At 48.5% G+C, this 230,686-nt stretch carries 228 protein-coding genes and 1 pseudogene (1 of these 229 cut by a window edge); 171 read left to right on the top strand and 58 right to left on the bottom strand.

Annotated elements, in window-relative coordinates; genetic code table 11:
• From ACQ76X_RS01145 to ACQ76X_RS01090, 12 genes are all read left to right on the top strand, one after another.
• Window positions 1-55, top strand: the 3' portion of a protein-coding gene (locus ACQ76X_RS01145; protein WP_438491011.1) for a DUF2577 domain-containing protein. The gene continues 239 nt to the left of window position 1, outside the view; the window shows 55 of its 294 coding nt (coding positions 240-294); the start codon falls outside the window, past its left edge; it ends in the stop codon at window positions 53-55.
• Window positions 52-453 carry a DUF2634 domain-containing protein gene (locus tag ACQ76X_RS01140; protein WP_438491010.1) on the top strand — a complete coding sequence of 134 codons (402 nt, stop codon included), beginning with the start codon at window positions 52-54 and terminating at the stop codon, window positions 451-453. The genes ACQ76X_RS01145 and ACQ76X_RS01140 overlap by 4 nt, the downstream gene beginning before the upstream one ends.
• Window positions 454-455: 2 nt before the next feature.
• Complete coding sequence (locus tag ACQ76X_RS01135) at window positions 456-1,520, top strand: baseplate J/gp47 family protein (protein ID WP_438491009.1); 1,065 nt, start codon at window positions 456-458, stop codon at window positions 1,518-1,520.
• Window positions 1,517-2,065, top strand: coding sequence for a YmfQ family protein (locus tag ACQ76X_RS01130; RefSeq protein ID WP_438491008.1), 549 nt, complete (start codon window positions 1,517-1,519; stop codon window positions 2,063-2,065). The genes ACQ76X_RS01135 and ACQ76X_RS01130 overlap by 4 nt, the downstream gene beginning before the upstream one ends.
• 19 nt (window positions 2,066-2,084) lie before the next feature.
• Entirely contained in the window at window positions 2,085-4,271 is a 2,187-nt protein-coding gene (locus tag ACQ76X_RS01125; RefSeq protein ID WP_438491007.1) for a pyocin knob domain-containing protein, read from the top strand.
• A gap of 3 nt (window positions 4,272-4,274) precedes the next feature.
• The gene (locus tag ACQ76X_RS01120) at window positions 4,275-5,228 is read left to right on the top strand and encodes a hypothetical protein (RefSeq protein ID WP_438491006.1); all 954 of its coding nucleotides are present in this window, start codon (window positions 4,275-4,277) and stop codon (window positions 5,226-5,228) included.
• A gap of 19 nt (window positions 5,229-5,247) precedes the next feature.
• Complete coding sequence (locus ACQ76X_RS01115; RefSeq protein ID WP_438491005.1) at window positions 5,248-5,688, top strand: hypothetical protein; 441 nt, start codon at window positions 5,248-5,250, stop codon at window positions 5,686-5,688.
• 1 nt (window position 5,689) lies between these two features.
• The gene (locus ACQ76X_RS01110) at window positions 5,690-5,821 is read left to right on the top strand and encodes an XkdX family protein (RefSeq protein ID WP_438491004.1); all 132 of its coding nucleotides are present in this window, start codon (window positions 5,690-5,692) and stop codon (window positions 5,819-5,821) included.
• A gap of 72 nt (window positions 5,822-5,893) precedes the next feature.
• Window positions 5,894-6,172 carry a hypothetical protein gene (locus ACQ76X_RS01105; RefSeq protein ID WP_341187361.1) on the top strand — a complete coding sequence of 93 codons (279 nt, stop codon included), beginning with the start codon at window positions 5,894-5,896 and terminating at the stop codon, window positions 6,170-6,172.
• A gap of 14 nt (window positions 6,173-6,186) precedes the next feature.
• Window positions 6,187-6,453 (top strand): phage holin family protein, encoded by a 267-nt coding sequence (locus tag ACQ76X_RS01100; protein ID WP_438491003.1) that lies wholly within the window; start codon window positions 6,187-6,189, stop codon window positions 6,451-6,453.
• Window positions 6,453-7,157 (top strand): M15 family metallopeptidase, encoded by a 705-nt coding sequence (locus ACQ76X_RS01095; protein ID WP_438491002.1) that lies wholly within the window; start codon window positions 6,453-6,455, stop codon window positions 7,155-7,157. The genes ACQ76X_RS01100 and ACQ76X_RS01095 overlap by 1 nt, the downstream gene beginning before the upstream one ends.
• Window positions 7,157-7,372, top strand: coding sequence for a phage holin (locus ACQ76X_RS01090; protein WP_438491001.1), 216 nt, complete (start codon window positions 7,157-7,159; stop codon window positions 7,370-7,372). The genes ACQ76X_RS01095 and ACQ76X_RS01090 overlap by 1 nt, the downstream gene beginning before the upstream one ends.
• A gap of 106 nt (window positions 7,373-7,478) precedes the next feature.
• Here the strand turns inward: ACQ76X_RS01090 and ACQ76X_RS01085 are convergent, their stop codons facing one another.
• The 5 genes from ACQ76X_RS01085 to ACQ76X_RS01065 all read right to left on the bottom strand — a co-directional run bounded on the left by ACQ76X_RS01085 (window position 7,479) and on the right by ACQ76X_RS01065 (window position 10,673).
• On the bottom strand, window positions 7,479-8,912 hold the full coding sequence (locus ACQ76X_RS01085; protein ID WP_438491000.1) for a hypothetical protein: 1,434 nt from the start codon (window positions 8,910-8,912) through the stop codon (window positions 7,479-7,481).
• Window positions 8,913-9,412: 500 nt separating this feature from the next.
• Entirely contained in the window at window positions 9,413-9,835 is a 423-nt protein-coding gene (locus ACQ76X_RS01080) for a type II toxin-antitoxin system HicB family antitoxin (RefSeq protein ID WP_438490999.1), read from the bottom strand.
• 39 nt (window positions 9,836-9,874) lie between these two features.
• Window positions 9,875-10,063: a type II toxin-antitoxin system HicA family toxin gene (locus ACQ76X_RS01075; RefSeq protein WP_438490998.1), complete on the bottom strand. Its 189-nt coding sequence runs from the start codon at window positions 10,061-10,063 to the stop codon at window positions 9,875-9,877.
• 125 nt (window positions 10,064-10,188) lie between these two features.
• On the bottom strand, window positions 10,189-10,470 hold the full coding sequence (locus ACQ76X_RS01070) for a hypothetical protein (RefSeq protein WP_438490997.1): 282 nt from the start codon (window positions 10,468-10,470) through the stop codon (window positions 10,189-10,191).
• Entirely contained in the window at window positions 10,467-10,673 is a 207-nt protein-coding gene (locus ACQ76X_RS01065) for a hypothetical protein (protein WP_438490996.1), read from the bottom strand. Before ACQ76X_RS01065 ends, ACQ76X_RS01070 begins: the two co-directional genes overlap by 4 nt.
• Before the next feature lie 574 nt (window positions 10,674-11,247).
• Between ACQ76X_RS01065 and leuC the strand changes: the two genes are divergently transcribed.
• From leuC to ACQ76X_RS01025, 8 genes are all read left to right on the top strand, one after another.
• Window positions 11,248-12,672 carry a 3-isopropylmalate dehydratase large subunit gene (gene leuC / locus ACQ76X_RS01060; RefSeq protein WP_438490995.1) on the top strand — a complete coding sequence of 475 codons (1,425 nt, stop codon included), beginning with the start codon at window positions 11,248-11,250 and terminating at the stop codon, window positions 12,670-12,672.
• Window positions 12,673-12,702: 30 nt separating this feature from the next.
• Window positions 12,703-13,305 (top strand): 3-isopropylmalate dehydratase small subunit, encoded by a 603-nt coding sequence (leuD, locus tag ACQ76X_RS01055; protein ID WP_438490994.1) that lies wholly within the window; start codon window positions 12,703-12,705, stop codon window positions 13,303-13,305.
• 227 nt (window positions 13,306-13,532) lie between these two features.
• Complete coding sequence (locus tag ACQ76X_RS01050; RefSeq protein ID WP_438490993.1) at window positions 13,533-15,107, top strand: N-acetylmuramoyl-L-alanine amidase; 1,575 nt, start codon at window positions 13,533-13,535, stop codon at window positions 15,105-15,107.
• Between the two features lie 163 nt (window positions 15,108-15,270).
• The gene (locus tag ACQ76X_RS01045) at window positions 15,271-16,707 is read left to right on the top strand and encodes an N-acetylmuramoyl-L-alanine amidase (protein ID WP_438490992.1); all 1,437 of its coding nucleotides are present in this window, start codon (window positions 15,271-15,273) and stop codon (window positions 16,705-16,707) included.
• 112 nt (window positions 16,708-16,819) lie between these two features.
• Complete coding sequence (locus ACQ76X_RS01040; RefSeq protein ID WP_438490991.1) at window positions 16,820-17,488, top strand: GerMN domain-containing protein; 669 nt, start codon at window positions 16,820-16,822, stop codon at window positions 17,486-17,488.
• Window positions 17,489-17,568: 80 nt separating this feature from the next.
• Window positions 17,569-20,667: an S-layer homology domain-containing protein gene (locus ACQ76X_RS01035; RefSeq protein WP_438490990.1), complete on the top strand. Its 3,099-nt coding sequence runs from the start codon at window positions 17,569-17,571 to the stop codon at window positions 20,665-20,667.
• Window positions 20,668-20,835: 168 nt separating this feature from the next.
• Window positions 20,836-21,546 (top strand): endonuclease III, encoded by a 711-nt coding sequence (gene nth, locus ACQ76X_RS01030; RefSeq protein ID WP_438490989.1) that lies wholly within the window; start codon window positions 20,836-20,838, stop codon window positions 21,544-21,546.
• Window positions 21,547-21,548: 2 nt separating this feature from the next.
• Entirely contained in the window at window positions 21,549-21,815 is a 267-nt protein-coding gene (locus tag ACQ76X_RS01025) for a hypothetical protein (protein WP_038594340.1), read from the top strand.
• 88 nt (window positions 21,816-21,903) lie between these two features.
• Here ACQ76X_RS01025 and ACQ76X_RS01020 read toward each other — a convergent pair whose 3' ends face one another.
• Window positions 21,904-22,455 carry a DUF2812 domain-containing protein gene (locus tag ACQ76X_RS01020; RefSeq protein WP_438490988.1) on the bottom strand — a complete coding sequence of 184 codons (552 nt, stop codon included), beginning with the start codon at window positions 22,453-22,455 and terminating at the stop codon, window positions 21,904-21,906.
• Entirely contained in the window at window positions 22,442-22,795 is a 354-nt protein-coding gene (locus ACQ76X_RS01015; protein ID WP_438490987.1) for a PadR family transcriptional regulator, read from the bottom strand. The genes ACQ76X_RS01020 and ACQ76X_RS01015 overlap by 14 nt, the downstream gene beginning before the upstream one ends.
• Before the next feature lie 335 nt (window positions 22,796-23,130).
• Between ACQ76X_RS01015 and ACQ76X_RS01010 the strand changes: the two genes are divergently transcribed.
• From ACQ76X_RS01010 to ACQ76X_RS00940, 15 genes are all read left to right on the top strand, one after another.
• Window positions 23,131-26,811, top strand: a complete 3,681-nt coding sequence (locus tag ACQ76X_RS01010) for a dynamin family protein (protein WP_438490986.1) — start codon at window positions 23,131-23,133, stop codon at window positions 26,809-26,811.
• Window positions 26,812-26,958: 147 nt separating this feature from the next.
• The gene (purT, locus tag ACQ76X_RS01005; RefSeq protein WP_438491586.1) at window positions 26,959-28,149 is read left to right on the top strand and encodes a formate-dependent phosphoribosylglycinamide formyltransferase; all 1,191 of its coding nucleotides are present in this window, start codon (window positions 26,959-26,961) and stop codon (window positions 28,147-28,149) included.
• Window positions 28,139-28,603: a GNAT family N-acetyltransferase gene (locus tag ACQ76X_RS01000; protein WP_144024272.1), complete on the top strand. Its 465-nt coding sequence runs from the start codon at window positions 28,139-28,141 to the stop codon at window positions 28,601-28,603. Before purT ends, ACQ76X_RS01000 begins: the two co-directional genes overlap by 11 nt.
• 272 nt (window positions 28,604-28,875) lie before the next feature.
• The gene (locus ACQ76X_RS00995; protein ID WP_438490985.1) at window positions 28,876-30,525 is read left to right on the top strand and encodes a response regulator; all 1,650 of its coding nucleotides are present in this window, start codon (window positions 28,876-28,878) and stop codon (window positions 30,523-30,525) included.
• 2 nt (window positions 30,526-30,527) lie between these two features.
• Window positions 30,528-32,357, top strand: coding sequence for a sensor histidine kinase (locus ACQ76X_RS00990; RefSeq protein WP_438490984.1), 1,830 nt, complete (start codon window positions 30,528-30,530; stop codon window positions 32,355-32,357).
• On the top strand, window positions 32,354-33,379 hold the full coding sequence (locus tag ACQ76X_RS00985; RefSeq protein ID WP_438490983.1) for a substrate-binding domain-containing protein: 1,026 nt from the start codon (window positions 32,354-32,356) through the stop codon (window positions 33,377-33,379). Before ACQ76X_RS00990 ends, ACQ76X_RS00985 begins: the two co-directional genes overlap by 4 nt.
• 134 nt (window positions 33,380-33,513) lie before the next feature.
• On the top strand, window positions 33,514-34,569 hold the full coding sequence (locus tag ACQ76X_RS00980) for a galactose ABC transporter substrate-binding protein (RefSeq protein WP_438490982.1): 1,056 nt from the start codon (window positions 33,514-33,516) through the stop codon (window positions 34,567-34,569).
• A 91-nt stretch (window positions 34,570-34,660) separates the two neighbouring features.
• Complete coding sequence (locus tag ACQ76X_RS00975; RefSeq protein ID WP_438490981.1) at window positions 34,661-36,622, top strand: WG repeat-containing protein; 1,962 nt, start codon at window positions 34,661-34,663, stop codon at window positions 36,620-36,622.
• Between the two features lie 293 nt (window positions 36,623-36,915).
• Window positions 36,916-37,704 (top strand): CAP domain-containing protein, encoded by a 789-nt coding sequence (locus ACQ76X_RS00970; protein WP_438490980.1) that lies wholly within the window; start codon window positions 36,916-36,918, stop codon window positions 37,702-37,704.
• A gap of 233 nt (window positions 37,705-37,937) precedes the next feature.
• Window positions 37,938-38,879 carry a GDSL-type esterase/lipase family protein gene (locus ACQ76X_RS00965; protein ID WP_438490979.1) on the top strand — a complete coding sequence of 314 codons (942 nt, stop codon included), beginning with the start codon at window positions 37,938-37,940 and terminating at the stop codon, window positions 38,877-38,879.
• A 52-nt stretch (window positions 38,880-38,931) separates the two neighbouring features.
• Window positions 38,932-39,912 (top strand): ABC transporter ATP-binding protein, encoded by a 981-nt coding sequence (locus tag ACQ76X_RS00960; RefSeq protein ID WP_438490978.1) that lies wholly within the window; start codon window positions 38,932-38,934, stop codon window positions 39,910-39,912.
• Complete coding sequence (locus ACQ76X_RS00955; RefSeq protein ID WP_341094398.1) at window positions 39,905-40,894, top strand: ABC transporter permease; 990 nt, start codon at window positions 39,905-39,907, stop codon at window positions 40,892-40,894. The genes ACQ76X_RS00960 and ACQ76X_RS00955 overlap by 8 nt, the downstream gene beginning before the upstream one ends.
• A gap of 67 nt (window positions 40,895-40,961) precedes the next feature.
• On the top strand, window positions 40,962-42,944 hold the full coding sequence (gene parE / locus ACQ76X_RS00950) for a DNA topoisomerase IV subunit B (protein WP_038594314.1): 1,983 nt from the start codon (window positions 40,962-40,964) through the stop codon (window positions 42,942-42,944).
• A gap of 240 nt (window positions 42,945-43,184) precedes the next feature.
• Window positions 43,185-45,626 carry a DNA gyrase subunit A gene (gyrA, locus tag ACQ76X_RS00945; protein ID WP_438490977.1) on the top strand — a complete coding sequence of 814 codons (2,442 nt, stop codon included), beginning with the start codon at window positions 43,185-43,187 and terminating at the stop codon, window positions 45,624-45,626.
• Window positions 45,627-45,830: 204 nt separating this feature from the next.
• A complete protein-coding gene (locus tag ACQ76X_RS00940) occupies window positions 45,831-46,262 on the top strand; it encodes a MarR family winged helix-turn-helix transcriptional regulator (RefSeq protein ID WP_038594308.1) in 432 nt (143 codons plus the stop codon).
• Window positions 46,263-46,316: 54 nt separating this feature from the next.
• Here the strand turns inward: ACQ76X_RS00940 and ACQ76X_RS00935 are convergent, their stop codons facing one another.
• Window positions 46,317-47,063, bottom strand: coding sequence for an RluA family pseudouridine synthase (locus ACQ76X_RS00935; RefSeq protein ID WP_438490976.1), 747 nt, complete (start codon window positions 47,061-47,063; stop codon window positions 46,317-46,319).
• 3 nt (window positions 47,064-47,066) lie between these two features.
• Window positions 47,067-47,930: a class I SAM-dependent methyltransferase gene (locus ACQ76X_RS00930; RefSeq protein ID WP_076109786.1), complete on the bottom strand. Its 864-nt coding sequence runs from the start codon at window positions 47,928-47,930 to the stop codon at window positions 47,067-47,069.
• Between the two features lie 293 nt (window positions 47,931-48,223).
• Between ACQ76X_RS00930 and ACQ76X_RS00925 the strand changes: the two genes are divergently transcribed.
• The 5 genes from ACQ76X_RS00925 to ACQ76X_RS00905 all read left to right on the top strand — a co-directional run bounded on the left by ACQ76X_RS00925 (window position 48,224) and on the right by ACQ76X_RS00905 (window position 51,442).
• Window positions 48,224-49,087: a helix-turn-helix domain-containing protein gene (locus tag ACQ76X_RS00925; RefSeq protein ID WP_438490975.1), complete on the top strand. Its 864-nt coding sequence runs from the start codon at window positions 48,224-48,226 to the stop codon at window positions 49,085-49,087.
• A gap of 102 nt (window positions 49,088-49,189) precedes the next feature.
• Window positions 49,190-49,555: a VOC family protein gene (locus ACQ76X_RS00920; protein WP_438490974.1), complete on the top strand. Its 366-nt coding sequence runs from the start codon at window positions 49,190-49,192 to the stop codon at window positions 49,553-49,555.
• 169 nt (window positions 49,556-49,724) lie between these two features.
• Complete coding sequence (locus ACQ76X_RS00915) at window positions 49,725-50,177, top strand: flavodoxin (protein WP_038594296.1); 453 nt, start codon at window positions 49,725-49,727, stop codon at window positions 50,175-50,177.
• Window positions 50,178-50,179: 2 nt separating this feature from the next.
• Window positions 50,180-50,959, top strand: a complete 780-nt coding sequence (locus tag ACQ76X_RS00910; RefSeq protein ID WP_438490973.1) for a hypothetical protein — start codon at window positions 50,180-50,182, stop codon at window positions 50,957-50,959.
• Window positions 50,960-51,058: 99 nt separating this feature from the next.
• Window positions 51,059-51,442 carry a winged helix-turn-helix transcriptional regulator gene (locus tag ACQ76X_RS00905; RefSeq protein WP_342480190.1) on the top strand — a complete coding sequence of 128 codons (384 nt, stop codon included), beginning with the start codon at window positions 51,059-51,061 and terminating at the stop codon, window positions 51,440-51,442.
• A 55-nt stretch (window positions 51,443-51,497) separates the two neighbouring features.
• Here ACQ76X_RS00905 and ACQ76X_RS00900 read toward each other — a convergent pair whose 3' ends face one another.
• The 3 genes from ACQ76X_RS00900 to ACQ76X_RS00890 form a co-directional block, all read right to left on the bottom strand.
• Window positions 51,498-52,568, bottom strand: a complete 1,071-nt coding sequence (locus ACQ76X_RS00900) for an SDR family oxidoreductase (protein WP_438490972.1) — start codon at window positions 52,566-52,568, stop codon at window positions 51,498-51,500.
• Between the two features lie 221 nt (window positions 52,569-52,789).
• Window positions 52,790-53,641 carry a GNAT family N-acetyltransferase gene (locus tag ACQ76X_RS00895; protein WP_438490971.1) on the bottom strand — a complete coding sequence of 284 codons (852 nt, stop codon included), beginning with the start codon at window positions 53,639-53,641 and terminating at the stop codon, window positions 52,790-52,792.
• A gap of 85 nt (window positions 53,642-53,726) precedes the next feature.
• A complete protein-coding gene (locus ACQ76X_RS00890; RefSeq protein ID WP_438490970.1) occupies window positions 53,727-54,020 on the bottom strand; it encodes a GNAT family N-acetyltransferase in 294 nt (97 codons plus the stop codon).
• Window positions 54,021-54,230: 210 nt separating this feature from the next.
• Between ACQ76X_RS00890 and ACQ76X_RS00885 the strand changes: the two genes are divergently transcribed.
• The 10 genes from ACQ76X_RS00885 (at window position 54,231) to ACQ76X_RS00840 (ending at window position 64,118) form a co-directional block, all read left to right on the top strand.
• Window positions 54,231-55,133 (top strand): ArsR/SmtB family transcription factor, encoded by a 903-nt coding sequence (locus ACQ76X_RS00885; protein WP_438490969.1) that lies wholly within the window; start codon window positions 54,231-54,233, stop codon window positions 55,131-55,133.
• 235 nt (window positions 55,134-55,368) lie between these two features.
• A complete protein-coding gene (locus ACQ76X_RS00880; RefSeq protein WP_438490968.1) occupies window positions 55,369-57,123 on the top strand; it encodes an ABC transporter substrate-binding protein in 1,755 nt (584 codons plus the stop codon).
• A 61-nt stretch (window positions 57,124-57,184) separates the two neighbouring features.
• Window positions 57,185-58,138 (top strand): ABC transporter permease, encoded by a 954-nt coding sequence (locus tag ACQ76X_RS00875; protein ID WP_438490967.1) that lies wholly within the window; start codon window positions 57,185-57,187, stop codon window positions 58,136-58,138.
• A gap of 77 nt (window positions 58,139-58,215) precedes the next feature.
• The gene (gene opp4C / locus ACQ76X_RS00870) at window positions 58,216-59,076 is read left to right on the top strand and encodes an oligopeptide ABC transporter permease (RefSeq protein ID WP_379144776.1); all 861 of its coding nucleotides are present in this window, start codon (window positions 58,216-58,218) and stop codon (window positions 59,074-59,076) included.
• 14 nt (window positions 59,077-59,090) lie between these two features.
• Window positions 59,091-60,074 (top strand): ABC transporter ATP-binding protein, encoded by a 984-nt coding sequence (locus ACQ76X_RS00865; protein ID WP_438490966.1) that lies wholly within the window; start codon window positions 59,091-59,093, stop codon window positions 60,072-60,074.
• On the top strand, window positions 60,067-61,032 hold the full coding sequence (locus ACQ76X_RS00860; RefSeq protein ID WP_438490965.1) for an ABC transporter ATP-binding protein: 966 nt from the start codon (window positions 60,067-60,069) through the stop codon (window positions 61,030-61,032). Before ACQ76X_RS00865 ends, ACQ76X_RS00860 begins: the two co-directional genes overlap by 8 nt.
• Before the next feature lie 275 nt (window positions 61,033-61,307).
• A complete protein-coding gene (locus ACQ76X_RS00855; protein WP_438490964.1) occupies window positions 61,308-61,922 on the top strand; it encodes a 50S ribosomal protein L25 in 615 nt (204 codons plus the stop codon).
• Window positions 61,923-62,115: 193 nt separating this feature from the next.
• Complete coding sequence (locus ACQ76X_RS00850; RefSeq protein ID WP_438490963.1) at window positions 62,116-62,748, top strand: YhbD family protein; 633 nt, start codon at window positions 62,116-62,118, stop codon at window positions 62,746-62,748.
• 13 nt (window positions 62,749-62,761) lie between these two features.
• Window positions 62,762-63,451: a hypothetical protein gene (locus ACQ76X_RS00845; protein WP_438490962.1), complete on the top strand. Its 690-nt coding sequence runs from the start codon at window positions 62,762-62,764 to the stop codon at window positions 63,449-63,451.
• On the top strand, window positions 63,444-64,118 hold the full coding sequence (locus ACQ76X_RS00840; protein WP_438490961.1) for a hypothetical protein: 675 nt from the start codon (window positions 63,444-63,446) through the stop codon (window positions 64,116-64,118). The genes ACQ76X_RS00845 and ACQ76X_RS00840 overlap by 8 nt, the downstream gene beginning before the upstream one ends.
• Here ACQ76X_RS00840 and ACQ76X_RS00835 read toward each other — a convergent pair.
• A complete protein-coding gene (locus tag ACQ76X_RS00835; RefSeq protein ID WP_438490960.1) occupies window positions 64,108-64,740 on the bottom strand; it encodes a GyrI-like domain-containing protein in 633 nt (210 codons plus the stop codon). The two genes, ACQ76X_RS00840 and ACQ76X_RS00835, sit on opposite strands and share 11 nt — an antisense overlap.
• Window positions 64,741-64,857: 117 nt before the next feature.
• On the opposite strand from ACQ76X_RS00835, the gene ACQ76X_RS00830 reads away from it, so the two are divergent.
• A complete protein-coding gene (locus tag ACQ76X_RS00830; RefSeq protein ID WP_438490959.1) occupies window positions 64,858-65,742 on the top strand; it encodes an SMP-30/gluconolactonase/LRE family protein in 885 nt (294 codons plus the stop codon).
• Between the two features lie 254 nt (window positions 65,743-65,996).
• Here the strand turns inward: ACQ76X_RS00830 and ACQ76X_RS00825 are convergent, their stop codons facing one another.
• The 4 genes from ACQ76X_RS00825 to ACQ76X_RS00810 all read right to left on the bottom strand — a co-directional run bounded on the left by ACQ76X_RS00825 (window position 65,997) and on the right by ACQ76X_RS00810 (window position 70,323).
• Window positions 65,997-67,130: an NADH-dependent flavin oxidoreductase gene (locus ACQ76X_RS00825; protein WP_438490958.1), complete on the bottom strand. Its 1,134-nt coding sequence runs from the start codon at window positions 67,128-67,130 to the stop codon at window positions 65,997-65,999.
• A 204-nt stretch (window positions 67,131-67,334) separates the two neighbouring features.
• Window positions 67,335-67,913, bottom strand: coding sequence for a TetR/AcrR family transcriptional regulator (locus ACQ76X_RS00820; protein ID WP_438490957.1), 579 nt, complete (start codon window positions 67,911-67,913; stop codon window positions 67,335-67,337).
• A 168-nt stretch (window positions 67,914-68,081) separates the two neighbouring features.
• The gene (locus tag ACQ76X_RS00815) at window positions 68,082-69,626 is read right to left on the bottom strand and encodes a right-handed parallel beta-helix repeat-containing protein (RefSeq protein WP_438490956.1); all 1,545 of its coding nucleotides are present in this window, start codon (window positions 69,624-69,626) and stop codon (window positions 68,082-68,084) included.
• Window positions 69,627-69,744: 118 nt separating this feature from the next.
• Window positions 69,745-70,323, bottom strand: coding sequence for a TetR/AcrR family transcriptional regulator (locus ACQ76X_RS00810; RefSeq protein WP_438490955.1), 579 nt, complete (start codon window positions 70,321-70,323; stop codon window positions 69,745-69,747).
• Between the two features lie 155 nt (window positions 70,324-70,478).
• Here ACQ76X_RS00810 and ACQ76X_RS00805 point away from each other — a divergent pair, with 155 nt between their 5' ends.
• Window positions 70,479-71,162 carry an SDR family NAD(P)-dependent oxidoreductase gene (locus ACQ76X_RS00805; protein ID WP_438490954.1) on the top strand — a complete coding sequence of 228 codons (684 nt, stop codon included), beginning with the start codon at window positions 70,479-70,481 and terminating at the stop codon, window positions 71,160-71,162.
• Window positions 71,163-71,174: 12 nt separating this feature from the next.
• Here ACQ76X_RS00805 and ACQ76X_RS00800 read toward each other — a convergent pair whose 3' ends face one another.
• A complete protein-coding gene (locus ACQ76X_RS00800; RefSeq protein ID WP_438490953.1) occupies window positions 71,175-71,711 on the bottom strand; it encodes a CDP-alcohol phosphatidyltransferase family protein in 537 nt (178 codons plus the stop codon).
• A 298-nt stretch (window positions 71,712-72,009) separates the two neighbouring features.
• On the opposite strand from ACQ76X_RS00800, the gene ACQ76X_RS00795 reads away from it, so the two are divergent.
• The 6 genes from ACQ76X_RS00795 (at window position 72,010) to ACQ76X_RS00770 (ending at window position 80,857) form a co-directional block, all read left to right on the top strand.
• Window positions 72,010-72,969, top strand: coding sequence for an ABC transporter permease (locus ACQ76X_RS00795; RefSeq protein ID WP_438490952.1), 960 nt, complete (start codon window positions 72,010-72,012; stop codon window positions 72,967-72,969).
• Window positions 72,970-72,983: 14 nt separating this feature from the next.
• The gene (locus ACQ76X_RS00790; protein WP_038594234.1) at window positions 72,984-73,877 is read left to right on the top strand and encodes a carbohydrate ABC transporter permease; all 894 of its coding nucleotides are present in this window, start codon (window positions 72,984-72,986) and stop codon (window positions 73,875-73,877) included.
• Window positions 73,878-74,048: 171 nt separating this feature from the next.
• On the top strand, window positions 74,049-75,884 hold the full coding sequence (locus ACQ76X_RS00785) for an ABC transporter substrate-binding protein (RefSeq protein ID WP_438490951.1): 1,836 nt from the start codon (window positions 74,049-74,051) through the stop codon (window positions 75,882-75,884).
• Window positions 75,885-76,018: 134 nt separating this feature from the next.
• On the top strand, window positions 76,019-77,764 hold the full coding sequence (locus ACQ76X_RS00780) for a sensor histidine kinase (RefSeq protein WP_438490950.1): 1,746 nt from the start codon (window positions 76,019-76,021) through the stop codon (window positions 77,762-77,764).
• Window positions 77,757-79,160 (top strand): response regulator transcription factor, encoded by a 1,404-nt coding sequence (locus ACQ76X_RS00775; protein ID WP_438490949.1) that lies wholly within the window; start codon window positions 77,757-77,759, stop codon window positions 79,158-79,160. The genes ACQ76X_RS00780 and ACQ76X_RS00775 overlap by 8 nt, the downstream gene beginning before the upstream one ends.
• A complete protein-coding gene (locus tag ACQ76X_RS00770) occupies window positions 79,157-80,857 on the top strand; it encodes an extracellular solute-binding protein (protein WP_438490948.1) in 1,701 nt (566 codons plus the stop codon). The genes ACQ76X_RS00775 and ACQ76X_RS00770 overlap by 4 nt, the downstream gene beginning before the upstream one ends.
• 664 nt (window positions 80,858-81,521) lie before the next feature.
• Here ACQ76X_RS00770 and ACQ76X_RS00765 read toward each other — a convergent pair.
• Entirely contained in the window at window positions 81,522-82,751 is a 1,230-nt protein-coding gene (locus ACQ76X_RS00765) for an MFS transporter (RefSeq protein ID WP_438491584.1), read from the bottom strand.
• 2 nt (window positions 82,752-82,753) lie between these two features.
• A complete protein-coding gene (locus ACQ76X_RS00760; RefSeq protein WP_438490947.1) occupies window positions 82,754-83,260 on the bottom strand; it encodes a YbaK/EbsC family protein in 507 nt (168 codons plus the stop codon).
• Window positions 83,261-83,417: 157 nt separating this feature from the next.
• On the opposite strand from ACQ76X_RS00760, the gene ACQ76X_RS00755 reads away from it, so the two are divergent.
• A complete protein-coding gene (locus ACQ76X_RS00755; protein WP_438490946.1) occupies window positions 83,418-84,062 on the top strand; it encodes a DUF1796 family putative cysteine peptidase in 645 nt (214 codons plus the stop codon).
• 29 nt (window positions 84,063-84,091) lie between these two features.
• Here the strand turns inward: ACQ76X_RS00755 and ACQ76X_RS00750 are convergent, their stop codons facing one another.
• Window positions 84,092-84,676, bottom strand: a complete 585-nt coding sequence (locus ACQ76X_RS00750) for a histidine phosphatase family protein (protein ID WP_438490945.1) — start codon at window positions 84,674-84,676, stop codon at window positions 84,092-84,094.
• Between the two features lie 22 nt (window positions 84,677-84,698).
• Window positions 84,699-85,124 carry a MarR family winged helix-turn-helix transcriptional regulator gene (locus ACQ76X_RS00745; RefSeq protein ID WP_076109758.1) on the bottom strand — a complete coding sequence of 142 codons (426 nt, stop codon included), beginning with the start codon at window positions 85,122-85,124 and terminating at the stop codon, window positions 84,699-84,701.
• A gap of 160 nt (window positions 85,125-85,284) precedes the next feature.
• Between ACQ76X_RS00745 and ACQ76X_RS00740 the strand changes: the two genes are divergently transcribed.
• The 3 genes from ACQ76X_RS00740 to ACQ76X_RS00730 all read left to right on the top strand — a co-directional run bounded on the left by ACQ76X_RS00740 (window position 85,285) and on the right by ACQ76X_RS00730 (window position 88,242).
• Window positions 85,285-86,739, top strand: a complete 1,455-nt coding sequence (locus ACQ76X_RS00740) for an MFS transporter (RefSeq protein ID WP_438490944.1) — start codon at window positions 85,285-85,287, stop codon at window positions 86,737-86,739.
• 86 nt (window positions 86,740-86,825) lie between these two features.
• Window positions 86,826-87,272 carry a carboxymuconolactone decarboxylase family protein gene (locus tag ACQ76X_RS00735; RefSeq protein ID WP_438491582.1) on the top strand — a complete coding sequence of 149 codons (447 nt, stop codon included), beginning with the start codon at window positions 86,826-86,828 and terminating at the stop codon, window positions 87,270-87,272.
• Between the two features lie 97 nt (window positions 87,273-87,369).
• Entirely contained in the window at window positions 87,370-88,242 is an 873-nt protein-coding gene (locus ACQ76X_RS00730; protein ID WP_438491580.1) for a sigma-70 family RNA polymerase sigma factor, read from the top strand.
• A gap of 84 nt (window positions 88,243-88,326) precedes the next feature.
• Here the strand turns inward: ACQ76X_RS00730 and ACQ76X_RS00725 are convergent, their stop codons facing one another.
• Entirely contained in the window at window positions 88,327-89,682 is a 1,356-nt protein-coding gene (locus tag ACQ76X_RS00725) for a PFL family protein (protein ID WP_438491578.1), read from the bottom strand.
• A gap of 28 nt (window positions 89,683-89,710) precedes the next feature.
• Complete coding sequence (locus ACQ76X_RS00720) at window positions 89,711-89,980, bottom strand: ACT domain-containing protein (RefSeq protein ID WP_019910116.1); 270 nt, start codon at window positions 89,978-89,980, stop codon at window positions 89,711-89,713.
• Window positions 89,981-90,202: 222 nt separating this feature from the next.
• Between ACQ76X_RS00720 and ACQ76X_RS00715 the strand changes: the two genes are divergently transcribed.
• The 4 genes from ACQ76X_RS00715 to ACQ76X_RS00700 all read left to right on the top strand — a co-directional run bounded on the left by ACQ76X_RS00715 (window position 90,203) and on the right by ACQ76X_RS00700 (window position 96,644).
• Window positions 90,203-91,834, top strand: coding sequence for a GGDEF domain-containing response regulator (locus ACQ76X_RS00715; protein ID WP_438490943.1), 1,632 nt, complete (start codon window positions 90,203-90,205; stop codon window positions 91,832-91,834).
• 60 nt (window positions 91,835-91,894) lie between these two features.
• On the top strand, window positions 91,895-92,275 hold the full coding sequence (locus ACQ76X_RS00710; RefSeq protein ID WP_438490942.1) for a response regulator: 381 nt from the start codon (window positions 91,895-91,897) through the stop codon (window positions 92,273-92,275).
• Window positions 92,253-95,516: an ATP-binding protein gene (locus tag ACQ76X_RS00705; protein WP_438490941.1), complete on the top strand. Its 3,264-nt coding sequence runs from the start codon at window positions 92,253-92,255 to the stop codon at window positions 95,514-95,516. The genes ACQ76X_RS00710 and ACQ76X_RS00705 overlap by 23 nt, the downstream gene beginning before the upstream one ends.
• A 153-nt stretch (window positions 95,517-95,669) precedes the next feature.
• Window positions 95,670-96,644 carry an aldo/keto reductase gene (locus tag ACQ76X_RS00700; protein WP_038594198.1) on the top strand — a complete coding sequence of 325 codons (975 nt, stop codon included), beginning with the start codon at window positions 95,670-95,672 and terminating at the stop codon, window positions 96,642-96,644.
• 69 nt (window positions 96,645-96,713) lie between these two features.
• On the opposite strand, the pseudogene ACQ76X_RS00695 reads toward ACQ76X_RS00700, so the two are convergent.
• Window positions 96,714-97,317: pseudogene (locus tag ACQ76X_RS00695) on the bottom strand (DUF421 domain-containing protein).
• A gap of 224 nt (window positions 97,318-97,541) precedes the next feature.
• Here ACQ76X_RS00695 and lspA point away from each other — a divergent pair.
• Entirely contained in the window at window positions 97,542-98,033 is a 492-nt protein-coding gene (gene lspA, locus ACQ76X_RS00690) for a signal peptidase II (protein ID WP_438490940.1), read from the top strand.
• 113 nt (window positions 98,034-98,146) lie between these two features.
• Here lspA and ACQ76X_RS00685 read toward each other — a convergent pair whose 3' ends face one another.
• Window positions 98,147-98,707 carry a PadR family transcriptional regulator gene (locus tag ACQ76X_RS00685; protein ID WP_438490939.1) on the bottom strand — a complete coding sequence of 187 codons (561 nt, stop codon included), beginning with the start codon at window positions 98,705-98,707 and terminating at the stop codon, window positions 98,147-98,149.
• A 154-nt stretch (window positions 98,708-98,861) separates the two neighbouring features.
• On the opposite strand from ACQ76X_RS00685, the gene ACQ76X_RS00680 reads away from it, so the two are divergent.
• The 8 genes from ACQ76X_RS00680 (at window position 98,862) to ACQ76X_RS00645 (ending at window position 109,526) form a co-directional block, all read left to right on the top strand.
• Window positions 98,862-100,340: an MDR family MFS transporter gene (locus tag ACQ76X_RS00680; RefSeq protein ID WP_438490938.1), complete on the top strand. Its 1,479-nt coding sequence runs from the start codon at window positions 98,862-98,864 to the stop codon at window positions 100,338-100,340.
• A gap of 244 nt (window positions 100,341-100,584) precedes the next feature.
• A complete protein-coding gene (locus ACQ76X_RS00675; RefSeq protein WP_438491576.1) occupies window positions 100,585-102,438 on the top strand; it encodes an assimilatory sulfite reductase (NADPH) flavoprotein subunit in 1,854 nt (617 codons plus the stop codon).
• A gap of 18 nt (window positions 102,439-102,456) precedes the next feature.
• On the top strand, window positions 102,457-104,181 hold the full coding sequence (gene cysI / locus ACQ76X_RS00670) for an assimilatory sulfite reductase (NADPH) hemoprotein subunit (RefSeq protein ID WP_438490937.1): 1,725 nt from the start codon (window positions 102,457-102,459) through the stop codon (window positions 104,179-104,181).
• 230 nt (window positions 104,182-104,411) lie between these two features.
• Entirely contained in the window at window positions 104,412-105,158 is a 747-nt protein-coding gene (map, locus tag ACQ76X_RS00665; protein WP_438490936.1) for a type I methionyl aminopeptidase, read from the top strand.
• Window positions 105,159-105,349: 191 nt separating this feature from the next.
• On the top strand, window positions 105,350-106,777 hold the full coding sequence (locus ACQ76X_RS00660; protein ID WP_438490935.1) for a PAS domain S-box protein: 1,428 nt from the start codon (window positions 105,350-105,352) through the stop codon (window positions 106,775-106,777).
• A 15-nt stretch (window positions 106,778-106,792) separates the two neighbouring features.
• Window positions 106,793-107,185 (top strand): ATP-binding protein, encoded by a 393-nt coding sequence (locus tag ACQ76X_RS00655; RefSeq protein ID WP_438490934.1) that lies wholly within the window; start codon window positions 106,793-106,795, stop codon window positions 107,183-107,185.
• 51 nt (window positions 107,186-107,236) lie between these two features.
• Window positions 107,237-109,246 carry a methyl-accepting chemotaxis protein gene (locus tag ACQ76X_RS00650; RefSeq protein ID WP_438490933.1) on the top strand — a complete coding sequence of 670 codons (2,010 nt, stop codon included), beginning with the start codon at window positions 107,237-107,239 and terminating at the stop codon, window positions 109,244-109,246.
• Between the two features lies 1 nt (window position 109,247).
• Window positions 109,248-109,526: an STAS domain-containing protein gene (locus ACQ76X_RS00645; RefSeq protein WP_038594175.1), complete on the top strand. Its 279-nt coding sequence runs from the start codon at window positions 109,248-109,250 to the stop codon at window positions 109,524-109,526.
• A gap of 63 nt (window positions 109,527-109,589) precedes the next feature.
• Here the strand turns inward: ACQ76X_RS00645 and ACQ76X_RS00640 are convergent, their stop codons facing one another.
• The 3 genes from ACQ76X_RS00640 to ACQ76X_RS00630 all read right to left on the bottom strand — a co-directional run bounded on the left by ACQ76X_RS00640 (window position 109,590) and on the right by ACQ76X_RS00630 (window position 111,652).
• On the bottom strand, window positions 109,590-109,994 hold the full coding sequence (locus tag ACQ76X_RS00640; RefSeq protein WP_038594172.1) for a CBS domain-containing protein: 405 nt from the start codon (window positions 109,992-109,994) through the stop codon (window positions 109,590-109,592).
• 240 nt (window positions 109,995-110,234) lie between these two features.
• On the bottom strand, window positions 110,235-110,663 hold the full coding sequence (locus tag ACQ76X_RS00635; RefSeq protein WP_438490932.1) for a VOC family protein: 429 nt from the start codon (window positions 110,661-110,663) through the stop codon (window positions 110,235-110,237).
• Window positions 110,664-110,839: 176 nt separating this feature from the next.
• The gene (locus tag ACQ76X_RS00630; protein WP_438490931.1) at window positions 110,840-111,652 is read right to left on the bottom strand and encodes a sugar phosphate isomerase/epimerase; all 813 of its coding nucleotides are present in this window, start codon (window positions 111,650-111,652) and stop codon (window positions 110,840-110,842) included.
• Window positions 111,653-111,855: 203 nt separating this feature from the next.
• Between ACQ76X_RS00630 and ACQ76X_RS00625 the strand changes: the two genes are divergently transcribed.
• The 3 genes from ACQ76X_RS00625 (at window position 111,856) to ACQ76X_RS00615 (ending at window position 114,436) form a co-directional block, all read left to right on the top strand.
• Window positions 111,856-112,953 (top strand): winged helix DNA-binding domain-containing protein, encoded by a 1,098-nt coding sequence (locus ACQ76X_RS00625; protein ID WP_438490930.1) that lies wholly within the window; start codon window positions 111,856-111,858, stop codon window positions 112,951-112,953.
• 23 nt (window positions 112,954-112,976) lie between these two features.
• On the top strand, window positions 112,977-113,456 hold the full coding sequence (locus tag ACQ76X_RS00620) for a heme-degrading domain-containing protein (RefSeq protein WP_438490929.1): 480 nt from the start codon (window positions 112,977-112,979) through the stop codon (window positions 113,454-113,456).
• Window positions 113,457-113,749: 293 nt separating this feature from the next.
• Window positions 113,750-114,436 carry a cyclase family protein gene (locus tag ACQ76X_RS00615; protein WP_438490928.1) on the top strand — a complete coding sequence of 229 codons (687 nt, stop codon included), beginning with the start codon at window positions 113,750-113,752 and terminating at the stop codon, window positions 114,434-114,436.
• Window positions 114,437-114,611: 175 nt separating this feature from the next.
• On the opposite strand, the gene ACQ76X_RS00610 is transcribed toward ACQ76X_RS00615, so the two are convergent.
• The gene (locus ACQ76X_RS00610) at window positions 114,612-115,649 is read right to left on the bottom strand and encodes an asparaginase (RefSeq protein ID WP_438490927.1); all 1,038 of its coding nucleotides are present in this window, start codon (window positions 115,647-115,649) and stop codon (window positions 114,612-114,614) included.
• Window positions 115,650-115,905: 256 nt separating this feature from the next.
• Here ACQ76X_RS00610 and ACQ76X_RS00605 point away from each other — a divergent pair, with 256 nt between their 5' ends.
• The 9 genes from ACQ76X_RS00605 (at window position 115,906) to ACQ76X_RS00565 (ending at window position 125,728) form a co-directional block, all read left to right on the top strand.
• On the top strand, window positions 115,906-117,009 hold the full coding sequence (locus ACQ76X_RS00605; protein ID WP_438490926.1) for a sugar ABC transporter substrate-binding protein: 1,104 nt from the start codon (window positions 115,906-115,908) through the stop codon (window positions 117,007-117,009).
• Between the two features lie 96 nt (window positions 117,010-117,105).
• Window positions 117,106-118,626, top strand: coding sequence for an ATP-binding cassette domain-containing protein (locus tag ACQ76X_RS00600; RefSeq protein ID WP_438490925.1), 1,521 nt, complete (start codon window positions 117,106-117,108; stop codon window positions 118,624-118,626).
• 11 nt (window positions 118,627-118,637) lie between these two features.
• On the top strand, window positions 118,638-119,813 hold the full coding sequence (locus ACQ76X_RS00595; protein WP_342436128.1) for a sugar ABC transporter permease: 1,176 nt from the start codon (window positions 118,638-118,640) through the stop codon (window positions 119,811-119,813).
• 266 nt (window positions 119,814-120,079) lie between these two features.
• Window positions 120,080-120,946 carry an MBL fold metallo-hydrolase gene (locus ACQ76X_RS00590; RefSeq protein ID WP_438490924.1) on the top strand — a complete coding sequence of 289 codons (867 nt, stop codon included), beginning with the start codon at window positions 120,080-120,082 and terminating at the stop codon, window positions 120,944-120,946.
• A gap of 1 nt (window position 120,947) precedes the next feature.
• The gene (locus ACQ76X_RS00585; RefSeq protein WP_438490923.1) at window positions 120,948-121,790 is read left to right on the top strand and encodes a GNAT family N-acetyltransferase; all 843 of its coding nucleotides are present in this window, start codon (window positions 120,948-120,950) and stop codon (window positions 121,788-121,790) included.
• A 240-nt stretch (window positions 121,791-122,030) separates the two neighbouring features.
• Window positions 122,031-122,861: an alpha/beta hydrolase gene (locus ACQ76X_RS00580; protein WP_438490922.1), complete on the top strand. Its 831-nt coding sequence runs from the start codon at window positions 122,031-122,033 to the stop codon at window positions 122,859-122,861.
• 94 nt (window positions 122,862-122,955) lie between these two features.
• The gene (locus ACQ76X_RS00575) at window positions 122,956-123,810 is read left to right on the top strand and encodes a phosphotransferase (RefSeq protein ID WP_438490921.1); all 855 of its coding nucleotides are present in this window, start codon (window positions 122,956-122,958) and stop codon (window positions 123,808-123,810) included.
• A 59-nt stretch (window positions 123,811-123,869) separates the two neighbouring features.
• Entirely contained in the window at window positions 123,870-124,829 is a 960-nt protein-coding gene (locus ACQ76X_RS00570) for an ATP-binding protein (RefSeq protein WP_076112394.1), read from the top strand.
• Between the two features lie 26 nt (window positions 124,830-124,855).
• Window positions 124,856-125,728: a tetratricopeptide repeat protein gene (locus ACQ76X_RS00565; RefSeq protein ID WP_438490920.1), complete on the top strand. Its 873-nt coding sequence runs from the start codon at window positions 124,856-124,858 to the stop codon at window positions 125,726-125,728.
• A gap of 81 nt (window positions 125,729-125,809) precedes the next feature.
• Here the strand turns inward: ACQ76X_RS00565 and ACQ76X_RS00560 are convergent, their stop codons facing one another.
• Complete coding sequence (locus tag ACQ76X_RS00560) at window positions 125,810-126,565, bottom strand: PIG-L deacetylase family protein (RefSeq protein ID WP_438490919.1); 756 nt, start codon at window positions 126,563-126,565, stop codon at window positions 125,810-125,812.
• A 41-nt stretch (window positions 126,566-126,606) separates the two neighbouring features.
• Window positions 126,607-127,944, bottom strand: a complete 1,338-nt coding sequence (locus ACQ76X_RS00555) for an MFS transporter (protein WP_438490918.1) — start codon at window positions 127,942-127,944, stop codon at window positions 126,607-126,609.
• Between the two features lie 288 nt (window positions 127,945-128,232).
• Here ACQ76X_RS00555 and ACQ76X_RS00550 point away from each other — a divergent pair, with 288 nt between their 5' ends.
• The 4 genes from ACQ76X_RS00550 to ACQ76X_RS00535 all read left to right on the top strand — a co-directional run bounded on the left by ACQ76X_RS00550 (window position 128,233) and on the right by ACQ76X_RS00535 (window position 132,616).
• A complete protein-coding gene (locus ACQ76X_RS00550) occupies window positions 128,233-129,822 on the top strand; it encodes a methyl-accepting chemotaxis protein (RefSeq protein ID WP_438490917.1) in 1,590 nt (529 codons plus the stop codon).
• Between the two features lie 23 nt (window positions 129,823-129,845).
• Entirely contained in the window at window positions 129,846-130,271 is a 426-nt protein-coding gene (locus ACQ76X_RS00545) for a chemotaxis protein CheW (protein WP_341094294.1), read from the top strand.
• A 17-nt stretch (window positions 130,272-130,288) separates the two neighbouring features.
• Window positions 130,289-132,277: a chemotaxis protein CheW gene (locus tag ACQ76X_RS00540; protein WP_438490916.1), complete on the top strand. Its 1,989-nt coding sequence runs from the start codon at window positions 130,289-130,291 to the stop codon at window positions 132,275-132,277.
• 135 nt (window positions 132,278-132,412) lie between these two features.
• Window positions 132,413-132,616, top strand: a complete 204-nt coding sequence (locus ACQ76X_RS00535) for a hypothetical protein (protein ID WP_038594117.1) — start codon at window positions 132,413-132,415, stop codon at window positions 132,614-132,616.
• Between the two features lie 79 nt (window positions 132,617-132,695).
• On the opposite strand, the gene ACQ76X_RS00530 is transcribed toward ACQ76X_RS00535, so the two are convergent.
• A complete protein-coding gene (locus ACQ76X_RS00530) occupies window positions 132,696-133,064 on the bottom strand; it encodes a hypothetical protein (RefSeq protein WP_438490915.1) in 369 nt (122 codons plus the stop codon).
• Between the two features lie 160 nt (window positions 133,065-133,224).
• Between ACQ76X_RS00530 and ACQ76X_RS00525 the strand changes: the two genes are divergently transcribed.
• Together ACQ76X_RS00525 and ACQ76X_RS00520 are read left to right on the top strand one after the other, a co-directional pair.
• Complete coding sequence (locus tag ACQ76X_RS00525) at window positions 133,225-133,716, top strand: AAA family ATPase (RefSeq protein WP_438490914.1); 492 nt, start codon at window positions 133,225-133,227, stop codon at window positions 133,714-133,716.
• Between the two features lie 16 nt (window positions 133,717-133,732).
• A complete protein-coding gene (locus ACQ76X_RS00520; RefSeq protein WP_438490913.1) occupies window positions 133,733-134,272 on the top strand; it encodes an HAD-IIIA family hydrolase in 540 nt (179 codons plus the stop codon).
• A 138-nt stretch (window positions 134,273-134,410) separates the two neighbouring features.
• On the opposite strand, the gene ACQ76X_RS00515 is transcribed toward ACQ76X_RS00520, so the two are convergent.
• Window positions 134,411-134,698 (bottom strand): hypothetical protein, encoded by a 288-nt coding sequence (locus ACQ76X_RS00515; RefSeq protein ID WP_438490912.1) that lies wholly within the window; start codon window positions 134,696-134,698, stop codon window positions 134,411-134,413.
• A gap of 110 nt (window positions 134,699-134,808) precedes the next feature.
• On the opposite strand from ACQ76X_RS00515, the gene ACQ76X_RS00510 reads away from it, so the two are divergent.
• From ACQ76X_RS00510 to ACQ76X_RS00460, 11 genes are all read left to right on the top strand, one after another.
• Window positions 134,809-135,921 carry a copper amine oxidase N-terminal domain-containing protein gene (locus ACQ76X_RS00510; protein WP_438490911.1) on the top strand — a complete coding sequence of 371 codons (1,113 nt, stop codon included), beginning with the start codon at window positions 134,809-134,811 and terminating at the stop codon, window positions 135,919-135,921.
• Window positions 135,922-135,933: 12 nt separating this feature from the next.
• Entirely contained in the window at window positions 135,934-136,332 is a 399-nt protein-coding gene (locus ACQ76X_RS00505) for a hypothetical protein (RefSeq protein ID WP_438490910.1), read from the top strand.
• A 32-nt stretch (window positions 136,333-136,364) separates the two neighbouring features.
• Window positions 136,365-136,919 (top strand): hypothetical protein, encoded by a 555-nt coding sequence (locus ACQ76X_RS00500; protein ID WP_438490909.1) that lies wholly within the window; start codon window positions 136,365-136,367, stop codon window positions 136,917-136,919.
• A gap of 127 nt (window positions 136,920-137,046) precedes the next feature.
• Window positions 137,047-137,826 carry a CPBP family intramembrane glutamic endopeptidase gene (locus ACQ76X_RS00495; RefSeq protein WP_438490908.1) on the top strand — a complete coding sequence of 260 codons (780 nt, stop codon included), beginning with the start codon at window positions 137,047-137,049 and terminating at the stop codon, window positions 137,824-137,826.
• A gap of 157 nt (window positions 137,827-137,983) precedes the next feature.
• Window positions 137,984-138,460, top strand: a complete 477-nt coding sequence (locus ACQ76X_RS00490; protein WP_438490907.1) for a C39 family peptidase — start codon at window positions 137,984-137,986, stop codon at window positions 138,458-138,460.
• A gap of 14 nt (window positions 138,461-138,474) precedes the next feature.
• Window positions 138,475-138,630, top strand: coding sequence for a hypothetical protein (locus ACQ76X_RS00485; protein WP_438490906.1), 156 nt, complete (start codon window positions 138,475-138,477; stop codon window positions 138,628-138,630).
• A complete protein-coding gene (locus ACQ76X_RS00480) occupies window positions 138,605-138,799 on the top strand; it encodes a hypothetical protein (protein ID WP_438490905.1) in 195 nt (64 codons plus the stop codon). Before ACQ76X_RS00485 ends, ACQ76X_RS00480 begins: the two co-directional genes overlap by 26 nt.
• 783 nt (window positions 138,800-139,582) lie before the next feature.
• Window positions 139,583-140,269 carry a response regulator transcription factor gene (locus ACQ76X_RS00475; RefSeq protein ID WP_438490904.1) on the top strand — a complete coding sequence of 229 codons (687 nt, stop codon included), beginning with the start codon at window positions 139,583-139,585 and terminating at the stop codon, window positions 140,267-140,269.
• Between the two features lie 10 nt (window positions 140,270-140,279).
• Window positions 140,280-141,524, top strand: a complete 1,245-nt coding sequence (locus ACQ76X_RS00470; RefSeq protein ID WP_438490903.1) for a sensor histidine kinase — start codon at window positions 140,280-140,282, stop codon at window positions 141,522-141,524.
• A 70-nt stretch (window positions 141,525-141,594) separates the two neighbouring features.
• Window positions 141,595-142,278: an ABC transporter ATP-binding protein gene (locus tag ACQ76X_RS00465; protein WP_438490902.1), complete on the top strand. Its 684-nt coding sequence runs from the start codon at window positions 141,595-141,597 to the stop codon at window positions 142,276-142,278.
• Window positions 142,275-144,683: an ABC transporter permease gene (locus tag ACQ76X_RS00460; protein WP_438490901.1), complete on the top strand. Its 2,409-nt coding sequence runs from the start codon at window positions 142,275-142,277 to the stop codon at window positions 144,681-144,683. The genes ACQ76X_RS00465 and ACQ76X_RS00460 overlap by 4 nt, the downstream gene beginning before the upstream one ends.
• A 371-nt stretch (window positions 144,684-145,054) precedes the next feature.
• Here ACQ76X_RS00460 and ACQ76X_RS00455 read toward each other — a convergent pair whose 3' ends face one another.
• Entirely contained in the window at window positions 145,055-145,999 is a 945-nt protein-coding gene (locus tag ACQ76X_RS00455; RefSeq protein WP_438490900.1) for a serine hydrolase domain-containing protein, read from the bottom strand.
• 218 nt (window positions 146,000-146,217) lie between these two features.
• Between ACQ76X_RS00455 and ACQ76X_RS00450 the strand changes: the two genes are divergently transcribed.
• Window positions 146,218-146,823 carry a histidine phosphatase family protein gene (locus ACQ76X_RS00450; protein WP_438490899.1) on the top strand — a complete coding sequence of 202 codons (606 nt, stop codon included), beginning with the start codon at window positions 146,218-146,220 and terminating at the stop codon, window positions 146,821-146,823.
• A gap of 126 nt (window positions 146,824-146,949) precedes the next feature.
• Here the strand turns inward: ACQ76X_RS00450 and ACQ76X_RS00445 are convergent, their stop codons facing one another.
• The 3 genes from ACQ76X_RS00445 to licT all read right to left on the bottom strand — a co-directional run bounded on the left by ACQ76X_RS00445 (window position 146,950) and on the right by licT (window position 151,309).
• Window positions 146,950-148,431 (bottom strand): glycoside hydrolase family 1 protein, encoded by a 1,482-nt coding sequence (locus ACQ76X_RS00445; RefSeq protein WP_438490898.1) that lies wholly within the window; start codon window positions 148,429-148,431, stop codon window positions 146,950-146,952.
• Between the two features lie 32 nt (window positions 148,432-148,463).
• Window positions 148,464-150,359, bottom strand: coding sequence for a beta-glucoside-specific PTS transporter subunit IIABC (locus ACQ76X_RS00440; protein ID WP_438490897.1), 1,896 nt, complete (start codon window positions 150,357-150,359; stop codon window positions 148,464-148,466).
• A gap of 113 nt (window positions 150,360-150,472) precedes the next feature.
• The gene (gene licT / locus ACQ76X_RS00435) at window positions 150,473-151,309 is read right to left on the bottom strand and encodes a BglG family transcription antiterminator LicT (protein WP_438490896.1); all 837 of its coding nucleotides are present in this window, start codon (window positions 151,307-151,309) and stop codon (window positions 150,473-150,475) included.
• A gap of 380 nt (window positions 151,310-151,689) precedes the next feature.
• Between licT and ACQ76X_RS00430 the strand changes: the two genes are divergently transcribed.
• From ACQ76X_RS00430 to ACQ76X_RS00380, 11 genes are all read left to right on the top strand, one after another.
• The gene (locus ACQ76X_RS00430; RefSeq protein WP_438490895.1) at window positions 151,690-152,376 is read left to right on the top strand and encodes a TetR/AcrR family transcriptional regulator; all 687 of its coding nucleotides are present in this window, start codon (window positions 151,690-151,692) and stop codon (window positions 152,374-152,376) included.
• Complete coding sequence (locus ACQ76X_RS00425; protein ID WP_438490894.1) at window positions 152,357-153,646, top strand: MFS transporter; 1,290 nt, start codon at window positions 152,357-152,359, stop codon at window positions 153,644-153,646. Before ACQ76X_RS00430 ends, ACQ76X_RS00425 begins: the two co-directional genes overlap by 20 nt.
• Window positions 153,647-153,680: 34 nt before the next feature.
• A complete protein-coding gene (locus ACQ76X_RS00420; protein ID WP_438490893.1) occupies window positions 153,681-156,020 on the top strand; it encodes an ABC transporter permease in 2,340 nt (779 codons plus the stop codon).
• A gap of 15 nt (window positions 156,021-156,035) precedes the next feature.
• The gene (locus tag ACQ76X_RS00415) at window positions 156,036-156,800 is read left to right on the top strand and encodes an ABC transporter ATP-binding protein (RefSeq protein WP_438490892.1); all 765 of its coding nucleotides are present in this window, start codon (window positions 156,036-156,038) and stop codon (window positions 156,798-156,800) included.
• Between the two features lie 233 nt (window positions 156,801-157,033).
• Window positions 157,034-157,396: a hypothetical protein gene (locus tag ACQ76X_RS00410; RefSeq protein WP_438490891.1), complete on the top strand. Its 363-nt coding sequence runs from the start codon at window positions 157,034-157,036 to the stop codon at window positions 157,394-157,396.
• Between the two features lie 877 nt (window positions 157,397-158,273).
• Window positions 158,274-158,825, top strand: coding sequence for a hypothetical protein (locus ACQ76X_RS00405; RefSeq protein ID WP_438490890.1), 552 nt, complete (start codon window positions 158,274-158,276; stop codon window positions 158,823-158,825).
• Window positions 158,826-159,080: 255 nt separating this feature from the next.
• Window positions 159,081-159,530: a DUF5412 family protein gene (locus ACQ76X_RS00400; protein WP_438490889.1), complete on the top strand. Its 450-nt coding sequence runs from the start codon at window positions 159,081-159,083 to the stop codon at window positions 159,528-159,530.
• Between the two features lie 7 nt (window positions 159,531-159,537).
• Window positions 159,538-160,026: a hypothetical protein gene (locus tag ACQ76X_RS00395; RefSeq protein ID WP_438490888.1), complete on the top strand. Its 489-nt coding sequence runs from the start codon at window positions 159,538-159,540 to the stop codon at window positions 160,024-160,026.
• A gap of 29 nt (window positions 160,027-160,055) precedes the next feature.
• Window positions 160,056-160,934: a hypothetical protein gene (locus ACQ76X_RS00390; protein WP_438490887.1), complete on the top strand. Its 879-nt coding sequence runs from the start codon at window positions 160,056-160,058 to the stop codon at window positions 160,932-160,934.
• A gap of 281 nt (window positions 160,935-161,215) precedes the next feature.
• Window positions 161,216-162,175 carry a zinc-binding dehydrogenase gene (locus tag ACQ76X_RS00385; RefSeq protein WP_438490886.1) on the top strand — a complete coding sequence of 320 codons (960 nt, stop codon included), beginning with the start codon at window positions 161,216-161,218 and terminating at the stop codon, window positions 162,173-162,175.
• A 5-nt stretch (window positions 162,176-162,180) separates the two neighbouring features.
• Window positions 162,181-162,615 (top strand): MarR family winged helix-turn-helix transcriptional regulator, encoded by a 435-nt coding sequence (locus tag ACQ76X_RS00380; RefSeq protein ID WP_438490885.1) that lies wholly within the window; start codon window positions 162,181-162,183, stop codon window positions 162,613-162,615.
• A gap of 135 nt (window positions 162,616-162,750) precedes the next feature.
• Here ACQ76X_RS00380 and ACQ76X_RS00375 read toward each other — a convergent pair whose 3' ends face one another.
• A complete protein-coding gene (locus ACQ76X_RS00375; protein ID WP_438490884.1) occupies window positions 162,751-163,908 on the bottom strand; it encodes an acyltransferase family protein in 1,158 nt (385 codons plus the stop codon).
• Window positions 163,909-164,068: 160 nt separating this feature from the next.
• Between ACQ76X_RS00375 and ACQ76X_RS00370 the strand changes: the two genes are divergently transcribed.
• From ACQ76X_RS00370 to ACQ76X_RS00355, 4 genes are all read left to right on the top strand, one after another.
• A complete protein-coding gene (locus tag ACQ76X_RS00370; RefSeq protein ID WP_438490883.1) occupies window positions 164,069-164,848 on the top strand; it encodes a hypothetical protein in 780 nt (259 codons plus the stop codon).
• A gap of 44 nt (window positions 164,849-164,892) precedes the next feature.
• Window positions 164,893-165,345 (top strand): GNAT family N-acetyltransferase, encoded by a 453-nt coding sequence (locus ACQ76X_RS00365; RefSeq protein ID WP_438491574.1) that lies wholly within the window; start codon window positions 164,893-164,895, stop codon window positions 165,343-165,345.
• Window positions 165,332-165,889, top strand: coding sequence for an HAD-IIIA family hydrolase (locus ACQ76X_RS00360; RefSeq protein ID WP_438490882.1), 558 nt, complete (start codon window positions 165,332-165,334; stop codon window positions 165,887-165,889). Before ACQ76X_RS00365 ends, ACQ76X_RS00360 begins: the two co-directional genes overlap by 14 nt.
• 92 nt (window positions 165,890-165,981) lie before the next feature.
• Window positions 165,982-166,857 carry an AraC family transcriptional regulator gene (locus tag ACQ76X_RS00355; protein ID WP_438490881.1) on the top strand — a complete coding sequence of 292 codons (876 nt, stop codon included), beginning with the start codon at window positions 165,982-165,984 and terminating at the stop codon, window positions 166,855-166,857.
• A 142-nt stretch (window positions 166,858-166,999) separates the two neighbouring features.
• On the opposite strand, the gene ACQ76X_RS00350 is transcribed toward ACQ76X_RS00355, so the two are convergent.
• Together ACQ76X_RS00350 and ACQ76X_RS00345 are read right to left on the bottom strand one after the other, a co-directional pair.
• Window positions 167,000-168,199, bottom strand: a complete 1,200-nt coding sequence (locus ACQ76X_RS00350; RefSeq protein ID WP_438490880.1) for an MFS transporter — start codon at window positions 168,197-168,199, stop codon at window positions 167,000-167,002.
• A 126-nt stretch (window positions 168,200-168,325) separates the two neighbouring features.
• Window positions 168,326-169,501, bottom strand: coding sequence for a serine hydrolase domain-containing protein (locus tag ACQ76X_RS00345; RefSeq protein WP_438490879.1), 1,176 nt, complete (start codon window positions 169,499-169,501; stop codon window positions 168,326-168,328).
• Between the two features lie 171 nt (window positions 169,502-169,672).
• On the opposite strand from ACQ76X_RS00345, the gene ACQ76X_RS00340 reads away from it, so the two are divergent.
• The gene (locus tag ACQ76X_RS00340) at window positions 169,673-170,131 is read left to right on the top strand and encodes an Lrp/AsnC family transcriptional regulator (RefSeq protein ID WP_341094246.1); all 459 of its coding nucleotides are present in this window, start codon (window positions 169,673-169,675) and stop codon (window positions 170,129-170,131) included.
• An 83-nt stretch (window positions 170,132-170,214) separates the two neighbouring features.
• Here ACQ76X_RS00340 and ACQ76X_RS00335 read toward each other — a convergent pair whose 3' ends face one another.
• The 7 genes from ACQ76X_RS00335 to ACQ76X_RS00305 all read right to left on the bottom strand — a co-directional run bounded on the left by ACQ76X_RS00335 (window position 170,215) and on the right by ACQ76X_RS00305 (window position 178,483).
• Entirely contained in the window at window positions 170,215-172,044 is a 1,830-nt protein-coding gene (locus ACQ76X_RS00335) for an ABC transporter ATP-binding protein (protein ID WP_438490878.1), read from the bottom strand.
• Complete coding sequence (locus ACQ76X_RS00330) at window positions 172,041-173,861, bottom strand: ABC transporter ATP-binding protein (protein ID WP_438490877.1); 1,821 nt, start codon at window positions 173,859-173,861, stop codon at window positions 172,041-172,043. The genes ACQ76X_RS00335 and ACQ76X_RS00330 overlap by 4 nt, the downstream gene beginning before the upstream one ends.
• Before the next feature lie 51 nt (window positions 173,862-173,912).
• Complete coding sequence (locus ACQ76X_RS00325) at window positions 173,913-175,025, bottom strand: ArsR/SmtB family transcription factor (protein ID WP_438490876.1); 1,113 nt, start codon at window positions 175,023-175,025, stop codon at window positions 173,913-173,915.
• A gap of 187 nt (window positions 175,026-175,212) precedes the next feature.
• Complete coding sequence (locus ACQ76X_RS00320) at window positions 175,213-175,986, bottom strand: AraC family transcriptional regulator (RefSeq protein ID WP_438490875.1); 774 nt, start codon at window positions 175,984-175,986, stop codon at window positions 175,213-175,215.
• A 20-nt stretch (window positions 175,987-176,006) separates the two neighbouring features.
• The gene (locus ACQ76X_RS00315; protein WP_076112432.1) at window positions 176,007-176,588 is read right to left on the bottom strand and encodes a LysE family translocator; all 582 of its coding nucleotides are present in this window, start codon (window positions 176,586-176,588) and stop codon (window positions 176,007-176,009) included.
• Between the two features lie 117 nt (window positions 176,589-176,705).
• Entirely contained in the window at window positions 176,706-177,629 is a 924-nt protein-coding gene (locus ACQ76X_RS00310; RefSeq protein WP_438491573.1) for a DMT family transporter, read from the bottom strand.
• Entirely contained in the window at window positions 177,629-178,483 is an 855-nt protein-coding gene (locus ACQ76X_RS00305) for an AraC family ligand binding domain-containing protein (RefSeq protein ID WP_438490874.1), read from the bottom strand. Before ACQ76X_RS00305 ends, ACQ76X_RS00310 begins: the two co-directional genes overlap by 1 nt.
• A gap of 174 nt (window positions 178,484-178,657) precedes the next feature.
• Here ACQ76X_RS00305 and ACQ76X_RS00300 point away from each other — a divergent pair, with 174 nt between their 5' ends.
• The 19 genes from ACQ76X_RS00300 (at window position 178,658) to ACQ76X_RS00210 (ending at window position 194,884) form a co-directional block, all read left to right on the top strand.
• A complete protein-coding gene (locus ACQ76X_RS00300) occupies window positions 178,658-179,230 on the top strand; it encodes a hypothetical protein (protein ID WP_438490873.1) in 573 nt (190 codons plus the stop codon).
• 34 nt (window positions 179,231-179,264) lie between these two features.
• The gene (locus ACQ76X_RS00295; protein ID WP_438490872.1) at window positions 179,265-179,837 is read left to right on the top strand and encodes a hypothetical protein; all 573 of its coding nucleotides are present in this window, start codon (window positions 179,265-179,267) and stop codon (window positions 179,835-179,837) included.
• Between the two features lie 252 nt (window positions 179,838-180,089).
• Entirely contained in the window at window positions 180,090-180,683 is a 594-nt protein-coding gene (locus ACQ76X_RS00290; protein WP_438490871.1) for a YkoP family protein, read from the top strand.
• A gap of 26 nt (window positions 180,684-180,709) precedes the next feature.
• Complete coding sequence (locus ACQ76X_RS00285; RefSeq protein ID WP_438490870.1) at window positions 180,710-181,405, top strand: polysaccharide deacetylase family protein; 696 nt, start codon at window positions 180,710-180,712, stop codon at window positions 181,403-181,405.
• A 158-nt stretch (window positions 181,406-181,563) separates the two neighbouring features.
• The gene (locus tag ACQ76X_RS00280; protein WP_438490869.1) at window positions 181,564-182,253 is read left to right on the top strand and encodes a response regulator; all 690 of its coding nucleotides are present in this window, start codon (window positions 181,564-181,566) and stop codon (window positions 182,251-182,253) included.
• Complete coding sequence (locus ACQ76X_RS00275; protein ID WP_438490868.1) at window positions 182,250-183,254, top strand: sensor histidine kinase; 1,005 nt, start codon at window positions 182,250-182,252, stop codon at window positions 183,252-183,254. The genes ACQ76X_RS00280 and ACQ76X_RS00275 overlap by 4 nt, the downstream gene beginning before the upstream one ends.
• Window positions 183,255-183,337: 83 nt before the next feature.
• On the top strand, window positions 183,338-184,726 hold the full coding sequence (locus ACQ76X_RS00270) for a hypothetical protein (protein ID WP_438490867.1): 1,389 nt from the start codon (window positions 183,338-183,340) through the stop codon (window positions 184,724-184,726).
• Between the two features lie 136 nt (window positions 184,727-184,862).
• Entirely contained in the window at window positions 184,863-185,618 is a 756-nt protein-coding gene (locus tag ACQ76X_RS00265; RefSeq protein WP_038594028.1) for an ABC transporter ATP-binding protein, read from the top strand.
• Window positions 185,615-187,555, top strand: a complete 1,941-nt coding sequence (locus ACQ76X_RS00260; protein WP_438490866.1) for an FtsX-like permease family protein — start codon at window positions 185,615-185,617, stop codon at window positions 187,553-187,555. Before ACQ76X_RS00265 ends, ACQ76X_RS00260 begins: the two co-directional genes overlap by 4 nt.
• A gap of 121 nt (window positions 187,556-187,676) precedes the next feature.
• Complete coding sequence (locus tag ACQ76X_RS00255; RefSeq protein WP_052092171.1) at window positions 187,677-187,943, top strand: zinc ribbon domain-containing protein; 267 nt, start codon at window positions 187,677-187,679, stop codon at window positions 187,941-187,943.
• A 55-nt stretch (window positions 187,944-187,998) separates the two neighbouring features.
• Complete coding sequence (locus tag ACQ76X_RS00250; RefSeq protein ID WP_438490865.1) at window positions 187,999-188,418, top strand: hypothetical protein; 420 nt, start codon at window positions 187,999-188,001, stop codon at window positions 188,416-188,418.
• Between the two features lie 169 nt (window positions 188,419-188,587).
• A complete protein-coding gene (locus ACQ76X_RS00245) occupies window positions 188,588-189,022 on the top strand; it encodes a GNAT family N-acetyltransferase (RefSeq protein ID WP_438490864.1) in 435 nt (144 codons plus the stop codon).
• 16 nt (window positions 189,023-189,038) lie between these two features.
• Window positions 189,039-190,013, top strand: coding sequence for a glutathione S-transferase family protein (locus ACQ76X_RS00240; RefSeq protein ID WP_438490863.1), 975 nt, complete (start codon window positions 189,039-189,041; stop codon window positions 190,011-190,013).
• 22 nt (window positions 190,014-190,035) lie between these two features.
• Window positions 190,036-191,007, top strand: coding sequence for a glutathione S-transferase family protein (locus ACQ76X_RS00235; RefSeq protein ID WP_438490862.1), 972 nt, complete (start codon window positions 190,036-190,038; stop codon window positions 191,005-191,007).
• 20 nt (window positions 191,008-191,027) lie between these two features.
• Window positions 191,028-192,038: a glutathione S-transferase C-terminal domain-containing protein gene (locus tag ACQ76X_RS00230; protein ID WP_438490861.1), complete on the top strand. Its 1,011-nt coding sequence runs from the start codon at window positions 191,028-191,030 to the stop codon at window positions 192,036-192,038.
• 38 nt (window positions 192,039-192,076) lie between these two features.
• Window positions 192,077-192,940 (top strand): transporter substrate-binding domain-containing protein, encoded by an 864-nt coding sequence (locus ACQ76X_RS00225; RefSeq protein ID WP_438490860.1) that lies wholly within the window; start codon window positions 192,077-192,079, stop codon window positions 192,938-192,940.
• An 11-nt stretch (window positions 192,941-192,951) separates the two neighbouring features.
• Window positions 192,952-193,692, top strand: coding sequence for an amino acid ABC transporter permease (locus ACQ76X_RS00220; RefSeq protein WP_340897638.1), 741 nt, complete (start codon window positions 192,952-192,954; stop codon window positions 193,690-193,692).
• Window positions 193,685-194,443, top strand: coding sequence for an amino acid ABC transporter ATP-binding protein (locus ACQ76X_RS00215; protein ID WP_438490859.1), 759 nt, complete (start codon window positions 193,685-193,687; stop codon window positions 194,441-194,443). The genes ACQ76X_RS00220 and ACQ76X_RS00215 overlap by 8 nt, the downstream gene beginning before the upstream one ends.
• Window positions 194,444-194,458: 15 nt before the next feature.
• The gene (locus tag ACQ76X_RS00210; protein WP_438490858.1) at window positions 194,459-194,884 is read left to right on the top strand and encodes a GNAT family N-acetyltransferase; all 426 of its coding nucleotides are present in this window, start codon (window positions 194,459-194,461) and stop codon (window positions 194,882-194,884) included.
• Between the two features lie 97 nt (window positions 194,885-194,981).
• Here the strand turns inward: ACQ76X_RS00210 and ACQ76X_RS00205 are convergent, their stop codons facing one another.
• Window positions 194,982-195,536, bottom strand: a complete 555-nt coding sequence (locus ACQ76X_RS00205) for an SMI1/KNR4 family protein (protein ID WP_438490857.1) — start codon at window positions 195,534-195,536, stop codon at window positions 194,982-194,984.
• Between the two features lie 135 nt (window positions 195,537-195,671).
• On the opposite strand from ACQ76X_RS00205, the gene ACQ76X_RS00200 reads away from it, so the two are divergent.
• The 7 genes from ACQ76X_RS00200 (at window position 195,672) to ACQ76X_RS00170 (ending at window position 200,830) form a co-directional block, all read left to right on the top strand.
• Window positions 195,672-196,364 carry a response regulator transcription factor gene (locus ACQ76X_RS00200; protein WP_438490856.1) on the top strand — a complete coding sequence of 231 codons (693 nt, stop codon included), beginning with the start codon at window positions 195,672-195,674 and terminating at the stop codon, window positions 196,362-196,364.
• Window positions 196,365-196,460: 96 nt separating this feature from the next.
• The gene (locus ACQ76X_RS00195) at window positions 196,461-197,384 is read left to right on the top strand and encodes an ABC transporter ATP-binding protein (protein WP_438490855.1); all 924 of its coding nucleotides are present in this window, start codon (window positions 196,461-196,463) and stop codon (window positions 197,382-197,384) included.
• A complete protein-coding gene (locus ACQ76X_RS00190; RefSeq protein WP_438490854.1) occupies window positions 197,377-198,114 on the top strand; it encodes a hypothetical protein in 738 nt (245 codons plus the stop codon). The genes ACQ76X_RS00195 and ACQ76X_RS00190 overlap by 8 nt, the downstream gene beginning before the upstream one ends.
• A gap of 27 nt (window positions 198,115-198,141) precedes the next feature.
• The gene (locus ACQ76X_RS00185; RefSeq protein WP_438490853.1) at window positions 198,142-199,041 is read left to right on the top strand and encodes a sensor histidine kinase; all 900 of its coding nucleotides are present in this window, start codon (window positions 198,142-198,144) and stop codon (window positions 199,039-199,041) included.
• Between the two features lie 294 nt (window positions 199,042-199,335).
• Complete coding sequence (locus ACQ76X_RS00180; protein WP_438490852.1) at window positions 199,336-199,797, top strand: hypothetical protein; 462 nt, start codon at window positions 199,336-199,338, stop codon at window positions 199,795-199,797.
• An 87-nt stretch (window positions 199,798-199,884) separates the two neighbouring features.
• A complete protein-coding gene (locus tag ACQ76X_RS00175; RefSeq protein ID WP_438490851.1) occupies window positions 199,885-200,280 on the top strand; it encodes a hypothetical protein in 396 nt (131 codons plus the stop codon).
• A 49-nt stretch (window positions 200,281-200,329) separates the two neighbouring features.
• Window positions 200,330-200,830 (top strand): hypothetical protein, encoded by a 501-nt coding sequence (locus ACQ76X_RS00170; RefSeq protein ID WP_438490850.1) that lies wholly within the window; start codon window positions 200,330-200,332, stop codon window positions 200,828-200,830.
• 26 nt (window positions 200,831-200,856) lie between these two features.
• Here the strand turns inward: ACQ76X_RS00170 and ACQ76X_RS00165 are convergent, their stop codons facing one another.
• The 4 genes from ACQ76X_RS00165 to ACQ76X_RS00150 all read right to left on the bottom strand — a co-directional run bounded on the left by ACQ76X_RS00165 (window position 200,857) and on the right by ACQ76X_RS00150 (window position 205,317).
• Window positions 200,857-201,660, bottom strand: coding sequence for a lipase family protein (locus ACQ76X_RS00165; RefSeq protein WP_438490849.1), 804 nt, complete (start codon window positions 201,658-201,660; stop codon window positions 200,857-200,859).
• 29 nt (window positions 201,661-201,689) lie between these two features.
• Window positions 201,690-202,499 (bottom strand): alpha/beta fold hydrolase, encoded by an 810-nt coding sequence (locus ACQ76X_RS00160; protein WP_438490848.1) that lies wholly within the window; start codon window positions 202,497-202,499, stop codon window positions 201,690-201,692.
• Between the two features lie 146 nt (window positions 202,500-202,645).
• Entirely contained in the window at window positions 202,646-204,520 is a 1,875-nt protein-coding gene (locus tag ACQ76X_RS00155; protein WP_438490847.1) for an LTA synthase family protein, read from the bottom strand.
• A 209-nt stretch (window positions 204,521-204,729) separates the two neighbouring features.
• Entirely contained in the window at window positions 204,730-205,317 is a 588-nt protein-coding gene (locus tag ACQ76X_RS00150; RefSeq protein WP_438490846.1) for a LysE family translocator, read from the bottom strand.
• A gap of 130 nt (window positions 205,318-205,447) precedes the next feature.
• Here ACQ76X_RS00150 and ACQ76X_RS00145 point away from each other — a divergent pair, with 130 nt between their 5' ends.
• The 4 genes from ACQ76X_RS00145 to ACQ76X_RS00130 all read left to right on the top strand — a co-directional run bounded on the left by ACQ76X_RS00145 (window position 205,448) and on the right by ACQ76X_RS00130 (window position 207,652).
• On the top strand, window positions 205,448-206,341 hold the full coding sequence (locus ACQ76X_RS00145) for a LysR family transcriptional regulator (protein WP_438490845.1): 894 nt from the start codon (window positions 205,448-205,450) through the stop codon (window positions 206,339-206,341).
• A gap of 25 nt (window positions 206,342-206,366) precedes the next feature.
• Window positions 206,367-206,714 (top strand): short-chain dehydrogenase, encoded by a 348-nt coding sequence (locus ACQ76X_RS00140; protein ID WP_438490844.1) that lies wholly within the window; start codon window positions 206,367-206,369, stop codon window positions 206,712-206,714.
• Between the two features lie 156 nt (window positions 206,715-206,870).
• Window positions 206,871-207,275 (top strand): hypothetical protein, encoded by a 405-nt coding sequence (locus ACQ76X_RS00135; RefSeq protein ID WP_438490843.1) that lies wholly within the window; start codon window positions 206,871-206,873, stop codon window positions 207,273-207,275.
• Window positions 207,272-207,652, top strand: a complete 381-nt coding sequence (locus tag ACQ76X_RS00130) for a hypothetical protein (protein ID WP_438490842.1) — start codon at window positions 207,272-207,274, stop codon at window positions 207,650-207,652. Before ACQ76X_RS00135 ends, ACQ76X_RS00130 begins: the two co-directional genes overlap by 4 nt.
• Before the next feature lie 281 nt (window positions 207,653-207,933).
• Here ACQ76X_RS00130 and ACQ76X_RS00125 read toward each other — a convergent pair whose 3' ends face one another.
• Window positions 207,934-208,323, bottom strand: coding sequence for a winged helix-turn-helix transcriptional regulator (locus ACQ76X_RS00125; protein ID WP_438490841.1), 390 nt, complete (start codon window positions 208,321-208,323; stop codon window positions 207,934-207,936).
• Window positions 208,324-208,562: 239 nt separating this feature from the next.
• Here ACQ76X_RS00125 and ACQ76X_RS00120 point away from each other — a divergent pair, with 239 nt between their 5' ends.
• From ACQ76X_RS00120 to rbsB, 8 genes are all read left to right on the top strand, one after another.
• Window positions 208,563-209,141 carry an NAD(P)H oxidoreductase gene (locus ACQ76X_RS00120; protein ID WP_438490840.1) on the top strand — a complete coding sequence of 193 codons (579 nt, stop codon included), beginning with the start codon at window positions 208,563-208,565 and terminating at the stop codon, window positions 209,139-209,141.
• Window positions 209,142-209,354: 213 nt separating this feature from the next.
• Entirely contained in the window at window positions 209,355-210,344 is a 990-nt protein-coding gene (locus ACQ76X_RS00115; protein ID WP_438490839.1) for a hypothetical protein, read from the top strand.
• A 176-nt stretch (window positions 210,345-210,520) separates the two neighbouring features.
• On the top strand, window positions 210,521-211,519 hold the full coding sequence (locus tag ACQ76X_RS00110; protein ID WP_076112475.1) for a LacI family DNA-binding transcriptional regulator: 999 nt from the start codon (window positions 210,521-210,523) through the stop codon (window positions 211,517-211,519).
• A 5-nt stretch (window positions 211,520-211,524) separates the two neighbouring features.
• Complete coding sequence (gene rbsK / locus ACQ76X_RS00105; RefSeq protein ID WP_438490838.1) at window positions 211,525-212,403, top strand: ribokinase; 879 nt, start codon at window positions 211,525-211,527, stop codon at window positions 212,401-212,403.
• Between the two features lie 2 nt (window positions 212,404-212,405).
• The gene (gene rbsD / locus ACQ76X_RS00100) at window positions 212,406-212,801 is read left to right on the top strand and encodes a D-ribose pyranase (protein WP_438490837.1); all 396 of its coding nucleotides are present in this window, start codon (window positions 212,406-212,408) and stop codon (window positions 212,799-212,801) included.
• 21 nt (window positions 212,802-212,822) lie between these two features.
• Window positions 212,823-214,304, top strand: coding sequence for a sugar ABC transporter ATP-binding protein (locus ACQ76X_RS00095; protein WP_438490836.1), 1,482 nt, complete (start codon window positions 212,823-212,825; stop codon window positions 214,302-214,304).
• Window positions 214,305-214,306: 2 nt separating this feature from the next.
• Window positions 214,307-215,275 (top strand): ribose ABC transporter permease RbsC, encoded by a 969-nt coding sequence (gene rbsC / locus ACQ76X_RS00090; protein WP_038593920.1) that lies wholly within the window; start codon window positions 214,307-214,309, stop codon window positions 215,273-215,275.
• Window positions 215,276-215,290: 15 nt separating this feature from the next.
• On the top strand, window positions 215,291-216,208 hold the full coding sequence (gene rbsB / locus ACQ76X_RS00085) for a ribose ABC transporter substrate-binding protein RbsB (RefSeq protein WP_438490835.1): 918 nt from the start codon (window positions 215,291-215,293) through the stop codon (window positions 216,206-216,208).
• Window positions 216,209-216,394: 186 nt separating this feature from the next.
• Here the strand turns inward: rbsB and ACQ76X_RS00080 are convergent, their stop codons facing one another.
• Together ACQ76X_RS00080 and ACQ76X_RS00075 are read right to left on the bottom strand one after the other, a co-directional pair.
• Window positions 216,395-216,670 (bottom strand): hypothetical protein, encoded by a 276-nt coding sequence (locus ACQ76X_RS00080; RefSeq protein WP_438490834.1) that lies wholly within the window; start codon window positions 216,668-216,670, stop codon window positions 216,395-216,397.
• 205 nt (window positions 216,671-216,875) lie between these two features.
• On the bottom strand, window positions 216,876-217,094 hold the full coding sequence (locus ACQ76X_RS00075) for a helix-turn-helix domain-containing protein (protein ID WP_076112481.1): 219 nt from the start codon (window positions 217,092-217,094) through the stop codon (window positions 216,876-216,878).
• A gap of 108 nt (window positions 217,095-217,202) precedes the next feature.
• On the opposite strand from ACQ76X_RS00075, the gene ACQ76X_RS00070 reads away from it, so the two are divergent.
• From ACQ76X_RS00070 to ACQ76X_RS00050, 5 genes are all read left to right on the top strand, one after another.
• Entirely contained in the window at window positions 217,203-217,490 is a 288-nt protein-coding gene (locus ACQ76X_RS00070) for a DUF6809 family protein (RefSeq protein WP_076112482.1), read from the top strand.
• A 234-nt stretch (window positions 217,491-217,724) separates the two neighbouring features.
• Complete coding sequence (locus ACQ76X_RS00065) at window positions 217,725-218,945, top strand: MFS transporter (RefSeq protein ID WP_438490833.1); 1,221 nt, start codon at window positions 217,725-217,727, stop codon at window positions 218,943-218,945.
• A 134-nt stretch (window positions 218,946-219,079) separates the two neighbouring features.
• Entirely contained in the window at window positions 219,080-219,814 is a 735-nt protein-coding gene (locus tag ACQ76X_RS00060) for an AAA family ATPase (RefSeq protein ID WP_438490832.1), read from the top strand.
• A gap of 471 nt (window positions 219,815-220,285) precedes the next feature.
• A complete protein-coding gene (locus tag ACQ76X_RS00055; protein ID WP_438490831.1) occupies window positions 220,286-221,323 on the top strand; it encodes an ATP-binding cassette domain-containing protein in 1,038 nt (345 codons plus the stop codon).
• A complete protein-coding gene (locus tag ACQ76X_RS00050; protein WP_438490830.1) occupies window positions 221,307-222,119 on the top strand; it encodes an ABC transporter permease in 813 nt (270 codons plus the stop codon). Before ACQ76X_RS00055 ends, ACQ76X_RS00050 begins: the two co-directional genes overlap by 17 nt.
• Window positions 222,120-222,408: 289 nt before the next feature.
• Here ACQ76X_RS00050 and ACQ76X_RS00045 read toward each other — a convergent pair whose 3' ends face one another.
• Both ACQ76X_RS00045 and ACQ76X_RS00040 read right to left on the bottom strand, forming a co-directional pair.
• The gene (locus ACQ76X_RS00045; RefSeq protein WP_438490829.1) at window positions 222,409-222,858 is read right to left on the bottom strand and encodes a pyridoxamine 5'-phosphate oxidase family protein; all 450 of its coding nucleotides are present in this window, start codon (window positions 222,856-222,858) and stop codon (window positions 222,409-222,411) included.
• 19 nt (window positions 222,859-222,877) lie between these two features.
• Window positions 222,878-223,279 (bottom strand): MarR family transcriptional regulator, encoded by a 402-nt coding sequence (locus ACQ76X_RS00040; RefSeq protein ID WP_438490828.1) that lies wholly within the window; start codon window positions 223,277-223,279, stop codon window positions 222,878-222,880.
• A gap of 151 nt (window positions 223,280-223,430) precedes the next feature.
• On the opposite strand from ACQ76X_RS00040, the gene ACQ76X_RS00035 reads away from it, so the two are divergent.
• The 7 genes from ACQ76X_RS00035 (at window position 223,431) to ACQ76X_RS00005 (ending at window position 230,642) form a co-directional block, all read left to right on the top strand.
• A complete protein-coding gene (locus ACQ76X_RS00035) occupies window positions 223,431-224,156 on the top strand; it encodes a LytR/AlgR family response regulator transcription factor (RefSeq protein WP_438490827.1) in 726 nt (241 codons plus the stop codon).
• Window positions 224,157-225,482 carry an ATP-binding protein gene (locus tag ACQ76X_RS00030; RefSeq protein ID WP_438490826.1) on the top strand — a complete coding sequence of 442 codons (1,326 nt, stop codon included), beginning with the start codon at window positions 224,157-224,159 and terminating at the stop codon, window positions 225,480-225,482.
• 111 nt (window positions 225,483-225,593) lie between these two features.
• Complete coding sequence (locus tag ACQ76X_RS00025; RefSeq protein WP_438490825.1) at window positions 225,594-226,202, top strand: lysostaphin resistance A-like protein; 609 nt, start codon at window positions 225,594-225,596, stop codon at window positions 226,200-226,202.
• Window positions 226,203-226,253: 51 nt separating this feature from the next.
• Window positions 226,254-227,381 carry a GDSL-type esterase/lipase family protein gene (locus ACQ76X_RS00020; RefSeq protein ID WP_438490824.1) on the top strand — a complete coding sequence of 376 codons (1,128 nt, stop codon included), beginning with the start codon at window positions 226,254-226,256 and terminating at the stop codon, window positions 227,379-227,381.
• 45 nt (window positions 227,382-227,426) lie between these two features.
• A complete protein-coding gene (locus tag ACQ76X_RS00015) occupies window positions 227,427-228,350 on the top strand; it encodes a hypothetical protein (RefSeq protein ID WP_438490823.1) in 924 nt (307 codons plus the stop codon).
• A gap of 28 nt (window positions 228,351-228,378) precedes the next feature.
• On the top strand, window positions 228,379-229,851 hold the full coding sequence (locus tag ACQ76X_RS00010) for a protein adenylyltransferase SelO (protein ID WP_438490822.1): 1,473 nt from the start codon (window positions 228,379-228,381) through the stop codon (window positions 229,849-229,851).
• 230 nt (window positions 229,852-230,081) lie between these two features.
• Window positions 230,082-230,642: a cysteine hydrolase family protein gene (locus ACQ76X_RS00005; RefSeq protein WP_438490821.1), complete on the top strand. Its 561-nt coding sequence runs from the start codon at window positions 230,082-230,084 to the stop codon at window positions 230,640-230,642.
• Window positions 230,643-230,686: the final 44 nt, after the last annotated feature.

Genomic DNA, 230,686 nt, shown 5'->3' with positions numbered 1-230,686 from the left:
CCGCATGCAGGGTGGTCAACGTTACGTGATCATGGATAGGGTGGTGAGCGGATGATCCCACAGAGCGAGATGGTGCTGCTAAATGAGGATATGGAAGAGACGCCGCAGCCAAGTCTTACCTACAAGCTGGACCTCACAAACGGGCGTATAGGGGCTGTGGCAGTGGATGGTTTAGATGCTGTGAAACAGGCGGTGTTTAAAATCTTGTCCACCTCACGCTTTGAACATCTGATTTATAGCACTGACTACGGCAATGAGGCAGATGTCGGAGCGGTTCGGGGGCGCGCCGTGTTTGAAACCGAGATCGAGCGCTGGGTCAAGGAAGCCCTGAAGCAAGATGACCGGATCATATCCGTAACTCAATTTAGATTTACCTATGATCTGGACACAGCCCTGGTGCAATTTTTGGTAGAAAGTGATTACGGCAACTATACAGACAGATTGGAGGTGTAGCGATGTATGAGGATCAGACCTTTGAAATAATCCTGCAGCGGATGCTAGATCGTGTCCCCGCGGATATTGATAAACGGGAAGGGAGTATTATATACGATGCCTTGGCCCCTGCAGCCATGGAGTTGGCACAGATGTATGTGGAGTTGGATGTGAATGCAAATTTGAGGTTCGCGGATACAGCCAGCGGGGATTACCTGGACAAAGCGATTGCCTGGTCAGGCGTAACCCGTAAGGCTGCAACCAAAACGCAACTGAGAGGGCTTTTTTATGACTCTGCTAATGCCCTAATGGACATACCTATCGGCAGCCGGTTTGCCATAGGAGACGTCAACTACAAGGCGACAGAGCGCCTATCATTGGGAGATTATCGTATGGAGGCCGAGACGGCCGGAGCTGCCGGCAATCAAACCTTCGGGAGTCTGCTGCCTATTGACTATATCAATAATCTTGCTCGGGCTGAGCTTACGGAAGTACTCATCCCAGGCGTAGACAGGGAAACGGATGCATCACTTTATGAGCGATACCAGGAACGAATCTCCAAGCCAATCACTAGCGGCAACCGGTATCAATACGAAGAATGGGCCCGGGAGATCAGCGGGGTAGGCCGAGCGAAAGCCTTCCCTTTGTGGAACGGCCCCGGGACGGTAAAGGTAGCGCTGCTGAACAATGATATGCGCTCGCCTTCTGCGGCCGTTGTTGCTGCCGTCCAGGATTACATTGATCCAACACAGGATGGCATGGGAATTGGTACTGCACCTATCGGGGCTGTGGTTACGGTAGTTGGGGCAACGGAGGTGCCTATCAATATATCAGTAAGCGTAACTTTAGCCTCTGGAGCGACCACATCCCAAGTTAAAACTCAGCTGGAGGCAGCCACCAAGGCGTATCTGGCCAGCCTGGCCTTTATGGACACTTTGGTCCGTTACACAAGAATTCAGAGCCTTATCTTAGACATACCGCCGGTGATTGACTATACCAATCTCAAGGTAAATGGCGGCACTATCAATATTGAGATCCCAGCGGATGCAGTGCCAGTGATCGGCACGGTGACGGTGACAGCGATATGAGCGGTACAGAGCAGTTAAAGAGTTACCTGCCGGGTTATTATGGCGGGATCGTTGAAATGGACGAGTTGATGAATTCCGAGGGGCCTGAGTTTGATTTGCTTGGCGCGCGCGTTGAGGAGTTGCTTAACCAAGCCTATCCGGAATACGCAACTTGGGCGCTGGACCGATACGAGAATGAGCTGCAGATTGTCGTGGATAGTAACAAGCCGGACGAGCAACGCCGGTCCGTAATCATATCCAAAATGCGGGGGTATGGCAAGGTATCGGGCGATATGATCAAGAACGTTGCACAGGCTTATGACGGCGGTACGGTAGACGTAGCTGTTGTGCCGGCAGAGTACAGGATCATTATTACCTTTGTCGATACGCTGGGCATCCCGGCAAATCTGGATGATCTTAAGCAGGCCATAGAGGATCTTAAGCCGGCACACATGGCATTGGATTACAAATATCGTTACCTCCTTATCCGAGAAATCCATAATGTCATGACTATTAACCAGATTCAGCAGCACAAGCTTACCGATTTCGCGCCGTTTTTAGATTAGGCAGAAAGGAGATGTAAAAATGCCAAGTAATACACCGAATTTAAAGTTATACAAGAAAAACCCGGCAACAGACGGCGATGATACTTTTAATATTGAGACAATGATTAATGAAAACTTGGACAAGATTGATGAACATGCAGGAGACAATACACGTCACATCACGACAGCCGAACGCGATACATGGAGCGCCAAGGAGACAACAGCCGGAGCACAATCAAAGGCAGATGCAGCGAGAGACGCCGCTATCAATACTGCTGCCTTAGATGCTACAGCTAAAGCTAATGCTGCAAGGGATGCAGCAAAGAATGCTTCTATCCCTGTTGGGCAAAAGGGCGCTGCTGGTGGCGTGGCTGATCTTGATGCGAACGGTAAAGTGCCAAGGGACAGGAGTTATAGTTCGCTAGGTGGTCGGGGCGGAGCAACTAACTTAGATACGGCTTTCCTTGCTGGAATTTGGGTATTCATTCCCGGCGCAACAGGCAGTCCAGAACCGAGCGGTTACGGACTTTTGGAGAATATCGTTAGTGATGGCGATCTTTATGACGGCTCCACCAACTGGATTTTTCAAATTGTGCGCATGACTGGCGGGGCAGTATATTCACGTATAAAGGTGAATCAGGGGGTTTGGAGTGCGTGGAATCTTGAGGGTGGGGACCGTGTATTCAAAACCAAGAGCATTGTGGACGTAGATTACAACCTACTCACTACAACGGGGATATACCAGATTTATGGAATTATACCTCCTAACGCTCCACCACTAACAGCACCGTGGGGTATCCTTAACGTCTATATGGGAAGTAACGGTTATATTGTGCAGGAAGCTACACAAACAACCGCCCCATACGGAAAATTCTACAGAACACGCACAGAATCAGACTGGTGGCCTTGGCAAAGTGTTGCTGTCCAAGGAAGGGACGCCAGATTTGACGGGGTGGACGGTAGAAACGTCCAGAATTTTAGGTCGCCCACCGATGCGCCGTCCACTTATCCCGGAGGAGAATCTATCTTCTTTGTCAACAATGTTGCCGGATGGCCCGCGCTATACGGAACCGTCTCTTCGACTAGAGGTCACACCAATACGGGAGGTCATGCAGTCCATCAGTATTTTTATCCGTATGTTGCAAAAGCGCCGATTAAGGTTAGATACTCAACTATCAATAGCGACACATGGGGTGAGTGGGAAAATATTCTAACAAGTACTGACGCCAAGGGATTTGCTAGAACAGTAGGTATTCAAAGCTTTGGAAATTCTGCTGGCCCAATTAGTACAACGCAATTCATTGATACACTAGCTGGATTTGGAGCATTTAGCAATGAAGGATATTGGAGCATGCGCGGCTCATGGTCATACGGAGCTAACAAATATATAGCAGATTCTGGGTTTGGAAACATCCCACTAGCTGGGGCCTTTATTGAAGTTGTTGGTTCAGCAGCTCATTACACGATAAGGGTAACGACCGCCACATCTTCGGATATACCAAGTGCTGGTATATCATCAGAGTTTGTCTATGTAAACAACGGACCCACTTATAATCCGGGATGGAGAAAACTAACCAATAGTACAACTGCCGAATCCGCCGATTCATTTGTGAAACGCAGCGTTCCATCATCTGGAGAAAATCTGAACGATAAGATTTCCTTGGGAATGTACGGGCTTGGAGCAAGCGCGAACTATGTTAACGGACCTGGATTGGATTGGTGCTTACTAAACGTCTTTATGAACAGTATAGGATACATCGTGCAGGAAGCTACCAACGTAGGGACTCCAAATCCTCAAAAGAGGTTCAGAACGCGAACTGAGGCGGGCGTGTGGAGTCGCTGGGTTGATGTTGTTACCACGGATTCTACCGGGAAAATTCCGAATGTAGCTGCTAATAGAGCGGTAGGGACGGGAATTGCACCCAATGGGACCAGCCCGACCATAATTGCGGGGTTCACCACTTCGGTTGATTGTTTGGTTAGTGTAAAGGCAACCATGTTCACCGATGCGCTAAGAACTGTAAGTATTACGGTTACGTATGTAGAGCCGGGGGGACAAGTCAGTAATCACGAGATATTACCCGTCACACAAATGCAGCCGGGGCGGTGGAGTTTTATATCCCCGTTGCTTCATGTAAAAGGGGGAACGACTATCAATACGGTAGGTCAAACGCCATCAGCCGCAGGTAATGCTTGGATATCGGCAGTAATGACAGAGGAGGGGTAAACAATGGCCTTATGGATACCAGGTAACGCAAATGAGGGACTAGTGGTGGCGGGATTTACTTTTTCGGCAGGGGTTAAGTACAACGCTGTGGGTACAATGCCATTAAAAACACCTTCGAACGGGGACGCAGGATCAAGCCCTAACCATCACAATCACAAGGGAATAGAGGCATATCCCGGACTAATATATGTGCGTCCGGTTGCTCCCACGGACCCGATTACGGCTTTTCAGGGCGACCTATGGCTTAGGATTGTAGAAAACAACCTTAACCCGGCATACTGGAGATCGGACGTTACTATTTTCGGCATGCAAGGAACAATACCAGTTCGCGGATCAGGAGGGACCGTAACGCCAGGACCTACAGCGCAAACGAAATCGGCGGGGTACTGGTCCTCCGACATTACCATTGCCGCCGTTCCCGTTCCGGCGGGCGCCGTGTTAGTGGGTACAACAATAGCGGGGACTGCTGGGGCAATGCCAAACAGGAGTGCGCAAAATATCCATTTACCTGCCGCTGCAGTAACAGTATGGGCTAATGATAGAGTGTTTTTGCAGCCCCCACAGGGTTACTATGATGGGTCCACGTGGGTTACTACTGCTGCTCCACAATTTAATGCTTCAAATATTCGTAATGGAGTGAACCTTCTTGGAATCACGGGAACTATGGTAGAAGGCAGGCGCTTCGCGGAAGGAACATTTGTTCATGGATCCGGGCAAACCGCCACAGTTACTGGACTGGGATTTACACCTAGTACAGTGGAAATCGCATGGACAGAGGATCAACACACCTTTCGTATAGGACGTTCGTACGGAGCATGGTACGCTTCGCAGGTTACAGGTAATGCCACCCAGCAGTATTATATAAACTTTGCTAATAGCACAGTATTTAGTGGAGGTTTTACAAGTGATATGTTATATGGCAATGGGCGACTAATCACATGGCGGGCGACAGAATAAAAAATAGGAGGATATCAAAATGCAAATCGGAAGAAGAATATACTATGACAAAGCGACAGGAAATCTAATTTTAGATATGGGCCCAAGAGTTGGTGAGGTCGTTAAAACAACTCGCGAGCAAGATTTTGAGGCCTATAAGGTTCTAAATGAACGTGTAGAGGAAACAGTGGGTATGATCGAACTAGAGTTTGGTCAATTCGAAACAGAGTTCCTTGAGTCAAGGTTTCGGTTTCGTGTAAATCCAAAAACCGAAGAACTGGAGTTTAACTATGGTCCCATTGATCCGGAAGAACCCACGGAACCAGTTTACCAGAAGCCACTCACGGAGCGGATGGCAAATACGGAAGCAGAGACTGCGGGAATGGCTTTGGAGCTTGCTCAGACTCAGGCACGACTCGATCAGTCCGAGCGGGATCAAGCATCACTACTCCTTAGCCTCGTGGAAGGAGGTGTTATCTAATATGGATTGGTACGCACTGATTAAGCGCCATTATGAAGCTGGCCGTTATACCGTTGAGCAGGTCCAAGTATTTGTGGCTGCTAAAAAGATTACAGAAGATCAAGCTAAAGAGATTAAAACGAGCGCCGCATAGTAGGCGTTTTTATTTTGCCCTCGGACATCGTCCGGGGGTTTTTACGTTGAGGGAGAGAACGGGGGAACGGGAGTGGAGATAACAACAATCACAGCAATAGTTGCAGCAGTGAGCGGAGTTGTGCTTGGGTGGGTAACTCGGACATCTGCCTTTAAAAAGGATGTTGCTCAGGAGGCTGGCAGCGGCGCGGCCTTGCGTACAGACGTTGAGTATATCAAGCGCGGCGTGGATGATATCCGGGCTGATGTTCGGGTGCAGGGGCAGCGGACAGACGCTTTGTCCGAGCGAGTTACACGGGTCGAAGAGTCAGCTAAGCAAGCGCATAAGCGGATAGACAAAATTGAGGAATAAGGGAGAGGGAATTAATGGAATGGAATGCAGTCGCAAATTTTATTAAGCCGGAGCTGTTGGCTATTGTCGCTGTATGTTGGGTTGTCGGCTATATCCTGAAGCAAACTCCACGGGTGCCAGACTGGACGATTATTTACGGTGTTACCCTAGTGGCCATTATCCTTGTATCGTTCACGCTGGGTTTTACCGCTGAGAGCTTTTTGCAGGGTATCTTATGTGGAGCTGTGGCTGTATATGGTAACCAGCTAGTCAAGCAGGCCCAAAAGAGCGGTGACGAGTAATGGCGCTCACGTTTGAAAAGGTAAAGCTTAAATCCCAGTCACGCCTTAAAGGGCTGCATCCAGTCGTTGAAGCGGCTACGGTGGCCCTCATTGAGCGTTGTTACGCCCGAGGGGTCAATATAGTCATTACCCAAGGGCTACGGACCATTGCGGAGCAGAACGCGCTTTATGCGCAGGGTCGTACAAAGCCGGGGAAAATCGTCACGAACGCCAAGGGCGGGACCAGTTACCACAATTTCGGACTTGCCATAGATTTTGCTTTGCTGCTGCCGGATGGGAAACAGGTATCCTGGGACCTGAAACGCGATGGTGACGGTGATAAGGTTGCAGACTGGACGGAGGTTGTTCAGGAGGCCAAAGCGCTGGGATTTGAGTGGGGCGGGGATTTTGTTTCCATCAAGGATGCACCACACTTCCAAATGACCTTTGGCTTGAAAACTTCGCAGTTAAGAGCGGGCAAGGAGCCAACAGCAGCACAGGTAAAAGCGGCTTATGCCAAGATTGATAGATGTAAGGAGGCGGACGAAGTGAAAAAAGACGTGCCTGTGTCAGTAATCGTAGACGGCAAGAAGGTGGCCGACGGTGTAGCGGATAACGGAGTAACCTATACACCAGCAAGGGCCGTAGCAGAGGCTTTAGGGGCTAAGGTGGACTATGACGCTAAAACCAAAACAATGACAATCACCAGTAAGGGGGATAACTAATGAAAAGCAAATGGCGTAATTATGGATTGTGGGTTTCTTTGACGGCAGCAGTGCTGCTAGGTGTGCAAACGGTCGGAGCAATCTTCGGGTTCCAATTGGCCCCGGAGAAATATGACGAGGCTACAGCGGCGGTTAATGCTATCCTGGGGATTCTAGTTGTGTTGGGGATTGTAAGTAATCCGAAGGAAGGAACAGGGTATGTCGATAAAAAGTAAATGGAATTACCCCTTCTGGTAGGGAAGTTTTTAATTTATTCCAAAAAAAGAAAAAGAACAGTCATATGAAGAAATATGATTGTTCTTTTTACAAATTGGAAGAGCATTAACCCCAAGCTATATTTTTATAAAGTTCTGTGAATTTTGCTTCGATGACTAAATTTGGTATAGCATTTCTGCTGCTTTTAGAAATATGAATTAACATGTTTTTTACATGTATATCAACAGCAGTTAAGCTAAATCTTTCTGCCAGAGCTTTGAAGTTCTCTGCACAAAGACTAAATTGAAGCCGTGAGCGAATGTCACTATTAAAAAGCAGATTAATAAACTCCATAATCTGATATTCAGTAAATCTACCAATCATTTCTTCATAATACTCGAGTGCACTACCAGAAACTCCATGACCGTTACCTATCCTACACATAACAACAACCTTTACATAATGTTCTGAAATTGGAATGGGTACAACTCCAGTATCAGGAATGTATCTCAATAACGAGCGAGCATGCACGGGTTCGTTATAAAAATTATTCCAACCATTATGTGCGGTCAATAGGGATTCGATGACTTCCTCCATTTCGACTACTATTTGTTCGGCTGGCAAATAAGTCAGTCCTTCAACTATTGTTAGAAAATCATATGCCAATTTTTTTCTCGGGAGATCTGCATTTGCAGAGAAAATAGCATATTTTAAACCAATATCATGTTTGGACTGTTTATTGCTGTAATTCCATAAACATGGTGTGATGAGTGTTAGATTGTTCCTTATGTTAGTTTGAAGTTCAGGGTCAACAAACATTCCAAAAACCGTTCTAATTGTAGAAGTAATTAGTTCTTCTGGTAACTGTCTAATATTCGAAGCGATAGGCGGTATATCAGCAGAGGTGAGCTGATTAGCTCTTAGGTTCTGGAGAAGTCTGCGAACCTCCAAGACAGGTCCTTCAGGTTCTTTTCCAAGAACTTCTCTAATACAAGTTTGTAACCAACTTGACAACTGTAGTCCATCTAAGTCGTTATGGTTGGGGTGCGCAGCACTTGCATGATTTCGCATATCTCGTATGTAGTCTAAATGTTTAAATCCGATGTCTGTAATAATACCAGTATCTTTACAACCTTTAATTAATTCCCAATCGTCAAGTTTTGGGAGATCCGCTTCAGATTTGAAAGTTGCTCGTCTCTTTGGATCATTTATTATACTACCCAAGAAGTAGTCTAGATCAAATCGAACGACTTTTGATCTTAAATTGATTACTGTCTCATTCCATAAAAAGTTTAATGCAGCATCAAATAAACCAGCACCACAAGCTGCAATAAATTTTGATATATACATTGACTCAGCTTTAGTCTCTGGTGAGAGTCTAGTCACAATTGTAGGTAAATTATTAACTACAACTTGTCTCTCTTCCGGAACTACTAAAACATTAGATGTCGGTAATCCTAAGTACTCAAGATATCTAGTTAATCCGAGTGAAAAACTGTCTACTTCACTGCTAATTGAAACAACGTCTGCTTTAACCAAAGGTATTAAATCTTTGTCCAAGGTTCATTTCCTCCCGTTATACATATGAAATTACTTTTGTCTTAAATTTAGAATGAATATCTCTCAATCCACATTGGAAATTATATCAAGTAATTATTTAGAAGTCTTGTATAAAATTTATCGTATAATATGCAAATGAATATTATAATAAATATATTGTTTGCGCGTTTATTTCATGAGATTTGTAGTAGGTGTGACATAGGAGTGAGTGCGCTGAACCTTAAATATAGAGTGCTTAAAAGTGGTGCAGACTTTTTGACGGTTGTCCTTGCGTAATCAAAGGTGTCTGTACGGTATTGGGAAGATCCAGACCCAAACGGGCACCTAATGGATTACAGTGGCATAGTCGAGGGGGATACTCCGGATGCTGTTAATTGCCGGAGTTTACTTCATTAGGGAACGATTTGAATTTAGAGCATACATAGCAAAAGCCCGTCAACTTTAACTGGTCGACGGGCTTTTTCCTACCTGTGGTATACAATATTAGTTGAGTTGCCAAATTATATACGTTGATTTTCAATACCCAAATTGCGTTTTAACCCTTCCTGCAGCACTTGGCTAAAATTAAGGTGTTGGCGCTCAGCTTCGTCATTCAACCATTTAGGCACGGTGAGCGTCTTCTTAACCGCCTTAGCTTCCATTGCGTCCCGAACAACCGGCATATATACCTGTACTTCACAAGCTGCTTCTGTGGACTCTGCTTGTTTCAAAATGTCGCCAAGCGCTGAAGGGGCAGGGATAGAGTCATTGTCTTGCTCCATCATGTACATAAACCCTTCCAGCGCTTCCCGTGCTGCAGCGTGGGCCTCTTCGGCTGTATCTCCCGCCGTCAGACAACCGGGAAGGTCCGGAAAGCGGACAGAGATTCCTTCATCTGCTGTATCCAGCAGCGCCCAGAAGCGATAAACGTCTTTCTTGCTCATTTCTATATTAACCTCCTTGAGGGAGAGGGGCTTGCGCCCCTACAACCCTGCTGATTTTAGGATACTTACTTGTGTCTTTGGAGGAAAGCTTTTTCGTGGATGTGGCACCGTAACTTTACCGGGCTTTGTCGGATGTTTGAAGTAATGGTGACTGCCATGAACTCCGATTATGTACCATCCGTCCTCTTCAAGAATTTTTATGAGTTCTCTTGAACTGTAAGCCTTCATCTCAACCCTCCTTACATTTCTATTATAGACGTATAATTAATACGTGTCAACGTATGAATAACACGTACTTAAGTGAATTTGCTGAAGAACCTTCCGATAATGAATATAGGCAGCCGTAGCCTAAATTAATGTTTGGATAAGAATTTAACTTCATCTGCATAGAGATAATAAATCTTTACCTCCACACTGCTATTCCGCCAATATCGGATTTCAAAAATAACACCTCGATTACCAATAAGAGCAACAGCTATGCGCTGATCTCTGCACGCTGAAGAATCAAATGTATGATCGAGAGTGACTTGTATGTCGGCTATTGATGATTCTTCAAATCCTTCAATTACACTCTTAACCTCTGTAACTACCTCGGCACTGCTAACATTTAGCAACCATTCATAATCTATTTTCATACCTCCACCTCTTCCCATCCTGGCGGCATCGGATCTTCCGATACTGCTTCCAGCGCCTCTGGATTAACTCTGACCAGCAGTGGTTCTCCTATATCTACAGTTACCTCGATCGCAACAATCCTGCCTATGCGGCTGCCGTAGTCACTGGCATGTCCTTCCTTAATGCGGATTCTCCCACCGGGATTTAATTCTTCGATTTTCATGCTTATCTACCTCCAGGAAAAATTTCCTTAGCTTATAAAGTCTGATTGGTGCATTCCGGTTTCTTTCGGAGTAGAAGCACCGGCTTCGCGTTCCCATATCCTTCATCCATGCTTTTGTAATGGCTCCGGCGAAAGATAGCCACTACTCCAGGCAGGCCGACAGTATCCCATATGTCTACCTTTTGCCTATACAATACGGTATGTCAGGCCGGCTGTAGCTGCGGGAGTGTGGCTGCTCGAAATACTTATCTATGAATTGCTGGAGCGGCATTGATTCTATCCTCATTAACTCATTCCCTTCATTAAAAATCTCCGTCCCCATGGGGACAAACTGGGGACGAAATGCAGAATACCTACCCCCAACCAACCCCAAACGAGCATAAACATGAATTACGTAACCCCTTATGTAACAAGGGATGTACCAACTCACCTCATCACAGCTTATAGACGCAGCCTATCAGTTCTATAGAAATCATATCTTGGAATTATAAACGGGGCGATGTTATATTTAGATCATTCAAGAGAGACTCCACACTCTCTTCCATTGAACGATTCTACTATATGAGGTGAAGACATGAGCAAGAAGACAATGTTTGAGAAAATTTGGGAAAATCACGTAATCCATCAAGAGGAAGGTAAACCTAGCATTATTTATATTGATCTGCATCTGGTGCACGAAGTTACCTCTCCACAGGCCTTCGAAGGTCTCCGTCTCAGCGGACGCCAAGTCCGCCGTCCCGGCCTTACTTTTGCTACCATGGATCATAACGTTCCTACGAAAGACCGTTACAACATTACAGATCCGATCTCCAAACAGCAGATTGACACACTGTCGCAGAATTGCCGTGATTTCGGAGTCAGATTGTTCGACCTGAACGATATCGATCAAGGTGTCGTGCATGTTATGGGCCCGGAAATCGGCCTGACACATCCCGGCAAAACCATTGTCTGCGGCGACAGCCACACTTCCACGCACGGAGCATTCGGCGCACTGGCCTTTGGTATTGGCACAAGTGAAGTTGAGCATGTTCTGGCTACCCAGTGCTTGCAGCAATCCAAAGCCAAAACGATGGAAGTCCGCTTCATCGGCAAACGCAATCCTGGAGTGACTGCCAAGGATATGATTCTCGGTGTCATTGCCAAATACGGCACTGATTTTGCAACAGGCTATGTTATTGAATACACGGGCGAATCCATCCGCGAGCTGTCGATGGAGGAACGCATGACCGTCTGCAATATGTCGATCGAAGGCGGGGCAAGAGCGGGTCTGATCGCTCCTGATGAAACTACCTTCAACTATCTGCGTGGTCGCCAATATGTCCCTCAGGGTGCCGCTTATGATGCTGCCGTTGAAACTTGGAAAGGCCTTGTAAGTGATGAAGGTGCAGAATATGACACTATTGTTGAGTTCGATGTGGAATCTTTGATTCCGCAAGTGACCTGGGGAACTAGCCCGGGCATGGGCACAGACATCAATTCCAGTGTGCCGAACCCGGCTGATTTCTCGACTGAAAATGAACGTAAAGCCGCTGAAAAAGCGCTTGAATATATGGATCTGGCACCAGGTACACCTATTTCGGAAATTCCGATTGATTATGTCTTTATCGGTTCCTGCACGAATGGCCGGATTGAGGATTTGCGTGCTGCTGCCGAGGTAGCCAAAGGTCACAAGGTATCCGACAAGGTTACGGCAATTGTTGTTCCGGGCTCCGGACGCGTGAAGCTGCAGGCGGAGAAGGAAGGACTTGATGTAGTGTTTACGGAAGCTGGTTTTGAATGGCGCGAAGCAGGCTGCAGCATGTGCCTGGCGATGAACCCGGATGTACTTCAGCCTGGACAACGCTGTGCATCGACCTCGAACCGCAACTTTGAAGGACGCCAGGGACGCGGCGGACGCACGCATCTCGTATCCCCGGCAATGGCCGCGGCTGCTGCAATCAAGGGACGTTTCACCGACGTCCGCGACTGGAACTACAAGACAGAAGCCGTCAATTCATAGAAATCGTAGAGAGAGCGGGAGGATACAACAATGGAAGCTTTTGAGAAATTAACAGGAATCGTTGCCCCGGTTGACCGGGTAAATGTAGATACGGATGCTATTATTCCGAAGCAGTTTTTGAAACGGATTGAACGGACTGGATTTGGACAATTTCTTTTTTACGAATGGCGTTTTGACGAAGCGGGCAATGACAATGCTGCTTTTGAGATGAACAAACCGCGCTATAAAGGCGCATCTGTATTGATTTCGCGGGCCAACTTCGGCTGCGGCTCCTCCCGGGAGCATGCGCCGTGGGCGATTATGGACTATGGCTTCAAAGTAGTGATTGCCCCATCTTATGCCGATATTTTTTACAACAACTGTTTCAAGAACGGGATTCTTCCGATCAAGCTGTCGGAATCGCAGGTCGATGAGCTGTTCAGCCGTACGGCAGCCCATGAAGGCTACAACCTGTCGGTTGACCTTGAGAACAACACGCTCAGCGATGAATACGGACTGTTGATCAGCTTTGAGCTGGATGAGCACCGCCGCCAGTTCCTGCTGCAAGGGCTCGATGATATCGGGCTGACACTTCAGCATGCGGATGAAATCGCCGCCTACGAGGAGCGCCACGCGGCAAAGCTGTTTTCGTAAGCGATGTAAAGAGCACGTCCGGTCACAGGGGAAACTGAGTTTTATCCCTGAAGAATACGTAATCTTTACAAATTTTACACAAAACTTCTATTTCCGGGTGTCGGAAATAGAAGTTTTTTTGCTATAATCGATATATTAATTGCCGCAGAAGGCAACTTTTGGAGATTTCTGTCGTCTTAATCTTATCTATGTATCTATCATTTACCAGAAGGAGAGGAAAAGAAAGGATGAGAAGAGCCGGACAACGGGTGTTATTTATGCTGCTGCTGCCACTGTTACTGCTATCATTCGCCGGCCGTGAAGCTGCCGCCGCCGGAAGCGGGACAGGCAAGATTATTATGGATAATCAGGAGCTGACAATGCCCAAAGGCGCCAAAATTGAATACGTCGATGGAAGCGTTATGATTCCTATTCGAGTAGTTGTGGAGAATCTGGGGTTCAAAGTCGACTGGGAGCCGAAGTCGCGTAAAGTAACCGTTCAACAGGATGGCAGAAGCGTGCTGCTGGCCGTAGGAAGCAAAACGGCTGAAGCCGATGGAACTACACTAGCTCTAAATGCGGCACCCAAGCAGAATAATGGAACTGTACTAGTGCCTATCCGATTTGTAAGTGAGCAATTTGGGCTTATAGTGGGCTGGGACAACAGCGACAAAACTGTCTATTTAAGCGGCGGTTCTACAAGCGGTACGGACATTTCTGCAACTCCAGCGCCGTCCGCCAGTTCAACACCGGTGCCTGCATTGAGTCCAAGTCCAACCCCTGTCCCGAATGAAACTGGATCAGAGGGAGAGATCGTGACAGGAACCGCAGGCCCAACACCAACGCCGATCCCCGGCAGCGGCGGTACGATAGTTACGTCGCCTCAGATCATGGGGGCGGTGTTCAGCGAAAATCGTTTGATCGTTTCCGCCACGGGTGGAGCCAAGCCTACTGTTACCAAGATGAGCGGCCCTGACCGGATTGTGGTTGATTTCCCCAATACCTCGTTCGCGGCGGATTTCGTTGGCAGTCTGCCTGGCACAGCCCCTAACGGCAGTCCGCAAGGCAAGCTGGATGTTACCGGTTACCCATTGATTTCGGAAGTCCGTTATGCGCTGTTCAGTTCCAATCCCTCTACCGTAAGGTTCGTTATTCAAACGATCGGAACACAGCCCTATCAGGTAAGTATTGACGACAGCACCGGGCTGGTTACAATTGATTTAAATGTAGTGGCTAATGGAGGCAGTACTACCGTAGGACCGGGAATCACAGGCAAGCCGGTTGTCGTTCTTGACGCGGGACACGGCGGTAAACAATCTGGAGCCGTAAGCCTGACAGGGAAGCTGGAGAAAAACTTCAATCTCTCAGTTGTGAATAAGGTTGGAGCGCTGCTTCTGCAGGAAGGTCTGGTCGACGTTGTGTTTACCCGCACGGATGACAGCACACTCGGTCTGCAGGATCGGGTCGTAATTGCTGAAGCAAATAAAGCGAACCTGTTTATTTCAGTGCATGGAAACTCGCTGGAGCTCACTTATCCCAACAGGGAAAAGATCAATGGCAGTGAGACTTACTATTCCCGTACTGAAAGTCTGCCGCTCGCCCAGGTTCTCCACAAGCATCTGGTCGCGGGAACAGGCTTCAAGGACAACGGAATCAGGAGCAAAAGTCTGCATGTTACAAGAGAAACTACAATGCCGGCAGTGCTGCTGGAGGTAGGTTATCTTACCAATCAGGGGAATGAGGCGGGCATGTATGATGGCCAGTTTCAAGACAGGCTGGCTAGGGAAATCGTAGCCGGAATTAAGGAATATTTGGGAATATAGATATAGAATCTTGTTAATAGGGCGCGGAATTACTAGCTTTTTAATGGGATTTATTCGCAACTTTTAGCGGATACCAGCGTCTAATCAATGTCGAGGGTTGTCAATGGCGAGATCATCATGAACGCCGTTCTCTGGCGGAATACTAGATTTTTAGAGGTGAAGAATGAAGAAATTTGCTTTTACGCTGTTGCTGCTGCTCTTTGTACTGGTATTGCCCGAGCATGGACATGCTGCTGCCGGGAATAAGATCTATCTGGATGGCCAGGAGCTGACAGCAGGGCAGGATGCGCCGGTCGAAAATGTAAAGAACTCAGTTATGGTGCCGCTAAGAATGATCGCCGAAAACCTTGGCTATAAGGTGAATTGGGATCAGAAGAGCAAGACAGTTACAATTGAACAGCAGGGCAAGACGATCAAGCTGATCGTGGATCAAACGACAGCTTCCGTTGATGACAAAACCGTGATTCTCACGGCGGCGCCAGTAGCGCGCGCAGGTACTACACTCGTACCGATCCGGTTTGTCAGCGAGCAGTTTGGCCTCACTGTCACCTGGGATAACGCCCAGAAGACTGTAAACATTATTACCCCGGAAACTGGCGGTAATAACACCGGTTCAGAGGGAAGTTCTGGTGACGGTGGATCAACCGTCGTTGTTCCTCCGGCAGAGTCGACAAGCGGCCTGACAATGGTGAATGGCATCAGCTTCAGCCAGAACCGTCTGACCATTGCAATGGATGGCAGCTCCGCGCCGAATATAACGAAGATGACAGGGCCGGACCGGATTGTGGTCGATTTGCCAAATGCCACGTTCTCGGATGTGTTCGGAAGTGGACAAGAACTTGACCCCAACCTGAATGGCAAACTTGCTGTAACGGATTACCCGGATGTATCAGGAGTACGTTATTCTTTGTACAGTACAAGCCCTTATACCATCCGCTTTGTAATTGATTTGAACACTTCCAAGAACTATAGTCTTGAAGTATCCGGTGATGCTTCCAAGCTGATTGTGGTTGATCTGAATGCGCAAAGCACGGAAGATACGACGACACAGCCCGGCAATAACGGCCGGAAGCTGGTGGTGCTGGATGCCGGCCATGGCGCCAAGGATTCCGGAGCTGTAGGGGTTACCGGTAAATATGAGAAGAATTTTAATTTGGCCGTTGTTCTTAAAGCAGCAGAGCTGCTGAAACAGGAGAATAAAATCGATGTAGTGCTTACTCGCAGCGATGATACGTTCCTGGAATTAAAAGACCGTGCGGGTATGGCCAACAAGCTTAAGGCCGATCTGTTTATTTCCGTCCATGCGAACAGCAGTGGTTCATCGGCTGCAAGTGGAACAGAAACATATTATCAGCGGGAAGCGAGCAAGGCACTGGCGAAAGTGATGCATAAGTATCTTGTCAAGGCGACCGGGCTTAGCGACCGTGGTGTGAGGTATGGAAATTTCCACGTCATTCGTGAGACGACAATGCCTGCCGTACTACTTGAAGTAGGTTACTTAAGCAATAAAGGCGATGAATCGCTGTTGTTCTCGGAAACATTGCAGAACAATGTGGCAGCATCCATGGTCAGTGGTATTAAGGAATATCTGGGAATGTAACAGCAGACTTAGCGGCAGATGAAGCTGCAAAGCCAGCTTTCGGCCTGATTTGCAGGCGAAAGAGGCTTTGCAGTTCTGTCTGCCCGTATTCATCTAGAGGGGGTAAATGTTGATGAACAAAAAACTGACATATGCAGGGGTTGCAGCACTTCTTCTACTGGTGATATCAGGCTGCGGAGACAAGCCGGCTGCAGCACCGGCTGATGAAGCGGGACAAAATTCTCCTACAGTCGTTAGCGGAGCCGAAGGAAATAACGTAAATGGAGACAGCAAGAGTGACAGCAACAGCAATGCAGGAGGGCTCAATACACCCGCCACTGCAGAGCCGGTCAGCACCGATGCTCCTGTTGCAACGGACAAGCCTGTTGAAGTCGACAAACAAAGCCAGAGCATTTCCACGTACTATACGGATTCGCAGCAGATGGAACTTGTGAAGGCTGCAGCAAAGATAAACTTCGCGAACGATACGGAGAAATATACTGAAGCATTCAAAACGCTTCAAAACAGCGATAAGGCGGATATGATCCCGTTATGGAGCGGTATTGAGCTTAAATCACTTAAATTTACGGATGGACAGATTCTGATGGACATCCACAAACCGGCTGAGGCTCAACTGGGCGCAGGCGGTGAATCCATGGCCATCAGTGCGCTGGCCCAACTCTTCTTCCAGTTCGAGGAAGTGAAAAGCGTTGAGCTTCTGGTAGACGGTGAGCAAGTGGAAAGTCTAATGGGGCATGTGGATTTAGTGCATCCAATAACCCGGGAGAACAGCGCATTATAAACGTCTCACAGGAATTTTGGGAATGTTTGCCGAATTACTAATATACCACTTACATGAAGCATAGAGAGGGGAATAACCTATTGTCCGGTCATAAAAGATCCAATCACTCTATTAAAGCTTATTCCACCAAAGCGGCATCTGCTGTTCTGGCCGGCGCTATGGTGTTTGGTAGTGCAGGGGCTGCATTCGCTGAGAGCACAGCTACGGCTGCTGCCCCTAAAGCTACAGCCGCGCCAACAGCAACAGCTACACCAAAAGCTACGGCTACGCCTATAGCAACAGCTACACCAAAAGCTACGGCAACGCCTGCAGCAACAGCTACACCAAAAGCTACGGCTACACCTACAGCAACAGCTACACCAAAAGCTACGGCAACGCCTGCAGCAACAGCTACACCAAAAGCTACAGCAACGCCTGCAGCAACAGCTACACCAAAAGCTACGGCAACGCCTGCAGCAACAGCTACACCAAAAGCTACGGCAACGCCTGCAGCAACAGCTACGCCAAAAGCTACGGCAACGCCTGCAGCAACAGCTACACCAAAAGCTACAGCAACACCTACAGCAACAGCTACGCCGCCTGCAGCTGCACCAGGATTGTTCAGCGATGTAAAAACAGGCTTCTGGGCAGAAAAACATATCTATAAGCTGGCAGCGCAAGGTCTTGTTGTTGGAAATAACGGATTATTCCGTGCGGGTGACTCTGTTACCCAGCAGGAAGCTGTGCTGATCGCACTTCGCTTCATGAAGCTTGAGGACAAAGTAAATACCGGCACTGACGTGGTGCTTCCGACTAATTTCCAGGTGTCCAATTATTTTAAGCCGTTTGTTGTGCTGGCTTTCCAGCAGGGCCTTCTGGACAAGACGGTTGAAATGTCGGCGGATAATCTAAAGACATCCTGGGGTGACCGCAAGGCATCACGTGAATGGATTGCCGAATTGCTGGTCCGTGCTCTTGGCAAAAACTCCGAAGCGGCCGCAGTATCAGGCAAGCCGACTAGCTTCGCTGATGATGCCAAGGTTTCGGCGAATAAGCGAGGTTACGTGAACACTGCCGTGGAATTGGGACTGGCCAATGGTCTTGACGGCAACCGCTTTGATCCACAAGGAGCGGTAACCCGTGCACAAGTGGCAACTTTCTTCAGCCGCGCAGAAGCATTTAACACTATAGGGTATGACAACACAGTCAAAGGGAGCATCAGTGCCTTGAAGGACGGGAAAATGACCGTTTACAGCAACGGTTTACCGTCTGTCTTCAATTTGACTCCCGTAACTGCATACTACACTAGTACGGCAGACACAAGAATCAGTCTGAATGATGTTCAGCCGTATACCAAAGTAACCGTTATTGGTGCAACCTATAATGCAGCTTATGTTGAGGTGACAGATCCTGCCCAGCAGGTGGTAAGTGTCGAAGGGAACTTTGCCAAGATCACTCCAAGTACGATTTGGCTTGATTCTGCTACGGGATATGACCAGTACAGCTATGATACCGATACTTCTTTTGTTGATGTAAATGGAAGCACGATTAGTTCTGGAGCAATTACCGCAAACAGTAAAGTTACCTTGCTGCGTGAAACTTTCACAGGAACTAATAAGGTGGTAAAGGTTCAGGTGACCTCGGGCGTTGTGAACAAAACGACCACAGGGACAATTCAAAGTGTGGATCAGGCAGCAAAAAGCATCACGTTCAAAAATGCTTCCGGAATTGCGGAAACGTTCAAGTGGGAAGACGGGGTTACACTGTTCAGTTCGCAAAACGCAGTTCTGTTGCCAGCCGACCTGAAGACCGGAGCCGCTGTGAAATATACGATAAATAGCAATGTCATCCGTTCGGTGGAAGTGACTTCGGGCACGGAGCGAACGGTAGAGGGATCGATTTATGAGCTTACAAGCTCAAGCATTATTTATAAAAAGTCTGACGGTGCGCGCGAAGTGAAGCTGTTGGCTACATCGCCGGCGCCGACAATTGTGATACCTAACGTTGCTAACCCGGTAATCGGTGATCTGCTTGCCGATGCGACCAGTGGAGACAATGTTCAGATTACCCTCAACAGCTCTGATCAGGTAACGAAGATTGAAGTGCTGAACCGCCAGCTGGATGAATTTATCGGTGCGACTGTAATTGCTTTTAATAGCAAGACAAAGCTGCTGACAGTTATGGACGGCAAAAGTAAAGCACATCTGGTACAGATTGATGACAAGACAAAACTTGCTTTTGACGAGGGCATTACCACATCATTGACTACTATGGGGATATATCTCTACGAAGGGCGCAGGGTGGATGTAAAAGCTGTCGGCCAGCGGGCCCTTTCGGTAGAAACCAGCACCAAATATACAGGAACCCTGTCCGAGATTAATACAACAACCAGAACGATTGTTCTGAAGCTCGCAGGGGGGCAAACTATTACCCTGGGTTATCCACAGGTAATAGATATTCTCGGACGTACATCTTCTGCCATCACAGATATACCTCTTAACTCTTCGGTAACCGCAGTGCTTACGAGCAATCAGGATGTCATCTCAGTGCTTAAAGTGAACTCATCAGTACAGGTTGAAATCACTACCCTTAATGCACCAATGAATAAGCTGGGTGTGAAATGGTCCGGAGGGACGCTTGAACTAAATACTTTGACTTTAGCAATGACCAATGAAGCAGGGCAAACCCTGAAAATTGGCGACTTGAAGGTCGGTGATTATGTGAATTTGACCGTAAGCGGCAGCACTCCAGTATCACTTCAGTACATCAAGCAGAATACTGGTGTTGTGTCGTCAGTAGATGCAGCTGCGGGTTCGTTCGTGCTTAAGGATTATGCAGGCACCTCCCAGACGATTGCAGTCAGCGGTGGCGTAAAAATTATCCGTGACGGTGTCACTACGACAGGTCTTGGCAGTCTGACTACAGCTGACCGGGTAGATGTCCGCAAAGATGCTGACGGATCAGTGATCGTCACTGTACTGAAGCAGCTTACCCGCTCGGTTTCGCGTTACGACAGCCTAAATAACCAGATCGTAACCAAACGCTCTTCTCTGAGCGATACGAATTATCAGTTCGCGATCACTTCGAGTGTATATATTCACCAGGGTGACACGACTTTATCCGTGCAATCTCTCAAAGAAAATGATAATATTATATTGTATTTCAAAAACGATGTCTTAGTTGAAGTCGTGAAACAATAGTAGCAATGGTGATTTTCCGTGAGAAACACCGTCTTGATCCAGGAGATTGTCTGGATCAAGACGTTTTTTTTGAAATATAAGCGGTTATACTTGTTTATATTTCTTTACATCAGAGAAGATACGCTCGTCTGGTTTGTTGAGTGTAAATACTCCGTGGAGGGGACGCCGGTGAAAGTTGCAGAGGTCCGCCACATTCTGGATACGATTCGAGACATGTTTCCTGATGCGCATTGCGAACTGAATCACAGCAACGCTTTTGAGCTAACCATTGCGGTGCTGCTGTCAGCCCAATGTACGGACGCAACAGTGAACAAAGTGACCGAGGACCTGTTCCAAAAGTACAAAACCCCTCTTGACTATATTTCCGTGCCGCTGGAGGAATTAGAGAGGGATATCCGGCGTATCGGCTTGTTTCGCAATAAGGCTAAGCATATTCAAAGCCTTTGTTCTATTCTTATAGAGCAATATGGCGGAGAAGTGCCACAGGCTCATGACTTGCTGGTAACATTGCCGGGGGTCGGCCGCAAGACTGCGAATGTCGTTGTGTCCAACGCTTTTGGCGTACCTGCGATTGCTGTGGATACCCATGTGGAACGGGTAGCCAAGCGGCTCGCACTTGCGGGCTGGAAGGATTCCGTACTGGAAGTGGAGAAGAAGCTGATGAAGGCGGTGCCGCGTGAGGAATGGACACTTACACATCATCGACTGATCTTTTTTGGCCGCTATCACTGCAAAGCCCAGAATCCAAGTTGTCAGGTTTGCCCGCTCTTGGATGTATGCCGTGAGGGCAAGAAACGTATGAAAACAGCTGTAATCAGGAAAGATAATGATGTTTTAAAGGCAAGTAAAAAGTTAGAGATGAAGAAGAGGATGGGATAGAGATGAAATGCATTTCTGTATATACCAATAATTTTGAAGCTTTTTCCGATATTTTTGACCGTGTAGTGGAAAGTCCGTTGGAAGAAAATGAAGAGCAGGAAGTAGAAGGCATCACGATCAGCCATTCCGGCGATGTGCCTGAGCATTACCTGGAGCGGATGTCCCAGAAGCCTGAAGTTGTTGTTATGAGAGACAAATCCCGTGGTCTGACCATTCTGCAGCACGGTAAAGTATTCGAAATTCTGCTTCCGGTACTGGAAACAGCGTAATAGGATTTACACACAAAGAGTCGGCCTTGGGGCCGGCTCTTTGTTCGTAGTGCGTTATTGAAAAAGTGGGCATCTTTGTGGAATGAGCTTAAGATGAGAACTTCCTTAAACGCAAGGAGTATGCAATATAGACCATTGTTGAAGGTACGAATCCCATGACGCACAACATTACGACTACGAAAGAAGTATTTTCTAGAAGTAAACTGTTCCATACCTTTGTAGACAGGAACCTTAAAGCAATACTTCCTAAGGTCAGCAACAGTGTTACAAAAGCTGCTATCTTGCTGATTCGGGCAACCTTGGTATATTTGTCATAAATAGTCGCACGGTCGGTATGGATAGGAACAGTTCCCGGTTCTGCCGAGAAGATATGGAGATCACCGGCGGAGCATACATAAGTCCAGCCGCTGTCTGCAAAAATATTATGGTACTCCGCTTCCTCCTCCTTCGGCAATTCACGTATATCAAGACAGTAAATCTGCTTATGCGGCTTTCCCCTGCGGATTACGTAACCAAACAAAGAGAAATGATCCAGAAACCAGCCTTTTTCTGACAGCGCGCTTAATTTGTTCATATCCGCATCCTCGGCAAAGGCCAGACCTTTCGATATCACATAACGTGTTTGTTTATCCTTCTTCATGAGATGATTCCTCCTTCGCAGTTTGTATTGCGGCATTCCCGTGTGCAACCATTCTAAGTCTCCGTTCGATTTCTGCTGTAATAATAAGCTTCCCACTCTGAGTAATCTGATAAGTCTTCCGCCGGTCATCATCGTCCTCATTCAATAGAATATAGCCTGATTTCTGCATTTTCTTGATTAGGGTGTAAAGTGTTGCAGGCCCGATTTTGACTTCCCCGTTCGTCAGTTCTTCAATATATTTCATGATCGCATAGCCGTGTTTCGGAGAGAGTAAGGCAAGCAGGATGTAGTAAGCCGAATCAGTCAACTGTTCGGTCTGCAGTGAATTAGCTCTGGACATTGGCACACCTCCATTTTCTAAAATAACAGGTATATCTGATATAGATATATCCATTAGTGATATATCCGATATGGATATAATAATTACATAATATTGCATTGTCAAGTCAGGGATGCATAATTTTTAGTCAACTGAATTTTGTAAAGGTTTATAGGGGATTTTGTAATTCGTGAATATTTGATTTGTGGCAAACTGGTGATAAAATGTAATTATTCTAGTTATGCCATTTATTTTTACGTTAAGATATATTTATTTTAGATATCGCTTTATGAAGGGTACGTACATAGACTTCAAACAAAGTCGATTTTTTCTAGGATGCAGCGGAGGTGGATATAGTGGCAGCAGAACAAACCAAGATTAAAACAGAGAATGTGACGGATTCGCCGCTTACTCTGCTGGGAGCGCTGATGGAACGGTGGGGAGAGACAGAAACGCAGCGGGTACTCTCCGATTTGGAGAGTAAAGAGTGTGCCCGTGAGCTGACACTCGCCTTTTGCGGACATTTTTCGGCAGGGAAGTCAAGTATGATTAACAGGTTATGCGGCAGCAATGTACTGCCTTCCGGGCCCGTTCCGACCAGTGCCAATGTCGTGTCTATCCGCAGCGGAGCGCCCCGCGTACGGCTCTATCCCAAGGTGGAAGGACAGAATGAGACAAATTCCGCATGGGAGACCACACCGGAGAAATTGCAGGAATATTGCCGCAAGGGCGGTGATTATTCTGCGATTGAAGTCTGGGAGGATGTGCCATTGCTTGGAGCACATGGTGTTCTGATGGACACCCCGGGGGTTGATTCCACGGATGACGGGCATCAAGCCGCGACGCGCTCCGTACTGCACTTGGCCGATGTGGTGTTTTATGTGATGGATTACAATCATGTGCAGTCGGAGAATAACCTGGCTTTTGCCAAAAACCTCAGTGATTGGGGCAAACCGCTGTATCTTATTATCAATCAGATTGACAAGCACCGTGAACAGGAAATTGCCATTGAAGCCTACCGGCAGCAATTGGAAAGCGCTTTCCAGGAATGGGGAATTCAATCCGCCGGTATTTTGTTCACTTCACTTAAGGACATGGAGCATCCGCTAAATCAATGGGACGGTCTGCTTATGCTGATTCGCCAGCTGCTGGATCATCGGGAGGAGCTGCTTGGCTACAGCTTGTCCCGCTCGGTACATCATGTGGCCGATGCGGTTGTGACAGAATACCGCGAGCAGCAGCAGGAGGAGCGCGAGGCGCTGCTGGAAACATCGGGTGGTGCGGTCGAGTACTCCGTGGAAAGAGCGCTTCAGGCTTGTAACGAAGAGCGTAAGGAGCTTGCAGAGCTGCCTGATCAGTCAATCCTAACGTTGCGCAACGCACTCGATGCGCTGCTGGGCAACAGCAATCTGATGCCTGCCGATGTAAGGGAAGCTGCGGGTGCTTATGCTGAAAGCATGGCTCCCGGCTTCCGGCAGGGCCTGCTGTTTACGGCTGCGAAACGGGAGAAGGTGCAAGCAGAAAGGCTAAAAGCCTGGCACGGACTGCAAACGCGGGAAATCACCGCCCAACTGGAATGGCATATTCTTCAGTTGGTCCGGGAATGGGCCGAAGGCCTTGGCGTGTGGGAGGAGGGGGCCGAGAATCTGCTCAAGCAAAGTTTTCCGGCGGTGAGCCAGGAGTGGCTGGCGGCTGCGTTGAAGCCGGGAACCGGGGCCTCGGGCGAGGCGTTGCTTAATTTCACCCGCACGCTTGCGGCTGAAATTAAAGCCCAGTTCCGCCGGGCTGCCCTGTCTCTTGGCGATGAGCTGCTGGCGAAGCTGCCGCCGCTGCTGGAAGAGCGGCGCACCGAGCTGTCGCGCCGCGAAGAAGCCCTGCAGCGGCAGGCGCGCGCGCTCGCCGCGCTTGCTGCCCTTGACCGCGCGGCGGATGCCCGCGCGGCAGAGCTCGCGGCGCTATTGCCGCCGCGCCGGACCCTCACCCCCGGCACTCTGCCGGAGGTGAGGGTTGCCCCGCGGGCAGGCGCCAGCAGCGCCGCACCGCGCGTGGTCCAGCCGCTGCCGGGCGCAGCGGCCGGAAGGCCTGCCGCCGCAGCCTGGGCGGCAGGGCCGGTCTCGCCGGCGGGCGGACGCCGCCGGCTCACGAAGGCCGCAGCGGCGCTGAGCGCTGCGGCAGAGCTGCTGCGCGGCGAGCAGGCCATGGCCTCGGCGGCGCGCAGCCTCGCGGCACGGGCGGAGAGCATCGCCGCCGGCCGCTTTACGATGGCGCTGTTCGGAGCGTTCAGCGCCGGTAAATCCTCCTTCGCCAATGCGCTGCTGGGCGAAGAAGTGCTGCCTGTGTCTCCCCACCCCGCCACAGCAGCGGTGAACCGCATCCTGTCACCGGAAGGGGAATTCCGCCATGCCAGCGCGGTGGTAACGATGAAGACCGCGGAGGATTTCTGGGAGGACATCCTCCATTCCTTCAGCGTACTGCAGCTTGCGCCCCCGCAGCGGCAGAGCTGGACCGCTGAGGTGGCAGGGCTGAAGGTCAGCGGCCTGCATCCTTCCGCCCTGCCGCATGCCGGATTCCTGCGGGCGGCCGCTGCGGGCTGGTCAGAAGCGGAGGGACTGCTGGGAACGGTGCGGACTGTTGATCTGCAGGAATACCGTGGACTGGTCGCCGAGGAGACCCGGGCCTGTTTTGTGCAGGGGATTGACCTGTATTATGACTGTCCCTTGACTGCGGGCGGCATTGTGCTGGTGGATACCCCCGGCGCGGATTCCCTGCATGCCCGTCATACCGGTGTAACCTTCGGTTACATGAAGAATGCGGACGCGATATGTTTTGTGACCTATTATAATCATGCCTTTTCCAAAGCGGACCGTGGTCTGCTGGCCCAATTGGGAAGAATTAAAGACAGCTTCGCGCTGGATAAAATGTTCTTTATCATCAACGCTTCTGATTTGGCCGCAGACGAAGCGGAGCTGGAAGAGGTGAAGGGGCATGTCGCGCAGAACCTGCGTGCTGGCGGCCTTACCTCGCCGCGGATATATACCTTGTCCAGCCTGCTGGCGCTGCAAGGCAAAACAGACCACAACCGGGAAGCTTATGAAAGCTCCCGTTTCCAGACCTTTGAAGAGGCGCTTGCGGAATTCGCGGGCGGAGAACTGCCGCGGTTGTCGCTTGCAGCCGCGCAAGAGAACATTGCCTCCGTGCGCATGCGGGCGGAAGAATGGCAGAAGCTGGCCGAGATGGAAGCAGGAAGGCGTGAAGCCGGACTGCTGGAGCTGCAGGAACGCCGCCGCACCGCAGAAGCACGGCTCACGGCACTTTCCGCCGAGGAACGTCCGCTGCGCGACCTTCGCCGGGAAGGTGAAGAACTGCTCTATCATGTGCGGCAGCGGATCGGATTTGCCTTCGGCCGTTTCTTCCAGGAATCCTTCCATCCTTCCGTGCTGCGCGAGGATAGCGGAAATCTGAAAGATATCTTTACAGCCTGTGGCAGAGAGCTGGAACGCACCCTTGAGCGCGAGCTGGAACAGGAATTGTGGGCGACTACCCTGCGCCTGGAAGCGGCAGGTCAAAAACTCGTGCGGACGGCAGCTTCATCGGCCGCGTCGGAACTGTCGATTTCGGCTCAGGAGCTTCAGCTCATGGACAATGCCGAAGAACACTGGCCTTCCCCGGATAAGCTGGAGTGCCGGTTATCCCCTCTGGATTGGGCAGCATTAGGGGGCCGCTTCAAATCGCCGCGTCATTTCTTTGAGGGGCCGGGGCGTAACGAAGTCAGAGCCTCAGCGGACCCTTGGCTGAAGGAAGCAGTTGCCGGAGCCGCCGGAATGCAGGAAGATTTATTATTGGATTTTTATACGGGTGTAGCGGAGCAGGCGTTGAAACGTTCGGCAGAAACACTCCGAGCAGCTCTGGCTGAGCGGGAGGAAGTGATGTCCGGTCTCTTGAAAGGGGGTGATTCTGCGGAACATTGGGGCCAAATTGGCCATCAATTAAATGTTCTGGAGAGAAATTTCGACGATCTCGTAGACGGCGATCTGTGAAGATTGTAGGAAAATGTCGAAGAAGGCTTGCAATCTGGTCGTTGATGGAAGAAAATAAAGAAGCCTGAAAATTTACAATGAAAACTGCGACATTTACAGAAAAAGAGAGTCAGCAGTCAAATTAGCCGAAAGAGGTTGGAGTCGACAATGTGGGGAGCTCCTTTTTCAGCTCAAAGCCGTAAGCTGCTGCTCTTGGGCAGCGGGGAATTGGGTAAGGAAGTCATTATCGAAGCTCAGCGCCTTGGCGTAGAGACCGTAGCTGTGGATCGTTATCAAGATGCCCCGGCGATGGGTGTAGCCCATCGCTCCTATGTAATTGATATGCTGGACGCGGACACGCTTAAGACGCTCATCCGTTCCGAGAAGCCTGACTTGATTGTGCCCGAGATTGAGGCTATTGCCACTCATGCGCTGCTGGAGCTGGAGGCGGAAGGATTCTTCGTAGTCCCGACTGCACGTGCAGCCCGGCTGACCATGGACCGGGAGGGTATCCGGCGTTTAGCGGCTGAAGAGCTTGGCCTGCCGACCGCGGCATACCGCTTCGCGGACAGTCTGGACGAATTGCGCCAGGCAGTGGAAGAGCTTGGCACACCCTGTGTGATCAAGCCGATTATGAGCTCTTCCGGCAAAGGACAAAGCGTCTGCAAGAAACCAGGTGATGTGGAGGACTGCTGGAATACGGCTCTGGAAGGAGCGCGGGCCAAAGGGACACGGGTCATCGTGGAGGCTTTCGTTACGTTTGAAAGTGAGATTACCTTGCTTACGGTCCGATCGGCAAGCGGAACTGTATTCTGTCCGCCGATCGGCCATATCCAGAAGGACGGCGACTATGTAGAGTCCTGGCAGCCGCATCAGATGAGTGAGCGCACGCTGGCAGAAGCTCAGAATATCGCCAAAACGGTAACTGATCAGCTTGGAGGCCTTGGTATTTTTGGAGTGGAGCTGTTTCTTACAGAGCAGGGAGTATTGTTCAGTGAAGTATCGCCCAGACCGCATGATACCGGCATGGTTACAATGATTACGCAGGATTTATCGGAATTCGCTCTGCATGTCAGAGCCATTCTTGGATTTCCGCTGGACTCGGTTGCGCTCGTAACACCGGGCGCTTCGGCTACCCTGAAAGCAGATAAAACCGGACAGGCTTTTGCCATATCCGGAATCGGCGAAGCGCTGGCGCTTCCCCGTACGCAGGTTAGGGTATTCGGCAAACCTGAAATCCGTCCTGGACGGCGGATGGCAGTAGCCCTCAGTGCAGCGGAAGATGTAGAAATCGCGCGGACTACCGCCAAACAGGCGGCGTCTATGCTAAAAGTGGAGGTATATGAGAATGAACAGTAGTACTCAGGAGCAAGTACTGCAAATTCGCAAATGCGGCATGAATGATCTGGAGAGAGTGACAGCCCTTCTGCGGGAATTCGGCTATCCGACAACACTTAGCGTGATGAAAGAGAGAATGGAAGGCATGGAGAATGATCCGTTCCATTGCACACTGGTCGCTGAACTGGACAATGAAGTTGTGGGAATGATTGGACTTCGGCAGGTGAAATCCTATTACAAACATGCGGATTGTATTACGGAAATCAACGCGCTGATTGTATCAGAGGAGCTTAGAGGCAACGGCCTCGGCAAAAGATTGGTAGCTGCAGCGGAAGAATGGGCCCGCGGGCAGGGTTGCTGCCAGCTGTTCCTTAGAAGCGGCAACCGTGTGGAACGTGCGCCTGCGCATGCTTTTTACCGTCATATGGGTTTCGAGCAGACTACCGGCTACCGCTTCAATAAAGCATTGCTGTAAATCTAATACGTACAATCATCCCCATCCCGGCAACCGGGATGGTTTTTTTTCGTCGTAGAGGTAAACCCCACCGTTCTGAGCTGAAGAATATCATTCCCTCAATTTGCTTATGTATACCCGTCCATTGCCACTGTATAATGAATTAGCTGAACCGGCGGAATAGCCATTCAGTATCTTTTACCCCTTACTTAAGTTAAACATAGATAGAGTTGATCGAATCAGCTAGAATAGTTTTATAATTACCTAAACAGAAATTATAAGAGGGATGAAGCATGTATAAATTGATTCTTGCCGAAGACGAAGAGGACGTAAGAGAAGGGATTATCGCACAGATCGACTGGGGCAGCTATGGTTTTGAGGTCGTAGATCAGGCGGAGAATGGCCGTGAGGCTGCGGAATCAATCGACCGCCTGCTGCCGGATGTGGTCGTGACAGACATCCAGATGCCATTTATGAACGGACTGCAGCTGTCCGAATGGATCCGCAGCCGTCATCCCAATACGAAGATCATAATTCTCACCGGCTATGATGAATTTGAGTACGCCCAGAAAGCGATTAAACTGCAAATTGACGAGTATATTCTGAAACCGTTTTCTTCTCAGGAATTGATCGACACACTGCTCAAGGTTAGAAAAACCATAGAGGCGGAAATCGCTGAGAAAGAAAATGTGTTTGTGCTGAGCGAGCATTACCGGAAGAGTCTGCCTGTACTTCGTGAACAATTCCTCTCCTCGCTTGTTTCCCGCAGGCTGCGGCCCGCGGAAATCGTCGAGAAAAGTGCGGAATACGGCATCAACCTCTCTGGTGAGAGCTTTCAGTCTTCGGTAATCAGCATAGATTATATCCGTTCGGAGAAGAATGCAGGAGTTATCCAGAGTCTGCCCGTATCCCTGCGTGACACCGGCGACCGCAATTTGCAGCTGTTCGCGGTACTTAATATCGCTGAGGAAATTTGTCTGAAGCATGGTTTCGGCAAAGTATTTATACACCGGGATGATGTCGTGCTGCTCTCGGTCAGCATGGAGAAGGATGAGGCGGAGATTACCGGCAAAACCTTCGCGATCTTGGAAGAAATCCGGCAAAATGTACAGCGGTTTCTAAAGCTGACGGTGACCTCAGGAGCCGGAACAGTATGCCATACAGCATCCATGCTGTTCAATTCATTCGGCGATGCACTGCAGGCACTTGATTACCGCCTCATTCTCGGCAACAACAGAGTGATCTGGATCGAAGACGTGGAGTCAAGATCCAATCAAATGCTGGCTTATGACGAGCTGACCCAACAATCGCTGATCCGCACAATCAAGCTGGGCACGGTACAGGAGCTGAAAGAGGTTGTCGACGAACTGTTCGGGGGACTGGACACCGCGCAGGTTTCGACGCAGGACTATCAGGTGTTTCTGCTGGAGATCATCACCTCGATTCTACGGGTGGCCAAGGAGTCAGGCAGTGAGACTACCGATTACATCGGATCAGGGCTGTCTTCGCTGACGGAGATCCATAAATTCAACAATATGGGCGAAGCTAAGCAGTGGATTATCAATGTGTGCAGCCGCCTGATGGATTCCATCGCTTCGGAGCGGCAGTCGAGCTACAAACAGCTGATTGACCAAGCCAAGGAATATATCCGGGGTCATTATGAGGAGTCCGACATCTCGATCGGCAAAGTCTGCCAGCATTTGCATATCAGTACGGGATATTTCAGCAGCATTTTTAAGAAAGAGATGAAGATGACCTTTGTCAGCTATCTGCTGCAGATCCGTCTGGAGGCTGCCAAGGAACTGCTGCGCTCAACAGAGCTGAAGGCTTTTGAAATTGCCGAAAAAATCGGCTTTGCCGACCCGAATTATTTTAGCTTCTGCTTCCGCAAGAAATATGGACAATCTCCCAAAGAGTATAAGAACAGCTCCCGGGGAGGCTAGCCATGAACAGGCCGAAGGCTTATTTTTTCCCGCTGCGCCCGCAGCAAGACAGACGCGGAAAAACAAGGATATCCTCCAAACTTCGGAGTATTCAGCTTATCATTACGGTGTCGTTCACGGCGGTTACTGTGCTGGTTGCGGTGATCGTCAGCTTCATGCTGTACAACAAGTTTGCGAAGACAGCCGAGGAGAATGCCAATCTGAATATGCAGCAGATAATAGAGCAGGTGAATTATAATCTGGAGCTGTATGTCAAAGGAATGAGCAATATTTTTGAGACGGCGGAGGAACAGGTCACGACGAGTGCCTCTATTGACTCCCCGCTGCTGTACGAACGGATGGATACGCTGATGAACAGCAGAGAAGACTTGGTGTCGGTCGCCGTGTTTACGCTGCAGGGGAAATATGTGGTCGGGACCCCGGGCCAGAACATGCGCCTGAATACACAGCTGGAAAGTCAGAGCTGGTTCACCACTGCCAAAAAAAGCTCGGAGATTTCCTATTCCGCACCGCATATCCAAAATTTATTCAAGGGGCGGTATACCTGGGTTGTCTCCATCAGCAAAATGATTCAATACAGAGAAAACGGAGAACTGAAAACCGGCATCCTGCTGATCGACTTCAACTTCCGGACGATTGATGAGCTGAGCCGGCAGGTCAAGCTTGGCAAAAGAGGATACGCTTACATTTTGGACTCGCTGGGCAACATCGTTTATCACCCGCAGCAGCAGCTGATTTATGCCGGCCTAAAGTATGAGAACGTGGAACCGGTGCTGGAGTATGCTTACCGCAGCTATCTGGATGAATCGACAGGAGAGAAACGTTTTATCACCGTACGCACGCTGGCGGAGACCGGCTGGAAAATCGTCGGTGTCGCTTATTACGATGAAATTGTGACTACGAAACGGGATCTGAATCAATTTCTGGTCTGGTTTCTGGCTGCTGTTATTCTTGGCGTCATTGCTGTCTCCGTCTTCCTGTCCTGGCTCATTGCCAGTCCCATCCGCAAGCTGGAGCGGACCGTCAAGCAGGTAGGTGAGGGTGATCTGAATACTCCGATCAATGTCAGCGGCGCTTATGAGGTTGAACAGCTTTCGCGGCGCTTTAACCTGATGCTCCAGCGGATCCGCCAGCTGATGGACCAGATAATTTATGAGCAGGAGACCAAGCGCAAAGGTGAGCTTGAAGTACTGCAGTCGCAGATCAACCCGCACTTTTTGTACAATACGCTGAACTCTGTCATCCGGCTTGCCGAACGGGGCAAAAACGAGGAAGTGGTCACGATGATCCAATCGTTGTCGAAGTTTTTCCGGATCAGCCTGAGCAAGGGTAATAATATTATTACCGTGCAGGAAGAGCTGGACCATATCCGCCATTATCTTGTCATCCAGAGCTTCCGCTTCAAGAACAAATTCCGCTTTGAAATCAAGGCGCAGGATGAGGTGCTCCAGTACCAGACGATCAAGCTGATTCTGCAGCCGATTGTAGAAAATGCACTGTATCACGGGATTGAAATGCTGCCGGACGAAGGTCTGATCTCCATTAGCGCGGAGCTTCAGCATGGCTTAATTGTCATCACAATCAGCGATAACGGGCTAGGAATGCCGAGGGAAATGCTGAATATGATCTTGAGCGGCGGGGCCAAAAGCGGCAGCGGCTCTGGTGTAGGCGTGCGGAATGTGAATGAGCGGATCAGACTTTATTACGGACGCGAATTTGGTCTTGCATTCGAAAGCGAGCTTGAGGAAGGCACAACGGTCACTATTACATTCCCGGCAATCCAAACCGCAGAGGGGCCGGAGCCGCAGAAGGAGGATGAATCATCTCCATGAGAAGCAAACGATTGTGGCTGATCCTGCTGCTTTGTCCGGTGCTGTGGCTGACGGTCACTTCCTGCTTCAATACGTCTCCCGCCGCTTATATCAGCACCAATAAAACGCATAATATCGATATGATTGTCAAGATGAACAAAGGGGATTACTGGAACACGGTTAAGCTCGGTGCTGAAGCCGCCGCCAAGGAATTTAATGTCAAGCTGACGTTCAAGGCACCTGATTCCGAGAGTGAGATTGATAAGCAGATTACCATGGTTGAGGATTCTATTAATCAAAAGGCAGAGACGATTATTTTGGCAGCCAGCAGCTATATGGGATTGGCCCAGGTAGTAGATCAGGCCGCCTATTACAAAATCCCTGTCATTTCCGTCGATGCCGAGGTTGGTTCGGCCAGAGTCAAAGCCTACGTGGGTTCAAATGGCTATGAAGCCGGACAGAAATCAGCGGAAAGACTGATACAGCTGTTGAACGGATATGGTGAGATTGGAATCATCAATTTCACCAACTCCTCTCAGAACGTGCAGCCGGAATCCAGCGGACCGATTGATTATGGAGCCCGGGACGCGGAAGAAAGGGAAAAGGGTTTCCTGAACTATGCGGCCCGTTATCCGAATGTTCAGGTCGTGCAGATTTCCTACACCTCCTCGAATACAGACCATGCGGAATCATTAACCCGGGACATGCTGCAGAACCATCCCGATTTGCGCGGAATCGCCACATTGAATGAAACGGCGTCGCAGGGCGCGGGCAAAGTGCTGCAGAATCTGAAGCAGCATAAGGTTAAAATGGTGGCTTTTGACAGCTCTCCCTCAATGATGGAAATGCTTCAGGATGGAACCGTCCAGGCAACTGTAATCCAGAATCCGTTCAGCAACGGTTATCTGGCCGTGAAATATGCAGCCCAAGCCCTGGAAGGCATCGACATTCCGGAGCGTGTGGATACTGGCACTAAGCTGATTGACCTGGAAAACATGCTATGGCCCGAGAATCAAAAGCTACTGTTTCCTTTTGTCCGGTAGCACAGGGAACTCATTAGAATTTTTATTGAATACAGTAGGATTTTATATTCGCAACTGTGCCTTTTTCAGGCATAATGATGTACCTGGGACAGATCCGGCATAAGAAAGATTTACCCTCGGGAGGTCAATTAGTGATGAAAAAAATGTCTTCCGTTTTATTCGCCGCCGTGTTGCTGGGTGCTGTTATGTCCGGCTGCGGAGGCAGCCCTGCGAATACCGGCGGCAGCGCTGAGACGGCAATCCCTGGTGGTACCGGCTCAGCTCCAAAAATTGGTGTAGCCATTTATAAATTCAGCGATACGTTTATGGCCGGTGTCCGCAAATCGGTTGTGGCGGCAGCCAAAGGCATCGCAGCTGTGGACATTGTAGACAGCAAAAACTCCCAGCTTACGCAAAATGATAAGGTTGACGTTTTCATTACCAAGGGATATAAAGGCATGCTGATTAATCCGGTTGACCGCACTGCCGCAGGAGTTATCATTGACAAAGCAAAAACCGCCGACATTCCGGTCGTCTTCCTGAACCGTGAACCGTTTCCGGAAGATATGAAGAAATGGGACAAGGTGTATTATGTAGGCGCCAAAGCGGAAGAATCGGGCACCATGTCCGGCCAGATTATCGCGGAATACTGGAAATCCCATCCCGAAGCCGATAAGAACGGCGACGGAGTGCTTCAATATGTCATGCTGAAGGGCGAGCCGGGACACCAGGATGCCGAGCTGCGCACCAATTATTCCATCCAGGCGATTGAAGATGAAGGTATCAAGGTCGAGAAACTGGCGGAAGACAGCGGAATGTTCGACCGGGTGAAGGGCCAGGAGAAAATGGCGGGCTTTCTGAAGACCTGCGGAGACAGGATAGAAGCTGTGCTTGCCAACAACGACGATATGGCCCTCGGTGCAATTAAAGCTCTAAAAGCTGACGGATATTTTTCCGGCGGGAAATACATGCCGGTAGTCGGTGTAGATGCGACAGCTCCGGCCGTTAAAGCACTCAAAGAGGGGACCATGCTGGGCACTGTGCTAAATGATGCCAACATCCAAGGCAAAGCAGCAATCAAACTTGCGGCTGTTCTCTCTAGAGGCGAAGCGCCAACCAAACAAAATATTGGTTTCGACATTACCGATAACCAGTATGTATGGATCCCCTACAAGAAGATTACCAGAGACAATGTCGCCGACGTCGAATAATTAGGAAAGCGTCAGAGCTTACTACCACACACCCTTTCTCCCTTGACCACATATCCTATAGGCAAAAGCCCTTGTAAAGGAGAGCGACGGGATGCTGAGGATTAAGCTGAATGAGCTGGCGAAAGGAACGGATAACAGCCTGGTGCAGACGGAAGTGTGGAGATGGGACGGGATTGGCTGGAATGAATGTATTCCTCAGCAGGAAGAGGATTTCATCCGTGCGGATGATGATCTGTTCGTAACGATTCCTGCAGAAGCGGGTTTGTATCGGGTAGATTACTCCAAAAAGCCTGTAGAGGCGCTTTATTTCCTGCCTGAGCTGGATGACAGCGAGCTGCGGGCAGATTTGCTGCATCCCGCTCCTTTTAAGCTTAAAGAGGGGACTCGTTGGGGGTATATCGACAATGTAGGACGGACGGGTATTGAACCGAGGTATGAGTATGCCGAGGATTTTCAGGAGAACGGCCTGGCGATTGTGCAGCGCAACGACAAGAGCGGCCTGATTGACAGCTCCGGGCGGGAGAAAGTGAGACCGGCCTATTCCTTTATTGCCCCTTTTTCAGAAGGCCGTGCTGTGGTTTCCGATGCCAAAGGCTATACGTTGATTGACGAAAGAGGCAAGCAGGTTACAGCAACGCGTTATGATTACTTAAACTCGCTGCATGAAGGGCGTGCGATGTTCTCCAAACAAAGTACGACGGGTACTTCCCACTACGGATATCTGGATGCCCAGGGAAAAGAAGTACTGCCTGCGGTTTACGAGGACGCCAGTGATTTCATGAACGGAACGGCACTGGTCAAGCTGGGCGAAAGGGAGTTTGCGCTGATAGACCCGCAAGGCACCGTGCTGCATACGTATAAATATCCATTTGTAGGTTATCCGGGGGATGGCCTGCTGGCATACCAGGCTACCGAGAACGGTAAATACGGGTATCTGCGGATAGACGGAAGCATCGCGATAGAGCCGCAGTATACAGCCGCCCTGCCATTTTCTGCGGGAAGAGCGGTGATCAATACGGCAGAGAATTATGGCAATGCCTACGGCCTGATTGACAAGCAGGGTAAGCTCGTAGTTCCGGCCCAGTATTATGAAGTTCAACAGCTGGGTGAAGACCGGGTGGCATTGGGTACACCAGTGTATCCAGACCAGCCTTACCGCGGTTCACGTTATGCTATCGCTGATGCGGTAACCGGCAGAATCCTCAGCAGCCACCCCTTGCTGGGTGTGAACAATTATCAGAATGGACTCGCCTCAGTGTTTGACGCCACAGATACCTATTTCATCGACAAAAGCGGAAAAAAAGCAGCTCAGCCGCCCGTGATTGCCGGTTCAGGCACACTTTCCTTCAGCGGAAGTCTGATCAGGGCTGACGTGGATCAGCGGACAGCCTATTACGACCGGCGGGGCAATCAGGTATGGAAGCAAAATGGAGTCATAACGCTCCGTCCGCCTTATTCAGTGCTGGAGAAGAAATACAAACCGAATAGAGACTATTTGGTGTATTATCCGGTTATCGAAGGGATCGCAAACTCCGAGGTCTCCAGAGAAGTAAATGACAAGCTGCGCAGCCTTTCCCTTGCCGAAGGAGCGGGGACCGGTGAAGGCACGCAGGATTACAGCTATACCGGGGATTTTGCCGTCTCCTTTTTCCGCAAAAATCTGCTTGTCCTGGAACTGAGCGGCTATAAGTACCCTTTTGGCGCTGCCCATGGCATGCCTACCCGCATTTTTGTTCATATCAATTTACGCAACGGCAAATTTTATGCTCTTCGTGACCTGTTCAAGCCGGGCAGCAAATATGTGGCGAAGCTCAGCGCTATTGTCGGCAAACAGATTGCGAACGATCCACAGTACTCTTACGTTTTTCCGGACACCTACAAGGGAATTACGGCGGATCAGCCCTTTTTTGTAGATGAAGAAGCGCTGTATCTGTATTTCGCTCCCTACGAGATCGCCCCATATGCTGCGGGTTTCCCGACATTCCGCATTCCTTATGCAGAAATCATGGGTCTGATCTCGACCGAAGGCGAGTTCTGGCAGTCTTTCCATTAAGCTTCCAGCAACAAAGATAACGTCTTAACCTGTACAGAATGTACAGCGAAGTCAATAGGAGGCTGCTGTCCTGATGAGGATGGTGGCTTTTTTTTGTTGTATGGGAGTTATGAAATGTACAAGCCGTCTGCTTGCCTGTCTGGTAATCTATTAATGTAAAAATTTAGAAGCGCACAGCTGAGAGATTTATGCTACAATGACTGAGGAACAGATTACAACTTTGTAATATTTGGAGCCCATTACTTCGGCCGACAGCAACATAACAAATACATCATGAACAAGGAGATGGCAGAATGAAGAGCAAAACTTTAAGAGCAATGATAGGTGGAAGTGTGGCGGCAGTGATGGCGCTTAGCATTTCTCTTCCAATACAGGCAAATGCAGAGGCGGGTAATACTGCGACTGGAGCACCAACTAATTTCGCACAATTCATGCAATATTTTAACCAATATAGCCTTAAGGGATTTCCTTTTTCCAATACAACAGTGACAGTTTACAAGTCTCAACCGGTTGTTGTTCCGACAAACACACCTGCACCGGTTGCAACAGCTAAACCAACAGCGACACCCGTAGCAACAGCGGCACCAACGGCAACGCCTGTAGCGACAGCTAAACCAACGGCGACACCCGTAGCAACAGCCGCACCAACGGCGACACCAGTAGCGACAGCTAAACCAACGGCAACACCAGCAGCAGCAGCAGTCAGCACTCAAGAGTCCTATATCCAGCAAATCGTTACGCTTGTGAATAAGGAACGTGCGACAGCAGGGCTGTCCCTGGTCAGCGCTTTGGAAAGCCTGAACAAGGTGGCCGCAGCTAAAGCAACCGATATGCGTATTAACAACTACTTTTCGCATACATCCCCGACGTACGGATCGCCTTTTGATATGATGGCCACTTTTGGCGTCACTTATCGGGCTGCCGGGGAGAACATTGCAATGGGCCAGAGAACTCCGCAAGAAGTAATGACGGCCTGGATGAACAGTGAGGGACACCGTGCCAATATTCTGAGTGCGAACTTTAACTATATCGGCGTAGGTTTCGACAACAATTACTGGGTTCAGGAATTCATCGGAAAATAAACCTAATGAAAAGTACAAAACCCGTTCTCCCGGCATTGCCGGGGGACGTTTTTTTTTGAGAAAAATATGCTTTCGATTGATATAATAGACTATTAAGGACAAAAACCGCCAAATTTCGCTTGAACGGTGGATATTTGCAAATTAAGTATAGAAGAATTATGTTTATCTACATAGTTAAGAAGTTTGTAAAATGTGGAACACTGGTGATAAGAACTGCATACGGAGGGATGGCTTTGAACGATTCAAAATGGACCTGGCGCACTGTGAGCCTGATTTCCATAGCAGCAACGTTAGTTTTGATCGTTGGGTTTGGATATGCGGTGAACGATATTATATACCCGAAGGGTGAAGTTTTTTCAACCTCTTTGCCCCAGGAAACACCGGTTCCCACGGCGGCAAGCAGCGATGAAGTGAAAATATTGGCACTGGGCGACTCTTTGGCCAAAGGCACCGGTGACAACACCGGAAACGGTTTTGTAAAGCGGACACTGGACGGGCTGTCGGCTGGCGGAGGCAAGGCGGAACTGCTTGGCAATATGGGCATTAACGGGCTGACAACCGCAGGCCTGCAAAGCAAGCTCAAAGAAGAAGGCGTTCGGTATGCCTTGCGGCAGGCCAACGTCGTGCTGCTCTCGATCGGAGGCAATGATTTGTTCAGGGGATCGGATATAATGGGAACGGGTAGTGCAGAACAGGGAACAACGTCAACGGAGACAGGGAGTCCTGCGGACATTGCTTCAATGCCTGGAGTAGATCCTTCTGAAACAGGGACAGCGAGCGGGAAAACCGGCTCATCCGGGACAACCGTTCCTTCGGCAACTGAAGATGAGGTGACGCCAGAGTCGCTGCTGGCCGCGCTGCCAGATGCTTCGAAACGGCTTGGCGGGATTCTGGAGAGCATCGCTGAGATCAATCCGCAGGCGCAAATTTTTTATGTCGGATTATATAATCCATTTGGAGATATCGAGGATCTGCTGGTGCCCGGCAATCAAGCGGTTACAGCCTGGAACAACGCAGCAATGGATATCATTAACACGCACAGCAATATGACACTCGTCCCAACCTTTGATTTGTTCAACCGCCATCTGGATAAGTATCTTTCAAACGATCATTTTCACCCGAACGGCGACGGCTATCAGCGGATGAGCGAACGAATCATACAGGCTGTGCGCTAAGGATGTACTTCACCGCAAGTCAGAAATGATCGTAGCAAGGAGTTGTGAGAACATGGATAAAGACATAAGCGGAGAAGCCGGGACAGTTATTCTGTCAGTGGAAGGCGTCCGCAAAAAAATCGGCCGGAAATGGATCATTGATGATGTTACCTTCAACGTGAAGGAAGGGGAAATCTTCGGTTTTCTTGGACCTAACGGGGCCGGAAAAACAACTACAATCCGTATGCTTGTGGACCTGATTCGCCCAAGTGAAGGCAAGATAACCGTCTGCGGCTATAACGTTAACCGTGAACCGGAAAAAGCGCTACAATATGTTGGCTCGATCGTAGAGAATCCGGAAGTGTATACCTATCTGACAGGCTGGGAGAATCTGCAGCATTTCGCCCGCATGCAGCCAGGCGTGGACAAGGCGCGTATTGCTGAGGTAGTGGACATTGTCCGGCTGGACCAGCGCATTCATGACAAGGTGAGCACCTATTCGCTGGGTATGAGGCAGCGGCTTGGGATTGCCCAGGCGCTGCTGGGCCGTCCCCGGCTGCTGATTCTGGATGAGCCGACAAACGGGCTGGACCCCAAAGGGATCAAAGAATTGCGCGAATTTATCCGCGAGCTTGCTGCGGAAGGCCTCGCGGTATTTGTATCGAGCCATTTGCTGAGCGAAATTCAGCTGCTGTGCGACCGGGTTGCCATTATCAGCAAAGGCCGGGTGCTGGCTGTTGGCGGAGTAAATGAACTGGTTGCACGTAATTCCCCATATGTGCTATGGGATCTGGAGCCTTTGGACAGGGCCAGAACGATACTGGCCGGACGTCCTGACATCAAGCTTCTCGAACTGGATGAGGTTACACTTGACGACTCCGTCATTGCCGGAATGGGCGCGAATTCCCTCATCACGGTCATGGATGAAGACCTGATTCCGGAGATTGTTGCCGTGCTGGTCACAGCGGAAGTGGAAGTTAGCGCCGTGCATAAAATAAACCCCACACTGGAACAGCTATTCTTGAAGCTAACGGAAGGTGAAACTATTGATTAATTTGCTTCCGCTCATCCGTAATGAGTGCCTGAAGATTATAAAAAAGAAACGGTTTTATGTTATACTGCTGATTCTGGTCGTACTTGTGCCTATGTTTACCTATGCACAAATGCGTATAGCCGAGCGCAGCCGGGACAAGTTTAACTCGGACTGGAGACTGGAGGTACAGCAGCAAATTACCGATAATCAAAATTCACTGGGTAGCGACCGGATTCCCGAGGAATGGAAGTCCTACCGGCGGATATTCGTCCAGCAGCTGCAGTATTATCTGGACCATGACGTCAATCCGAATGAGCCCAGCGGGGTTACCTTTACCCGCGAGTTCCTGGACAACTCGGTCTCCTTGTTCATTCCGCTGCTGATTATGGCAGTAGCCTCAGATCTTGTATCCGGGGAAAGGACGACCGGTACGATCAAGATGCTGCTGACCCGGCCGGTCAAACGCTGGAAGGTGCTGTTCAGCAAGCTGGCGGCGCTGCTGATGTTCGTCTCCTTGATTGTACTGTCGGTGTTTGCAATCAGCTATCTGATTTCGGGGCTTGTTTTTGGATACAAGGGCTTTAATCTTCCTGTATTTACCGGGTTCCAAATCAGCGGAGATGCGGTGGATATGTCGGCTGTCCATTCAGTTCCGCAGTGGAAATACCTGCTGATGCAGGGCGGATTAATCTGGTTCGTGAGCGTAGTCGTTGCCCTGCTGGCGTTTATGGTATCGGTGCTGGTGCGCAGCACAGCGGCAAGCATCGTGGTGATGATGGCCGCACTGATTGCCGGAACGATTCTGACCAATATGGCTTCGGCCTGGACGACGGCTAAATATTTATTTATGGTTAATCTGGGATTAACCGGGTATTTGGCCGGAACACCCGCACCGATTGAGGGGATGACACTGCCCTTTTCCATGGCTGTTCTGGCCGTTTGGGGGATTTCTGCAGTAATCATTTCATTCGCCGTCTTTACGAAACGGGATATTTTGAATTAGAATGTACAAAGTGAACCAAAACGTTTGTTTGCATTTCATAGATAGAGAGAAAGAAGGAGGAGCATGAATGCTCGAACAGATCGATATGTTTGCAAAAGTCTCTAAGAACGCCGAAACAGGCCGGACTGGATACGATGCTGACGACATTCAAGTGCTCGAAGGTCTGGTTGCGGTCCGCAAACGGCCCGGCATGTATATCGGCAGTACGAGTTCCTCGGGACTGCACCATCTCGTATGGGAAATAGTGGATAACGCCGTAGATGAGCATTTAGCCAAGTTTTGCTCGAAGATTGATATTACACTGCGCAAGGACGGTTCGGTTACCGTCATTGATAACGGCCGGGGAATCCCGACCGGGATGCATAAGACTGGAGTGCCTACACCGCAGGTTGTTTTCACGATCCTGCATGCCGGTGGTAAATTCGGCGGCTCCGGGTACAAGAAATCGGGCGGATTGCATGGCGTAGGGGCTTCAGTTACCAATGCGCTGTCCGAGTGGCTGGAAGTCGAAATTTATCGTGACGGCAAAATCCACCGCCAGCGCTTCGAATATTGGGTAGATGCAAAGGGGAAAGAGCATGTCGGTGAGCCTGTTACCGGTCTTGAGGTGCTGGGAAATACGAATAAGACCGGTTCGAAGATTACCTTCAAGCCGGATATTCGCGTCTTCCCGAATGGCATTGCCCTGAACTATGATACCCTTGCGGAACGGGTGCAAGAGATCGCCTTCCTGAACTCCGGGCTGCGGATTAATCTAAGTGACGAGCGCAGCGGCCGCCAGGATGAATTTTTCTATGAAGGCGGAGCAAGCCAATTCGTGCAGTTTCTCAATGAGGGCAAGGATGTGCTGCATGACGTCATCCATTTCAGTTCGGAGAAGGATGATATTGAAGTTGAGGTGGCATTGCAGTATAACGCAGGTTATACGGAGACGCTGGCCTCCTTCGTCAATTCGATTCCTACGCGCAGCGGGGGAACACACGAGACCGGCTTCAAGACGGCCTATACCCGTGTGCTGAATGATTATGCCCGCCGGACACAGCTGCTCAAGGAGAAGGACAAGAACCTGGAGGGCAATGATCTGCGCGAAGGCATGATGGCGGTAATCAGCGTCAAGATGTCCGAAGTAGAATTCGTCGGCCAGACGAAGGATCAGCTCGGAAGCGCTTCTGCCCGCAGTGCCGTCGACTTTATCGTGTCCGAGAACATGGCCCGTTTCCTTGAGGAGAATCCGCAGGTGGCGCAAAGCCTGCTGAAGAAATCCATCCAGGCCTCCAGAGCCCGTGAAGCGGCGCGCAAGGCCCGCGATGAAATCCGCAGCGGCAAGAAACGCAGTGAAAGCTCCAACCTGGGCGGCAAGCTCTCGCCTGCGCAGTCCAAGGACGTTACGCGTACAGAGCTGTTTATCGTCGAAGGCGATTCCGCCGGAGGATCAGCCAAGCAGGGGCGTGACTCCAAGATTCAGGCTATTCTGCCGCTTAAGGGCAAGCCGATGAATCCGGAGAAGGCCAAACTGCTGGACATTCTTAAGAATGATGAGTACAAGGCGATTATTTCCGCAATCGGTGCGGGAATCGGTCCGGATTTTGCCGTAGAAGACAGCAATTATTCCAAAATTATCATTATGACCGATGCTGATACGGACGGTGCGCATATTCAAGTGCTGCTGCTGACCTTTTTCTACCGATACATGAAGCCGTTGATTGACGCCGGCAAGGTGTTTATCGCCCAGCCGCCGCTCTATAAGCTGACGCGCAAGTCAGGTAAGCTGGAGACGGTGCGTTATTCCTGGAGCGACGAAGAGCTCCAGAATTACCTCAAGGAATTCGGCAAAAACTTCGAGCTGCAGCGGTACAAGGGACTCGGCGAGATGAATCCCGATCAGCTGTGGGAGACGACGATGAACCCGGAATCACGCACGCTGCTTCAGGTGCAGATTGAGGACGCTGCAAAGGCGGAGCGCCGCGTATCCACGCTGATGGGCGACAAGGTCGATCCCCGCAAGCGCTGGATTGTCGAAAACGTCGACTTTACCGAGTTTGTAGAGTAGTGTGCAAGTGACGATTATCCCGATTGTTAAAAAGAGCTTGGTGATCTGAGGAACGAAGGGGAAGTTTGGAACTGCAGAAGCGTCAGCGTTCGCCTTTATTCTCGAATTTCAACCGTAAAGCGGGTCAAATTGAAGAAATTCGGGAATAACAGCGATCGGAAGTCCAAACATTCCCCGCAGTGACAAGGGATCACCACACTTTTTTTAGGCGGGCAGTTTGAGGAACAGAAGGTGAGCCAAGTGAGCAGTTTATCAGAACAATTTTTACCGGCTTTTCTGGAAGAGGTCGTCGGTGACCGCTTTGGCCGGTATTCCAAATATATCATTCAGGACCGGGCGATTCCGGACGTCCGTGACGGGCTGAAGCCTGTACAGCGCCGGATTCTATACGCCATGTACGACTCCGGGAATACCCCGGACAAGCCGTACCGTAAATCCGCCAAAACCGTCGGGGACGTCATGGGTAATTATCATCCCCACGGGGATTCGTCGATTTATGACGGAATGGTGCGGATGGCGCAGCCTTGGAAGATGGGCCATGTGCTTGTGGACGGACACGGCAACTGGGGCTCGATGGATGATGATCCGGCAGCAGCGATGCGGTACACGGAAGCCCGCCTGTCGCCGATTGCCATGGAGATGATGCGCGACATCGAGAAGCGCACCGTGCTGTTCAAAGATAACTTTGACAACACAGCCAAGGAGCCAGTGGTGGTTCCTTCGCGCTATCCGAACCTGCTGGTCAACGGAACGAGCGGCATTTCTGCCGGATTCGCCACGGAGATTCCGCCGCATAATTTGCGTGAGGTCATTGATGCCTGTATCGCGGTGATGCAAAAGCCGGATATCGAGCTCGAGGACATCATGACATTTATCAAAGGCCCGGATTTCCCGACAGGCGGTACGATTATGGGCGGCGAAGGAATTATGGACGCCTACCGTACCGGCAAAGGCCGCATTTACCTGCGCTCCAAGACAGAGATTGAGAATCTGCGCGGCGGCAAACAGCAGATTGTTATTACGGAAGTGCCGTTCCAGATCGTGAAATCACGATTGGTTACCTCCATGGAGAACATCCGTCTGGAGAAGAAGATCGAAGGTATCGCAGAAGTCCGCGACGAAAGCGGACGGGAAGGGCTGCGCATTGTGGTGGAGCTGAAGAAGGAAGCTGACGCCCAGGGCGTGTTGGCTTATCTGCTGAAGAAAACCGACCTGCAGGTCACTTACAACTTCAATATGGTGGCGATTGTCAACAAGGCTCCGCAGCAGCTTGGCCTCAAGGCCATCCTGCAAGCCTATATCGCCCATCAGCGTGATGTGGTTACCCACCGCACCCAGTTCGACCTGGAAAGAGCGGAGGACCGCGCCCACGTCCTGGAAGGGCTTGTAAAGGCATTGAACATTCTGGACGAGGTTATCGCTGCGATCAAGGCATCGAAGAACCGCCAGGATGCCCAGAACAATCTGGTATGGATGTTCGGCTTCAGCGAACGCCAGGCCGATTCCATTCTTACTTTGCAGCTGTACCGTCTGACCAATCTGGAGATTCATTCGCTCCAGAAGGAATTGGACGAAATGCAGGCGCGGATTGCCACATTGCGCGGCATCTTGGACAGCGACAAAAAACTGATCGCCGTCATCCGCAAGGAACTGCTGGAGATCCGTGATAAATACGGGATAGACCGCCGCTCGCTTATTCAGGGCGAGGTTGAAGAGCTGAAGGTCAGCCTTGAAGTACTGGTTAACGCCGAGGATGTGCTTGTAGCACTTTCGGCCGATGGTTACATCAAACGGACCGGAATGCCTTCGTTCACGCGTTCGGGTGGTGAACGCCAAGCCTCCGGTGTTAAGGAAGGTGACCATATCGTCAAGCTGCTGGATCTCAATACAAGGGACAGCCTGCTGGTATTTACCCGCAAGGGGCAATATTTCCTGCTTCCGGTTCACCAGATACCGGAATTCAAATGGAAAGATCCCGGCACGGCAATCGTGAACGTCATCAGCCTGGCGAAAGGCGATGGCATTGTCAGCGTGCTGCCGGTGGGCAATCTGGAGGAGCCTCAGGCGAGTCTGGTCTTCGTCACGCGTAAGGGCCAGGTCAAACGTACGGAGCTCAAGGAGTACTCTACGAGCCGTTCCGGAGCCGTGGCTGCCTGCAAGGTGGCAGATGGCGACGAGATCATTACAGTGGCGCTGAGCAGCGGAGACAAGGACATCGTGCTTGTGACCCGCGAAGGGATGAGCATCCGGTTCCGCGAGAACGAAGTCAATCCGATGGGCCGTGTGGCCAGCGGGGTCCGCGGCATTCAGCTTCGCGAAGGCGATGAAGTGGTTTCCTGCTTCTGGGTAAGCGAAGACGAAGGCGAAATACTGGTTGTCTCCGACCTTGGATATGCGAAACGGACGCTATTAGTGGATTATCCGTCGCAGAGCCGCGGCGGCAAAGGGATGCCGACCTTCGAGTTCAAGGAAGGCAAACGGGTCAAACCGAACGGCAGCAGGCTGGCAGGGGCATTCCACTGCAAGGATCCGCTGGAGTTAGTCGCCTTCACCCGTGATGGCTTGCATCATCAGTTCTCTTCTGAGGCTGCTCCGCTGGGTGATCGCCGTTCTACAGGCAAACAACTTGTTCCGGTTGAGAAGAAGGATGAGATCATCATTCTTTTGCCGGCGATTAAGTAATTTGTATTCACAGCAATAGGGCTAACATACAAAAAGGCGTTTGACGGCTCCTCACGGGCTGGCCACAACGCCTTTTTGTATAGGTAAAGGAACGGATAACAAGGGTTTTGGTTATTTATTTTTTCGTTTTGCAGGAAATGGAATTTCTTTCTCGAAAATGTAGATATACCGGATTGAAATCCGCAGGGAAAGGAAGGAGTAACTGTGCATTCCTCAGAATTCAGTAAGATTTGGCATAAAATATTGAAGGACTATAAGCTACATATGGATAGCAAGCTTGCGCCTACGCTGACAGATGCCCAACTCACCGTGCTTGAATTGCTTCAGGAACGTGACGCAATGAAGCCTTCTGATCTGGCCCCGCATCTCGCGACCAGCCCGGCGGCGGTGACGATGCTGCTTGACCGGATGGAGAAGCATAATTTGATTGTACGTGAACGCGATGCAGCGGACCGGCGGATTGTCTGGGTGAGCATCACGGAGAACGGACAGAAAGAGACCGAGCGCGGACTCCAGATCCGCAGTGATTTTTTTGCCGAAGCGCTTGATCCGATTTCTTCACATAATCAGCAGCTGCTGCTTTATCTGATGGGCAAGATGGCGGTTGCTCCAACGCCGGAAGGCTCTACACCCTGAACCTAAACTTGGATCTTATTAATACTTATATAAGCTCAAAAAACAGGCCATCCGTTAACGGATGGCCTGTTTTTGCAAATGCCGGGACCACAGATTCCAGGGGAAAGTCTGCGGCGGCAGCGAGATAAGCTCGATTTCTTCTTTGGTAACCGGATGCGGAAAGCCGACCAGTGCGGACCAGAGGGCAATTTGCTGCCCCGGTCTGTTCACCGCCGAACCGTATTTCTGATCCCCGAACAAGGGACAGCCGATTCCGGCAAGCTGCACTCGGATCTGATGTGAACGTCCGGTAAGCAGGTCTATCTTCAGCAGAGTATACCCCTCCGCGCTGCCCAGCACCGTATAATCCAGAATAGCCTCTTTGCCGCCCGGTGTTCCTTTGCGGACAATGGTAACTGTATTGCTCTTGGCATCCTTGAGCAAGGTATTGATCAAACGGCCCTGGGAGGCCGGAGGCTGGCCGTGCACCACGGTCAGGTAGACTTTATGGAAGCTGTGGGTACGGACGCTTTCGGACAGCCGTGAAGCGGCTTTGGATGTCTTGGCGAAGATCATCGCACCTCCGACTGGACGATCCAGCCGGTGAACGAGCCCCATGTACACATTACCAGGCTTGTTAAAGCGTTCCTTCACATCTTCCTTAAGCAGGCTCAACAAGTCTGCATCGCCAGTAGCATCCTCCTGTACGGGGATATTTACGGGCTTCACGATGCCGAGAAGGTGATTGTCTTCGTACAGAACTTCAAAGCGGGAATTTCCCTCTCCGGCCACTCCGGCTGTACCGGAATTGTGTGCAGTCATGGCTTACGCCTCCCAGCGGCCCAAAATTCCGCAAGGCAGGTTCATCCCGGAGGAGGTAATCGGCAGTCCGATTTCACCGGAGGTCAGCTTGCCGCCGTACCGTTTGCCCATCGTCATCGAGAGCATGTTGCGCAGAACGGTTGGAGAAATGCCTGTCGTATAGGAGTTAATGAGCATGAACAAAGGTCTGTCGCTCATGATTTGCATGCAGCTCTCCAGGAACGGGTACAGACTCGCTTCAAGCTTCCACATTTCACCGCCGGGTCCTCGGCCATAGGAAGGCGGGTCCATAATGATTGCATCGTATTTGCTGCCGCGGCGCTGTTCGCGCTGTACAAATTTGAAGACGTCATCAGTAATATAGCGGACCGGACGTTCAGCAAGGCCGGACAGTGCCACATTTTCCTTCGCCCATTGGACCATGCCTTTGGCCGCATCCACATGGACTACTGAAGCTCCGGCGCTCGCTGCAGCCACTGTAGCCCCACCGGTGTAAGCGAACAGGTTGAGCACTGAGATCGGACGGTTCGCCTCAGCGATCTTGTCCATCATCCAGCGCCAGTTGGCCGCTTGCTCAGGGAACAGGCCAGTATGCTTGAAATTTGTCGGACGCAGGTGGAATTTCAGCTTGCCGTAGCTGATTTTCCAGTCGTCCGGAATGGTTTTCTTCATTTCCCATTGTCCGCCGCCTGCCGAGCTGCGGTGATAATGTCCGTGCACATCCCGCCACTTCGCCGTTTCGTTCGCGAGCGGCCAAATGATTTGCGGGTCCGGGCGGCGCAGAATAATATCGCCCCAGCGTTCCAGCTTTTCTCCGCCTCCGGTATCAATAACTTCGTAGTCTTTCCAATCGCCTGCTATATACATATTTAATCCATCCTTCAAAAAATTCATTTAGCCTTTATTGTACAACATTTAGCACGGGCCCTACAAACAAAAAGGTAACAAAGCTGCGACTCTTCTCATTTTGCCCATTTGGGGATGTGCGTATAATATTTCCAAATATATCAGCGAGTTAGGCCAACAAATGACAAGAAACTATCTGCTTCTCGGAGGAGTGCTGACGGCCGTTATTGTAGCGTTTCTGGCAGTGATTGTGTATGATCAGGTTAAGTATGTTTATCGGAAGTTGAACAAGCACAGAAGGGGGCAGCAGCTTCATGTACAATCTGTCGGAGCTGTATTATCCGATTACGGCGAATCCGAAAGGGGCAGGGGAGATTCTGCCCTGCAAGGCGCTGCGTCCTTATATCCGCTGTTTCTGGGGTTCTTCGTCTCTGAAGGAAACATACAGGGGAGAGCCAGAGAAACAGCTTAATGATCCCTCGGCCCCCTCCCTTGGGGGAGAAATTATTATACCGGACAGCTGCATGGACATCATTTGGGAGTGGGATGAGCAGACGGGAGAGTCGGGCGGGATTTTTTGCGGGATTAACGATACGCCTTTTGAAGCCGGACAAGCTCACGACGATACGGGAAAACTCCGCTTCGCCATCCGCTTCCACTTCTGGGCCGTGCACTTGTTCGCCGATGACCATCTCAGGGAGGTCCTGAACATTCATACCGGAGTGGACCAATATTTCGGTTCCTTCCGCAGCGAACTGGGAGACAAGCTGCCGGGGACCCGTACTGTAGCAGAACGGATCGCCTTGGTGGAAGCTTATCTGCTGCGTCAGCTGGAGAAGACCCGGCACAGCAATGACGGCATGCTGAGTGCTGTGTATGCCATCGTGAAGTCCAAAGGCGTCATATCCGCCGCTGCACTGGAAGGGAATTCGGGGTTTAGCAGCCGGCAGCTGGAAAGGCTTTTTCGTGAATATATCGGAATTTCGCCCAAAAAAACAGCCGATCTTGTGCGCTTTCAGAATGTATGGCTGGATCTATACCGTACACCCTCACAGAATAGAAATATTCAGGATGTTGTATATAGCTACGGCTACAGCCATCAGTCCCATCTGAATAATAATTTCAAGAAATTTGCCGGCAAAACGCCGCTTGAGGCTCTGGCCTATGCACGGAATTAACATGTCGTTTTTTTGCAATACAGCGGGGACGGTCACCAGGTATACTGTTGTCAGATGGCCAATGCGCCGCTAACCAAATGATGAGAATGAGAGGGATATACTATGATTTCTGCTTTTGAAGGCATCAATTTGTACAGCAAGGATACTGCAGCCTTGGCGGCATTTTATGCAGAGGTGCTGGGGATTCCCGTACCGTTTGAAGGCTATGGCAACTCTGACGGGGCGAAGATTGGCTTTGAGAAGAGTCAGCCGGGCATCATTATCTGGAATGAGAATAAATGGGATAAGCTGACGACAGGAGCAGTCAATCTGGTGTTCTCCTGCAGCAATCTGGATGAGACCTATGAAACGCTCAAGGCAAGAGGATTGGATTGCCAACCGCCGGTTACAATGGAATACGGGGGTAAGGAAATGAATTTCCGCGATCCTGACGGCAATAGCATTACCTTGCTTGAAGGAGCATATTAAGTTATAGCAAGCCTCGAGAATACAGAATCGACGATGAACGCGAACATCAACCGGACTCCCGGTCAGTGTTCGTGTTTTTATATATTGACAATGATAATCATTATCAAATAAAATGAGGTTAGTAAAAGTTGGTTTAAATTTAATGTTTACCTTGGGGAGGAACAGATTCATGGCTAAGGTGCTCGTGGCATATGCCAGCTTGACCGGCAATACGGAAGAGATTGCTGAGCTGATTGTGGAAGGAATACGCCAGGCAGGCGGAGAGGCCGTTCTGAAATCGGTCACCGACTGCAATGCGGATGAGATAAAAGCTTATGAGGGCGTGCTGCTTGGCGCCTATACCTGGGGTGACGGTGAGTTGCCTGATGAATTTTTAGATTTTTATGAGGAGATGGATGATCTGGATCTGACGGCTTATAAGGCAGCTGCTTTCGGAAGCGGGGACACCGGATATGAAATCTATTGCGGAGCCGTGAATCAGATTGAGGAGAAACTCAAGGAACGCGGCGCAGAGATAGTTCAGGAAAGCTTGAAGATTGAATACGGTCCGAACGCTGCCGAGAAAGAGGCCTGCCGGAATTTCGGTCGTCAATTTATCGAAACCTGCGCGGCGGTTTCTTAAGAATGGGCGGCGCGGCAGGATATCAGGTGGCGGGAAGAAGGGAAGTGCCGGACGCAGGCTACAGCCGGCTTAACGATTTCCGCATGGAGCATATCATGCTGGGCGGAGCCGAGGATCCTACCGGAGGGGCTGCGGCCACAGGGCTTCCGCGCTGGAGGCAGCAAGTCCAGTATGCAGTAGGACACACTCTTAACGATTTCTACAGTCTGCAGCCAGAGGTGCGCAGGGAGACGCCTATCCAATTTCTGCTGGAGCGGCGCTGGCCGCCCAAAGGAACAGCTTTTCCTTCGCTAATGCACTATTGGGATATCAAAACGGCGGTGGCTGACGAGCTGATGCGCATTGTCTCCGGGAATCATACCCGCGAGGTGCCGGTGATGCTCTATGAGCAGTGGCATGTTCCGGTACCGGAGCTGGCGATCGAGCTGGCGATGATTTTTCAACTGGCCTGGAATTCCGCATTAAATGGACGCTGCTTGAATATCCAGAAATTTATGGTGAAGGGAAATGAAGATGTGATCACCGGATTTCTGCACATGGCTAATGTGTTCTGCCATAAGGCTTATGGAGAACCAGCTGAAACCATTGAAATATATACTTTGCTTGACGGCCGCCGGCATATCTTTGACGGAGCAGGTGTACCGCTTGGCGAATCACTTGATTATGTGCGATTGTTGTCTGTATTCCTGGAGGGCGAAGCCATGGCCTATCCTGCATTAAAATACGGGGAGCGCAGGAACGAGAAAAGTGAGGAATCCTTCGGAAGATACGGATTAATGTAATCCGTAACCAAGTGGACTATCCATTCCTTCCCGGAGCGCGATAGGCTTGCCAAGCAGGGGACATGAAGATATGGTTAAGGGCAGGAGGTGTTCCAGCCAATGCCGGAAACAATTAAAACCTATAACACCGCAGTGGAAGCGACGCTTGAAGTGATCGGAGGCAAGTGGAAGCCGGTGATTCTATTCTTTCTTACGTTTGGCAAGAAACGCAATGGGGAACTGATGGGCCTGATGCCTGCTATTACACAGAAGGTGCTAACGCAGCAGCTGCGGGAATTGGAAGAGGACGGAGTCATAAAGCGGACTTCTTATAATGTGGTTCCACCGAGAGTAGAGTATGAGCTGACGGAATATGGCTGGAGTCTAAAAGCAATTCTTCACCTTCTGTGCAAATGGGGCGATACGCACATTGAACGGGTGTACGGTGATCGGGCCATTGTATTGTCTGAACGTGAGTGGAATGATAAAACGGCCGGCCTCTGAACCAGGGACCGGTCGTTTCTCTTAAGAAAAGCAATCATACATACAAGCGTATTGCTTAAGGGATAACCTTGGCTTTTCGGAGCCCGTCAAAAATATTCATGAACATACTCTCCGTTTCTACGAACTCATGGAAGCCCAAGCGGCGTGCTTTAGTACCGTCTGCAAAAAAATCGTAATCCCAGGAGAAGACAAAGTCCCCGAATGCCCAGGATGATACGCTCTGATAGCTGTTTTTTTCCAAGCCGTACTTCTCTACCATGTTATTCCACAGTGTCTCCTTGTCCTCCATGACTACAGACAGCGACATCTGAAGAGGCGGAGCCGTTTCAAGATTAAAATACGCGGCGATTTTGGGCCACATCTCACTCCAGCGGAACAGGTCGCCGTTCGTAATATTAAAAGCCTGATTAGCACAGCGCGTATCGGTTGCTGCCCATATGGTCGCTTTCGCCAGCAGCCCTGCGTCAGTCATTTCGAGCAAGCTATGATAGGCCCCCGGTTTACCGGGAAAACGCAAAGGCAACCCAAGCTCCTTCGACATGGAGGCATATATGGCAATAACGAGGGCAAGGTTCATAGGATTGCCAAGTGCAAACCCGCCGACGACGGAAGGTCGCAGTGCTGACCAGGTCCATCTTTTCCCTTGCTGCCGCTTTTCAAGAAAGTTCTGCTGATCAATATTGAATTCCGGCGGCATATGATTGGGATCGGTTTCTCTGGCAGGCGTTTTAAAGGGTCCAAGGTGAGCGCCATACACTTTATAGCCCTGCATAAGACTGATGTGCTGCAGAGCATGGGCCACCGGTTCAATAACATCTACTACGTTAACCAGCATGGCGAGGTTTGGGGGGACAAGCTCCGCCCAGGTGGGCTTATCCTGATAGGCTGCGTAAAAAATATGTGTCACTTCCGAAAGGCTGCCTAACTTTTGGCGGACGTCCAAAGGGTCGAGCAAATCGGCGGAAATGTAGCGGATGCGCGTAGTATTCTCTCCACCCCGGCGTGACACGCCGATAATGTCCCATTCGGGCAGCGTAATGAGATGTTCGATCAGATTGCGTCCAATCACGCCGCCTGCGCCGACAACGAGGGCTGTTTTTTGCGGTGTATGTTCTTTTGAATTCATATTCATTGTCCTCTCTCTGTGTATTGGATACACCCCAAGTATGGATCGCGGGAGGAGGGATGAATAGTACGCACTTTGAAGTCATATAGGAACCTGCAGGTAACATAAGGAGCTGGACTCACCGGCAATCAAGAAAGCCCCTTGCTGCTGGCGAAGGGTGCCAAGCGACAAGGGGCTGCTGTATGTTGTACTATTTATGCTGCTCTAGATAGGCAGAGAATTCAACCTGTATAGCGGTAGTAATCCTGCTTGTTAAGAATAACGAATCCGCAGCTCTCATATAACTTGAGCGCATTGGGGTTGTCCAGTGAAACCTCCAGATTCACACCGTTATAATTGCGCCGCTCCCGCTCGATGGTCTGCAGCAGTGCACTGCGTCCGATGCCGAGCCCGCGCAGCTTCTGGTCGACCGTAAATCCGTAAATCCAGGTTTCGTTATCCTCCGTGTACAGCCGCATCTTACCGGCAGGCTGCCCATTCATTTCAATGATGATATGCTCCTGCAGTCCTTCATGTTTATGCATTTCATATTCTTCGGCCGCGTCCTCTTCTGACATGTCAAAGCCGCCGCTGTCCAGTTTAATGAGGATAGATTCCTCGTCCTCGCGTGCGGGACGCAGCACCACAGTACCGGCAGCAGAACTGGCTGCTCCAGAGCCTTGCGGCAAGGTGATTCCATCCCATCTCATCTGGTATTCGGCATGATTGAAGACCAGCGGCATTGTCTGTAGGAATGCCGAGGCTGAAGCCGAATTGGAGGGAGCATTCAGCAGCAGGGCGATAACCTTTTTCTGCTTGATAATGCTCTGGGCCCGCTTCCAAAGGGAGGTGAAAATTCTGCGTCGGCGGTAACCCGGGCGGACCATGCCGCAGATCTCCATATCGCTGCCGAAGCTGTACAGTCCGATGAAGCCAACCAGCAGCTCCTCTTCGTAGGTTACCAGCCACTCTGTTCCGTCGGCGGCCGAAGGCAGCCGCAGCATATCCCAATTCAATTTGAGGGAGATTCCCTCGTATTGCTCGCAGCGCTGCTGCAATTCTTCTATATCTTTTAAAGTGTCAGCTGTAGTCAAACCGTTTCCTCCTAAGGTTGTGGGCGCTCAGCGATGAAGCTTTAGCTCCCATAGATTCATAGTATTTAAGGAAACGGGCATGGTCTTAAGACCGGTTTCCGTCTCCGCTGAGTACATCCGAGTACTCTTCATGTTTTTTGAATTGATGCGCAGCATAAGAGCACACGGGGACAATCTTCAAATCCTCTTCACGGGCCTTGTCCACAACCGCCCGTACAAGTTTTTCACCGGCACCTTGACCGCGCAGCTCCTCAGAGACGTAGGTATGGTCAATGACCAGTGTTCCAGTAGCCTCTTCCAGTCTGTATGTAATCTCGGCAAGGTCCTTACCGTCGCCTGCAATATAGAAACGTCCTTCTCCTTGTTCAATCAGTTCCATATTCTTCACTCCTGCCTAAATGTAATGCCTTTATTTTACTACCCTGATTTGGAAAAAGCGAGAACTGTACACAATGACTGCCTGTTTTCATGGAAGAACTTAACACCAGCTGGAAGGGGATGCGGAATGACTTGCACTTACGCTGCTTCATGCCCTAAGATTAAGACACTAACGCTGTAACGAATAGAAGTTGCATCAGGAGGAAAGCCCATGGAATACGAGATAGAGGTTCAGTTTGAGCCGGTTTATGAGTTAGTAAACAGCATACATACATTTATCTGCAAGAAATCCAATAAAAAAATTGATCTGGGTACCCCGTGGGCTGCCGAAGTGGCAGGCAAGCTTAGTCCAGGGCTTCTTAGTGCACTGGAGGAAACAGATCTCGGGAATGACTGGAAGCTGCTGAACCTGCTGATCTATTTATGTCCGGCCAAACAAAATGTGGAGAGTGCGCTGAACTGGCTGGAAAGTCTGTCGGTCGGTGAAATATACGAAACCCTTGCCGGGCATGTCAGTGTGTTTCCTGTCCAGATGGAGCAGTTCCGCAGCCGGATGACCTACCTGTTAACCGAATGGAACCGGCAATACTTCAGCACCAGTGATCCCGCCATTCTCGCTAAGCTGCAGGAGCATACGAAGGAACGGAACCGGGAACTCAAGACAAACAATACTTCCGATTTTGTCAACAAGACAACCAATGGTTTCTATTTCTTGCCGGGGGACGGACTGCGCAGGCTGGTGCTAATCCCGCAGTTTCATTTTCAGCCTGTCAACATTATTTACAACTTCGGCACTTTGACCATTTGTCATTATGCGGCGAGAATTATGGTCACAGATGAGGAAATATCACCGTTCATGTACAGGACTCTACGCAGTCTGGGTGAAAAAAGCCGGCTGAAGATTCTTCAATCGTTCGGCGGAGAACGCAAAACATTCACGGAAATCGTAAAGCAAGCGGGCATCTCCAAAGGGATCGTACATGATCATATTTTCAGTCTCCGGTGTGCCGGCCTGCTACATGCCTACATCGAAGGGGAGAATGTCACCGCATACAGCCTCCGTCTGGAGGGGATTCACCGGATGAATGAGCAGCTTTTTAAATATTTGAATTGAACCCGGTACACCCTATAATCCTTTACAAAGCCAAGGTATTCTCTGCTGAAGAGAAGCTTTGGCTTTTTTTGTAATGGAAAAAACGCCAGTGAATTCTGTTTGTGGAGAATTATTTTTAAGTTCTCTCTTTACAGAACAGAATTTACTTTCTATAATGTGAACTATCGGTCATTAATCATACTTAGTAGGTAGGAATTATCAGTCTTTATAAAATGGAGAGAAAAGAGATGATTTTGTGAGAAAAAGTACGATTTTATTGTCCACCTTACTGATAGCAGGTTCACTGCTGCTGTCGGCCTGCTCGGACAACGGCAGTGCGAACAACTCTGAAGTTGTGGACACCCCGGCTACGGCCTCTGCAGATACTGGCGGAACCGAAGCGGCAGCTTCACCGGCACCAGTGCCGGCTGGCGCACTCAGCGAGCCTTTCACGGCAACCGACTTGTCGAAGCTGCCCGCAGTTGCCCAGAACCGTACGGATACGATAATCGTCGGACTCACCGACCCCAGCGGCGCGTTTACACCTTATTTCCAGGAAAGTGGTTATGACGGCAACGTTTCTTCTCTACTTTATGCTTCACTGGTAACGGTAGATGACAAAGGTGTTCCTACTCCGGAGCTTGCCGAAAGCTGGGATGTGTCGGAGGATCAGCTTACATACACCTTCCATTTGCACAAAGACCTGAAATTCAGCGACGGCTCACCGCTCACTGCGGATGATGTGGCTTTTACCTGGACGATTCAATATGACAAGACTTATGACGGCGGGTCCTCGCTGCCTTCGCTCAATGTGAAGGGCGGCAAAGCTTACAAAGAAGGTACTGCTAAAAGCATCGAAGGCATTAAGGTTATTGACCCGCAGACGATCTCGGTAACGCTGGATCAGCCAAATGCTACGGCACTTGTGGTACTTGGCTCCAATGTGTTGTCGAAAGCCTATTATGGCAAGGACTACAAATTCGGTGAGCTGGAGTACATCAAGAAGCTGCATGAGAAACCGCTTGGCGACGGTCCTTACAAGCTGGAGAAATTCATCCCCGGGCAAGAAGTTCGGCTGGTGGCTAATGAGAACTACTTCAAAGGCAAACCGAAGACCGAACATTTCATTTACAAAACCTCTGAGGGCGACGTTTGGCAGTTCCTGGAGACAGGAGAAGTCGACTATGCTTCCTTCAGTGCCACAGAAGAAAATATCGAAAAGCTGAAGGGACTCGGGTATGTGAATATCATTCCTTATACACCGAGTACTTACGGCTACATGCAGGTTAACCTGAAGCACGAGCAGCTCAAGGATAAGCTGGTGAGACAGGCGATAGTCTACGGCCTTGATCGTCAGAGTATTTACGTGGACGCTGCCCAGGGTGCAGGCTCCATTGCCAATATTCCGGCATCGCCGATCTCCTGGTCATATACGGAAGAGGGCATCAATCCTTATAAATATGATCCGGAAAAAGCCAAACAGCTGCTGGATGAGGCCGGTTGGACTGTTGGTGCGAACGGTATCCGCGAAAAAGACGGCAAACCGCTCAGCATTCACTATCTGGGCTCCAAGAGTAAAAACACCGACATTTTCATTGCTGTAGCCAAAGAGAACTTTGAAGCGCTGGGCATTGAGTTTCAACCGGAAATTTTCGCAGACTTTAACTCGCTGGTTTCGAAGGTGGAAGGCGGGGATTATGATCTCGTATCCTTCTCCACACCTATGCTGACCGATCCGGCTGACGGATTCATGCAATTCTTCGACGGTGAAATTACCGATTACGAAAATCCGAAATTCCTGGAGTTGTACAATAAAGCACTGGCCACTACCGATATTGAGCAACGTAAGGCAGTCTACAAAGAGCTGTACCAGCTGTTAAATGATGAACTTCCGATCATTTTCACCAGCTACAAAAAGACAGTGTATGCCTATAACGGCCGCATCCAGAATCTTACGGTCAGCCCATTCATCGGGCTTGCCGGCAGCCTGCCGGACTGGACTCTGCAATAATTAACTGTTCGTCCCCTGCCAGGTATGCAACGGCAGGGGACGAATCCATAAGGAGCCAATCATGAGTACTTATTTGACAAAAAGACTGCTGTATATATTCATCATTCTGTTTGCGGCATCACTGCTCATTTTTTGCCTTTATGCTACTACGCCGGGGGACTTTATCACCGGGAATATCAAGCTGACTGCAGAACGCAAGGCGGAGCTGCGGGAGATCTACGGCCTGAACAAACCGGTGCTTGAACGTTATGGCATATGGATGAAAAATGCACTGCACGGGGATTTCGGATATTCGCTCGCCCAGCAGAAGCCGGTGCTTCAGCTGTTCAACGACTATATCTGGAATTCTTTTTTGCTGGCGGCGGTATCGACCTTTCTGACCTGGGTTATCGCGATCATTATCGGAGTGATTTCTGCCTATAAGCAGTACTCCTGGTTTGATACGCTGGTGATGATTGCCATATTCGCGGCGATGTCGCTTCCGTCTTTTTTTATCGGCCTATTCCTGATTAAAATATTGGCGGTTGACTTCAAATGGCTGCCGCCTGGCGGAATGACGACTACAGGCAGCAATGCTGCCGGTATGGTATATCTCAAAGATGTTGTGCGTCATATGACGCTGCCGGTTATAGTGATGACCTTGCTGGGGCTGGGCTCACTTACCCGGTATTTCCGCAGCAATATGATAGATGTGCTGAAACAGGATTATATCCGCACAGCCCGGGCCAAGGGCTTAAAGGAGCGGAAGGTGCTGTTCACCCATGCGCTGAGAAATGCGCTGCTGCCGGCTATTACGCTCGTTGGTTTCGAGCTTCCGGCGCTGTTCGGCGGGTCGATTATTATCGAGCAGATCTTCAACTGGCCGGGCATCGGCCAACTTTATATGAAGTCCTTCGGGCTGAGGGATTATCCTCTGCTGATGGGCTTTACGATGCTGCTTGCCATTCTGACCGTGATCGGAACGCTACTCTCGGATATTTTGTACCGGGTTGCCGATCCGCGTGTCCGGTTATAGAGGGGGATGACATTGTGGCAGCTAACAGCACTTTAAACGAGCTTCACAGGCCTGCAGCCAAAGTCCAGAAATCTTCACTGTTCCGGCAATCAATACGGAGACTGCTTCATAACAAGCTGGCGGTATCCGGTTTTGTAGTCGTTGTATTTATGTTTGTTCTTTGTTTTATCGGACCTTTGTTCTCGCCGTATACAGATAACAAAATCAATATGGCCATGATGAATAAAGCGCCGAATCTCAAGCATTGGCTGGGAACGGATGCGCTGGGCCGCGATATACTGACGCGGGTGATGCAGGCCGGACGCATCTCGCTTACAGTCGGACTTGCTTCGATGGTATTGTCGGTATTTCTCGGCGCCCTTCTGGGGGCGATAGCCGGTTATTACCGCGGAATTGCTGATCAGATCATTATGCGTATTGCTGATCTGCTGATGACGATTCCCAGTCTGCCGCTGCTGTTCATCTTCGGTGCGCTGCTGTCGGAATGGAAGATTCCGACGGACTACCGGATGTATATTGTTATGCTTATGCTGAGTATCGTGAACTGGCCGGGTCTGGCACGGATGGTGAGAGGCCAAATGCTCAGCCTGCGGGAACGCGAATTCATGCAGGCTGCGGTAGTGCTGGGGCTTAGCGACCGCCGAAAGCTGTTCAACCATCTGCTTCCGAACATCGTTCCACTGCTGATCGTGATGGCGACGCTTAACATCGGCGGAGCGATCCTCAGCGAATCCGTACTCAGCTTTTTCGGCTTGGGGGTTATGCCGCCGACGCCGACATGGGGGAACATGATTGATGCTGCGAATAATATGATCGATTTCCAGAATCGCCCTTGGCTGTGGATTCCGCCGGGTCTGTCGATATTCGCCACGGTCATTGCCATTAATATATTCGGTGACGGCCTCAGAGACGTGCTTGATCCTAAACAGAAGAGGTAGGTGTCCAACATCCGATGAAGGATTTAATGACGATAGACGGTCTCAGCACCAAGTTCTTCACAGAAGAAGGGAATGTAACAGCCGTTGATAATGTAAGCTTCCAGGTACACGAAGGGGAAACGGTCTGCATTGTCGGGGAATCCGGCTGCGGCAAAAGCGTAACCGCCATGTCGATTATGGGACTGGTGGAGAAGCCCGGAGGGCGGGTTGCCGGAGGAAGTATAGATTTTCAGGGAGAAGATTTATTGCAGCTAGATCAAAATACATTGCGGGCGATCCGCGGCAACGAGATTGCCATGATCTTTCAGGAACCGATGTCATCGCTCAATCCGGTAATGAAGATCGGGGAGCAGATTATGGAGCCGCTGACCGTTCATTTGAAAATGAAGAAAAAAGAAGCCCGGCTGCGGGCGATTGAGCTGATCCAGCAAGTGGGGATCTCCCGGCCTGAGCAGATTGCCGACAGTTACCCGCATGAGCTGAGCGGGGGAATGCTGCAGCGGATCATGATCGCCATCGCTATTTCCTGCAATCCAAAGCTGCTGATAGCCGATGAGCCGACTACGGCGCTGGATGTTACGATCCAGGCGCAAATTCTGGATATGCTGCGCGGGTTCAAGGAAAGCTCCAAAATGTCGATCCTGCTAATCACCCATGACCTTGGGGTCGTGGCAGAGATGGCTGACTACGTGATTGTGATGTATTCCGGCAAAATCGTCGAGGAGGGCGAGGTTGTCGAACTGTTTAAGAATCCCAAACATCCTTACACACGAGGTCTGCTGAAGTCAAAGCCTGTGATGGGCCAACGTCAAGAGGAGCTGTATTCAATCCCGGGGCAGGTGCCTAATCCGCTTACGCTGACTCCGTCTTGTTATTTCCATGACCGCTGTGAGCACTGCATGCCGGTCTGCCGCAGCCGCCAGCCGCAGCTCCAGGAGACGGGCAGCGGGCAGAAAGTATCCTGCTGGCTGTATGAGGAGGCGGAAGTCCATGTCTGAGGCACTGCTTGAAGTTAATCATTTGAAGAAGTATTTTCCGGTTACGCAAGGTCTGCTGAGCCGTACGGTAGGACATGTTAAAGCTGTGGACGATATCAGCATCCGGCTTCAGCCGGGTGAGACCTTCGGGCTTGTCGGGGAATCCGGCAGCGGCAAAAGTACGGTAGGCCGGACCATTCTGCGGCTGACCGAAAAAACAGCCGGCGAGGTTAAGTTTAAGGGTGTGGACATTCACAGCCTTTCACCCGCTGAGATGCGCCAGCTGCGGCCCCGGATGCAGCTGATTTTTCAAGACCCCTACAGCGCGCTTAATCCCAGAGTCCGGGTTGGTGACGCCATCGGCGAAGCTCTGCTGGATCACGGACTCTGCTCCAAAGCGGAGGTCCGGGGACTGGTGCTGGATGCGCTTGAAGCCTGCGGCTTGTCCTCCTATCATATCGACCGCTTCCCGCATGAGTTCTCCGGCGGCCAGCGCCAGCGGATCGGAATTGCGCGGGCGCTGATCCTGAATCCTGACCTCATCATAGCCGATGAGCCGGTCTCGGCACTGGATGTGTCCATTCAGGCCCAGATCATCAATTTGTTCAGCAAGCTGCAGCAGAGTAAGGGACTGGCTTATTTGTTTATTTCCCACGATCTCAGCGTAGTGGAGCATTTATGCTCCCGGATCGGTGTGATGTATCTGGGCTCCATGGTGGAGACAGCGACTCGGGACGAATTGTTCCGCCATCCGCTGCATCCGTATACCAAGGCGCTGCTTTCGGCGGTTCCTGTTCCGATTCCGAAGCTGAAGCGGGAGCGGATTGTGCTGCAAGGCGATATTCCGAGCCCTGCAAACCCGCCTTCCGGCTGCAAATTCCATACCCGCTGTCCGTTTGCCGTGGAGGTCTGTAAGGCGCAGATTCCGGTTTTCCGCGATGCCGGCGGAGGCCATTATGTAGCATGTCATTTGGCATAACTTCTTATAAATATGTATTATAATTGAATATTTACCGGTTTTGACTTGGTGTACTGGCAGTGCTATACTGTTTCCACAGCAGGTAAATATGGTTAATAATAGACTGATTAGACCTATACATCTAATTGGTCTTGTTTTTTTAATACTTAAGTCAGTTGTTCGTAGTAACTCATTGCAGCCCAAGCTGACAAAACTAAGCAAAGGCTTTCGAAGCCAGTTTTGTTCGTAGTACTTCATTGCAGCCCAAGCTGACAAAACTTTTAGGAGGAAATATCATGAATACCACAGTACGTTTGACTGAAAGATCCGGCTCGACCTCTTCACAGCGGAGCAAAGGCTTTGTACCGATTGTCGTCTACGGTGCAGGTTCAGATAGCCAATCCTTTACAGCGGATGCGAAGACATTGAACGAAATTCTCGGCAAGAACCCGCGGGCGATTCTCAAGGTGGAGCTGCCGGATTCCGGCTCCAAGAATGTGGTGATCCAGGAAGTGCAGCGTCAGCCGCTTTCACGCAAGCTGCTGCATGTGGACCTCCATCAGATTGACATGAAGGCTGAGCTGGACACCAAGGTTGCTTTCCACTTCACCGGTGATCCTGTAGGCGTCAAGAGCGGCGGCAGTCAGCAGGTGGAGCTCTATGAGCTGGATATCCGCACCTTGCCGGACAAGCTGACTGCTACCTTTGAAGTAGATATCAGCGGCCTTGATATTGGCGATCAATTGCTGGTCTCCGATCTGCCGAAGCATGAAGGCTGGGAAGTATTGACACCAGAGGATACACTGATCGTACGAATTTCGCCTCCTGTCGCTGCTGAAGAGCCGACGGATACGGATACTGCCGAACCGGCAGCAGCCGTGGCTTCCGAAGAGGGCAAGACGGAAGAATAAGCTACTTAGCGGACTTGAAGATTTAGTTTAAATAGGAGCAGACATTTCCTTAACAAGGAGCTGTCTGCTCCTTTTGCGTGCAATGATTTGGCTGATTTGGCTGATGTGACTTGGTAAGGGGCCGGGAAATTTGCTGTTTCATAATTTACAACGTAACAGTGTTATGTTACGATCGTTTCAAGGAGTGATCAAGATGGAAGAAGATTTGATCTCCAAGAAGGATCTGCTGGAGCTGACCGGCATTTCTTACGGGCAGTTGTACCGCTGGAAACGGAAACAGCTGATTCCCGAGGAGTGGTTTATCCGCAAATCTACGTTTACCGGGCAGGAAACCTTTTTTCCGAAAGACAGAATTCTGGGTCGGATCCATAATATTATCCACATGAAGGATGATCTTTCACTGGATGAGCTGGCAGACAGGTTAGGTGATACTTCAACCCTCTACAAGCTGTCGTTGACGGCGAAGCAATTGTTAGAACGTAACATTGTTTCGAAATTGACCCTGGATAGATTCGGTGGGTTGGACGGAGGCGGAGTTCAGGAATATGCCTTTGAGCAGATTGTACATCTATTTGCCGTTGACCTCTTGCTTAGCAAAGGCGAGGTGAATCTGGAGGAAGCCGACAGGCTGTTCTATACACTGACGGTGAATACGCAGAGGTTCGAGGGGAAGAGCTGGGAGCTGTTTTTTGTCCGCAAAATGGGCGTCAGTATGTTCCTGCTCGCTGCATCTCCAGCCGATCTGGTTTTTGATGAGGGTGTAAGGCTTGTTAGCAGACTCGCTTTCACGGATTTGCTGGAACAGCTGAAGGGCAAAGTGAATTAAGGAGGAATGGTTAATGCTTATTGATAAACAACTGCCGGATTTGCAGATGGCCGGAGTGAGCGGCGCCGCAGGCGGGACCTATAACAACGTTAATTTGGACGGAGTAAGCCGGGTGAACGGGCCGGTTCTGGCGCGGAATTTCAAGGGCAACGGGGTTATACAGATGAACGGGAATCTTTCAGCAGAAGAAATGGACGTGAATGGAAAGCTCAAAATCAACGGCAGCTTGGAGTCCGTGAGAATGCAGCTGGACGGAATGGTCACGATAGACGGTCCCCTGCGCGGCGAGAACTGTATCCTGAACGGGATGATTCGTGTAACAGGAAGCTGCGAGCTGGAGCGTTTTGAGGGTGAGGGGAGTTTTACAGTAATCGGCTTGCTTAGTGCGGGATATATGGATTTCACTCTTGAGGGGCAAAGCAAGGCGGATGAGATCGGTGTAGAGAGCCTGATTGTCCGGCAGAGGGATTCACATCTTGTGAGCAAACTGCTGGGCGGGTTAATTCCACGGTTTAGAACAGAGCTGCTTGCCAAGGTCATTGAAGGCGACTATCTTGAACTGGAAAATACGACAGCGGATATTGTGCGGGGCGACAAGGTCATAATCGGAATAGGCTGCAGGATCGGGCGGTTGGAATACCGCTCGGAACTGAAAGTGCATCCTGGTTCAAGTGTGAGAAAGGTGGAGAAGTACGGTGAGTAATGATGCTGAGTGCAATAATCTGAAAATTCTTGGAACTTCATCGTCTATGGGCGGATGCTTTCTCGATGTGAAGGTGACCGGTGAAGGCAAGTTTGCCGGAGATGTGGATTGCCTGAGCTTTTCTTTGACAGGGAACAGCGGGATTTCTGGTAGTCTGCGGACGGAGAAGTTGAAGCTCACCGGTGAAATTGAAGTGAAAGAGCGGCTTACGGCAGGAGCCCTGCACGGACAAGGGGAGATAAAGTGTGGCAGCTTAAGCGCTGAACGATTCAAGTTGAGCGGCGATCTGGAGGTGTCTGGAGATTGCGAAGCGGAGAAGCTGCAAATGACCGGTGCGCTTAGGGTAGGCAGGCTGCTGAATGCAGACAATCTGGAGCTTGTGCTGTTTGGACCCAGCCGATCGTCAGAAGTCGGGGGAGGCAGCATTACCATCAAGCGCAGCAAGGCGGGGGCTCTGCTGAAACAGGTTCAGTCGAAGGGGATTCTGTTCACTGCACGGGTGATTGAAGGAGACCAAGTAGACATTCAAAATACCCGTGCAGAAGTGGTGCGGGGGGAAAACGTCATCATTGGTGCAGACTGCGAAATCGGGATCGTGGAATACCGCAGCAAGCTGGAAATTCACAAGAGTGCTACCGTGAAGCAGCAGGTGAAGGTTACGAAGTAACTTGCCGGGAGACCTGGAAGCGAAGGACGGTCTTCAGCTTCTCCGGCGATGTTCTGCGGGCATCTGAAATATAGATTTCCCTGTGGGTGTGGGTAACCCGCTGCAAGTCATGTTCGGAACAATATTGTTCCATCCGCGCGAAGCTCTGCGGCTCCTCATCGTAAGAGCCCAGATGCAGCATTTGCACACTTAGGCCGTCTTCGGAGCTTCCGAAGGCGGCTTTATGCAGCAGTGGATGCGGTTTGGTTGTCTTCAGCTTCTCCAGGATGTCACCCGCAAGATCGGCGGTCACAAAATCGGGCTGCCGGATCATCAAGGTATAGAGCAGGTCGTCTTTGTCTAGGACAGCTTTTTTGCGGCCCTCAGGGTTCAGATCCCAAATACCTTCCAGCGGGAAAACGGTATAATCGTAGTAGCTCTCAGGTGCTGCTCCTTTTTTGGGCAGCATCTTTACCGCGTAAGCCAGAGAGTACAGCACACCTACAGCATCGGCAAAGGTTTCGCTGTTCGGATTGCCCTCCCCCTGCAGCATAAAGTAAGGAAATGCAGGTACTGTAAGAATTGCTGGTTCTACGGCGGGCAGATACAGGGCCTTGTCCTGCTTTTTCCATTCGTATTTCATAGGAATTACCTCATCAATAGATTGTGTTGTCATCTTCGACCGGAGTAGATTAGGCAAGTGGATGCGTGTAGAATAAAGAGAAGTGTAATATACTGGCATGAATTAGGAGGAGCTTCAATGATTGGACAAGCTGAATTGGTAATTGACGCGAAAGCACTGCTTGGGGAAGGCGCCCACTGGGACGGACAGGAAAGTAAACTTCATTGGGTTGATATCGAGGGCAGACAGCTGAGAATTTATGAACCTATGGGACAAGGCGAGGAGATCTATTCCTTCGATATCATGGTCAGTGCGGCAGTGCCGGCCGCAGGCGGCGGCTGGATACTTGCGCTGCAGGACGGAATCTACAGCTTCAAGAAGAACGGGCAGCCGCAGCTTATCGCTGCAGTGGAGCCTGAGCTGCCCCGAAACCGGCTGAACGATGCCAAATGCGACAGTGCAGGCCGGCTATGGTTCGGCACCATGAGTATGGATTCAACACCGGGGGCGGGCAATCTGTATGTCATGGAGCCTCATGGAGAGGTGCGCCATGTCTTGCCGGACATCGGCATCTCAAATGGACTGGCCTGGGATGACAGCCGCAGCTTGATGTATTACATTGATACGCCGACCCGGGGCGTGGATGTTATGGATTATGATCTGCAGAGCGGGACAGTCAGCGGACGCAGGACAGTTTTTACTTTGCCAGAAGGTGCAGGCGGTCCTGATGGGATGACGATTGACCGTGAGGGCATGCTCTGGGTGGCCCAGTGGGGCGGGAGCTGTGTCTCGCGGTGGAATCCGCACACCGGGAAGCAGATCGGCAAGGTTGAAGTGCCGGCCAAGAATGTAACCTCCTGCACTTTCGGCGGCGAGGCGCTGGACGAGCTGTACATCACTACAGCGAGAAGCGGGATGAGCGAAGAAGACTTGCAGCACTGGCCGCTGGCTGGAGGACTGTTTAAGATCAAAGCCGGGGTGCAGGGAGTGCCGGCCAATGTTTTTGCAGGTAAAGTGCGGTAGTAGAGGCTATCTGGTGTTCAAAGCAAACAAATTGTTAGACTGACCCACATATAAGAAACAACGGCAGCCTTGAACGAAATATCGTTCCAGACTGCCGTTGCTCTATTGAATTAAGGTATTCCGTTGGTTTAACGAGAGATGAGTTTATATCGGGCAAGGTGAATTCTTAGAAAAAATGGTTGGTGTTAACATCAAAGGTGTTGAATAATAGACATTAAATTGGCGTCTCTCATAGTGATATCTTGATAACAATGTTATTCTTCGATATTGAACCATGGACCAGAAGCCTGGATGACGCCCCAAAGTTTTTCTGGAAGTTCAAGCTCACCAACTAGCGAAGCTTTTATAGCTGTTTGGATTTCTGACTCTTGTCCATTTTGAACCTGTTGAACCCAGTCAGGATTCATGATTAATGCGTGGCCAATAGCAGCTAGGGATAGCCCCTTATTAATTCCTTTAGCAACATCATCCGGAGTAACCATAGTACCAGCGGCCAGTACAGGTACTCGACCATTCACATGTTCAATAATAAGTTCTAGATACGTTTTTTCATCTAGGCTGTCGGCTGGCTTCGATGAAAGAGCATCGGCCAATGAAGCATGTACATAATCAATATCCTCTTCAATCAGGCTTTCAACCAATGCATAGGTATCCTTCATGCGTAGACCGCCTTTTTGATGTTCATCAGGAGAAATCCGGTAGCCGATAATAAATGGTTTAGTAGCATGTTTTAAAATGACATTCTTCATTTTCTGAATAACGGCCAAAGGGAAACGCAAGCGGTTTTCCAGTGATCCTCCCCAGTGATCCTCACGTCTGTTGAAGAACGGAGAATAGAAGTTTTGAAGTAAAAATCCATGCGCTCCATGAATTTCAACGCCATCAAACCCTGCTTCAATGGCCCGTCTTGTTGTTTCTCCAAAAGCATGGATTACTTCCAATATTTCATTGTGCGAAAGTTCTCTTGGTATAATTGAAGGGGCAAATGCAGTGGCTTCCGTCTCTACAGCGCTGGAACTAACCACTTCTCCATTTGGTGTAAGGTTCGGTAGCGCTTTGTTACCTGCATGGAAAATTTGAAGTACCGCAGTAGCTCCTCCGCTTTTCACCGTATCTGCTAATTTGCGTAAACTTGGAATAAATTTATCGTCATAAGCGGCGAATTCATTCGTAAAACCGATACCGTTTGGTTGAACATGTGTACATCCAGTTATTACTAGACCTACGCCTCTTACTCTTTTTCTGTAATATCTTATTTCATCGTCTGAAACTGAGTAATCATCATTACTGGCCCAAGTGGTCATTGGAGACATAACAACCCGATTCTTAAGGGTAATTCCATTCTTGAGGGTAAAGGATTCCATCATGTTGTTGTATTTTGCGTTCATACTTTTAATACCTCTTTCTGTATTGTGATTAATAAACGAATGATTAATAAACGAATGTTCGTTTATTTAATAACGCCATTCTTCACTGGCTTATTGCTAGCACTGCCAATAATAAACGATCATTCGATTAAAAACAAGCTGTAATTATTCAGAGGGCTTTATTTTCTAGCATTCTGAAATAGGTTTCCCTCTGAAAATTACAAATCAAGCTTTTAAAGCCTCCCAGCTCATTTGGATTATTTCGTTCAAGTTTTCCTGCTTCAATTCTACTTGTCCGCTCAAATATTCCTTAACATATTGCATAACCGGGTAAAACATGAAGATATGGAGTAGGCTTGTATCCACTTGTTTAAAAATATTTTGTCTTTTGCCTTTTTCAAACAAGCTAAAGAGCGGCTCAAACAACTCTGATCCTTCTTTTCGAGATAAGTTAAGAAGGAGAGGGGAGTTCGAAAATTGCTCAATACATAAGAATTCATCCTGATTGTTCAGAATAAAATTCGCGAATTTTTTCAACGTATTTTCGAAAGCGGCTTGAATCGAAATCGAGTCATCGTATTTAAAAAGCACTTCTTGACTCATTTTCTTTTTTACATTCAAGTACAACTTGTTCAGCATATCCTCCTTATTCTCAAAATAGACGTAAATTGTTGAAGCAGATACGCCGGCTTTCTTAGCGATCTTGGACATCGAAATTTCCGCTAACCCTTCTTCATTTATCAATTTGATCGCTGCATTAAAAATACTCTCACTTTTATTTTCATCTTTATGTCTCATAGGCATATGGTGAATGATCATTCAATTAAAGTCAAGTAAGCTCTAACGTCTCTCCCGCAGTAAAACTATGCTGACCTTTAGCTAAATGAAAAAGGAGCTCCTGTTCATCAACTTTTCCTTATGTCATTTAACTATCATGTCCCGTTAGCGTAACGATCGGACGTACATGAGCCGTTACTCATCGGCCCCTATGTTAACTGATGCTCCCCGTAGTCTTGCTTGACCGTCGATGTCCAAGGTTTTGACGATGAAACTGTAAGATTTACCCACATCGATTGCGGCGGAGGCAGCTCTAAGGTGAAAATCATGTGAGGCTTGATTCACAAATCCAGGATCGGCAAATACAGAATGGCTATCATTTCCGGTACGGGTCTTATAGGTGGAGAAACCGATATACTCCTGGTTTTTCCAAATCCAACTTGCTTTCGATACGTCTCCGGGAGCGTAATAAAGATTGTAGTCCACTACATTCCCCGAGTTTTTCTTCTGTTCGTTATAGATGAAGACATTCGATGAATTCGCAAAAATGATATTATTGGTGATCATATTATTTTTGGTATCGTACTGTAGCAAAATTTCACCACTTCCATCATTTAGTGAATTGTTGTGATATAGGGTATTATTGATGATCTTGCTATTTACTGTTGAACCTCGTTCCGTATCGTAACCGCCCAGCGCTATTCCCGTATACCGGTTACTGTAGACTATGTTGCTCCGCACGGTAACCTCGCTAGTGGATTTCCCTGCATGTTCACTGGCAATTTCAATGCCAATATCGTTGTTGTAACTGTAATTTCGTTCAACAACGCTGTCTTTTCCCCCATCAATGTAAATACCGCCAGCTGCATTGCTATGGTTAGGAAGTGATGTACCGTAAGATGGGTTAAAGTTAGATGTGATGTTATATACTCTATTGCCACTGACTAATCCGTTTCTCACTTGATCGTAGGACGGATGCGGCGCCGTTCCTTCGAAGCCGATGAGATCGATACCGATATTGTCATTATCATGAATGAGATTGTTCGTCACGGCAAAAGTATCGACATTTCCGTTGATAACAAGGGACTCGCTTGAACCCAGTACCAGCTTATATAGCTCATTACCTTCTATCGTTACATGATGAATGGAGGCGGGAGCCTCAGTGCCATACACAGCGATACCGTGAGCATCCCGGCCAAGCAGGTCACTGCCGGCTGGTGTTGCAGTATTTTTGATATCATGTACTTTGTTATTCAGTATCTTAATATAGCTACCAGAACCGTGGACAAATATACCTATTGGCAATTGCTCTGTTTTTGCTGTGCTGAAATTACGGATTTCAAACCCCTTTATCGTAATATAGCTGGCATTTTCAATCTCAATCAGGCCTTGTTGTCCTGTGACAGAAAGTCCGCTGCCATCAAGGATTGCTCTTTCCTGCGGGAAATTAGCGAACGTGATCGAACCCTCCCGGGCTGAGCCTGAACGGCTTATTTTAAGCTTTTGTTTATAGACGCCCCCTCTTACATACACCGTGCTGCCCGGTTTTGCGGAGTCTGCTGCATGCTGGAGCGTTCTCCAGGGAGATTTTTTGGTGCCCGCATTGTCATCGTTGCCTTTGGAGTCTACAAAATAAGTAGGAGCAGCTGCTGAAGTAGAAGTGGCACGCAATTGCAACAGCATAATCATTACGGTTGCAACTACCAAACTCAGTATGAAAAACTTACGCTTTGTTTGCATTGAGCTGGATCTGCCTTCCCTGAATGTTTTCTTGTAATTATACTACAGTCATCCGGAAGTGGCTCTTATGCGCTATCTAGTAATGTAGTTACAAGAAACGACCTCCAATAGTGCCCCGTTAGCGTAACGTCAGCTCGGAAGAATGAAATCCACCTATTACTAATAATGCAACTCTCATGGCGACGTCCTCTTTATGAGTAGTTACGTTCCCGGTAGCCCATTGAAAGGCACCTTCATGGATGACTTGTGCAAAAATAGGCACATAAATATTTTTCTCGTCAGCTGTATAGATGTCTTCCAGACTTTTCGACAAATATTCCTTCAACTCATTTACTATTTTTTCTTTCAATTGCGGTACGACTAAGCCTACATAGCTGCTGCGGCATTGGATGTTAGGTGGTCGATAAAAATCGCATACCGCTAATACGAGTTGATGGATGCTGTCTTGATCGAATTTCACTACGCCTGCAGTACGTTTTACAATGGCAGCTGATGCGGAATCTCCCATAACGTAGTCCAATAATTCGTATTTGTCAGTAAAGTGCGCATAGAATGTAGCCCGGTTGACTTGTGCTCCTTTTGTTATATCCGCTATTGTTATTTTTTCAAAATCCTTTTTGGAAACCAAATGAAAAAATGCGTTAATCAAAGACTGTTTCGTTTGTGTCATTCGCACATTCATTACTTTTGCCGCCATTTGCTTCACCCCTAACCCGACATATTAACAAGCTTGTCGCTATAGCAACATTTGTGCATCAATTGTTGGTTGTTGCATTAAATCATAGGTTGTATATTATCCATTAAAGCAACACCTGTTACTTTAATATAGCACAGAAAAGGAGCTTACGAAAAATGAAAACTATTGCAGTAGTGGGTGCAGGTCCTGGATTAGGTTTGTCGCTAGCCAAAAAATTCGGAGAGAACGGATTTAGGGTGGCTGCCATTTCGCGTAATCCAGAGAAATTATCAATGATCATAAGCGAACTTAAAGAATTAAATATCGAAGCACAGTCTTATGTAGCGGATGTCACGAACTTGGCTGCTTTAAAACTAACCATTCAAGCGGTTAAAAAGGATTTTGGTTCTATCGATGTGCTAGAGTTTAGCCCTTATGCAGGGTGGGATAAATTCACAAATGTGCTGGAAACAACGCCAGAGAGTGTATTAGAACAAGTAAACAGCTATGTGTTGCCTGCCGTTCTTTTGGTCAATGAGGTATTACCGGATATGATAAACAACCATTCGGGCGCCATTCTATTTACAACAGGCTTATCTGCTATGTTCCCGTTGCCTTTTGTCGGGAATGGTGGAATCGTTATGTCGGGTATTCGTAATTACGCTACAAACTTGCACAATGAGTTGAAAGAAAAAGGTATATTTGTCGGACATCTTTCCATCGGAACCTTAATACAAGCCGGTACAGCAGGCGAACCGGATGTCATTGCAGATACTTGGTATGACCTATACGAGAAGAAGGACCGCTTTGAAGAAATATTCCCGCCAGGGTTTGATCCGACGAAAATTCCTAATCCATAACTATTAATTCATTCATTTTTTGTAAAAAAGGCTGGCTCTGTTCAAATCAAGTTCGGTGGAGGTAAGGTGAATAATGCTCTCTTCCGCTGCCGACAGAACGGCGGTGAAACATACCGGCAAAAGCCATGCCGTTTGATCCAGGTGAAGGATGAGCGGAGTTGCAAACAGCAAAAAACCGGCGAGTTTGTTTCCCCAGGTATGCAGGATGGCAAATGAATGATATTTATACGCCGCAATGACCAGGTTGGCTATGCGAATGAGCACGGTGGCAGCGATCCATGGCAGATATTCTAATATTTCATCCCCATTCTTGAAAATGATCGACACCATAACTACAGCAAAAAAACCGAGGTCTGCAATGGAGTCCAGCTTCGCGCCCAAGGTACTTTCACTTTTGGTCTTACGGGCAATATACCCGTCCAACACATCGCTAAGCCCGCAAGCCAGATAGACTACCGTAAAGAGCAGGGCATTGCCGTAAGTAAAAAACAAGGCGGGCAGGAGCACGATGCGGCTGATTGAGAGGATATTTGCGGTATTTTTAATCAACGGCATAACCTCCTATGAAGGATGTGTACTCCTTCATTTGGTTGATGCGATAATCATCCCAGTTACCGTCTTCATGTGCAATTCATAACTTCACAATAGAACTGTAAACAGGCCACCGGTTCCCGGCGGTCTGTTTCTTTTGGCAGCTCCCTGTGAAAATGGTCTAATCCCCTGCGAAAATGGTCCGAAACTGTGCTACAGCTCTCCCGGAAAGGCAATCTTTCCTCTCTCCCGGCGGTGTGCTTAGGTCTGCTAGGATGAAAGCGTAAACAAAAATCTGGATAGAGGAGATTCCGATATGGGGGTACCTTCCGAAGAGCTGCTTCGCGGAGTGGAGCCGGTCCGTCCATCCCGCAGGAAGCTGCAGAACAAACACAAGCTGTTTCTCATGGCGCTTCCGTTTCTTGTTGTGACCTTTATTTTCTACTATTTGCCGATCAGCGGATGGATCTACGCGTTCTATGATTTCATCCCCGGCATTCCGCTGTCGGACACGCCGTATGTCGGGCTGAAATGGTTCCGGACTATGGTTTCGAATCCGACGCAGACCGCCGAAGTGCTGCGCGTGCTGAAGAACACGGTGGTGATGAGCTCCCTGGGGCTGATAACCTCTGTTTTTCCGGTCATTTTTGCGATACTGCTCACCGAAATTAAGTCGGGCTGGTACCGCAAGTTCGTACAGACACTGACCACGATTCCGAATTTCATCAGCTGGATTCTCGTCTATGCGCTGGCGTTCTCGCTGTTTTCCGTGGATAGCGGGGTGGTGAGCGGCATACTCGTGCAGTTGGGCATAGTCGATGAGGGATACAATTTCCTTGCTTCCAGCTCAAATATCTGGATCACGATGATTGCCTGGTACTGGTGGAAATCGCTCGGGTGGGGGGCAATCCTGTATTTGGCGGCGATTGCAGGCATTGACCAGGAGCTGTATGAAGCGGCAGAGGTGGACGGAGCCAGCCGGTTCCGCAAAATCTGGCATATTACCGTGCCCGGTCTTATCCCTACCTTCTTTGTACTGCTGCTGCTCTCGATCGGGAACTTTGTGAATAACGGGATGGAACAGTATTTCGCCTTCCAGAACGCAATGAACAAGGATGCCATCGAAGTGCTGGACCTGTATGTGTACAATATCGCCTTTGCCAACAACTTCCCGTTCGCCACGGCGGTCAGCATGCTGAAATCGGTCGTCAGCGTCATTCTGCTGTTCGCGGCCAATACGCTGTCGAGAGTGGTGCGCGACGAATCTATCATTTAAGGGGGTGACTCCACTTGCGAAAAAAGCTTAAGCCCGGCGATGCCCTGTTCCAGGGAATTAACTATCTGCTCTTTGGATTGTTCACCCTGAGCTGCATTTATCCGTTCTATTATCTGTTCATCAACACGATCAGCTCCAATGATCTCAGTGCGGCAGGCTATATCAAATATTATCCGCGTGAGATCCATTTCGACAACTACTTCAAGGTGCTGCGGATCAGCGGGCTCAGCCATGCAGCGCTGGTGTCGGTCTACCGTACAGTAGTCGGCACAATGCTGACCGTAGGCGCTTCGGCTTTCCTGGGGTATCTGTTCACCAAAAAGGAGATGTGGGGCCGGCAAATCTGGTACCGCAGCGTTGTGGTTACGATGTACTTCAGCGCCGGGCTGATTCCCTGGTACATTACGATGCACAACCTGCATCTGACCAACAATTATCTGGCTTATATTCTGCCGACGATCATTACGCCATTCAATATTATTCTGGTCAAAACCTTTGTGGAGGCGATCCCGCCTTCACTGGAGGAATCCGCGAGCATGGATGGAGCAGGTTATCTGCGGGTGTTCTGGAGTATTATTGTCCCGCTGACAACGCCGATTCTGGCTACGATTACGATATTTTCGGCGGTAAGCCAGTGGAATTCCTTCATTGATACCGCATTTCTGATGACGGATACGAAATATTACACTCTGCAGTTTCTGCTCTGGCGTTACTTAAATGAGTCCAGTTCGCTGGCAGCGCTGATCCGCAATTCACCGGATATGGCAGCCAGCGTCCAGAACATGCAGACCCCGACCTCGGTCCGGATGACAGTAACGATGATTGTGGTACTGCCGATTCTGATTGTGTATCCGTTTTTCCAGCGTTTTTTTGTCAAAGGCATTATGATCGGCGCAGTCAAGGGCTGACACAAGGCAGCAACTGCAAGGAACAGGAATGGAGTCCGGCTCTGCCAGTGGCGGAGCTTGCACTTATGCAAATGTACACAAAACTTAAAGTGTATGCTTACGAAACGAGTTTTGTTCGATGCAGATTCAAGAGGAGCAGATTCTCACAAAACTTTTAGGGGGTAACAAGCTATGAAATTCAGAAGGTTATCGCTGCTTCTGCTGAGCGCCATAATGGTGTTCGTTCTGGCAGCCTGCGGCGGCGGAAACGGGAATTCAGGCAATGGAGGCAAAGCGGAGAGTACAGATAAACCGGTCACCGAGGCTACGAACGCGGCAAAAGAAACCGCAGCACCGGATGACGGCGCACTTGATCATTCCAAACCGCTGAAGCTGACGGTATTCTCAACAACCGCCAACTATGCGGGTCCGCAGACCGGCTGGTTCGCTAAGGTTATCAAGGATAAATTCAACATCGAGCTGGATATCGTCGCCTCCAACCTGACCGGCGGGGACACCAAAATCTCGGCGATGATGGCTTCCGGCGATCTCGGAGATATCATCGTCTTCGGGGATGATAAAAACCACTATCCCAATGCGATCAAAGGAAAGCTGCTGCTGGACTGGACGCAGGATGGGCTGCTTGAAAAATACGGCACCGATATCATGAAGCAATTCCCCAAAGCTGTGGAGAAGGCTAAAGTTGCCTTTGGCGGGGGCAGCGCAGTCTATGGCATCGGAAACAGTGTTGCTACCAATCCTTCCGGTCCTTCCGAAGGCAAGGATATGACTTGGGGACCGGATTTACGCTGGGATCTGTATCAGCAAATCGGGGCACCAGAGATTAAATCTATTGAGGATTACCTGCCGGTACTGAAAAAGATGCAGGAGCTTGAGCCGAAGAATGAGCAAGGCAAGAAAACCTATGCCTTCTCGCTCTGGTCCGACTGGGACGGCAACTACAAGATGACGCTGGCAAAGCAATTCGCAAACATGCTGGGTTATGATGAAATCCCTGATACTGCAGTCTACGTCAAAGCTGATGAAGAGAAATATTATGATTTCCTCTCCGAGGACAGCTGGTACATGAAGTCGCTCAAGCTGTATTACGAAGCCAATCAAATGGGGCTGCTCGATCCTGACTCCCTGACCCAGAAATTTGATGATGTGGTGGCGAAATACAAGGATGGCCGTATGCTGTTCTCCTGGTTCCCGTGGCTGGGTGCCGCCAATTACAATACCGCGGAAAGAACGGCGGAAGGCAAAGGTTTTGCACTGGTGCCGTTTAAGGATGAACTGATGTATTCAACAGGCTTCAATGTGTACGGCGGCAACGGTATTATTTCCATCGGAGCAAAAGCCAAGGAGCCTGCGCGGATTATGGAGTTCCTCAATTGGATGTATACGCCGGAAGGCGCGATGCTCTCGGCAGGCAGCGGAACAGCTGTACCTAACGGTCCTAAAGGCTTGACCTGGGATATTGACAGCAAAGGCCAGCCAGTAGTCACCGATTTCGGTTGGAAGGCTTACACTGACCAGCAGAACACCCAAGTACCTGAAGAATTCGGCGGCGGTGACTATTATTACGGGTCGAATCAGATGAACTTCTCGTTTGTTGTTCCGGCGATGGAGAATCCCGAGACAAGCGAGCCGTATGACCACAATCTGTGGAAGACAACACTGGAACGCAACCCATCGAAGCTTGATAGTGACTGGAGAGCAAAGATGGGCGTACTGACAGCAAAGGAATACTTTGAGAAAAACAATCTGCTTGCTGTTGCGCCGCAGGGCTTCACCGGCAAAGAGCCGCTGATTATGGATAAAACGCTGGAGCAGAAAAATAAACAGATCGGTACAGTCATTCAGCAGATTTCCTGGAAAATGGTTTTTGCCAAAAATCAGGCTGAGTTTGACAAGCTGAACAAGGAAATGCATGACAAGGTCAACGGTCTCGGCTATGCCGACGTTATTGATTTTTCGGTCAAAAAAGCGGAAGAACTGTTCGAAGCCCGCAAAAGTGTAAAGTAAACAGGGGCAGAGCATAAGGATAAGGCAGGGCGGCGCGGTGAGCTGTTCTGCCTTATTATTTTCAGTTCAGGTTAAATCTGGTATTCTAATTCTATTATATAAAACGCTTACAAAAAGAAGAGAGGATACGGATAATGAGCAGAATCAAGCCAGGGAGCCATACACCGGCAGTCAAATCTTTGCGGACTACCTTGGTAATTTATTTGTTGATCGGTACGCTGCTGCCGCTCCTGATCGTGGGAATTGTATCCTACACTTCGATTTTTTCGATTCTTTCGGGGAAAATCGGCAGCGGGATCAGCGCAAGCCTGCGCCAGGAGGCGCTCAGCCTGGAGAATGCCATCGACAATCTTGATTTTGCCTCCAAGCAGTTTGCGCTTGACGGCCAGATTGTGGAGGAAATGTCTTCTTTTCTGCTGGAGAAGCAGATTTACCGCAAATCGCAGATTATGAGTTCGATCAACCAGAAGATTAATCTGGTCAACTTCACCAATCCTTACATAGGGTTAACTGCCTATATCATGCCTGGTAGCGATGACCCGGTGCTGTTTACCAACATGAGCGCGCGGAGGAACTTTGATATCAGCACGCTGCCTTCTTTTATGCGTTATAACGGAGCTGATTATTACGGGCCGCATGGCACGATGTATGCTGTAGGGGATAACGTGGTTTTCTCCGAGCAGCGGATTGTCAGAGTGAGCGGCCAGCATCAGCTGTATATCTATCTGGAGACGAACTACAGTCTGCTGCGCAAAATTTTCAAGCAGGAAGCCTATGGAATGAAGGTAAACCATCTGCTGGTCAACCAGAGCGGTACACTTACCCATGTCATCGACGGCAAGCTGCCTGGAAAGATCGTCAAAGCGGCCGGGAAATCTTCGGGGCTACCGCATGAGGAGCTGGACGGCTACCATCTGTTCCGATACGAGAGTCCGCAGGGCTGGAAGCTGGTGGCTGTCGTGAAGAAATCGGTATTTAACAGCGAAATTTACTCCTGGTTCTACAAAATGATTCTGCTCGCCCTCTCCACACTGCTCTTTGCCGGAGTTCTGGCCTGGCTGATCTGGAAGCGGATTTATGGCCCTCTGCGCAAAGTCAACGTGGAAATTATCCGCATGGCCGAAAATGTTACTGCCCCTGTTGCCTTCACGAATGTGGAGGAGTTCGACTTTGTACTGAGCAACTTTCAGCAGATGAAGGATCAGGTTAATGAGCTGCTGCTGGCCGTAGCCCGCAATGAGAAGCAGAAAAGCCAGTTCGAGATTGAGAAGCTGCTCAGCCAGATCAACCCGCATTTCCTGCACAATACGCTGAACACGGTGCAGTGGCTCGCCAGGCTGAACGGGCAGAAGGAAATTGACAAGCTGGTCACGCTGCTGGTGAAGGTGCTGCATTACAATCTCGGCAAACAGAGCATTATTGTTACGATCGGTGAAGAAATCGAAGCTATCCGCAATTATATGGAGCTTCAGCGTATCCGTTACGATTATGAATTTGAGTTCAACGTGCAGGTGGAGGAAGATGTGCTGTCAGCTGCGGTCCCGCGTTTTCTGCTTCAGCCGCTGGTCGAAAATTCGATTTATCACGGGCTCAGCGATAACGGGAAGGTCGAGGTTATAATTACTGCGCATGATGTAGATGAAATTCTGCTGTGTGTGAAGGATAACGGAACGGGAATGGACCCTGACAAGATTGAAGAGCTGCTCTCGGATGACGGTGCCAGAAAGCGGGGACTCGGCATCGGCTTCTCCTACGTCATGCGGATGCTGAGGATGTATTACGGAGATCAGATGACGCTGCAAATTGCCAGCAACCCGGGGGAAGGCACATGTGTATCCATTATCATACCTAAGAAAAGCAAGGAGGACTTCGATGATTAAGGCTGTTGTGGTCGATGACGAGCGGCTTGTGCGCAAAGGCTTCATCTCGCTGATTGACTGGTCGTCCTTTGGAGTTGTGATTGTCGGCGAGGCCGGGGACGGCAACGCCGCGCTGGCCCTGCTCCGCGAGCAGGAGACCGATTTGCTGTTTGTCGATCTCACCATGCCGGGGATGTCCGGGTTCGATCTCATCCGGCAGGTGCGGCAGCGGTTCCCAGCCATCCGCTGTGTAGTGCTGACCTGCCATCATGAATTTGATTATGTGCAGGAGGCGCTGCGCCTGGGTGCGGTTGATTATATCGTGAAGACACTGCTGGAGGTGGAGAATGCGGATGAGACGATCCGCCGTTTGGTTGAACGGATCAAATGGGAGGAAAGCACCCGGGAGTCGCTTAGCCGCGGAGAGGGCAGGATTATCGCTGCGGACAAGGCGTTGCTCTACATGCCGCTGGACCCCCGGGCCAGCGAGGAAGAGCTGTTTCAGCTCTCGGTGGTGAAGAACCATCCGTTGATCACTTTTCAGGACATGTGGATCACGCCGCTGCACCAGCGGTATGCGGAGGAAGATGGCAGCCGTGAGCTCAAGCAAATGCTTGGGGGCCGCTGGCAGACGGCGCTGGTGAGCGGACTGCGGGATCAAAGCCTGCAGGAAGTGGAGAAGATCCTTGGGCTGTCAGCGCAACATGCGTTGTTCTATTCCGGCGGAGCCGAGGAACCGGCCAGACTGAACTATGCCGAGCTTAAAGTAATGGCATCGGAAGCAACGATCTTCAGTGATGAGGAAGATGTTCTACAAGGAGCACTGAATCTCAGATGGACGATAGACCGCGGCGGATGGGAAACTTTCACGGCCGGAGTAGTGATACAGCAGCCTTCACCGCAGCGGGTTTCCAACTTTGGGTATGCACTGCTCGGGAATTGGGGGGCTCTGCTGCTAAAGCCCGAGGAGACGGCGCAGCTGCAAGCGGCGGCAGGGAATAACCTGAACTGGTGCCAATGGAAACACTGGCTGCGGCAGTTCTCCGATCATGCGCAGCGGCGGATGATCGAGCTGGGCCTGAGCAAAGAGGTGATGCTCTGCCTCATCCGGGCTGTCCGTTATATGCAAAGCCACGCCGGGGACAAAATCAATCAAAGCGATGTTGCAGCCGCTGTCAATATGAGCCGGGGCTATTTCAGCCAATGCTTCGCCCGCTTTGCCGGGGAGAGCTTCGGGGAGAGTCTGCGGGAGATGCGGCTGAATCTGGCCAAATCGCTGCTGCTGGAAAGTAATGACCCCATTTGCGAGATTGCCTGCAAATCAGGCTTTGAGGATGACCGTTATTTCAGCAGGCTGTTCCGGGATCGGGTCGGCAAGCTGCCGAGTGAATACCGTGCGGAGGGGATGAGGACTTGACGAAGAGGCTTACTGTTTTCATCTCCGCCTTGCTGCTGCTCTGTCTGCCGGCATGCCAAGGCAGCAGGGTGCCGTCGGATTCCGCAGGGAGCGAACCGGGCGGCGGTGCCGCCGAAACTGCTGCTTATGGCAGATATGAAGACCCTGTCGTAATGCGTGTAGGGTTCAAAGTGCCTGATTCCCGGCTGAACACTGGCGACAGCAATGACAATAACCCGATTTCCCGGTATCTGGAGAGCCTCACGAACATCAGGGTTATCCACTCCTGGGAGGCAAAAGGTGAGGAGCCGTTTAATCAAAAAGTGCAGCTGGCCATCGACAGCAACGATTTGCCCGATGCCGTGGTTGTGGACAGGGATCAATTAAAAAAATTGATCGACAGCGATATGATTGCGGATCTGACCGGAACATACGAGCAATACGGTTCAGAGCTGATCAAGGATATGTATGATTCGACCAAAGGCGAGGCGCTCGGCGATGCCTCCCGCAACGGCAAGCTGTACGGGCTGCCAAATGTGGCGATCAATGCGGATTCCCTGTCTTTGCTCTGGGTTCGTCAGGATTGGCTGGACCGGCTGGAGCTTCCGGCTCCGCGGACCTTTGAGGATATTGAAGCCATCGCGAAGGCATTTGTTGAACGGGACCCTGATGGCAATGGTAAACGGGATACACTGGGGCTTAGCGCCTACAAAAATATCGTGTACGGAACCAAGCCGCATGTGAATGGCCTGGACTCCGTGTTCAGCGCCTTTCACGCTTTTCCTACCAACTGGATCAGAACGGGCAGCGGCGAGATTGTTTACGGGTCAGTTGCACCGGAAACCAAAGAAGCGTTAGCCAAGCTGGCCGACTGGTACAAACGCGGCCTAATCGACCCTGAATTTGCGCTTTATAAAGAAACGCAGGAGCCGATTATCTCCGGCAATGCGGGGATGTTTTTCGGCCCGTGGTGGATGCCCTACTATCCGCTGTCAGAGGCAGTGGCGCTTGATACAAAGGCGGAATGGCGGGCCTATGCCGCGCCGCTGGACAGCGCAGGCAAATTCGTCGCGCATATGGCACCGGTAACTGACCGCTATCTTGTCGTCCGCAAAGGGTATGAGCATCCCGAAGCCGTTATGAAGCTGCTTAACGTCTTCACCCGGCTGGAGAGAAGACGGGACCCCAACACAGAGGAAGTCAAGAAACTGGATGACTTCTCGGCGCAGACCGGCATTCAGCCGCGTGCGTATTACCCGTTTGATCTGCTGATTGATTATTCCGGCGCTATTGAGAAGCATTATGCTGACATTCAGCAGGCGCTGCACGGCAAGATCGACCCGGATCTGCTCGACCCGGATACCAGGGTCATCTATGAGCGGTGGCTCGCCGAGGAGGAGCAGCCGAAGAAGAATCTGGAGGGCTGGAAAGCAGCCAATTCATACAAATACGGGGCAGCTGTATTGTCCACGACGGCGATCGAGGGCGTGCGCAGCGTTTTTTATGGCAGCACAACCCATATGCAGAGTGTATGGCCGGCGCTGCAGAAGCTGGAGAGCGAGACCTTCCTGAACATTATCGTCGGTGATACGCCGGTGAGCAGCTTTGATACTTTTGTGGCGGAATGGAAGAGGCAGGGCGGGGATCAGATCACCCAAGAAGTCAACGTGATCGTGAAAAGCAGAGAGGCAGAGCAAATTGGTGATATGGCGGAATAGCGAGCTTTGGCGGTCTCTCATGGAAAGGCCGGTTGGGGGGATTGGATAGGGAGTAAAGTATGGAGTAAGGCTCCGTTCTGGTGTTGACTGAGAGTTAAAGTGACGTAAACGTAAAGGATGACGTATGTAAGGAGATTACGGGTGGAGTGCAATTAGACATTTGGTTTCGAGTGAGTGGACTTAGCAGCTCTAGTGTTGTATAAACAAGCTTTCGGACCCCAGCGTCCTTATTTAAGATAGATCATGTGTTTTTTTGGACTTTCGGACTCCAGTGACGTTATATGCTGATCTTTATGCGGATCATGGCTGTAATCGAAGGAATAGCTGCACCTGAGTCCGCTTGTGGTATTAATCATCTTGTTTTTCCACAATAGCTGCATCTGAGTCCGTAAGGATAGGAAACATTGTAGAAAGTAGGTAACTATGAGTAAGTGCTACTTCACAGGTTGATTAGCAGCTGTGAGTACAGTGCTACGTTCCAGGTTGATCAGCCGCTATGAGTACTCTCATCAGCTTGTAAATGCTCGCATTCCGGTGAAAAATGCTTCCGCTGCCCGTAGCACCCGAACAGACAGAAGGCCGGAGTTCCCATCAGGGAAATCCGGCCTTCTGTGTTGTCCAAACCATTTCGTCTAACCCAAAAGAATATTCTCCCGCTTCTCCTTTACGGAGCGGCGGTTATATCGCCGGAAAAAACGGCTCCGGCACGGCCGCTCGTTGACAGGTAGCTAAGCCAAGCCCCGGCCAAGGCCAGCACAGCAAGGACAGCGGCAAGCCAGGGAATTGAGGATAGGCCGAATGAATTGATGGCGACCCCGCCGAGATAAGCACCTGCCGCGTTGCCCAGATTAAGTGCGGAATGGCTTGAGGTTGTGGCCAGCAGCGGCGCTTTATGCGCCAGGTTCATGATCCGCAGCTGGATGCCGGGCATAATGCCGAACGCCGCGATTCCCCAAAGGAAGATATTAATAATGGTAAGCACCGGATTGTGCAGCGTCAGCGTGAACATAGAGATAATCAGTGCGAGCACGCCGAAGTTGACCATCAGTGACGGCATGAGTTTCCAGTCAGCCAGCTTGCCGCCGGCAATATTTCCGATGGTGACGCCAACTCCGAACAGTACGAGAATCCAGGTGACATGATGTTCGGCAAAGCCGGTAATGTTCTCCAGCATTGGCGTGATGTAAGTGAAGAGCGAGAACAGGCTGCCGCAGCCCAGCGCTCCGGTGAGCAGAATCAGCAGCACCTTCGGATTCACCAGACCGCGCACCTGTTCGCGGAGATTGGCAGTCTGCTCCTGGACAATCACGGGAATAAACCGGATAATACCGAACAATGAGATGATGCCCAGCACGGTAATAGCCCCGAAGGAGGCCCGCCAGCCGAGCTGCTGGCCGATAAAGGTGCCGAACGGCACTCCGATAATATTGGCGACGGTCAAGCCTGCAAGCACGACTGATACGGCCCCGGCCCGTTTCTCCGGCCTTACCAATCTGGCGGCAATGATTGTTCCTACCCCCAGGAAGGTTCCGTGCGCGAAGGCGGTAAGAATACGGGCGATAATCAGCAGCGTGTAGGTAGGCGCAATCACCGACACAGCATTGCCGAATATAAAAATGTACATCAGAATAACGAGCAGCTGCTTCTGCGGCAACCGGTGCGTAAAGATAGTCAGAATAGGTGCACCGATGGCTACACCAAGCGCATAGCTGGTAATAAGCTGTCCGGCTTGTGGAATGGTTACCCCGAGATCATGCGCAACATTGGGCAGAAGACCCATGATGATAAACTCGGTCATGCCAATCGCAAATGCGCCAAGGGTAAGACAGAGAAGTGACAGCGGAAACCGTTCCTTTGGCTGCGATGGCGATGTGTGGCCCTTGGCCGGATTCATCTTCATAAGGCTTGTCCGTCCCCGGACAGTGGCGGCTCATCCCAGGCTTTGCACACGTCCACCCAGTCCGTACTTTTAGAGTACAGGGCTAGTTCATCACAGGTCAGCTCAATCGCAGAATTGGTGCTGCCACAGGCCGGAAACAGCGTATCGAAGCGCTGCATGGAAATATCCAGATAAACTTTAAGCTCCCGGGCGAGGCCGAATGGACAAACCCCTCCGATCTCATGACCCGTCTGCTCCAGAACTTCATCGGGACTGAGCATTCTCGCCTTGAAACCGAAGACTTCTCTGAATTTCTTGTTGTCGACCTTGGCGTCTCCTGCAGCAACGACCAGAATGGCATCGTCATTTACCCCGCGGAAGGACAAGGTTTTGGCTATACGGGCAGGAATTACCCCAATCGTCGCCGCCGCCATCTCTACGGTAGCGCTGGAAGTGGCGAACTCCAGTACATCCTGCTCTCTGTTAAAAGTACGGAAATGTTCTTTTACACTTACAATCGACATGAGCCTTGCTTCCTTTCTGAAAGTTCATTATTTTTTCATATTGGTTTACATTTTAACTTGTTTTTTATGAATGGGCAAAACATTCCTAATCTAGCATCCAAGCATTTTTGGCTCAAGGGCATTAAATAATACAAAAACAGGATAGAGGTGAGGACAGATGAGGTTTGAGGAGATCAAGGGGGCTTATGATTGCATTGTAAGCCTGGGAAGCTCTTGCGAACCGGCGGCGCATTTGCGCAGAAGGGGTTTAAGGACTTTTTCATCGCCTCTGGACTGGGTTGTTTCGTTATCCCATACAGATGTGAACCTACTGCTCAGCCGACGATTCCCGGAATACATGGAGCTGCCGGATAGGGCACCGGACGAAGGGGACGATGTCTTCGTGGAGAATGAAGTTGTAATGCCGGTCCGATCGTATTTTATAAAAGATTACTATTATTATGTGATTTCCGTTCATGATTTTCCTATTCTCGAGGAGCAGGAGTGGGGCTCCGTGTATCCGGGCTTTAAGGATAAAATCGACATGCGCAGCCAGCGTTTGCTGGATCAGCTGATTGTCAGCCGGAAGGCGTTGTTCATCCGCTGGGGAAGTACTTATGAAGAGTCACTGCAGCTTCAAAAAGCGCTGGCCTCGTTAACGTTGGGAACCTTCCATATTCTGATCGTAAACGGAGTGGACGGACTGGAGTCTGTGATCGATAACGAATGGGGACTACCCGGCATCAGTTCACTGAGCATTCCGAACCGGGCCGGGGACAATGAGACCTGGGACTATATTCTGGAGGGGGTTAGCCTGGTATAGTCAGCTGGCGTTAATTAAATGATCTGCCCTTAGTGCATCGTTGACAGATGATTCACGCAATTGTATAAGTCACATTGCCACCGGCCGTTTGCTTTGGTGAGCAGGGTCAGAGAAGTATTTCTCATATGAGTTGCAGTAAATTGAAGTGGCAGCAAATGCTGCAACGTTAACCCGATTAACGCACCGTGGCTGACTGCCAGGATGTTCTTGGCAATATAACTGGAATGAATCTCTTCCAGGAAAGAGGCGCCCCTGGCAGCAGTGTCATGGACACTCTCCATTCCCAGGTTAAGATCACGCCAACGAAGCCCCCATTTGTCGATTCGTTCTTCTTCCGTCATTCCTTCGATTTGTCCGCAGTCGATCTCGCGTAATCTGTCATCGGTCAGACATACCGGGATTCCAGCTGCAGCAGCAATGATTCCTGCAGTTTCCTGTGCACGGGACAAATTGCTGGAGATGATCATATCCCAAGGCTCTTTCAGCAGTCGGCCTGCCAAAGCTTCAGCCTGCTGTCTGCCTTCCTCATTTAGCGGTTGATCGGACAAGCCCAGCGCCTTCCCCTGCACATTCCAATCGGTAATGCCGTGTCTGATGAATCCGATCAAGGCCATCTAATCCTCCCCCCTCCCCGAATCACAACTCTCCGGAATTTATGCTGATCTTTTGGAGCAGAGTAACCAATAGATCTGCTTCCTCCTCTGTTAAATTGGCCGAAAGCTTGCGGTTAAGTTCATCCATTATAGCTTGAAATACCGGTGCGAACTCAAGTGTCTTAGCGGTCGGATACAGGAGCGAAGAGCGCCGGTCTTTCGGATCGGTTCTCCGTTCAATATAACCCAAATGCTCAAGATGTTTGACGGACCGGGCGGTTGTTGCTTTATCGAACTTCATCTCATTTGTCATTTGATCCTGGGTAATTCCAGGCTGGCCAAGGATCAGCTTAAGAAAGTTGTGCTGCCCGCCGCTGCCGATCCCATAAGGAGCCAACTCCCGGGCTAAATATTTCTGGTTTTGACGCTGAAGGTTGGAAATCAACTTGCCAATCGGTTCTTTTTTCAAAAATGACACCTCTTTAGGTTAAATGCTATTGCAACCCTTTATCTGTTCAAAATTTTACAACAAAGTTGTTGCGTGCGCAACTAATTTGCGGTACACTGGGAAATGCCAGATAGTTGCGTATGCAACTATCTCTAAAAACTGATTCAAGAGGGTGTTAGTTATGAGTTCCATTGCCGCAACCTATCAGGATGATGCCGCCATCCAGAAGAAACGCTGGATTATCCTGATCGTCTTAAATCTTTTTACCTTTATGTCAACGCTTGACGGAAGTATTGTCAATATTGCTTTGCCGGTGCTGGTGAAGCAGCTGAACCTGCCGGTGGCTCAGGTCGAATGGGTAACGACAGGGTATCTGATGGCTATTTGCGCAGTCATCCTGCTTTTCGGGAAGCTTGGAGATATGCTCGGCAAGATCCGGATTTTCAAAATCGGCACGATCGTCTTTATCGTCGGTTCGCTGCTCTGCGGGCTGAGCACAAGTTTGCCTTTCCTTATAATATCGCGTGTGATTCAGGCGATCGGGGCCTCCATGACCATGGCGAACAGCCAGGGGATTGTGACGGATATTTTCCCGGCTACAGAGCGGGGCAAAGCGCTGGGGCTTATCGGCACCTTCGTATCGTTGGGGAGTATTGCCGGACCGAGTCTGGGCGGGATTATTGTTTCAACACTGGGCTGGGAATATATTTTCTGGGTAAACCTTCCGATTGGCCTGATTGCCGTTGTGCTTGGATGGAAGGTTCTGCCTAAGGATCTGGTACGGGTAAAATCGAAAATCGACATTCCCGGAAGCATGCTGTTCGCGGTGTTTATCCTAACGCTGTTTGCCGGACTGCTGCTCGGGCAGCAGCTTGGGTATGGGGATGCCCGCATCCTCACTGCGCTGATCATCGCAGTTGCTGCATTTATTGCTTTTATTACCGTAGAATTACGCCGCACGGAGCCGCTGCTGCAGCTTTCGCTGTTCAAGAACCCCTTATTCTCACTCAGCATTTTGTGCGCATTTCTCGTGTTCGTGGCCAACTTTTGCTTCAACATCATTGCCCCGTTCTATGCGCAGAACATGCTGAATCTGTCGCCTTTTTATGCCGGATTTCTGCTTATGCTGTTTCCGATCTGCATGGTGGTGGTTTCGCCGGTCAGCGGAGCCTTGTCCGATAAGATCGGTTCCGAGTTCCTGACCTTTGCCGGACTAATCGTGATGGTTATCGCCCAGTTTGGGCTGGCCCGGCTGCATGACGGAAGCTCTGTGCTATTGGTCGGATTGTGGATCGCGATGCTCGGTGTCGGCAGCGGCTTGTTCCAATCGCCCAACAATTCACTCATCATGTCCAAAGTGCCGCGGACACAGCTCGGTTCCGCAGGCAGCGTCAACTCGCTGGTCCGCAATGTGGGCATGGTTGTCGGCATCACCATCGCCACCTCCATCCTGTTTAATGTGATGAGCAGCAAGGCAGGGCATCGGGTAACCGATCTGGTTCCGGGCCGTCCGGATATTTTCCTCTCGGGGATGCATGTTGTATTTATGACTTCCTCGGCAATTTGCCTGGTCTCGGCACTGCTTACCGGCTGGCGGCTGATCACGGCAAGAAGAGACAAGAGAGCAGCAGCTTAACTTGAACAAATTTATTGAAATAGGTGTCACAAAATAATCCGCCCGATTGTCTACAGTATTGTAAACACATTGAGGAGGAGATTATGATGAGTTTGAGATTTAATTACAGAGAAGTGAACGCGCCTGCTTTCCGGGCAATGATGTCGCTGGAGCAGCATACCGCAGGCCGGGGCAGCGATAAGTTGCTTACTGAATTAGTCAAAATACGGGTATCCCAGCTGAACGGCTGCGCCTTCTGTCTGGATATGCACGCCAAGGATTTGCTGAAGCTGGGTGATTATCAGGACAAACTGCTGCTGGTCACGGTATGGCGCGAGGCGCCGATCTTTACGGATAAAGAGAGAGCTTTGCTTGAGCTTGCCGAAGCTGTCACACATATCAGTGAAGCCGGCGTGCCTCACGATGTATATGAGAAGGTCCGGGAGCATTTCAGCGAAGAAGAATTTGTGGATTGGATTATGGCGATCAATACGATCAATTGCTGGAACCGGTTAGCGATTTCTACAGGAATGTATCCGGGAGCTACCCTCTAAGTCGCTGAGGATAACTTCAGGAGCAGGAGGAGGAGTGCCGTTGAAACCACAAAGCAACGAGGCCGACACAAGGTTAACTGCATCTCAAGCACCGGGGATGGAGGAGCTGTTTCTCAGTTACAAGGCTTACGCCTTCTCCATAGCTTACCGGATGCTCGGAACAGCGGTTGATGCGGAGGATGCGGTGCAGGATTGCTTCGCCGAGCTGCAGCGGCGTGACCGGACCGGCATTCACAATATGAAGGCCTATGTGGCAAAAGGCATTACCAACCGCTGCCTGAATATGCTGAACTCGGCGCGCAGCCGTAGAGAGACCTACATCGGCGAGTGGCTGCCTGAGCCGGTAAGCGAGCCTTATGACGGACCTGAGGCAGCAGCGGAACGTAAGGATACGCTGTCGTATGCGTTTCTGGTGCTGCTTGAGCGGCTGTCGCCCACTGAACGGGCGGTATTTGTACTTCGCGAGGCCTTTCAGTACGATTATGGGGATATCGCAGAGATGCTGGGCAAAACGGAAGCCAATTGCCGGCAAATCTTTAGCCGGGCCAAGCGCACGCTTCAGGCCGAGCCTTCTGCAGCCATGGCCGGGCCCGGGACAGGAATGGCGAGGTCTGGCCTGCTGCGGCGCTTTACCGATGCTTTTACCGCTTATGATGTCAGTGCGATGCTGGAACTGCTGTCCGATCATCCCGTGCTTGTTGCCGACGGCGGCGGCCAGGATGTCCATACGATCCTTAGGCCGATGGTTGGCCGCAAGGGCGTGCTGGCGCTGCTGACCTCGCGCCGGGTGCTGAACCGGCTGCGGGAATTGGAGCCGTCTGTAGAAACCGTCAACGGCGAAGAACAACTGGTATTCAGGCAGGATGGCGAGGTTAAAGCCGTGCTATGTCTGGTGTTGGACCGGGCAGGGGAGCAGATTCAGAGCTTCTATCTGGTTGTAGGACCGGAAAAGCTGGGTCATGTCTTCTAAGCCGCGAGCTGTTCTATCACCCGGTTGGTTTATAAAAAGCGCCGCCCACCAGTAATGAGGTGAGGCGGCGCTTTTGTGCAAATATTAGTTCTTGAAGCTGTGGATTGGAGCGGGAATACGTCCGCCCCGGTTCACGAACCCGGCGCAGTTAAAAGGATTCACCGCCATCACCGGGGCGTAGCCGAGCAGACCGCCAAATTCGACCATCTCGCCGACTTCCTTGCCGATAACCGGGATCAGGCGGACGGCGGTTGTCTTGTTATTGACCATGCCGATTGCGGCTTCATCAGCGATAATGCCGGAGAGGGTTTCTTTGCTGGTGCTGCCCGGAATGGCAATCATGTCGAGGCCGACGGAGCAGACGCAGGTCATCGCTTCAAGCTTCTCCAGCGTCAGCGCACCGCGCTGAACAGCCTGGATCATGCCATGGTCTTCACTGACCGGGATGAACGCGCCGCTAAGTCCGCCGACATAAGAGGAGGCCATGACGCCGCCTTTTTTGACATTATCGTTCAGGATGGCGAGTGCTGCCGTGGTGCCGGGAGCTCCGGCTTCTTCGAGGCCCATGACCTGGAAAATCTCGGCGATGGAGTCACCGACCAAAGGGGTGGGTGCCAGCGACAGGTCAATGATGCCGAACGGCACATCCAGCCGTTTGGAGGCTTCCTGTGCAACAAGCTGTCCTACACGGGTCACCTTGAAGGCGGTTCGTTTGATCGTCTCGCATAGCGATTCAAAGTCCTGGCCCTTTACTTCTTCCAGTGCGCGCTTGATTACACCAGGGCCGCTGACCCCAACGTTGATCACGCATTCCCGCTCGCCCACGCCGTGAAACGCTCCGGCCATGAAGGGATTGTCCTCAACGGCGTTGCAGAAGACAACCAGCTTGGCGCAGCCGATGGAATCACGGTCCTTGGTGCGTTCCGCTGTCTGGAGGATGATGTCGCCCATTAGCTTCACGGCATCCATATTGATCCCGCTGCGCGAGGAGCCTACATTCACAGAGGAACAGACTCTTTCCGTCACAGCCAGCGCTTCAGGGATGCTGTCGATCAGAATCCGGTCCCCTTTGGTGCAGCCTTTCTGCACAAGCGCCGAGAAGCCGCCAATAAAGTTGACGCCCACTTCTTTGGCCGCCTTGTCCAGAATTTCGGCAACCGGCACATAAGTATCCGTATGCACGGAACCGGCTGCAATGGAGATCGGGGTGACGGAGATCCGTTTATTGACAATCGGTACGCCGAATTGCCGTTCCAGATCCTCACCTGTCTTCACCAGCTTCTCGGCGGACCGGGTGATTTTGTCGTATACATTCTGGTTAAACACCCGCAAATCCGTATGGGCACAGTCCATCAGGCTGATCCCCATCGTAATGGTGCGGACATCCAGGTTCATTTCGCGGATCATTTTATTCGTTTCCTGTACTTCCACAAGTGAAATCATCCCTATCTCTTCCTTTCGCTGCTAGCTAGATGCGGTGCATAATATTGAAAATGTCCTCGTGCTGGAGCTTGATTTCAACGCCGATTTCTTCGCCCACCTGCTGCAGGTCCTCCACAATCTCTTCAAAAGACTTGCTTGGCGCGGAAATATCCACAATCATCATCATGTTGAAATAGTCCTGCACAATCGTCTGCGAAATGTCGAGAATGTTCAGATTGTGGCCTGCAAGGTAGGTACAGACTTTGGCGATAATCCCTACTTTGTCTTTTCCCAGTACTGTTATAATCCCCTTCAATGAAAAATCCTCCTATTTATCTATTCTCTGTTCATCCGCCGCATTAACGGAATGAACCGTTGCAATTATTATTGCAAATGATGTCGCAGTCATCAACCAAAGGTTTTTTGTCGGTCTGATTATAAATTTGATCTTATGCCCTAATTTCATTAGAATACAGTTGACAGTGTTAAAAATATATGATCAACTGAGAGATTTACATAATCGTCTGAAGGAGTAACTATGACAACGAGAAAATACAAAGAGCTGGTCGAGCAGCGTACCAGGCAAACCCTGCAAAAGTGGTCGGAACAGCCAGACGTCGAGGAAAAGGAAATCTACCGCTTTTTGCATAATTTGAAGGGCACGGCCGGAACGGTAGGCCTTCACCTGGTGGAGGAGTATGCCGGCAGCACATTGCTTTATTTCTCGGATGAATCTTATAAAAATTGGACAGAGGCCGAGTGGGGGGATTATTTGTATCCTTTGCTGGGACTTTTTGATGAGCAATTGATGAACGGAACATTACCTGTCCCGGGTTTGCAAGCGGCAATGTTGCCGGACGGCAAGAAGCAATACGAAATTCTGCTCATTGATGATGATGTAGAGCTGGTGGCTTTTTTAAGGGAATCGCTGGAGAAGCAGTCCTATTTTGTGAGTATTGCATTATCCGCCGAACGGGGACTCAAAATTTTTTATGAAAGCAAGCCGGACATGATCCTGCTGGATATTCAGCTGCCCGATCAGAGCGGGATTGATGTCCTGAAACAAATCATCGGCAAGGCGAAGAAAGAGCGTATTCCGATTATTATCGTCAGCGGTGAACATTCCAAGGATGTGCAGATGTATGCCTATTCGCTGGGCGTGATGGATTATATCCCGAAGCCTGTAGATATTGATTTATTCCTGGTACTTATTAAGAACCGCTTTGAGCTGAAGCTGGAATGGCAAAAATCCATAATTGTGGATGAGCTGACCGGGGCTTTTAACCGCAAATATTTTAATCAGACGATGAAACAGCTGATCTCTGACTTTAGGCGGACCGCGCGGACATTTTCGCTTGCGTTTATGGATCTGGATTACTTTAAACATGTGAATGACAGCTACGGCCATCTGGTTGGAGATGAGGTACTCCAGACTTTTTCCGAGCTGGTGCTGAAATCAATCCGGGTGGAGGATACCTTCTGCCGTTATGGTGGTGAAGAGTTTGCCCTGTTCATGCCCAATACCGATGCCGCATCGGCCATGCTTGTCATCGAGCGGATTCAGCAGCAGTTTTCCTTAAAAGAGTTTTGGGCGAAAAATGAACGGTTTAATGTTTCCTTCTCCGCCGGGATCACAGAGGTAACGGAAACTCACCTCAATGCCGATAAACTTATTGACGAAGCGGATCAGGCGCTGTATGCCAGCAAACATGCCGGCAGAAACCAGACCACATTATATGACGAGCATCTGCCGGCAGGCAAGCTGGAATCGGTTCTGAATGTCATCATTGTTGATGATGATGCGCTGATCCGCAGAATAGTGACCCATCAGTTTCAGACTTGGGAGCCGGAGGGCATCGCCAAAGTGAAAGTAAGCAGCTATTCGAACGGACCGCAGTTTCTCGAATCGGACTGGTATGCTCCCGAGGAGAAATGCATCATCCTGCTTGACGGCATTATGCCGGAGCTGGATGGGCTGGAGGTGCTTGAGCGGATCCGCGGCAGTTATCCGGAAGTGAATATTCTTGTGATTATGGTGACCGGGCGGAACGACCAGCGGGATATTATACATGCCCTGCAAATGGGCGCCGATGATTATGTCATCAAGCCGTTTCACTTGCCGGAGCTGCTCTCAAGAATTGAACGGCTGGCCCACAGATTTTTGTTCTGAAACATTTAGCGCTGAAACGCTGATAATGGTTTAGGGTACATTGAAAGGTGAGAGAGAAAGATGCAAAAAGTACTTGTAGTAGATGATGAAGACGTTCTGCGCATGCTGATTGAAGATACGCTGGAGGACCTCGAAGATGTGGAGATTCGTACCGCTGAAAATGGGGTTGAGGCGCTTGCCAAGCTATCGGATGATCTCTACGATCTGGTGATATTGGACTATATGATGCCGGAAATGACCGGCATAGAAGTTTTGTCTGAGTTGGACGAGGAAATGAAGAACTCCACGCCGATAATGATGCTGACCGCCAAGGCGCAGGAAATGGACCGGAGCAGAGCTAGGGAGGCTGGAGCGCGTTATTTTATGCCTAAGCCGTTCAGTCCGACAGAGCTCCTGCAGATCGTGGAGGGTATTCTTGGTGAAAAGAAAAAAATTCGTTAATTTGAGCATCAAAGATAAATATTTCCGCATTATTTCAAGCTTATTCGTTATTGTCGCGTTGATTGGGATGATCTTGTTCTTCTATATAACTTCGCAGCAGAACAAGTTGAGCCATGACCGTGAAGTGCTGCAGAACAAGGCGGAGACGATCAATGAGCTGGCAACGACGCTAAATGATGTTTTTTTTCGGGTCAGAGGCTACACGGCGCTGAAAAATGAAAATGAGCTGAACCTCGCTTATGAAGCGCTGCAGAAGCTGGGGGAAGTTCTTGATACGTATTCCCGGCTGAAGCTGTCCCCGGAAGAATTGCAGTTCAGGGACCAATTGACGGCATACAGTCAACATTATCAAAAAGTTACGCTGCCTAAGGCGATCGCTCTGGTCGAGCAAGATAATTATGTTGAGCTGCGGGCGCTTGCAGAGGACGGCAACACCCAGGCAGTTAACAAATTTCTATCCTACACAAAGCAATACAAAGAGCGTTCAGATGCACAATTGAACGAAATGGCTGCCGATTCCATTAAGCAAGCCAATAGGTTTACCATTGCGGCGTTTGTATTGAGCAGCTTCCTGCTGCTTTGCTTCACCCTGATGATCTGGAGGATTCTGAAGGTTCTAATTGATCCGATCGTGAAGCTGGAAGAGGCAACGATTTCGCTTGCGGAAGGCCGGTCTGTATTGCTAAGCAAGCTTCAGAGGCAGGATGAAATCGGCCGGCTCTATGAAGCATTCCTGAATATGGCGAGAAGCATACAGGACAAAGAGGAAGAGCTGACGATGCAGAACGAAGAACTGCATGCGCAGCAGGATGAGCTTCAGGATCAGCAGTTTAAGCTGGAACGGTCTTTAAGCGAGATCGAGAGCATGATGAAGGCGCTGGATCAGTCCTCCGCAGTCGCCATTCTTTCGAACAAAGGCGTATTCACCTATGCTAATGAGAATCTGAGCGAGTATACGGGGTATAAGAACCCGGAGATCATCGGTTACACCTTCAGGCTGTTCGAGCTTTATAATATTTCAGGTGATCAGGCGCAGCAAATTCTCCGCAAGCTGACCACGGGCGGGGTATGGAGCGACGAGATTCAGATTCGGGCCAAGGACGGTTCGGTGATCTGGCTGCATTTGACAGCGATGCCTTATCTGAATGATGAAGGCCATGTCTACCAGTACATTCTCATCGCCAACAATATTTCTTCCATGAAAAGTGTGCAGCAGGAGCTGGCGGATACCCTGAAGAAGACGGAACAAACCAAGATTCTGCTGGAGCGGAGCAATCAGCTTAACCATGACATTACCTATACCCTGGACAAGCAGGAGTTCGCCGATAAGTTTCTCCGGTTTATGAATGAGCAATATGCGTTCGACTCGAGCTTTTTTCTGATGGTCAAAGACAAAATTGCCGTCGTTAAAGGCGTACCTCTGGAGAATGTGGAACGTTATCTTGACAGTGATAATAATGATATGCTCTTTCGCATGCAAACGGAGAAATCCTATATTACTAAACGTCCGGCATCCTTACGGGAGCAGGGCATTTCTCCGGAAGGCATTTATGCCTATGATTACTACACAACGGTTGTAAATGCTGATGATGAGGTGCTGGCTATATTCTGCGGTACCCGGATCGGACATTCCTTTGGCGAAGAAGAAATCGACGAGATTCATGGCATGATGAACCGGGTAGCGCTGGCTATTGAGCGGCTGTTCATGTATGAAGAAATCGAAGATGGCCGGATGCTGAACAGGGACATTGTCAATAACGTCAATGAAGGGATTCAGTTTGTCCAAATGGACGGAACGATGCTGCAGATGAATAAAGCCCTTAGCGAACTGTTCGGGTACGGTGAATGGACTGAAGGGGAAGTAATCCTTAAGGAACGCTGGACAGAACATTTCATAAACAGGGCCAATGAGCAGGATGATCTGCAGCTGTTCTACCAAACCGCGATGTCCGAAACGTTCTTCGATTCCAGCACGATCAAATATTCCATAGGCACGGAAGCGATGAAACATGTGGAGGTGTATGCCATTCCGGTATTCCGCCGCGAGATCCGCTTCGGGACGTTGTTTGTGCACCGGAACATTACCCGGGAATATGAGCTGGATCTGATGAAATCCGAACTGGTCAGCACGGTCAGCCATGAGCTGCGGACACCGTTATCCAGTGTGCTCGGCTTCACAGAGCTGCTGTTATCCAGAACAATGAAGCCGGAGAAGCAGCTGAAATATCTGGAGACCATTCATAGGGAGGCGCACCGGCTGACCGATCTGATCAATGATTTTCTGGATCTGCAGCGTATGGAATCAGGCACCCAGCAGTACAATGCCGAGCCTGTCAATCTGAGCTCGCTTGTCCTCGGCGTTATTGACCAGTACAAACTGAGTGGCACCCACCATATTCTGCTGGAGGATGCAGCGCGGAATGCGGAGGTGGAAGTGGATAAGGACAAGATTGTCCAGGTACTGACCAACCTGCTTAGCAATGCGATCAAGTTCTCACCGAACAGCAATGAGATCAAGGTGCTGCTGCATAATGAACCTGAGCGGATTATTGTGGAGATCCAGGATCACGGGCTGGGGATTCCTAAGAATCAGATCGGCCATTTGTTCCAGAAATTCAGACGGGTAGACAACAGCGCGTCCAAACGGATCGGCGGAACAGGTCTAGGCCTGGCCATCTGCAAGGAAATCATTGAGAAGCAGAAGGGTGCGATCGGCATTGATTCGGTGGAAGGCGAAGGCACCACTGTATGGTTCAGTCTTCCGGTTCTGAATCATAGCGGCAGCCGGCATGAAGATGAGCCGTATAAATGGAATTCGGAGAAGGAAACGAAGCCGAACGTAATGATTGTAGAGGATGATTACAGTCTTTCCCTGCTACTGTCGGAGGAACTGAAGGGCAAAGGCTTCCGGGTGACACATCATTATCATCCGCAGCAGGCGTTTGATCAGGCACTGAAAACACCTTTTGTGGCGATTGTCGTGGATCTGATGCTGGGTGATGAGCTGGATGGCTGGGACCTGATCCGCATGCTGAAGGATGATGAGCGCACAGCGAACGTTCCGATAGTTATTTCCTCGGCGCTGGACAAAACAGATAAAAGTCTGATGAACAATGTTCAGAAGTATTTGACCAAACCTTATCCCCCTGGTGATCTGTCGGTTACCCTGCAGGAAATCATAGCGATTGAACAGGGAGCTGGAGAAGTGCTGTTTCCGGACAGCGGGCATGATGGGGAATAGGAGAATTATTTTGGAGCAGCACTTATCGAAGGAACAGGCCATGCACAAACGGCCTGTTTTTTTCTTGAAAAAAGCTTGCCTTATAGTGGACTCTAAGGCTTATAGTGGGAGGGAATGCGGACAACCATACAGGGATGAAAGGGAGGAATTGCGATGAAGTACAGTTATTTGGGAAAATCGGGTTTAAAGGTCAGCCAGTTATGTCTCGGCACGATGAATTTTGGTCCGGAGACCGAGGAGAAGGACGCCTTCAGGATTATGGATGCCGCATTGGATGCGGGCATTAACTTTTTTGATACTGCGAATGTCTATGGCGGCCAGGAACGGCGCGGCTGGACTGAAGAGATTATCGGACGCTGGTTTCAGCAGGGGGGCGGACGGCGCGAGAAGGTGGTGCTGGCGACCAAGGTTTACAATGACATGCTTGATGAGCAGGACGGTCCCAATTCAGGTTCGGGTTTATCCGCTTATAAGATCAGACGACATTTCGAGGGCTCGCTGAAACGTCTGCAGACCGATCATATTGAGCTGTATCAAATGCATCATATCGACCGCAATGTTTCCTGGGATGAGTTATGGGGTGCTTTTGAAATCCTGGTCTCCCAGGGTAAGGCGGATTATATCGGTTCCAGCAACTTTGCCGGCTGGCATATTGCACATGCTCAGGCGCAGGCGAAAGCGCGCCACTTCCTGGGCCTCGTCTCCGAGCAGCATCTGTACAATCTGCTCGAACGGACGCCGGAGCTTGAGGTGCTGCCGGCATCACAGGAACTGGGACTTGGCGTCATCCCGTGGAGTCCGCTTGCGGGCGGTCTCCTCGGCCGCAACGCGCTGGCCAAGACCGGCGTGCGCAGCGCCCGCTCCGCAAAGCTGGAGCAGCACCGCAGCCAGCTGGAGCAGTTCTCTGCCCTCTGCAAGGAGCTTGGCGAGCATGAGGACCAGGTAGCTTTGGCGTGGGTGCTGGCGAATCCAGCCGTGACTGCGCCCATCATCGGACCGAGAACTATCGAACAGTTCGAGGATTCGCTGCGCGTGACTGAAATCGTTCTGGATGAAGTTACGCTGAAGAAGCTGGATGAAATATTCCCGGGACCGGGACGTCCGGCTCCGGAGGCCTACGCCTGGTAAACCATTCAGTAAGATTCTGATAGAGTGGGGATATGTCCGAACACCGGGCATATCCTCTTTTTGGTTTCTTTAGTGGGAAACCGAGGAGACTACGGCAAACTCGCCTTCTTCAGTGATTTCAGCATAAGCTACAGCCTGCGGGCCCGAATATCCCAGTTTGCGCAGCTCGCCGTCCAACCAGGCCTCGTCATGGCCAAGTTCGCTTAGCGTACGCCGCTGAATGATCCCGTCCTCAATAATACTCTGGGGCAGCGTGGTTTCCTGTATGGCAACAGCCAGGTCCTCGCGGGTGGCTGCCTCGAATTGCGGCTTTTTCATAATGCTCAAAGTAAGCGACCTCACTGACAGAGAAAGTATCCTTAGCCCGCAGCATCATCCGCAGCTGGTCGAAGTCAAGGTTGTTCTTGCGCAGCTTGACCAGATCGATCTCTCCGTCACGGATCAGAATTTCCGGTTCACCCTCAAGCGGTTTGCGGAGCGCACGGATTCGCTGGGTAACCTTCTCGAACGTCAGGGATAATACGGTCCAAACAGCCAGCGTAAAGATCAGCATCAGCACGGAGTTTTCTGGCGTATATATGGTATCCCCGACCAAATCGCCCAGAATCACCGCAGAGATAAAGTCAAAGGGCGTCAAGGCGGAGATTTCCTTCTTGCCCAGCAATCTCGTCATTGCCCATAACCCGATAAAACCCGCGATCAGCTTGATGAATATCGCTCCGTATTCCATTTGGCACCCACCCTCAAATAAACGATTTATAATCTAAGAGTGTTTAACCATAACGCTTTCGAATGTAACATTTCTCCCAAAGGTGAATCCGGGTGGTGCTCTGTGATAAGCTGTCTTTAAGAACCCGTTAATGGAGTGAGCCTAACAGACGTGAAAGGGGCACAGAGATGCTTTTTTACCTGATTTCAATATTGGTGTTACTGGCGGACCAGGCTGCTAAATGGATGGTGCGGTTAAACATGCAGCTGGGGGAGACCATTCCGTTCTGGAACCCTTACGTGGAATTTACTTATTATGAGAACAGTGGTGCGGCCTTCAGTTCTTTTCAGGGTTTTGGGAAGTATTTCTCGATTGTTGCGGCAGTATTTGTAGTTGCGATTTTTTATTACCGGCGTAAAGGAGTGCTGCGAGGGCCCTTGCTTGAAGCCGCCAGCGGATTTTTGGTGGGCGGTGCTATCGGCAATGCTATAGACCGCGTAATTTTCCATCAGGTTACGGATTTTCTTGTATTCGGGGAAGGCGGCGGCATCATGAATTTGGCTGATCTGGCAATCAATGCCGGCGGCATCCTGATCGTGATCCATCTGATTATCGATCAGGTGAAGAGCAGCACGGCCAAGAGAAGACGGGTGAAAGGCAGCGGCACCGGACAGGCGTGACTGTTCTTACCCCCGGTTTTAAGTATAGGGTTGTCCTATTAGTCATTATTATGACTATGGACAACCCTATTTCTTTGGGATTTACTTATCGTTTGCTGCAATACATCGAACCTTTATTCCAGCGGACCGGCGTTTGATTCAAGTTCCCCGATGGCCCATTCGCAAAAGGCTACAGAAGATTCCATATCCATAACCCGCTTACGCAGCAGCAAATACCGCCCGAACGTCGTTGCCTTAAGCTCGCGGGTTTCTCCGCGCTCCTGGCACAGGGCTTCATTGGCTTTAATCATGAGGTTATACCGGTCCAGTTCACTCCTGCAGAATTCCGCACGCCTTACCAGCAGCGCCTTTGCCTCCTCCGGCCTTGCGAGCCACAGGCTGTACAGCTTGAAATGCAGTTCGTCCCGCAACACGGGGGGATCAGCCGGCGTCTCAACCCACTCCCGCAATTGTTCAAGTCCTGCTTCCGTGATCGTATATATTTTTTTATCCGGCTTATCTGACTGCTCGATCCGCTCGTAGGAGATGTATCCCTTCTGCTCCATACTCACCAGCAGAGGATAAATTTGACTATGGCCCGCCCGCCATAGCGGCTTAATGCTATGCGTTAACTCGTATCCGGACAGCGAGTTGGCAGTCAGCAGGGCAAGGAGCCCGTAAGACAGAGTATTCATTACTATGAGTTCCTCCAATCCAAATTAATCCGTTTTCATTAGGGATATTACTATTATGTCATCATTGACATATTGTAGATTCGATTATAACATTATTTAAGTTAACTCACATATGTAAAAGTAGACATATAAATAATGATGAGGAGGAACTGCCATGGAAGAGAACCATGAACGACGAGGCAAAGTTCCTTTTTGGCCGATTATGATTGCCATATTCTTCGGAAACTTTGTCTCTGTCTTAAGCACCACAACGATTAACATTGCTGTTCCCCTACTAATGAATCATTTCCATACCGGCTTGCACACGATGCAGTGGATGGTTACCGGCTTTATGCTGGCAACAGGTGTAACGGCACCTTTGGCCGGTTATCTTGGCGGCAGATTTAGTTATAAGAGACTTTATTTGTTCGCTTTATCGGGCTTTACACTGTTCTCCCTGTTATGCGCCGTAGCGGGTAACCCGCTGATGCTGATCATTTTCCGGATGCTTCAAGGCTCATGCAGTGGACTGATTATGGCCTGCACGATGACGATTATCTTTCAGGTCATTCCGATTGAGCGCCGACCGTTCGCCGTCAGCCTGTGGTCGCTGTCCGCAATGGTTGCGCCGGCCATCGGGCCGACCTTCAGCGGCTGGCTGCTGCAGTATGCCAGCTGGCACTGGCTGTTCCTGATTAATATCCCGGTGGGACTTGTGGCTATTATATTAACCCAACTGTTGATCCCTTACTACCGGATGAATGTACCGAAGTCATTCGATGTTCCCGGGCTGATTACGGTGGTGACGGGCAGCCTGGCGCTTCTGACTGCTTTTAGCCAAGGCAGCAGCTGGGGCTGGGGTTCCTGGAGAACTCTGTTGTTAATCGCTGCCGGGATCGTTCTGCTCCTCTTGTTTGTCCTGCGTGAATTGCGGACGGAAGTGCCGCTGCTGAATCTGCGCGTATTTCAGAACCGGCGGTTCACGGCTATGCTGTGCATCTATAGTCTGGTAACGGTAGCGATGTATGCCGGCACTTACTTAACACCGCTTTTCCTGCAGACTGTGCAAGGCGCCACGACGCTCAAAACAGGGCTGATTCTGCTGCCTTCATCCATCCTGCTGGCATTGTTAAGCCCGGTTGTGGGCAAGCTGTATCCCAAGTTCGGTCCGGTGAAGCTGATTTCCGCAGGAATTGCCTTTATCTTTGCCGGTTTGTTTATGCTGAGCAGGCTGCATGTGGATGTTTCGCACAACTTTATTTTGTGGGCGATGGTCGTGCGCAATCTGGGGATCGGTCTGGCCAATGTCCCAAGCAGCACGGCATCCATGGAGGAAATTCCGGTGGAATGGTCAGGTCATGCCACTTCGATCAACAACTGGGTGCGCAATGTATTAAGCTCATTGGCCATTGCCGTATTTACCTCACTCTTGTCGAGCAGATCCGTGATTCACTCCAAAGCGCTCGTTGAGTCCGGTGCAGCGAGTTCCGATTTGATCACCCTGCTCTCATTTACAATGGGAGTAAATGATGTATTTGTCGTTGCTGCCATCATCGTGCTGTTTGGTTTTCCGCTCATGCTTCTGCTGCGCCGCAAAGGCGGAACAACGCCTTTCCAAATGCAGACCCATGTCCGTAAGATCGCGAATCAGTAATCAAAAGCTGAATATTAAGTATCATTTTATCTAATGCAAGTTATCATTAATTATAATGAAGCTGCTTAAATCGGGGTCATTTACTCTGATTTAAGCAGCTTTTACGCATTTTATAGACAATATTACTAATAAAACCAAATTTTATGATAAAGAGAGTTCGTTGATCGTTTCATCTAATTATGATAGCCTGATCACATGAGGTTAAGAGGGAACTAGATTCCATGTTAAGGAGAGGTCGATATTGGTGCAACTACAAGTTACGAACAGTCCATTTAACGAGAACCAGGTTGAGCTTCTGAACCGCCTTCTGCCGACATTGACAGAGACGCAGCAGATCTGGCTTGGCGGATATTTGTCCGCGTTGTCTTTGCAGGGAAATGCGGCAGCGGTTTCCACTGGCACGTCGCTGCAAGCAGAGGGGATTGCGGCAGTCGCCTCCCCGGCGGCACAGCCGCAAATCTCCCGCGAAGTGACGGTGCTGTTCGGCTCCCAGACCGGCAATTGCCAGCGTCTGTCGTCCAGCATGTCCCGCAAGCTGGAGGAGCAGGGCTTCCAGGTTACCGTATCGGCAATGAACGGCTTCAAGCCGAATGGGCTGAAGAAGGTCGAGAATCTGCTGCTGCTGGTCAGTACGCACGGAGAAGGCGAACCGCCGGATAATGCCCGGGCCTTCCATGAATTTATCTATAGCAAGAGAGCGCCCCAACTGGATCACCTGCGTTATTCCGTACTGGCGCTCGGCGACACCTCCTATGAGTTCTTTTGCCAGACCGGCAAGGATTTCGATCAGCGTCTCGAAGAGCTGGGCGGACGGCGTCTGAGCCCGCGTGTCGATTGTGATCTCGATTACGATGAGGCGGTAGCTGAATGGTTCCAGCAGGTCATCAGCTCACTTAGCGGTCCGCAGAATGCCCCGGCAATTGCCGAGGAAGCGGTACAGGCAGCTGAACATGCGGAGTCGCCGGATTCAGCCTATTCACGCAACCATCCTTTCCATGCTGAAGTGCTGGAGAATCTTAATCTGAACGGACGCGGCTCTGACCGCGAGACCCGCCATCTGGAGCTGTCGCTTGCCGGCTCCAATCTGAGCTTCGAGCCGGGCGACTCGCTGGGAGTGTACCCGGAGAATCATCCTCAGCTGGTGGCGGATATTATTGCCGCTATGGGCTGGAATAGCAATGAATCTGTTCCCCTTAATAAGAAGGGGGAGGAAGGCACTCTGCGCGAAGCGCTGCTGCGTCATTATGAAATTACAGTCCTGACGAAGCCGCTGCTGGAGCAGGCGGCACAATTGACCGCATCGGCAGGGCTTCATGCGCTGCTTGCTCCGGATCATCAGCAGGAGCTGAAGGCATATATCCAGGGACGTGATCTGCTGGATCTGGTCCAGGATTTCGCACCATGGGAAGTGCCTGCACGCAGCTTTGTAACCATTCTGCGCAAGCTGCCCGCAAGACTGTATTCGATCGCTAGCAGCTATAACGCGAACCCCGATGAGGTTCATTTCACGGTTCGCGCGGTGCGGTATGAGTCACATGGCCGTGACCGTTACGGCGTCTGCTCGGTCCATTGCGCTGAACGGGTACAGCCGGGCGATACCCTCCCGATCTATATTCAGAACAACCCGAATTTCAAACTTCCGGCCAATTCCGAGGTTCCCGTGATTATGATCGGGCCGGGTACGGGGGTAGCGCCATTCCGTTCCTTCCTGGAAGAGCGGGAAGAGCAGGGTGCAAGCGGCAGAACTTGGCTGTTTTACGGTGACCGGCATTTCGTGACCGATTTCCTCTATCAGACGGATTGGCAGAGAATGCTTAAGGATGGCGTGCTGAACAAGCTGGATGTCGCGTTCTCCCGGGATACGGAAGAGAAAGTATATGTACAGCACCGCATTTTGGAACAGAGCCGTGAGCTGTATGCCTGGCTGCAGGAAGGTGCGCATGTGTATGTATGCGGCGACGAGAAGCATATGGCACATGATGTTCATTCCGCACTGGTTACTGTGATCCAGCGGGAGAGCGGCCTAAGCCCGGAAGAGGCAGCAGCTTACCTGGAGCGCATGCAGCAGGAACAACGTTATCAGCGCGATGTGTATTAAGGGAGGAGAGGTTCAGCTATGGCGAATAATGAATCAGCGGTGAAGCCGATCGGCGGCCCGCCTAGTGATGTTGAACATATAAAGATCGAGAGCAACTACCTGCGGGGCGCACTTGTGGAGACACTGCGCAACCCGGTAACCGGAGGACTGCCAGAGGATGACAACCGGCTGCTTAAATTTCATGGCAGCTACATGCAGGATGACCGGGATTTGCGCAGTGAGCGTGAGCGCTCCAAGCTGGAGCCGGCCTATCAGTTCATGCTGCGTGTGGTGGCTCCGGGCGGAGTCGCTACTGCGGCACAGTGGCTGGTCATGGATGAGCTGGCCCATAAATATGGCAACGGCACACTCCGTTTGACGACACGACAAGCGTTTCAAATGCACGGTGTACTGAAATGGAACCTGAAAAAGACGATCAAGACCATTAACGATACGCTCATGACCACACTCGCAGCCTGCGGAGATGTCAACCGTAACGTGATGAGCGCCCCGAATCCGTATCAGTCCGAAACGCATGCTGAAGTATACGAATGGGCCCGGAAGATCAGCGATCATCTATCCCCGCGTACTCCGGCATACCATGAAATCTGGCTGGACGGCGAGAAGGTTGTGGACAGCAAGGAAGGCGTAGAAGTGGAAACGATCTACGGTCCGGTCTATCTGCCGCGCAAATTCAAAATCGGTCTGGCAGTGCCGCCCTCCAATGACGTCGATGTCTTCTCCCAGGATCTTGGCTTCATCGCGGTATTGGAGGAAGGCAAGCTGGCCGGATTTAATGTTTCGGTTGGCGGCGGGATGGGCATGACGCACGGTGATACGAACACCTATCCCCAGCTTGGGCGGGTGATCGGCTTCTGCCGGCCGGAGCAGATGATTGATGTGGCGGAGAAGACGGTCACGATTCAGCGTGACTATGGCAACCGCTCCGTCCGCAAGAATGCCCGTTTCAAATATACCATCGACCGCCATGGTCTGGATTGGTTTACGGGCGAGCTGCATCACCGGCTGGGCTGGCAGCTGGAGGCTGCCCGTACGTTCCATTTCGACCATAACGGCGACCGTTATGGCTGGGTGAAGGGCATCAACGGTAAATGGAATTTGACGTTGTATATCCAAAGCGGGCGGATTCAGGACCAGGAAGGGTATCCGCTGATGACCGGACTGCGGGAGATCGCTAAGATACACACCGGGGATTTCCGTCTGACGCCGAATCAGAATCTGATTATTGGCAATGTGAGCAGTGCGAAGAAACGTAAGGTGGACGAACTTGCCCGGCAATACGGTTTGACCGACGGAGCACAGCACACTGCTCTGCGGCGCAGCGCTATGTCCTGTGTAGCTTTGCCAACCTGTGGTCTTGCCATGGCCGAAGCGGAACGTTATCTTCCCCTCCTGCTCGATAAGCTGGAGCTGATCATTGATGAAGCGGGCCTGCGCAACGAAGAGATTGTCATCCGCATGACCGGCTGCCCGAATGGCTGTGCCAGACCGGCACTGGGTGAAATCGCCTTTATCGGCAAAGCTCCTGGCAGATATAATATGTATCTGGGTGCGGGCTTTACCGGAGACAGGCTGAACAAGCTGTACAAGGAAAATATCGACGAGAATGAAATTCTTGAAACGCTGGGGCCTATTCTTCACCGCTTTGCCAAAGAACGCGCGGCGGGCGAACATTTCGGAGATTTTGTTATCCGCAGCGGCTATGTGAAGGCCGTCACCTCGGGGCTTAATTTCCATGACTGACTAACAAAGGAACCTGTTCTCCAATGCAACACGGAGGATGGGTTCCTTTTGTTTTGTGGGGGAAATGAGGATTGAACTTGAAATTTTCTACAGCGATTCGCGGTTAATTTCATAAGCGAAGAATGAATTTGGATTTTCGGCGGTTTTCTTACATAATATAAAGAGTACCCATAACATATCCAAGAGCCATTATAGTGAGTAATGCGTTCTGTACAGAAGAGGCGAATGTGATGATCATCATGAAATCGATGGAAGAGATCGAAAAAATGCGTGCAGCCGGCAAGATTCTTGCTGAATGCCACCGGCAAATCGCCGGAATGCTGAAACCCGGAATTACGACCTGGGAAATTGACCAGTTTGCCGAGAAGTTCATTCTTTCCCAAGGGGCAACACCTGAGCAAAAAGGGTATCATGGATATCCTTACGCAACCTGCGCATCCGTGAACGATGTAATCTGCCATGGCTTTCCCAAACATGAGCCGCTTAAAGACGGTGACATTGTAACGATTGATATGGTCGTGAACCTGAACGGCTGGCTGGCTGACTCTGCTTGGTCCTACGGGATAGGCAGCATCAGCGATCAGGCAGCGAAGCTGCTGGAAACGACCAAGGAGTCACTGTTCAAGGGCATAGAGCAGGCAGTTGCAGGCAACCGGATCGGCGATGTCGCCCATGCCATTCAGGTGTATGCCGAGTCGAACGGGTTCTCAGTCGTCCGTGATTTTATCGGGCACGGCATCGGCTCCGAAATGCATGAAGCCCCTGAGGTGCCTCACTACGGACCTGCAGGCAAAGGACCGCGTCTCAAGGAAGGCATGGTCTTCACCATTGAGCCGATGCTCAATACCGGAAGCTACCGGACAAAGGTAGATGCGGACGGGTGGACAGCCCGGACGATTGACGGCGGCTTGTCGGCGCAATATGAGCACACCCTGGCGATAACTCCGCAGGGAACGATTATTTTGACGGAGCTGTAATCTTAACTGTTTGAATCGTAGTTTGGAAAGAAGTACTGCTGGTAAACCCGGTCAGCCGCTCATGCATGTCATGGCGCTGACCGGGTTTATTTTTTTTGGTTATTTGTCTTAATGTGTCGGAATTCACGGTTTTATGGGGAGGGAATGAATATAATGGTAACTCAAGGCTGAAGGGGAATAGAGGATCAGAAATGGCAACAGACAAACATTGCAAGAATCAGCATGGCGCACCCAGCCCTCAGCAGTGTATGGAGCACTATGGCTGTATTTATGAGAATAACCATTTAATTACCTTGATGGTTGACCCGGCTGATGGAAGCATCGTTGATGCGAACAGGGCAGCCTGCGATTTCTATGGCTACCGCCTCCGTGATTTCAGAAGACTTCATATCTCGGATTTGAATGCAGAGGGTGAGGCGGGGGATCGGGACTTCGTGGATAAGGCCATGCCCGGCGGAGAATATCTGGGAAACCAGGTGTTTATGGACAGGCATCAGTTGGCCGGAGGCCAGATCATAGTGGTGGAGATTCATACAGGGATCATGACGATGTTAGGAAAGACATGTGTCTACACCGTTATTCATGACGTCAGCGAGCGGGTCCGCTCCGAACAAAGACTCCGGGAAAGCGAAGAACGCTACAGGGATCTGGTTGATCTCTGTCCTGAAGCCATTCTGGTTTACAGCGGGGGAACGATTCTGTTTGCCAATCAGCAAACCGAGAAGATGTTCGGCAGGAAGAAGAAGGAACTGATTGGTAAGGGCATCGATGATTTTTTTTATGAGGAGCCGCTTAGCAGCACGGAGTATAAAAAACTAAAAACCAAAGGTTCCATGAAGGACCGGTTTCGGATCGAGCAGCGTTTTATCCGGCATGACAAACATATTTTTGATCTGGAGATCTCGGGCGTACCGATTGTATATGAAGAAGAAGTAGCTCTGCAATTGGTATTAAGGGATATTACGGAGAACAAGAAGGAACTTGAACGGGCGGTCAAGCTTCAAGAGCACCGCCATGCCGTTGCTTTTCCTCTGGAGAACAGGGCGGTGCTGGATAAGATCTACATTCCCGCTACAACACTCAGCGGCGACTTCTTCATCTTTCACAAAATTGATGATGAACAGGTCATCGGAATCATCGGTGACGTCACCGGTAAGGGTATTTCGGCCGCATTAAGCATCTCCGCGCTGCGCGTACTGTTCCTGGACAGTCTGCTCACTTCAAGGGAGCCGGTTCAGGTTCTGAAGGATTTGAATCTGAAAGCGGGACAGTATCTGGGAGAGGATTATATTGCCGGCTGCTGCTTTCATCTCGATTTCGGCGCCAGTGTGCTTAAGGCAGCAGGGGCCGGGATCAATGAATTCATCTATGTGCCGAAAGCGCAGGCCGGCCAGCAAATAACAGTCAAAGGAGCTCCGCTGGGCATGTTCAGCGACAGTGAATTTGAGCAGCAGGCTGTTGCATTTGGATCGGGTGACCGTTTCTGCTTCTATAGCGACGGTATGGAGCTTTTGTTTGAAGAAGCGGAGTTAGGCCGTGATTACGAATATTTGCACGAAAAGGTTGCAGGCGTTTGTCTGCAGGACGACTGCACCTGGCTGAGCCTGAATATCCAGTGAGACAAGGGGTGAATTATGAACGCTGTACATAAGGAAGTGCTGCTTCACGGACTGGAGCACACACAGGGAATTATTGACGGAATTATCGAAGAGCTTGATTTGGAAGCCTATGCTTTTGATATCCGCCTGATTCTGGTTGAGGCTATTACGAATGCATATTATCACGGGAATCTCAGCGATTGCACGAAGCCGATCTATATCCGGTATTTGCTTAGAGATGAGCTGCTTAAGCTTCAGGTCGAAGACTCTGGAGAAGGCGGCCGGGATCTCGTTATTCCGCAGAATATCAGTAGTGACGAGCTGCTGGATGACGGAGGAAGAGGGCTGTACTTGATCAGCTGCTTCTCGGATAGTGTGGAGATGATCCGAAATACGATGTACATCAGCAAGAATGTATGTCCTAGTTGACAGGTTCTCTTCTGAGGACTGTTTTCTGTGAATGGAAAAGGGGAGAATTCGGTGAAGTTAAGTTTAAAGGTTAGAATCAGCATTCTTTTGTTCCTCATCATTAGCGTGCCGTTGTTTGTTTCCGGTATCATCTCTTACAAACTGGCGGCAAATGCACTGCAAACGACAATTGAAGAGGAATTAAGAACAACTACAAGTTCAGCCGCCAAGTCTGTTGAGAGCGAGCTTGAAGCGGTAGGCAATTATCTCGAAATCGCCAGTAAAAACAGCACACTGGCCGATTTCGCCGCAAGTCCAGCCTCGGAGGGAGAAAAAAAGGCGTCTTTCAGTTATCTTTCCAGTATCCAGCAAGACAACGCCAAGCTGCTTGAATCGCTGATCGTTGCTGATGTGAACGGCAAGGTGCTGCTTTCCAGCAGTTCTGAAGCTCCGGAGCTGGATGTGCAGGACCGGGAGTATTTTCAGCAGGCGCTTCTGGGGAAAGAGGCGATAAGCGGTGTCCTCACCTCCAGGGAAACCAATCAGCATATCGTTGCGATTGCCCATCCGCTGCGTCAGAATAATGTTATTAAGGGCGTATTGATCGGGACAATCGTCTTTGACAGCATTTCCGCGCCCGTAGCCGAAGTGAAAATTGGCGAGAGCGGATACGGGTATATGATCGACCGTACAGGCCTTGTGGTTTATCATCCTGATAAAGGCAAGATTCTCACAGAAAATCTGGACGGCAACAGCAATAAGGATTTAAATGCGCTTGTACAGATTATGAAAAGCGGAAAAGCTTCCCATGGCTTTTATACCTATGAAGGCGTCTATAAATATGTGTCCTTTCAGCCTGTAGGAAACTGGGTTGTGGCGACCACTGCGAATTACGGGGAATACATGGCATCTGCAACAGAGATCCGAAATACGACACTTATCGTTGTTATTGCCTTCATTCTGGTAGCTCTTCTTGCAGGGTATTTCTTTACCACCCGGAGTATCATAAGTCCAATCAAGAAGCTGGAAAAGGCCATGGCTCAGGCCGGTGATGGCGATTTGACAGTACATACGGCCATCACATCAGGGGATGAGCTGCAGTCGCTAAGCGATTCCTTTAATGCAATGATTGACAAGCAGGAAGCCATTATTGAGAAAGTAAGGGCGGGTTCGGAGGTTCTAACCTCCATGTCGGAAGAAATGGCGGCTTCTTCAGAGGAAATCAGCGCATCGATTGAAGAAATCAGCTCCAGCACTCAGGAAATTGCCGCCGGTGCGGAGAATAACAACCATTCCGTAGTGAATGCCTCGCAGGTTCTGGTGCAGCTTTCCAGTCTCGTGCAGCTGGCTCAGAGCAAGGCGGCAGCGACCTCCCTGAATGCGGACAGCACCAACCGGGCAGCACAGGATGGCAGAATCAAGGTCATTAATACGGTTGAGGCGATGGATACGATCAACAGCAGCACCAAGGAGACAGAAGAGCAGCTGCAGACTGTGAGCGAGTTGTCCGGCAAAGTTTCCACTATTATCGGAACCATTAATGCCATCGCCAAGCAGACCAATTTATTGGCGCTGAATGCCGCCATCGAAGCTGCAAAAGCGGGAGAACACGGGCGAGGCTTCAACGTGGTGGCCGGAGAGGTGCGGAAGCTGTCGGATGAAACGCACAGGCAGGCAAACGAAATCTCATCGCTGGTACATGATATGGTCTCACGGATTGCGCAAGCTGTGAACTCGATGCGGGGCGCCTCGGAAGCCGTGGAGGGCGGAGTGAGAATCGTTAATGAAACCGATCATGCATTTATTCATATCATTGAATCGGTGGAGATGATTAACGATAGTGTGCGGGAAATCCTGGAGATTACCAAAGACGAGGTTGCCACCTCGGATCAGATCATCAAGCTCATTGACTCTATGGGCACGATCTCGGAATTGGCGGCAATGAACAGCGAAAGTGTATCCAGCGCAACCGAGGAACAAGCGGCGACAGTCAACAATTTCGTCTCTTCCGCCCAGGAGGTCAGCGCCATGGCCAATGAGCTGGAATTCCTCGTTGAGAAATTTATAATTAGGGGGAAATGACATGAGCGAGATTATTATTGAAATGCCGGAGATGTTTTCCGTAGAAGAAGCAAGCAAGTTTAGAGAAGATATCCGCAGTTATATCAGCACGGGGTATTCAAGTTTTCTGCTTGATTTCGGCGGCTGCCGGTTCATCGACAGCACCGGGCTTGGGGTGATTGTCAGCTCTTATAAGAAATGCGTGGAGAATGGCGGCACGATCAGACTGCAATCCTTGAATTCAAATGTGTTGAAGATCTTTGAACTAACAAGGCTGACCAATGTGTTTGAGATATTATAAGTAAAAATACAACCAAGGCCTCCCACCGCTTTCTGCGGGGGAGGCCTTGGTTGTATTCGCGAATTAATCAGTTATATTCCGGGTGTAATATTCAATGATATCCTTGCGGCGGATAATACCGAGGAAGACTCCGGCGCCATCGACGACAGGCACAAAGTTCTGGTCTGCGGCGAGTGTAAGCATATCCTCCATCTGGGCGTGAATTTCCACGCTTTCATTATGCACATGTCTCTGGATCTCGCTTACGGTAACCTCACGCATATTCTCAAAGCCGAGGTCCGCTGTGTTCTTCAGCTTCCATAGCAAGTCGCCCTCTGATAAGGTACCAACATATTTGCCTTCATCGTCAATGATGGGTATCGCAGAATAATAATGCTGTTCCAGCTGCTCCATAGCTTCCAGCATGGATATGGAGGAAGCAATAAATGCCACCTGATCTTTGGGCAGCAAAAAAGAGGATATTTCCATAGGTTCGACTCCTTTACAGTGGAATAAATGCGTAGCGGTAGTTTAATTAAACCATAGTTTAGTATGTAAGCGCATTAATAAAAAAGATTTTTAACTTCTCACGAACCTGTAACAACCGTCTCAGCTTGTTTTTTCATTTCAAGAAATGTGATTTCTCGCCCACAAAAAAAGAATATAGAACCCTGCGAAAAACGAGCGGGATTCTATATTCTCTGTTTTAGATATCAATATGCATTATTCTTACTTGCCTGCTTCGCCATTCTCGTGGCTGATCTGCCATTCGATGCCGAATTTATCCTTCAGGCTGCCATAACATTTGCTCCAAAAGGTCTCCTGCAGCTCCATGACTACCGTTCCGCCTTCTTTCAACTGATGGAACCAGGATTTGAGCTGCTCTTCATCTCGGGATACCAGAGCGAGGCTGATATTGTTCCCTACTGTGAAAGGCATGCCCGGAAACACATCAGAGAACATTACATTGCTGCCGTCAATGTTCAGTCTGGAGTGCATGACCAAGGATTTGGCTTCTTCCGGAAGCGGATATTCGGGGTTTGGCGGCGAATCCCCAAAGGTCATGATCTGTGGAGACTCTGTACCAAACACCGCAGCATAATACTCTACAGCATCACGGCAGTTCCCATTGAAATTCAAATACACTTCAACAGACACATGCTTCACTCCTCTAATGTTAAATTAAGCCAAGCGCATATTACCATTTTGTATGATGGCCTTGTCCATAGATAAATATTCTTTCGGGTCTATATTACAAGGTGCAATGAACAAATACAATGAAAACACTAAAATTTAAATTAATCCAGGTAATATCACGCAGGAAGGGTTGGCCATCAGAATGAAATGATCCCGCTGTCCGGCTGCGCTGCTCTGTTCAGGATTCCGTCAACCCATAAATAACAGCGTTGCAATTGTTCCTCCGAAATAAGGTCAGAGCGGTGCTCGAACATGATTTTTACGTCGCTGTTTTCTGTGCGGATAATCCGCAAATAATCCTCGATTGGTGCCCAGCCGTCTTGCGGGCTTAATTCCGGAAGAACCGGATAGTGGCTGTTGTGCACGCTGTCATTCACCTGAACATTGGAGAGGTGGATCAGACCTGCATAGCGGGTAAACTTTCTCAGGATGGCTCTGGCGTCAAAATACGGGTCGAGCTTGTCCTGCAGAAATAACCTCGCAGTATCCAGGCAGAGCTTAATCCGGGGGTACCGGATCAATAATTGCTCGAAAAAATCGTGGTCGTAAATATATCTGTTTAATGCATCAAATTCCAATACGGGGACAAATTGATACTGAAGGCTCTGTGCATTCAGCCATTCAAAGAGTTGCTCGCTGCGCATTATCAGCTCTTCCAGCGTGATTTCAGATTCATAGATAAACTCCCGGGAATCTCCAAACCGCCATCCTGTCCAATTCACACGTTCGTCCAGAATCACAGGTTTCGGATAATGAAAAAGAATATATTCCGGATGAAGGGCTGTCAGAATATCCAGTTCTTCCCGTACATGCTGATAGGCATCCTCACGCACCTGCCCGTCTGTGGAGAGGAAGAGGGGATCGCGTAGCCTGGTGGCGTCAGCCCGGAACGGAAAATGTACGCCAACCTGAAATCCGTTGCTGTGGGATTCTTCGATTAAATGCTGCATATCTTCTGTCCTCCATATTGTCCAATCATAAACTGCTGCAGTCTAACCGCCTCGCTTTTAAGTCATTTTTTGGTATTAGCTTCGCTGGACAACTTCCAATTTCCTGCCTGGGCCGTAGTATTTCGGATAGACAATTAACCAGCCCGTTCAATATACTAGGGGAAAGAAATGGTTTCAAAAGGTTTTAGCAAAGGAGAATAGAAGTGACTAACCAGCGGATTGCCGGCCTTCGGCTCTTGAACCAGCACATCAGCAGTCCCGCGTTTCAGCAGCCGGAACAGGTCGTAAGGGCACTAGGTGCGCTGCAGGCACAGGACTATATGCAGGCGGTCTGGGCTATCGGCTTGCGCACAGCATCGGCGGGATTGGCCGATGTGGAGCGGGCCATCACGGAACGGAAAATTCTTCTGACCTGGTCACTTCGCGGGACCATTCATTGTGTACCGCCTGAAGATGTGAAGTGGATGCTTCAGCTATGCGCTCCACGGCTGCTGCGGGTGACAAAACGCAGGCTGGAACAATTGGAGCTGGACGACAAGACTTTGGAGCGCTGCAGAAGGATCCTCTATCATGCCTTAAAAGGAGGGCGGTGTATTACGCGCCCTGATCTGCTTCGGCTGCTGGAGGATGAGGGGATCAGCACTGCCAGCCAACGGGGCTACCATATCCTGTGGCACTGCGCGTATAACGCTTTAATTTGTTTTGGGCCTCTGCACGGCAAGCAGCAAACCTTCGTCCTGCTGGATGAATGGGTGACCGGGTCCAGGGAGCTGTCCTTCGATGAATCACTTGCTGAGCTTGCCCTGCGGTATTTTACGACCCATGGGCCTGCAACCGTGCATGATTTCGCCTGGTGGACAGGTATGACGCTTACGGATGCCAGAGCAGGACTGGAAGCGGTAAACAAAGAGCTTATAAGTGAAGTTATAGAATCCGGTGAGTACTGGATGCCGAATAAACCTGGTGACGGAACAGAGACCGGTAAATCTTCCGGTGTCTATCTGCTTCCGGGTTTCGATGAGTATATTCTGGGCTACAAGGACCGCAGTGCGGTCCTTGAGCCGGAGGCCGCTCCGCTAATTGTTCCCGGCAACAACGGTGTATTTATGCCGACGATTGTATGGGATGGACAGGTCATCGGGATATGGAAACGCACCCTCAAGAAAAAAGGTGCCGAGCTGATGTTATCCCCCTTTAGATCCTTGGACGGCGTCCTCAAAGAACAGTTGGAACAGGCTGCCGGACGCTATGCTGCTTTTCTGGGACTCCCGCTCACCAAGCTTGATATGAAAGAAATATAAGCCGAAAAGGAAGTGCATCACTTTTGGAAGACTATGCCCCGTTATTGGAAGAGATTCTTAAGCAGGAACAGGAGCTGCAGTTCAGCAGATTTACCAATGGAACCGCGATTGAGCTAGGTAATGCCATTCTTGAAAAGGCTACGAGGATGGGCAAACAGATTGTTGTGGATATCCGCAAAAACGGACAAGTACTGTTCCATGCGAAAATGGATGAGACCGGACTCAACAACGACCGCTGGATTGCCCGTAAGGCCAATGTTGTGAATCATTTTGGACACTGCTCTTATTATATGAATGTGCTCTATAAATCATGGAATACAACGATTCAGGATAATGCGTTCGTTGACCCCATGGAGTACGCCGCCGAAGGCGGATGTTTCCCTTTGCTGATCCGGGGTGTCGGTCCGATTGGAACGATTTCCGTCTCCGGCCTGTCTGGCGAAGAAGACCACGGGATGATTGTCAGTGTACTTGAGCAATTTCTGAAATCCAATCAGCCATGACTAAAGACGGGCAGCCGCCGCAAGGCATGAGCTGTCCGTCTTCTTTACTGTGAAGAGGAGGTGGGTCGTTGTAGGAATTAATGCACAGCCTAAGTCGGTTCTTCAGCCTTCGGGAATAAGTATTAGACTAAAAAAAATGTTGTAGACTGGTTGAATAAAGATATAGACTATATAAGCCTGCGTACTACGCCAGTTTGTTAAATTTAAAGTTCAGCTTATATAAGATACGCTTGATGACCCTTCTGCCGAAGAAGTGATACAAAACTATAACTAAACTACAGGAGCATCTAAATATGTCAAAATACGTTGAAATTGGTTACCCCATTTATGAAGGAATGCCTGTTTTTCCAGGATTGCCAGAAGTGAAATTAGAGCCTAAAGAGCGCTTGGACAAAGGGGATGACTGGAACGGAAGTGTGTTAAGCATCTATCTTCATGCCGGTACCCATGTTGATGCCCCGTGGCATCACATGAATAACGGTAAGGGAATAGATGCTATTCCGATTGAAGACTTCATCTACCGGAAGCCGCTATTAATTGATTGCCCGCTTGGCCCGAACGGCTTTATCACCGTCGAAAAGCTTGAGGAATATGAAGAACTGAATGAAGCCGATCTTCTGATTTTCAACACGAGTCATTGGAAACACCGGGATACTGATTTCGGGAAATACGCCAATAATTTCCCCGCCGTCTCTCCTGAAGCCGCTGAATACATCCGGACGAAGTTGCCAAACTGCAAAGCGGTGGCTATTGATACCTTGAGCATTGAGAATATGAGTGAAGCCAAAAGAAACGGTTATTTTGTCCACCATGCTTTCTTAGATCATGAAAAGTATAAAGAGAAGACTATGCTCATTTATGAAGACGTCAATCCAGCGCCGTTGGTTGGCAAAAAGTTAATTTCTGCCTTTACAGCTCCACTTCGCATTAAAAACCACGATGCATCTATCGTTAACATTATCGTTGAAATTGAAGAATAAAGCCTGACAAGGAATGTGCGGACGATCCGTCCAGGGAAGGAATAGCAGCATACATAGAGAAGATGAGCGTAAAGGCGCTCGGAAATGGAGAAGAATAAGTGATTTGCGTAGTCTGACTTTTATAACTACAACAAACCGCCCATGGACAATCCACGGGCGGTTTGTTGTTTAGCTCTTAGTACTCATTGAACATTGTGGCAATTTCATCGTACTGTACAGTTTGCGTCAGTGCCAGCGACAGCAGAATTCTCGCTTTCTGCGGCACTAGGCTGTTGCAGGGAATTGAATTGGCGGAAAGGTCAATGTAAGAGTCCTTCAGCGTAATTCCACTGGAGATCCGCGAGCAGCGGACGACCGGAATGTTGTTGTTCTTAAGTTCCCCGACTTTATCAATCCACGGTTTGCTGTATATTCCTCCGCCCGCTCCCGCAATTACAATTCCTTTGGAGATCGTAGCCAGGTAATCGAGAATGCCCGGATCGGCATCGACGTGAAAATAAGCGACTGACACTTCAGGCAATCCACTTAGAGCCGATACGTCGAACTGTGCTGCAGTGGTATGTCTTTTAAGGGATCTTGTATAGAAGAAAGCCTGACTGTCGCGCATGTAGCCCAGGCAGCCGAAATCCCGCTCGTCAAAGGCGTTGGCTTTAAAGGTATTCACCTTCTGCACATCTCTGCCGCTGTAGATCCCCTCTGCAAAAACAACCATAACCCCTTGACCGGAAGCGTCCGGATTCGCTGCCAACGCTACCGATTGGAACAGGTTCAGAGGACCATCTGCGCTGATCGCAGTTGCAGGCCGCATTGATCCGGTAATAATCACCGGTTTGTCGGTTTTGATGACCAGGTTCAGGAAATAAGAGGTTTCATCAAGGGTATCGGTTCCGTGCGTAATGACGAATCCGTGAATATCCTCGCGGAGGGCAAGGGTGTTGATCAATGTAGCCAACGTCAGCCAGTGGTCGCTGGTAATGTCGGCACTGCAAAGGTTGCTGACCTGTACTCCGGCGCAATTTGCGATCCGCTCCAGATGGGGGACACTGTCCAGCAGGTCTTGTATCGGCAGGGCGCCGGGTTCGTAATTCAATGTTTTGTGGGCTTCCCCACTTCCGGCAATGGTGCCGCCGGTAGCCAGAATGACCACATTTTTAAGCACGGGATTATAGTAAGGGGAAGTGTCAAAATTCACTTCAGGGATTGGAATAATCATCTCTTCGTTTCCTTTCAGGTCAATCTATTATGTGAGAAAGCTAATGTTATGCCATTAACAAGTCAATAGAATTGTATCAAACCTTTCCTATAATAAATAGCCATGTGCAGTATTTTATGATGAAAAAAAGTGCTGGACCGTGATGTGAGGATATTCAAGAAACAAAGGAGAATTTTCTATTCCGGGTGGATAGCTCAAATGATAACATCAGGATGAAAGAACAGCAGCAGCCAAATATAGGGAGGGGTTTTTTAGAATGAAAAAGTCTTTGAGAGCGATACCCTTAGTGCTTGTAGCCATGATGCTTGCAGTGCTGGTATCCGCTTGCGGTAACGGTGCAGGCGGTAAGGTGGATGTAGGCATCGTGCTTCCGACTAAGGATGAGCCGAGATGGGTGCAGGATGAGCAAAGATTCAAGGATGCGCTGAAAGACACCAAATATACCTCGGAGATCCTGTTCAGCCAAGGTTCTTCTGCTAAAGAAAAAGAAAACGTAGAAGCCTTGATTGCAAAAGACATTAAAGTCCTGATCATTTGTCCGCAAGACGGTGATGCCGCCGCTGCAGCAGCTGAGGCCGCTCAAAAAGCAGGTATTAAGGTTATCGCCTATGACCGCCTGATTAACAACACGGATGCCGTTAATTACTATGTAACTTTTGACAGCATCGCAGTAGGTAAAGCACAAGCCCAATACCTGGTGGATCATGCCAAAGGCAAAGGCCAGCCATTGTATTTGTACGCGGGTGCAGCTTCGGATAACAACGCATTTCTGTTCTTTGAAGGCGCTTGGTCTGTGCTTCAGCCGAAGATTTCTGACGGCACATTCACCATCGCCAACTCCAGTGAAGCTGTTGCTCTGAAGGATAAAGCAGAGCTGACCCGTGAGGAACGCAGTAAAATCATCAGCCAGGTGACCACAAACTGGGATGCCAACGAAGCTAAGAACAAAGCACAAACTCACTTGACCGCTGCAAGCGCTGATCAAAAGGGCGATGTGGCCATCCTTGCTCCAAATGACGGCACAGCCCGTTCCATTGCTGACGTATTCGCTTCGGATTCCGCAGTGACCAGCTTCATCATTTCCGGCCAGGATGCTGAGAAGGCTTCCATCCAATACGTCATTGACGGCAAACAATCAATGACCGTGTTCAAGGATGTCCGCAACCTCGTTAAAGATGCAATCAACATGGGGGTTTCCATTCTCGACGGCAAAACGCCTGAAACAACCGGCTCCTACGATAACGGCAAGATTGAAGTACAAGCGAAGCAAACCGATGTTCAAGTCGTTGACAAGGACAATGTCAAAGCAGCACTCATTGATTCCAAATATTACGAAGCAAGCGAGTTCACGGGACTGTAAACGCACCTGAACATAGTTTAGACGGAGTAGTGATAGATACATCTATCACTATTCCTCTATTCTAAGACTTGTTTTGTGAAGGAGCACAAGCTAATTATGAATCCATATATTTTAGAAATGAACAATATTTCCAAGGAATTCACCGGCGTAAAGGCACTCTCGAATGTCAATTTCAAAGTTAACAAAGGCGAGATTCACTGTCTGGTCGGCGAGAACGGTGCCGGCAAGTCCACACTCATGAAGGTGCTTAGCGGGGTGTATCCGCATGGAACATATTCAGGGGATATTGTCTATGAAGGCAACGTGCAGAGCTTTGGCAGAATTAGCGACAGCGTCAGAACCGGGATCGCAATTATTTATCAGGAATTAGCCCTGTTTCCGGATCTGACCGTATATGAGAATATTTTTGCCGGGAACGAAGTGAAGAAAGGCGCAATCGTTGATTGGAATCAGACGATTGTCAAAGCGAAGGAAATGCTGAAGAAAGTGAATCTTAACGTCAATCCTGAAGTGCTGATTAAGGATTTGGGTGTCGGCAAGCAGCAGCTGGTCGAAATCGCCAAAGCGCTCAGCAAGGATGTAAAGCTGCTTATTCTCGATGAACCAACAGCCGCACTTAATGAAGATGACAGTGAGAACTTGCTGGAACTGCTGAGAGAACTGAAGAAACAAGGAATTACCAGCATCATGATCTCCCATAAATTGAAGGAAGTCATTGCCATAGCGGATCATGTTACCGTGCTTCGCGATGGACGGACGATATGCACGCTTGATGCTGCCAAGAATGAAATATCGGAAAGTGTAATTATCAAGAACATGGTCGGCCGTGACATCGATGATATCTACCCTAAACGGAATACTGAGCATTTCGGAAATGATGTGCTGGAGGTCAAGAACTGGACGGCATTTGACCCCAAGCTGGGCCGGGATGTGGTCAAGGATGTGAACATTCACGTGAAAAAGGGCGAGATTGTCGGCATCGCTGGTCTGATGGGCTCAGGCCGGACGGAATTGGCACAAAGCATCTTCGGCAATCCGAAATCCTATAAAATACATGGCGACTTATATATGAACGGCGCCAAAAAAATATTTAAGCACACCAAAGACGCAATCAATGCGGGAATCGCCTATGTGACGGAAGACCGGAAAGGCGACGGCTTATTTTTGATTCAGGATATCAAGCAAAATATTTCAGTCTCCAATCTTGAGGCCATTTCTTCGCAGGGGATGATCAATACCAATGAAGAAGTGAAGATTTCGAACGAATATAAAAAATCAATGAATATCAAAGCCCCTTCTGTTGAACAGCTGGTCGGCAATTTAAGCGGCGGCAACCAGCAGAAAGTTTCCCTTGGCAAATGGCTGTTTGTAGGACCGACCCTGCTCATTCTGGACGAACCTACACGCGGCATTGACGTCGGAGCGAAATTCGAAATTTATACGATTATGAACAAGCTGATCAGCGAGGGCATGAGCATCATCATGATTTCCTCGGAGCTGCCTGAAGTGCTTGGAATGAGTGACCGCGTGTATGTCATGGCCGAGGGCAAAATCAAAGGCGAGCTGTCCGCCAAGGACGCAGATCAAGAAAAAATAATGAAACTTGCTACGCAATAGGAGGAAGACCCGTGAAATTATTTAACGAAGCGAAATCATTGATCAAGGTTAATATCCGGGATTATGGGATGTACATTGCTTTATTCGTTATTATGCTGACTTTTTCGATCATGACGGATGGACTGTTCATGTCTTCGCGGAATATAAGCAACTTGATTGATGCCACTGGCTACATTGCTGTTCTGGCTGTCGGAATGACACTGGTCATTGTGATCCGGCATATCGATTTATCCGTCGGTTTTGCAGCCGGGTTCCTGGGGGCAATTGCCGCCATCTTCTTGACGCAGGCAGGAGTTCCGGTCTATTTCACCATTCCGCTTATTTTGATCATGGGGATTATTGTTGGACTCTTTAACGGTTTCCTGGTTGCACAGATGGGTATTCCTTCTTTTGTGGCTTCTCTGGCAGCGATGCTGATTTTCAGAGGTGCGCTGCTCCGCGTAACGGAGAAGACAGGAACCATCATCGTTAAGGATGAGCATTTCAACGCAATCGGCAATGGCTTTATCCCGGCCATCGCCAAGATCGGCAATTTGAATCTGCTGTCGCTGATTATCGGCGCACTCATTATCGTCCTGTTCATTTATTTTGAATTCTCCAAACGGAACAATAAGCTCAAATACAACTTCGAAGTATTGTCAAACGGCATGTTTACCGTCAAGCTGGTCTTCGTGTCCGCCATCATTGCTTACATCACTTGGATTCTCGCAGGCTACAACGGATTCTCGTGGACGGTAGTCATCGTGATGATCGTCGTTGTCATCTATCACATTCTGACGACCTCCACTGTAATCGGGCGTCATATCTACGCAGTCGGGAGCAACCCGGAAGCCGCGAATCTAAGCGGGATCAGCGTTAAGAAAATTACGTACATTGTATTCTGCTCCATGGGACTCTTGTCTGCATTGTCGGGGATACTGTTCACCTCCCGCCTGCAGTCGGCGACTACCACAGCAGGAACGCTGTTTGAACTGGATGCCATTGCGGCTGCTTATGTTGGCGGCGTATCCGCTGCCGGCGGGGTAGGTAAGGTTACCGGTTCCATTATCGGTGCGGTCGTTATGGCTTCACTTTCCAGCGGCATGAACCTGCTAGGCGTCGGTATTTCCTATCAGTACATGATCCGTGGCGGCGTGCTGGCCGCAGCTGTAATCTTTGATGTAATGACACGCAAGCAAAGAGCATAGTTCAAGACAGAACTCACTGGTTAAAAAAGCTGCGGAGTGCTAAGAGGCACTCCGCAGCTTTTTTTGCTAATAAATGATTACTCCAAGCTTCCCATAATATAGTATAATGTCTGATAAATCTGTGATCGCTCACTAAAGAAACGTGTGAGAGATTCGCACCATTTTAGGTAGATATAGAGGAGGTAAAGCATACGAATCCTTATTTTACATTGCAGCAGGTGGCGGAAGGTGTCTGGGCCGCTATCGTTATTCCCGGAAGTGGAGCTTTGGGGAACGCGTCGATCATAGATCTGGGCGATGTAACAGTAGTTGTAGACACCTTCAGTCTTCCGCAGGCAGCCGAGTTCCTGCGTTCTGCGGCAGAGCTGCTTACGGGTAAGCCAGTGAAATACATAGTCAATACCCATTATCATGGAGATCATCATTATGGCAATCAGGTATTTGCCGGCAGCATCATTATCTCCACAGTGCTTACCCGGGAGGTGCTGACTCAAGGTGGTGCTCCAGATCTGAATACTTGGCAGAGCTGCCTGCGAAATCAAATTGAAATGCTGGAACAAGGGAAAAAGGCTGCGGCAGATCCCCGTCTCCGCGCAGCACTCGGTTATGAAATTGCCGACAAGTCTGCGTTGCTGGCGGCAACGCCTATGATCCATAGAGTGACAGCATCCGTTACTTTCTCGCAGCAACTGATTATTCACGGCTCGGCCCGTTCGATTACTCTGCTCACCTATGGCGGCGGGCATACGGAAAGCGATGCGATGGTGTATATCGAAGACGCCAAGGTGCTGATTGCCGGTGATCTTATCTTAAGCCACTCCCACCCGGCGATGTTGAGCGGCTTTCCGGTTGCCTGGATTGAGATTCTGGAACGGATTGATCGCGAGATTGATGTCAATCTGGTTATTCCCGGGCATGGCGGGGTCACCGGCAGGGAAAGCCTTGCAGTAATGATAAATTACCTTACTGATATCCAGGCTTACACGGAAAAAGCTGCCCAGAGTGGAGAATCCGCAGATCGCTGGCTGGAGAAGGGGATACCGGCACCGTATGATCATTGGATGATGTCCCATGTATATGAATGGAATTTCCGCTGGCTTTTTAATTTACTACTTAAAGAAGAGAGAGGATAACATGTTACAACTTGAGAGCAAGGATTATTTCAAAGTCTTGCCGCTGCTCGATCATGTGAATATTAACACAATGTTTGCCCGGGCAGTGCTTGAGCAGCTTGTTCCCGGCAGCGTTTATGTAGATGCTGTGCACAATCCCCGTGCCTTCTATGTGGTGCATTCCTATGGCATGTCCTTATTGTTTGGAGAGGCCGGCAACGAGGCGTTTACACAGGGACTTCATGATTATATGACTAATCTAGCAGGAATGAGACAGAGTGCGGAGTGGCTGCAAAGTGATCCGGCAGCAGAGTGGACCCCTATCCTTGATTCTATTTTATCTATTCATAACAGCTCTCTGATAAACAGCGGAATTTCATCCCTGGAGAATCATTCCCGGGCCATTGAGCGGAATACAAGAGTGAACTTCTGCTTCAACCGAGAAGCCTACATGGATGCTAAGGCGAAGCTTCCGCGACCTGACGGCATTATCATGCGTACGACCAAAGAACAGTTCCTGGCTCAGAGCGGAGCGGTCGTTCCCCGGTTTTTTTGGCGGGATGAGGAGCATTTTGCTGCCGAAGGGATAGGCTACACTTTAGTTTCAGACGGAGAAGCTGCCGCTACCTCTTTTGCGTCTTGCCGCACAGCGGGTCAGCTGGAGATCGGAATCGAAACGGCGGAGAATCATCGCGGAAAAGGCTGCGCACTTGCTGTATGCTCAGCACTGATCGATTATTGTCTGGAGCATAATCTGGAGCCGGTATGGGCTTGTCGTTTGGAAAATCAAGGTTCATATTATTTGGCGCAAAAGCTTGGTTTTAGGCCGACGGTTACTCTGCCATATTACCGGCTGGCTGTGTAATCCTGTAAGGGCAGGCGTATAAGCGGCAATCAATTCCTAAAGGGACACATTGTAGTGTCTCTTTTTGTTGAACGCATTTTGAATATCCGGCCGTAGCGATTGACCGGATACTGGAAGAGTTGTTATTGATGTTTTCAGCACATTGTCCAAGCCCGGAGCAGGATAGAGTCCATGGATACACGGGCGTGTATCCTTTATAATCTCCAATAATGAGAATGGTTATCATTAGGAGGAAGTGCCATGAGTAAAGAACTTGAACGGAGTTATCCGCACCGTGGTTGTGAAGAGCATGTCCTCTACGCAGGTGAGCGGAAGCTGGAGTACCGGATCCTTGTCTCGCATCCTTCCGGGGAAGCGCCGCCGGAGGGCTACCCGGTCATCTACGCACTTGACGGGAATGCCGTATTTCATACGCTGGCAGAGTCCGCGCGCTTGCAGACACGCAAGCCGCATGGCTATGATCCTGTTGTGATTGTAGCCATCGGCTATCCCTCCAGCGAACCCTTTGACATGACCCGCCGTTGCTATGATTTCACGATGCCTGCGGAGTTAGAATCACTGCCGAAGCGGCCAGACGGCAGTGAATGGCCTGAACATGGAGGCGCGGAGAGCTTCCTCGATTTGCTTCAGAACGAGATCATGCCGTTGATCTCCGGACTGTTTCCTGTGGATAGCCAGCGCCAGTCACTGTTCGGACATTCGCTGGGCGGCCTGCTCGTCCTGCATACCCTGTTCACACGGCCGCAACTGTTCACCCATTACGCAGCAGGCAGCCCCTCGGTCTGGTGGGGCGATTATTCCCTTCTGCTTGAGCAGAAGCGGTTCTCCGCCATGTACCCTGGGCCTGGGCTGAAACTACAGCGGAAACTGCTGATCACCATTGGCGCAGAAGAGCTGGATCACATGGTCGAGGATGCCGAGAAGCTGCCGGTTCTGCTCGCCCCGCTTGCTGCGGAAGGCTTGCAGGTCAGCCTGGCCAAATTCCCGCAAGAGGGCCATGTTACGGTCCTGCCCGCAGCGCTCAGCCGTCTGCTGAGATTCGCTCTGGAATCACATGAAGAGGCCCAATAAGTGCAAAGTCCGAATAGATCCAAACTATACCTATCTCTTGTGGTTCACCCGTCCCTATAATAGAGAATACGTATAAATTTGGAGGCGGATTAGAATGACATTGCGACCTGATATCCAGGCGATTGTTGATACACTTCAGGACCTGGGAGTGATTGAACATAACAGTCAAGTCAACGGGGAAATGAAAGGAACAACCGACGGTCTCGTTTACATTCTGACCGTCAATAAGGAAAAGAAATATGTGCTGAAGGTGGACAAGCCGCAGAGCATTTCCTGCGCCGAACTGCTGCTGGCAGCCTATCCAGGGAGTTCGCTGCTGCCAAAACTGCTGTATACCGATCCGCACGGGAACTACATTCTGTATACCTATACTGCCGGTACAACTCATTATAACCGCGGTGCCAAGATAGATTGGCTGACATGCATCGTAACTGGTCTTCTGAACCAATATGAAAGCTCGGCTGCGCCACAATGGGGCCGCCTGGAAATGCCGCGGGATTCATGGGCTGAGTTCAATAGAATCAGTTTAGAAGAGGCACGCTCCAATGTGGGGAATATATTGCCTGCGGAGGATTATGATAAAGTACAAGCCTTGTCTGGCAGAATCTCCAGCGCGGAGGACAAGTATCTTCTGCATGGCGATACAGGTGTTCATAATTTTGTATTTCAGGATCACAGCCTGGTGGGCGTCATTGACCCTTCGCCTATGGTTGGACCACTCATCTATGACTTCACTTATGCTTTCTGCTCCTCACCGGATGACTTGAATAGGGTCACCTTGTTTAAGGCGTTTGACCAGCTCAAGCAGGAGGCAATAGGACATTCCAGATTGATAGAAGAGGTAGTCTTCCAGCTGTATTGCCGGATTGGCATCTGCGCCAGAGTCCATCCGCATGACTTGAAGGACTATTTGACCGCTTGGGAGCACTGGAGAACACATCTGGTGTAACAACAAATCCTATTAAAATATGGTAAACTTATCTCATTAACCATAGGGGTGAGAGATGAATGTCCGATGATCATGATGAGCTTATGGAACAAAGGCGCAAGCGGCTGAAACTCATTCAATTCAGTAAAGAGGATCAAACGCTTATCGAGTCAGAGAAACCCAAGGAAACCTTCGCCGATGTAGGCGGTCTGGAAGAAGTAAAGAAGAAGATCCGGATGAACTTTATTCTACCGCTGAAGCAGCCGGAGCTGTTCAAAGCTTACGGCAAAGAAGCGGGCGGCAGCCTGCTGCTGTTCGGGCCTCCGGGCTGCGGCAAAACCTTTCTGGCACGGGCGGTAGCCGGTGAGATTGAAGCGAATTTTATGCATATCGAGCTGCAGGCCATCCTGGCGATGTATGTGGGCCAAAGTGAGAACAACCTGCATAATATTTTTGAGAAAGCCAGAGAGAACAAACCGTGTGTCATCTTCATTGACGAATTGGACGCGATGGGCGGCAGCCGCCATCAGATGCGCCAGCATCATGACCGGATGCTGGTGAATCAGCTGCTGCTGGAGCTGGATGGTCTGCAAGCCGAGAATGAGAACGTGTTTGTCATCGGCGCCACCAATACACCCTGGTATCTCGATTCCGCACTTCGGCGTCCGGGCCGCTTCAACCACCTGGTGTTTGTCCCGCCGCCGGAGGAGTCCGAACGTGAGACTATTCTGGGCCTGAAGATGGCCGGAAAACCTGCTCAAGCCTTGAATCTGCCCAAGATTGCAGCGGATACAAAGTTCTTCTCGGGTGCCGACCTGGAGCAGGTGGTGAGCGATGCCATAGAATCTGCGATGGAGCGCACCTTTGAGACCGGAGAGATCCAGCCGATTACAAATGATGATCTGAAGAAAGCAGCGAAGTCCCGGAAGGCCACGACACTGGAATGGTTCTCAACCGCGAAGAATTATGCGACCTTCAGCGATGTCAACCGGGACTACCAGATCGTATTGGACTATGCCAAAAAACACGGAATTAAATAGCGGGATGAGTGACGGAGGCGCTGACAGTGGAGAATCAATTTAAGCAAAATACCCTTCAAGCGGTACATCAGCTCATCGAGTGGAAACGTTACAAGGAAGCTCTGACAGAAGCAGAGCAGGCGCTGCGGGAAGAACCGGAGGATCCTGATGTTTTTGCACTGATTGCCCATATTTATAATCTCATGGATAATTATGAAAAGGCGCTGTATTGGGCCAACGAGGCACTGATCCGGGAACCGGAGCAGACGTTGGCCTGGTATGTGCGCGTCAGTGTCTACTACGAAACGGACAACGAGAAAGCGCTGAATGAGAATCTGCAGGAAGCCATGCGGATTGATCCTTATGAAGCTCATTATTTTTTTCTGAAGGCTAATCTTCTGAACAAGAAGCAGAAATACAAAGAGTCGAGGGAGCTTTTGCGGCTTGCATTGGAACTAAGACCGGAGAGTCCGCTGTATTTGGCTACATTAAGCTATACAGAGGCATTGCTGGGCAATATGAAAGAGTCAGCCGAACTTGACCGTCAAGCGGTTCAATATGGGGCCGAAATGCCATACGTGCTGTTATATTTGGGATGGGCGGCGGGCGACCGCGGGGATTACAAGCTTAAAGAAACATACATGAAAAATGCGGTACGCCTAAGCCCTGACGATAAGCAGATTCAGAGCGAATTTCTGGAGGCGCTCCAGCAGCAGCACAAGCTGTTACGGATTTTTTTATGGCCTACCCGGCTCGTGCGCAGAATGAAGCGTTGGCAGATTATTATGGCCTGGTTCATCATATGGATTTTGTTCAGGCCGTTCGTGCTGCTGTTTATCCTATTGTATGTACTGACGCATTGGGTGACCAAAGCCATTGTACATGTGCAAGTGTTTGGCTGGAGACGAAGGGGCATGTGATAGTCCTGAGCCGGAATGTAAAAAAGACACCAACGCTGCGTTGGTGTCTTTTTACATTTACCGCGCTGAATCCTCCTGAGCTCAGATCCGTTTCGCATCCACGAAGCAGTGCATGTGCAGCGGAGACAACACCTTCAACCCTTCCCCCATTTCGAAATCTTTATCCCGGGCCAACTTCCGGCCTATCTCTGCAAAGTAGAGCCGGTACAGGGCTAGTATTTCATCACTGAACTGGCTGCGGTGCTGGGCCATCGCAGCAAATTTCTGCTCGAAAGTTCCGGTGATGTCAATGACCGTGTTCGGCTCTGACGAGAAATAAAACCCGATGGCCTGCGGCTGCCACGGTTTGGTTGAGGTGCCTTTGGGATAACGGGCAAGTCCTGCTAAGAGAAAGGCCTGTGCCGTTGCCTTGCCAACAACGATATGATCGTGATGTGCTTCATAGGCCAGCCACGGATCGGGGCAGAAGAGGGCGTCGGGTTGTACGGTTCGAATGATTTCGGCAATTTCTCCGGCCAATGAAGGCACATGATCCAGTGTGCCATCACCATGCTGCAACTGATGAAACTCCGTAGCGCCCAGCATTCTCCCCGCTGCCTCCAGCTCAACTCGTCGGATCTTGGCAATCTCTTCATGCGACAGGTGCTCATCTTCTGCCCCCAGGTCACCATTCGTTACGGTCAGGTAGTGGATTTCGCAGCCTTTTTCCGCGAAGCTGGCAATAATGCCGCCCATTCCGACTTCATTGTCGTCCGGATGGGGTTGTACACATAATATTTTGCGGCATCCCGTGAGTTCGGGAGGGGCCATAAGGGTATGCAATGCAGATGAATCCATATCCATTCACTCCTTATTCATAATGTACGAGATTCAGACGATTATAAGGCTCGGGAAATTTCCAAATCGGACAATATACGTTCTCTTTGCTTGTCGCTAATATTATAGAACAGGATAGGGATAATGGCAGCGACAAAACAAAGCGCCGGCAGGATGAACATCACAAAGCTGAGCCCATGCTGGAGACCCGGGGTTACCGGCTGGTTCTCAACATAGTTCAAGAACCCAAGGCTTGTACCGATGATGATTCTGGAGACAGCTCCGCTAAATTTAGTGATGAATGTATTCGTTGAAAAAACAATACCCTCCCCCCGGAAGCCCAGCTTCCATTCGGAATAGTCAATCGTATCCAGCAGCATGGATGTGCTCACAATGATGGTCATCCCTGAAAAAAAGAAGCTGATCCCGAAGAAGACAAGTGCAAAGATCCTATTCTCGTCCCCAAACAGATAAGGTATAAGACAGGATAAACTGCCCAGAAGGCAAGAGGCGATAAATACCTTTTTCTTGGAAAACAACCTCAGCAATTTCGGAGTGGCTACCATTCCCAGCAGCATCCCCACAACAAGACTGATCCCCACCTGAGTGACATACACCGCATCCCCCCAGACATAAATCACATAATACAATTGAATGCTCTGCCTGATACCGTTAATCAAATTGATAATCAGCAGTGAGGCGAGCAGGGCCAGCAAAGGCTTGTTTTTGTAAATCGTCTGCAGATTTGTCTTGAAGGAAATCTTGTCGGGCGAAGGGGTTACTCTTTCTTTGGAGGTTAATCCAGTGAGAAAAATAGAGACCGCCGCAATAGCGGCTACGAGGATTGCGGAATAGAGGTAAGCATCCGTGTTTCTTTCGCCGCCGAACGCGAGCAGCAGCTGGATGCCACCAATGGTAACGGCTACGGCTCCGAGGGTACCGCCAATTTTCCCTAAGGTGACTACCAGCGTCCGTTCATCGGGGTCTTTGGAGATTACAGAGGACAATGCCCAGAGCGGCGTATCACATACGGTATACAACATACCCCATAACAGATAGGAGATAGAGGCGATTACTAACGTCAGTGTAGAGGAACCTCCGAAATCCCAGAAACACAGAACCGTAGCAGCCGCGATAAGGAACGGGGCGAACAGCAGATAGGGTCTGAATTTCCCCCATTTTGTGCGGGTCTTGTCTGTAATCATCCCCATTACCGGATCAAGACAGGCGTCGACTATGCTGGCTACCACCAGAATTAGACTGGCCGTGGTAGCAGGTATGCCTAATAAATCGGTGTAAAAGAACAAAATGTACATCGACATAAAGCTGTATAGAATATTCTGGCCCAGCAATCCCCCGGAGAAAAAAATCTTTTCTTTGACGGGTACTTTCGTTCCCATGAGACCTCCCTCATTTCCGCTGAAGTTAAAGATGATTGTAGTGCATAACTGGTTGGATATGTATATTGTAATAATGTTTGCGCAAATAACGATTCCGGATATTTCGTAATTGAAGCAAAGCGCATGGATTTTTAAATTTTTTTTTGGCAATGCAAAAATAAACTATTCAGAAATCGACGAAATTTGTCGAAATATATCTATGCTGTCCGGGAGGCGTGCTGGGGAGATTGCGTAATTGCACAGCTAAACACCGGACACACACAAAGATCGTATCCAGGGGGAGTACTCATGAAGTGGTTCAATAACATGAAAACAGCAAAGAAAATCATCTCAGCTTTTCTGCTAGTTGCTGTGATTTTGGCGGGATTCGGTATCTATTCGATATCGACGCTGCGGGGGATGAACAAAAACACAAATGAAATGTACAACAACAATTTGATTTCCGTAAGAGATTTATCCGCAGCACAGATCAGTTTTATGAATATGCGTTTATATTTGCGGAATATGAGCACAGAGAGCGGAGCTGAAGCTAAGGCTAAGATCAAGACCGAGATGGCTGCAGCCCGTGAGAGTATCGAACAAAAGATCGATACTTTCCGTACGGTAGCCAATACCACAAAGGAGCAGGAACTGCTGCGGACGTTCGATATCGAATACCCATCCTATCTAAAGCTTTATGAGCAGGGCATGTCCATCGCAGAGAATGAGGATATTACGGCATTTAACGAATTTAATAAAACAGTTCTGAGCCTGCAATCAGAAAAGGTTGCAGTAACATTGACGGAGCTGGTTGCTTTCAATGCAAGCTTGGCAGAAGCCACCAACCATCGTTCGGAACAAACCTATAACACTTCACTGGTTGTTACTATAGCCGTGGTAGTCGCTGCGGTCATTATCAGCATCCTTATTGGAACTTTCATTGCACGCTCGATCTCTAGACCTCTACGGCAGATGCTTAGTCTCGCTTCCGCGGTGGCTGACGGAGATCTGACGCAACAAGCAGAGATTTCCTCCAAGGATGAAGTGGGTCAATTGGCGTCTGCACTCAACCGGATGGTGACCAACTTAAAGGATTTGATCAATGGTATCGTGATGAATTCGCAAAGTGTTGCCGCTTCCTCCGAGCAGATTTCAGCAAGCACACAGGAAATTTCCAGCACCAGCACCAGCCAGTCGGCTGCGGCATCCAACATCACTGAACTCTTCAGAGAACTGTCGCTTGCCATTAACTCTGTGGCTGTAAGTGCAGAAGAAGCAGCAGAGCTCTCTAATGATACGGTCAGAACTGCCCGTGAAGGCGGATATGTGGTCGAGACATCCCTTCAGGGAATGCAGGCTGTGAATCACAAGATGACTCAGCTGGAAGATGACTCCAGCAAGATTGGCGATATTATTGAGGTCATTGACGATATCGCCGAGCAAACGAACCTGCTTGCGCTGAACGCAGCCATTGAAGCAGCCCGTGCCGGAGAACAGGGCCGCGGCTTTGCTGTTGTAGCCGATGAGGTCCGCAAGCTGGCGGAACGAAGCAGCGAGGCGACAAAGGAAATTACGAAGATTATTAAAGCGATGCAGGAAAATACGAAACAGAGTGTCCGGGCCGTGTCCGAAAGTGTGGAGCAATCTTCGATGACCAGCCAGGCTTTTGAACAGATTATCGCGATGGTGAATAACTCCGCGCTTAAAGTGAATGAAATTGCTGCGGCTTGCGAGGAAGAGTCTGCACAGGCTGCTGAGGTTATGAGTTCGGTAGAAGCGATCTCGGCTTCGAGTGAGGAGTCCGCCGCTGCTTCTGAAGAGACTGCAGCTACCTGCCAGTCTTTGGCTCTGCTCTCTGAAGAATTAGCCATTTCCGCTGCTGCATTCAAAACCCACTAATTTTACAGACTGAAGGTGACAACATGTCCACGCTGCAGAAGGAACAATATATTGAACTCGCCGTGGGTGCCGAGACCTGTGCGATCCGCATCGAAGAGATTCATGAAATCATCAAGATGCTGAGCATTACGGATATACCGTTCACCAGGAATGAAGTTAAGGGCGTGGTGAACCTCCGGGGCAAAGTAGTCTGTGTCATGAGCCTGCGCAATCTGCTTGGTATGTCGGATGAGCCCTATACAAGAGAAACCCGGATTATCGTAGTCCGTTGCCGGGATGAATTCGTAGGTTTGATCGTAGATAAAGTGAACAAAGTGACTACCTACGGAGAAATTCATCCGCCTACTGGAGGGCATAGCCGAAGTAGAGAAGGTGTTTTCCATGGCATTGGACAACAGGGAGACCAGCTTATTGGGATCTTGAAGCTCGAGGAAATATTGGGCGGATAGAAAGGAGAATATAAATAATGATGGAGCTGTCTGCCTACCGAGATATTTTCATAGAAGAGCTGAACGACCAGTTGGAGCGGATGGACCAGTCCCTGTTGACCCTTGAACAATCTCCTTCGTCCGAGCTGATCCAAGTTCTGTTCCGGGCCGCACATACGATCAAGGGCTCTTCTTCAACGATGGCCTTCCGGGAAATGAGTGATTTGACCCATGAAGTGGAATATGCGCTGGAATGGGTACGTGAGAAAAAACCGGAAATCACCGCAATTCTGATTGATACACTTTTTAGCGCACTGGACGCCATGAAGAAGCTGCGCAGCCAATATATCAGCGGGGAAGCTTATGATGACTGCAGTTCTGTGGTTTCGGAGATTAAAGCGCTGATTAACAAACCTGCAGAGCAAGAGCCGGTCCGCCCGCCTGTATTAAGTGCCGCTGAGAATCTTAAAGTAGAGGAAGCCACTGCCGCCGGGGAACTGATCCTAATGATCGGAGTTTCGCTGAAAGAGGATTGCCAGATGAAGGCAGCACGGCATTTCATCCTGTTGCAGCGGATCGAAGATGTCTGCGGATCGGTTATTGCTGCCTCACTTTCACCAGGTGAAGTTGTAGATAAAGATGAAGATAGCCGTTACGGCAGATTCGCTGTAGTGGTTGCAACATCGAAAGAGCCGCAGCTGATCCAGTCACAGCTGGAGGGGGATTCAGATGTGCAAACTCTGGCGATTACTCCATTCGAATCGGGAGAAGCTGCCGGCGGAGAGATAACTACTACAGAAGTGCCGGCAAATATGCCACAGTCCGCACCTCCGGCTGAAGAACGGGTCAAAGGTAATCAACCGACGGTCCGGGTCAGTGTGGAACGGCTCGATCATCTGATGAATCTGGTCGGTGAATTGCTGATAGACCAGACCTCACTAGCGGATCTGAAGACGACAGGCATCCGCAATGACCCTGCTAAAGCGCTGCAGAGCATCAGCGGCGTATCCGATCATATGGGCAGTGTCATCAAGGAATTGCAGGAAGGCGTGATGAAGACACGCATGCTGCCTATAGATCAGCTCTTCAGCCGGTTCCCGCGTATGGTCAGAGATCTGGCGCAAAAGCTCGGCAAGGATATAGAGCTGGTGGTACAGGGCGGCGAGACCGAACTGGACAGGATGATTATCGAGGAATTGAGCGATCCCTTGATCCACTTAATCCGCAACAGTGCAGACCACGGAATCGAAAGCCACGAAGTGCGTGCGTCAAAAGGCAAACCGGCGAAGGGGCGCATTACCCTGTCCTCCTTCCATGAAGAGAATAATGTAGTGATTTCCCTGGCAGACGACGGTCAGGGCATTGATGCCGGGAATATCAAGGCTTCCGCGCTTCGCAAAGGCATGATTACAGAGGATCAGGCCGCACATTTGACACCGCTTCAAGCGCTTCATCTCATTTTCGAACCCGGATTCTCGACGGCTTCCGAGGTGAGTGATGTATCCGGACGTGGGGTGGGAATGGATATTGTCCGCAGCCAAATCGGAAGGTTGAACGGAATCATTGATATTGATACAGAGCCGGGTAAAGGGACGACATTCACGATCAGGCTTCCGCTCACCTTGGCGATCATCAAGGGGTTGCTGGTCAAGGTGTCAGGCCGGGTATTGATTCTCCCCATGTACAACATTGCTGAAATTGTTCGTATTCACCCGGAAGAGATTCAGACGATCCAAGGGGAGCAGGCGATTATCAACCATGGACGGATTGTGCCGTTCTCCTGGCTGCGGGACAAGCTGCATTATCCGCGTGTTGAGCGCAGTTCCAAAACGATCTCGATTGTCATTGTCAGATCAGTCGACAAAATTTCTGCCTTTGCGGTGGATGAAATCTTGGGCAATCAGGAAGTGGTCATCAAAACGCTCGGAACCATGCTCGGGACCTTGAACCATCTATCCGGGGCGACCATTCTGGGGAACGGACGGGTGGCTATCATCTTGGATGCTTCCTATCTCGTAAGCCATTAATTTTTTGATGGGTTAGTGTGGTCAGTCAATGAATAAATTTGCGTGTGAGAGTGCTTCATCAGCCGGGAGAATAGCTGATGGAGCACTCTTTTTCAATAGAGCTCTGTATAGAACTTTTACAGGATGGAGAAAAATATGGAAGAAGACTTAAGGGAAAGGAGTGGTGATGTGGATATTACACTGGGATCTGATGAAGTTATCAACCGGATCAAGCAGCTTCAATCCAACGGAACAATCAACAAAAAGCAGGTAAAACAGCAGGATCCGGAGCTGATGCGGAGCGCATTGTATTATTTTCCAAGCTGGGAGCATGCCCTGAAAAACGCAGAGCTGGTATAGAACAATACGACAAAGAGCCGAAGATGCGACTACTGCGCACCTGCGGCTCTTTAACTTTGTGAGGAAATCCACTTCTCATTTATTCCGTTGAACCCTCTATTTTTGGTAAGAATTTTTGTTGTTCGATTGCTTTTTGGTTTAACTGCAGTTCATCTCTGAACGAATTGATTTTCAACTGCAGTTTGCGCAGGATCTCCAACTGCATCTCATTAACCCGGTCTTCAATGCAAAATGCGGAGCAGGAGAGAATACCGTCGGCATAAGACTTCGTTTCATCGGTAACGGTATTAAGCTTCTCTTTATAGATTCTCTTTACAGGTCCATGCTCGGGTTTGATCTCGTAATAACGGTTGGTCTCAAGCAGCAATCGCCAATGGCTCACCTTAAAATCAAATTCATCCTTCTCAATCTCTGCGGATACTTTGACAATTCTAATCTGATTGTTCATGATGATAGTGATCCTCCTGCAAACCCATACTTTTAATGGGGATAAATTCTCGATGATGGACTAAGAGATTATATCATGCAAAGGAATCATTTCCTACTGAAATTTATTAAAAGAATAGTTCAATGGAACTATGTGTAAATACCTTTTACAGGAGGATGTCATGAAAAAGTTAATTGTTGTCAACGGCACAATGGGTGTCGGGAAATCCGCAGTATGCAAAAGTCTGAACGGGGTGCTAAATCATTCCGTATGGCTGGACGGCGATTGGTGCTGGATGATGAATCCCTGGATCGTAAACGATGAAAACAGAGCCATGGTGGAGAATAACATTACATATCAGCTAAGAAACTTCTTGACGAACTCTACATTTGAACATGTCATTTTCAGTTGGGTACTTCATCGCGAAGAGATCTTGCAAGGTCTTCTGAAACGGCTAGATGATCTGGAATTTGATCTACAAACGATTACCTTGATCTCTTCGGAGACTGCACTAAGGCAGCGGATGGAGCAAGACCATAGACCGGAAGAGCAAATTCTCAGCAGTATCGAACGTTTAAGCTTATACCGGAACATGGGGACTACTAAAATAGATACAAGCAGCCACGGTGTGGACGAAGTTGTTGAACAAATGAAATTAATCATCAGTCAATAAGGAGGGCTTTATGCTTATGCATAATCTTCAAGCCGTTTTCATAGACCGTGACGGGACGATGGGGGGAACCGGACATTTTATTCATCCCCGCGATTTTGAACTGTTCCCGTTCGCGTTGGGCGCGATACATCTGCTTAAAGAGAAGGGGATCAAGGTCTTTGCACTAACTAATCAGCATAGAATTGCTCTTGGCCAAGCCAGTGAGGCGGAATTTAGCAGGCAGTTTGTGTCCTTCGGGATGGACGCCTCCTACATTTGTCCTCATTCCTCCGGGAGTGACTGTGAATGCCAGAAACCCAAACCAGGGCTGCTTCTTAGAGCAGCCGAGGAACATGGTTTGGATTTGAGACAATGTGCGGTTATTGGTGATGTTGGAACAACGGATATGCTGGCAGCAGCCGCAGTGGGCGCAATCAAAGTGCTTGTCCGTACGGGCTGGGGCGAAAATTCGCTTATGGCTTACCGCAAGGATTGGTATGAGGCGGCGGAGCCGGACTTTATTGCAGCAGATTTGCTGGAAGCCGCACAATGGCTGATTGCATTGAAAGTTGGCTAAGACAGGGCAACCAGCGGATGTGTTTGATTTTTTCATAATAAGGCTTGAGTTTACGCTCCTGGAACTTCGCCTCTATTCGGCTATACAGATTGTTGCCCATAGCAAATAATCCTCCTTTAATAGTAATAACGGCGGGCGTTATCTATTAGAAAGCAGGATGTGGCTAGGCTCCTTGAAGGTATGGAACCGGATAAGAATTCGTTCACTTGCTATACATACCAGATCATAACCCTGTACGAGATGATTGGAGAGCAGCAGGATCATTTCAAAGTGCAATATTGTTTTTAGAGAGATGAAACCGCAGTATAAGTGGTTGTCGAAGAGAACGGTAAACAGCGGCGTCCGGTCGAGGCTCAGTATGTTAAGGATGACTTTATAGCAAACCAAATAGAAGTTAAGCAGCAAACGTCCGCATCCCTCCAACATAAATATCCCGCCTCCTCATCCGCAGCTGCAACTTTTTGGAAAACCAAGAGTCTTATAATTATCTGAGAACTAGAAAATAAAGTAAAGTGAAGAAAGGATATGGATAGGTAATGAGAAAAATATGGCTGTTTACTCCAATATTGCTTTTGCTGTTTCTGTTCCCGGCAATATCGTCAGCGGCTACCCATGCTTCGTTCATTTATTACGTGGCGAATGGCGGCAAGGGTACTGTTCCGGCACTGGTTAAGAGCGGCACTGCGTTTGTCCCGGCAAGTCTGCTGGAAGAGGCAGGTCTGCAGGTTGCCTGGGATAAGGCAGATCTACGGGCCAAATACGTTGGATGGGAAAAAACAGTGGTTGTCACGGTTGGCAGCAAGACTGCTGTGCTTGATGGGAAAACAGTTCAATTAGGAGGAGCGCCGTTCCGGTATAAAGAGCAATTATATCTTCCTGCCCGCTTTGTGGTGCAGGCGCTGGAAGGGCAGACAGTAAGCTGGGATGCGGCTCATGCTGTCTATACCGCCAAAGGGCTTGGGACCTTCGCGAGTATCAAGGCAACATTTGAAGGTATCACGTATTCTGTTGTTAAAGAGTCCGGCAAGCTGTATGCCGCAAAGGCGCCGGGAAAACCGCAGCTGATTGCTAAGCTCGGCTCCAAGCTGTACGACATGGTCGATTTCAAGTTTCAGAAGACACCCGGTGGCTTAATCCACTTGACACTATCGGATATTTACGGTGAACCTCATATCAACAATACATGGTACACACTGGTGATTAAGAACGGAGTGGTGATCCGGCAGGCCAGCGTCGGTTATTTTAACCGGTTCGGAAATAACGTAACCATGTATGGCAATAATCTGGTGGTTACGGATGGCAAGATCCTCCGGGTGATTGAGGACGGAACAGGGAAGGTGAAGGAGACCCTGGATCTGGCGAAACTCGGGGGTGAAGACGATAATTATCTGGTGGAAGGAATTGATGATGATTTCCTGTTGATCCGTCCGAATCAGAAGGGGATTCTAATGTTTATTGACCGTAAAACGGGGGAGAAGACGTTACTGTACAAGGAGTTGTTGAATCAGGAACAGCAGCAATATGCGGAAACGAACGACGTGCCTTATTACGGAGACGAATTGAAGTTTATCAAACGTGAAGGCAATACTTTGCAGTTTAAGCTGGGCAGAGAAGATCAAATATACAACTATCTTATGAATGAATATTAAGGAGTGGCAGATTTGAACAAATACTTTTTTGCGGTCATTTTACTGTCTTCACTGCTCTTTGCGAACGGTTGCACTACCTCAAAGCATGTAGAAACAGGGTATGCGGAGTCCGCTATCCATGACGACTTTCCAATTCCAGAGGCTGCAAAACAAGGGGAAATAACGACAAACTCCGCCAACCCCAATATAAAAATAGGCGTCAGCTACGAGTTGGATAATATCGGGGGAGAGCAGGGACTGTACCCGCCCGAAAGTTATTTTCAGAAATTAGATGATGCGGGATGGGCAGAACTGGAAGACCGCCGAATGGGACATGTACAGTTTTTTGAGAAAGAAGATACAGTGATCGCCATTGAAATTCATGAGGATACCTTTGAACTGTATGAAATGAAGCCGGGAGCCTCCTTCTGATCCGATTCATTATAGAAAGGCAAGGTGTAAGTATGGAGAGCTCCCCTGACTATTTATATCATTATTATGAGAAGTCCAGAGGCCCGTTTGCCAATTTATCCGATTTGAGCGAAGCGCAGGCAGACGAAGTTCTGGAATCAATCCGCAAACAAAACGATGTGATGGCCTCCCGCCGCGATCAGGGGTATTTAGTGCGCAGACGGGAGTTAGAGGGATTAGCCAGAGAACTGTTCCTTTTAAAAGGCGGGAAGCCTGTAAGAAAAGCCCCGCATTATATGGTAGTTGGCCCATGCGACTGGCTTAGTGACTGGTATAAGGAAAGTGCTTTTGTACAAATACCTATTTCACAGTTTAAACTGGACACCCTCTCGTTCTCCTATGGCGATTTGTTTCCCACCTTTAGCCCGCGGGTGAATGACGGCAAGGAATATCGCAGGCAGATTTACACCTACCAAGAAATCTTAGAGCTCATTCAGAAATATGGCTTGCCTCAGGAATGGAACAGAGATGGCTCATATGGGCCGGAGAGATATATTGAAGTGCAGGTCTGGGATGATGGACCACTGGGGAGAACAGTTGAAGCTTAAAAAAGGAATCATAGCGGAATTATGTAGATAAATATGGCGCAAGTCACAGAAAAGGATTACAATAAATCCAAATTATTGCCCTTTGCATGGCGATGAACACTAGATTGTATAACAGAGGAGACGAGTAATGGTAAAAAACACTGCAAAAGGGCATCCGATTTTATTTTCACTCATGCTGGGGATTCTGCTGACTTTATTGATCTCAGTCGCATCCGCAGCCGGAACCATCATGGAACTGGACGATACGGGGCTGAAGATTGCCCAAGCCGTAGCATTTTTGGTCATGGCTGTCATTGTAACGCTGTATATGACAAAAGGAGAGCGCACCTTAGCCCAATTCGGCTTCAGAAGCACTGGCGTGTCCAAGGCAAAAGAAGCTCTCTATTATGTGCCGCTGCTTATTATCGCACTTGTACAACCTGTTATGAGCGGCATCAACGTTGATCTTACTGCGGTCGACATTCTGGTTATTGTAATTTTCACCATGCTGGTGGGCTTTACGGAAGAATCCGTTTTCCGGGGGATCATCAGGGATAAACTGAAATTCAAGGGGCCGGTGTTTTACATCGTTTTCTCCTCCGTCTTTTTTGGCATCCTACATATGGCTAATGCATTAAACGGCAGTAATATAATACATATTCTTTTGCAGGTCATTAATGCGCTGCTGCTCGGCTTCATTTTTGCACTGCTTATTGAAACCACAAACCACATTATTCCAGTAATCGTGTTTCATTTTGCCTATGATGCGCTTGCGATGTTCAGCAATGAGAATCTGGACCAGGAAGTTCTGCTGGTTTCCATCTTGAATATCTTATACCTGATCTATGGAATCTATCTGGCTTACAACCTGGTGCGCAGAAACAAGATCAACCCTCCAGTCGGCAAAACGGTCGGGAACCACAGGTAGGTCAAGCTGCATAGAGCAAGCAACCCCTGATTCTGCAAAAAGTGGTTTGAGTGCTGCGACTAATGAATAGCTTCACCACTTATCAAAGGCGCCTTCAGCTTAATGCTGAAGGCGCCTTTTGACGTTAAGAGCCAACGGATTCTAGAATTCCAGTGCTATGGCCCCTATCTTCAAATTAGATGGTACGGATAATATCGGTGGCTACGCTTGCGGTCTGACCTCCATGTCCATTGTGGTGTCGAGTCTGGCCGGGCAGACTGTTGATCTGTCCTTAATGGCAAAGTGGGCATACGAGAATGGTTATTGGTGTTCAGGGAACGGCTCTTACCATTCGCTGATTCCCGGAGCGGCAAAGCATTTCGGACTTTCCTGTGAGAGCATCGGTACGGATGAACCGCAAAAGCTGGTAGATGCCCTGTCGAATGGAAAGTTGGTGGTGGCTCTGATGGTAGAAGGCCATTTTACAAGCGGTGGACATTATATCGTTTTGCGGGGAGTGACTACGGACGGAAAAATATTTGAGGCTGACCCTGCCAGTTTCAAGCGAAGTAATCAGGCGTGGGATATTTCGATTATCATAGATGAAGCAAGGCACGGAGCATCGGCAGGCGGCCCTTTGTGTGCAATAGACTAAGGAGACAGGAAAAAATGAATCATAAAAAGAAGCTGATTGAGCTGTTTCTATACTTTGTTATTGTGGTGGTGGGGATCGTTCTCTTAATAACTTCCAATGCAAAGGACGGGCAAAATAGCGATTTTCAAGTAGGAGGTGCGTACCATGCTGCTGTACTTGACGAGCAATAACAAAAGCGGTCTGATTGATGCCGCAGTGAATGAAAAAGAGCTGACCGCAAAGACGCAAAAAGCTGGTGGGCAAATTCTCCCTGTGCAGTTTTGTCACCAAGGATATGCGCAACTATGCAATGGCAAAGTATTTCGTGGTGGACTTCTCCTGTATGGACGAGCAGCTTGATGACTTTGTGGTGGCACTCCAATCCTTTTAGATGATGTTTTCCTCGCGGATGATCCTTTCCGGCTGTGAGAACACGGACGGAGCGATTGACCGACTTGTGGGAATCGGAGTAACAAATCTTGCAGCCGATACACAGGATTCAGTCCCGGAGGAACTGCTTGATTGTTTATCTGATGAGGGAATGCAGAAATCCCTCCCGCAACTTGGATTTATAGAGCAAAAACCGCTGTTACAGCCGGAGCTTTCCCGCAAATCTGAGCCGGAGGAAATCGTGCAGTACCGGTGAAACGCGCAGAACATCAAAATAGCCGTTGCGGGATCGCAGCGCAGGAGCGGTGTCACCGTAACGACTTTTAAGGCAAGGCTTGTGCTGAACTGCCTGGTTCTGCATTGTAATAAGGATGGAGAGTGCTTTCCGTCTATCAAAACCATAGCTGCCGTGTGGGGTTATGCGTTTCCACAGTAAAACATGCATTGAATGATTTAATGGAAGCAGGATATATCGAAAAGCAGTTCAGGCTCCGGTTTCAGATAATATACTTTGCCCTGTGATCGGTAAAGCTATTGCTCCTGCAAGGAAAAAGTGCGACTTTTTTTCAACTGTTCAGGTGAACTATACTGTACTGTTGAGAAAAGAAGTATTGTAAAACTACTAATAATAACTATGTTATTGTGTTTTACTACCACTATTAAGGAACAGCAGCTTAATTTTTTCGAGATAAAGAAATATACTATTATCTAGGGATAGAAGAAAATCAAAGGGTAGAACGAGGGGGAAATTAAATGAATAATATACTTTTAGTCGAGGATGATTTAAGTCTTATCGACGGCTTGGAGTTTTCGCTTAAAAAGGCTGGCTTCTGTGTAGACATTGCAAGAACAGTACGAGAGTCTTATGCGATCATTGAAAAGCAAAACCATGACTTGCTGATCCTTGATTTGACCCTGCCCGATGGCAGCGGGTATGAAATATGTCAAAAAGTACGGCAATCCTCATCCGTTCCTATCATCTTTCTGACCGCTTCGGACGAGGAAGTTAATATCGTCAAAGGACTGGATATGGGCGCAGACGACTATATCACCAAGCCCTTTAAGCTGAATGAACTAACAGCAAGAATCAATGCCCTGCTGCGCCGGGCGAAGTTATCAGAGTCAACGCAAGCGGAACTTGCTTCCAATGGCATTACGGTTCGGCTGGCAGAAAACCGAGTATTTAGAGATACAAGCGAGATTGAGCTTACCACAGCAGAATACCGGCTGTTATGCCTTTTCATGCAAAATCCTAATGCAGTTTTGACGAGAGAAATTATACTGAACAGGCTATGGGACAACGACAGTAGCTTTGTGGATGACAACACCCTATCGGTTTACGTTCGCAGGCTCCGCAGCAAAATCGAAGATAATCCTGAAAATCCAATATTCTTGCTTACGGTGCGGCGGCTCGGTTACAAATGGAACATTGTAAAGTGAGGCGGTGGCTATGAAGATTCTTGCGAACAGAAATATTAAAAAACTGCTGCTCACTTTTCCAATCATCCTACTGATGTTTATTGGGTTTGGGTTATTTCTTGTGCAGAATATTTCAGATCATTACAAGAAGAGCATGATCGAACACGATTATAACATTGCCGGTTACTTCGTTAAAAACGGCTCCGCTCCGTCACAGATTGCAAAGGCATTTACCGCCGACAAAACGAGCAGCAAAATACAGGCAGGGCAGGAAATCTTGCAGGCAGCAGGATATACTGCCGATACCCAAACTCGCTTGCTCCCAGAAGTACAGGCGTTTCATCGACAGTGCACAGTTATATTTCTTGTGTTCTCAGTTCTCTTGTCATTGATCTTGCTGATAGTTTTGCTGCTGTTTCTTCTGCGGCAGGATAGGATGATTGAGAAGGCGAATGATGATATTCGCTCCTTTATGGAAGGAGATATCAGCATGCGCTTAGATGACCATGAGGAAGGAAGCCTGTCACAGTTTTTTACATCTGTGAACGGAATGGCAACCTCGCTTACGACCCATATCGACAATGAAAAACACGGACGGGAATTTCTTAAGGATACGATCTCCGATATTTCTCATCAACTAAAGACCCCTCTTGCCGCATTGAAAATTTATAACGAGATCATTCAAGATGAACAATCGGGCAACGAAGTGGTGAATGAATTTGTCGCTAAAAGTGAGCGCGAATTGAACCGTATAGAAGTGCTTATTCAAAATCTGCTCAAGCTGGCAAGACTGGATACTGGCTCTATTGTATTGGAAAAAGGCAATCACAATGTCAGGGACTTTTTAGAGGATGCGATAAAAAGCTTCCGCACCCGTGCAGAGCTGGAAGAAAAAATAATTCGGCTGGATTGTGATGAAACCGCCATGATGAACTTTGATCAAGAATGGCTGCTGGAAGCAATTAGCAATATTATTAAAAACGCACTGGAACACACCGATGTGGGCAGTGAGATTATGATTGGCTGTGAAAAAACACCGATTTTAACCGAAATCAAGATCCAAGATAATGGAACAGGGATTCATCCCGAAGATATTCATTCTGTCTTTAAGCGTTTTTACAGAAGCCGCTTTTCAAAGGACAAGCAAGGGATCGGTATTGGACTTACCTTATCGAAGGTGATTGTAGAAAGGCATGGCGGCTCAATTACCGTTGAAAGCGAATTAGGAAAAGGGACTACCTTTCGCCTTGCCTTTCCGATGCTTTCAAAACTGTAAGGTAGGATTCACCTGAGAGTAAGGTTGACGTGTTATCATCTCATAAAAATAAAAAGTGAGGTGTTTTAGGTTGGATATATTAACAACAAAAAATTTATGCAAAACATATGGAACAGGAGAAACAAAGGTGGACGCTTTGAAAAACGTGTCCTTTTCCGTTTCAAAGGGAGAATTTGTTGCAATTGTGGGGCCGTCCGGTTCAGGCAAAAGTACCCTGCTCAATCTTCTTGGCGCATTGGATGCGCCTACCTCTGGTAAGGTGCATTTGGATGGGAAAGACATTTTTACAATGAAGGAAAAAGAGCTGTCCGTCTTTCGAAGACGAAATATCGGTTTTATCTTTCAGGCTTATAATTTGGTACCAGAACTGAACGTAGAGGAAAATATCATCCTGCCGCTGCTTTTGGATTACCGGAAGCCGGATAAAAAATATATGGATGAACTTCTCGGAATATTAGGACTTACGGAGCGCAAACATCATCTGCCCAATCAGCTTTCTGGTGGTCAGCAACAGCGTGTCGCAATTGGACGTGCGCTTGCAACGAAACCGGCCATAATTCTCGCTGATGAACCGACCGGAAATCTGGACACTAAAAATAGCCGGGATGTAATTAACCTTATGAAACTGTCGGTTGAAAGGTACAATCAAACCCTTGTGATGATTACCCATAATCCGAGTTTTGCATCCTTTGCAGACCGTGTCTTGAATGTGGAGGACGGTGTTGTGACAGAGCTTGGAGGTAAAAATCAATGAAAAGCTATCTTACTCTTGTTACAAAGTATTTATCGGCACACAAAAAGAAAACTCGGTTGGTTGTTACCAGTGTCGCTATATCGGTAGCGCTGATTACCGGTATCTTTTCTATGCTGGATGTGTTCCAGAAATTTGAAAAGATGCAGATGATTCACGATTATGGGAATTACCATATTTCAATTAAGGATGCTACGGAAAAGGAAAGGGTGGTTATCTCCAGCCGCATTGACGTAAAAACCTCCGGCGAATGGATATTTTTAAAAAACGGAAGCTTGAACGGGAAAACGTGCAGGATGGATGCGATAGAGGAGAGCATCGCTCCCAATATGCGAGTTAACCTTTTAGAAGGCAAATATCCTGTAGCTGAAAATCAAATGATGCTGGAAGAATGGGCCGCTGAAAGTTTGAAACTGAAGGTGGGCGATACGGTAAAGCTTGTTTTTTCGGACAATACGGTTAAGCCATTTCTACTCAGCGGTATTTGCAGCGATTATTCCACTACAAAAGCTGGGGATCAGCCGACAGCACTTTTATCCGTTTCCGGCGCCAATGCGGCCAATGCAGAGAAGATATCGAGACTTTATATTGAGTTCAAAAATGGGGTCAATGTTAATAAAGCACAGAAGGACATCCAAAGCAGCCTCCAACTAATGGATGACAGAATCGGTCGAAATGAGTATCTGCTGGCGGCGATTGGGCAAAGCACAGAGAATAAGGCTACAAGCCTGTACATCGCAGGCGGTATTTTGTTCTGCATTGTTTTGATGGCCGGTGTGATGATGATTTATAATACCTTCAATATTTCGGTTATGGAGAGGATTCAGCAGTTCGGACTCCTGCGGTGCATCGGCGCATCACAGATACAAATTAAAAAGCTGGTTCGGCGCGAAGGTCTACATATTACGCTGCGGGCTATTCCAATCGGTCTGTTGGGCGGAATACTCATCACTTTCTTTTGCACTGCGTTGCTCAAATTTTATAACAAGAACCTTTTTGGAGAAATCTCTCTTTTCCAATTCAGTATCATGGGAATTGTAGCAGGTATTGCAGTGGGATTTCTCACAGTTCTCATTGCTTCCTTTGTTCCTGCCAAAAAAGCAGCAAAGGTTTCTCCCGTCAATGCAGTAACAGGAAGCAGTGATTTAAAGATTTCCAAGAAGAAAAAACAAGGACTTTTGACAAGAATGTTTCATGTAGAAACCGCAATGGGCATCAACAATGCTATTGTAAAAAAGAAAACTCTTCTCCTGATGTCCTGTTCCATTGCAATCAGCATTGTGATGTTTTTGGGATTTCAGGTTTTTATAGATTTTCTTAACACCTCTATGAAAACATCAAAACCCTATACACCTGACATTACGCTCACTTCTGAAAATAGTTTGAGCAGCGATCTTTACAGCAACTTGCGTAATATGGATGGGACAAAGGCGGTCTATGGCAGGATGTTCGGTTATGTGAAGGCTACGTTTGATGCTTCAAAGCTGACAGACAGTTACAAGGAGAGCATGGGTGGTATTCCGACAAAGGACAATGGGCTGTTTGATGCACCAGAGCCATCATGGCTGATCTCTTATGACCGAAACCAGTTGGACTGGGCGAATGCAGATTTGCTGGAGGGAGAGCTTTCGGAAGAAAAGCTGAATGCACAGAATGGTATTATTGCAGTAGCAAAAAATTTGAGGAACAATATTTCTACAGAAACCACCTCGTTCCAACTTGGGGATAAGGTTTTTATTGAAACGCCAAATGGAACAAAAGAAATGACCGTCATGGGTATTCTGCGCTCTGTTCCGTTCAATGATTCGGTTCTGTCCATGACGATGTTTATCACCACGGAAAAGCTGTTTACCCAGCTTACCGGCGAAGAATCCTATCAGGCCATTGATATACAGCTTAAAAAGTCCGGTCAGGAGGATACCTTCAATCAGATAAAAAGTTTGTTAAACAGTTCGACCACTGTCTATGACGCACGGCAGAAGAATGCGGAGACTAACCAGACCTTTTTCACAATGGCTGTTTTCATCTATGGTTTTGTGCTGGTAATTGCATTGATCAGCATTCTGAATATCATTAATACAATGAACACCAGTGTGGCATCGAAAACTCGCTATTTGGGTGTTATGCGCGCAATTGGTATGTCGGGTACACAGCTTGACAGAATGGTTACAGTGGAAGCCGCTACTTACAGTCTGTCCGGATGCGTGATTGGCAGTGTCGCCGGAATTGCATTGCAAAAGGCACTCATTACATTTACACTTTCATCCTATCATATCGTATGGAAGTTTCCCGGTGCGCAGATAGGCCTGATATTCCTGTTGATTCTGGTCATTACAGTAATTTCCGTTATCAGTCCGTTGAAACGGATTAAGAAGCAGGGTGTATCTGAAGTAATCGGGTCGCTATAAAAGGTTTGATTAGAAAACCGTCAATCATTAATCATTCATTGGGGAAATGGTTGACGGTTTTTCTATTCTTTCAGTATTGTAATACGTTGTGCTGAAACACACCCGCCCATGTTCAGTTCCTGCGGTCACTGCAATAACGCACAGCTGATCTCAGACTAGGCCTATGTGAATCAGGACTGGAATGTGCTGAATTTTGAACGGATCAAATGGGGAGGAGCCCCCCTGAACTGGCTTCTCTATTGTTGGCTTGATCTGGAGATGCTATTCCCAGGAGGCGCTTAAGTATTATTTTGGTGCGTTTTTGTAAGGGCAGAACGTTCAGAATGAATTGTCTTATAACCAAATTCCGGAGTCTGAAAGTTAAAGCTTGATCACGGGGCAAGCAGTGCAGGTGCGATGATTTCACGGAACACATCAACAGGAGGTTTCTTTTTCCGCCACTGATCTTCGGTCAGAACCACAACCGTCGAAAGCTCCGGCATAATATAAACAAACTGTCCCCCATACCCGCGGGCATAGAAGTATGCCTGGGAAGATGCAGATGACTCCTGAGCAGCCGAGGTGTAGACATCAGTCCACCAATGCCAGCCATATCCGCCGCGGTAGGGGGCTTCTACATGAAGTGCGGTTTCCGTAGAGCGGTTGACCCGTTCAGGGGAAATGAGCTTTGTGTGCTCCCACATGCCCTCCTGCAAATAGAGCTGTCCCAGCTTCAGCAGGTCGGAAGGCCGCAGCTTCAGCCCGAACCCGCCCGTATGAACGCCTTGAGGATCAACCTCCCACTCATAAGCTTTAATGCCCAAAGGGCCAAACAAATAGTGCTCGGCAAACTTGGCCGTGGACATGCCAGCCGCTTGCCTCAGGATGGCAGACAACAGCTGAGAAACGCCGGAGTTGTATACCATTCGGGCTCCGGGTGTGTCCGACATCGGCTGCTCCAGCACAAACCGGACCCAATCCGGAGAACGGGTCATCCGGGGGAATGAGTTCTGCCCGCTAAATTCAGTCCAGTTGAAACCGGCAGACATCGTGAGCAGATGCTCCAGTGTGATTTCTGTTTTACGATGATCCGGGTCAAGGCTAAGCTGCGGATAAAATAACGTCAGCGGCGCATCCGGCTGCGGCAGCAGCCCCTTGTCCATGGCGATGCAGATTAGTGCGGAGAGCACACTTTTGGTACAGGAATTGATTTTGGCCAGTTCAGTGGCTGTATTAGGCGCTCTATAGTGTTCAAGTACAAGCCTGTTGTCCCGGCTGATCAGACAGCATCGCAAATCGAGCGTTGTTAGCGCTACGGAAATTGAAGATAGATTCATTGGGTTTATCCTTTCATTATCATATCGGGAGAGCACTTGGGTGAAACCCGGAATTTTTGCGATAGTTTGCCTTTCAACCAATAATATTAACATACAAATGGAGAATTTTATGATTCAATTCAAATGGGGCTGCTGAGAGAGGAATGGCTGTCCCATCCAGTATTCAAGTGAAATCAGGAACAGCTCACAATATAACAGAATGGTTGCGGGGGAGAACAATGTCAATCTATTTGGTCAGACACGGTAAAGATGATGAGGGATTCCGCGGTGGATGGAGCCAGCGTGGGCTTATTGCAGAAGGAATTGAACAGTCGCAGAAACTGGGGCAGTATCTTAAAGCGCACAACAATCTTTACAACATTCAGCGAGTGGTTAGCAGTGATTTAAGCCGTGCGGTTGAAACCGCAACCGAGATTGCTAGTGAACTCCGCTTACCACTCGAAAGCAGCAACAACTGGAGAGAAATGAACAATGGCCTCATCGCCGGGATGGCTCATGAACTTGTAGAGGAGCAGTATCCGGGTCTCTATTTCTCGACTTTGCAGATGGATGAGGAATTCCCGGGCGGGGAGAGTCCGATTGATTTTTTCACCCGTATACAGGCAACCTTTAGAAAGTTATGCGAGGAGCAGCTCCTCAACAAGGGGGAGGAGAACATTTTAATTGTAACCCATGGCGGAGTTATTAATATTATTTATCATATTTTAAATGGCGTAGAGTGGTCGAATAAAGGCAAAGCTTACCCTAGTACATATACCAGTCTCCATCACATCCAATATGATGCCGGAAAATGGGAGATTACAATGGAGAATCTGACTGCCTAATAGATGGAAGGATTCTATAATAAGGAGGGTCTACACATACTTTAATTACACCGAAATAGCGAGACAGCGCCTCTTGAAATGAGGAACTGCCTCGCTCTATTGGTTACGACTTTTTTATCCGATAAGTTATACCAGCGTATTCTGAGCTTCCGGCATATTCAGATCTTCGCCGTTGCTCTCGATCACCTGCTTATACCAGTAAAAGCTCTTCTTCGGAGTTCTTGCAAGCGTTCCCTTGCCTTCATTGTCTTTATCAACATGGATGAATCCGTAGCGTTTTTTCATTTCGCCCGTTCCCGCGCTCACCAGATCGATACATCCCCATGGCGTGTAACCGGCCAGTTCGACTCCGTCGGCAATAGCTTCTTTCATCTCTTCCACATGCTGCTTCAGATAATCGATCCGGTACAGATCGTTAATGGATCCATCCTCTTCCACAATGTCCACTGCTCCGAGGCCGTTTTCCACAACCATCATCGGAATTTGATACCGATTGTAAATGTTGTTCAGCGCCCATCTTAGTCCCTTCGGATCAATTTGCCATTCCCAGGCGCTTGCTTTGAGGTAAGGATTTTTGAGGCCCATGGACATGTTTCCGCCAATTTGTTCCTGGTTCGGATCAGCACTGACACAGGTGGATGAATAGTAGCTGAAGGTGTAGAAGTCCACACGGCCGGCTTTCAAAATATCTTCATCCTCTTCCGGCATTTCGAGTTCGATTCCGTGCTCTTTAAAGTAACGCTTGGCGAATCCCGGATAGGCACCCCTGACCTGAACATCGCCGCACAGGAAATTGGACAGATTATCCTTCTCCTGAGCCAACAAAACATCGTCCGGATTGCAAGTCAGCGGATAAGAACACATGTAGGCGATCATACAGCCAATTTTGAATTCCGGATTTATGCTGTGTCCCAGCTTCACCGCCTTGGCGCTTGCGATGAACTGATGATGCAGAGCCTGATAGCGAAGCTGTTCGTTATCCTTGATAGACATGGTGAGTTCGCCGCCGCCCTCAGGTAGCATGGCTCCCGCCATAAAGGTGCCGAATGGCAAGGTCATAATGTTGATTTCATTAAAGGTCAGCCAGTATTTCACCACATCTTTGTACCGGCTGAAGATCACTTCGCAGTATTTCACATAGAAATCCACGACCCGGCGGTCGGACCATCCGTTATATCTCTTGGCCAGATTGAAGGGAGTTTCATAATGGGAGATGGTAACCAGCGGCTCTATATTATGTTTCTTGAGCTCGGCGAACACCCGGTCATAGAACTTCAAGCCTTCTTCGTTCGGCTGTGAGTCGTCTCCGTTCGGAAAGATCCGGGACCAGGCAATCGACATTCTGAATACCTTGAAGCCCATCTCCCCGAATAACCGGATGTCCTCTTCGTAGCGGTGATAAAAATCGATGGCCTCATGGCTCGGATAATTCAGGCGTTCTTCCAGTTCCGGCGTAATTCTGCGCGGCGTGTCATGCGTTCCGGCAGTTAGCATATCCGCCGTGCTCAAGCCTTTTCCGCCTGCGTTATATCCGCCCTCTAGCTGATTGGCAGCGGTTGCTCCGCCCCATAGAAATCCTTCCGGAAACGCCTTGATCCAATTGTTCATGATTCATTCCTCCTATATTTTATATGAATGGGTTAGATCACAACAGTCAGCAGATCTTCATTGATCGAGATGATTTTCTTCTCGGTTTCGATAACATCCAGGTAGTTGCCCGAGTTGGCGACGATTACAGGTGTGGTTAAGATAAAGCCGGCCTCCTTAATCGCATTCATATCGAATTCCAGCAGGAGATCGCCTTTTTTCACATGCTCCCCCTGTTTGACTTTAGGCGTGAAGTATTTGCCCTTTAGCTTTACGGTATCCTTACCGACATGAATGAGAATCTCGACGCCGTTCACGCTTGTAATCCCGATGGCATGACCGGAAGGGAACACATTCGTCAGCACACCGTCAACTGGAGAGTATACTTTGCCTTCAGCCGGTTCGATCGCCACGCCTTTGCCAAGTGCGCCGGTGGAGAACGCTTCGTCTTTTACTTCGGTCAAAGCGATTACGTTGCCTTTGAGCGGGCTGATCACGGTTTCCTGCTTAACCAGGACATCGGTTCTTCCGCCTTCTTTGTTCTCAGCTTTGACTTCATCGTCCTTAAATCCGCCGAAGAACATCAGCAGGAAGCCGAGGACAAAGCTGACGATGATCCCGATAATCGCGCCGTAGAATCCGCTGTCGATGCCTCCGGGGCTGATATAGCTCGGAATGCCGAAGATGCCCAAACCACCCATAATATAGCCTTTTGTTCCCATAATTCCAATGATGCCGCCACCGACCGCCGCAGCGATACAGCTCAGAATGAACGGTTTTTTACGCGGCAGCGTAATCCCATAAATCGCAGGTTCCGTTACACCGAAGATTCCCGAGATGAAGGCGGGTACCGAGAGCGATTTCAATTTGATGTTCCTGGTTTTAAGCAGAATGGCCAATACGACACCTGTTTGGGCGAAGGAAGCTCCGAATACGCCAGCAAGAATCGGATCATATTTAAGTACAACCATGTTGTTGATCGCAATCGGTACAAATCCCCAGTGCAGACCGAAGATAACGAATACTTGCCAGAACGCACCGAGCAGTGTGCCTGCGATTACCGGACTCAGGTTATAGATAGACAGCGTGCCCGCTCCAAGAAGCTGACCTGCCCATGTCGCAATCGGTCCGATAAAAATCAGCGCGAGCGGAACAATCACCAGCAAGGTGAAGAATGGAACCAGGAAGGTTCTGACGACGCTTGGAATCATCTTTTTGAAGAAGCTTTCAATTTTGGAGCTTACATACGTCGAGATGATGATCGGAATAACGCTGGACGAATAACTCATCAGAATCACTGGAATGCCCAGGAAGGTCAGATAGACCGGTGATTCGATAACGGTGCCGCTGAATAAGGTGTACAACGGCTGGCCTGCTGCAGTTATGCTTGAAAAGGTCGGATAGACCAGAGTCGCGCCGATCCCCATCCCGATGAAAATATTGGCATTGAATTTCTTGGCTGACGTATACCCTAGAAAGATCGGGAAGAAGTAGAACAGACAGTCACCGATCGCGTTCAGAATTTGATATGTGCCCGATGTGCTGGTAAGCAGGCCAAGAGAGAGGAACAGCGCCGTAAAACCTTTGATCATACCTGTCGCGCTCAAGACCCCAAGCGTGGGCGTGAATACGCCGGAGATGATGTCGATAAATCTGTTTAACAAACCCACCTTCTCATCGGATGTTTCTTCGGAGGCCGTTTGGAATCCGCCGGCGGCGGCGACTTCAGCATAGACTTCAGGCACATGGTTGCCGATTACGATCTGATATTGTCCGCCACTCTGCACGACTGTGACGACACCGTCCATGTTCTTCAAGACATCCGTGTTGGCTTTGCTCGCATCCTTCAATTTAAAACGCAGGCGTGTGATGCAGTGGGTTAGGCTATTGACATTTTCTTTACCGCCGATATTTTGGATAATGTCTTTCGCCAATTTCTCATATTTCATAAGTTTTCGCCCCTTCGTTTGATTCTTACAAAAAAAAGCGAGACCCTATAGATTAGCGTAAAGTACACTGTCTATATTGGTCTCGCCTGCATTAGCAGTAACAATCCAATTTTTTATTCAGTTGATGTTAGTGTAACTCTATGAACGTGGATGGTCAGATACAACTTTTCTTCATCCGACAGCTCGTTGTTCAAATATTTCTCAATCTTCAGGATGCAATCATAAGCTTTTTTGTATTTGGATTTGACCTGCCTAAGCAGGAAATCATCCTCGAGCACTGCTTTCTGCCTTTGACGCATCCTTTGGAAAAAAAACCTCAGGTGGGTGATAAACCGTTCATAGCTGATTGATTTTTCATCAAGGTCAATATTATACGTATACTTGACGATATTTAAAATGTCCTGGATCTTCTCCGTCTGCTGCGCCACATCCGCAACCTTGGCAGATGAACTGTTCACCTGAGCATTTATTAAATGAAGGACGATATTGCCTGCTTCATCTTCAGATAACCGCTTATCCACGGTTTCTTCGATAAATTCCAACGCCTTCAGACCGATGGCGAATTCTTTCGGATAGAACTTTTTGATTTCCCAAATCAACGGATTAACGATTTTGATTCCCTCGTCATACATCTTGAACGTGTTGTTGATGTGATCCGTGAGAGTGACATAAATGTATTCGCTAAGCGGGGTCTCCAGCCTATTTTTGGCGTACTCTATGATGTCATAGCATAACGATACATAATCGGATGGAACATCTTCCAGCAGTAATTTGAATTTCTCCGAAGCGTCTTTTTGTTTAAGAATAAAAACCTTCTCGATTAAGCTTTCATCGACCGCATCCCCGACACTCTTCTTAAACCCGATGCCGCAGCCCATGACGACAGATTCCTGGTTGTGCAAGTCTTTGGCTACAATCGCGTTATTGTTGAATATTTTTTTGATGATCATCCAATTGCTCCCCTTCATCCCGTATAAAGGCGACCTTCATCATTTTCAGGAGAATAATATTAAGCGCTCTCATAATCGGCGGGAACCTTTATGGCGTTTCACATCACTCATTCCGTCGTAGAGTATAGGTCTTTACGGTGAAGAACAGAATTGTGTAAACAAAAAAGACAAAACCCAAAACATGTGTATTCACATGTCCTGGGTTTTGCCTTTTCAGTAACAATCCCAAAGTCATGTTATCATACACTCGGGATTTTAGCAAGCGCTTTCTTTTGAGATGGTTGTTCAGTAACCGGTAATCCAGTGATTGACAATAGAGGGGGGACTCACTATAATCATTATAGACCGACGGTCGGTCGATGAAATGGAGGATTACAATTATGCGGATTTCCAAGGAACCTGAAGAACGCAGAAACGAAATTTTAGATACGGCAGAGCTGCTTTTTTTCACCCAGGGGTATAGCAGAACTACAATCAACGATATTTTGCAGAGGATCGGAATCGCCAAGGGAACCTTCTATTATTACTTTAAATCGAAGGAAGAGGTAATGGATGCGGTGGTTATGCGGTTCATTGATGCCGGGGTAGAAGCTGCGAAAGAGATTGCTTCCGATCACAGGCTTTCTGTTCACGAGAAGCTGCTGAGGATCATTATGGCACAGAAGCCGGACTCGGAAGGGAAGGAGCAACTGATTGAGCAGTTCCATCAGGCGGAGAATGCCCAGCTTCATCAAAAGAGCTTGACGGAAACCATTCTCCGCCTGACACCTGTATTAACAGAAGTTATTGAGCAGGGCATCGAGGAGCAGTTGTTCCATACCGCTTATCCCAGGGAAACGGTTGAGTTTCTGCTGGTGGCCTCGCAGTTTCTGCTGGATGAAGGTATCTTCCAGTGGCAGCCGGAGGAGATTCTCCGCAAGATCGAGGCTTTCATTCATATTATGGAAACTTCTCTGGGTGCCAAACAGGGCAGCTTCGCCTATGTCACACAAATGTTCGGGCAGCCGCCTGCAGCTGATGGAAAGGATAAGAGGGTGGGGATAAAGGATGGGGAAACAGAACAATAAATCCTTCAGCAAGTTTCTGGTGTTATGGACAGGAGAATGGATATCCAGTATGGGTAGTGGGCTGACAGCTTTTGCGCTGGGTGTTTATGTCTACCAGATGACAGGGACTGCAGCCAGTGTAGCGCTGGTAACGCTCTGCGCTTTTCTGCCTTCCATTCTGCTCAGTCCAATCGGCGGCGTGCTGGCTGACCGCTTTGACCGGCGGCTGATGATGATCACGGGTGATCTATGCTCCGCATTTGGACTTGTCTTCCTACTGTTTATCATGCTGCTGGGCGATCCGCCCGTTTGGCAAATCTGTCTCGGAGTGGCCTTCAGCTCCATATTCGTATCCTTGCTTGAACCGGCTTACAAGGCGACGATTACCGATTTATTGACCGAAGAGCAGTTTGCCAAGGCCAGCGGGCTGGTCCAGCTTGCAGCCTCCTCCAAATATCTTCTCTCTCCGCTGATTGCCGGGGTGTTGCTTGGATACATGGATATAAAGGCTGTGCTGATTATAGATATCTCCACTTTTGTGGTGACCGTGCTTGCGGTGCTGGCTGTGAAAAAGAACCTGCAGGCTGAGCTTCCAGCGAAAACACGGCAGTCCTTTGCAAGAGACCTGAAAGAGGGTTGGGATACGCTCATTTCCGTGAAAGGTGTTCTACAGCTTACGGTTATTTTATCGGTGGTTACATTCTATATGGGTTTTCTCCAGACCTTGTTTACCCCGCTCTTACTGCCGTTTACAGATACACAAACCCTGGGCACAGTGGAATCCGTAAGTGCGATTGGCATGCTGATCGGCAGTCTGTTCATCGGGATGTTCAGCATTAAGGGCCAATATGCCAAGGTGCTGGCTGTAAGTCTGGGATTCGCCGGAGGTTTCTTTGCACTGGTCGGTCTGACTACAAATCTATATTTTATCGCTGCAGCCGGATTGTTGTTCTTCGCGGCACTCCCCTTCATTAACACCTGTGCTGATGTGCTGATCCGAAAAAATATCGCCGCCGAAGCACAAGGCCGTGCTTGGGGGATCATTGGCATTCTTTCACAGCTCGGGTATGTGGCCGCTTATGCTGTTGCCGGAGTGCTGGCGGATCATGTCTTTAATCCGCTGCTGCGCAGCGGAGGAAGTCTTGCTTCCTCAGTGGGCAAGGTGCTGGGTACAGGAGAAGGCCGGGGTATCGGACTCCTGTTCATCGTCTGCGGTTTGCTGATAGTAATTGTGGCGGTGATTGTTCCAAGAATCAAATCTATTCGGGCTCTTGAACAACAACATTCATGAGTTTCTATATTGGAGAAGGAGGCAAGACAGCCAGATGCTGCTGCAAATCGTAAAAAGAGATGTTTTACGCAATAAAATCATCACCGGCGGATTGTTCATTTTTATTATGCTGTCTTCGCTGCTGGTTGCTTCTGCTTCGCACATCATTATGGAACTGACCGGCTCGCTGAATCAGCTGCTGGCCGCATCCAAGGCCCCCCATTTTGTGCAAATGCATGCCGGGACCCTAGATGATTCCGCCCTTAAACGTTTTGTTTCGGAAAATCCGCTTGTACAGGATCAGCAGACGGTGGAGATGCTTACGGTCGACGGCTCAAATGTGTACTTGGGCAATCCGGAAAAGTCGGAAGCCGCCAGCGTCATGGATATCGGTTTTGTGAAGCAGAATCAGAATTTCGATCTGCTGCTGAATCTGGATAATCAGGTGATCACGGTTTCACGCGGCGAAATTGCCGTTCCTATCTACTATAAGGGACAGAAGCAGCTGAATATCGGGGATAAGGTCAATGTTACCTCCGGGTCCTTTACCAGAGAGTTCGTGATCGTTGATTTTGTCCGGGATGTTCAAATGAATCCGGCGATTGTCAGCTCCAAACGTTTTGTAGTAAATGAGGCGGATTATACAGCGCTGCGGGGGAAGCTTGGCGAAGTGGAATATCTGATTGAATTTCAGCTCAAGGATAGCAGCAAGCTTACTGAGTTCCGTAATAGCTATCAATCTGCCGGCCTGCCGGATAAAGGACCGACCATTGATTACCCTTTATTTAAGACGCTGAATGCTCTAACCGACGGAATTATAGCCCTTGTCATTATACTGGTGAGCCTCCTGCTTATGGTGATTGCTATCCTGTGCCTCAGATTTACGATGATCGCCTCCATGGAGGAGGATTACAGGGAGATCGGAGTCATGAAAGCAATCGGGCTGCCGCGGCAGGATATCAGAAGAATCTATATGGCCAAATACATCATACTGGCCGCATTGGCTTCATGCTGCGGCTATGGATTGTCACTTTTTACTGCACGGTTGTTTACAGCCAACATTAGCCTGTACCTGGGCGCGGCTCCGAAGGGTCTGCTTCAGCATATCGTTCCTTTACTCGCTGTCAGTCTGAGCTTCGGGATTGTTGTGCTCTTTTGCAGGCTGATTCTTAGAAGGTTCAACCGGATCACAGCCATTGAAGCCTTGCGGTCAGGTACTGCCGGGGTGGGGAGAACACATACGTCATCGTTTACGCTCAGCAACCGTAAATGGCTCCCTGTGAATGGTTTTTTAGGGTTAAAAGATGTGTACAGCCGCTTCAGCATGTTCGGAGTGTTGCTGCTGGTTGTGGTAATTTGTCTGTTTATGATCATCATGCCGGTGAATTTGTTGAATACGCTGCGCTCCCCGCACTTTATATCCTATATGGGCGTAGGACAGAGCACCATCCGGATTGATCTTCAGCAGTCAGGCGATACCGCCCGGCGGTTTGAACAAATGCTCACAACACTTAAGAAGGATCCGGACATCAAAAAATTATCGCCGCTCATTACCTCCCGGTTTAAGGTACTGGGAAGTGATGACATCTGGGAGAATATCAATGTGGAAACAGGAGATTTCTCCATCTTTCCTTTGTCATACATAGAAGGGGGCGCCCCGGAAGGCGGAAGTGCAATCGCTCTGTCTGATCTGAACGCTAAGGAGCTGAATAAACGGGTCGGGGATACGCTTCTTATCAAGGCTGGAGGGAAAGAACGGCAGCTGACAGTAAGCGGAATCTATCAGGATATCACCAATGGAGGGCGGACGGCCAAAGCGCAGCTGCCCTATGATCCAAAGACTGTTATGTGGTACGTGGTAGCGGTGGATGTACAGCCTGAAATTCCGGTCGCCGGGAAAATAGAAGAGTTGGCCGGGGCATTCTATCCGGCTAAAATCACATATCTGGACAGCTATTTAGCTCAGACTCTGGGGAATACGGTTAAGCAGCTGCGGATGGTCACTATACTCGCGATCACCATTTCCATCTCGATAGCGGTACTGATTACGTCCTTGTTTCTAAAAATGCTGCTGGCGAAGGATTCCACGCAAATTACAATCTTGCGAAGCATCGGGTTCACGGTCGCTGATATCCGCCGGCAATATCTGGCCAGAACGCTGCTGATCGCCGGTCTTGGCAGCCTGCTTGGGATCTTGACGGCCGGAACGATCGGTCAAAGTCTGGTGTATGTTCTCGGATCATTCCTGGGTGCTTCCCGAATTCAGCTTGAGGTTGATCCGGTGCTGGCCTATCTGATTCTTCCGGTTAGCCTCATGCTGGTCGTGGCGGTTACTACTATAGGAAGTACAGGATCCATTCACAAGTCCGGGTTCACGAATAAGATAGCCGATTGAGGGGGCGACAACTGGATGCATATATTAGAAACTAAGGGATTAAACAAAACTTTTTCAAACGTGCAAGGAACGCAGCAGCCTGTACTAAAAGAGATTAACCTGCAAATTCCACAGGGGGAGTTCACAGCAGTGATGGGACCTTCAGGCTCCGGCAAATCAACATTGTTGTATACATTAAGCGGAATGGACACAATGACTGCGGGCAGTGTCCTTTTTAAGGGGCAGGAGATCAGCGCCCTTTCCGAAGCAGAACTGGCGGCGCTGCGCCTGCATAGTATGGGCTTCATTTTTCAGCAGATGCATCTGTTAAAAAATCTGAACATCCGCGACAATATCATCCTGTCCGCTTACCGGGCCAAAAAGACCAGCCGCAAAGCCATCAATGCAAGAGCTGCCGATCTTATGAAAAGAACAGGCATTTCCGCATTGGCTGACCGGGGAATAACAGAGGTGTCCGGCGGACAATCACAGAGAGTGGCGATCTGCAGGGCGCTGATCAATCAGCCGGATATTCTGTTTGGCGATGAGCCTACGGGAGCACTAAACTCCAAGGCTGCGGGTGAGATCATGGAGATTTTGGGGGAGATTAACCGTTCGGGGACAACAATTCTTCTGGTTACCCATGATGCCAAGGTCGCTGCTGGTGCAGAGCGGGTGCTCTACATGCTGGATGGCCGAATGGCTTCGGAGCACTGGCTGGGCAAATATCATAAAGAAAAAGGTGATCTTAAGCAGAGGGAAGAGAAGTTGTCCATATGGCTGCGGACCCTGGAGTTCTGAGCGATAGGCTAAGGAATGAAATTTGCATCACCCTCTCAGCCGGAATTCATTGTGCAACTCTGGCGAAAGGGTGATACTATTTACTTAGATCAAATGTCATAGGATATCCACAGAACTTTATAAAATTTTCCAGTATAATGTAAGCGATATCATTATGGAATCGGCCTGCATCTCCAGGATCATCCGTGCCATATGACAGCAGTCCGATTACTCTGTTTAAGGGAGTCGATTTAATGCTGATCTTTAAGAGGATTTCGTTTAACAACTGGTTATTTACTGTTTTGTCTCTGCAGTATGCTCTCATGCATCTTTTTAAGCTCCACATTCCGGATTCGGTTAAGTTGTCTGAGATCATTATTTTTATCGTTTACACCGTTTCGGAGATTACATTGTTTATCTACCGGGGCAGACGGGCAGCCGTTGGAGCTGTTTCCGGAATGATCCCGCTTTTTTTTGCGGTGCTTTGGACTGTCGCCTTCTTTTCTCATTTTCAAAGCGAAAATTATGTGGCAGAACTTACGGTGATTAACTCGGTTGGAATGTTCACCGCCTTTTTTATTTTGCTGTTTGAATACATATTTCTGATCAGGGATTAATATTTTCGGCTCCAGATCACCAGCCGTCTTGGAATCTCAAGGCGGTTTTTGCGTATTTACGCACAATAGTCCAAAATTCAAAGGAATACTTAGGTCTGGGCGGGTCATTGCAAGAGATCAGGATTTTCCAGGTATTGCGACAGAATACATAATATTATGAAGGTTTAATTTTTAGGTGTAATGCGTTAAGATATAGACATCACCAAATGGTAACCACAAAGAACAGCAGCAAGCGGTTACAGGTGATGGACTCATTCCTAAATTTAGAAATGAATGTAGGAAAGGAGAGGCCCCGATGTACTGCCGTTAGCGATGCATGCCGGAATCGGCTGCTGCTGGAGAAGGTGTAAGTGACGACATCTTTTCGCAGACCGTGGGTATGCGGGAATCCAGAGGTAACCATGAACAAGGAACAGCTATTCAAGCAGGATTCATCTTGCGGAAGAAGGAGCGTGATTCCATTGAAAAAGGTTAGCGATGCGTACTAAACACGATGGCTCACAGTAGGGAAAACGTCCGTGAAAACGTTTTTCGTGACATCGAGTACGCGGGAACTCATCCCATATGCAGGACATGGAGCAACACTCCGAAAGGGAGCGCACGGGGACTACCGAAATATGAATAACAATCACCATGTCAGGGATATGGATTGTTGCTGGAGGAAATGATTGAATTGAAGAACGGATTGAACACATAAATCCCCGTTTACCTTAGGCTGAAGGTAAGCGGGGATTTATGCGTTCCTACGGCAAATCGGGGAAGGCTGTCATGTCTTGTCGAAATATGAAAAAGACACAGAATTGTGAAATGATTCACGTGACTATTATAAAATTTTAATATATAATAAGTTTATAAAAAGAATTTAGGGGGATTTGAGATGAAACTATTTAAAAGTTTGCTAGTAGCAGGGGTATCGGTTGCATTGTTGTCGGGTTGTGGTGCGAATAATGAAAAGGCGGCAAATGAGACAGCGACTGCTTCTCCGGCGGCAGCTCAGACAGATGCTACATCGGCAGCTTCAATCGTTGATGAAGCGGCTGCATTTACCAAGGCTGTAAGTGCAGAAGGAACCTGGATTGTTGCTATTCTGAATGATGTGACTGTTGATCAAGACGTTGTTGTAGCCGGTGAGTTCCATGATAAAGGTGTTGCTGAGAACGCAATTTACCGCAAGCTTGCTCTTTATGCACAGGATGCGGATCACAAAATCACTGCAAATTACACACTTACCGCACCTAAGGTTACCGTACAAAGTGAAAACTTCAGAGTGCAAGGCGGAACCATCAAAGGTGATGTATATGTAGAAGCAAAAGGTTTTAACCTGCACGAATCCGCTACAATTGATGGTAACCTCTACTTTGCCAGCGAAGATGTGAAAGCATCCGCAGCAGTGGATGGTAAAGTAACTGGAGCAACTGAAGTTAAGTAAATTCATTTACTGCAATCATACTTTTTTCGAAAAACCTGCAGACAGTGCCTTGATGGCACAACGTCTGCAGGTTTTTTTAAAATATAGAATTTATATGCTTCACACTATAAATTATCCTTCTATTTCTCGCTGAAACGGATACCGTCCTTTTGAGGACGGCGAAGCCGTTTCCACTTGTGACAATCCAGTCCATTCTGATAAACCCCATATGGTACAATATGGATGGACTGCGATCCTACACATAGGAGGTTTGGTGTGAAAAAAAGAACGATTGTATTAATTCTGCTGCTAATAATCATTTTAGGTTTAGTGGGCTATAGAAGATATTTCTATCAATTTAAGGATCTTGGGAAAGCCACCCTATTTAATGGTCCCATTGAGTCACCCAAAGGTAAATACAATGCACGCGCGTATTATATCCCGTATGGTGGCGCTGCAGGCGGTGTAATGTATCTTGTCGAAGTCGAACAAACCAAGACAGGCGTGAAGAAAATCATATATTCCAGCGAGCACAAAGACGATTTTTCAATGGACTGGCAAGCATCGGATATCCTCTCAATCACAAATGAAAGTCCAGAATATAAAGAATATCGGAATATTGAACTGAAGGTGAATACCGAGATCTATGAGGATTCAGGTTCTGCTTGCCGAAGCCTCCTGCTTAAGGACCAATATGAAACCTGCTATCAAGACGTGAAGGAGTAGACCCGTTATGTTGAAGAAGATAGGATTAACCCTTCTGGTCACTCCTTTGGTTATTATAGTGTTATTCGTTTCCCTGTTCCTGATTATTCCATTGGTTAACAATGTGAACTTGTCCAAGTTCGAGAAACAATTCAGCAAACATCAGCTCCCGCCTGAAACCATGATTGTAGAAAGGGAGTCTATACTTGGCAAACTGAATGGAAACGGCAACGGGTTGGACTTTTTGGCTGCAATTCTAGTGGATTCTTCATTATCTGTGGACGAGCTGACAAGCTATTACACCAAGGAAACATTCAAAAATGCCAAGCGGAGCAGAGAATACCCGGTCATCACTGAAGTCCTGCCTGTTACAGGAGCTTCTGTGGATTCGGTACATTTGGAACACGGCTCTTTGACCTTTGATGCATTAAAAGACATCGCAGATTACTCCGATTATTACTTTATCATTTTGTATGATGGAGGATATGATGCCTCGTTTGATCTTCGGGGACATTAATTTACGTGAATGGGGAGGTTGAATAGGTAGTGCTTGTGTCCAAAAAAATAATGATCGTATTGATCTTGTCAGTAGTCACACTTGGCGGATGCTCCAGCTCACCCTCTACGGCATTTAAAGAGCAGGGTTCCTCCACAGCCGCGCCTGCGGTTCAACAGTCCTATGATTTGTCCACACTCCATATGGACTTGCCGGCAAACTGGGGATTGGATACGTCCGATCCGAAGGTTTATGTAATTAAAGATGAGCAAGGTGAGGCCAGGGGCGAAGTATCGGCTAGTGAATTTGTAGAGAACTTTGATTTTAATAAAATGGTAATGCCCAATCACAGTTCGCTGACTTCTGAGGAGGAGCTTGATATTCCCATGGGAACAAGCAGATTACTTACTTTGGATGCCGACAACGGTTCTGCAGCGTCCGGGCTTACAGGGACTCATGATACCTATTATGTGGTGATCCCACATAAAGATGAGATTATATATATTTTGAATTATTCCAACAATGATAAAGCTGCGGAAACCAAACAGGAATTTATAGATATATTGACCAGTCTCCGTATAAAAGACACCAGGATCAAGAGCATCAGGCTGGAGTGTGCAGATTTATGCAAAGAAGAGACGGACAAGCCGGGACCGTTTACTGAAAAAATTTTCACCGATAAAGATGAACTTGAAGTCTTTGCAAATGCCTTGAACAAGGCAGTGAAAATGAACGGTGAACTGAATTATGTTACATATTTTCTAATGCATATTTCTTACCTTGACGGCACGCAAAAAAAGTATGTACTAAACATTTCGAATACAGAACAAGAAGGGATAACGGGTCTGCTGGTAGATACTGAAGACAGTGGACAGGGTTATGAGATTTCAGAGAGAATTCATAATGAGTTAAGAGCACTGATTTATTGAACTGGGCAATGGCGGTACGGACAAAGGACTGGCACACGATGCTTCTGTTGACCCTTCAGCATCGTGCCAGCGGCGTACAGACTCCCACACACGGCCCATCATGGCAGAATAGAGGGTATACAGAAAAACCCGGGCAATTATCGCGACATTGGCGAGAAATTGTTCGGGTTTTTGAGTGGGATACATAATCTCGGCTTCGAAAATATGTGCATTTTGCACTTATTTATGTTATGGTATTTATGTGCAAAACGCACATATATTAATTGAAGGGAAGAATGCAAATGATTAAAGCCGCAATTGTTAAGCAAGCGGGAATCCCTCCCGTATTAGGTCAATTTCCTGCACCAGTTGAATCCGCTGATAAAGTTATTGTTAACGTTTCGACCGCTGCTTTAAGTAAGCTTAGCAAGTTCCGTTCGTTAGGTATGCATTATTCATCAGAAACAAACTTCCCAATTGTAGCTGGTGCAGATGGTGTCGGCACATTGGCAGATGGATCTCGTGTTTACTTTGCGCTCCCTGCCGCACCCTATGGGAGTTTAGCTGAACAAACCATTGTAGAAAAAAATATGATTATACATTTACCCAAAGAGATTGATGAAGTAACCGCCGCTGCAATCACAAACCCGGCTATGTCTTCGTGGGCTGCTTTGGTCTATCGAGCGCAATTCCAATCTGGTCAAACGGTTCTGATTAACGGTGCGACTAGTGTATCCGGTAGTTTGGCCATTCAAATTGCTAAATATTTAGGCGCAAAAAAAATTATTGCAACCGGGCGAAACCACTCAAAGTTACAGTCCTTAGGAGCAGATGAATTCGTTGCATTTGACATGAATACTGACAACGGCAAACAAGCTTTTGAGAAAGCCCTGGAGCCAACTTTTGCGGATGGTGTAGATGTTGTACTAGATTATCTCTGGGGTGACAGTGCCTTCGCCATTATCTCTGCTGCTGCAAAAGCTGGTGGGAGTCGCCCTACGCGATTTGTTAGTATAGGAACTGCGTCCGGGCAAGAATACATCAACATGCCCTCTTCATTACTTCGTGCATCTACGATCGAACTGGTCGGCAGTGGCGGCAGAAGTGTTTCACAATTGAATATGCTGTCATCTGCACAAAGTGTTTTGGAACTTGCTTCAAAAGGAAAGATCCACATCGCTACAACAACATTTTCTTTAGAAGATATCGAAATAGCTTGGAATGCACCATTGACACCTCGTCCCGTTATAATGATAAAATAAGGAACATGGAAGATAAACTTTTTAGTACACTGATTGAATTGACTACAATAATTAATCAGTCAGATCGCGATAAGAAAATGATTGCCCATGCTGGTGTTAACATGGAAGCAGCAGCTTTTCGTGTTTTCATCGGCATTGGACATCTTCAGTCAACAAGTGTCGGCGATTTGGCTGCCAAGATGGGCAAAAATTACTCCAGTGTTAGTCGTCAAATTGATAAATTGGAAATAGCCGGATTGGTCCATACTTATCCGGCAAGGAAAGATTCTAGAATTCGTGTTTCTGAATTAACAAATCACGGAAAGGGGATTTTTTCTCAAATTAACTCCACTCGAAACGGCATCTTACAAGAAGCCTTGACGGACTGGACCGTAGACGAAAAGCAGCGTTTATTGAACGACTTAAGACGCTTAATTGATTCCTTAAATAAATTCAACTAATCAATGTTCAGACACTTTCTTGATGGCATGGTTGTTCGCGCTTCCATGATACCAAACAAGCAAGGTGTTTTTTTTGTCAAGCAAAAAAAGGGCAAAGTGAATCAATCACTTTGCACATTTTAGAATAGCCTAACCTTATTGTGATGGGGGAAGTGCGTATTTCTGTTGAATGGCGGTTTCCCTGCTGCGTGTAAGTATTTTACCCCATTTAATAGACGGAATTTCTATAAAATGATATGACAATGCAGCGATGGAAATACTGGCCGCGGCTGTTAGCAAGAGGATGAAGCCAATAGGGATGATTCCGTACAATAATTTAATGGAAGCTACCAGGATGATAAAATGATATAAATACAGGCTGTACGAGATCCGCCCCAGATAGCTGACGACTTTATTTCTCAGGATTGTTGAGAATCTCCCGCTGGATAAGGCAATGATTATTAACGAGCCGCATCCGAGCATGTTGATATAGGAAACCAAACCTGTGATTAAGGGGTTGCTTCCTGGTGCATGCAGCGAATACAACGCATAGGCAAAGGTGAAAAGAATGATTTTTGGCAGTGCTCCGGTTCTTTTATAATGTTTGATGAAAAAAGCTCTGTGCTTCGCCAGTAATGCGCCGACCACAAACAGCAGCATATAGCCAACCGTATCTCCGTATCCGCCTAAATAAAAACCGATGATACCGGCCAAAAGGTAAGCTGCGACGTTTTTTTGCCATGAATACCTGATCACTCCATACATCATCAAGGGGAACAGAATGGATATGCGCATTTCATGAACCAGCGACCAAATTACATTGTTAAATGCATTCACATTGAAACTGCCGATCAGGAAAAAATGTCCCAAGAGTAGTCTGGCTGAGATCGGCGTAGTCCAGCTCATGGAATTATACCACTCACTCAGTTCAGGAATGGAGCCCCTTTGGATCACTATGCTGAGAAGTACCGCTAAACATATGGCAACATAGAAAGGGATGCAGATTCGGAGGAATCTCTTGAGCAAGTAGGGCAAGTACCGGATCGTACCGCCTTTAAGAAAGGGTAAAGCCAGTACGAAGCCGCTCAGTACGAAGAATAGTTTGACCGCTTCCGGACCGCCGATAAACAGAGCCCTTGTAAACGGCAGATATTTGAGCACGAAGAGAGTCAGGTTATCCTGCGGCGAACTGGGTGAGTAAATCATGGGGAAGACAATCATCAGGTGTGTAATAAGCACCAGAACAGAAGCGATGCCTCTGAGCGAATCTAATTCAACATAATGACCATTTGTTTTAACTTTATGGTTATTCATCAGCATCCCTCCTTTATTTATCTGTATTTTAGCACAAAAAGAGAACTTTTATATATAAAGTTATTCGTAATGAATAATAAATCAGGATATGAAAAAGTTTTGGTAAATGCTGTAACATCAAGGTGCACTAGCCCGTCAATAGTAACAGAGGTGAATAACGATGATGAAATGGATAAAAAAAGGCGGGCCGATTTCAATGCTGCTTATATTGATGTTACTCGCAGCCGGCTGCGGGACGACGAATAAGGCGAATGTGGAGCCAATAGCCGGGACTGCTGCCCCTGAAGTAGCGCCGGAGCAGACGTCAGAACCCTGCTATGCCGAGATTGAATGGGTGGATTTCTTGATGATCAATGATATCAGGTATTCTCATAATTATGATGCAACCAAGCCGGTACCCGCGGATCAGCTGGGGGATAAGGTAGGGGAAGTTTCTTTTAAGGTGAGTGATAATGCCTGTACGGATCATGTCACCAAAAACGGAGATGCCGCATTCCTTCCTGTGGGTACAGTGATTTATGCGCTGGAAGGCTACAGATCCGATTTTCGGGTGGTAGCGGATAACAAGATTTATGAAGTAGAAGAGAATCCAAAGGCAGCCACTATCGGAGACCTGCTGGATATTGCAGGGAAAGTGGATAAAGTCAGTCTGGAAAGCGGTATGGATAGCAGTCTGATTGGTGATTTCACTAAAGAGGCCTCCGAAGAATTCATTCGTGAACTGCTGCCTTTGAAGAATGTTGGTTTCGATGCAGTCTATAAGCAAACAAAACACGAGTCCGGCGTATTCCTGCGGGTGCATCTGCAAGATGGCACCTCCTTCCGGATGCTTTACTATCCTAAGGGGAATGCGTTCACGGCAGGCGCGTTTGGAACAGACCGTTTACAGGAGTTAATCATAACCCAAAGGCAGAAGATTAAAGCGGCTGTGGGAATGTAAGCTCAAATATATTTTTGCTGAAGGTGTGATGATAAGTGCTTCCAATGGTCAGGCTGGCCACAATAAAAGATGCGGATGTATTATCCAGGCTAAATTATGAGTTTAATGGTGGGGATAAGCGTCCGGAGGCGGAAATTATTGGGAGTTTGAACACGGGGGACGAGTTAGTTGCCGTTGCCGAATTAAGGGACGAAGTCGTTGGCTTTGCCTGCGCGCAGAGCTCACAATCCTTCTGCTACGCAGCAACTCATGGTGAAATTACGGAAATGTATGTTCAGGAATCAGCCCGGAGGAAAGGTGTGGCGGCAGCACTGCTTGCCTTTCTGGAAGCTCAGCTCCGTTTGCGCGGTGTGGGCACGGTGAAGATTTTGACAGGAAGAACGAATCATCCGGCGATTGCCACGTATACACGCTGCGGTTATGTTGAGCATGATGAAGCTGTTTTAGAGAAAAGATTATATTATGAAGGCGGAACGAACAAACATGAGAGAACCTAAACTTCAGGCTGTATTTATTGACCGGGATGGAACCTTGGGCGGAAGTGACGAAGTGCAGTATCCGGGGTCTTTCGAATTGTTCCCGTTTACACCCGGAGCTTTAAACACGCTGAAATCCATGGGGCTTAAACTGTATGGTTTTACGAATCAACCCGGAATCTCGAGAGGGGAGGCAACGGAGGAAGCTTTTAGAATAGAAATGCTGGAGTTTGGATTTGACGGTGTATACATTTGTCCACATCAGCATAATGAAGGCTGTCATTGCCGTAAGCCTATTCCTGGAATGCTGATTAGAGCAGCGGAAGAAAACAATCTGGATCTAAGCAAATGTGCAGTGATTGGAGACCGTTGGACGGATATGGTGGCGGCAGACCGTGCCGGATGTATGAAGGTGTTAGTCATGACTGGTGCAGGAAACGCGGCATTAAATGAGTATAGAAATAAATGGCTGGATACCGAGGCGGATTATATTGCCGGAGATTTCGCTGATGCAGTTACTTACATAGAGCAGTACGTGCGTGGTGTGGAAGAACCAATGATCTAAATCTGTAAGGACCCGTCATTAACAGTGCACGAACTGTCGGGTGACTGTGCTTCATTATTGCTATTCTGGATGTGAGGAGAGGAGGAGCGAAGATGAACCTGCTGGAGAACATGAATCATGCATTGGCTTATATCGAAAAACATCTGACTGCGGAGATTGATTACCGGGAAGCGGCAAAACGCGCATTGTGCTCGGAATATCATTTCAAGCGGATGTTCTCTTTTCTCGCCGGTCTCCCGCTTTCGGAATATGTACGGCGTAGACGGCTGACACTCGCGGCCTTCGATCTGCAGAGCAGCCAGCTCAAAATTATCGACATTGCGCTGAATTATGGATACAGTTCACCGGATGCCTTCACCAAGGCATTCCAGCAATTTCACGGTGTTCTGCCCTCAGAAGCAAGAACCGCAGGGCCTTCACTGAAATCCTTTCCTCGAATGACTTTTCAGCTCATTATCAGAGGAGGAAATGAAATGAATTACCGGATTGAGGAGAAAGAAGCATTCCATATCGTCGGGATTAAGAAGAGAGTCCCTATTATTTTTGAGGGAGTGAATCCGGAGATTTCCGCCATGTGGCAAAGCCTGGATCTGCCAACCCTCTCCAAGCTCAAAGAGCTTTCGAATGTCGCACCCCCGGGACTGATAAGCGCGTCCACAAACTTTTCCGAGGGGCGGATGGAAGAAAAGGGGGAACTGGATCATTACATCGGAGTGGCTACCACGCTGGGATGTCCCGAGACCTTCACGCTGCTGGAGGTTCCGGCAATGTCTTGGGCGGTATTCGAGTCCATCGGACCTTTTCCGGCTACCCTGCAAAATATTTGGGGACGGATCTATTCCGAGTGGTTCCCTTCTTCCAACTATGAGCAGACCGAAGGGCCGGAAATCTTATGGAATGAGAGCAAAGATGTAACGTCCCCGACTTACAAAAGCGAAATTTGGATCCCGGTTGCAAAAAGGGTGTAGAAGCGGGTACAGCTTAAGGGAGCAAACTTGTTCAAGAAAAATTAGGAGAAAACAAATACACCGTCAGAATGCTGACGGTGTATTTGTATGGTCTGGCTCACCGGCAACACAGGTGACCGGTTCTCTCACATGTACAATCCCCTCAAGGCCGCTTCACCGGAAATCCGTATTCCTTCGCTCGCCAAGCGGTGAACAGCGCAAGCAGCAATAGAATAAACAATGCCCAGGGGAATGAGGCAACACCCAGCGTTTCGATTAGAATCCCGCCCAGCACACCACCGCTGCCGATAGCCAGATTCCATGCCGTCACCAGCATGGACTGGGCTACATCGGCACTCTCCCCAGCAGCTTCGGCAATTGCTGTCTGCAGCATTGTTGCAGCGCCTCCGAACGTCAATCCCCATGCAGCAACCATAGGATAGATTACGATGGGATGGTTGCTTATGCCAAGTGCAATGGCGGCCAAAGTAAATGCAGTGAGGCTGATCAGAACCAATGGGCGCAATTTACGGTCGATCAGAATACCGGTAATCCCAATGCCTGCCAGTGAAGTAATACCGAAAATAAGCAGCACCAGGTCAATGCGCCGGGTAAGCCCGGCCTGCGCAAGAAATGGCGCAATATAGGTATAAAGGATGTTATGGGCCAGTACCCAAGCGAGAACGACTGCCAGAACCGACCGCACTCCGGGAATAACAAAGACCTTATAAAGCGGCAGCTGCTTATCGGCACTTGTGCCCGGGTAGTCCGGCAGCTTCCAAAGCACCCAGAAGACCAGCAGCAGCGCGAGCAGTGACATGATCCCAAACACAGCACGCCAGCCGGCAAAGGTGCCAAGAAATGTTCCGGCAGGGACACCGATGGCCAGGGCCAGAGGCGTGCCGACCATCGCCACCGCCATGGCCCGCCCCTTAAGCGATTCCGGTACCATGCGGCGGGCATAACCTGCGATCATTCCCCACAGGACACCTGCAGATATGCCGGCAAAAAAACGGGCAGCCAGCGTCAATATATAATTAGAAGAAAAGGCAGTGATGGTGTTGAATACGAGAAACCCAATAATGCATAGCAGCAGCAGGGGCCTCCGCCGCCATCCGCGTGTTGCGGCGGTTAAAGGAATGGCGGCCAACAATGAACCGAGGGCGTACAAAGTGACAAGCTGACCGGCTAGAGCTTCAGAGACACCAAGCCCATCACCAATTTGCAGCAGCAAGCCGGCTGGAACCGTTTCGGTGAGAATACAGATAAACCCTGTCATCGCGAGGGCGAGCAAGCCAGCCCATGGGAGCCGCTCAGAAGTGCCGGAGTCATTCTGTGCGGAAGAAGTAGTATTTTGGCTCATTTGAGTAGCACCTCTTTGCATTTTTTATTTTATGTTTAGATTTTACGGCCAGCCGAGTCACGACTCCTTCAGTCACAGAGAGCCTTGACCGGTACGTACCGGCCAAGGCTCCCCTGTACTCATTCTCTATGATCTGATGCTGGCATAAATCGCTTCACAAAGGTCAACCGTAAACTGGCCGGACATGCCTTCCAGTAAGGTATTGGTAAATGCCACAACGCTTAGCCGGTGCTTAGGATCGACGAACCATGAATGGCCATAAGTGCCGCCCATCCGCCATGCTCCCGGTGATTCAGGAGTGTTTGCGGCGGCAGGGTCTTTCAGCACTGTAATGCCAAGACCGAATCCCCGTCCTGGCCAAAAGGGCATAGGCAGGTCACCGATCTGATTGGTAGTCATTTCGTGAACCAGAGATTCTGGCAGCAAAGGGGCCCCGCCCTGGCGCAATGTTTCCAGCAGGTGCAAAAAGTCCCCGGCACTGCCAACCATACCGGCACCACCGGAGGGATAGGCGGCGGCATCAAGTGCCCGGCCTGGAGCAAGCAGGAAGCCTGCCGTACCATCCACAAAGGCAATCTTGTCGGGATCAAGTAATGGCCGCGGCTCCGGGTAGTCGTTGGCATAAGGGGTGGCCAGCCGTTCTGGATCAGCTGCAATGAACCCGGTGTCACTCATGCCGAGCGGTTTGGTTACCAGTGAATCTATGGCTTCGCCGAGTGTTGTTTCTGTGACCTTGGCTATGATTGCACCCAGCACATCTGTTGCTATGGAATATCTCCACTCTGTGCCTGGCGTGTAGAGAAGCGGCACAGAGGCGAGGCGGCGCATATTCTCTTCCAGTGTGATTCCGGACTGATCCATACCATCCGAAATCCCTGCCCGCTGATAGGAACTATTCTCTTCCTGGAAGAACCGGTAAGACAGACCGGCCGTATGCGTCATCAGATGGCGGATCGTCAATTGCGCGATTTCGCCGTTCTGCAAGCGTGGGCGGAAATCCGGAAGCCAACGGTCAACCCGGTCGTCCAATTGCAGGCGCCCTTGTGCAACCAGTACTAAGGCAGCCGTGGAAACAATAGGTTTGGTGACCGAGGCGAGCCGGAATAAAGCATCTTCTCTCATAAGCCGGTTCAGCCCGCGGTCAGCATAACCGGCAGCGCGGCTGTAAACCATTGTTCCGTCTATCGCTACTTTAATGACGGCACCGACCAACCTCTTGTCGGCAAGCGTCCGATCCATTACTTCATCGATGCGGCCCGACAAACATTGCGGATCAATTGGGTTTGAATATAATGTACACATGGGCTCCATCCTCTCGGAATAGTTAAAGTCTTGGACACTTTACTATTGTAGGTTTATTATATAAAATAAGTTACCTTGGTTACATAACGTAACAAAGGTAACTCGGCTGAATAACGATTAAATTATATTTGTTTTATCCAATTGACCTGAATTTTAAAGGAGCTGACTATAATGGATCATGTCGATAAGCAAATCCTGTTCCACCTGCAGAGCCAAGCGAGAATTTCGATGACAGAACTGGGGAAAAACGTCGGCTTATCACAGCCTGCAGTTACAGAGAGGGTTAAACGCATGGAGGAGAAGGGGATCATCAGTGAGTATCGCACCATCATATCCCCTGAAAAGATAGGCAAACAGGCTGCGGCTTATATATTGTTTCATTCTAGAGATTGTAACGCATTCCTTGATTTCTGCCGGGCCGCTCCCGATGTCGTCGAATGTTACCGGATAAGCGGGGAACACAACTATTTATTGAAAGTGATTAGCGATTCTACGCGAGCGCTTGAAGAGTTCGGAAATCAATGTGATAAATACGGGACCTACACGATTCTAATTGTGATGTCATCTCCTATCGATCATAAATTCCTCATCCCTTCGCTAGGAGAAACACCAATAAATATGCTGAGTTAATCAGTCCCGCTGGAATAATTTAAGGCTCGAACCCTAGCACAGATGCGCCGGGGATTCGAGCCTTTATGTGCTTCAACAGTAAACTAAGCAGGCAGTATAGCTGCATGTGATTCTTCTAATAGGGATGCTTCTGCCTCTGCTGCTTTAAACTGGAGGTTATATAACTGTGCATAAAGCCCGTTTTGGGCGAGCAAAACTTCATGTGTGCCTTCCTCGGTAATAACCCCCTGATCCAGTACAACAATTCTGGATGCGTTCCGTACGGTTGAAAGCCTGTGCGCAATTACCAGTGTTGTCCTGTTGTTCATCAAGTGATCCAACGCTTCCTGCACCAACCGCTCGGATTCGTTATCTAGAGCAGAAGTGGCTTCGTCCAGCAGAAGCAGCGGTGCATCTCGAAGAAAGGCCCGGGCTATAGCGATTCGCTGCCGTTGTCCGCCGGAAAGACTCGAGCCATGTTCACCGATGACCGTATCGTATCCGCCCGGAAGCTTCGCGATAAACTCCGCTGCGCCCGCGAGCCGGGCGGCTTCGTGAATTTCTTGTTCACTGGCTGAATTAGAGCTGAAGGCTATATTGTCTCTAATCGTACCAGAGAACAAATAAGGGGATTGCGGTACATAAGTAACCTGTGCCCGGGCTTCTTCCAGCTGCTCCTGAACCGGTCTTCCATAAACCGAGATGCTGCCGGCATCGGGTGCATACAATCCACAGCATAAACGGGCAAGCGTTGTTTTGCCGGAACCGCTTGGACCTACAACAGCGACCGTTTCTCCATGCTGAATTTGCAGGTTGAAGCCTTCAAACAGCGGCTGCTCCGTTTCTATTCGGCCGGAATAGCTATAGCTGATCTCTTGTAGGCATAATGCAGCCGACCTCTCCGAAGCAGGGAGAGGAGGGGACGAAGCCGGGGAAGAATGTGGTGCTCCTTCCTCATCTGCATCCAGTACAGCGAATACGCGGTCGGCTGCTCCTAACGCTTCTTGAACACCACCCCAGGTCTGGGACATGTGGACAAAAGGCCACTGTACCCGTCCCATCAGAATGATGAAGGCGAGTACTTCACCGGCTGTTGTTCCGCCTCTTACGGCAGAGACTGCGATCAGCGCAGCGCAGGCCACCATTACGATATTGTTGATAAAGGCAGAGGACTGCCAGAGCAGCGTGTTCAGCAGTGCTCTTTGGCGCTGCAGCCGGTTCAACTGTTCACGTCCGGCTGCATACCGGTTCAAGAGATTGTCCTCCAGGGAAAAGGCCCGGACCACTTTCATTCCTTGCAGCGTTTCCTGCAGAATACCCCGCAGCTCAGCTTCCTTCTGATGGATCTCCGTGAACAGTTTGCGAAGTCTGCGGTCAAAGAAGCGTCCGGAAAGAAACACAACCGGTCCCGAACCGAGCGCCAGCAGCGCGATCCAGACATCCATTTTCGCCAGGTACAGAAAAGAAACGAGACATAAAAGCAGATTATAGCCCAAATCATAGACGATGCCGTTAATCATGCCAATGGCCGCACCTGCATCCCGGTTATTGCGCGAGACCAAATCTCCTGAATGCATGGACTGGACTTCACGGAAGGGAAGCCGGTGGGTCTTATCGAACAGCTTGGCGCGAATCGCCCAAGCCATTTGGCTCTCTGTAATAAAGCGGAAGTAATGCTGCAGCATGAGGCAGATAATAATGATAAAACAGACGACGGCGCAAATAACGGTAATGCGTGTCAGTGAATGCATATTAGAGCTGTTGATGGTATCAATAAACACCTGCTGGATGGCTGCAAAGCCTATGTCCAAGACTAGCCTTGCCGAGAGCAGTAATACAGCCGCCATTAACCCGACCCGGTAGGGGGTTGAGAAGGTCATCAACCTGCGCAGTACATATCCAAGCTTGAGTTTAGCGGACGCTTTTGCATTCATTCCAGACCCTCCCTAACCTCTAGCAAATCGTGATTCTGCTTCATGGAAGTCTCAACCATTTTGAAGTACTTGCCTTCTAGTGCCATTAACTCCTGATGTGTGCCTGTTTCTGCTACAGCTCCTGCTTCCATGAAATAAATCTGATCGGCGTCTCGGATAGTGGACAATCTATGAGCAATAACGACTGTTGTCCGGTCGTGCATGAGCTCCCTGAGGGCTTGCTGGATCAGCGCCTCATTGTGGCTGTCCAGTGCGGCCGTGGGTTCATCGAGCAGCAGAAGTTTGGGCTCGCGGACAAACGCCCGGGCAATGGAGAGACGCTGCCGTTCACCGCCGGATAATGTTAACCCCCGTTCTCCAATAGTAGTCTCATATTGTAAGGGCGTTCTCATAATTACTTCATGGATGCCGGCTCTTTGGGTTGCTTGGATGACCTCTTCCGTTGTTGCACCAGATCTTCCCCAGGCTATATTCTCATGGAAAGTGCCGGAGAACAGATAAGGCTCCTGGGACACGTAGGCAATTCGCTCACGCCAGATCCGGAGCGGGATTCTGCTTAAGGGGTGAACGCCACAGCGGATAACCCCTTCGTCAGGTTCATAGGCTGCGAGCAGCAAATGGAGCAGGGTGCTTTTTCCGCTGCCGCTGGGGCCTGCTAATGCAGTCACCTTGCCGGGTCTTATGATAAGCTGCACATTGTTTAATACTGGAGCGGCATCATAGTGGAAACTTACGTTGTTAAAAGAAATATCGGATCGGCTGATCATTTCCGGATCGGGTACTTCAGTCAAGGCAACCGGGGAGTGATTTGCCTCTTCCTCCGGTAAATCCAGCACTTCAAACATCCGTTTTCCTTGCGCCAAAGACATCTGCAATTCCGTCCACAGGTTGGCCAGCTTCGAGACCGGATTTGAAATCTGCTCAAAACAGATCAGAAAGGCGGCCACGGCCCCCACATCCAGACGCCCCCCGATCACCAAATATCCGCCAAAAGAGAGGACGTAGAGCAGTCCGCCAAGGATAACGACCAGTGGCATATTATAGCCAACAGCTTCTAAACGGGTGAGCGGTATATGAATAGTAAAATATTGTTTTACCCGGGCGGCAAATTGTTGGTGCAGCCTGGGGGCAAGAGAGAAGGCGCGCACAACTTCGGCGCCCTGGACTGTATCCTGAATAAACATTTGCTGCGCGGTTTCGATCTTCTGTCTTTGCTCATGCATGGAGCGCAGCCGGGAAGTGAAGGGAAGCATGACGAGTGGAACCAGGGAGCAAATGATGATTGTTCCCAAGGTTAACGCAAATTGAAGAGATAACAGATATGTGAGAAGGAAAGCAATCTGCAGCAGATTGCTGAACAGGTCAATGGTTTTCTGGTTGATTCCATGCTGGGCCGCAGAGGCGGAATCATTAATCCGGCTGATCAGATCTGCAGAATGATAACGATCCAGCTCTTTCATTTGCACGTTCAGCAGTCTGCCCAGAAGTGATACCTGAAGCCGGGAGGTCGACTTGACCTCCAGTACACCGGACAAATAGCTTTTTAGAAAGTTGGCTGCGGCATCGACGAACATAATGACAACGGCAAACAGGGTGGCGGAAGTCAGGCCCGACATATTGTGATTTGTAGCCGAATTAATAATTCGCCGTAAAGCTTCGGCTACACCAACCGTTGTAAGAGAGATAACTGCTGCCAGGGCGCATAATAGAATGTACCAGCCTAAATAAGGCCTGCCAAGTTTAAATAAACGGAAAGTTGTGCTGGAAACAGCAGCGGATTCCTTGTTGCCGGCTGCTGCATGGCTTGATTCACTCACGAGGGACACTCCCCTTATTCTCAAATTTTCCTGTACTCCTGTTAAGCCAGTCTAATCTTCATCCAGCATGACTTTTGCGGTTAAGGCCAGCAATTCCCGTAATTTATCTATGCGCAGATGGTAATATAAGCGGTGATCCTCTCTTTTAATTTCAAGAAGGTCCAGAAAGAATAAGAAGTTGGAATGGTAATTCACAGCTGCCGGTGTAATGCCAAGGGCCGCGGCGATTTCCTGCCCGTAATGCGGGCGTTTTTTTAACAGCAGCAGGAAGTCGAGGCGCCTTTTATCCGAGAATGCTTTTAAGAAAAGCTCTGTTTTCTCCCGGTCAGCAGCAGGTCCGTATACACGGTCGTTGAGTACACCGAATATCACCCATCCGACCCTTCCAGCCTCCGTCCAGAAATTAAGGAAATGATTGCCCACTTGCGAAAAGAAGCTGATATGAAAAGTCGTCGGTTCATCATACAGCGCAGGCTCATTCTTGTTAATATCCCTAATGAAGCGGACGGGATCGGCCAGGAAAAGCGCTTCGTAATGTAGGGTGGCTTGTTCAGACTCCATTCGTAACCGCTCTTTCCAGTAGGTAAAGACGTCCTTGTAGAATTGACGGAGCAGCTGCATATACCGCAGTTTCGTTTCTTCCGGGAAAGCAAGACATTCAAGCAGCGGCCCTTGCGCCCCGGCAACCTCAGGCTGAGGTTTCGTTCTTGCCACAAGCTCAGACATCAAAGGAACATCCTTCTTGACTTCCTCCCAGTCATTGCCTTCTAGCAGCTCTTCCAATTTATCGGAATACACGCCATACACCATTTCGGCTACCACTTGTTCTGCCGGTCTCTGCTCCAGCCGTTCAATCCATGCTTCTGCAGTCTGTGGATCAGGATAAGTGCAGATGGATTCGTAGAAAGCAAAATCAAGTGCCTTATGGAAAAAGTTATAATTGAAAAAAAACTGAAGCTCCCGGTAGGAATGAGGTGACAAACGGACCCGTGCGTCCTCATAGTAGGCTGCTACGAGTGGGTCCATCTGAATCTTTAAATCCTCTGCCATGGAGGTCAGCTCTCCCTCACAAGCGATCATTCCCATGGACACTATCAATTCGATGGCCTCATTGTAAGCAAAATTGATATTTTTCAGTAACATATCCTTCATCGCAATTTCCATACTGTCCTCCAATTTCAAGTTTGAATAATTTAAATGTTATGGATAATTGGTTAATATTTAATGATTGCTTAATGTTAAAATAACCCATAGTCAATATTTTGTAAAGAGTAAATTTATGAAGGAGATCCAAGTCATAAAACGGCAAAAAAAAGATGCCTTAGGCATCTAGAGTGATCCGTAAATTGTATTATTGTAATTGTGACATGTACTCATATGCAGTAATCCCGAACATACTTTTGAAATGCCTGTTCAGATGTGTCAGATCCACAAATCCGTATTCCGCTACGGCCGTGTAGATATCCTTGCTGGCCTCAATGGACCGCTTGGCATGTTCCACCTTGCAATTCAGAAAGAACTGATAAGGCGAGATCCCTGTATGGGCCTTAAACTCGCGGATCAACTGGTATTTGGACATCCCAAACTCTGTACAAAGATCATCCAGTTTGAGCACATTGCCGATGCTGCCGTACATCATTTCCTTCGCCTGTTTCACAAGCCGGTTATTCTTCCGCTGCTCTGCATCCATCGCTGTTTTGGATAACATGCCGATTAAATGGATCAATTGCTCCGTGCATAGCGTTTCGTCGTTACCGTCCAGAATGGCCCGGCTGAGGGCGCAGATACTTCGTGCTAGGCTGACGTCGTAGACGATAGGGGACTGGAAACGCAGTTCTTTCTTCCCCAGGATCTCGGCTACCAGCTCAGGCTTGATATAGAGCATGACATAATCAATGCCCTCCTTATCGTAGGACCTGCCGTCATGATACTGCTCGCGGTTAAACAGCATGACGCCATTCCTGTGGGAGGACTGGAAGCTGTCGCTCAAATTATATTGCTGAATGCCGCGCAGGGTTACGCCGACAGCATATTCCTCGTGGCAATGTTTTTTATAGGTGAAATCGGCAAAACTTGCCGCCAGAGCAAGGACATCTGCAGATTTTTTATACGTAAATTGCTCCATACACTCACCCCCAACACTCTCTATACGATTCCCGACGCCATAATTGCAGAGTATACCAGAAACAGCGCCATTAGGATATTGACTATTTTTTGATGCTGCTGGAGAAATTTCTTGAAGACTGTTCCACAGATGACCCAGGTCATAAACGCCAGAAACCCGATAACCGTAATGATGGCTACAAACTGAAATGATGCTAATGAGGAGGAATAGTAAGGCATCACATAGCTGGGAATCACCGTTAAACTAAATACGATCACCTTTGGATTCACAAACTGCATCACTAGGCCTGAGAAAAAATTGGTGTTGTGGGACGGTGCGGCCTCCCCTGAATTCATCTTGTAGATTTGATAGGCAAGATAGAGCATATAGACACTGCCGATGATCTGCATAATACCCACAATATTCGGGATCACTCCGGCAAGCACATGGTTCAGCACAGCAGAAGCAGCAAGCAGCAGGCCAAAGGCAATCGTGGCTCCGTATACATATTTCATTGTCTTTCTTGCACCGAAATGCTGCACAGAAGATAAGATCACAATATTGGTGGGCCCGGGTGTGATGGTGATAACAACGCAATAGATGATAAAAGCTGTAATATTCATGAGGACCTCCTAAAGTCTATTCCGATGAATAATACAGGTGATCTTAGCATGCATATAGTATATTATTGCAGAAATCGCCGAACTGGTAATACAAGCTGGAGGCGCATATGTACAGACTCAATCCGCACTTTTTACAGCGATCCTCTTCCCGGGGATCGTTTTTGCTTTGCGTTCGGAAATGTAGGAGCCGGCGAGGGTGAGCAAGGTTCCCGCCACAGTGACCCAAGTGATATTCTCATGCAGGAACAGGGCAGAGGCGGCAACCGTAACTACAGGCACAATATAGATGTACACGCTTGTTTTTACCGCTCCAAGGATTCCGACCACCCGGTTCCAGGTGACAAAACAGAGTGCCGAGGCTCCCAGTCCCAAGAAAAGAAGGTTGGATACATTGGAAAGACTGAGTAATCTGTTCAGGCCAAGACGGAAATCAAACAGTAAAAGCGCAGGCAGCATAAACAGCAGCCCATAAAAAAACACTCTGCGGGTAGCCCCGATCGTATGATGCTGCAATGCGCTTATTTTCCGCATCAGTACGGAATAGATTGCCCATAAGGCAGGGGCCAGGAAGGCCAGCAGATCTCCAATGGGATTCAGCTGCAGGATGAAACTCCCGTTCAGCCCGATTAACACAATACCGGCCAGCGCAATCAGAAACCCGGTCATAAACTGCGCATTCAGCTTCTCTTCCTCCAGGAAGAAGTGAGCGGCAAGCGCCGTGAAGAAGGGGGCAATCGAAACAATCACGCCAACATTGGATGCGAGCGTATAGACAAGGGCGATATTTTCCACTAGAAAATATAACGTTGCCCCACAGAGCCCAGCCGCGATAAACAGCAGCTCTTCTTTGAATGATTTCGTCCGAAGCGGACGCGAATAAATAAGACACAATGCGACGTAACCGATGATAAAGCGAAAGAACAGAATTTCAATGGGCGTAAAGTCAACTAACAGTATTTTAGTAGAGATAAAAGTTGTACCCCAGATCAGAATGGTAAGCAACGCGAGCAGATGTCCGGTAGTGGCCTTGCGCTCCTCCATCATGGCGTAATCTCCGGAGATGGCTTTGTTTCTGTCTGACGGGTCGTAAATATGCGCATATATTGCTTAGGCGTTAGACCGATCAGCTTCTTGAAGAAATTGGTAAAATGGCTCTGATCACTGAATCCGGTCAGGAGCGCCACTTCAATGGGCAGCATCCCTTGTTCCAACAGGCGTTTGGCATGGTTAATCCGAATCGTTTCCAGGTAGCAATAGGGCGATATTCCTTTTTGTTTCGTAAATAGACGCAGCAGGTGATATTTGCTTAAGCCGGTCAAGGCCGTTAACTGATTCAGCGTAATGCTTTCCATATAATGTGACTCTATGTACTGGCAAATGCTTTTGATTTCCATGGTAAGCTCCCGGGTGGGGCTAGGGGGTTCTGCGTCGGAGTATTCTCTCAATAGCTGCTCCAGCAGGAACAGGAATAGTTCTTCTTTTTGGAAATCGGACTGTTCCTCCAGCAGCATCCGGTGCAGCTCATGCAGGGACAAGGCCAGCTCACTCTGGTAAAGAACAGTTGGTGTGAACCTGGGCAGATCGCCCGCCCCCGTAATTTCCAGCACATACTGGCGCATAATCTCCGGCTCTATATTGATGCAGCGATAGTCAAGCGTTCTGCCGTCCAGCTGTTCACAGGCGTGGGGATCCTGCGGATTAAAGATAATCACATCTCCGCTATTAAGAATATGCTCTTCATGATTGCATACCAGATACCGCTTGCCCTGTTCAATGAATCCAATGACATAGTAGTCATGGAAATGGTTGGGGAACTTCTGCATAATCCCTTCAAACCGATACGCTTCAAGCTTTAAGTCCGTATCATAGACTACCGTACGTACTTCACGAGTCACTGTCTGCACCTTCTTTTCTGGTTCTATGTAGCCATTATAATATGAACAACAGAACATTTCTTGAATGATGTTGCTGGAGCAGAGGTGCTAAACGGCCTTACAGAAAAGGCTAATTGTGGTATGATTTCCGGGAAGAAGCGAAAAAGGGAGTTTACCAATAAGGGGGATTAATCATTGTCCAGAACAAGATATGGAGCTTGTATCATCACGCTGATGTTGGGCTTGCAGCTGGGGTGCAGCGCAGACATAGAAGGAAATGGGAATCATACGGTAACGGAAACTAAGACTGAAACTGAAACCGTAGAAATAGATAGTAATAAACAGAGTGCAAGGATTCCGTTTACACAACATCTCTACTCCAAGCATTCGCCTGATTTCACTTGGGAGTGGAGTAATACCGAAAATTTACCGAAGGAAATTACGGATCGGTATAAAGAGTACGAAAATTCAGCACCCGGCGGATATCTAGTGAAGGAAACCCCCACAGAGTATTTCATATGCGTAAGCATCGGGGAAACAGAGTCGGTAACAAAGGGATTTGAGGTAAAATCACTAACACTTCCCGCTGAACATGCCGCAGCTGAAAAACCGATTTTAAAAATTGAGGCAGTGCCTGTGAGTGATCAGAATCCATCGGACAAAGAAATGCCAGGAAAATTGTTTACCAGATCTCTTATCAGTGTCGCCAAGGAAGATTTGCCGGAAGGCATCAGATTACATTCAATGATTATGAGTCTGGAAGAATGAATGGAATATCAATAATTAAGTGAAGGTGATCAAGATGTTAGATCTAATCTCTGCACACCGTTATTTATATTTTCTTATTAAAAATCAGGGCTCCATAGCAGAATTCGAACAGTGGCTTTACAGCAATGATGAATTGGAGCAAATTTTGGGTGAACAGGAATACTACGAATTTATCTCGAGGAATTATAAGAACAAATTCGCTTTTCTTGAAACAGAGAAGCAGGTCTACAGAATTATTCAGCTAGGCAGGTTTGAACAAGAAAGGCTTGAACTGTTGCTTAATGAGCTTCTGACGCTTGAGGATGCTTCCAGACAACTGGAGATTATGCATGTGCTTTATGAAGAGTATTGTAGTGGTTACTCATTTTTGAGATACATAGCTTTAACCTATATTACTACGTCTGACGAATATAAGGAGATACTCATTGAGGATAAACAGAAGAGTAATTCTTATATCACGGGCGTAAGGAGAGAAGCGAGCAGGCTACTTGGATTTTTCGGACGAAACGAAATCATTATCGAGGAAGAACATGAATTTATAGACCACAGGACTGAAAAGGACAGAATTGAAATGCATAGCATTGATAAAATGTTAAATCAAAAATGACTTTAATCTCCCGTTACCCCCTGCATTCCCTACTCATTTCTCTGTGATCGCTGGTCCGGTTGCAGGGGAATTCCTATCTATAGCGTCAAATAAAGGAAGTGTGATAACACAGCCGGTTGCATTGGAAGGAGTAGAGTATTAGGGGCAATAACAACTTAAGAATAACGTAAGAATTACATAAGAAAAAAGAAATTTCTGATCACTACTATAGTAATTAGGGAAAAGAACAGCTAAGTAAGGAAGGTGTATCATTTGGGAATCAAAATACGGAAAACTACGGTTCAAAACCTCTGGATGATGTGGGAAAAAGCATTTTCGGTGCTTACATATTTTCGGGGAGCAAGTACATCGCGTTTTGGCATATGCTCGGTGATGCTGAAAAAACATCGGGGCGAGGCCATTGTATGCCAGGATTCAACAGTTATCCATAAAGGAGAGTGGGTAGGGGAGCTTCACCTGGACAATGAAAAAATTCTGAAGCTTATTAAGTCCGAAGGCTCGGATCGTGCGGCACTGCAAACGGCCCGCCTCCTGCGTAAATCAATGAAGCAAATTAATGAAGCCTTTGAATCGCAGTCGGAGTACCAGCAGGTGAAAGCGTTAATGGGTATCACACTGCTCCATCGCGGTTTGACACATGGTCTGGGCTTTGAACAGCAGCAGATGAAATCGGGATTTTTTACGAGAATTACAACAGTCTACCTCCGCCTGCTGCTGTCAGCTATGCATCCGGAAGGAAGAAAAAGAATTGACCGGCGCACCGATCAGCTTGTACCCATGCTTCTGGTTCACTCGCGGGGATCGCTGAAGAAGCGATTCTCCCCCGAACAGCGTCTGTCCGGATAAGCTGCCAATAAAGGGGGAGGGGAAGCATGTTTAACTATTTAATAGGAGGAATACTCTGTATTGCCGCTCTTTATATGTTCATTCCAAGCTTAATCTCGCGGATGACCGGATGGGGGGTCTTCCGCAAAGGTAAAGGAAAGGGAGAGGTGGCCTTCACTTTTGATGATGGGCCACATCCGGAATATACACCGAAATTACTCGATTTATTGGAACGGCATCAGGTCAAAGCAACCTTTTTCGTACTGGGATCGCAAGCGGAACGGTATCCCGAGCTTGTTCGCAGAATCGACCGTGAGGGCCATCAGATTGGCATACACAATTATTGTCACACTTCCAACTGGCTAATGCTGCCTAAAACGATTCGCAGTGAACATCTGGATCGTTCCGCAGATATTATAGAAGGTATTGTTGGCACCAGACCCGACCACTATCGTCCGCCCTGGGGCTTAATGAATATGTTTGATTACTTCCGTAAGGAATACCGGATTGCACTATGGTCAATTACGGCAGGTGACTGGAGCAGCCGGGTCTGTCAGACCCGCCTCCAGTCAAAGCTGCTTGACCAAATTACTGGCGGCTCCGTTGTGTTGCTGCATGACAGCGGTGAGACAGTGGGGGCAGACTCACAGGCACCTCATTTTATGCTGGAGGCTTTAGACGAGGTGCTGCCGCAATTGAAGACAAGACACCTTAGATTCGTACGATTGGATGAAATGGCATAATACTCATATTGAACCCTCTGCGTTGTGTGCGCCAGAGGGTTTTTCCTGTAAAGGGGATTAAGTATATTGACCTGGCATAACGAAATAGTTAATGATAATGTAGATGGACATTACAATAAGATGAATCTGTCCAAAGATTCAAAGCGGGGTGGCTTTATTTGTTTAAAATTATGCTTATCGAAGATGATGTTACGTTATTCAATGAGATCAAGGACCGGTTGTCACAGTGGTCCTATGAGGTCTATGGCATTTCGGATTTCGGCAAGGTGCTGCAGGAATTCACGGTGGTCAAACCGGAGCTGGTCGTGATCGACATTCAGCTGCCGCAGTTTGACGGGTTCCACTGGTGCCGGCTGCTGCGTGCACATTCCAATGTGCCGATTATCTTTCTGTCCTCACGCGATCATCCGAGCGATATGGTGATGTCTATGCAGCTGGGAGCCGATGATTTTATTCAGAAGCCGTTTCATTTTGAGGTGCTGATCGCCAAAATCCAAGCCACATTACGCCGGGTGTACAATTATAGCACCGAGCGGACGGAGCTGAAGACATGGCGCGGAGCGACGATTGAATATGTGAAGAACACTGTAACCAACACTCTTGGCGCTGCTCTGCTTACTAAGAATGAGACGTTTATCCTGAAGATCCTGGTAGAGCGCAAAGATCAGATTGTAAACCGCGAAGACCTGATCAAGAATCTGTGGGACAATGAGCATTTTGTGAGCGACAATACGCTGACCGTGAATGTGAACCGGCTGCGCAAAAAGCTGGAACCGCTGGGGCTGGACACTTATATTGAAACCCGGGTGGGACAAGGGTATATGGCAACTGAAGAGGCCGCATTATGATCTGGAAATACCTCAAGGAGAAACGGAGCTGGCTGCTCCTGCTCGTCGTGCTGCAGTTGCTCCTTCTGTTAGTAGTCTATCTCGATGCGTCTATTCCGTTAATGCCGATGCTCTACATAATACTGCTGAATGTGCTGGTCTGTACCGCATTTGTGTTTCTCCGATATCCCAAGGAAACCCGGTTCTACAGAAACATGGAAGCCTGGGATCAAACTTATGATCTTGGTGTTCTGGGGGAAGCCGAGAGCCCGTTCGAAAAGGTAGTGCAGGAAGCAGTGATCACCCAAACGGAACGTTACCGGCAGGAGACCTCGGTGAATTTTCAACTGCTGGAATCGGAGAAGGATGATCTGCTGTCGTGGATTCATGAGGTCAAAACTCCGCTAACGGCCATGCAGCTGATGATTGAACGTCTTCCGGACGAGACCCTGCAGAAGCAGTTAATGTACGAATGGCTGCGGGTCCATCATCTGCTCGACCAGCAGCTTCACCAGAAACGGATTCCCTTTATGCGCAATGACCTGTTTATCGAAAAGGTCAAGCTGGAGCCGGTTCTGAACAAGGAGATCCGGGCGCTGAAATCCTGGTGTATTCCCAAAGGCATCGGCTTCGACGTATCCCTTACGGCCGAAGAAGTGCTGACCGATGGGAAGTGGCTAGGCTTTATGCTCAGGCAGCTGCTGACGAATGCCGTGAAATACAGTGAAGCTTCCGATATCCTCATCCTGAGCTCGGAAAAAGACGGTCATGTTGTGCTTACCGTTGAGGATTTCGGGCGGGGAATTGACCCTAAGGATCTGCCGCGGATATTTGATAAAGGCTTCACCTCGACGAGCGGGCGACAGGAAGGGGCCGCTACCGGGATGGGACTGTATTTGACTAAGCAAGTGGCGGAGCCGCTGGGGATCAATATTCAGGTGAATTCTATACTTAGGCAAGGAACAGTATTTACATTGATCTTTCCACGGGAGAATGAGTTCGTAAAGATTGAAGGTATGTGAAGGCGGTCCGTGCTGAAACATCTGAGCGAAAAAAGCGTCAATATAAATATACTGGATAAAAATTGAAGGTAGGAGTTGTTTATATGCGCTATTTTGCGATGTTTGCGGTTGCCGTCATATTGCTCGCGGGATGCCAGAACGGGAAAGCGACGGTGGATAACGTTAATGCTTCCGAAGTGAATACCAATAAAAGGGCAGAGGCTCAGAGCTCGCCCTTGGCACCGCAGCCGTCCTCCACAGCACCCGTAAGTACAGAAGAACCCTTTCTCTATATAGAACAACTGGAAAGTATCAGCAGCAATCAACGACTGGTGCAAGTGAAATCCAATAGTGACATAGACAAGCTTTCACTGGAGCAGGCGCTGAAGAACAGCCTAAATACAAGCGATCCACATACTGAGTTCAGCTATACACTGGAATGGGAATCGCCCCGGTTTGTGCAAATTCGTCTTCGTATGCTTGAGGAGAGTCCTTTTTCCTGCCTGTTTAATCTGGATGAAGCCCAAACGGCAGACGGAAGAACGTATAAAAATGAAGATCAGCCGTACCGCAATAAGGTCGTGGTGCAATATTCAGCCAATCAGGGCAGTATCACGCTGAAGAACTTTCAATCGGGTACGAACAAGGTACTTCCGGCTTGGGATACAAGCTGGATCAAAAATATCAACGACAGCGGTAAGAACGGTCCGTCCTTCCTGTTTTACGGGAAAGAGGAACATCATTTATACGATGCCTTAGGGGACAAGATTATGAATATCCCTTCAGTTCCGGCTAAGGAGGGTTCGTACGGCAATGACTATGGATACCATGAAATGTATTCCGACCGTTTCTATCCTGAATATACTTATATGGTTCTGGGAAACAAGATATTATATAAAATTGATTTGAACGATTTCTCGCGCGAGCCGCTGCATAGCTTTGAGAAGCCGGTATACGGGATGTCTTCCTCACCGGATGGCAGCAAAATTGCCGTATTATTTGCTCACGATGACTATGTGGGTACCGGGGCGGATCTGCTGGTTCTGGATAAGAAGGGGAATAAGGTCTTTTCGAAGGAAAATGCGGCCTCAATGTCACATAGCGATGGCTTCTTGTTTGTTTATCCACTGACGTGGCAGGACAATTCGGTTCTTATTCTCCCAGCAGACAGTGAAGAGAGTAATCCGCTCGGCAGGATAACTTTGGACATCCGGAGCAGCAAGTCCTCGATCGTCCAGGATGAGCGGCTAACGGATCAGGTGATGAAGGATATTTTTGCGCATGAAGGCCAGCAGGACTATTATGCTATCTCGAAGATCCGTTGGTCGCCAGATGGCAAGTTAGCGGCATACGCCTCCAATACCAGCACTATTTGGGTATACAATCGTATTGACCGGACATTTGAATTTGTGGCTGCGGGCACGCTGCTCGGATGGATGCCGGATGGAACGCTGGCTTGGGCGGATACGGCAAGTCCAGCCTATACATTCTGAGAATGACTGGGCCTTTTCAGGAGATATCGGGCATGTGACAACAATGTCACATGCCTCTTCACTTTGTTCGGCGAATCGCAGGAAAAAGAAAAACATCCCGCTTATGATAGAACTATAGAAAAGGAGTGGGTGGAACATGATCATTATGCAGGCTAATAAAATTTACAAAACCTACGGGAAAAAATTCAATAAACAAGAGGTCTTGAAAGGCATTGACCTTCAAGTAAATAAAGGCGAGTTTGTCGGCATTATGGGGGCGTCCGGTTCAGGGAAGACGACATTGCTGAACGTGCTGTCCTCCATCGACCGCGTAAGCCAGGGAACGATCGAAATCGAAGGCAAGGAATTTACGGGCATGAAGGAAAAACAGCTGGCTGAATTCCGCAAGCATCATCTCGGATTCATTTTTCAGGAATATAACCTGTTAGACACGCTAACGGTCAAAGAAAATGTGCTGCTGCCGCTGTCCATCACAGGTATTTCCAAGAAGGATGCCCATCAGAAGTTCGAACAGGTAGCGGGCGAACTGGGGATCTACGAGTTGAAGGATAAGTACCCCTCGGAAATATCAGGCGGGCAGAAGCAGCGGACATCGGCGGCAAGAGCGTTTGTGCATGACCCGAGCATCATTTTTGCAGATGAGCCTACGGGGGCGCTGGATTCCAAGTCGGCCTCCGACCTGCTGAACAAGCTTTCTGACATGAACAGCAAACGCCAGGCGACCATCGTCATGGTTACGCATGATCCTGTGGCGGCCAGCTATTGCAGCCGGGTGGTGTTTATCCGTGACGGGCAAATTTATACGCAGCTGAACAAAGGTGATGAGTCCCGGCAGTCCTTCTTCAACGACATTATCAAGACTCAGGGCGTATTGGGCGGTGTTCAGCAATGAGCCTGAATTATATCGTTCTGCGCAATCTGAAAAAAAATATTAAAAATTATTATCTTTACGTCTTTGCCTTGATCTTCGGTGTGGCGTTGTATTTTTCCTTTGTGACCCTTAAATATGATCCGGCCATGGACGAAGTCAAAGGTTCGGTAAAGGGTGGGGCAGCTATCGGCACCTCTTCTGTGCTGCTAGTGGTCATTGTGGCGATTTTCCTGCTCTATGCCAATACGATCTTCATTAAACGGCGCAGCCGGGAGATTGGCTTGTTCCAGTTGATTGGACTCACCAAAGGTAAAATTTTCAAATTGCTCAGTGCGGAGAACCTGATTCTGTATTTTGGTTCCATGATCATCGGAATTGGTGCGGGGTTTGTGATGTCACGGCTGATATTGATGATTTTGTTCAAAATCCTTGAAGTGGATGAATTGGCCAAGCTGCGTTTCTCCACGCAGGCGCTGCTGCAGACCGTGATCGTTTTTGCTGCGATATACCTGCTGATTATGATCATGAACTACGTGTTCATTAAAGGGCAGAGCATCCTTTCCCTGTTCAGGGTCACTTCCACGACTCAGGAGCGGATTAAAAAAATGTCGCTGTGGGAGATTATCATGGGTTTGCTAGGCATCGGATTTGTTGCGGGGGGGTATTATCTGTCGACCCAGCTTTTCGGCGGAAAGTTCAATGCCATGAACGAATTAATGATCATCATGATCTTGGTTCTCGGCTTAGTCATTGTCGGCACCTACCTCTTCTATAAAGGTTCGGTCAGCTTTGTATTCAACGCGATCCGCAAAAGCAAAAAGGGTTACCTGTCCATCAACGAGGTATTGTCGCTCTCATCGATCATGTTCCGGATGAAATCGAACGCGCTGCTCTTGACGATCATCACGACGGTTTCTGCACTGGCCATCGGGTTGTTGTCTTTAAGCTATATCTCCTATTATTCGGCGGAAGCGACAGCCAAAGAAAGTTCCCCGCATGATTTTGGCTTTGCCCGGACCGAGGCGAAGGAGAAGTTTATTCAAGCGCTCAATAAGGAGCAGATCAAGTACAAGGAAATTGATATCTATCCGGTTGGTGTGGATGTAGATGCCACTCAAATTATGGACGTGTCACCGTTCACAGCTTCCGAGGACCGCATCCTATCCACCTCTGTTGTCAGTGACATCAGCATCGAAGGTGTAGAATTGGAACCCGGTGAGACCCGTCTCATGGGCTACAGCAGTGCTTTGGAAAAATTAATAACACTGAAAGAGACCGGAGAGGTTGGGTTCCTGACTTCAAGCGGGACGATTAAGCTGCAGCTGAGCGGTGTATCCAAACAGCCTACTCTGCCTGTCTATTATGCCTCCGGCTCCGGAGTATTCGTGGTGGATGAGTCCGTTTATCAGGAACTGGTTAAGGTGCTCGATCCCAAACTGCAAAAAAAGAAAGAAGTAGCGAATTATTATGGGATTGAAATCACCGACCGGTCGAAAATGGACACCGCGAATCAAATTTACGAGAACCAAGCTCCGCAGGAGCCGAGCTTTTCCCAGCATGAGTACGAAATGAACCAGCGGAGTAATATGGGGATGATTATGTTCATCGTCGGGTTTCTGGGCCTGACCTTCCTCATTACCTCAGGCTGTATTCTTTACTTCAAGCAGATGGATGAAGGCGAGGAGGAAAAAGGCGGCTATACCATCCTGCGCAAACTGGGCTTTACCCAGAGCGACCTCCTACACGGCATCCAATTCAAGCAGCTGTTCAATTTCGGCATTCCGCTGGTCATCGGCCTGAGCCATAGCTACTTTGCTGTCAAATCCGGCTGGTTCTTCTTCGGTACTGAGATGCTTACACCGATGATCCTGGTCATGCTGTTCTATACAGTACTGTATTCGGTCTTCGGCTTCCTGTCGGTGCTCTTTTACAAGAGAGTGATCCGTGAATCGTTATAGGAATTACCGCAGTCTGCCTTTCCGGCAGGCTGTTTTTTTATATGAGGCAAGTAATCGAAACTTCCCAAATAACGGAAGCGTATGTATATATAAAGCTATGTTTAATTGGAGGATAACTGCTATGCCAAATGAGGCGAAAAGGTTCTTTAAGCTGTTTGCCAAGAATATTAAGGAATCAACAGGTCCCGGTTATTATCAGGCCAATGGAATTTATGTCACTTGTGTTCATTGCCAATATGATAAATTCGAGCATGGATACGCGCAGCTGAATACTGCTTTCTTAAGTTTTTTGAACCTTGATTTTGCCAACCGTTCCGCGAACACCTTAACTTGTCACCGTTGTGGTTATATTCATTGGTTTAACAAGGATATTAAAAGAATGAGGTGAAGGTATGGACCCGGTAGAGGTAGAGGTATATAAAGGCAGACGTCCTGCGGAGCTTATGATGACTATATCGCTATGTGTGTCGATGGGAATTGCGATCTTTTCAATGCTCTATTTATCGGAAGAAGGTAGCTTTTCACTTTATTTTGCGTATGTTTGGAGCATCTTCAGTCTTATCATCATAGGGGTTTTGCTGCAACGGCTTTTCACAGCCAGGGAGATTATGAATATCGAGCTGAAACCTGGTGCAATCATCTTAAAAGATTTGACCATTGAAGCCGAGAAAACCAAAGCTGTGTATATTAAAGGGTATTTCAAGCCCGTAGTCGGAATTAAACCGAATGGAAATGTTTTTGTACCGTATAAGTCCTGTTTCTCCTTTGCCGAAAAAGAAGACCAGGGGATGAAAGCGCTGAAGGCATGGGCAGAACATCATCAGATTGAAGTATTCCATAAAAGCTTTAAGAGATGGCTATAATCTTGACTACAAGGTACATAAGAGCTTACAAAGGCACTAACCCGCGTTAGTGCTTTTTGCGTTCTGTTTTTTAATAATGACATTAATCACAGTTAGTAGATAGGAATTATAGTAGTATTATTTCAATTAACTTACATGGATATGTAAGTGTATTTCAAGGGGGAGAGAGATGACGGAAATTTACAGGGTGGATTCTGTCTGGCAGTTAGCAGGCGTCTATGAAGTAAGAACTCGAACCTTTGTGAACGGCCAGGGAATTCCCAAAGAATTAGAGTTCGATGAAGTGTATGGGGAGAGGTACTGTTATCTCTTGCTGGAGGAGAACCAAACAGCGGTTGCCACAGCGCGCATTAATCTAACCCATGAAGAGTATGCCAAGATTGAAAGAGTAGGGGTTATTCCGGAATTTCAGAACAAGGGGTATGGCCGGATTCTCATAGATGCTGCGGAGAACTGGATCAGAGAACTGGGCATTCACAGGATTGTGATTACAAGTCAACAACAAGCGGTAGGTTTCTATGTGAGCTTAGGCTATATCGCAAGACCAGAAATCATCATAAAGTCCACGATTCCCATTGTGTATACAGAAAAAGAAATCAGTTGAAGAGAGGAAGGACATTATGGCCCAAGAAAATACAATCCTCGATACACATATTGTGAACCACGAGGATGCCAATGAAATTACCAAGGATGGGGCCTTTAACCGCCAGAAAAACCGCTTTACTACTCCTTTTGGCGAAGGACCGGGCGAACTGCCCGCTGAGGCAGGACGTTATCGCTTGCTGTGGGCAAGAATTTGCCCCTGGGCGCATCGGGCTGTAATTGTACGTGAATTGCTGGGCTTGCAGGAGGTCATTAGCCTGGGGACTGCGAGTCCTGTACGAACGGAGAACGGCTGGGAATTCTCATTGGATGAAGGCGGCGTTGATCCACTGCTGGGCATCCGCTACTTGCCTGAAATTTATGCGGAGACCGATCCGGAATACAGCGGAAGAGCAACGGTGCCTGCTGTAGTGGATGTAACTACGAGAAAGGTAGTCAATAATGATTACTTCAGATTAACTTATTACTTCGAAACCGCCTTTAAGCCATTTCATAAAGCGGGGGCGCCTGATCTATATCCGGAAGCATTAAGAACCGACATTGATGCGCTGAATGACATTCTTTTTCATGAAGTGAACAACGGGGTGTACAAAGCCGGCTTTGCCAAATCCCAGCAGGCTTATGAACAAGCGTATGATGTCCTGTTCGCCAGACTGGATCAATTGGAAGAAAGACTTTCAACCCGGCGGTACTTGTTGGGAGATCAAATTACCGACGCAGATGTCCGGCTCTATGTGACACTGGCGCGGTTTGATGTGGCTTATTACTCTGTGTTCCGGACGAACCGCAACCGGATCGTTGACTTCCCGAACCTTTGGAATTATGCCAAGGATTTGTATCAGACACCGGGCTTTGGGGACACCACAGATTTTGAAGCTATAAAAAGAGGTTATCAGCTTGGAAATCATGCGGAGAATCCATATCAAATTCTGGCCAAAGGTCCTGATGTGTCGATTTGGAATGAATCCCACGACCGAAACAGATTTCAATAAGCGAAAGAGGAGGGAAACGTGGATGACAAGCAAGCTTGCGGAAATTGAACAAACAGGCGCCTTTAAACGGCAGGGCAACCAATTCACGACTCCGTTTGGCAGCGGTGAAGGAGAACTCCCTGTAGAAGCGGGCCGTTACCGGATAGTGTGGGCTCCAGTCTGCCCTTGGGCGCACCGTTCCATTATTGTGAGGAAGCTGCTTGGACTTGAAAATGCCATAAGTGTTGGCACTGCGGATCCGCTGCGGCCAATCATAGATCGGGTGGACTGGGCATTTACACTGGATGAAGAGAATGTGGACCCGGTCTTGGGAATTCACTATATCAGTGAAGTGTATTTCAATAGTGATCCTGAATACACAGGCAGACCTACGGTTCCGGCTGTAGTCGATATTGCCTCCAAGAAGGTGGTCAATAACGACTACCATGAATTGACTTACTACTTGGAGACCGCCTGGAAACCACTTCATAAAGAGGGTGCACCGGATTTATTCCCGGAAGTGCTGCAGCCCGAGATCCGTGAGCTGAACGAACGTATTTTCCACGGCATCAATAATGGGGTATATAAAGCGGGGTTTGCCCGTTCTCAGGAAGCCTACGAGCAGGCATTTGACGGTGTATTTCAATTACTGGATGAGCTGGAGGTGCGGCTGGCAGCGCAGCGTTATTTATTCGGCAATCAATTAACGGATGCAGATGTCCGCTTATATGTAACACTGGCCCGGTTTGATATTGCTTACAACACAGCTTTCAGAGTAAACCGCAATCGTCTGGTTGAATTTCCGAACTTATGGGGATATGCCCGAGATTTATACCAAACTCCTGGCTTTGGCGACACCACTGATTTTGAAGCCATTAAAAAGCATTATCATTTATCCATCACCAATGACCCTAACCGCACATTCTCCAAACTCCTGCCCAAAGGACCAGATCTGACCGGCTGGCATACGGAGCACGGGAGAGCCCAAAAGTTTGAGCAGCAAAACAATAAATAATAGATGGCGAGGGAAAGTAGATGACCCAAAAAACGAATATACGCATAAGACCGAAGGAAACGGAGCATGAAATCGACGACAAGGGATTTTTTGTCCGCCAGAAAAACCACTTCACTACCCCCTTTGGAGAGGGAGAAGGCAAGCTGCCTGTTGAAGCCGGGCGTTACCGTCTGATCTGGGCGAAAGGCTGCCATTGGTCCAACCGTGCCTCAATCGTAAGAGAATTACTCGGTTTAGAAGACGTGATCAGCATTAATCTGGTGGGACACGGAAAGCATGAAGTGAATCTCGGGTGGGAATTTGTCTACGATGACAATAATACCGACCCCGTATTAGGTGAGCAGTTCCTAAGTACCTTATACGCAAACGGTGATCCCGAATATAAAGGAAGACCTACGGTCCCCGCGGTAATTGACATTACAACCCAAAAAGTTGTGAATAACGATTACGTCTGGCTGACGAATTACTTGGAAAATGAATTTGCCTCCTTCCACAAAGAAGGTGCGCCGGATTTGTATCCTGCAGAATTAAGAACAGAAATTGATAAGTACAACGATTACTTGTTCGATAATGTCAACAACGGCGTGTATAAGGCCATGTTCGCGCAATCACTGGAAGCCTATAACGATGCTTTCAATCATCTGTATGCGGCGTTTGATGCTATCGAGGAGAGACTGGAGTCCAGACGATTTTTATTCGGGGACTATGTTACAGATTCAGATGTCCGCTTATTCGTAACCTTGGCCCGTTTTGATACCTATTATTTCAAGAACCTGGGCCCGATCCGGAACCGGATTGTCGATTTCAAGAATATATGGGGATATGCCCGTGATTTATATCAAATTCCGGCCTTTAAGAACAATACGTATTTGCGGGACTTGGCTAAATCGAATGGCAACAAGGAAACCATCTTTATTGATTATAATACACGGTTTTGGAATGAGATTGATTTTGACGGGCTGTGGTCAGAACCGCAGAACAGACAAGACAAAAGTGCTGATCCGCAGAATAAATTCAGAGCACAAAAATAAAGCACAATATTAAGGTTGAAATATAGGGGGAAATGAAGATGACAACATGGAGAAAATTAGGACTCGGTTTGGCGTCAATCGTATTATTGGCCGGAGTGGTCGGCTGCGGCAACGGAAAAGATAACTCTTCGGCGAATGCTACAGGCGCAAATGCTGCTAACAAGGAAAAAACGACAATCAATATAGCTACAGGCGGTGCGCCGAAACCCTTCTCATATGTAAATGATGATAATGAAATTGACGGTTACGATATTCAGATCGTGAAAGCTATCTTCGAAGGATTGCCCCAATACGAGATTAATATTGAGAAAACCGAGTTCCCTTCGATCTTTGCCGGACTGGACTCGGACCGCTATCAGATTGGCGCCAACAATTTTGCCAGCAATGCAGAGCGAAAAGAAAAATACATTTATTCGGACCCGATCTTTAAAAATCAGTTTGTGATCGCCGTAGCAGAAGACCGGGACGATATTAAATCCTTTGCGGATCTGGAAGGCAAGAAGACCTCCGTAAGCCCAAGTGTGAATTATACCGTCGCTCTGGAGAAATACAACAAGGAACATGCGAAAACGCCGGTCGTTCTGAACTACACAGACACTGAGCTTGCCGTAACCCTGCAAAATGCGGAGAGCGGCGCAGATGATTTCAACTTAATTGATGCAGCGATGCTGCAGCTGTATATTAAGGAATTTGGCCTGAAGCTGAAAGCCATCCCGTTGTCCCAGGAAGATACGGACCGGATTGGTGTTCCTTACAGCTACCTGATTCTCAGTAAAGGAAAGAACAGCGAACAATTGACGAAGGATGTAAACAGCCGCATAGAAGCTTTGATCAAGGACGGCACCATCTCCAAAATCAGCGAAAAATACTTAAATGGCGATTTTGCACCAGAACTTCAATAAAGGACGTACCCATGCCGAATATATTTGATATTGAGCTGGTATTTACGCTGATTCCGAAGCTGCTTAAATATTTGCCTGTGACGATTGAACTGACGCTTATATCCATGCTGGTAGGGCTTCTTCTGGGGCTCCTGCTGGCCATTATCAAGATTAAAAGAATACCCGTACTGTATCAAATCAGTGTGGTGTTCATCTCGTTCATCCGCGGGACGCCGATCCTCATTCAGTTGTATTTATCGTACGCAGGAATTCCGCTGATTCTGAAATATTACAATTACTATCATGATACAAGCTACAATGTGAATTCGATTTCTTCTATATTTTATGTACTGCTTGCCTTATCGCTAAATGAAGCTGCGTACAACTCTGAGATTATCCGGGCGGCCTTATTGTCGGTGGATAAAGGACAGACTGAAGCCGCGCAATCGCTAGGCATGACGTATGGCCAGGTGCTGAGACGGATCATTATACCGGAGGCTTTTATCGTTGCCCTTCCCACGTTAGGCAATGCCCTGATTGGACTGATGAAAGGCACTTCTCTGGCGTTCGTCTGCTCGGTCGTTGAGATCACAGCCCAATCACGGATACTGGCCGGGAACAATCTCCGGTTCTTTGAATCCTATTGCTCGCTGGCTTTAATTTATTGGGCAATGACGATTCTGATTGAACAGGCGATTGCACTGCTCGAGAAACGTCTGGACATCGACTACAAGAGCCTGCGGCGCAGAAAAGGAGATGTGATCCTTGATTGAGATTAACGGACTCACCAAATCATTTCATAAAAGTATCGTCCTCGATCACATTAACTTAACGATTGCCAAAGGAGACGTCGTCGCAGTAATCGGTTCTTCAGGTGCAGGGAAATCCACGTTGTTAAGATCCATTAATCTTCTGGAGGTACCGGATGAAGGTACGATTAAGATCGATGATCTCAAGGTGGATATGGCTAAGAAATCCAAAAAAGATGTGATTGAGCTCAGAAAAAGTACGGCAATGGTATTCCAGCAGTTTAATCTTTTCCGCCAAAAGACGGCGCTTGAAAATGTCATGGAAGGATTAACAGTTGTGAAGAAGGTTCCCAAGGAGGAAGCGCGGAAAATCGCCGAACAACATCTTGCCAAAGTTGGACTCTCCGACCGGGTGCATCATTATCCCAAACAATTATCTGGCGGGCAGCAGCAGCGGGTAGCGATTGCCCGGGCGCTCGCGATGATGCCCAAAATCCTGCTGTTTGACGAGCCAACTTCTGCACTCGATCCGGAGCTGGTCGGCGAAGTGCTGGACACGATCAAAAAGGCGGCGGAAGAAGGCAACACGATGCTGCTGGTGTCACATGAGATGAACTTTGTACGCAAAGTAGCTACAAGAGTGCTGTTTCTGGATCAAGGTATCATCGTGGAGGACGGAACGCCGGAGGAAGTATTTTCACATCCGAACTCCGACAGAACCAAGCAGTTTCTCGCCAATTACTACCGTGATCAGGAACCGGAATTTGCGATTTAAGAAGAGGGATTTAAGATGACCTACACTTTTCAAAAAGATAGAGAAAATATCGATTGGACCCAGGTAACCGGGTTATTGAATGGTTTTGGCTTAACGGATTTCACACCCGCGCAGACACAAACTGTCTTTGAGAACAGTGCTGTCAATGTATTTGTATTGGCTGGCGGCAAGGTTATCGGCTGTGGCAGAGCGTTGTCTGACGGCATTTCGCAAGCGGCAGTGTATAACATTGCAGTGGATGAAGCCTATCATCATAGGGGCTTGGGCAAGCAAATCATTGCTGCGATTCTGGTAGAAACAGCAGGCTGCAACGTCGTGCTGTATACCCATCCCAATACGGTTTCCTGGTACGAGGAACAAGGGTTTCGAAGAATGAAGACAGGCATGGCGATGTATCATCCCTCCCATATTGAGCAACTGATCAAGATGGATTTTATTTGATAAATAGTTGCAGACAGAAGCTGTAAATATAGCCTGAAGTCGTCTTAGCATAGCGCTGGGACGATTTCAGGCTTATTATTTCTTCCTCCAGCAGGCCCTACCCGTGCAGCTCATCGTCGACTGAAGTAGTTCCGTGGCATAACTCCAGGAACGTTCCCGCAATAACAATGGAATCCTCGTAGCCGAGGTTGCCGGAATGGGTTACAAGAATCGGATATTCCAGAGCATCCCTTTCCATGCGCATATCCCAAATGTAATGATTGCCGCTCCCGTCCATCGCAAAGGGCACCGCTCCCGGCATATACTCCGGGAACTCATAGGCCAGAAGCATGGGTCTTAATTCAGCCGCGCTAAAAAACTGAAAGTAGCGTTCCCCGTTCACAAACTCCCCGCCATTGGAATAACACAGAAAGTCCAGATAACTTGCAGGCAGCGCTTTGTGCGGGATGGACCATAAGCCGGGGTCAAACGGAGCGTACTGCGCATGCAGCGGATCGGCAACCGGGAAGGGATTGCGCTGCCGGCTGATGATTTCGTCGATTTCCGGCTCCGTCAGCGGTTTGTGCCAGCTCTGCATAAATTGCTCCAGCTCTGCTTCCGTTAGGCCAGGCTGCTTCTGATAACTGATTCCGAATACGTTGTCCCATTCCATGAACGATTCCCCCTTGTCCGGTCTACCGGATGATGTCACAATACGTTAAGATTAATAGAGTAGTAGAGCCAATGCAAATTACGTTTCCAGAGAAGGAACTGGAATTGGCCATAATTGTAGCTGGAGGTAACCTAAGTGGATGACTCAAACATCAAAGTACTCGTAATAGAAGATGATGCCGATATCAATCGCCTGCTGTGTCGCATGCTTACGGGCGAAGGACTTACTGCCGTCTCTGCATTTTCGGGAAGTGAAGCGTCGCTTCGGCTGTCGCTTGAAGCCTACCAGCTGGTGCTGATGGACTTGATGCTGCCGGGAATGCCTGGAGAAACGTTGATTCCGCAAATCCGGGAACAATCCACGGTTCCGATCATTGTCATTTCTGCAAAAAGTACACTGGAGGACAAGGTGGGGCTGCTTCGTTTAGGTGCGGATGATTATATTACCAAGCCCTTTGATCAGGAAGAAGTTATGGCTAGAGTGGAGGCACAGCTTCGACGTCTACAGTATGTGCATGCGGTGAATCCTGGCGAAGAAATTATCCGTATACGTGAACTGATCATGGACAAGCAGCGGCGTGAAGTCACCTTGAACAGCGAATTACTGACTTTAACCAAATACGAATTCGAAATTCTGGCGCTGCTCCTGTCCAAGCCTGATAAGATTTTCTCGAAAAGTGAGATCTACCGGAATATCTGGCAGGGGACGTATCTTGGAGACGACAACACCATTAATGTACATATCAGCAACCTGCGGGCCAAAATCGCCGCGGTTACCGAAGAGGAATATATCCGCACAGTTTGGGGTATCGGGTTCAAAATAGTGTAGCCTTAACTTCTTTAAGGTTTCTTAAGGTTTTGCTTAAAGCTTATTAAGGGTGACCTGGATACAATTGAATTATCAAATCGCAAGGGAGTCATTACGATGATGCATTGTATACTGGAGATTGAGGGGCTAAGTAAAACCTACCGGGAATCACGCGCACTCCAGAATATCCACCTGAACATTGCTGCAGGTGATATTTGCGCAGTAATTGGTAAAAATGGCGCAGGTAAAACTACCTTATTCAAATGTATTACCGAACAGGTCTTTCCGACGGCAGGCAAGATCACTTTGTATGGAAAAAGCGAAGCTGCCGAGGTTAGGCAGGAACGCCGGAAAATAGGTGCGCTCATTGAAGAGCCTGCATTTTTTCCGGACTTTACGGCCAGGCAGAACCTGGAATATTACCGCCAGCAGCGGGGCATCGCAGGAAAAACCTCTATCGATCAAGCCCTTAGGGAAGTGAAGCTTCTTACTACCGGGAAGAAGAAATTCAAGGCGTTTTCTCTCGGGATGAAGCAGCGGCTGGGACTAGCGCTTGCCCTGATGACTCATCCGACATTCCTGCTTCTGGATGAACCGACTAACGGCTTGGATCTGGAAGGGAAGATGGAGATCCGTCAGCTTATTCAGACCTTGAATGAGGAAAAAAAGGTGACGATTTTAATCTCAAGTCATGTGTTATCTGAATTACAGAGCGTGGCTACCCGGTATGTTTTTATGGATCAGGGACGGATTGTTGAGCAGTTGACGGCAGAAGAACTGCTGAACAAAACCAGAAAAACCGTCGAGCTGGTTGTGAATGACAGCAGTAAAGCCGCCCCTATTCTGGAAAAGCACTTCCCGGACATCCCTTATCGAATCCTGCCGGATCATCATATTCAGCTGTTCGGCGGTATGGACAAAACCGATCAAATTAATCGGGTACTCTATAGTCAGGGTATCGGTGTATTTTCGATAAATGTCACGGGAGGAGACCTGGAAGAATACTACCTGAGTCTGCTGGGAGGTGAGCGTGATGCTTAATCTGATGAAAAGCGAGCAGTATCGTTTCGTCCGGACCCGAAACTATTATTTATCTGGCTTGCTCTATATCCTGCTAATGGTTGGCGCGGCTGTCACCCTGTATGCCTTTCAGCAGTCAGAGCCTAATTTCCCCTACGGGAATGAACGATTCTTCTACCGCAATGTCCTAAGCATGATGTCGGTTGTGTTCGTATTGCTCTTCATCTTTCCGCTGATCGTTATGGGCGACAATAAGAATGTGCTTAAGAATACGGTAGCTTATGGCTACAGCAGGCAAACCATCTATACAGCCAAACTGCTGATTACAATGGCCGGGTTCTTCTTGTTCGCTCTTGTACTGGTGGGAGTGTCCTTGCTTCTGGGAACTACCCTGATGGTTCGCAATGTTGATCATGCACTCACGGAATATACGAGAATGCTGCTTAACATGCTGCCCCTCATGATTGCAGGAATCACAACCTACTACTGTCTTGCTGCCATCATGAAGAAAAATGCACAGCTGCTCATCGCCTACCTGCTCATCTATTTCCTGCCACATTATATTCTGGGCTACCTCCAAGGCAGATTTACATGGGCAGCGTGGCTGCATAGTCATGGACCAGCTTATTATTTGCTCAATGCCTATGAAGATATGGGCTATGCAGCCTGGGAACCGTGGGCAGTGGGGGCGGTCTATACGCTGGTATTTTATACGCTAGGGCTATATCTGTTCAAGAAAGAAGAGTTCTGACTATAGGTCCAGGAGGGGATAAGGAACATGCATCTAGCTTTCGTCATAACGGCTGCCTTAACGGCTGCCTTGTTTCTTATTCCCTATATACTGCAGCGGTGGAGCATTATGCAAGTTCGAAAACAACTGGCAGAAGTAGACCATCCTCCCACGCAGCACCTGAACGTGAAGCTGCCTTTGCCGGGACGTGAAATGGAGCAGCTGGTGGTTGCCATTAACCGGCAGCTCGATCAGCGCAGGAAAGAACAAGTGACCCATCAATCGAGAGAGCTTGCAATCAAGCAGGAAATCGCCAACATTTCTCACGATTTGCGGACACCTCTTACTTCAATGCAAGGCTACGCCAATCTGCTGAAGGACCCGGCAATCCCAATAGCGGAGCGGCAGGAGTACCTGGACATTATTCTGCATAAAATGACGGTAATGAACAACATCGTGGAGTCGTTCTATGAATTGTCCAGTCTGGAGTCCGGGGACTATCCTATGGATATGCAGCCCCTCTATCTGTACAGCTTGTTGAGCGAAGTAATTCTCGCGTTCCATACGGACCTAGTGCAGAAGAACATTGAAGTTCAGCTGAACTTGGATGAAGCGGTGCGGACGATCTGGCTGGATGAGAAAGCCATGATCCGAATTTTCTCCAATGTGCTGCAGAACGTGCTTAGGTATGCCAAAAACCGGCTTACGATTTCTTTATTTACAGAGGATCACAAAGTAATGATTATTTTCGCGAATGACACCGATCATATCCACGAACAGGATCTTCCCAAGCTGTTCGAGCGAACCTATACCAGTGATCACTCCAGAGCAAGCGGCCAATTGGGCCTCGGCTTATCCATCGTGAAACAACTGGTAGAGAAGCAGGGGGGGAGCCTTGGCGCCGCACTTGCGGATGGGGAGTTTCAATTGGTTCTTACGTTTGGATAATGACAGAAAGGGAGCCGCACCCAATGCGGCTCCCTTTCTGTCATAAACTAAACTATAACTCTGTTAGATAAGCGTGACCAACAGTTCGGTGATTTTGCCGTTATGGAGAAGATTTCAGACTCGCCCCAAGCCTGAATAGCGTCCTTGCCGCTGACCACACGCCCGTTATCCTTATGTCAGGTTAGAGTGTTATACTTGATTTTAAATGGGGAACGCTAATCGTCATATTCTTCCATTTCTATGTATAATAAACTTATAGTATATATAAATGACCAAAAGCTTGGGGGATTTGAAATGCCATTTGCGGTTGTAGGCTATTTTGATCAGGAAACGGATTGTAGGGTAAAAGCGATATGGAAGGATTTTGCCGACTCCGGAGTCAGTGATTATTTACATAAGTCAGCAAATGATCCGCATTTTAAATTCGCCATGTTTGACACCATGAATGTGGAGGATGCCCGGAAGACGCTTGTAGGATTTACACAACGTTTCAATAAGCTGGAGCTTCATTTTAAGAATTATGGAATGTATCCGGGTGACAAGCCGATGTTATTCCTTGATATTGCAGTGACGGTTCCCATCCTTGAAATGCAATCAGAGGTTAAAGAGATCTTTGCAAAATGTGGAGCGGCCACAGACTTCAACTATTTTGAACAGGGAATATGGAAGCCGGACATTGTTCTGGCCAATGAAGTGAACAAGGCCAAACTCGATTGGGCCATAAAGTTATTTATGCGAGGCGCGTTTACCCTTTGACGGATGCCTGGAAAGAATCGGATTAATCGAATTTTATCCCGCACAACAGCTTTTCTCTTATACTTTAGCAGCTCAGTGGAGGACAAAATGAACAAACGGATTGCAATCCTATGGGTCACTATCATTTTTATGTTTGTTATAGCTGGTTGTAATTCCAACAAAAGTTCGGTCAGCCGGGAATGGAGTACATCCAATCCAACTGCGGAAGACGTTCTGTCTGACAATTCCAATGCGAACATCTTTATGTTCTCGGATATCATTTATAACTCTGGGATTCCATGGGTGGATGAATTAGAACTTCATAAAGATCAGTATGTAACGGAAATTATTGAACAGTCTGGAGATGGCAAGGAATTTAAGAATGGCACGGCCAACCAATTATCCATTGGGACCAAGATCTTCAGCGTTAAGGAACGGAGCGATATATTCATCGCGGAAACTGAAGACGGAGATTTGAGATTTTATGGATTAGTAGAAGGGTGAAGAGAGAAAGGAACGGCCAATGCTAAAGAGTGGTCAGGAGGAAGCAACAATGCGAAGGAAGACAGTGGCCATATGGAGTATTATCGTTTTTTTTATCGTTATCGGTATAGCTGTGGGTTATAAAATGTATGACAAGGATACCGCAAACTATGATAAGTGGAGTAGCAAGTGGGGAATAACGATCCCCAAACCAGCAGAGCTAGTAGTTGTATATGAAAGTGAACCGAGTTTTCATGGGGATGGAGAAGGATACTATGTTCTGAATTATAACAAAGAACAACTGGCAAAGGTTCAAGACCAGGCACACTGGCAACCAATAACTGAAGAATCAAGGCATTCCCTGGAAGGAGAAGTATTGCAGTTCACACAATCTATTATTCCAGTGACTCAGAAAGAGATTGCTAAATACGGTAAACTTTATAAGAACTACCCGACGGAGTATGGCGCAGGTGACTATTATTATTATAAAAAGAAAGAGGACGGCAGTTACTGCATTGTCATCCTTAACGTGGATAAGCAACGGATGTACTTGATGGAATGGATACAATAAGGCGCAATTCTGGATAGCGGCCTGAATTAGTTTGGCACCTTCACTTCAATGAGCGGGCAGAAACCGGGATTCGCCTGACATAATTGTTCGGTAAACTCCGGCTGAAGCTTGGAGAGCGCTATGAAATAACTTCCAATAATGTGATTGAGACCAACAGCACCATTCTGGAAAGACTGCGGGTTGAGGGTCTGGACATGACTGTAATAGTACCTTTTTTCCCGCTTAGGCAGCTTGTAAATAGAGGGTGGAGTGTAGGTCACGACGTCAAAAGGATTGGCAATGCGGTAGCTGTTCGGAACATACCTTGTACATACTTTTGCAAAGGCCGGATCGCCTACACGGGGTGACCCATAAGTGAATAGATAGGGTGAGCGGTAATCCGTATTAGCACTCAGATCGACTGCACACATTGTCGCAAGTGCTGCACCGAGGCTGTGGCCTGTAATGTATAATGTCTTGCCGGGTTCGATCTTGGACAGTGCTGAGAGAATTCCTTCACGGGCCGAAGAATAGATGTCTGTGAAGCCGCGATGGGTAAGGCAATCTTCCTTAATATATTTGAATTTTCTCTGTGAGGCAATGATGTCCGAGATCCAATTGGTTGTCGAGCTGGTCCCCCGAAAAGCAATAATTATCTCCTGTGGAGATTCCATAATAAACCCGAAGTTTTCCCATACATGGCCCAAGGATTTCGCCTTGATTACTTGACTGACCGAATAATTCGCCGGCACGGCGAACGAACCATCCGTATTCGAAAATTGCGCATAGGTCTGTCCGCAGACAGCAGCCAGAAAAACCGCCCATTGCTCATAACCCTTATTGCTGCCCATCTGCATCCCGCCCTTCTTTCCTATCTAGGCTACCCGACAAACCTGGACAGTTCCCGGTTGAATTTTTCGCGCTCGTCATAGAATAATCCGTGGCCGCTATTCTCGAATGGCACAAGCACAGAATTCTTTATCCCTTGATGCTGCACCACAGCCAAAGGGTAGTAACAAACTTGATCATGGATGCCATGAAGAATCAAAGTAGGGACCTGTATTTTGGGGAGATCCTGAAATAATACTTCGGCGAGCCAGGCGTTGGAGACGGCTATAGTGGACCAGCTTGCTGCCTGCAGTCCTAATTGGAAGAACCAGTCCGAGAACGGCTGCGATACTTTTTGATAGAAGAATTGTTCTCCGAAGTCACGCAGCATCTTGGGCCGATCCTGATAGGTCGCTTGAATGATCTGATCTATAGCTTCTTTTGTGGTTCCATAAGGAAAACCGGGCCGCTGAATCAGGCTGGGAGCAGCCGAGGCGAAAAGCGCAAGTTTGGACACCCCATACCCGTTGTGGCGGGCCATATAACGAATAGTTACAGCTCCTCCGGTGGAGTGTCCCGCGAGTGTAATGTCCCGAAGCCCTAAAGCGCCGATAACACACCGGATATCATCCGCTAACCGATTGTAGTCGTATCCGCTCAGAGGTTTATCCGAATTGCCGAATCCCCGCGTATCCATTCCGATACAGCGATATCCCATGGGCACCAGACGATTGTACTGATATTCAAACATCTTGTGGTTCGCAGGCCAGCCATGGATGAACAATATCGTTTTCCTGCCTAGCGGGTTGATATCATTTACATATACATTCACCTGCGGTTCTACTCTAATCCAATGTTCCATTAGGCTTCCCTCATTCATCCGTTAATTTGTCTTTTCAAGACATATTATTCAGCTGATTGGGTTAAGTGCCTACAAAAAAAACCACCGTTTAATAACGGTGGGGTTGAATGAGCTATGTAGTGCTGTCCTTGCCGTGAGGGCTGTGCCTACTGTTCTACTTCGGCAACTTCTCTATCAGGTAATTGCGTCACATAACTGTCTGACAGCTGGAGGAGCTCCAGGGCACGATTGAACTCATCTTCTGTGGATTGAAGCGGTTTAGCGCCGTCTCCGGATAAAGTATAATGTTGACCATCTTCAAAGCCGCTGCCGGATAAGAAAAGCTCTTCGTTATTCACGAAAGATCCGGTAGGTAAATAATAACGTTGAGGCAGCAAGTTATAGGCGGATTCATTTAACAGATCCTGTCCAAAATGAATATGGTTATCTAGGGTTACCCCTAATAAATTGGATACTGTAGGTAAAATATCAACCTGTCCGCCTAATTGATCCTTTACGGTGGGAGTCGTAATCCCCTTAGAAGCTATGATTAACGGAATATTAATCAAATCGCGTTCCGTATATTCATGGTTCAGAATTTCCTCAAGTAAGACTTTATCCTCATCCTTAAGTGAGAAAATAGGAAGTCCCCGATGATCACCATATAATGCGATTAAGCTGTTATCCCATACGCCGTTCTGCTTTAGTTCGTCGATAAACTGTCCAAGCGCGTAATCCGCGTAATTCTGAGCACGAATATAATCGCCAACGAGCGTTCCTTCGAATCGCTCCGGCAATGTCATTTTGTATTTGCTTTCCGGAATCGAGAACGGATTATGAGAGGACATGGAGATTACATGTGAATAGAAAGGTTGAGCGCTTTGGTCCATTCGGGCCAGCTCTTGCGATGTCTTCTTGTAAAGAACTTCATCCGACGCCCCGTAGAAGACGGTGTCATCTTCACCGAAGTAAGATTTGTCATAAAAGCGGTCGAATCCTAATGCCTCATAAAGCTCCCCGCGGTTCCAAAAGTCAACTTCATTCGTATGGAAGGTTGCCGTATCATAACCCTGCGCCTGCAGCAGCTTAGGTAAGCTTGGAAGCTCTTTGGGAGCATATATATCAGCAGCTGGACCATTCGGTGGCACATAAAAGGAAGTGTTCACGATAAATTCAGCATCGGAAGTGTTGCCTTGTCCAACCTGCTGGTAGAAACGGGGGAAATAGAAATTCCCGGCGGCAAGCTTGTTCAGATTCGGAGTGATTTCCTGCCCGTCAATCGACAAGTTAATCAGGAAGTTCTGAAAAGACTCCATTTGAATAATAATCAGGTTCTTTCCTTTGGCGGCTCCGAATAAGAGCGGATTAGATTGAGCCTCAATGCCTTTCGTTTGATCAATGACAGATTGATTAATTTTAGATAGCTCAATAAGCTCTTCTTCACGCTCCGCAAGCAGGGCGTAGGCTTCATAGTTGAGAATTCCCATTTGCTCAGCCTGGATGGTTTCATTCATACTGGCCTGATTCGGAAAAATATTCATTACACAGATCGCGAAAGAAACACAGAACAAGGCAGCCACCACTTTGCGGTTACTTCGGCGTGACATGGCTTTTTTCCAGGCGACTGCTTTCTTTCGGCTAAACATAACAAAACTAATGATAATGATATCCAGAAAAATAAGCATATATTGAGGGTGCATGACCGAAAAAATACTTTTCTTCACGGCTCCCACCTGTTTCGCCTGGCCGATGACCTGAGAAGTAGCAATAATACCAAAATGATTATGATATACAATCAGAGAGAAGAACAAAACAGTAATGAGCAAATTCACAAACATGTAGATGGCTATTTTACGTTTCGTAGCGAACCATTCGATCAAGCAGAAGATCAATAGCACAAAAGGAATTTCTTTGAACCATGTAGTCCAGGTTGGCCCGTCTTCAAACAAGTAATACCAAGCAAAATAACTTTTGGCAAGCATGATCAGAGAGAAAAATAATATGGATCTTTTACTGAGTGTACGTGGTTTCTTCAACCGCATCGGTTATGCGCATCCTTTTCTTTTTAATTAGTCCATTCTATTACATGGAAGCGCTCGAAATCAACTAGATTGGAAGAAGGATTTATGAGAATAGCAACCTTATTATGTAAAATACGTGTCAATTACTGGATTTCATTAATCAAGTATAATTCTCTTAACAAGGTAAAGAAGTATATATGAGGGCTGAAGTGTTAAAAGTTGCAGCCATGCTATTTCGTGAACATCAGATAAACTGCTACTATAATCAATGATCCTCCCATTACCAGGTTAAACACTTTGATCCCGTTCTTCACTTTGGTGAGAAATTGCAGTTTTGAGCCCAGAAGGGCCCAGGCGGTAAGCGAAAGATAGCAAATCAGGAAATAGATACATACAAAAACAAGCAGGGAAGAATAGGAATCATTTAACCCAAAGGCCGAAACACCGGAAAGGCAAGCGATCCAAGCCTTGGGATTAAGCCACTGCATGAGCAAGCCATGACGGTAATGAGGGAGCCGCTCCTCCTTGAATTCGATCTCTGGACGGGATACCATTATTTTGTAGCCAATATAACTCATGTACCCTGTGCCCGCGTATCTTAGCAACTGATAGAATACCGGAGCTTGGGCTACGAGATTGGATATTCCAAGTCCAACGGCGATTAGCAAGAGCGTAAAGCCGACAGTTGCGCCGGACACCAACGGGATAGAGCGCTTGAATCCGTAATTGACTCCCGTAGACAGAATTGTCATGTTCACCGGACCTGGAGAAATCGACATGGTTAATGAAAAAAAGCACATGGCAATGAATAGAGACATAATTGCACACTCCTTGTCAGTCATTCTGGAGTTACTATAGTTCATCCGAATCATGCCGTCCAATTGTATGTTCGGATGAAGTCCATCGGAAAAACGGATGGTTTATTTAACGGAACTAGGGGGGAGAGCTATGGAACTGTACCAATTAAAGAGCTTTGTCGAGATCGCCCGGACAGGCAACTTAACCGAAGCGGCAGTACAGCTCAAAACGAGCCAACCGGCAACAAGCGCGCAGCTGAAAGCTCTGGAGAACGAGCTGGGTTTTGCACTTTTTTACCGAACCTCCAGAGGGATGGTCCTTACGGAAAAAGGTTCACAGCTACTGCCGGAAGCGCAGAAAATACTTGCATCGATTGACGATTTCCACTATAAAGCAAGTGATTTGCTGACAAATTCAACGGAACCTATTCGGATTGGATTGAATACAGATGGGCAGGTTCTTCAAATCAAACCATTGATTGAGTCTATCTCGGAGAGTTTGCCGCAAGTGGAGCTGCATTTTATGGATAGCAAAAGTGAAGATTTCTTTAAGGATGTGACCAGCTCCCGGATAAGCGCGGGTTTTTACTATGGAACTGCCGGACATCCGTCCGTACATTCGATCAAACTGTATTCCTTCAGGATGGTTGTTGTCTATCCTAACAGCTGGTCTATACCTGAAGGGGAGTTAACGTTGGAGTATTTTGCTCAGAAGCCATGGATCTGGACGACACAGGGTTGTCCCTTCTATAAACAATCCATTAATTATTTCCTGCAGCAGAATCTGCTTCCGCTCAAAATCATGTATGTCGATGACGAATCGCTGATCGGGGATTTGGTCGGGCGGGAGACCGGCTGCTCGCTGCTGGCGGAGCCGATTGCAATGCGTTTTGCCGAGGACAATAAGCTGCAGATCTGGAACGGTATTGATCTTGAGATTGATCTGTATTTTGGGTATCCGAAAGATAAACGGAGTGATTCTGTGCTTCGCGAAATAGGTTTGATCGTAGAGCGAATGTGGCAAATGGCGGAATCTGAGCATTAGGGAGATTTGAAAAGGAGGTAGTCCTATGCCTTGCGTGGCGGAATTCGGTATCATAGATGATTTTGAGAAAGATAAGGATTATTCAGATTATGAACCTGAGAAATATAACTGTGTAGCCATCGATGATGATATCCTGAATGACTGGTGGAGTGAACTGACTTTAATTAGAACCTACTTCCACTCCCATAGCAGACCGGATTTTGCGCTTGCGAGGTGGGGAGTCACGTTAATTCCGCCTGAATCATTAGAAGCTTTCTATAGCATTGTTGCAAAAGATAGAAGATCAGCCGCATCAATGGAACTAACAGATTTAATGACATTATTAAGGAAGGCGATTGCTGCACAGAAATATGTTATACATTACGGTGTATGAAGATAATTTGCTGTGAACATAAGATCCTAATTAGACTCTTCACTGGAAGGGTCTTTTTCGTAAGCCTTGAAAGAAATAGAAGAAATCACCTGATCGTGTCACAATATCATGTTTCGGGATTGTTATATAGGTAAACATACGGAAGGAGGTGAGATTGTGCAGCCAACCATCCCCGGGGAAGAGGATGATAGGAAGAAAATGATCGAGAAGGCTGTCGAAGCAGTCAAAGCAGGAGACAAGCATTCCTACGAAATTATCATTCATCAGTTTGAGTTCGGGTACTTCAACAGCAAACCGGAAACTTCGTATCACGTTAATGAATTGTATGCTCCGTTTGCCGCTACACCTAAGACGGTAACAATCAAACCATTTACATTGACCGTGAAGAATGATGACAGTTCAGTCTGCATAGTTCGAAAAGGAAATCATGCCGAAATGGCGTGGTTTTCTTTAGTTAGGAAGGTGACTATTGTTCGATTACAAATTGTGGAATCTATGTTACAATCACTCTGCAAAAGAATATTGCAACTATACATACATATGGAGGGAATTGTAAGATGAATATTATTGGCCTGGGGGGACTCCCTTGGGAAACATTAGAGCAGGAGGTTGAACAAGGCGGGAAATTTGTTGTGTATACATATTGTATTTCCATCATCTTCATGACCTTCCGGAGGAGTTCTTCAATCTATTACATAGAACCAAGAATGAGTGCAGTTGGCAGAGGGCTCAAATTCACGTTAATTAGTGTATTGTTCGGATGGTGGGGCATACCGTGGGGGCCGATTTATACCATTGGTTCGCTGTTTACGAATTTCACTGGAGGTCAAGATGTGACGGTAGAAGTAATGGATTCGATGATAGCAGATCGAAGAGAGCAGTCGCACTTGCTTAATTTTATTGAACGAGTAAAAGACAAATTGGAGAATCAAGTATGATCCTTCCGGCTGTCCCCCCCTATTTATCCAACCAGACTCTTCCCGGAAAGGGTCTTTTTTACGCAAATTGCTGAAGAATGCGGGTAGGAATAAAATATGTCTCGATAAGCTGGATGAACATTACTACTTAGGTTGGCTGGCAAACGTAACAGAGACGGAGGGGAGAGGGAGGCTGGAAAGACGTTAGTGTTCGCCTTTAAAGATTGATCGGAGGCCCCCTCTCTCCGCAGTGGCTATGTCACTCTTTTCTCATGAACTGGGGGCTAAGTAGTAACTTGAATTCACTCAATACAGCAGTCTTGGAATTCTTCCAAAACCTTAGATTTGTCTCCATGAATCTTTTCCAGGTGATCCTCACCCCAATAGCATAAATGGTCTAGCGCGGGTTTTAATCCCCAGCCGTAGTGCGTTAACTCATACTCCACTTTAGGGGGGATCTCCTTATAAACCTTTCGTGTAACGATCTTATCGTTTTCCAGGCCTCTGAGCTGAGTGGTCAGCATTTTTTGAGTAATGCCGGGTATTAACCGACGAAGCTCAGACGTTCGTTTCCGTCCTGTCATCAAATGGTAGATAATTAAAGGCTTCCATTTTCCTCCCATTACTTCTAAAGCCGCTTCCACTCCAACTTGATACTTCTTTTGAACGCTATTTTTCATCTGTTCAGTCATCTCTTAATCCTCCGTTAAAAAGGCTAGGTTTGCTGAGAACAACCAATCACTTCAATCCGTTACTCAGGTCAGTTTCTAGGGAATCTAGCTAGGGTACTTCCATGTTCCTATGGCACTTGTATCTTCCTATAGAACTTAAAAGTGCGTACTTCCAGATCATTTTCCTACTGTTTATAATAGCATCAGCCATTGATCATGGCTAGAAGTCAGCTGATGAGAAAGGTAGTGAAGATACAAGCATGAAAGTATTAATCGTTGTTTCTCACCCGAGAAAAGATTCCTTGACCTTTCAGGTGGCTGGTCGTTTCGTACAAGGTCTTGCCGAGGCTGGCCACGACTACGAGATATTGGATTTGCACGGGATTGGTTTTGACCCTGTTTTAAAAGGAGCAGATGAACCCGATTGGTTAGTTGCGGAACAGTCCTTTTCCCCTGAAGTAGAAATGGAAATAAGACGGATGAAGGAGCATGATGCTTTGGCATTTATTTTTCCTCTTTGGTGGTGGCATTTGCCGGCTATGCTAAAGGGGTATATTGACCGTGTATGGAACAATGGGTTTGCGTACGGTTCGAACCACCTTCATCATCAGCATGTCTTGTGGCTAGGTTTGGCTGGCGTTTCGAAAGAACAGATGAAAAAGCGTAACTATGATGAAACGATTACTCATCTGCTGAATGTAGGAATTGCAGATTATTGCGGTGTTTCCAATTCAAAGGTTGAATTCTTATATGAGACCATGGATTCAAATCCCGGTCATTTCGAAATGCTGCTGAACCAAGCTTACCGCTTAGGTTTGAATTATGCCAAGGATCATTAAGCTGGAGGGCGGTTTGCTGCTGCTGTTATAGCTACGTTTTCCGAGCAACTTTGCGCGCAAATTCCCGTCCAATTCAGGACCATTCCATTAACCTCAGAGGGGAAAGCGGTAGTTAAGCCGAATAATATATCAAGCGAAAAAGTGCACAAAGAATTAACACCGCTGAGGCAGTTGAGATCGGAGAAACTGCATTAATTCACTAGGAGGTAGAGTATGGGACATCGGGCCAATCTCATGATTATTCGGGAAGGTAATTACTCTTTGTACTACAGCCATTGGTGCGCAATTACTCTTCCAAGTGATTTGTTCTGGGGGCCGGAAGCGGCCGTGGCTTTTATTGAACAGCAAGAGCCTGCTGAGGGTTGGCTGGACAATGCATGGGCGGAAGGCTGTGCATGTGTGGATTTGGATCACCGGCATTTATTGTGGTACGGCGGAGAGGACGAGCATTATGAGATTCCGCTGCGCCGGCGTCTATTGAAGATGATGCAGCCCTTATGGCCGGGATGGACCATTGAATGGGCTTCTTCCGGGATATTGGACATGGCAGCTTATGTGGGTTATCCGGTGGAAGAACTCATCAGTGAAGTGAGTAGGACCATTACACCATTATCGCTGGTGCCTGAATCCAGGGACGGCTGGGTCCGAACGGTGGCAAGCGTGGTTTATCTGGATGGGGAACTGCGGCTATACCCGGTACAATCGGAGCTGGAAGATTATCTATTGCAGGGGCCTTCGCTGGTAGAATTGCTTAATAAATCGGAAGGCAGCACAGAATTAGACTTAAACGAATGGCCGAAAGAGACACCGGATCAAGGCTTCCACCTGGATTTGCTGGCACGAACGATAGATATCTGGTATGCCCCGGATGCGGGGACTCTGTTGCAGCAGATTCGCACAGCTTGGCCGGGATGGACCGTGACCGATCAAAGAGATCAGTATGAGTCGCAGATCCGGCTGACAGAAGGGAAGCTGTGCTTTAAGATGGAGAATCCGCAAGAGTTGACGGAGCGGTTAACCTCTCATTTGCTGGGAAGTCACTCCAGTACTGTAGATACCATTAAAGAGATTGCCCGTTTAAAGGCAGAAGCTGGAGAAGAGATAGAGGTGAACCCGCATGCTCTGGTGGATGAGCCTCAGGACATTCCGCTAGATACGCGTGAGCAGCTGCTGCGGTATGCCGTTGCGAACATGGCTGGGTGATGTTGTGGATTTGAACCCAGACCTATCGCCCAGAACGTTTTCACAGGGGCGCTAAGTATGAGGGTGCTTGCTTCGTGCAAGTGCCTTTTTTTGGTACTTGTAAATCAAATCGGGATATGCTAATCTGTAAATGTAAAACATGTAACCGGTTACACATGAGGGAGTGAGAGCAGTCCATGATTACAATTAAGGATGTCGCCAAAATTGCCGGCGTTTCGGTGGCCACGGTTTCACGGGTGATCAATGAATCAGGTTATGTCAACATCGATACCCGCAAAAAGGTAGAGGCGGCGATCCGGCAAAGCAATTATTCCCCCAATGAAGTGGCCCGGTCTTTATACAAACGCAAATCCAAGTTAATCGGTTTACTGCTGCCGGATATTACCAACCCTTTTTTTCCACAGTTGGCACGTGGCATCGAAGATTACATGCAAGAGAATGGGTACCGGATTATTTTTGGCAATAGTGACGAGAATGAGGAGAAAGAGCTGGATTATATCCGCACTTTTGTACAGAATAATGTCGTAGGCGTGATATCTTCAACGAATTTTCCCGACAGCGGGGCTTATCTGGAAATGAATATTCCGGTCGTCTTCCTGGACCGGACTTCTAATGACAGTCCCTCCGTTTACGCGGATGGCCGGAAGGGCGGACGTCTCGCCGCACAGGAAATGGTCGCAAGAGGCAGCAGCCGGATTACCATTATCCAAGGACCGGCCCATGTCAAGCCGGCACAGGACCGGTTTCAAGGCGCGGCCGAAGCGCTTGAAGAAATGGGGATCAGCTACAATGTGATCCGGACATCATCCTTTTCCTATACCGAAGCAGAGCAATGGGCGACCGAGCTGTTTGAGCGGTTTTTGGATACGGACGGCGTGATCGCCAGTAATGATATTGTGGCCACAGCGGTTCTTCATGAAGCCCACCGGCTGGGCAAAACCGTGCCGGAGGACGTTCAGATTATCGGCTTTGACGATATTCCGCTCAGCAGTCTGATGTCGCCATCTTTATCAACTATCCGCCAGCCTGCACGTGACATGGGCAGTGAGGCCGCCCGATTATTGATTCAGCTCATTGAGCAGGATCAGGTGGAAGATAAGATCATTCAGTTGCCGGTCAGCTTCATCGAGCGGGAAACTACCCGGAGCAGAATGGAAACCAGTAAGAAAGGGTGAAAGATATGGCTAAGATTTGTGTAATTGGAAGCTGTTCCATGGATTTGGTGGTAACCGCTTCCAAACGGCCTCAAGTTGGTGAAACGGTTCTAGGAGACCGCTTCACCACCGTTCCGGGAGGCAAGGGTGCGAACCAAGCGGTTGCCGCCGCACGGCTGGGTGCTGAGGTAACAATGATCGGCTGTATCGGGGACGATTTTTACGGCAATGCGATCATGGACAATTTTAAAAGAAATGGCGTTATTACCACCAATGTGGAACCGGTTACACATGCAGAGAGCGGAACAGCCCACATCGTTTTAGCTGAGGGGGACAACAGCATTATCGTGGTCAAAGGTGCCAATGATCACGTCACACCTGCTCTGGTCGAACGGGCACTGAACGCCATCCGAAGCGCCGATATGGTCCTGGTGCAGCAGGAAATTCCGGAGGAAACGGTATCGTATGTTAGCAGCCTCTGCCAGAGAATCAATGTGCCCTTGCTGCTCAATCCAGCGCCTGCCCGTCCGCTTAGTGAAGCGGTGATCGAAAAGGCTGCCTATCTGACGCCGAATGAACACGAATGCTCCATTTTGTTCAGCGGGATGGATAAAGCAGAAGCTTTACGGAAGTTTCCGGGCAAGCTATTCATAACGGAGGGCAGCAGCGGCGTGCGGTATTACGATGGAGAGCGCGAGGTGCTGGTGCCCACTTATAAAGTGGAGGCCATAGATACAACTGGAGCAGGAGATACGTTCAACGCCGCATTTGCCGTGGCTCTGGCCGAAGGCAGCTCCATCCCGGACAGCGTGAAGTTCGCGAATCGTGCAGCGTCTTTATCCGTAACAAAATTCGGCGCTCAAGGCGGCATGCCCATGAGAGCTGAAGTCGAGGAGAGTCTTTAATTATGAAGAAACATGGAATATTGAACAGTCATATTTCCAAAATACTGGCCGACCTGGGCCATACCGACATGATTGTCATTGCAGATATCGGACTGCCGGTTCCGGCCGGCGTTCTCAAGATTGACCTGGCGCTTAAACTGGGCGTCCCCGGCTTTCAAGAGGTCGTCGATGTCATTGCGGAGGATATGGTGATCGAAAAGGTGATTGTGGCCGAGGAACTGGCCGTGAATAATCAGGCAACCTCGCAATATGTGAATGATAAATTCAGGGGAATGCCGATAGAGGCGCTTACCCATGAGCAATTCAAGCAGTTGACCCAGAAGGCCAAGGTGATTGTTCGCACGGGCGAAGCGAAGCCTTACGCGAACTGCATCCTGCAAGCCGGCGTCTATTTTTGATATGGAGGAGGTTCGAGGGATATGCGTATTGCAATGAAAGACATTTATAAGTCCTTTGGCACCAACCCGGTTCTTGCGGGGGTAGATTTTGAGCTGCTGGATGGGGAGATTCATGCCCTGATGGGGGAGAATGGCGCCGGCAAATCCACACTGATGAACATTCTGATTGGTCTTCATCAGCGGGATCAGGGAACGATTCACATTGATGGGCGGGAAACCTATTTTGCCAACCCCAGAGAAGCAGAGCGAAGCGGGATCGCCTTTATCCACCAGGAGCTGAATGTATGGCCGGATATGACGGTTCTGGAGAACCTGTTTATCGGGAAGGAAAAAATCTCTTCACTTGGGCTATTGAATATGAAAGAAATGAAAGCGTTAGCAAACGAACAGTTCCGCAAGCTCTCCGTGACGATTCCACTGAACCAGGAGGCTGGGGAATGTTCCGTCGGGGAGAAACAGATGATCGAGATTGCCAAGGCGCTCATGACCCATGCCAAGGTTATCGTGATGGACGAACCCACGGCTGCACTGACCGAACGTGAAATTCAGAAATTATTCGAAGTCATTGCCTCCCTCAAAAAAGAAGGTGTCTCCATCGTCTATATTTCGCACCGGATGGAGGAGATCTTTACGATATGCGACCGGATCACCGTCATGCGGGATGGGAAAACCATAGATACCCAAGCCATTCCAGACACGGATTTTGACGATGTGGTTAGGAAAATGGTCGGGCGTCAATTAACGGACCGTTTCCCTCAGCGCGTCTTCCAGCCCGGAGAAGTGGTGCTTGAAGTGAAGAATGCTTGCAAAACGGGAAAATTTAAAGACGTTAACTTCTCGGTGCGGGCCGGTGAAATTATTGGATTCTCCGGATTGATGGGGTCGGGCCGGACGGAAATCATGAGAGCGTTGTTCGGACTGGATACTCTGGACAGCGGTGAGGTGAAGATTCGGGGAAAGCAAGTGGCAATCCGCAATCCCCATGATGCAATGCAAGCGGGTATCGGCTTCGTTACGGAGGACCGGAAGGATGAGGGCTTGATTCTTGATTTTTCCATTCGGGACAATATGGCAATGACAAATTTATCCAGCTTCGCCCCCAAGGGTGTAATCATAGACAAGAAGGAAAAAGATTTCGCGGACCTGCTCATTCAGCGTCTTCAGATCAAGACAGAGTCCTCATCTACGCTGGCGCGTCAGCTCTCAGGAGGCAATCAGCAGAAAGTGGTCATCGCCAAATGGATTGGTATCGGCCTCAGCGTGCTGATTCTGGATGAACCCACACGCGGCGTCGACGTGGGAGCGAAGCGCGAAATCTATCAGCTCATGAACGAGTTAACTGAACGCGGCGTTGCGATCCTTATGGTCTCCTCTGAACTGCCAGAGATTCTGGGTATGAGTGACCGCATAATAGTGGTCCATGAAGGGAAGATCGGCGGAGAACTCTCTCGGCAGGAAGCTACGCAGGAAAGCATTATGACATTAGCCACAGGGGGGCAATAGAGATGACAACAATTACGGATGGCAAAGAAAAGAAGAGTTTGCGGGTGGGGCAGATTACACAGAAGTTGGGTCCGCTGTTGGGGTTATTTATTCTTGTTCTCATCGTGTCCATGCTGAACCCAAGCTTTCTGGAGCCGCTTAATATTCTGAATTTGCTCCGGCAGGTTGCGATCAACGCGCTGATCGCCTTTGGCATGACCTTTGTCATTCTGACAGGCGGAATTGACTTATCGGTGGGTTCCGTTCTCGCGCTCTCCAGTGCCTTCATGGCCAACTTGCTGTTGGCGGGCTGGAATCCCATACTGGCGATTATCGGCGGCTGTGTGTTGGGTGGAGTGATCGGGATGGTCAACGGCCTAATGATTACCAAGGGTAAAATGGCACCGTTCATCGCTACCTTGGCGACTATGACGATCTTCCGGGGATTAACGCTAGTCTATACGGATGGCAACCCGATTACGGGCCTTGGAGACAGCATGACGTTCCAATTGTTTGGCCGCGGGTATTTCTTGGGCATTCCTGTTCCCGCTGTGACGATGATTATCGTGTTCGCTCTGTTGTGGGTCGTACTGCACAAAACGCCGTTCGGCCGCAAGACTTATGCCATCGGCGGCAATGAGAAAGCTTCAATAATTTCCGGGATTAAGGTAGACCGCATCAAAATAATGATTTATTCACTGGTAGGTATGCTGTCGGCATTGGCCGGGGCCATTCTGACTTCCCGGTTGAATTCGGCCCAGCCAACGGCAGGAACTTCCTATGAGCTGGATGCTATCGCGGCCGTTGTACTGGGAGGAACCAGCTTGACCGGGGGCCGCGGACGTATTGTGGGTACCTTGATCGGTGCGCTCATTATCGGAATTCTGAACAACGGGCTGAATCTGCTGGGCGTTTCTTCTTTCTACCAAATGGTGGTCAAAGGGATTGTCATTGCGATAGCCGTACTGATTGACCGCAAGAAAGCCGCATAAAAGGGGGATTCTATTATGAAAAAAATCACTTTAGTCCTGACGTCCATACTGCTGCTGCTTATGACTGGCTGCTCCCTGGAGCCCCCGGAATGGGCCAAGCCCAATAATGAAGGCAACGGGCAAAATTTGAAAATCGGCTTATCTCTCTCAACCCTGAACAATCCCTTCTTCGTGGCCCTCAAAGACGGCGTGACGGCCGAGGCGAATAAGCAAGGGGTGGAGATCCTGGTTATCGATGCGCAGAATGACTCCGCCAAGCAGAACAATGATGTAGAGGATCTGATACAAAAAGGGGTAGACGCGTTGTTGATCAACCCTGTGGATTCATCGGCAATCTCGACGGCGGTCCAGTCGGCGAACAGCCTGGATATCCCAGTCATTACTTTAGACCGCTCGGCGGATAAAGGAGATGTCAAAGCGCTGGTCGCTTCGGACAACATCAAAGGCGGTTCCATGGCGGCTGAATATATCGTCCAGAAGCTGGGTAAGGGTGCGAAGGTCATCGAGCTGGAAGGATCGCCGGGCGCATCAGCCACCCGTGAACGGGGTAAGGGATTCCATGAAATCGCGGATACCCAGCTTGAGGTTATTGCAAAGCAAACCGCCGATTTCGACCGCACCAAAGGATTGACCGTCATGGAGAACCTGATCGAAGGAAATCCTGGCGTGCAGGCAGTCTTCGCACACAATGACGAGATGGCTCTAGGGGCGATTGAAGCGATCCAGAGCTCAGGTAAAAACATCCCCGTAATCGGGTTCGACGGCAACAAAGACGCGCTTGATTCCATTGAGGCGGGCAAACTGACCGGAACCATCGCCCAGCAGCCCGAATTAATCGGCCAGTTAGCCGTTCAAGCTGCGAAGGATGTGCTGGACGGGCAAACCGTGAAGCCGATGATTCCCGCACCGCTGAAGCTGGTCGTGAAAGAGTAATAGAAGACAAGGCATATTATGCTTTAACCCATGAAAAGCCCGCGTGATTCAGGAACTCCTGCATCACGGGCTTTTTTTGAAATATAAGAATTTATATGTTTCACGCTATAAATTATCCTTCTATTTCTCGCTGAAACGGATACCGTCCTTTTGGGGACGGCAAAGCCGTTTCCACTTGGTCCTATATTATTCCATTGAAACAATATGCATATCAATCCAGTCATTTGAATTAGAACTCAATATACTTTTTGCTGCCTCATCAAATGTCAAATCAGCATCATTCGTGTAAACAACCCATTTACTCGACTTTTCAGCATTTGGCATTGTGCCACTTAACTCAAGACTATATGTATATTCTTTTCCATTTGCATCTACATATTTAGTGGGGCTATTTTTTGCACAAGCTGACAAAGAGATAAGTGAAATTGCGAGAATCAATGCAACTGAAATGTTTTTTTTCATGTTTATTACCTCCGTAATAGCATTTAATTGGTTAATTATACCATAAAGGCAAAGGCAGCCCCAAAAATTGGACCGAACAATCCCAACAATACCGGTGGAGGTTAAGGATTGGGGAAAGGGTTAGAACGGCAGGATATGTTATTAAAAAACAAAAGCTCCCACAGCATAATGCATGATGCTGCGGGAGCTTTTGCAGTTATCCTATTTATTTTTTAGGATAAGGAGCTTTATGATTTGTTCTGTTTAAAAGATAATCAGTACTGGTCTGATGCAAATCAGCAAGTTTTATCAAAATAACTACAGGGATATTTACGTCACCTCGCTCGTAGTTACTGTAGATTCGTTGACTACAACCGAGATATGCTGCAACCTGTGCTTGTGATAAATCCTTGTCTTCACGAAGATCCCTGATTCTCTCATACATAATGACCACCTCAATTTCATCATACTTTAGCGATTAGGTCGCTATTGATTTTTAGCGATATAATCGCTAAGATTGTATTAGTATGGCGAAAGAGAAAGGGGCTTAACCATGAGTAACTTATTGGAAAACTTATTTTACGGTAATATACGTCCAGACGAGTCCATTCATCCCAATACTCCTGAATACCAACTGCTAAATCAGCAGATTTCAAAGACAATAGAAGCCTATCAAAAGAAACTCACGATGGAAGAATTCGATGCTTTGGAGGAATTAATAGATTTGCTGGGTCAAACTACATCCATTTATGCTGCTGCGTCATACACGCAAGGTTTCCGGCTGGGTGTCTTGATGATGCTTGAGGTGTTGGGTGGTGGGGATAGATCGAATTCTTCGTAAACGAACAATTGAAACTGGCTCATGGAGGATAGGCGATGTTATAATAAACATAATTTTTCAGGAGGTGCTCCTTGTGACCCATTCCATACGTTTACGGTAATTGGAGGTGCAAGACTGGTGAACTCGCCCATTTTTTGAGACAAGGGAATGAGTTTATTTGTTATGCGCCTGTTTCAGTGTGCCTATGCTAATGGAGTGAGTTTATTTGTGTTTTCAATCAAAGGAGATGACCTTATGCAACAACAATGGAAAAAAACATTCGCGCTTATTTTTAGCGGACAGATATTCTCTATACTCACGAGTTCGATGGTTCAATTCGCGGTAATCTGGCATTTGACGGAAACGACAGGGTCAGCCGCAGTTTTGATGATTGCCGGATTGGCTGCGTTCTTGCCGCAAGCTGTCCTGGGTCCCTTCGTAGGGGTCTGGCTGGACCGCTGGAACCGTAAATTAACGATGATTATTGCGGATAGCGCAATTGCGCTCTTCAGTCTGATCTTAGGGTTCTATTTCATGTGGGGGGAGCCGGGACTCGGCTTCGTCTATATCATTCTGAGCTTGCGTTCGGCGGCTTCGGCCTTTCATGCCCCGGCGTTCCAGGCGGCCGTTCCACTAATTGCACCGGAAGAGGAGCTGACAAGAGTCGCGGGTTGGCAGCAGATGGTCTTCTCTTTCTCGAATGTAATGGGTCCAGCGCTTGGGATAGCGGTATATTCGGCGACTTCGCTTGGGGCGGTATTGCTCCTGGATGTGGCCGGAGCGTTGATTGCGAATCTAATGCTGTTCCTGGTGAAGATTCATCAGCCCAAAGCGCAGGCAACCGTTGTGCCCTCCTTCATCCATGAATTCCGGCTGGGCTGGAACGCACTCATTCAAGCAAAACCCATTGTGTTGATTACGGGGGCTACAGCAGTGTTCAGTATCGCATTTATGCCGCTGGCGACACTATTTCCTTATATGACGTTGTCTCATTTTGGCCGTGGGGGCTACAGTGCCAGCTTGGTGGAAGCGGTGTTCAGCATCGGGATGATTTTGGGAGGATTGCTTCTGTCGGTGTTCTCATCCAAATGGAGTGATATTAGCTATATGAGCTTGGGTCTGCTGGTCATCGGCCTGACCTGTGTAATCAGCGGCTTGATTGGTCCGAATGCTTTTGTGATCTTTGCGGTTCTCTCGTTCTTCATGGGCAGTGCCGCACCCTTCTTCAATGGCCCCTTCATGGCGATGATTCAGCGTTCATTCGAGCCGGAGATGCTGGGCCGCATCATTTCACTCGTGACCAGTATTATGATGCTATCTTCACCGATTGGACTTCTGTTGGCAGGACCCGTGGTGGATGAATACGGCGTGCAGCTATGGTTCCTCGGTTCAGGAATTGTCGTGATGCTGACCGCTCTGTTTATCTTCATTCAGTTTCGGCGGCTGGCGTTCCGGCAGCGCACTGAGACTGAATAGACGTTTAGCCGCGAACAGCGGAACGAAATCAAGAAATTCTTACGACTACAGCGGCCGGAAGATCAAACATTCCGCAGGTGTATGGTAAGAACAACGATGGAACAATTGCAGAAAAATGGTGGGGAGAGGGTACCTTGTTCTTGCGCAGTCTTGAAATTTTGAGGAAACATGAAATGGACCATAGCCGTTATCCGTTTTCCATTACAGCTTTAAAGAACCTCAGCACCATCGAATTCAAATCAAACGTTTCCTTCTTTGTGGGAGAAAACGGTTCGGGCAAATCAACCCTTCTGGAGGCCATGGCCTATCAATGCGGGTTTAATACAGCAGGAGGCAGCAAGAACAACCTCTACGAGGTGGATGCTTCCCACTCAGCTCTGGGAGATCATATTCGCCTATCATGGCTGCCCAAAGTTACAAACGGCTTTTTTCTTAGGGCAGAGACCTTTTATCACTTTGCCTCTCATCTGGATACTATGCCTCAGAGCTTGCAGTATTATGGTGGGCGCTCGTTGCACGAGCAATCCCATGGTGAGGCGTTTCTGGCACTCTTTAATCATCGTTTCGGCAAAAAGGCGATTTATTTACTCGACGAACCGGAGGCGGCTCTTTCGCCAGCACGGCAATTGGCCTTACTCCGTATTATTAAGGATCTGGAACATGAAGCCCAGTTCATCATAGCTACACATTCGCCGATTCTTCTCGGTTATCCGGATGCCCAGATTCTGAATTTCGATGAAGATCCTGTTGGAGAAATTCGTTATGAAGAGACGATGCATTACATGATCACAAGACGGTTTCTCGAAAATAGAAAGAGTGTTCTGAGTGAGCTGTTCAGCGATTCGGATGAAAATGACTATAAAAATTGAACTTATAATTCTTCTATTTTGGGGTGTGCCGTGACTCCAGAGAATATTTGGACTTCCGGCCGCTGTTAGGTTTGGATTTTCTGAATTTAACCGCGAATCGCGGTAGAAATCCAAACCTTGCCCATGCTTCCGAAGCGAGCTTTCCTGCGGAAAACTTTCAGGCGGACGCTATCGCTCCTCCAGTTCCAAAATTCCCCTCCGCCACTTTTCCCTACATGTAATTCTCATGTTCAATCTATATAGGGTTGAAACTTTCCTGAAAAAAGTGATTATTGGCCGGTCCGAGAGGATCGGCTTTTTTGGTTTATCCATCCCGAGGCCGAGATTTAAATCATCTCACAGACCGTTAAGATCCCAGCAGGTGCGGGATTATAATAAAGCAGCACTGAGGAAATACATAGCAGGTTTATATTCAGTTTAAATAAGGAGCTTACCATCCTTATAAATTCAGTTGTTTAGGAGGAATTGCAAATGAATCAATCAACGAAAACAGCACCACACCACGGCGAATGGGCCATTGAAGCGCAGGGGCTTGTCAAAGTCTTTGGAGACAATCGGGCGGTGGACGGTGTGGATCTGAAAGTGGGGACCGGTTCGATCTACGGTGTGCTGGGTCCGAATGGAGCGGGGAAGACTACAGCCATCCGAATGCTGGCGACCTTACTAAGACCGGATGCAGGTTCGGCGAGGATCTTCGGACATGATGTGGTAAAGGAACCGCAGATTGTGCGTCAGCTGATCGGGGTGACCGGCCAGTACGCTTCAGTCGATGAGTCGCTCAGTGCGACAGAGAATCTGGTTATATTCTCCCGCTTGCTCGGACTGGGACGTGCCGAGGCGCGTCATAAGGCAGCGGAGTTGCTGGAGGAATTCGGACTCACCGAAGCGGCGAAACGCCCGCTCAAAAATTTCTCCGGCGGTATGCGCCGGAGGCTGGATTTGGCCGCAAGTCTGATTGCGCAGCCACCGCTCATTTTCCTGGATGAACCCACGACCGGTTTGGACCCGCGTACGCGCAACCAAATGTGGGATACGATCCGGCGGCTGGTGAAGTCGGGTTCAACCGTATTGCTAACCACGCAATACCTTGAAGAGGCTGATCAACTGGCCGACCGGATTGCGGTTATCGATCATGGCCGTGTGGTTGCAGAGGGCACCGTAGATGAACTGAAATCCTCTGTCGGAAGCTCGTCGCTGCATTTAAAGGTTCAGAATCCGCAAGATCTCACGAATGCCCGCCGGCTTGTGCAACAGGTGCTTCAGGTCCCGTCCAGTCTTTCGGCGGAAGTGGCGAAAATCACTGCACCTATGGGCAACGCCGACCGTGTTACCGATCTTTTGATCGCGCTGCGCGAAGCAGGTATTCCGCTTGCCGAATTAAGTGTGCAGAAGCCAACGCTGGACGAGGTATTTCTGACGCTCACGGGCCATGGTGTACAGGAGGACGCGGTTCAGGCGTCCGGCAAATCGAACAAAGAGGAGGGGCAAAAGTATGAGTACAATCATTAAACCGGGTGCCGAACGAAAGCTGAAAAATCATTCGAGCTTTAGCCAATCGGTACGCAATTCACTCACAATGGCCTATCGGGGGTTGCTGAAAATCAAGCGCACACCCGAGCAGTTGTTTGATGTCACGTTTCAGCCTATCATTTTCACGCTGATGTTCACTTATATCTTTGGCGGTGCGATCTCTGGAGATGTGCATAATTATTTGCCGGTCATCATCCCCGGCATTCTCGTACAGACAGTTATTACGACTTCCATAGTTACAGGCGTTCAGCTCAGGGAGGATATGGAAAAGGGAGTGTTTGACCGGTTCAAGTCACTGCCGATCTCGCGGATTGCCCCGCTCGCAGGAGCATTGCTTGCCGACACCGTCCGGTACACCATAGCGACTGTGCTTACTTTTGTCATGGGATATCTTCTGGGCTTTCGTCCCGAAGGCGGGATCGGGCATGTAGCAATCGCAGCGCTCCTCGTGATCGGATGTTCCTGGGCGATCAGCTGGATTTTTGCCTTCTTCGGCGTAATAGCGCGTACGGCTTCAAGTGTGCAGGGGATATCCATGATTGTGCTGTTCCCGCTCACCTTTCTTTCCAATGCTTTTGTGCCGGTCAATACCATGCCGGACTGGCTCCAGTGGTTCGTGAATATTAACCCGATTTCGCATCTGGTGACAGCCGTCCGGGAGCTGGTCAACTCGGGGACGATGGGCACAGATCTTATCTTCTCCCTCGTCGGAGCGGCTGTAATCGTAGCGATCTTCGCTCCCATCACCGTGCGTGCATATATGCGTCGTACGTAACCGTTAAAAAGAGATCTAATAATTAGGCTATATAGATTGAACTTGAGAATTACATTTAGGGAAAAGTGGCGGAGGGGAATTTTGGAACTGGAGGAGCGATAGTGTTCGCCTTTAGGTTTGGATTTCTACCGCAAATCGCGGTTAAATTCAGGAAATCCAAACCTAACAGCGGCCGGAAGTCCAAATATTCTCTGTAGTCACGGCCAATCCCGAAATAGAAGAATTATAAGTTCAATCTATATAGTTGCCCGATACGGAATGGTTTCGTAACTTTCGTGCCGGGCACGGCTTATAAGGCATGAGGATTATATTCCTGCAATTCCTCTACGCTGAACAAATGCTTCTGCAGCCCATGATAATAGTTCCCTTTCTCTGCCGTAAAACACAGCATGCAATAATCCGGATCGGTTGGCCCAAGCGGATAATATTGTTCGTCGCCTTCTTTCCAGAAGTTCTGCTTCGTTTCATCATCAAGGAATACCTTCATATGCCCTGTAAGCATCAATCCGTGAAAGTCCTCGGCGTCGAGAAAATAAATGCAAGATTTGGAGTTGTGCATCCATTGGCTGGTGCGGATTGCAGACGTGTTTGTCGAGAACCAGAAGGTCTTTAGGCCTTCATGTTTGAGCTTGAACATATTTTTGGCGTTTGGAAATCCGTCACTGTCAATTGAACATGCAATGGCATCACGGCTATTTTCAATTAATTTGAGGATAGCGTCTTTAGTTTGCTGCTCCATTTCGGGTTCCTCCAATTCATCATTTCAAATTATCAACAATTCTGCTCAGCATTTTCTCGAATGCAGTAACTTCTGATTCTGTGAATCCTTGATAGAACAAAGTATTCATTTGTTCAGATACGAGATCGTAAGCCTCACGGTATGCTTTGGCCTGTTCAGTAATCGTTATGAAAGTTTGCCTGCGGTTATGGTTGTCTGGAATTCGAACAATAAGCCCCCCTTCTTCCATTCTATCAAGCATGCTAGTCAAAGAAGTATTTGCAAGCGAGGTAAGCCGGCCAATCTCGGAAATCGTAAGCCTCTCGTGTTCCCACAGCACATACAAAATCCTTCCTTGTGCGCCGTTAAACGCGTCCACACCGCTTTCTTTCAACATTTTTTCAAAAGCTCTGCCTTGGAGCTGTTTGATCTGAGAGATCAAGAAACCACCTGATGTTTTCGTGTGGACCACCTTCCTCCTATACAGGATATTCCTATATAGGAATGTTATCTGCGCTTTTTATCACACTTGATCTTCATATTTTTCCATTTGATAATATGATAGAATACGTTCACTTGGAGGGATACATATTATGAATCTTCACATTGCCATTTGTGACGATCAGAGGACAGAGGCCTCAAGATTGGAAGAATTGCTAATGAAGCTGCTGATGAACCTGCAGGGGATAACTGGCACCATTGAGATCTTTGAGTCAGGTCAATCCCTGCTTACGGCCATGAGCTCTACTGCTTACGATATTGTTTATCTGGATATAGAGATGCCCGGGTATAACGGCATAGAAGTCGCAGAGAAGATCCGGCTAGAAGATGCCGGGGTGTTAATCATCTATGTCACCAGTCACACCAGTTATATGAGAAGAAGCTTTGAGGTTCATCCGTTCCGTTATTTGCTGAAACCCATTGATGAACATGAACTGCAGGCCGCGACAGTCAAGGCCGTCCAGCAATGCATGCAAAGAAGCAATGTGCTGTCATTCTCAATCCATCATATGGACTATAATTTAAAAGTAGATGACATTATGTACATCACGGTAGAACGGGGAAAAAAATTGGTCCTGTGTACTGAAAACGCTACTTATTCATATTACGGCAAATTGGGGGAGTTGGAGGGACGGCTCTGGCCGCATGATTTTTGTCGCGTACATACGGGATACCTTGTAAATTGGCTCTATGTCCGGTCTTTAAGTAAAGAGCTTATTCAATTGAAGAACGGAGTAGAACTTCCTGTCAGCCGCAGTAGAAGCTCTGATTCTTTACGGTCGTACCATGCCTTTATAGAAAAGAGGCTTCTTAGATAGATGTCTTTCATTCAGGAGAATAGTCCCTACTTTTTGCTCGGTGTGTTAATGCTCATCATTATTTATGCCCCGCAGGGGTTTGCATTCTATATTTTTCTAAAGAAATTTCTAATCCTGAACAGGAGCAAGAAGTCATTCGTAGGCTGCCTTATTCTCGTTTATATGGTTAAATCACTTACCGCAGCCAGCTTGCCGCCGGTTGTTTCGGTTGTCCTTCACCTCCTAGTGTATGGTCTGATTACGATCGTTTATTTTCGCGGCAGTGTGCTGCAAAAGCTGTTCTTCAGCAGTTTCTATACGGTATTTACAGTTGTTATTGAAATGCTGGTGTGGTATGGGGTTCAGTATATCCCGCTCGATCCCGAGCGAATGGATAACGCCAATTTCCTGTGGCTGTCTTTCAGTTTCATCGTTGTTATTTTGCTAAGCATCATGTTATGCCTGCTATTGTTGCGGCTATTCCAAGTTGACAACACAACGTTACTGTCGAATCAGGATTGGGCTGTGCTGAATCTTGTTTCGGCGGGCTCTTTGCTCATTATTATTGTGAATATAAGAGGGGATGGGTTCAAGCCTTCCAATATCCCGCTTGAATTTGTCATCATCCTGTTAGGTATTCTTGTCATTAACATTGCTGTAATGTTTATGTACCATAAGTTAATGAGACGGATGCAGGTAGAATTCCATAATCATGTGCTGGAGCAGCAAGTGACGGAATACACAGGTAAACTGAAAGAGAATCAAGAAGCAAAGCGCTTGCGCCATGATCTGAATCATGTTCTGCTCCTCATTCATTCTCTGCTGGAAGCAGGAGCTGTACAAGAAGCCAGCGCTTATGTTGCGGAGGTTGCTTTGAAGCATAGGCCGGGTGAAAAATTTATCTCTTCTGGAAACATAGCTATTGATGCGATCTATAACGAGAAGTTCGCTATAGCTGAACTGAATAAGGTTGCAATGCAATCTCATTTTCGCATTCCTCAGGACTTGTCGCTTGCAGGCAAAGAGGTGAATATTGCGATCATCCTTGGCAATGCCCTCGACAATGCGATTGAAGGGGTTCAGAGATTACCCCAGCCAGGGCAGTATTCAATTGAGCTGGAAGTGATTTTTAGCGACGGATTATTGGTGATTTCCCTGAAGAATCCCGCATCCCTGCTTACGGAGGACGGACATGGCTCCTTTTTATCCAGCAAGCGGAACTTAGGCAGCAAAGGGTTCGGAATCGAAAGTATTGAGTATGCCGTTCAGCAGCTTCAAGGAAGTGTCACTTTCAGATATGAGGATCAGCAGTTCATGATGCTGGCGGTATTGCCAGTGCACGGGTAGCTATCAGATGCCAATTACTCCATCAACCGGGCAAGTTACGGTCTCCTCCCGTTTCAGAGAAGCAGTCCATGATAAAGTGAGGCTGTTCTTTATTTTAAGGAGGTTATTCCGTTGACATTGTCATTGCTCATCAGTGCAGTCCTTCAGCTCATCTTATTCACCTCTATTCCCTATGTATACTGGTTCTTTACAAGCAGAAGGACATCATCGTTTGTAAAGTGGATTGGCTGGAAGAAACCTCAATTAGTTTCCAGGAAGCAGTTCATCCTATGCTTCATCCTTACAGTGACTATATTCACCAGCTTGGGAATGCTTACTACAATCTATATGCTGGATAAGAATACTTTGGCCAGCTCGCAGTTTTACGGTACAGGTCTTGAGGGTCTGCTTCCGGCATTGATCTATTCATGGGTGCAGACGAGTTTGTCCGAAGAGATTTTATTCCGCGGATTCATTGGCAAACGGCTAAGCTCGAAGTTCGGATTTGCAATTGGGAACAGTGCCCAGGCTCTATTGTTTGGTGCCGTACATGCTGTTATGTTATACAGTAGTGCCGGATTATTTCATTCTGTAGTTGTAATGGTTCTTGCAGGCTTTGTGGGCTGGAGCATCGGACTGTTGGACGAGAAGTTATCTGCCGGCTCGATTATACCAGGTTGGGTCCTGCATGGGCTGACTAACCTGATCTCCTCCATTGTTATGATGTATCAATGGATGTAGAGAAGTTTACAGATCTCCTGTGGGTTAAAACCATAAATTGGAGGGAATTTGATGCACAGAAATGAAGCATTGCAGATATATCCATGTTCCGGGATCGAACATTTGAAGGTTCATGGCAGAACAACAGGCTGCCTGGATCCGGTAACCTTGTTCTGGACAGGAAGTGCGGTTGAATTCAACGTAAAGGCTTCGGAGCTCTGGATTGAAGTGGAGTCCGGATATGATCAGTACGAGCCTTGGATCAGTATAATCATCAACTCTGTACCTGTAAGCAGACAAATGTTAACCGCCGGAAGGTACTGGGTCTGTGTGTTCAGAGGGATGAATGCGAATGCTGTGAAGAATGTGCGGATTGTAAAAGATGTGCAGGCTATGAGCGGAGATCCGGGCTGCTACATGCAAATCCACGCCGTGAAGACGGATGGGGAATTCGTGCCTGTTGAAGCTAAGCCCTATAAATTCGAGTTTATTGGCGACAGCATTACTTCCGGGGAAGGCGTCGTCGGAGCCAAAAGTGAAGAAGACTGGATCCCGATGTGGTTCAGCGCAATACATAATTATACGTCAATGACGGCTGACGCTTTGAACGCAGAATATCGGGTTATTTCGCAAAGCGGATGGGGAGTGCTTACTAGCTGGGATAATAATCCGCATGCCAATCTTCCTGAAACCTACGAGCAGGTGTGCGGGCTGCTTGCCGGTGCGAAGAATACAGCGTTAGGAGCTTTTTCAGCAAACGATTTTGATTCTTGGCAGCCGGATGTGGTGGTGGTTAATCTCGGAACCAATGATGACGGTGCTTTTCATTCTCCGGGATGGCAAGATGAAGTTAGCGGGAAGATTCATAATCAACGGCTAAATGATGACGGGACTTATAATGAAGCGGATTTGGCGGCATTCGAGTTGGCTGTTGAGAAATTTCTTCTGAAGCTCAGAACTAATAATAAAACTGCGCACATCATCTGGGCCTATGGAATGCTGGGCATCCCGATGATGCCGGCGATTCATCGGGGTGTAGACCGTTATGCCAAGAGAACAGGCGACAAGAAGGTTTCTGTATTTCAACTTCCGAATATGACGAATGAAACTATAGGTGCAAGAAGCCATCCGGGGGTTTTGGCCCATAAGCAAGCGGCACAAGAGCTGACCGGCTACATACAAGGAATTTTAGCGATATAAGCTGAATTACAGACGATTTCCTATCAAATATTCAGGAGGTGCTGGATGAAGGAGAGATTTTGTAAAGCGTTGGAAAGTAATGATTTGGCTGAGATGAGAAAAATACCAAAAGGGGATTTGCACAACCATCTTCCAAGAGGCGGTAATAAGAAGTATATCGAAGAATGGGCCGGGGTGAAAATACCTGATTGTCCGAAGTTTAATGACCTGGGCGAAATGAATCAATGGAATGCGCAATACATAAAACCATTATTTCAGGGAAGATTAGGGTATGAAAAACGACTCGAAGCCGCATTTATGCAGGCAAAGTTGGATGGTGTACAGCTGCTTCATATGAGCGTTTCAATAGGAGAAGAGGCTTTTTATGATCAATCCATTGAGGATTTGGTTAAAGCATTAAAAAGGATTCATCAAAGCGTTGCTCCAGATGTTACTTTTGTACCGGAAATTGCATTCTTATCCTATACTCCTATTGATGAGATAAATGAAAAGTTAGATCAATATTTCGCTCAGGATTATTTCCAATCGTTGGATATGTTTGGCGATGAATTTGCTGTTCCTTCCTTCAAAAAAGTATACAGAAAAGCGAAAGATAAGGGATTGCTGCTAAAAGCGCATGTAGGCGAATTTGGATCAGCTGAATTAGTCAAAGAGGCTGTAGAAGAACTTGAGCTCGATCAAGTTCAACACGGCATAGCTGCTGCCAGCTCGCAAAGCATTATGAATTGGTTATGTGATCATAAAATTCAGCTTAATATATGTCCGACAAGTAATGTTGTACTTTGCAGGGCAGCAGATTATAACCTGCATCCTATTAGAAAATTATATGATAATGGGATTAGAGTCACCGTAAATACGGATGACATGATTATTTTTGATCAAAGTGTTTCGGAGGAATTTTTCAACCTGTATCATGCAGGTGTTTTTAATCCAGCAGAATTAAATGAGATCAGAGAAAATGCTTTGTGAACAATAAATTTCGGATAAAGGAGATATTATGACGAAGAAAATTGATGCAGGATGGAATTTCGACAACAGTTATGTTTCTCTTCCCGAATCGCTATATACAAGGCTCAAACCGGATTCTGTACGACTGCCGAAGCTGGTGATTTTCAATGAAACCTTGGCAGCATCTCTTGGGTTGAAGGGTCTGACGCTGCGTAGCGATGATGGGGCTGCAGTGCTGGCAGGCAATGAAATTCCTGAAGGTGCTGATTCACTTGCCCAAGCTTATGCAGGGCATCAATTCGGACACTTTAACAGGTTAGGTGACGGAAGGGCTGTGCTTCTTGGTGAACAGATTACACCAGAAGGCGAGAGATTTGATATTCAGCTTAAGGGTGCAGGAAGAACGCCATACTCCCGCGGAGGCGATGGACGGGCAGCGCTCGGGCCAATGCTTCGCGAATATATCATCAGTGAAGCCATGCATGCGCTTGGTATTCCTACCACCCGCAGCTTGGCCGTGGTCACTACAGGGGAGTCTATATTCCGTGAGACCGAGCAGCCGGGGGCCATATTGACTCGTGTAGCTGCCAGTCATCTGCGTGTCGGTACCTTTCAATACGTCTCCGCATGGGGCACTGATAAGGATCTTCAGGCTCTGGCAGATTACACGCTGCAAAGACATTATCCGGAAGCTGACTCCGATTCTGATCCGAACCGTTATCTTGTGCTGCTTCGGGAAGTGATCAAACGTCAGGCTGAGCTGATTGCTAAGTGGCAACTGGTCGGGTTTATTCATGGAGTGATGAATACTGATAACATGGCGCTAAGTGGAGAAACCATTGACTACGGTCCTTGTGCCTTCATGGATATCTATGATCCTGCGACAGTATTCAGTTCGATAGATCTTCAAGGCCGGTATGCCTATGGCAATCAGCCGGGGATTGCTGCATGGAATCTCGCAAGATTTGCAGAAACGCTTCTGCCGCTGCTGCATGAAGACAAGGGCGAGGCGATTAGCCTTGCCGAGGATGCAATTGCAGATTTTCAAGAGATATTCCTCAGCCATTGGCTCGCAGGAATGAGGGCGAAGCTTGGAATCTTTAACGAAGAACCACAGGATGAATCTCTTATCGAAGGCTTGCTTGAAATGATGCAACAGTATCGTGCAGACTATACCCATACTTTCCGGGCTTTAACTTTAAATAAGCCGGAAGAAACGGTTTTGCATGGAACATCTGAATTTACCGGGTGGGTTGAACTTTGGCAGGCGAGACTGGGCAGGCAGCAGGAATCGCAAGACGCCTCGCAGCAGCTAATGCGCGCCAGCAATCCAGCGGTAATTCCACGCAACCACCGAGTAGAAGAAGCGCTCGAAGCAGCAGTGAGAGAAGAGGACTTCAGTGTGCTGGAGCGGCTTCTTGGTGTGCTTGCGAACCCATACGCCTACTCTTCAGATCAGGATGACTACAATTCACTGCCAGAGGAATCCACCAGACCCTACCGGACTTTCTGCGGTACCTAATTTGGACACAGGAGAAAGGGAATATACATGTACCCTGGCTTCTTATCTACAGTGTTTAAAATATGGTAAACTAATAAAGTCTAAAATATTCACCCTAAAGTGGATACACTATTTTTTCTCGGGAGGTAGATATTATGAAAAACAATGCCAGCGAAAAAAACAATATGGGGATAACGTCTAACTAATCATATCCGTTAACGTTCCCCGCCATCTGAAAGGGGAAAATCAATTTGAATCAGGTATTATTAATTATCGATGCGCAGCAAGAGTTAATCGATGGAAATGAGCAGGAAAGTGCGGTATTTAACAAAGATCAGCTTATCCGGAATATTAATAAAGTGATTGAACGAGCCCAAGAAGCAGGTGTCGAAGTTGTGTTTGTAAGGGACCTCGATGTAGCGGAGGGAAAAGGTACAGGATTTCAAGTGCACCATGAAATCAATAAGTCTGCGGATGCCAAAGTCTTTGATAAGCTGGCAACCAATTCTTTTCACGGGACAGGACTTCTTGCATACCTGAAAGATCAGCAGATTGGGCATGTGGTCATTATGGGTTGTAAAACTCAGCACTGCATCGATACTGCAGTCCGTACTGCTACGGTCAGTAATATGGATGTCACCTTGGTTGGGGATGGACATTCTACAACGGACACTGATGTTTTAAGTGCAGAACAGATCATCAGGCATCACAATAAAACGTTACATGGGCACTACAATGTCGAGCACTTTTCTATGGTCAGAGATTCTGAGGAAGATTTGTTTCGTCCCACGCATGACTCTTATAGATCATAATTCGCAGGCGGCACTTAAATGTGCCGCTTTTTGCTGACTTTTCA

The sequence above is a fragment of the Paenibacillus sp. IHBB 3054 genome, assembly GCF_051594305.1.
Lineage (GTDB): Bacteria > Bacillota > Bacilli > Paenibacillales > Paenibacillaceae > Paenibacillus_AQ.
Note: the sequence above shows the minus strand (reverse complement) of the source record. Positions and strands in the feature narration are given on the sequence as shown.

Coding starts and splice junctions, on each gene's coding strand:
- ACQ76X_RS01140 (WP_438491010.1), top strand. CDS start 52: ATGATCCCACAGAGCGAGATGGTGCTGCTAAATGAGGATATGGAAGAG.
- ACQ76X_RS01135 (WP_438491009.1), top strand. CDS start 456: ATGTATGAGGATCAGACCTTTGAAATAATCCTGCAGCGGATGCTAGAT.
- ACQ76X_RS01130 (WP_438491008.1), top strand. CDS start 1,517: ATGAGCGGTACAGAGCAGTTAAAGAGTTACCTGCCGGGTTATTATGGC.
- ACQ76X_RS01125 (WP_438491007.1), top strand. CDS start 2,085: ATGCCAAGTAATACACCGAATTTAAAGTTATACAAGAAAAACCCGGCA.
- ACQ76X_RS01120 (WP_438491006.1), top strand. CDS start 4,275: ATGGCCTTATGGATACCAGGTAACGCAAATGAGGGACTAGTGGTGGCG.
- ACQ76X_RS01115 (WP_438491005.1), top strand. CDS start 5,248: ATGCAAATCGGAAGAAGAATATACTATGACAAAGCGACAGGAAATCTA.
- ACQ76X_RS01110 (WP_438491004.1), top strand. CDS start 5,690: ATGGATTGGTACGCACTGATTAAGCGCCATTATGAAGCTGGCCGTTAT.
- ACQ76X_RS01100 (WP_438491003.1), top strand. CDS start 6,187: ATGGAATGGAATGCAGTCGCAAATTTTATTAAGCCGGAGCTGTTGGCT.
- ACQ76X_RS01095 (WP_438491002.1), top strand. CDS start 6,453: ATGGCGCTCACGTTTGAAAAGGTAAAGCTTAAATCCCAGTCACGCCTT.
- ACQ76X_RS01090 (WP_438491001.1), top strand. CDS start 7,157: ATGAAAAGCAAATGGCGTAATTATGGATTGTGGGTTTCTTTGACGGCA.
- ACQ76X_RS01080 (WP_438490999.1), bottom strand. CDS start 9,835: ATGAGCAAGAAAGACGTTTATCGCTTCTGGGCGCTGCTGGATACAGCA.
- ACQ76X_RS01075 (WP_438490998.1), bottom strand. CDS start 10,063: ATGAAGGCTTACAGTTCAAGAGAACTCATAAAAATTCTTGAAGAGGAC.
- ACQ76X_RS01070 (WP_438490997.1), bottom strand. CDS start 10,470: ATGAAAATAGATTATGAATGGTTGCTAAATGTTAGCAGTGCCGAGGTA.
- ACQ76X_RS01065 (WP_438490996.1), bottom strand. CDS start 10,673: ATGAAAATCGAAGAATTAAATCCCGGTGGGAGAATCCGCATTAAGGAA.
- leuC (WP_438490995.1), top strand. CDS start 11,248: ATGAGCAAGAAGACAATGTTTGAGAAAATTTGGGAAAATCACGTAATC.
- leuD (WP_438490994.1), top strand. CDS start 12,703: ATGGAAGCTTTTGAGAAATTAACAGGAATCGTTGCCCCGGTTGACCGG.
- ACQ76X_RS01050 (WP_438490993.1), top strand. CDS start 13,533: ATGAGAAGAGCCGGACAACGGGTGTTATTTATGCTGCTGCTGCCACTG.
- ACQ76X_RS01045 (WP_438490992.1), top strand. CDS start 15,271: ATGAAGAAATTTGCTTTTACGCTGTTGCTGCTGCTCTTTGTACTGGTA.
- ACQ76X_RS01040 (WP_438490991.1), top strand. CDS start 16,820: ATGAACAAAAAACTGACATATGCAGGGGTTGCAGCACTTCTTCTACTG.
- ACQ76X_RS01025 (WP_038594340.1), top strand. CDS start 21,549: ATGAAATGCATTTCTGTATATACCAATAATTTTGAAGCTTTTTCCGAT.
- ACQ76X_RS01020 (WP_438490988.1), bottom strand. CDS start 22,455: ATGAAGAAGGATAAACAAACACGTTATGTGATATCGAAAGGTCTGGCC.
- ACQ76X_RS01015 (WP_438490987.1), bottom strand. CDS start 22,795: ATGTCCAGAGCTAATTCACTGCAGACCGAACAGTTGACTGATTCGGCT.
- purT (WP_438491586.1), top strand. CDS start 26,959: ATGTGGGGAGCTCCTTTTTCAGCTCAAAGCCGTAAGCTGCTGCTCTTG.
- ACQ76X_RS01000 (WP_144024272.1), top strand. CDS start 28,139: ATGAACAGTAGTACTCAGGAGCAAGTACTGCAAATTCGCAAATGCGGC.
- ACQ76X_RS00995 (WP_438490985.1), top strand. CDS start 28,876: ATGTATAAATTGATTCTTGCCGAAGACGAAGAGGACGTAAGAGAAGGG.
- ACQ76X_RS00990 (WP_438490984.1), top strand. CDS start 30,528: ATGAACAGGCCGAAGGCTTATTTTTTCCCGCTGCGCCCGCAGCAAGAC.
- ACQ76X_RS00985 (WP_438490983.1), top strand. CDS start 32,354: ATGAGAAGCAAACGATTGTGGCTGATCCTGCTGCTTTGTCCGGTGCTG.
- ACQ76X_RS00980 (WP_438490982.1), top strand. CDS start 33,514: ATGAAAAAAATGTCTTCCGTTTTATTCGCCGCCGTGTTGCTGGGTGCT.
- ACQ76X_RS00975 (WP_438490981.1), top strand. CDS start 34,661: ATGCTGAGGATTAAGCTGAATGAGCTGGCGAAAGGAACGGATAACAGC.
- ACQ76X_RS00970 (WP_438490980.1), top strand. CDS start 36,916: ATGAAGAGCAAAACTTTAAGAGCAATGATAGGTGGAAGTGTGGCGGCA.
- ACQ76X_RS00960 (WP_438490978.1), top strand. CDS start 38,932: ATGGATAAAGACATAAGCGGAGAAGCCGGGACAGTTATTCTGTCAGTG.
- parE (WP_038594314.1), top strand. CDS start 40,962: ATGCTCGAACAGATCGATATGTTTGCAAAAGTCTCTAAGAACGCCGAA.
- ACQ76X_RS00935 (WP_438490976.1), bottom strand. CDS start 47,063: ATGACTGCACACAATTCCGGTACAGCCGGAGTGGCCGGAGAGGGAAAT.
- ACQ76X_RS00930 (WP_076109786.1), bottom strand. CDS start 47,930: ATGTATATAGCAGGCGATTGGAAAGACTACGAAGTTATTGATACCGGA.
- ACQ76X_RS00925 (WP_438490975.1), top strand. CDS start 48,224: ATGTACAATCTGTCGGAGCTGTATTATCCGATTACGGCGAATCCGAAA.
- ACQ76X_RS00920 (WP_438490974.1), top strand. CDS start 49,190: ATGATTTCTGCTTTTGAAGGCATCAATTTGTACAGCAAGGATACTGCA.
- ACQ76X_RS00915 (WP_038594296.1), top strand. CDS start 49,725: ATGGCTAAGGTGCTCGTGGCATATGCCAGCTTGACCGGCAATACGGAA.
- ACQ76X_RS00910 (WP_438490973.1), top strand. CDS start 50,180: ATGGGCGGCGCGGCAGGATATCAGGTGGCGGGAAGAAGGGAAGTGCCG.
- ACQ76X_RS00905 (WP_342480190.1), top strand. CDS start 51,059: ATGCCGGAAACAATTAAAACCTATAACACCGCAGTGGAAGCGACGCTT.
- ACQ76X_RS00900 (WP_438490972.1), bottom strand. CDS start 52,568: ATGAATTCAAAAGAACATACACCGCAAAAAACAGCCCTCGTTGTCGGC.
- ACQ76X_RS00890 (WP_438490970.1), bottom strand. CDS start 54,020: ATGGAACTGATTGAACAAGGAGAAGGACGTTTCTATATTGCAGGCGAC.
- ACQ76X_RS00885 (WP_438490969.1), top strand. CDS start 54,231: ATGGAATACGAGATAGAGGTTCAGTTTGAGCCGGTTTATGAGTTAGTA.
- ACQ76X_RS00875 (WP_438490967.1), top strand. CDS start 57,185: ATGAGTACTTATTTGACAAAAAGACTGCTGTATATATTCATCATTCTG.
- ACQ76X_RS00865 (WP_438490966.1), top strand. CDS start 59,091: ATGAAGGATTTAATGACGATAGACGGTCTCAGCACCAAGTTCTTCACA.
- ACQ76X_RS00860 (WP_438490965.1), top strand. CDS start 60,067: ATGTCTGAGGCACTGCTTGAAGTTAATCATTTGAAGAAGTATTTTCCG.
- ACQ76X_RS00855 (WP_438490964.1), top strand. CDS start 61,308: ATGAATACCACAGTACGTTTGACTGAAAGATCCGGCTCGACCTCTTCA.
- ACQ76X_RS00850 (WP_438490963.1), top strand. CDS start 62,116: ATGGAAGAAGATTTGATCTCCAAGAAGGATCTGCTGGAGCTGACCGGC.
- ACQ76X_RS00845 (WP_438490962.1), top strand. CDS start 62,762: ATGCTTATTGATAAACAACTGCCGGATTTGCAGATGGCCGGAGTGAGC.
- ACQ76X_RS00835 (WP_438490960.1), bottom strand. CDS start 64,740: ATGAAATACGAATGGAAAAAGCAGGACAAGGCCCTGTATCTGCCCGCC.
- ACQ76X_RS00830 (WP_438490959.1), top strand. CDS start 64,858: ATGATTGGACAAGCTGAATTGGTAATTGACGCGAAAGCACTGCTTGGG.
- ACQ76X_RS00825 (WP_438490958.1), bottom strand. CDS start 67,130: ATGAACGCAAAATACAACAACATGATGGAATCCTTTACCCTCAAGAAT.
- ACQ76X_RS00820 (WP_438490957.1), bottom strand. CDS start 67,913: ATGCCTATGAGACATAAAGATGAAAATAAAAGTGAGAGTATTTTTAAT.
- ACQ76X_RS00815 (WP_438490956.1), bottom strand. CDS start 69,626: ATGCAAACAAAGCGTAAGTTTTTCATACTGAGTTTGGTAGTTGCAACC.
- ACQ76X_RS00810 (WP_438490955.1), bottom strand. CDS start 70,323: ATGGCGGCAAAAGTAATGAATGTGCGAATGACACAAACGAAACAGTCT.
- ACQ76X_RS00805 (WP_438490954.1), top strand. CDS start 70,479: ATGAAAACTATTGCAGTAGTGGGTGCAGGTCCTGGATTAGGTTTGTCG.
- ACQ76X_RS00795 (WP_438490952.1), top strand. CDS start 72,010: ATGGGGGTACCTTCCGAAGAGCTGCTTCGCGGAGTGGAGCCGGTCCGT.
- ACQ76X_RS00785 (WP_438490951.1), top strand. CDS start 74,049: ATGAAATTCAGAAGGTTATCGCTGCTTCTGCTGAGCGCCATAATGGTG.
- ACQ76X_RS00780 (WP_438490950.1), top strand. CDS start 76,019: ATGAGCAGAATCAAGCCAGGGAGCCATACACCGGCAGTCAAATCTTTG.
- ACQ76X_RS00775 (WP_438490949.1), top strand. CDS start 77,757: ATGATTAAGGCTGTTGTGGTCGATGACGAGCGGCTTGTGCGCAAAGGC.
- ACQ76X_RS00765 (WP_438491584.1), bottom strand. CDS start 82,751: ATGAATCCGGCCAAGGGCCACACATCGCCATCGCAGCCAAAGGAACGG.
- ACQ76X_RS00760 (WP_438490947.1), bottom strand. CDS start 83,260: ATGTCGATTGTAAGTGTAAAAGAACATTTCCGTACTTTTAACAGAGAG.
- ACQ76X_RS00755 (WP_438490946.1), top strand. CDS start 83,418: ATGAGGTTTGAGGAGATCAAGGGGGCTTATGATTGCATTGTAAGCCTG.
- ACQ76X_RS00750 (WP_438490945.1), bottom strand. CDS start 84,676: ATGGCCTTGATCGGATTCATCAGACACGGCATTACCGATTGGAATGTG.
- ACQ76X_RS00740 (WP_438490944.1), top strand. CDS start 85,285: ATGAGTTCCATTGCCGCAACCTATCAGGATGATGCCGCCATCCAGAAG.
- ACQ76X_RS00735 (WP_438491582.1), top strand. CDS start 86,826: ATGAGTTTGAGATTTAATTACAGAGAAGTGAACGCGCCTGCTTTCCGG.
- ACQ76X_RS00730 (WP_438491580.1), top strand. CDS start 87,370: ATGGAGGAGCTGTTTCTCAGTTACAAGGCTTACGCCTTCTCCATAGCT.
- ACQ76X_RS00715 (WP_438490943.1), top strand. CDS start 90,203: ATGACAACGAGAAAATACAAAGAGCTGGTCGAGCAGCGTACCAGGCAA.
- ACQ76X_RS00710 (WP_438490942.1), top strand. CDS start 91,895: ATGCAAAAAGTACTTGTAGTAGATGATGAAGACGTTCTGCGCATGCTG.
- ACQ76X_RS00700 (WP_038594198.1), top strand. CDS start 95,670: ATGAAGTACAGTTATTTGGGAAAATCGGGTTTAAAGGTCAGCCAGTTA.
- lspA (WP_438490940.1), top strand. CDS start 97,542: ATGCTTTTTTACCTGATTTCAATATTGGTGTTACTGGCGGACCAGGCT.
- ACQ76X_RS00685 (WP_438490939.1), bottom strand. CDS start 98,707: ATGAATACTCTGTCTTACGGGCTCCTTGCCCTGCTGACTGCCAACTCG.
- ACQ76X_RS00680 (WP_438490938.1), top strand. CDS start 98,862: ATGGAAGAGAACCATGAACGACGAGGCAAAGTTCCTTTTTGGCCGATT.
- cysI (WP_438490937.1), top strand. CDS start 102,457: ATGGCGAATAATGAATCAGCGGTGAAGCCGATCGGCGGCCCGCCTAGT.
- map (WP_438490936.1), top strand. CDS start 104,412: ATGATCATCATGAAATCGATGGAAGAGATCGAAAAAATGCGTGCAGCC.
- ACQ76X_RS00660 (WP_438490935.1), top strand. CDS start 105,350: ATGGCAACAGACAAACATTGCAAGAATCAGCATGGCGCACCCAGCCCT.
- ACQ76X_RS00655 (WP_438490934.1), top strand. CDS start 106,793: ATGAACGCTGTACATAAGGAAGTGCTGCTTCACGGACTGGAGCACACA.
- ACQ76X_RS00645 (WP_038594175.1), top strand. CDS start 109,248: ATGAGCGAGATTATTATTGAAATGCCGGAGATGTTTTCCGTAGAAGAA.
- ACQ76X_RS00640 (WP_038594172.1), bottom strand. CDS start 109,994: ATGGAAATATCCTCTTTTTTGCTGCCCAAAGATCAGGTGGCATTTATT.
- ACQ76X_RS00630 (WP_438490931.1), bottom strand. CDS start 111,652: ATGCAGCATTTAATCGAAGAATCCCACAGCAACGGATTTCAGGTTGGC.
- ACQ76X_RS00615 (WP_438490928.1), top strand. CDS start 113,750: ATGTCAAAATACGTTGAAATTGGTTACCCCATTTATGAAGGAATGCCT.
- ACQ76X_RS00610 (WP_438490927.1), bottom strand. CDS start 115,649: ATGATTATTCCAATCCCTGAAGTGAATTTTGACACTTCCCCTTACTAT.
- ACQ76X_RS00605 (WP_438490926.1), top strand. CDS start 115,906: ATGAAAAAGTCTTTGAGAGCGATACCCTTAGTGCTTGTAGCCATGATG.
- ACQ76X_RS00600 (WP_438490925.1), top strand. CDS start 117,106: ATGAATCCATATATTTTAGAAATGAACAATATTTCCAAGGAATTCACC.
- ACQ76X_RS00585 (WP_438490923.1), top strand. CDS start 120,948: ATGTTACAACTTGAGAGCAAGGATTATTTCAAAGTCTTGCCGCTGCTC.
- ACQ76X_RS00580 (WP_438490922.1), top strand. CDS start 122,031: ATGAGTAAAGAACTTGAACGGAGTTATCCGCACCGTGGTTGTGAAGAG.
- ACQ76X_RS00575 (WP_438490921.1), top strand. CDS start 122,956: ATGACATTGCGACCTGATATCCAGGCGATTGTTGATACACTTCAGGAC.
- ACQ76X_RS00570 (WP_076112394.1), top strand. CDS start 123,870: ATGTCCGATGATCATGATGAGCTTATGGAACAAAGGCGCAAGCGGCTG.
- ACQ76X_RS00560 (WP_438490919.1), bottom strand. CDS start 126,565: ATGGATTCATCTGCATTGCATACCCTTATGGCCCCTCCCGAACTCACG.
- ACQ76X_RS00555 (WP_438490918.1), bottom strand. CDS start 127,944: ATGGGAACGAAAGTACCCGTCAAAGAAAAGATTTTTTTCTCCGGGGGA.
- ACQ76X_RS00550 (WP_438490917.1), top strand. CDS start 128,233: ATGAAGTGGTTCAATAACATGAAAACAGCAAAGAAAATCATCTCAGCT.
- ACQ76X_RS00545 (WP_341094294.1), top strand. CDS start 129,846: ATGTCCACGCTGCAGAAGGAACAATATATTGAACTCGCCGTGGGTGCC.
- ACQ76X_RS00540 (WP_438490916.1), top strand. CDS start 130,289: ATGATGGAGCTGTCTGCCTACCGAGATATTTTCATAGAAGAGCTGAAC.
- ACQ76X_RS00535 (WP_038594117.1), top strand. CDS start 132,413: ATGGAAGAAGACTTAAGGGAAAGGAGTGGTGATGTGGATATTACACTG.
- ACQ76X_RS00530 (WP_438490915.1), bottom strand. CDS start 133,064: ATGAACAATCAGATTAGAATTGTCAAAGTATCCGCAGAGATTGAGAAG.
- ACQ76X_RS00525 (WP_438490914.1), top strand. CDS start 133,225: ATGAAAAAGTTAATTGTTGTCAACGGCACAATGGGTGTCGGGAAATCC.
- ACQ76X_RS00520 (WP_438490913.1), top strand. CDS start 133,733: ATGCATAATCTTCAAGCCGTTTTCATAGACCGTGACGGGACGATGGGG.
- ACQ76X_RS00515 (WP_438490912.1), bottom strand. CDS start 134,698: ATGTTGGAGGGATGCGGACGTTTGCTGCTTAACTTCTATTTGGTTTGC.
- ACQ76X_RS00510 (WP_438490911.1), top strand. CDS start 134,809: ATGAGAAAAATATGGCTGTTTACTCCAATATTGCTTTTGCTGTTTCTG.
- ACQ76X_RS00500 (WP_438490909.1), top strand. CDS start 136,365: ATGGAGAGCTCCCCTGACTATTTATATCATTATTATGAGAAGTCCAGA.
- ACQ76X_RS00495 (WP_438490908.1), top strand. CDS start 137,047: ATGGTAAAAAACACTGCAAAAGGGCATCCGATTTTATTTTCACTCATG.
- ACQ76X_RS00490 (WP_438490907.1), top strand. CDS start 137,984: ATGGCCCCTATCTTCAAATTAGATGGTACGGATAATATCGGTGGCTAC.
- ACQ76X_RS00485 (WP_438490906.1), top strand. CDS start 138,475: ATGAATCATAAAAAGAAGCTGATTGAGCTGTTTCTATACTTTGTTATT.
- ACQ76X_RS00480 (WP_438490905.1), top strand. CDS start 138,605: ATGCTGCTGTACTTGACGAGCAATAACAAAAGCGGTCTGATTGATGCC.
- ACQ76X_RS00475 (WP_438490904.1), top strand. CDS start 139,583: ATGAATAATATACTTTTAGTCGAGGATGATTTAAGTCTTATCGACGGC.
- ACQ76X_RS00470 (WP_438490903.1), top strand. CDS start 140,280: ATGAAGATTCTTGCGAACAGAAATATTAAAAAACTGCTGCTCACTTTT.
- ACQ76X_RS00460 (WP_438490901.1), top strand. CDS start 142,275: ATGAAAAGCTATCTTACTCTTGTTACAAAGTATTTATCGGCACACAAA.
- ACQ76X_RS00455 (WP_438490900.1), bottom strand. CDS start 145,999: ATGAATCTATCTTCAATTTCCGTAGCGCTAACAACGCTCGATTTGCGA.
- ACQ76X_RS00450 (WP_438490899.1), top strand. CDS start 146,218: ATGTCAATCTATTTGGTCAGACACGGTAAAGATGATGAGGGATTCCGC.
- ACQ76X_RS00445 (WP_438490898.1), bottom strand. CDS start 148,431: ATGAACAATTGGATCAAGGCGTTTCCGGAAGGATTTCTATGGGGCGGA.
- ACQ76X_RS00440 (WP_438490897.1), bottom strand. CDS start 150,359: ATGAAATATGAGAAATTGGCGAAAGACATTATCCAAAATATCGGCGGT.
- licT (WP_438490896.1), bottom strand. CDS start 151,309: ATGATCATCAAAAAAATATTCAACAATAACGCGATTGTAGCCAAAGAC.
- ACQ76X_RS00430 (WP_438490895.1), top strand. CDS start 151,690: ATGCGGATTTCCAAGGAACCTGAAGAACGCAGAAACGAAATTTTAGAT.
- ACQ76X_RS00425 (WP_438490894.1), top strand. CDS start 152,357: ATGGGGAAACAGAACAATAAATCCTTCAGCAAGTTTCTGGTGTTATGG.
- ACQ76X_RS00420 (WP_438490893.1), top strand. CDS start 153,681: ATGCTGCTGCAAATCGTAAAAAGAGATGTTTTACGCAATAAAATCATC.
- ACQ76X_RS00415 (WP_438490892.1), top strand. CDS start 156,036: ATGCATATATTAGAAACTAAGGGATTAAACAAAACTTTTTCAAACGTG.
- ACQ76X_RS00410 (WP_438490891.1), top strand. CDS start 157,034: ATGCTGATCTTTAAGAGGATTTCGTTTAACAACTGGTTATTTACTGTT.
- ACQ76X_RS00405 (WP_438490890.1), top strand. CDS start 158,274: ATGAAACTATTTAAAAGTTTGCTAGTAGCAGGGGTATCGGTTGCATTG.
- ACQ76X_RS00395 (WP_438490888.1), top strand. CDS start 159,538: ATGTTGAAGAAGATAGGATTAACCCTTCTGGTCACTCCTTTGGTTATT.
- ACQ76X_RS00385 (WP_438490886.1), top strand. CDS start 161,216: ATGATTAAAGCCGCAATTGTTAAGCAAGCGGGAATCCCTCCCGTATTA.
- ACQ76X_RS00380 (WP_438490885.1), top strand. CDS start 162,181: ATGGAAGATAAACTTTTTAGTACACTGATTGAATTGACTACAATAATT.
- ACQ76X_RS00375 (WP_438490884.1), bottom strand. CDS start 163,908: ATGAATAACCATAAAGTTAAAACAAATGGTCATTATGTTGAATTAGAT.
- ACQ76X_RS00370 (WP_438490883.1), top strand. CDS start 164,069: ATGATGAAATGGATAAAAAAAGGCGGGCCGATTTCAATGCTGCTTATA.
- ACQ76X_RS00365 (WP_438491574.1), top strand. CDS start 164,893: ATGGTCAGGCTGGCCACAATAAAAGATGCGGATGTATTATCCAGGCTA.
- ACQ76X_RS00360 (WP_438490882.1), top strand. CDS start 165,332: ATGAGAGAACCTAAACTTCAGGCTGTATTTATTGACCGGGATGGAACC.
- ACQ76X_RS00355 (WP_438490881.1), top strand. CDS start 165,982: ATGAACCTGCTGGAGAACATGAATCATGCATTGGCTTATATCGAAAAA.
- ACQ76X_RS00350 (WP_438490880.1), bottom strand. CDS start 168,199: ATGAGCCAAAATACTACTTCTTCCGCACAGAATGACTCCGGCACTTCT.
- ACQ76X_RS00345 (WP_438490879.1), bottom strand. CDS start 169,501: ATGTGTACATTATATTCAAACCCAATTGATCCGCAATGTTTGTCGGGC.
- ACQ76X_RS00340 (WP_341094246.1), top strand. CDS start 169,673: ATGGATCATGTCGATAAGCAAATCCTGTTCCACCTGCAGAGCCAAGCG.
- ACQ76X_RS00335 (WP_438490878.1), bottom strand. CDS start 172,044: ATGAATGCAAAAGCGTCCGCTAAACTCAAGCTTGGATATGTACTGCGC.
- ACQ76X_RS00325 (WP_438490876.1), bottom strand. CDS start 175,025: ATGGAAATTGCGATGAAGGATATGTTACTGAAAAATATCAATTTTGCT.
- ACQ76X_RS00320 (WP_438490875.1), bottom strand. CDS start 175,986: ATGGAGCAATTTACGTATAAAAAATCTGCAGATGTCCTTGCTCTGGCG.
- ACQ76X_RS00315 (WP_076112432.1), bottom strand. CDS start 176,588: ATGAATATTACAGCTTTTATCATCTATTGCGTTGTTATCACCATCACA.
- ACQ76X_RS00310 (WP_438491573.1), bottom strand. CDS start 177,629: ATGGAGGAGCGCAAGGCCACTACCGGACATCTGCTCGCGTTGCTTACC.
- ACQ76X_RS00295 (WP_438490872.1), top strand. CDS start 179,265: ATGTTAGATCTAATCTCTGCACACCGTTATTTATATTTTCTTATTAAA.
- ACQ76X_RS00285 (WP_438490870.1), top strand. CDS start 180,710: ATGTTTAACTATTTAATAGGAGGAATACTCTGTATTGCCGCTCTTTAT.
- ACQ76X_RS00275 (WP_438490868.1), top strand. CDS start 182,250: ATGATCTGGAAATACCTCAAGGAGAAACGGAGCTGGCTGCTCCTGCTC.
- ACQ76X_RS00270 (WP_438490867.1), top strand. CDS start 183,338: ATGCGCTATTTTGCGATGTTTGCGGTTGCCGTCATATTGCTCGCGGGA.
- ACQ76X_RS00265 (WP_038594028.1), top strand. CDS start 184,863: ATGATCATTATGCAGGCTAATAAAATTTACAAAACCTACGGGAAAAAA.
- ACQ76X_RS00260 (WP_438490866.1), top strand. CDS start 185,615: ATGAGCCTGAATTATATCGTTCTGCGCAATCTGAAAAAAAATATTAAA.
- ACQ76X_RS00255 (WP_052092171.1), top strand. CDS start 187,677: ATGCCAAATGAGGCGAAAAGGTTCTTTAAGCTGTTTGCCAAGAATATT.
- ACQ76X_RS00250 (WP_438490865.1), top strand. CDS start 187,999: ATGATGACTATATCGCTATGTGTGTCGATGGGAATTGCGATCTTTTCA.
- ACQ76X_RS00245 (WP_438490864.1), top strand. CDS start 188,588: ATGACGGAAATTTACAGGGTGGATTCTGTCTGGCAGTTAGCAGGCGTC.
- ACQ76X_RS00240 (WP_438490863.1), top strand. CDS start 189,039: ATGGCCCAAGAAAATACAATCCTCGATACACATATTGTGAACCACGAG.
- ACQ76X_RS00235 (WP_438490862.1), top strand. CDS start 190,036: ATGACAAGCAAGCTTGCGGAAATTGAACAAACAGGCGCCTTTAAACGG.
- ACQ76X_RS00230 (WP_438490861.1), top strand. CDS start 191,028: ATGACCCAAAAAACGAATATACGCATAAGACCGAAGGAAACGGAGCAT.
- ACQ76X_RS00225 (WP_438490860.1), top strand. CDS start 192,077: ATGACAACATGGAGAAAATTAGGACTCGGTTTGGCGTCAATCGTATTA.
- ACQ76X_RS00220 (WP_340897638.1), top strand. CDS start 192,952: ATGCCGAATATATTTGATATTGAGCTGGTATTTACGCTGATTCCGAAG.
- ACQ76X_RS00210 (WP_438490858.1), top strand. CDS start 194,459: ATGACCTACACTTTTCAAAAAGATAGAGAAAATATCGATTGGACCCAG.
- ACQ76X_RS00205 (WP_438490857.1), bottom strand. CDS start 195,536: ATGGAATGGGACAACGTATTCGGAATCAGTTATCAGAAGCAGCCTGGC.
- ACQ76X_RS00195 (WP_438490855.1), top strand. CDS start 196,461: ATGATGCATTGTATACTGGAGATTGAGGGGCTAAGTAAAACCTACCGG.
- ACQ76X_RS00190 (WP_438490854.1), top strand. CDS start 197,377: ATGCTTAATCTGATGAAAAGCGAGCAGTATCGTTTCGTCCGGACCCGA.
- ACQ76X_RS00185 (WP_438490853.1), top strand. CDS start 198,142: ATGCATCTAGCTTTCGTCATAACGGCTGCCTTAACGGCTGCCTTGTTT.
- ACQ76X_RS00180 (WP_438490852.1), top strand. CDS start 199,336: ATGCCATTTGCGGTTGTAGGCTATTTTGATCAGGAAACGGATTGTAGG.
- ACQ76X_RS00175 (WP_438490851.1), top strand. CDS start 199,885: ATGAACAAACGGATTGCAATCCTATGGGTCACTATCATTTTTATGTTT.
- ACQ76X_RS00170 (WP_438490850.1), top strand. CDS start 200,330: ATGCGAAGGAAGACAGTGGCCATATGGAGTATTATCGTTTTTTTTATC.
- ACQ76X_RS00165 (WP_438490849.1), bottom strand. CDS start 201,660: ATGGGCAGCAATAAGGGTTATGAGCAATGGGCGGTTTTTCTGGCTGCT.
- ACQ76X_RS00160 (WP_438490848.1), bottom strand. CDS start 202,499: ATGGAACATTGGATTAGAGTAGAACCGCAGGTGAATGTATATGTAAAT.
- ACQ76X_RS00155 (WP_438490847.1), bottom strand. CDS start 204,520: ATGCGGTTGAAGAAACCACGTACACTCAGTAAAAGATCCATATTATTT.
- ACQ76X_RS00150 (WP_438490846.1), bottom strand. CDS start 205,317: ATGTCTCTATTCATTGCCATGTGCTTTTTTTCATTAACCATGTCGATT.
- ACQ76X_RS00145 (WP_438490845.1), top strand. CDS start 205,448: ATGGAACTGTACCAATTAAAGAGCTTTGTCGAGATCGCCCGGACAGGC.
- ACQ76X_RS00140 (WP_438490844.1), top strand. CDS start 206,367: ATGCCTTGCGTGGCGGAATTCGGTATCATAGATGATTTTGAGAAAGAT.
- ACQ76X_RS00130 (WP_438490842.1), top strand. CDS start 207,272: ATGAATATTATTGGCCTGGGGGGACTCCCTTGGGAAACATTAGAGCAG.
- ACQ76X_RS00125 (WP_438490841.1), bottom strand. CDS start 208,323: ATGACTGAACAGATGAAAAATAGCGTTCAAAAGAAGTATCAAGTTGGA.
- ACQ76X_RS00120 (WP_438490840.1), top strand. CDS start 208,563: ATGAAAGTATTAATCGTTGTTTCTCACCCGAGAAAAGATTCCTTGACC.
- ACQ76X_RS00115 (WP_438490839.1), top strand. CDS start 209,355: ATGGGACATCGGGCCAATCTCATGATTATTCGGGAAGGTAATTACTCT.
- ACQ76X_RS00110 (WP_076112475.1), top strand. CDS start 210,521: ATGATTACAATTAAGGATGTCGCCAAAATTGCCGGCGTTTCGGTGGCC.
- rbsK (WP_438490838.1), top strand. CDS start 211,525: ATGGCTAAGATTTGTGTAATTGGAAGCTGTTCCATGGATTTGGTGGTA.
- rbsD (WP_438490837.1), top strand. CDS start 212,406: ATGAAGAAACATGGAATATTGAACAGTCATATTTCCAAAATACTGGCC.
- ACQ76X_RS00095 (WP_438490836.1), top strand. CDS start 212,823: ATGCGTATTGCAATGAAAGACATTTATAAGTCCTTTGGCACCAACCCG.
- rbsC (WP_038593920.1), top strand. CDS start 214,307: ATGACAACAATTACGGATGGCAAAGAAAAGAAGAGTTTGCGGGTGGGG.
- rbsB (WP_438490835.1), top strand. CDS start 215,291: ATGAAAAAAATCACTTTAGTCCTGACGTCCATACTGCTGCTGCTTATG.
- ACQ76X_RS00080 (WP_438490834.1), bottom strand. CDS start 216,670: ATGAAAAAAAACATTTCAGTTGCATTGATTCTCGCAATTTCACTTATC.
- ACQ76X_RS00075 (WP_076112481.1), bottom strand. CDS start 217,094: ATGTATGAGAGAATCAGGGATCTTCGTGAAGACAAGGATTTATCACAA.
- ACQ76X_RS00070 (WP_076112482.1), top strand. CDS start 217,203: ATGAGTAACTTATTGGAAAACTTATTTTACGGTAATATACGTCCAGAC.
- ACQ76X_RS00065 (WP_438490833.1), top strand. CDS start 217,725: ATGCAACAACAATGGAAAAAAACATTCGCGCTTATTTTTAGCGGACAG.
- ACQ76X_RS00055 (WP_438490831.1), top strand. CDS start 220,286: ATGAATCAATCAACGAAAACAGCACCACACCACGGCGAATGGGCCATT.
- ACQ76X_RS00050 (WP_438490830.1), top strand. CDS start 221,307: ATGAGTACAATCATTAAACCGGGTGCCGAACGAAAGCTGAAAAATCAT.
- ACQ76X_RS00045 (WP_438490829.1), bottom strand. CDS start 222,858: ATGGAGCAGCAAACTAAAGACGCTATCCTCAAATTAATTGAAAATAGC.
- ACQ76X_RS00035 (WP_438490827.1), top strand. CDS start 223,431: ATGAATCTTCACATTGCCATTTGTGACGATCAGAGGACAGAGGCCTCA.
- ACQ76X_RS00030 (WP_438490826.1), top strand. CDS start 224,157: ATGTCTTTCATTCAGGAGAATAGTCCCTACTTTTTGCTCGGTGTGTTA.
- ACQ76X_RS00020 (WP_438490824.1), top strand. CDS start 226,254: ATGCACAGAAATGAAGCATTGCAGATATATCCATGTTCCGGGATCGAA.
- ACQ76X_RS00015 (WP_438490823.1), top strand. CDS start 227,427: ATGAAGGAGAGATTTTGTAAAGCGTTGGAAAGTAATGATTTGGCTGAG.
- ACQ76X_RS00010 (WP_438490822.1), top strand. CDS start 228,379: ATGACGAAGAAAATTGATGCAGGATGGAATTTCGACAACAGTTATGTT.